Source organism: Niveispirillum sp. BGYR6, from assembly GCF_027568365.1.
GTDB lineage: Bacteria > Pseudomonadota > Alphaproteobacteria > Azospirillales > Azospirillaceae > Niveispirillum.
On sequence record NZ_JANLNL010000008.1, the window covers coordinates 115,343 to 283,828 of the forward strand.

The window sequence follows — 168,486 nt, forward strand, 5'->3', positions numbered from 1 at the left end:
CGGGATGGGGCCGCCTGCTGTGCTGGTGAGGGAACGGAACCGGGCCGCAATCGTTCAAACGAACTGCCGATCAATTGCTTATGAGCCGGCCCCCGCCCCACCGGGATCAAGGACCGGATGATGCGCCCCCTGCCCTGCCGCTGCTTTGCGGATTGTCAAAGGCGCTGGGGCGACGGGGGCCCGGATTTCTGCTCAACAGCCACAGTCAGCAGTTTGGCGCAAAAGGCAGCGACCGGCCAGACCGTTACGCCGGTTGCGACAAATATTCACCCAGCCAACGGAATCCCGACCGCTGCATCGCTTGCTGCCCCCGGCCGGATCGGACTATTGATGGGATAGGGGAGCATGGAGGATTGGCGTGAAGGCGGCACGGATCATTGCGGCGCGTCAGGGGCTGATGGCCTGTCAGCATTGCGGCATCCGCCATCTGGCCCTGTTCGCCGATCTGCGCGACAGCGATTTCGACCTGATCCACCTGCCGATTGAGGAAATCCAGGTCGAACCGATGGAGCAGATTTACCATCTGGATCAGGCGGCGACGGCCATTTTCACCCTGCGCACCGGGCTGGTGAAGCTGGTGCATATCCAGCCGGACGGATCGCAGCGCATCGTCCGTCTGATCCGCCCCGGCGGGGTGGTGGGGCTGGAGGCGCTGGTGAAGCCGCGTTATGAGCATCTGGCCGTGGCGCTGCTGCCGGTGGAACTCTGCCGTATCCCTGTCAGCGTGGTGCGCCAGTTGCAAACCAACACGCCGCGCCTGCATCAGAAACTGATGGAGAAATGGCACGAGGCGTTGAGTGTGGCCGATGATTTCCTGACCGGGCTTTCCACCGGCAGCGCCCGGCAGCGGCTGGCCCGCCTGTTGTTGACCCTGTCGGAGGATGCACCGGACCAGCCGGTCCGCCTGTTCACGCGGGAAGATTTCGGCGCCATCCTGGCCGTCACCCTGGAGACCGCCAGCCGCACGGTGAGCGACCTGAAGCGCAGCGGCGCCATCCGGGAGGTGGCGCATAATCTGGTGATCTGCGACCGGGTGGCGCTGCAGGCGGCGGCGGAGGGGGTGTAGGGGCCCCCCTGTCCGCGCCCCTCCGTCATCCCGGCGAAGGCCGGGGTCCAGGTCGCTTGCGCACCCCTAGCGATGCCGATACCCTCGGCGGGCAGACATCGGCCGGCCTGGACGCCTATGGACGATCGTCGGGCAGGCGATCTGTCCAGAGATCGCCCCCCCATTTTCGCTCAAAGCTCTTTCAGGCCGCACAGCGGACCAAAGGCGCATTGCTCTACGAAACTGGACCCCGGCCTTCGCCGGGGTGACGGTGGAAGGGGGGGCAACCGGTGCCCCCCTTACAACCTCTCCCCATGCCAGCGCAGGTGATCATCCATGAAGCTGGAGATAAAATAGTAGGAGTGATCGTAGCCTTCCTGCATCCGCAGGGTCAGCTTGATACCCGCCTTCTGGCAGGCGGCTTCCAGCAGATGCGGGCGGAGCTGGCCTTCCAGGAAGCCATCTGCCGTGCCCTGGTCCACCAGGATTTCCGGCACCAGCGCCCCATGCTCGATCAGCGCGACCGCATCATGGCGCAGCCAAGCCGCCTTGTCCGATCCCAGATAGGTGGGAAATGCCTTCTGGCCCCAAGGCACCTGCGTCGGGGCCACGATGGGGGCGAAGGCGGAAACGGATTTGAACCGCCCCGGATGGCGCAGCGCCACGGTCAGCGCCCCATGGCCGCCCATGGAATGGCCGGTAATGCCCTGCCGGTCCATATCCACCGGGAAATGCCGGGTCACCAGCGCGGGCAGTTCCTCTGTCACATAGGTCCACATGCGGAAATGCGGTGCCCAGGGGGCCTCTGTGGCATCGACATAAAAGCCGGCCCCCTGCCCCAGATCCCAGCCGGCATCATCGGCCACGCCGTCGCCGCGCGGGCTGGTATCCGGGCAGACAATGACCAGACCCAGTTCCGCCGCCAACCGCCGGAACTCCCCCTTCTCCGTCACATTGGCATGGGTGCAGGTGAGGCCGGACAGGAACCATAGCACCGGCAGCTTGCGCCCATTCACCGCCTGCGGCGGGGTGAAGACGCTGAACACCATGGGCGTGCCGGTGGCGCTGGATTGGTGGCGATAGACACCCTGGATGCCGCCATGGCTGCGGATGGTGGAGATGATCTCAAAGCTCATGATCGGTTCCGGCATTGATGTGTGACGTCACACAGTAAAAGGGGGAGTTCACATGAACTCCCCCCCGGCGGCGACTGCCGCCGCGCGCCCCATGGCGCGTAAGCCAAGCCGCCGGATGGCGGCGCCCGGCGCCTGAGGGACAAGTAAAGTTAGAACACCACGACGCTGCGGATGCTCTCGCCAGCGTGCATCAGGTCGAACGCCTTGTTGATCTCCTCCAGGCTCAGCACATGGGTGATCATCGGGTCGATCTCAATCTTGCCCTGCATGTACCAGTCGACGATCTTCGGCACATCGGTGCGGCCACGCGCACCGCCGAAGGCCGACCCCTTCCACACGCGACCGGTCACCAGTTGGAACGGACGGGTGGAGATTTCCTTGCCGGCTTCGGCCACACCGATCACCACCGACACGCCCCAGCCGCGATGGCAGGCTTCCAGGGCCTGGCGCATCACATTGGTGTTGCCGGTGCAGTCGAAGGTGTAATCGGCCCCGCCTTCCGTCAGGCCGACCAGATGCTGCACGATATCGCCGTCGATCTTGGTGGGGTTGACGAAATGGGTCATGCCGAAGCGGCGGCCCCATTCTTCCTTGCGGTCATTGATATCCACACCGATGATCTTGTCGGCCCCCACCATGCGGGCGGCCTGGATCACGTTCAGGCCGATGCCGCCCAGGCCGAAGATCACCACATTGGAACCCGGCTCCACCTTGGCGGTATTGATCACCGCACCGACGCCGGTGGTCACACCACAGCCGATATAGCAGGTGGACTGGAACGGCGCGTCTTCCCGGATTTTCGCCACAGCGATTTCCGGCAGAACGGTGAAGTTGGAGAAGGTGGAGCAGCCCATATAGTGATAGATCGGCTGGCCCTTATAGCTGAAGCGGCTGGTGCCATCGGGCATCAGGCCCTTGCCCTGGGTGGCGCGGATAGAAGTGCAGAGGTTGGTCTTGCGCGACAGGCAGCTTTTGCACTGGCGGCATTCCGGGGTGTAGAGCGGGATGACATGATCGCCCGGCTTCAGGCTGGTGACGCCCGGCCCCACCTCCCGCACGATGCCGGCCCCTTCATGGCCCAGGATGGACGGGAAGATGCCTTCGCTGTCAAACCCGTCCAGCGTGTAGGCATCGGTATGGCAGATGCCGGTGGCCATGATCTCAATCAGCACCTCGCCCAGCTTCGGGCCTTCCAGATCGACTTCAACGATTTCCAGGGGCTTCTTGGCTTCAAAGGCGACGGCGGCGCGGGTCTTCATGGGGGCTTCTTCCGGCTTGTGGACATGGGAAAATCCCGCTGGCCGGTTCGGTCAGCGGGCGTGGCGTGACTATAGCCGGGGCCTTCCCTGGCAACAATCCCGGCTTTATGGCAAAAAATTATTGCTGTATAGCAATAATCAAGAATGCACACCGGTCCCCGGCAAAGGTCAGGAAACCACCCCCATGCAGCCCTGGGATGGGATTGAGGAATTTATCGCCACGGCGGAGACGGAGAGCTTTTCCCGCGCCGCCACCCGGCTGGGGGTTTCCACCTCCCATATCAGCCGGGAGGTGGCGCGGCTGGAGGATCGGCTCTCTGTCCGCCTGCTCTACCGCACCACCCGCCGGGTCAGCCTGACCGATGCCGGGCGGCTGTTCCTGGAACGCTGCCGCCGGCTGGTGGAGGAGCGGGAGGAGATGTTCGCCGCCGTCAGCGAACAGGATGGCGCGGCGCGTGGGCATCTGCGGCTGACCTGTTCCATTGCCTATGGCGAACGTTTCATCGTGCCGCTGGTCAACCGCTTCCTGGCCGATCACCCGCAGATGAGCATCTCCATCGACCTGACCAACCGGGTGGTCGATCTGGTGGGGGAGGGGTTTGACCTGGCGGTGCGCATCGGTGCCAGCCTGGGCGACAGCCGGCTGATCGCCGTGCGGCTGGCACAAAGAGAACGCTATCTCTGCGCCGCCCCGGCCTATCTGGCGGCCCATGGCGTGCCCGCCGGGCTGGATGATCTGGCCCGCCATGCCTGCCTGCTGGGCACAGCGGAATTCTGGCAGTTCCAGGCCGGCGGGCGGCTGGTGGAATTCAAGCCGCGCGGTTCCTGGCGCTGCAACAGCGGCTTTGCCGTGCTGGATGCGGCCCGCCAGGGGCTGGGGCTCTGCCAATTGCCGGATTTCTATGTGGAACCCGATCTGGCCAGCGGCGCCCTGGTCAGCCTGCTGGAACCCCACCGCCCGCCAGCTGAGGGGATCTGGGCCGTCTATCCCCATCGCCGCCACCTGTCGCCCAAGGTGGCGCGGCTGGTGGATTATCTGAAAACCCATGTCGGTCAGGGCTGACGGACGCCATACATGGGTGCCCAGGGGCGGTTAAGCGCCCAGCATAACCTTGGCCGCCGCCCATACCGACAGAAAATTATAATCATTGGGTTAGATAGATACGCGGCGCGTTTTCATGGAAAATACATTTGAAAGCACGCGACCTTTCATTGCAATCCGTGCAAATATTCAACGATGACGTTTCCCCCATCCGTGCCTGCCCTGCGGAGTTCCCCCGATGCGCGTCAAGACCCTGTTCACCCTTTGCATTTCCGGCGCCGGCATCATTGCTGTCGGTGTGGCCATGATGCTGGTGGCCCAACAGGTCAGTTCGCTGTGGAGCATCAACCAGACCGCGCGCTATCTGCGGACCTTCCAGGCCGTCTCCCGGATTGTGGAACAATTGCCGCTGGAACGCTCGGCCTTCAACACCGCCCTGCAGGCGGACAGCGTGCTGGATCAGGCGGGGCGGGACCGGATCGCCGCCGTGACCGGCAAGACGGATGAGGCGCTGACCCAAAGCCTGAACGCCGCCGAGCATGAAATTGCTGACCCCGCCATCAAGGCCGTGCTGAGCAGCCTGAAAACCCATATCCAGGAGCTGCGCACCCGCGCCCTGGATGAGGCCGCAAAGCCCCTGTCCGCCCGCGATGCCAGCTTCCTGAAAGGCTACCCCGCGGCTGTCAACCGCAACATGGATGAGGCCACGCGGCCATTGCAGACGATGGAGGTGGTGGTCTCGCGCCTGAATACGGGTGTGTCCGATTTCATCGCGCTGGCCCGGCTGACCAATGATTTCCGTTCCGCCGCCGGCGCCCGCTCCTCCCATATCGGCCTCTACCTCTCCAGTCCGGAGACGCGCACCCAGGCAAATCACGAGAAGCATGGTGAGATGATGGTGCGGATCGAGGAGCGGTGGGCCCAGATCCAGGCACAGTTCAAACTGGCCGGGGAACCGCCGAAGGTGGCAGACGCCCTGGCGAGTGTGGAGAAAACCTATTTCAAGGAAGGGGGCGACTATTACAACCGCATCGTCACCGCCGTGCGGACCAATGCCGATCCGGGGATAACCCCGCTGGAATTCCGCACCGTCCAGGCCAATTTCGTCAAGCCGATCATGTCCATCCGCGATGCCGCCCTGGCCACCGGGGCGGATTATCTGGATGACCGCGCCCGCGCGGCCATGATCGGGCTGATCCTGGAAGGGGTGCTGACCCTGGGCATTGCCATTGCCATCGTTGCCCTGGGCTATGTTTTCAATCGCCGCGTCATCACGCCGTTGAACGGGCTGACCCAGGTGATCGGCCGGATGGCCGATGGGGAGCTGCAAACCAGCATTGCCGGTGAAGGGCGCCCGGACGAGGTGGGTGATATTGCCCGTGGTCTGGTGGTCTTCAACCGCAATGCCCAGGAACGCCAGCGGCTGGAACAGCTGGCCGCGACTGAGCGCCAGGCGCGCGAGGAACGGGTGAAGCGGGTTGAAGCGCTGATCCACCAGTTCGAAGGGGCGATTGCCGAGGTGCTGCACGCCGTCGCCGCGTCGGCGACGGAGCTGGAGGGGACGGCCCATTCCATGAGCGGCATCGCCCAGGAGACCACCACCCAGGTGACCAACTGCGCCACCGTCTCCGAACAGACATCCAGCAATGTGCAGACGGTGGCCGCCGCCAGCGAGGAGCTGGCCTCTTCCAGCCTGGAAATCGGCCGTCAGGTCTCGGAATCCGCCACCATCGCCCTGTCCGCCGTTAATCAGGCGACGGAGACCGACCGCATCATGCGCGGGCTGGCTGATGCGGCGGAGAAGATCGGCAATGTCGTGCAGATGATCCAGGACATCGCCGCCCAGACCAACCTGCTGGCCCTGAATGCCACCATCGAGGCGGCGCGGGCCGGGGAGGCGGGCAAGGGCTTTGCCGTCGTCGCCAGCGAGGTGAAAAGCCTCGCCACCCAGACCGCCCGCGCCACGGAGGAGATTTCCGCCCAGATCGCCAGTATGCAATCAGCCACCAGCAGTTCGGTGGAAGCGATCAGCGGCATCGGCCAGACCATCCGCCGGGTCAGCGAGATTGCCGCCGCCATCGCCGCTGCGGTGGAGGAACAGGGGGCTGCCACGGCGGAAATCGCCCGCAATGTGCAACAGGCCGCCCGGGGCTCCCAGGAAGTGTCCGCCAATCTGGGCCGGGTGGCCGAAGCCGCGGACCAGACGGGCGAAGCCTCCGGCGAAGTGCTGGCCGCCGCCGGCGAACTGGCCCAGCAATCGGAAACCCTGCGCCGGGATATTGAAAGCTTCCTGGCCAATATCCGCACCGCCTGAGTTTTTCGTCGCAGACCCCTTGACCTTGACATGGTGGCAAGCCCCAGATGATGGGGCAGGTGTTACTTCCAAGGGGACCGGGCCATGGATGGAAGCGGGATAAGGGGGGCCGAAACCGGCGCCCAGATCGCCGAATTTGATCTGTCGCTGACGGGGGTGCGCTGCGCTGGCTGCGTCTCGCGGGTGGAAAAGGCGCTGCGGCAGGTGCCGGGCGTGGTGACGGCCGATATCAATCTGGCCAGCAAACGCGCCCATGTGCGCGCCATCGGGGCCGCTGGCGCAGCACTCACCGATGCCGTGGCCAGTGCCGGCTATGGGGCGGACCTGATTGCAGCGGAAGGGACGGGGGCAGGGCAGGGGGCTGACAGCGCCCCCGGCCATGACCATGCCGCCCATGCGGCAGGGGGGGAGAATGCCGGCTGGCGCGTGGCGCTGGCGGCGGGTTTAAGCCTGCCGCTGCTGGCCCCCATGACGGGGATCATGCCCAACCTGCCGGGCTGGCTGCAACTCACCCTCGCCACGCCGGTTACCTTCTGGCTGGGCTGGCAGTTCCATAAGGGGGCGTTCCGGGCCGCCCGCGCCCTTCACGGCAGCATGGACAGCTTGGTTTCCCTGGGCACGCTGGCCGCCTGGGGCCTGTCCGTCTTCCTCTGGCTCACCGCGCATGAAGGCCACGCCCCGCATCTGTATTTTGAGGCAGCGGCAGTGGTCATCACCCTGCTGCTGCTGGGCCGCTGGCTGGAGGCGCGGGCCATGGGCCGCACCATGGAAGCCATTCAGGCGCTGATGGCGCTGCGGCCCCGGCTGGCGCGGCTGCGGCTGCCGTCGGGGGATGTGGAAGTGCCGGTGGCGCAATTGCGTGTCGGCGATCTGGTTGTCGTGCTGCCGGGTGCTGCCGTGCCGGTGGATGGCACGGTGGTGGAAGGGGCGTCCGACCTGGATGAATCCATGATCACGGGGGAGTCCCTGCCCGTGGCCAAACAGGCCGGCAGTACCGTGACCGGTGGCGCCCTGAACGGCCCCGGCACCCTGCTGGTGCGCACCGGGGCCGTGGGGCGGGATACGATGCTGGCCCGCATCATCGCTATGGTGGAAGGGGCACAGGCCGCCAAGGCCCCCATCCAGCGGCTGGCCGACCGGGTGAGCGCCGTTTTCGTGCCCATCGTGCTGGTCATCGCGCTGATCACCTTCGCCGGCTGGGTTCTGGCGGGGTCCGGTGCTGAAACCGCCCTGATCAATGCGGTTTCCGTGCTGGTGATCGCCTGCCCCTGCGCCCTGGGGCTGGCCACGCCCACGGCGCTGATGGCGGGCACGGGCGTGGCGGCGCGCAGCGGCATCCTGATCAAGGATGCCGGCGCCCTGGAACGCGCCCATGCCGCCACCATCATCGTCTTTGACAAGACCGGCACCCTGACGGAGGGCAAGCCGGTGCTGACCGGCCTGACGCCGGCCCCTGGCGTAGACGCCACCGAGGCGTTGCGGCTGGCCGCCGGCCTGCAGGCGGGCAGTGAGCATCCGCTGGCCCGCGCTGTGCTGGATGCCGCCCGCGCCCAATCCCTGCCCCTCCCCACCGCCCAGAACAGCCGCGCCCTGCCCGGCCAAGGCATGGCGGGCACGGTAGAGGGTCGGGATCTGCGCCTGGGCCATGAAGGGCTGATGGCGGCACTGGAGGTGGATATCACCCCGCTGGCCGATGCCGCCGCCACGGCCCGCCAGCAGGGCCACAGCCAATCCTGGCTGGCCGTGCAGGCGGGGGAGGGGGCTTGGCACCTGCTGGCCCTGTTGAGCTTTGCCGATGAACCCAAACCCAGTGCCGCCGCCGCCATCGCCGCATTGAAGGCGCAGGGGCTGCGCTGTGTGATGTTGACCGGCGATCATGAGGCGGCGGCCCGTGCCGTGGCCGACAGGCTGGGTCTGGATGAGGTGGTGGCCCGCCTGCTGCCCGACCAGAAGGCCGCGGCCGTGGCCCGGCTGCGCGGGAGCAGCGGCACCGTCGCCATGGTGGGCGACGGCATCAATGATGCGCCGGCCCTGGCCGCCGCCGATATCGGCTTTGCCATGGCCACCGGCACACAGGTGGCGATGGAGACGGCGGGCATCACCCTGATGCGCGGTGACCCGCTGCTGGTGGCCGACAGTATCGCCATTTCCCGGCGAACCTGGGCCAAAATCCGCCAGAACCTGTTCTGGGCCTTCGCCTATAATGTGGTGGGCATTCCGCTGGCCGCCCTCGGCCTGTTGAACCCGATGATTGCCGGGGCCGCCATGGCATTTTCCAGCGTCAGCGTGGTGGGCAACGCCCTGTTGCTGCGCCGCTGGCGGCCCCGCGCGGGGGCCGGGCGATGAATATCGGACAGGCGGCCAAGGCAGCCGGCGTCACGCCCAAGATGATCCGCCATTATGAGGCGACGGGCCTGTTGCCGGCGGCAGACCGCTCCGCCGCCGGCTATCGGCTCTATGGGGAGGCGGATATCCGCACCCTGCGTTTCATCCGTCAGGCCCGTGCGCTTGGCTTTCCGCTGGCCGATCTGGGCGGGCTGCTGCGCCTGTGGCATGACCGCGACCGCGCCAGCGCCGATGTGAAGGCGCTGGCGCTTTCCCATATCGCGCATCTGCAGGAACGGATCGACGAATTGCAGGTGATGAAACAGACGCTGGAGGGGCTGGCCCGTCACTGCCAGGGCGATGACAGCCCCCATTGCGCCATCCTGGATGGGCTGGACCAGGGGGGCGGGACATAAAGTTTCACGGGAAACATTCCCTGTAAAACAGCTCAATCGTGCGGCAGATCGCGGAAGGCTGGCAGGGCTTCTGCCCGCGCCGACAGGGCGGCCAGCCGGGGGAAACGGCTGTTCCAATCCACATCATCGCCCCGCATGGCGCGGCTGAAATAGAAGGCCACCGCCGCCGTCACATCGGCCTGCATCGGGCGGTCGGCCAGCAGCCAGCCCGCCCCATCGCCGATTTCCGCTTCCAGCAGATCGAAGGCGGCCAGCATCTGCGCCCCGGTACGCTCCATCCAGGGCTGGTGGCGCTTTTCCGCCGGGCGCAGCATCTCCTCATAAACCCGCTGCACCGCCTTTTCCGTGCCGGCCAGGGCCAGCCCGATCAGGCGCAGGCAGCGCGTATGGGTGGCCATATCCACCGGCATCAGCCGCCGTTCTGGCGCGGCCAGTCGCTCGGCATGGTCCAAAATCAAGGTAGAATCCATCAGCACCACCCCATCCGATGTCACCAGGGTAGGTGCCTTAACCACGGGATTGATGGCAGCAAACTGGTCATAGGTGCGGAAAACCGACAGTGATTCATGGGCAAAGGGCAGGCCCATCAACCGCAGCGAAATGGCCACCCGCCGGACATAGGGTGAATCCAACATACCGATCAGCCGCATTGCCCAATCCCCCCATCGCCGCGTCAAACCACAAGCCAATGATCATCCACCCGATGCCGGACGGCAACCGCCCACGGGGGCACCCCACCCTTGTCCCATTGACAGAAAGGTTCCCGCATCGCCTAATTCTATTTTATAAGTAGGAAATTATTGCGTCCGCCCACTGCCGCCCATTTGACGACAGGAGCCCCCATGCTGCCCTTGCCGCCCTTCTGCCTGCGGGTGATCGTTTGAGCCGGCCCACCGTCGCCATTATCGGCGCCGGGGCCAGCGGGGCGCTGACCGCCCTGCATATCCTCTCCAACCCCCAGGGTCCGCGCATTTTCCTGATTGAAAAGCGCCAGGGCTTCGGTGTTGGCGTCGCCTACAGCACCGGCAATGCTGACCATCTGCTGAATGTTCGCGCGGGGAATATGAGCGCCTTTCCCGACCAGCCGGCCCATTTCACCGACTGGCTGCGCGACCGCGACCCGGATTTGCTGGCGGCGGGCTTCGTGCCCCGCCGCACCTATGGCGCCTATCTCTCCAGCCTGCTGCGGGCAGCGGCGATGAGCGACCGGGCCGCCGGGCGGCTGATGCTGGTGAATGATGAGGCGACCAGCCTGATCATCGGTGAGGGGCGGCCCCGGCTGCGGCTGGCGGTGGGGCGGGAACTGCTGATTGATGCGCTGGTGCTGGCCACCGGCAATGGCGCGCCGGAGCCGCCCTATGTGCCCGATGGCGGGCTGGGGGGCTCCCCGCGCTATATTGCCGACCCCTGGGCCGCCGATGCCTTCCGCCATGTCGCCCCGGAAGACCCGGTGCTGCTGCTGGGCACCGGGCTGACCATGGTGGATGTGGCGCTGACCCTGAAAAGCGCCGGTCATGAAGGGCCGAAGATCGCCATGTCGCGGCGTGGGCTGCTGCCGCGCCGCCATGCCGCCCCGGTGGCCGTGCCACCCGACCCGCTGCCCCCCTTGCCGCCGGTTCTCTCGGCGGCCCTGCGCATCGTACGCAACCATGTAAACTGCTATCACGCCGCCCAGGGGGACGGCGCGGACTGGCGGGCGGTGATCGATGCGCTACGCCCGGTCACGCGTGGTTTCTGGCAGGCGCTGGATACGCCCACGCGGCGGCGCTTCCTGCGCCATCTGCGGCCCTGGTGGGATGTGCACCGCCACCGGCTGGCCCCTGTGGTCGCCGACCGGCTGGCGGCGATGCTGGAAAGCGGGGAGATCGCCCTGAAGGCCGGGCGGCTGCGCGCCTTCGCCCTGGAAGGGACCGGCGCCCACCAGCAGGTGGCCGTTCAGTGGCGGCCCCGGCGGGGAAATGCCAACGAGCGGCTGACTGTCGCCCATGTGGTGAATTGCACCGGCCCAGGGGGTGACCTGTCACGCAATGGGCCGCCCATCATCCGTTCCCTGCTGGCCGCCGGGCTGGCGCGGCCCGATGCGCTGGGGCTGGGGCTTGATCTGGATGGCGACGGACGGCTGATCGCCGCCGATGGCTGTGCCGGCCGCTTCTACGCCCTGGGCCCCGCCTCGCGCGGGGCCTTCTGGGAAGTGACGGCCATCCCCGATATCCGCGTACAGGCCCAGCAGGTGGCCGCCGCCATCTGCCGCGATCTGGGGTGATGGCGCAGCCTTAGAGCGTGTTCCTCAATCGCCGGCGCTGCATACGCAGCTTGGCTACGCGGCACGTGCCGCGCGGCGGCAGTCGCCGCCGGGGCTGTTTCCGGTCAACCGGAAACAGCCCTATCCCCGATGCAGCGCCCGCACATCGTCGCCATTGGCCAGCCGTCGCCCAGTCAGGGCCACGGCCTGGGCGGCATTGGCGACCAGGGCAGCATTGCCGGTGGCCAGGCTGCCATCGGGCAGGTGCAGGTTATTTTCAAACCCCACCCGCGCGTGCCCGCCCAGCGACAGGGCCGCCTGGGCGCAGGCCGCCTCCTGCGCGCCAAAGGCACAGACGGCCCAGGGCGGCAGATTGTCCAGCCCCTCCAGAAAGGGCAGCAGGTCGGCCGCCCGGCTCTGCTGACCCGCACTATAGCGGCCCAGCACGAACAGCAGGAAATCCACCCCCTCCCCCAGCACGCCGCGCGCCTTCAGGTCATGGTAACGGACCAGATCGTCGGGGGAATAAAGGATGATCTGCAGCATGATCTCCCGCTGGCGCATCCAGGCGAAGAATCCCGATGCCTCCACCTCATGCGCCGCATCAGGCACCAGTTCGCGGATGGCCAGCGACACCGCCTCCGGCACCACCTCGCGCACCACCCGCATCTGTTCGGGCGGCTGGTAGATACCGGCGGCTTCCGTGGTGATCTGCACCACCATGCCCGGCCCCACCTGCCGGCGGATGGCGTCGGTGGCCTGGCGATAGGCATCGGCATCCAGCAGATGCCGCCCATCGGGCCGGCGCACATGGGCATGGATCATCGCCGCCCCCGCCGCCTGACAGGCCGCCGCCTCGCTGGCCAGTTCGTCAGCGGTCAAGGGGATGGCAGGGTGATCCACCTTCACCCGCCGCGCCCCGTTGGGGGCGACGGTCAGGATGGCGGGGGAAAGGGCAGGGGACATGGGTGGGGTTCCTGTGGGGGTGACGGTAGAGAGAGAGAGAGAGAGGAGAACGGTTTCGTTACGGGTATCGTCAGGGCGATCAGGACGGCATCACCCTCACCCATCCCCCGCCAGCCCCAGCCGTTTCATCTTGTCGTACAAAGTCTTACGGGCGACACCCAGCGCGGTGGCGGCCCCCGTGACCTGCCCGCCGCTGCCGCGCAGCGCCTCCTGAATCAACTGGCGCTCCACCTGATCCAGCAGGTCGGGCAGGGATAAGGGGGCGGTACTGGCCTCCGTCAGGTCGGGCCCGCCCATGCCCAGCACGAACCGGTCGGCGGCATTGCGCAATTCCCGCACATTGCCGGGCCAGTCCCGCAGCATCAATTGGCGCACCAGGGCGGGCGGCACATCGGGAACGGAGCGCTGATAACGCCCCGCCGCCTGCAACACGAAATGTTCGAAAAGCTGGGGGATGTCATCCCGCCGTTCCCGCAGCGGCGGCAGCGGCACGGTGACGACATTCAGCCGGTAATAAAGATCCAGCCGGAAGCGCCCGGCATCGGCCAGTTGTTTCAGGTCCACCTTGGTGGCCGCCACCACGCGGCAGCGCACCGGCACGGCGGCATTGCCGCCCAGCCGTTCCAGTGTGCGATCCTGCAACACCCGCAGCAGCTTCACCTGCAGGGCCAGCGGCATACTCTCCACCTCATCCAGGAACAAGGTGCCGGCCCCGGCATGTTCAATCTTGCCGATACGGCGTTTATTGGCCCCGGTAAAGGCCCCCGCCTCGTGTCCGAACATCTCGCTTTCGAACATGCTGTCCGGGATGGCGCCGCAATTGATGGCAACGAAGGGGCGGGCGGCCCGGTTGCCCCCCTCGTGCAGGGCGCGGGCCACCTGTTCCTTGCCGGCCCCGGTCTCCCCCAGGATCAGCACATCCACATCCGTATCGGCCAGATTGGCCACGGCATCGCGCACGCGGCCGATGCCGGTACTCTGCCCCAGCAGATAGCGGGCGATGGAGCCTTCGCCATCCAGCGCCCGGCGCAGGCGGCGATTTTCCCGCACCAGGGCGCGCTTGGCCAAGGCCCGCTGCACCACCGCCAGGAAATGGTCATTCAGGAAGGGTTTCTCGATGAAATCCCAGGCCCCTTCGCGGATGGCGCGCACGGCCATAGCCACGTCGCCATGGCCGGTGATCAGCACCACCGGCAGTTCCGGGTCCAGCGTGCGGCAGCGGGCCAGCAGCTCCATCCCGTCCATTTCCGGCAGGCGCACATCGGTGACGATGATGCCGGGGAAATCCGGCCCCAGTTCGGCCAGCGCCGCCTCTGCCCCGGCAAAGGTACGCACCTTGATGCCGGCCAGTTCCAGGGTCTGGCGGCAGGTGCGGCGGATCATCTCCTCATCGTCGATGAACAGCACCTGCAGGTCAGGCGGCGGCATGGTTCTTCTCCTCCCCGGCGGGGGATCGTTCTGTCAATGGCGGGAAGGTCAGGGTGAAACAGGCGCCCCCCTCCGGCCCGGAACCGGCGGAAAGCTGGGCGCCATATTCCCGGGCAATCGCCTGGCTGATCGCCAGCCCCAGGCCCAGCCCTTCACCGGCCGGCTTGGTGGTGAAAAACGGCTCGAACAGCCGGGGCATCACCTCAAAACCGATGCCTTTTCCGTTATCGGTCACGCTTAATGAAATTGTCCTATCGGTATTTACGTGACCGGTCACACGAATACGGGGGGTGGGCCGGTCACGCAGGGCATCGGCGGCATTGCGCAGCAGATTGACCAGCACCTGTTGCAGGCGCACCGGTTCGAACCCCACCACCAGCCCGCCCGACGGCAGGCCCAGATCGACGGCGATCCCCTGGTCGGCCAGCCGCCGTTCCACCAGGGCCAGCGCATCCCGCACGGCCCTGGCCAGGGGAACCGGTTCGGGCGGGCCTTCGCTGCGGCGGGAAAAGCCGCGCAACTGGCTGGTGATCTTGGCCATGCGGTCCACCAGATCGGCCATGAAGGCCAGATTGTCCCGCACATCCTCCTCGCGGCCCCGGTCCAGCAGGGCGCGGCAATTCTCCGCCAGCCCGCGCAGGGCCGTCAGCGGCTGGTTCAGCTCATGCGTCACCCCGGCGGCCATCTGGCCCAGGGCGGCCAGCTTGGCGGCCTGTACCAGCTCATTCTGGGCGGCGCGCAGTTCCTGTTCGGTGTGGCGGCGCTGTTCCACCTCCCGTTCCAGCTTGGCATTGGCGGTGGACAGATCGGCGGTGCGCTCCACCACCTTGCGTTCCAGATCCAGCCGCGCCTGTTCCAGCGCCGCGCGGGAGCGTTCGCGTTCCTGCAGGCGGCGGAAGCGCTGGCGCCAGGCCAGCCCGCCCGCCAGCGCCAGGGCCAGCAGCAGGGCCATGGCCGCCGCCGCCAGGCTCTGGGCCCGCCGCACCGGGGCGGCATCCTGCAACACCAGCAGGGACCAGCCATCGCGCTCCAGCGCCCTGCCATCCAGCAGATAACGCCCATCGGTCGTTTCCACCGGTGTTCCCAGATGATGGGGCACGGTGAAGGGCAGGGGGGCATAGGCGTCGCGGCCATATTGACGCGTGTCGGCCAGCTCATCCAGGGCCAGGGCATCCAGATCGCGCGTGGTACGCAGCTTCCAGTCCGGCAGGCTGGAGAGAAAGGCGATGCCATGGCGATCGGTCAGCAGCACCAGTTCGCCGGCATCGCGCCACACCGTCTCCATCGCGTCCAGCAGCACCTTCACCACCACGGTGCCGATAACATACCCGCCCTCGGCGGCGGGGGCGCGCACCGGGGCGGCGATAAAATATCCGGGAATGCCGGTCAGGGTGCCGGTGCCATAGAAATGCCCGTCCCGCCCCTCCATCGCCTGCTGGAAATAGGGGCGATAGCCGAAATTGATGCCGACATAGGAATTGGGTTGGTCCCAGTTGCTGGCGGCCAGCGTGGTGCCATCGGTGCCGATCAGATACAGCACCGGCGCCCCGGTGCGCCGGCTGACCGTGCGCAGATAGTCATTCACCGCGGCCACCAGGGTGGGGTCATGGCTTTGCGCCAGCCGCACCAGGGTGGGGTCCAGGGCCGCCGTGGCGGGCAGATGGTCAAACCGCCCCAGCATGGCATCCAGGCTCTGGCCATAGACCTCCAGCCTTCCATGCAGGGTGCCCATCAGCCCGTCGCGGGCAAAGCGACCCGCCTGCCAGCCGGCCCCCAGCACCAGGGTGCAGGCAACCAGCAGCAGGCAGAGGCTCAACAGCAGGCGTTGGGGGCCGGGCATGGTTTCGGGCTCGTCATCAAGGGGCGCGCGCGACCGTACTATAGCGGAACGGCCTTTGGCCGGTATCGCTATCATGGTCGCGCTTGCCATTGACGCGCCCTGCCCGGCCATCAATCCGTCGTCAGCCCGGCGCGTTCCGCCGCCTCGTGGCGCTGCTGTTCCTCCATCACCAGCCGGCCCAGTTCCCGCTTCAGCTCGTTGAAGGCGGCACTGCCGCTGTCGCGCGGGCGGGGCATGTCGACATGGATATCCCGCTTCACCGTGCCGGGTCGGTAGGTCAGCACGACGATGCGGTCGGCCAGATAGATCGATTCCTCGATGGAATGGGTGACGAAGATCACCGTCTTGCCCAGTTCCTGCCAGATACGCAGCAGCTCATCCTGCAAGGAACGGCGGGTCAGCGCGTCCAGGGCGCCGAACGGTTCATCCATCAGCAACACGGGGCTGTCCAGCGCCAGCACGCGGGCAATGGCCACGCGCTGGCGCATCCCGCCGGACAGATCCTTGGGGAAACGGCCGCGGAACTCCGTCATGCCCAGCATGGACAGCAGCTTTTCCACCGTGGCGTCGATCTGGGCGCGGGGTGCCCCCTTGATCTCCAGCCCGAAGGCGATGTTCTGCGCCACTGTCATCCAGGGGAACAGGGCATATTCCTGGAATACCATGCCCCGGTCGGGGCCGGGGGCGGTGATGGCCTTGCCGTCCACATGGATGGCCCCGCTGCTGGGCAGGGCAAACCCCGCCACCGCGTTCAGCAGGGTGGATTTGCCACAGCCGGACGGGCCCAGCAGGCAGACAAATTCCCCCTGGTTGATGGTCAGGTTGATATCCTGCAGGGCCACCACCTGGCCGCCCGGCACGGGAAACACCTTGTTGACGGCATTGACCTCGATCAGTGCGTTCATGGCTCCGGTCTCCCCTGCATCAATGCTCAAGGCCGCGGTGCCACCGCAGCAGGTAATTATTCAGCCGGCTGACGCCGACATCGATGGCCAGCCCCCAGAGACCGATGGTCAACATCCCGGCGATGATCTTGTCGGACCAGAAATATTCCCGCGCTTCCAGGATGCGGAAGCCCAGGCCGTTGGAAACGGCGATCATCTCCGCCACGATCACCACGATGAAGGCGGTGCCGATGCCGATGCGCACGCCGGACAGGATATAGGGCGTGGCGGCCGGCAGGATGACGCGCCGGAAGATGGTGCCTTGGCTGGCCCCCAGATTGCGCGCCGCACGCAGATAGATGCCATCGACATGGCGCACCCCGGCAATGGTGTTCACCAGCACGGGGAAGAAGGCGCCGATGGCGATCAGGAAGATGGCCGGCGGATTGCCCAGGCCGAACCACAGGATCGACAGCGGGATATAGGCAATGGGCGGGATGGGGCGCAGCACCTGGATCATCGGGTCGAACCAGCGATAGACGGCGGGCTTGGCCCCCATCAGCAGGCCCAGCGGCAGGGCCAGCACGGCCCCGACCAGAAAGCCCATCAGCACGCGGTACAGGCTGCCGATACTGTCGATGATCAGCTCACCCGATACGGCCCAGCCCAGCCAGGAACCAGCCTTCGGGTCATAGGGCTCCAGCGGGGCCAGATATTGCCACCAGCGCACGGCGACAGCGCCGGGGGAGGGCAGGACATGTTCATTGACCCAGCCCATGGAACAGACAAGCTGCCACAGGGCCAGCAGCAGCACGGGCACGGCGGCCCCTTCCGCCAGCGCCTTGACGTTCGGCATCTTCATGTGGGTTTTTCCCGGATTGCAAACGGGTTGTCGGCGGAAAGGCTGGGGGCGATCCCCCCAGCCTCCGGATCAGACGGACAGGGTTATTGAACCTGCTTCATCGCCAGATCGAGCAGCTCGGTCCGCACGAAATCCTTGGCCACCGGCGGGTTGGACATTTTGCCGATGCCATGGGCCTTCATCACGTCCGTGGTGGCCTGGATATGTTCGGCCGTGATGCCCAGCGTATAGGGGGCATTGGCAATGGCGGCGTTGAAATCGGCCTCACTCAACTGGTTGCCGAACAGGGTTTCACGCACGAACTTGGACGCGGTGGCCGGGCTGTCCATGAAGCTCTTGGTCGCCTTCACGAAACAGGCCATGTATTTCTGCGCCAGTTCCGGCTTCTCCTTCATGAATTTCTCGCTCATCACCATGGTGCGGACAGGCGAGCCGATCGGCGTGTCATAGGGCTTGATGATTTCCAGCCCGAACCCTGCACTGACGGCCTGTGCGCTCTGCGGTTCGGTCTGCATGATGGCATCCAACTGTTTCAACAGCAGGGCCTGGTTCAAATCCGGGTAGTTCAGATAAGTAACGGTGACGTCCTTGCCGCCCTTGTCGGACCAGGTCAGGCCCACCTTGTCCAACTCCGCCGCCAGCAGCACTTCCTGAATGCCGCCACGGGTGACACCCACTTTCTTGCCCTTCAGGTCGGCCACGTTCTTGATGCCGGATTCCGGGGTGGCCAGCAGGCGGGCGCCGCCCTTGGCAAAGCCGGCGACGATATAGATCGGCGCGCCGTTGGCGCGGCCGGAAATGGCCGCCTCCGACGCGGTGGCACCCACATCCAGTTCACCAGCCAGAATGGCCTGCATCACGTCCGGGCCCTTGGCGAAAATCTTGGTTTCCACCTTGATGCCGCAGGAAGGGGCGATTTCCTGCACATAGGAGACGGCCCCGAAATGCGCCAACTTCAGATTGCCCACGCGGATCACATCATCGGCGGCCATGGCAGCAGGGGCCAGCGCACACAGGGCGACAGCGGCGGCACACAGGGAAAGCAGCTTGGCGGGTTTCATGGGTGGCTATCCTCAGGCCTTGGGGTTGGTTGTTCCACCCGGCTTCATGCCGATGTCCGGGCTACCCTTCCCAAAGCAGGGGACGTGCCAATATCGCGCCGCAATATGAAAAATCTGTCGTCTATGATCCTTGCTGATCAATGACTTGTGCGCTGCGGTAGGGCAGGGGATAGGTGGCGGAAAACCGCCACTGGCCCCGCCGCCCTGTCACCTTTTCCGCCAGGGATTACTCTGGCAGGGGAATGAATTCCGTCTCCCCCGGCACGGCCGGGAAGCGCCCGGCCTTCCAATCGGCCTTGGCATCCTCGATCCGCTCCTTGGAGCTGGAAACGAAGTTCCACCAGATATAGCGCGGCCCATCCATCGGCTCCCCGCCGAACAGCAGCACGCGGGCCGCCGTCAGACCGGTCACGACAATCTCATCCCCTTCGCGCAGGACCAGCAGTACCCCGCCGCCATCCTCACCCACCGCATGGCGGTCGCCGGCGATCTCCACCGCCCCGCTGGAAACATACAGCGCCCGCTCAGCATGGGCCGGCGGGATGGCGATGCGCGCCCCCGGCGTCAGCAGGATTTCCGCATAGATGGTTTCAGAGAGCGTGCGGATGGGGGAGCATTCGCCGAACAGCTCCCCGGCGATCAGCCGCATCCAGACACCCTGATCTTCGATCACCGGCATGGCATCGGCGCTGTAATGCACGAAATCCGGGCTGATTTCCTCGTACCGTTCGGGCAGGGCCACCCAGCTCTGAATGCCGGACAGGGCGTTGCCATGGCTGCGCTGGCTGGCCTCCGTGCGCTCTGAATGGGCGATGCCACTGCCGGCGGTCATCCAGTTGATCTCACCGGGACGGATCGCCTGGACCGAGCCTAAACTGTCCCGGTGCATGATCTCCCCTTCGAACAGATAGGTGACGGTGGACAGGCCGATATGCGGATGGGGTCGCACATCCAGGCCTGTACCGGCTGGCAGGAAGCCCGGCCCCATCTGATCCCAGAAGATAAAGGGGCCGACCATGCGGCGCTTGGCCGTGGGCAGGGCACGCCGTACCTCGAACCCGCCGACATCATGGCTGCGCGGCACCACGATCAGGCTGATGGGGCCGTCATTTTCTGGCGTCGGGACACTCATGCTGGGACACTCCATCAGGGGCTTGGACGTGGCAGAATCCGGCGTTGGTACGCCCCCGTCAATCCTTGTCCGGTGCCGCTTGGCCTTTTCCGTCAGCTTTGTACCAGACGCATTGGGTGACATGGGGGCTGGCGGGTTCTGTCTGCCTTTCTGTCGGTTCCTGCCTTTGCCCCTTTTGTCTCAAGCTATCCTCAACCTTTCTGTTCTTTTAAGATTCCTTTGATTCCCTGTTCTAAGTTCGGGGAGAAAAACTGATTATTTTTCATATGCTTAAACCCTGTCTCTGTGCCGTGGTACCCGGCTCTGTGTGCCAGATCTTCTGAGTCACGGTGCCGGATTGCCCGGCTTTTTGTGCCCCAGCCCACGGCTTCATATGCCTTACTTCACGGGGGAGGCGGCTTGCTGTGCCGGATTGTCCGGGTGCGGTTTGAGGGGAAATCACAACATCCCATAAAATCAAACTCTTAGCCCTATTCCCTGTGCCGGATTGCACGGGATTTCCGGCCCCTGATCGGGCCTTCCTGTGCCGGATTGCACGGGTCGCCCCCGTCATTCTGTGCCAGAACGCACGGTCAGCCCGCCGATTCACCCCCGATTCCGCTGCATTTTCCGGGTGATTCCCCGGCACAGTCTGGGGCCGGCACGTGTTTGTGCCTGATCTCACGGGACGAATCCGGGGGTGCTGCCCTTGCTGTGCCGGATGTCACGGCTGTGACGGGCATTTAGCGTTGTCACTGTGCCATCTCGCACGGGTTTGATGATTCTCGCTTGATCCTGTGCCTGTGCTGGTGATGCTGTGTCACAGTGACATCGCGCGTCGGGGAGCGGAATTTAATGGCGGCCAGTGCTGCAATGCCTAAGCCGGAGATGGTGCGGCCGCGCATCAGCGGCAATGTGTTGGATCTATCGACTGATCCGACGCTGCCGAAGCCGCGTACCCAGATCGAGGTGATGGAGACCGGTAACGGGCTGACCCTGGCCGACCGTAAGCTGTTCAACGTGCTGCTGGCCTATAGCTGGGACAAGCTGGCCGATCCGAACGCGGTTCTGCCGCCTTTCCGCGCGTCGACCGCCGATCTGCGCCGCGCCATCGGCGATGATACGGAAAGCAATAATGTGCGTCTGCGCCAGTCATTTGACCGGCTGATGCAGACACTGGTGCGTTTCCCTTATTGGAGTGAAGCGGATCAGCAGTTGAAGGAAGGTGGTTCCCCCCTGCTGGCCTTCCGCGCCTTGCCGCGCGGTGCCGGCTATGCGGAATGGGAGTTTCCGCCCAAGCTGCGCCCGCTGCTGGCCAAGCCGGGTGCTTGGGCGCGCATCCATCTGGCGATCTGCGCACAGTTTTCCTCCAAATATTCGCTGGCGCTGTATGAGCTGTTGAGCCTGCGGGTCAATCTGCGGGAACCGCGCTGGGAAGTGACGATCGATGACCTGCGCGAAAGCCTGGGCTGTACGGAGAAAATGCCCAACTATGCGCATTTTCAGCGCCGGGTTCTCGACCCAGGTATCAAGGAAATCAATGAGTTAAGTGGCCTGTACATCGCCTATGAGGAGGTGCGGTCGCATGGGCGCGGCCGCAAGGTGGAAAAGCTGATTTTCGATGTGAAAAAGAAATCGAACAGCGATCTGGTGGCCACCGCGCGGATTACGGAATTTGCCAAGGCCCCGGTGGGCAAAGCCGCCCATGCCAACGCGCGCGATCAGGATACGCCTGATCTGGAAGATGGGCGCACCGACCGGGAACGCGGCCCAGCCGGTGTGCTGGGCCTGATCCAGCGCGTGTCGCTGGAGGTGGTGGAAGAGTTGGTGAGCCAATATCCCGACGTGGATATGCAAACGGCGATTTTCAGTTGGGCAGAATGGGCGCTGCGGCAGAAGGAGCCTTGCCGCAACCCTTCCGCCGCCTTCCGGGCCTGGCTGGAAAAGCTGCATCCCACGGCATCGGGGCCGGTACAGATCACCCCGCCAGGGTCGGAACCCTCGGCGGCGGCGGTGCGGGCGGCGCAATTCCTGTCCGGGGAGCCCTATACCGTGCGCGCCCGCTGGTATCGCCGGGCCAAGGAATTGGGGGCCAAGGAAATGCGCGCCGCAACGGCGCCGGAAAATCTGCCCCGCTGGGTGGGGCTGGTGGCGGAAGAGGTGGTGGCCGGGCTGCGGGCATAAAAAAAGCGGGGCACGCCGGCCCCGCTTTTCAGGAGAAACAAGCCGGGGATCAGCCTTCCCGGCCCACGCTTTCCAACAGATCGGCATATTCCAGCAAGCGGCTGCGGAAGGCCTCCAGCCGCTGCCGGTCCGCCTTGGAGAGTTTGACCCCCTCATCCTGCAAGGCCTGGACACCCTGTTCCAAACCCTTTTCCAGTTTTCCCAGGCCGGCGATGAAGCGCTTGGGCGTCATCACCCTGGGTTCGCTTACGGGTTTTGCGACTTCGGGTTTCAACCGCGCGTCACGGGCTTCGCGTACGGTCAAAGAACCCTGGCGGGCCTTCTCCCATAAGGTCAGCTGTTGTGGATATTCCATACGCGCCAGTTCCAGAAGAACAGCCTTGGGAATATCGCTGTGTGACGTCACACAGTCACGCTGAATATCAGGGTGTAGTTTCAACAAGGTCAGGGTTGTATTGACTTCGGTGCGTGAACGACCCAACAGGTCGCCCACTTCTTCTTGGTTATATTCATGCGCTTCAATCAGGCGGCGGATGCCTTCTGCCTCTTCCACCGGGCTGAGATCGACGCGCTGCAGGTTTTCGATCAGCGCAATCTGCTCGGTATTGGTTTCGACCGGCAGAATATGGGCCATGATCCGGCTCATCCCGGCCATGCTGGCGGCCCGCCAGCGCCGTTCGCCGGCGACCAGCATGAAATGCTTGGGCTCCGTCGGGTGCGGTGTCACCAGCACGGGCGATAATTGCCCCACTTCCCGCATGGAAGAGGCAAGGCCCTGCAGCTCCGTCTCATCAAAATGGCGGCGCGGCTGGTGCGGGTTGGGCACCACGTCGGACAGGCGCAGCATCACCGTGTCGCGCAGGCCGTCCGTATCGCCAAACAGCAAATCCGCGCCCGGCCGTTCCAGGCTTTCACCGATGCTTTTCACCACCGGTTGCTGTGCGCCGGCCTTACGCCAATTCTTAACCATTGACGATCTCCTGCGCGATGGTGCGGTAAATATTGATTGGGTGTGATTTCGGTAGTGCCTTCAAGGGCAATTGCCCGGCATATGTTGCCTGATCGATCTCGGTAGAGCGGGGGACGGGGGCGAAAATGCGGGTTTTCGACCCGACCGTCTCCTGCAAATCGGCCAGAACCTGCTGTTCGACCGCGAAATTGCGGTTGAACATGGTGGGCAGGATGCCCAGCACGGTCAGGCTGGGGTTCTGGCGGCGCTGGATTTTCTGCACCGTGTCGAAAATCAGCGGAATACCGCGCACATCATAACGGCTGGCCTTGGTCGGGATCAGCAGCGCATCGGCGGCGATCAGGGCGCTGACGGTGATCAGCGCCAGTTCCGGCGGGCAATCGATGACGATGTAATCATAATCGCGCTGAATTTCCGACAAACGTTCCCGCAGCACATAGCGGCCATCATCGGGATCCAGCAGAATTTTGATCTGCGCTTCGGCGAGCGCGATGGTGCAGGGCAGCATGTCGAACCCGTCCAGCGCGACAATGGCGTCGCGGATGGCGGTTTCGCCGAACAGCACATCTTCCAGGCCGCGCTTTTCATCCTGCACGGTCAGCGGGTCCAGTCCCGCCCCTTCCGTGGCGGTGGCCTGCTGGTCGGCATCGACGATCAGCACCCGTTTGCCCAGTTCCCCCAGCGCATAGCCCAGATTCAGTGAGGTTGTGGTTTTTCCCACCCCGCCTTTCTGGTTGGCCACGGCAATGATCTTGGCAACGCGCTGGCTGGCGGCAGCCAGGAATTCCGCCACCCGCACCGGCAGCCGTTCGGCCCCGGATTCCCAGCGGCTGATCGTGGCATTATCATATTTGCGGCCGAGTTTGGTGTTCACCCAGGCGGCGAAGGCGGCTTGGCTTTCGCCACGGCGCTCGCGGAACTGGCGCAGTTCATCGGGGGTCATTGCAGGCCCATCATCGCGTTACGGGATCGGGAACGGTTTGTATTGATTGAGACTTGTCTCAACCCGGCGGGAAAGTCAATCACCACCCTCATACCCGTGCAATCCGGCACAGAAAGCCATATCCGGGACACGAAATTAAGTCATTGTAACTAAACAAAAATTTATGTGTCTTCGATGCCTCCCCTGTTGCTGTGCCAAATTGCACGGGGGGCATTTTCTGCTTCATGTGCCGGATTGCACGGGTTCTGTGTGACGTCGCACAGCGGCGCGGGCCGGGGCTTACTGTGCCGGATTGTCCGGGGCCGAAACGGCTGCCGCTGGCCGACGCGGCACCCGTTTCCTGTCGCCGCTGCCGGCCTGTTCAGCCGTTTCGGCTGCCCGGCTTTGTCATGCTGGTGGGAAGCAACGTCGCACAGCGGCGATACAGGAAATGCCAAGGGAGGACAGGCCATGGATATTCATGCCCCGATCAGCGCCGATGCCATCAGCCTGGAGGATCGCTGGTGCGCCCATAATTACAAGCCATTGCCGGTGGTGATTGCCCGCGCCGAAGGGGCCTGGATGTGGGATGACCAGGGGCGACGCTATCTGGACATGATGAGCGCCTATTCGGCGGTCAATCTGGGCCATGGCCATCCGCGCATCCTGCGGACCCTGATCGAACAGGCGAGCCGGGTTTCCGTTGTCTCCCGCGCCTTTCATACCGACCGCTTGGGGCCGTTCCTGGCCCGGCTCTGCGCGCTCAGCGGGCTGGATGGGGCTGTGCCGATGAATACCGGGGCCGAAGCGGTGGAAACCGCCATCAAGGCCGCCCGGCGCTGGGGCCACACGGTGAAGGGCATCCCCGCCAACCATGCGCAGATATTGGTGGCGGAGGGCAATTTCCATGGCCGCACCACCACCATTGTCGGTTTCTCCAGCGAGCCCGCCTACCGCGACGGGTTCGGCCCCTTCGCCCCCGGTTTCCGCAGCGTGGCCTATGGTGATGCGGCGGCGATGGAGGCGGCCATCGGCCCCAACACCGCCGCCATTCTGGTGGAACCGATTCAAGGGGAAGCCGGCATTGTGGTGCCGCCGGATGGTTATCTGCGCCGGTTGCGCGAAATCTGCGACCGTCACAATGTGCTGCTGATCCTGGACGAGATTCAATCCGGTCTGGGCCGCACCGGCCAATGGTTCGCCTTTCAGCATGAAGCCATCCGCCCGGACGGGCTGTGCCTGGGCAAGGCACTGGGCGGCGGGGTGCTGCCGGTTTCCGCCTTTGTGGCCCGGCGCGATGTCATCGACATGTTCGTGCCCGGCAACCATGGCAGCACCTTTGGCGGGAACCCGCTGGCCGCCGCCGTGGGGCTGACGGCGCTGGAGGTGCTGGAAGAAGAAGGGCTGGTGCAACGTTCGGCCGAACTGGGCCAGCATATGCGGGATCGGCTGACGGCGCTCGCCCATCCCGCCATCCGCGCCGTGCGGGGCCGCGGCCTGTGGCTGGGGGTGGAGATTGATCCCGGCTTTGCCAGCGCGCGGGCGGTGTGCGAGGCGCTGATGGGGCGCGGCGTGCTGTCCAAGGAAACGCATGAAACGGTGATCCGCTTTGCCCCGCCTTTGGTGATTGACCGGGCCGATCTGGATTGGGCCATCGATCGTTTTGCCGAAACCCTGGAAGCCCTGCGGGCTTAAGGGCAGGGGAGGCGGAACATGCAGATGATGACAGCACGCCGAACCGGCTGGTTCGGTCTGATCGGTGCACCCACCGATGTCGGCCATACGGATTGCGGGGCGGCCCAGGGGCCGGCAGCCTTGCGTGAAGCCGGGCTATTGCGGCGATTGGCAGGGGCAGCGCTGGTGGCCGATATGGGTGATGTGACCGGTCCCGCCTATGAAGGGGCTGCCGGGCCGGATGGCAGCCGCAATCTGGCCCAGACAGCCGCCTGGTGTGCGGCGGTGCGCGACCGGGTGGCCCGGGTGCTGGCCACCGGCGGCACGCCACTGTTGCTGGGCGGCGATCATGCCATGGCGCTGGGCTCGGTCGCGGCCAGTGCCGCTTATGCCGCCCGGCTGGGGCGGCCGCTGCATCTGCTGTGGGTGGATGCGCATCCGGATTTCAACACGCCGGAAACCTCCCCGTCCGGCAATACCCATGGTTTGCCGGCGGCCAGCATCTGCGGGCTGGGGGCGCCGGAACTGCTGGCGGTTGGTGCCTTCACCCCGCTGGTGCCGCCGGGCCGGCTGACCCAGATCGGCGTGCGCGACATTGATCCGGGGGAGGCGGCCAATCTGGCCCGCGCCGGGGTCTGTCTGCACCCGATGAAGGCGGTGCGCCAGCGGGGGATGCCGGCTTTGCTGGCCGATCTGCTGGAACGTGTGCGGGCGGAAAACGCCCTGCTGCATGTCAGTTTCGATCTGGATGTGCTGGACCCGGCCCTGGCCCCCGGCGTGGGCAGCCCGGTGCCGGATGGGCTGGACCGGGAAAGCGCCCTGGCTGCATTGCGCCTGCTGGGGGATAGCGGGCTGGTCATGGCCCTGGATCTGGTGGAACTGGCGCCCCGCCATGACCGGGAGGGGCAGACAGCCGAACTGGCCATGGCACTGCTGACCGGCTTTCTGGCAGGGGAGCGGGGGGCACTGGCTGCGGCGCGTGTGGCGGCATAGGCCAGGCGGTGGGGTGACAGCGCCCCCCCGCCGCCTGCTATAATTTCCCCTCCGCCCCCGCAAAGGCCGCCTGTCATGAGCCCTTCCCGACGTCGCCTGGACCAGATCGACCAGCGCATCCTGATGGCGCTGCAGCAGGATGGCCGCATCACCAACCAGGCCCTGTCGGAAAAGGTGGGCTTGTCGCCCCGTCCCTGTCTGGAACGGGTACGCCGGCTGGAACGGGAAGGGCTGATCCGGCGCTATCAGGCCGTGCTGGATATAAGGCGGCTGCAATCCTGCATCACCGTGCTGGCGCAGATCGCCATGGAGCGGCATGGCCGCGAAAGCCGGCAGTTGTTCGAACGCCGGCTGGCCAATACGCCGGAGGTGGTGGAATGTTTTGAGGTCAGCGGCGCGTTCGATTATGTGGCCAAGCTGATTTGCCCGGATATTGATGCCTATCAGGAACTGACACAAAGCTGGATTGATGACAGCGAATTGGGGGTGGTGCGGGTGACCAGCAATATCGTGCTGCGCCCGGTGCGCGACATGGCCCCCATCCCCCTGTTCGGGCAGGAAGAATAACCGATTGCCCGCTTCACCGCCGTTGTTCCCCGTGGCAGTCTGCTGGCATTGGCTCTCAGGCGAAGGACGTACCTTGTATGGCATTTTGCGATCTGCTGCCGCAGCAGCCCGCACCGCTTTGTCAGCGTCAGATTGCCTTGACCGCCCGCCATTTGCTGCCCATCCGCAAGGCGCTGTTCCACTATCTCCTGGCGATGCGGCTGGAGATTGACCGGGTGCTGGCACCGCAATGCCCGCCGCAGATGGGGAAAAGCTATCCGCTGGGCCGCTGCCTGGAAATCAGCATGGTGGCCTTTCAGGAGCTGGAGCGCCGCATCGCCGCCCCCGTCCACCCGGTGGAACGGGTTCTGGCGACCTTTGCCGGCCAGGGCGGCCTTATCCGCTCCATCTGGGGCGCTCTGCGCGGGCGGTTTTTCCAGAATGCCATGCAGTTTGGCGGGCTTTATGTCGATGTCGCCAATGATACGGTGATCATCACCAAGCCCAAGGTGGAAATCATGCCCCTGGCGCAGGCTGGGATGGAGCCGGTCCGCGACATCGCCCATTTCGCTGAGATTGCCGGCATTTATTTAGGTGCGCAGGTCTATCCGAACCTTACGGTTCCCTCTCTCGCTCCCCTCCTGCCGATGATTGTGGAGGTGCCGGGCCATTTCCCCACCCTGCATTGCAGTGGCGATTACATGGTGGAACTGCTGATGCGTTCCGGCTTCAGCCTGTCACATGATTGGCTGCAGGCGGCCCCACCTCCACCGCCGGAGACATTGGCCCGGCTGGCCACGCGGGTGCCGCCGGACCTGCTGGTTACCGATCCGGTGGCCGGGCGGGCCGCGGCGCTGCAGGCCTGTCTGGCGGCGCGCGACCATGGCTTGACCAGGGATGCCAGCTGGCGGGCTGACCGGATGCGCGACCATCAGCGCATCCGGTCAGCATCCTGTTAGGGTGCGGCCGGCGCTGCTGTCGCCTGCCGCCGCTTCACGCCTGCGGCAATCATCTCCGCCAGATGCTCGTAATTCCCGTCGAAATGGTGGCCGCCTTCGGTGGTGATGGTCTCCACCCCCATTTTCTGCAGCGTCGGGCAGAGGCTTTCCTCATCCTCCTTGCCGTTGAAGCACTGGATCAGCCCCGGCGGGATGCGCTTCAGTTCAGGCAGGACAGGTTCGGCCTTTTCGTCGTCATTGTTCAGGAACTCATCCAGCGAAATTTCAAAACTTGCCTTGTCGGACACACCCAGCAGGGAAAGCTGGTGCACCGCCGCCTTATCCTCCTCCGGCAGCTGGTTATAGATCGCGGGCAGCACATCGGCCCCGAAGGAATAGCCCACCAGCACGACGCGGGTATCGGGCCATTTTGTGCGGTAAAAGCGGATCATGCGTGACAGGTCACGCGCGGCCTCGGCCGGTTTCTTCTGGGACCAGAAATAACGCAGCATATCCACGCCGATGGTGGGGATACCCTCTGCCACCAGCCGTTCGGCAACATCCTTGTCCAGATCGCGCCAGCCGCCATCCCCGGAATAGACAAAGGCCATCACGCCCAGGGCCGGCTTGGTCGGCATTTCCACCAGCGGCAGACTGTCCAGCGTATTATCATCGGTCGGCACCAGGGTAGCGATGCGGGCCATCACCGCCTCGGCCAGGGCATCGGCGGCATTGGCCGGGCTCAGGGTCGGTTCTGGGGCGCGCATGGTGGCGGCTTCGGCGGCCGCCCGCGTCTTATCACCGTTACTGGTCACGATTACCTTGGTGAAAAGCGGCGGCCCTTCGTTGTTGATATCGTCATTGGGGCAGATTGGCCGCTTCGGTTCCCCGCCGGGGGCGGGGTCAATGGCCACCACGCCGCCCGTGGTGGCACGGGATGTTTCCGCCCCGATGCGCAGGGCCAGGGTGGCCCCAGGGCCGATGCCGGCCAGCACCGGCAGGTGGTAACTGCCGCTGCGCAGATAGCGCTGGGTATTGCGGCTGATATCCTCCACCACCCATTTCGGCTCCAGGCATTCCACCTTTTCCCGTTCCATGGCGGCCAGGGTCTGGTCCAGGCTGGCACCGATGACCAGGATGCCCTGGTCGGCCAGGCGCTCGGCCAGATCCTGCTCGGCCTCGCCCCAGCCCTTGCCTTGGGAGAACAGGATCACCGCACCAGTATTGTCGCCGACGGGCTGGTACAGGTGCAGCCGGCCCAGCAGCCAGCCGGGCTGGGTGGGGGGCAGATATCCAGTATGGGGAACGTCGTGCCAAGTGCGCCAACCAAAAAATGTCAGCAATGACAAGGTGATGACCCAGATCAGGGCCAACTTTGCACTTTTACTCATTTACCCACCACACCCCGCAAACCGCCGCTGATCAGCACGGTGACATCGGCCAGGGCCAGCATCGGGTTGATGCCACCTGAAACCGCCATGTACCGCGCCTCCCACCGGGGCTGGAACTTGGATTTGAAGGCCCGCAGGCCGCTGAAATTATAAAAACGGTCGCCATGGTCATAGACGGTGCGGCCGACCCGGTGCCAGATGCTGGCGGCATTGCTGTCCGACAGGCCGGCCAGCGGCGCCATACCCAGGTTGAAACGCTGATAGCCCTGTTCCTTGCACAGCAGGATCAGCCGCAGCAGCAGATATTCCATCGCCCCCGGCGGGGCGGCGCGGGAGAAGCGCATCAGATCGATGCTGATCTCCTCCTTCAGGTCCGTGTTCATCAGGTTGGCAAACGCCACGATGGCACCGTCGCGGCGCAGCACGGCCACCGGCCGCAGGGCCAGATAGTCGGGCTCAAAGGCGCCCAGGGAGAAACGTTTCTCCCGCACCTCATGCGCTTCCAGCCAATCATTGGAAACGGCCTGCAGCTCTGCCATGGCTGCCGGTACAGCCTCAGTCGGGATGATGTCGAACACCAGCCCGTCGCGGTCCCCCCGGTTCAGGGCATTGCGCTGGTTGGCGCGCTTCGCCCCCTTCAGGTCGAACGGCGGCAGGTCGAGGAAGGCATCCTCCCCCAGCTTGAAGGCGGCCAGCCCGGCATCGGCATAAAGGGCCAGATTTTCCGGTGCCACCTCATAGAACACGGCGCGTCCGCCGGCGGCACGGGCCATTTCCACAAAGCGCCAGACCAGTTGCGGCCAGGCATCGCGCGGGCCGACCGGATCGAACAGGGCGATCCAGGATCGGCCCTGGCAGCCATACATGATGAAGGCGCGGCCATCGTCGGAGAACAGCAGGCTCTTGTCACCCAGCAGGGCCAGCAGGGCGCCGGTGCGTGGCTGGGCATCGACAATGGCGCGGGCGCGGGCCAGATCTTCGGGCCCGGCGGGGCCGCTGCGCACCCGGCTGTGCCCCAGCAGCGAAAGGGCGGCGGCCATGCCGGCCAGCAACCCCACCCCCAGCATGGCGCGCAGGGAACGCGGTGCCTCTTCGGAAAACTCAAACTCCCACCACAGGCCGTGCGCGTATTCCACATCCTTATAGACGAAGAACAGGATGGTGAGTGCCGTCAGCAGCAGCACCCCCACCGCCAGCAGCCAGCGGATGGTCAATGTCTGGTGCAGCAGGGAACTGCGCCGGTCGAACCGGCGCCGGCTGAACAGCAGCAGCAGCAGCAGGCTGCCCAGCAGGCTGGCCTCCGTCAGGGCCAGCCCCTTGGCCAGCGACAACAGGATGGCGACGGGCAGCATCGCCACGGCCGCCCACCAGGCGCCATCCAGCCGATAGACCAGCCCGCGCGCCACGATGAACAGCCCCAGCCCCAGCACGGAAGAAAGGAAATGCGCCCCTTCCAGCAGGGGCAGCGGCAACAGGTCGGACAGCAGTTCCAGATTGCGGTCGGCTGCCGGGGTGACGCCGGAAAAGATCAGCATGGCCGACAGCACCAGGGCCAGGGTGCCCAGCACCGGCGGCGCCATGCGCCCGCCCACCTTGCCCAGGCGCGATCCCGCCACAGCAAGGGCAGCGCGCCGCGTTTCCAGCACACTGACCACCAGCCCGGCCAGCAGCAGCGGCACCACATGATAGATGACGCGGTAAAGCAGCAGGGCGCCCAGCACCTGTTCGGTATCCACCCGGCTGCCCAGGGCCGCCAGGATCACTGTTTCAAACACGCCCAACCCGGCGGGCACATGGCTCAACACGCCCAGCCCGACGGCCACGGCGTAAATGGCGATGAAACCGGTCCAGCCGATATCCAGGCCGGGCAGCAGCAGCCACAGCGCGCTGCCGGCGGCGGCGATATCGGCGATGGCGGCGGCCATCTGGCCCAGCATCAGCCGGGGTTTGGGCAGGATCAGCCGGGTTTTGCCCAGTTGCACGCTGCCCTGGTGGCCGGCCAGCCAGATCAGCAGGCCCAGTCCGGCCAGGATGGCAATGCCCAGCAGGCGTGGCACGCTGCTGGGCAGGCCCAGGGCGGCGATATCGCCGGCAATCAACAGGCCCAGCCCGGTGGTGGCGGCCAGCCCCAGCCCGAAGGTGGCGGTGACAAAGGCGATGATGCGCGCCACCTCCTCCGGTTCCAGCCCGTGCGGGGTGTAGAAGCGATAGCGGATGGCCCCCGCCGTCAGTGGGCCGAACCCGGCCGTATTGCCCACCGCATAAGCACAGAAGGAGGCCAGCATGATGGTGGGCGATGGCATCGGCCGGCCGATCCAGGCCAGGGCGGCGCGATCATAAAAGGTCAATGCCAGGAAGCTGGCGGCTGTCATGCCCAAGGCGGCGCCAATGGTCCAGAGCGGGGTGGCCCGCAGCGCTTCCATCACCTCATCATAGGAAATCTCATTGGCCAGCCGGGTGGCGGCGAACCACCCCGCCGCTGCCACCGCCAGCACGGCCAGGGCCGTGAGCGCGGTGCGCAGATGCGGCCGCCTTGTGGCGGGCTCCGGGCCAAGCTCCTGATCGTCACGCATTCCGACGGGGTCCAACTGCCTTTTTCGGCGGCGATCATGCCGCAACCTTTGTCATAGAGCCACGCGCGCGCAAAGCATAGGGGGCGCAACAGTTTGGCACAGGTTGACATCGAAATTTCCCTTGAAACCAACCTTGCCGAGCCAAGGGGGAAAGCGCCATGCTGGCAGGGAGCTTTCATCCTTGCCGGAGATCAAGAGTGCCAGACCAGCAGACGCGCCCCAATAATCTGGATGCCTTCTGGATGCCGTTCACGGCCAACCGGCAGTTCAAACAGGCGCCCCGCCTGCTGGTTTCCGCCAGCGGCATGTATTATCGCAGCGATGATGGACGGCAGATTCTCGACGGTACCGCCGGTCTCTGGTGTGTCAATGCCGGCCATTGCCGGACGGAAATCACCGCCGCCATCCAGAAACAGGCGGCGGAAATGGATTTCGCCCCCACCTTCCAGATGGGCCATCCGGTCGCGTTTGAATTTGCCTCCCAACTGGTGCAGCTGCTGCCGCCGGGGCTGGACCATGTGTTCTTCACCAATTCCGGCTCCGAATCGGTGGATACGGCGCTGAAAGTGGCGCTGGCCTATCACCGGTCACGCGGGGAGGGGCAGCGAACCCGTTTCATCGGGCGCGAACGCGGCTATCACGGTGTCGGCTTCGGCGGCATTTCCGTCGGCGGCATCGTCACCAACCGCAAGGCGTTCGGCGCCCAACTGCCGGGGGTGGACCATCTGCCCCACACTTATGATCGCACCCATCAGGCCTTCAGCCGGGGCCAGCCGGAATGGGGCGCCCATCTGGCCGATGAGCTGGAGCGCATTGTCGCCCTGCATGATGCCAGCACCATCGCTGCCGTGATTGTGGAGCCGGTGGCCTGCTCCACCGGCGTGCTGGTGCCGCCCAAGGGCTATCTGGAAAAGCTGCGGGCCATCTGTGACAAGCATGGGCTGCTGCTGATTTTCGATGAGGTCATCACCGGTTTCGGCCGGCTGGGTACGCCCTTTGCCACCGATTACTTCGGCGTGATGCCGGATATCATCACCTCGGCCAAGGGCTTGACCAATGCCACCGTGCCGATGGGGGCCGTCTTCTTCCAGAAGAAGATCTATGATGCCTTCATGACCGGGCCGGAAAACGCCATTGAGCTGTTCCACGGCTACACCTATTCCGGCCATCCGCTGGCCGCGGCCGCCGGTCTGGCGACGCTGGATGTCTATCGCCGCGAAGGGCTGTTGACCCGGGCGGCTGAACTGGCCGGGTATTGGGAAGTGGCGATGCATTCGCTGCGCGATGCGGCCCATGTGGTGGATATCCGTAATCTGGGCCTGATCGGTGCCATTGAGCTGGAGCCCATTGCCGGCCAGCCGACCCGGCGGGCCTTCAGCGCCTTTGTGAAATGTTTTGAAAAGGGCCTGCTGATCCGCACCACCGGCGACACCATCGCCCTGTCGCCGCCGCTGATCGTGGAGAAGGGGCAGATCGACCAGATCGTCGATACGATCCGCACCGTGTTGACAGAGGTGGAATGAGCATAGCAGGCGGAACCGGTCACGGTTCCGCCTGCTATTTATGTCACGTCACCGCCTCCACCTGCTGGAACCGGGCTTCCTGCCAGCGCCCGCTTTCCATGATCTCCGCCAGCACGGCCACCGCGTCCCACACATCCACATAGCGCAGATAGAGCGGGGAGAAGCCGAAGCGCAGCGTATCCGGCGCCCGGAAATCGCCAATCACCCCGGCCTCGATCAGCGCCTTCATGATCGGATAGCCCTGCGGGTGCGACAGGGCGACATGGCCGCCGCGTTCGGCGGCCAGCCGTGGGCTTTCCAGGTTGAACCCGTGCCCGGTCACGCGACTTTCCAGCAACTCAATGAATAAATCACCCAGAGCGCTGGATTTGGCGCGGGCCTGGGCCGCGTTTGCCCGGCAGGCCAGATCGATCCCGGCCTCTGCCCCGGCCAGCGACAGGATGGGCTGGGTGCCGGTCAGCATCCGGGCAATGCCCTCCGCCGGCTGGAAATCCCGGTCGAAGGCAAACGGGGTCGCATGGCTCCACCAGCCGGACAGGGGCTGGCGCATGGAAGCATGGTGCCGGCGGGCGGCGAAGAGGAAGGCGGGGCTGCCCGGCCCGCCATTGAGATATTTATAGCTGCAGCCAACGGCAAAATCCGCCCCGGCCCCGTTCAGATCGACCGGCACCGCCCCGGCGCTGTGGCACAAATCCCAGACCGTCAGGGCACCCGCCGCATGGGCGGCCGCCGTGATCCCGGCCATATCTAGCAGATGCGCGGTTTTGTAATGCGCATGGGTCAGCGCCACCACCGCCACATCCGGGCCGATGGCCTGCAGAATCTCGTCTTTCTCGACAAAGCGAATCTCATGGCCGCGATCCAGAAACCGCGCCAGCCCCTGGACGATGTAATTATTGGTGGGGAAATTGCTCCCCTCCATCACAATCACTTTGCGGTCGGGCCGCAGGTCCAATGCTGCGGCCACGGCCTTGAACAGGTTCAGGCCGGTGGCATCCGTCACCACCATCTCCCCCGATTCGGCGCCCAGCAGCCCGGCCAGCTTGTCGCCCAGCCGGCGGGGGGCGCTGTACCAGCCGGCGCTGTTCCAACTGCGGATCAGCCCTTCGCCCCATTCCTTGGCCGCCACCTCCGCCACCCGCGCCGCCGCACGGGCGGGCAGCGGGCCCAGCGAATTGCCGTTGAGATAGATGATCCCTTCCGGCAGGGCGAACTCCGCCCGGAAAGGGGTCAGCGGATCGGCCTGATCCAGCGCCGTGGCCTGTTCACGATTCATCATCGGGTTTATCCCTGTTCTGTCCGACCCCCTGGCACATCATGATGGCGGAGCCGCGTCAAGCGGCTTGGTTCCGGCACCGGCCCTGTGCTTATCTGCGCCCATCCTTCCCCCCAGACCGGGACCGCCCTGATGAGCCATTTTGCCTTTGACCCGCCGCCGATTGCCGCCTTGCCGGTGCTGGGCAGTGATAGCCTGTTTCCCGTGGGCCGCATCTTCTGTGTCGGGCGGAATTACGATTCCCATGCGCGCGAAATGGGGCAGGCCAACAGGGAACCGCCGTTCTTTTTTACCAAGCAGCCCAATGCCCTGGTGGCGGGCGGCGGTGCCGTTCCCTACCCGCCGCTGACCGCCGACCTGCATCACGAGGTGGAACTGGTGGTGGCCATCGGTCCTGGCGGTTCCATTTTCGGCTATGGCGTGGGGTTGGATTTCACCCGGCGTGACCTGCAGGCGGAAATGAAAAAAGGCGGCAAGCCCTGGGACATGACCAAGAGCTTTGATGCCGCCGCCCCGGTTTCCGCCCTGCGCCCGGCAGCAGAAGTGCTCCAGGTGGCGACCGGCCGCATCACCTTGACGGTGAATGGTCTGCCCCGGCAGGAAGGCGACCTGTCGGAAATGATCTGGACCGTCCCGGAGATCATCGCCGAACTGGCGCGTTACCAGCCCCTGGCTGCCGGCGACCTGATCTTCACCGGCACCCCCGCCGGTGTGGGCGCGGTACTGCCCGGCGACCGGCTGGAAGGCAGCGTGGCAGGGGTCGGCTCCCTGGTGGTGGAAATCACCGTCGCCGGCTGACCCGCCGGCATATTGACCGGATTGTATGGGGCGCTTGGGGTGGATGGTCGCAGCACATGCGCCATCCCTGCCCCGGCCGTCCAAAACTGTTAGAAGAATGTCGGGTAGAAATGCCTACATTCTTCTGACAGAACATCCATACAGTGAGGTCGATCATGCAACCGCGCCGCCTGTCCGATTTTGCCGGCACCCCGATGGGGCTGGGGGTGCGCGGCCTGTGCCCGGCCTGCGGCAAGGGGCATATTTTCAAGGGCTATCTGACGCTGGCCAAGCAATGCGATGTCTGCGGGCTGGATTACAGTTTCGCCGACCCGGCCGATGGCCCGGCCTTCTTCACCATGTCCATCGTCAGTTTCCCGCTGGTCGGTTTCGCTGTCTGGCTGGAACTGGCCTTTCAGGCGCCCTATTGGGTGCATCTGGTCACCACGCTGCCGCTGGCCGTGTTGTCCTGTCTGGCCCTGTTGCGCCCGTTAAAGGGCTGGCTGGTCTGTTCGCAATATATGAACAAGGCCGAACAGGCCCGGCTGGACGAGGAAGAGGGTTGAGATGCATGGCCACCCCTTACCCCAGACAATCCAGACAATGTCCGCCGTGACCGACTGGAATCCCCATGGCCGTATTGGCACCGGGCCGCTTTACCGCGCCATCGCCGATGTGATTGCCAGCGACATTGCCAACGGCCAGTTGCGGGCGGGTGACCGGCTGCCCACCCATCGGGCCCTGGCGGCCGCCTTGGGCATCGACCTGACCACTGTCACCCGCGCCTATGGGGAGGCGCGGGCGCGGGGGCTGGTGGATACGGCCGTGGGGCGCGGCACCTTCGTGCGTGACCGGGTGGTGATACCCGCCGCCGTGCGGGCGGTGGAACTGGACCTGTCGATGAATATTCCGCCGCGTCCGCAAGGGCTGGACCTGCAGGCAGCATTTGCCCATACCATGGCGGCGGTGACGCGGCGGGCCGATCTGTTGCGCCTGCTCTCCTATCAGCCGGCGGGCGGGGCCTTGGCCGACCGGGCGGCGGGGGCGGCATGGCTGGCCCCGGTTCTGCCGGGTCTGGAGCCGGAACGGGTGCTGATCACCGGCGGGGCGCAGGCGGCATTGGCCGCCCTGCTCACCACCCTGGTGCGGCCGGGGCGGGTGGTGCTGTCCGGCTGCCACACCTATCCGGGCTTCCGGGCTGCCGCCACTGCGCTGGGGCTGGCGATGCGCGGCGTGGCGATGGATGCCGACGGGCTCTGTCCCGATGCGCTGGCGGCCGCCTGTGCGGCGGGCGATGTGGATGCGCTTTATCTGACGCCCACCCTGCATAACCCCACCACGGCCACCCTGCCGCTGGAACGGCGCCAGGCCATTGTGGCGATTGCCCGCCGCTACGGGTTCTGCATTATCGAGGATGATGCTTACGGGCTGTTACCGGTCACGACTCCGCCGCCTTTGGCAGCCTTGGGGCCGGATCTGGTGTGGCATGTGGCGACGCTGGCCAAGGTGCTGACGCCCGGTCTGCGGCTGGCCTATGTGGTGGCGCCGGATGTAGCGCGGGCAGCCCAGGGCCGGGCCGCGTTGCGCGCCATCGCCCAGATGCCGCCGCCGCTTTCTGTCGCCACCGCCTCCGCCTGGATCGCCGATGGCACGGCGGCGGCCATCTTGCAGGGTGTGCGGGCAGAGGCGATGGCCCGCCAGCAACTGGCCGCCCACCTGCTGCCCCCGGCGCTCGTTTCTGCCCAGGGGGAGGGCCATCACCTCTGGCTGACCCTGCCCGCCGGCTGGACGGAGGCGGATTTCGTCGCAGCCGCCCGCCGGGCCGGTGCCGCCCTGGTGCCCGGCAGCGCCTTTGCCGTTGGGGAGGCTGCCGGGCAGCATGTGCGGGTGGCGCTGGGGGCCGCCCCTGACCATACCGGCCTGTCGCTAGCGCTGGAGAATATCGCCGACCTGCTGGCCGACGGCCCACCACAATCCCCGGAAATCGTGTGACTGGTTACGCCTTAAGCGGCTTGAACCGGCTGGTGATGACCATCATCACCAGCACACCGATGGCCATGGCGGCCCAGGCCCAGGTCAGATCAGCGAACTGGTCACGCAGCCAGCCGGCCAGCAGCGGCATCAGGCTGGCAATCAGATAGCCGCCGCCCTGCACGATGGAGAGCAGGGCCCCGGCATCGGCCGGGTTCTCCGACTGGTCCATGGCCAGGATCATCGAGAGCGGGAACAGAGACCCGATCCCCAACCCCACCAGGATGCAGGCCGGCAGGGCGAGTGCCGCCGGGGCCAGCATCAGGCAGAGCAAGCCGCCGATCAGCAGGCTCAACACCAGAAAGACCGGCCCGCGCCGGTCGGGGAAGCGGCCGATGACGGCCGACACGGTCAGCCCGGCCACCACTTCCGTCATGGTGACGCCGGCCATCAGATATCCTGCCGCCGCGCGGTCCCAGCCCAACTGGGTGTAAAAGGGCGGCAGCCAGGCCAGCACCAGGGTGAAGGCCCCGGTGCCGATGCCGAAAAAGGCCAGCAGCAGCCAGGTCCGCCGCCGGCCCCACCAATTGACCGGGGCGGCGGCGCTGGCCGTGACCCGCCCGCTGGCGCCCGGCACATCGCTGCTGCTGACCAGCCAGAGCACCAGGGCCAGGGCCGCCGGCACCGCCCAGAAGGACAGCGCCCCGTTCCAGCCCAGCCATTCCGACAGGCCGGCGGCCGAGGCGGCGGCGATGGCCGCCCCGCCCATGATGGAGGTGGTGTAAAGCCCCATCATCCGCCCCACCTGATCAGGGTGGCGGCGCTTGATGGTGGCGGGCAGCAGGGCCTGCACCAGGGCGATGCCGATGCCGGCCAGCAGGGCCGTGCCCAGCATGGCCAGCCCGCCCAGGGGTGCTGCCCGCAGCAGGCAGGCCAGCGCCACCAGCGCCACGCCCAGGGTGATGCCACCGCGTTCCCCCAGCAACCGGCGCAGCGGCCCGCCCGCCATGGAAAAAACGCCCATGGCCACGATGGGCAGCACGGTCAGCAGGCTGGCGCCGGTACTGGATAATCCGGTGGCCGGCTGGATCAGGTCCAGCAAGGGACCGATGGCGGCCAGCGCCGGACGCAGGTTCAGGCCCAGCAACAGCATTCCGGCAATGGCCAGGGCGGCGCCAGCCCGCTGCGGCGTGGCGGCCCGCGTGGTACACATCGTCATGGTGACTCTATCCCTCTGGCTTTATTGCGTTTCACCAGGTTCACCCCGGTTGCCGCATTGCCTTTGCCTGCTGTATTATCTCACCAAATAATATCTTACTGCTAAGATATATAGGGGGCAGCCATGCGGGACCGGGCCGGGGAAGCGGCGGCACAATGGGCGCGGGAGCGGCCGGACCTGGATTCGCTGCCCATGGTGGTGATCGGCCGGTTGCTGGAGGCGGCACAACTGATCCAGCGGGACGGGCTGGCCCCGTTCCTGGCCGCGCATGGCCTGCAGCATGGTGAATTTGACGTGCTGATGACCTTGCGCCGGGCCGGCGCGCCCTTCCGGCTGACGCCGACGGCACTCTATGAGACGGCGATGATTTCCTCCGGCGGGATGACATGCCGGCTGGACCGGCTGGAAAAGGCCGGGCTGGTGGCGCGTCACGCCAACCCGGCCGACCGGCGCGGTGTGCTGGTGGGGTTGACCGATCAGGGCCTGTCCCTGATCGACGGCATTCTGGAACCCCATGTCGCCAATGAAGACGCCCTGCTGGCCGGGCTGGACCGGGCGGAGCGCCAGGCGCTGGATGGGTTGCTGGCCAAATTGCTGGCGGGCCTGCCCCGGCCGGGCGGGTAATGCCCCTTTTGGGGATCATACCGACGCAAGGTTGCGGGTACCATGCCACAGGCTGAACCATACCGGTAAGGACCGATTGGGAGGCGTTTATGGGGCCGCGCATATATGGGGTGGTTTGTGCCATGCTGCTGGTGGCCTCCGCCACCGCTGCCACCGATCCCCTGGCTGTGCAAAATTTGACGGTGCTGGAAACGGGTCAGTACCGGGCAGGCGAAATCAACATGCCTGTCGAGATCTGCCCCAAATTCCGCCCAACGGTGCGGCAGGTAACGAACTGGCTGCGCCAGGCGCGGGAAGTCGACAAAATGAAGTATTACGCCGAGGGCACCTGGTCCGGCTGTCGGGCGGTGGGGGAACTGACCCTGCGTGATGGTAGCCGCCACCGCTGGTATCTGGATGCCGGGGGGATCGCGATGATTGAGCAGGAAGGCGGGGCTTTACGCTATTTCATTGGGGAGGCGCTCATCCTGTGATGGGCCGCGATGGTGTGCGGGCGGCTTTCCTGCTAGAGCAGCGCATTCACGCCCACCGGACCGCCCGCCATGACCGATCATCCCTTTTCCCGTGAAGCCCAGGCTGCCGAATTGCTGGCCGGGGGCCGCTACCGCGCGGCCCGCCGCCTGCTGCTGCAAGGGCAGGGGCCAACGGGGCCGGGGGAACTGGCGTTGCTGGGCCGCGCCCTGATCGGGCTGCATGAACATGGCGCCGCACGGGCAGCATTGGAACAGGCGCTGGCCCTGGCGCCGGATGATCCAGCCATCCGCTTCGATCTGGCCCGGGCGCTGAACGGGTTGGGCCTGATGCATCTGGCCGTGCCGATGTTGGAAGCGCTGCAGGCCGCCCGGCCGGATGATCCGGCCCTGGCCGATGCGCTGGTCACGGCGCTCCGCCGCGATGCGCGGTACGAGGATACGATTTCTGTCGCCGAAAGCCTGGAAAAATCCGGACTGGTCACGGAAGAACTGCTTTATCAGCGCGCGCTGTCCGCCCACGCCCTGGGCGATGCGGTGGGCGCCCTGGCCATGTTCGACCGTTTGCTGACGCTTCGTGCTGGCCATGCCGCCGGCCTTTTCGCCTCCCATGCCTGCCTGCTGGCGCTGCAGGGGCTGCCGGCGGCCCTGGCCCGGCTGGAACAGGCGGCGGCCTGTCCCGGGGCCAACCGCAAATACCGCGCCTTTCTGGATGCCTATCGCAGCCTGATGGGCAAACCGGTCACGGATTCTAATGGTATCGGTGGCAATCAGGCTGTTCTGGAGGGGGCCTTGGCCCTGCGTCCGCATCTGGCCCCCGAGTGCCGCCTGTTCGGCCTGTCGGCCGATCTGCTGCGCCATGGGCTGGATCAGGCACAGGTGCCGGGGCTGGTGCTGGAATTCGGGGTGCGGCGGGGCACCTCGCTACGCCATATCGCGGCAGCGGCGGGCCAGCCGGTCCATGGCTTTGACAGTTTTGAAGGCCTGCCGGAAAGCTGGGGGAATGAGCCGGCGGGCACCTTCAGCACCGGCACCGATCTGCCCGCCATGCCGGGCAATGTCACCCTGCATCCCGGCTGGTTCGACCAGACCCTGCCCGGCTTTCTGGCGGCCCATCCGGGGCCGGTGCGTTTCGTCAATGTCGATTGCGATATCTACAGTTCCACCGTCACGGTGCTGACGGCGCTGGCCCCCCGGCTGGTGCCCGGTTCTGTGCTGGTCTTTGATGAATTCATCGGCAACCGCAGTTGGGCGGAGCATGAATTCAAGGCTTTCCACGAATATGCCGCCCATCATGGCGTGCGCTTTACCTATATCGCCGTCAGCCCCTTCACGGGTCAGGTGGCGATCCGGCTGTTATCTGTTGCGGGATGATGCCGCTATCCGCCCGCTCTTCCCGCCGATCGGCAAAGGCAGCGGGGCGGAGTTTGATGATATGGTCGGCATTGGCGCTGCTGCCATCCGGGCGGTTGCCCAGATAATAGCTTTTCTGCCATTTCGCCGACCGCGCTGCGGAGTCCGGCTGGGCCAGGTCGGCGTTGAAGCGTGTGCGCCCCTCCGACCATGCATGATATTCGGCCAGCAGGTCAGGCGTGTCGGACAGACGGCGGATTTCCGGTTCCACCTGTCCGATCAGGTCGCGCCGCACCGGGAACAGGCTGCAAAATGGCTCCCCCGCCTCAAACCGCACCCTCTGGCCGGGCCGGGTGAATTTCCAGTTCATGGTGAAGCTGTAGGGCGCCCAATCCGTTTCCACCACCCCGGTCAGCGGGGCGATGGCGTCCTTGGGCGCATTGGCCGGCCCTTGCACATACAGGTTCCAGCCCGGTTCGGTGCGGAACAGCGCCTCGACATGGAAGGTCAGGATGCCGGACCCGAAATGCGAAATGGCCGGCGCCCGGTCGCCGGCATCCAGCGTCACCTGCAGCGCCGATGGGCTGGTACCGCCATCCCAGATGGCACTGAACCCGATGGGGCAGAGAATTTCCCAGCCATGCGCATTGGCGATATTCAGCGGCAGGCAGCGATAGGCATAGCCGTCCGGCGTCGCATCCATCCAGTCCCGCGTTGCCGGTGCCGGCCGCAGCAGCGGTGGCGGATCATAGAGCGCGTAGCAGGTCAGCTTCATGCTTCGCCTTTCCAATATCCTTCCGGCGTGATCGGTCACATGCGTTGCGGCATCAGTTCCGCGCCGATATCCAGGCCGGGCTGGTCGGATATCTGCATCAACAGCTCATCCACCTCCCGTTCCGCCGTATCGGCATAACGGTCGAACAGGGTTTCCACCACCAGCGCCTGGAACTTTTCCCGCGGGCATTGGCCGCTGACATACTCGCAATCCAGCGCCACCTGCTGGGCGGTGCGGAATGGCCCGGTCAGGGCCGGGGGCACGGCGGCGGCATCCAGCAGGCAGTGCAGGCCCAGCACCCCGTCATCCCAGGCCAGGATGCTGGCGGCCTGGCTGGCAATATTGGCCCGTGCCGCCATGCCGGCGACAAACAGTTCCAGATCGCCGGCGCACAGCGCGCGGAACAGCACCTGCGGCGTCAGGCGGCCTTGGCGGAACAGGTGGCGGGCCACCATTTCGGCATCGTCCGGCGACAATAACAGCGGCTGCAGCAGGCGCAGCGTCGCCGCCTCCCGCCCGCCCTCGGCCAGCCTTCTGGCCAGCGACGGCTCTATATTATGGTCCTGGATCAGTTGCTGGCGCACATCTTCCGACACCAGGGCGATCATGCGTTCCACCATGGCCAGCGTGATTTCCGGCCGGGCGGCCACGCTGTCGGCCACCAGCCGGAACTGGCCGAACCGTTCGGCCGCCCGTTCCAGCGTGGTTTCCTTCACGGCGGCCCCGCGGTTGCGCAGCAGATGCACCACGGTCAGCACATTGCCGGTTTCCACCAGGGCGGCGGATACGGCGGCCGAGACACTGCGCCGTCCGGCAATGGCCAGTTGCTTCTGCGCATCGCGCTCCGCCACCACCTCCAGCAGCAAGGCTTCCGGCAGCCCATCCACATATTTCAGGATGGGGACGGCCACCTGTGCCACGTCGCGCACCAGCCGTTCGGCCAGATCGCTGGTCAGGATGGGGCTGTTATGGATCTGCCAGGCGACGGCGGCCCGCACCTCCGTTTCGGCATCGGCGGCAAAGGCGCGCAGAATATCCAGCGCCAGCCGCTTTTCCGTCTCGGTCAGGCTGCCTTCCTCCATCTCCGTGACCAGCTTGGCCATGGTCTCGATGCGGGATTCCGCACCGGGCTGGCGCAACAGCCGGTCAACATCCCGGCTGGTCAGCCGGGCACGGATGGCGGGCCGGGGCGGGGCGGCCAGATCCCCTTTCAGGCGGGGAACAATGCCCATGCGTCAGTCCTGGCCGCGGCCGTCATAGCGGACGATATCCCCCCACATGCGCTCCAGCCGGCGCAGCATACGGTAGGTGGTTTCCAGGTCGGTACCATCGGCCTGGTTGCGCAGCAACTGGGTGGCCTGCCGGTTTTCCAGCTTGCCGATTTCCGTACACAGCCATTCGCCCTTTTCCGACAGGCGCAGCCGGGCGGCGCGGCGGTCGCGTTGCGAGGCGGCGCGGTCGACATAGCCCTGTTCGACCAGATGCTTCAGATTATAGCTGGCATTGGAGCCCAGATAATAGCCGCGCTCCATCAGGTCACGGACCGACAGTTCGTCTTCCCCGATATTCAGCAGCATCAGCACCTGCATCGGGCTGATATCATCCACACCAATCCGGCCCAGTTCCACCCGCACCACATCATGCAGGCGGCGCTGCATATGGTCGATGACGCGGGCAATATCCCGATAGAGTGCCACAGTGCTGGCAGGCGAGGCGTCCCCGCTGCGGCCATCGGGCTGGCGAGCCTCTGCTGCCCGGCTTTCCACCGATCGTTCGGTGCTGTCGAGTGACCGGTCACCGATCCGGGTCAATCTGATCATCTTGCCAAATCCCTCTTCGCCCGCCGCCATCCGTCATCCCCTTTGGATCATCCCGCCGGATTTGCATCCACACGCATTCTATCCAAACGTCATAGACGGGCCGCACCCAGCGGGGCGGCGGCGCCTGCACATCAATCCAGTCCTAGATTATCGTCTATCCGCTGCACTGCAAGGATATCCGTCACAGATTTCCCCCATGCGGTGGAGATAGGACGGAAGGGGGGGTCAGATATCCGCGCCGGCATTCACATAATCGGCAAACACATGGTCCATCACGCGGGCCGGGTTGGCGCACCCGGCTTCCCCCACCACCTTGGCGGGGACACCGGCCACGGTGACGCAGGGCGGCACATCGCGCAGCACCACCGAACCGGCGGCCACGCGGGCGCAATCGCCGATGCGGATATTGCCCAGCACCTTGGCATTGGCGCCCAGCAGCACGCCGGAGCCGATCTTGGGGTGGCGGTCGCCATGTTCCTTGCCATTGCCGCCCAGATTGACCCCGTGCAGCATGGAAACATTGTCGCCGACCACGGCGGTTTCCCCCACCACCACGCCGGTGGCGTGGTCAATCATCACCCCCCGCCCGAAACGGGCGGCCGGGTGGATATCCACACCGAAGACGACGGAAGAGCGGCTCTGCAGGTAATAGGCGACGTCGCGCCGTCCCATATGCCACAGCCGATGGGCCAGCCGGTGCGTCTCCAGCGCCTGGAAGCCCTTGAAATACAGCACCGGTTCGATATGGCGGCCGCAGGCCGGGTCACGGTCCAGCACGGCGGCAATGTCGGCGCGGAACACCTGGCCCAGTTCCGGCTCTGCCTCCACCGCCGTCTGCAGCGCCTGCACCAGCAGTTCGGCCGGCATGTCGGTATGGTGCAGCCGGTTGGCGATGCGGTGGATGACGGCCGATTCCAGATTGGGCTGGTTCAGGATGGCGCCATAGAACAGGCTGGCCATCAAGGGTTCCGCCACCACCGCCTGCTGCGCCTCGGCGCGCAGGGCGGCCCAGATCGGGTCGAGCTGGGACACGAAGTCTGTGTTCTGGGCGGGCGCACGTGCGGACATGGGATCGGCCCCCTGCTTTCCATGAAGAATGGCTTTGCCGCCTATTTGATCACCGGCGATGCCTGGTGCAAGCAGGAAACACCTTGCCGCCCGGCATGGTTGCCACGCGCCCGGTGGGGGCCGGGCGCTCTGCGGCTCAGGCCGGGTCGTTCCCGCCATCCGCCAGGGCGCTGGCGGGGAAACTGTCGGGGAAAAGCCAGGGGCGCATATCATCCAGCAGCCGGCGGTTGCCCAGGGGCAGGGGCAATTGCTTGCCCGCATCGCTGGTGATGGCACCGGGGAAATGCCGGCTGGCCCGCCGTACCTGGCGCACCTCTTCCAGATCGCTGGATCGGGTGGTGATGAACAGGGCCTGCGGCGCCGGGCCGCCATCGCCCGCCGTCACCTGCCATAATTCATAAAGCACCCCATCATCCCAGGCGCGGTGCAGCGTCTGGATCCGGTGGCTGATGCCATCACGGCCAATCTGGAACAGGGCCAGATAACGCTCGCTGTTCAGGGCCGGCGGCACCGTCAGCGCCACGCCCCATTGCGCGGCCAGTGTTTCCGACAGCACAGACAGGCCATCGCGTCCGGCCGGCGGTTGTTCCAGCAGGGTGACGGCCTGTTCAATCACCCAGATCGCGGCCGCATCCAGGCTGGCAACCGCATCGCCCTTGTTCCCACCCATCACCATTTTGGCTTTCCACCTGTCCGGCATTGCCCATCCTGTCGGCCGGTTCCTGTTACGCATGTGATTGCCTGACCAGGGTTCCCATGAAGCCCAGCCAATTATGGTAAAGCCTGGGCATTGTTTTTGGTTGCAGCAATTTTCAGCCTTCTAACGCCTGTGATGGCAGGTCTGTCCATCCAGGATAAAGATTTGACAATAGATTTAAAATCGAAATGTATCGGCGGCGTGCAAGCTTTCTTGCGTCCAATCCCGCCGGCTGACATGGTTGGCGACAAGACCCGTGCCAGGATTGGATGATGCCGGATATCGCGAAGACAACCCCCAATGGCTGCCCAGTGGAACCGGCGGTGCGCACCATTGCCATGCCGGGGGATACCAACCCGGCCGGCGATATTTTCGGCGGCTGGCTGATGGCGCAGATGGATCTGGCTGCCGGCAATGCCGCTGCCCGCCGGGCGCGCGGCCGCTGTGCCACCATCGCGGTGGATGCCATGGTGTTCCATCGCCCCGTGCTGGTGGGGGATGAGGTGAGCCTTTATGCCGACATCACCCATGTCGGCCGCACCTCCATGAAAATCCATGTGGAGGCCTGGCGCCGCAGCCGGGAGGGGGAGGAGCGATTCAAGGTGACGGAGGCGCTGTTCACCTTCGTCGCCATTGATGGGGAGGGCCGCCCCCGCCCGGTGCCGCCGCTGGATTGATCCACATCTTCAGTCTGGCTGGCCGCCAGCCCGGAAGCGGCTGGCCAGCCAGGTGCAGACGATCAGCTGGATCTGGTGGAAGATCATCAGCGGCAGGATCAGCAGCCCCACCTGACCGGCGGAAAACAGCACGCCGGCCATCGGCACGCCGGAGACGAGGCTTTTCTTCGACCCGCAGAAGATCAGCGTGATGCGGTCCGCCCGGTTGAAGCCCAGCAGCCGCCCGGCCAGGGCCGACAGGCTCAGCACCAGCGCCAGCAGCACGGTGCTGGCTACCAGAATTGTGACCAGATCAAAGGGCGCCACCTTGTGCCACAGCCCTTCGGCCACGGCGGCGCTGAAGGCGGAATAGACCACCAGCAGGATCGAACCCCGGTCGCTGTAGCCGATCAGCTGCTTATGCCGCGCCACGAACGCACCGATCAGCGGGCGCAGCAAATGGCCGCCGACAAACGGCACCAGCAATTGCAGCAGGATCGATTCGATGGCGTGCAGCGAAATCCCCGCCTCCCCGTTGGTCTGCATCAGCAGGCCGACCAGCACCGGGGTGATGAAGATGCCCAGCAGGTTGGAGGCGGAGGCCGAACAGATGGCCGCCGGCACATTGCCGCCGGCCATGGAGGTAAAGGCGATGGAGCTTTGCACCGTGGAGGGCAGCAGGCAGAGGTAAAGCAGGCCCCCGGCGATGCCCGGTGACAACAGCCATGCCGGCAGCAGCCCCATGCCCAGCCCCAACAGGGGGAACAGCACAAAGGTGGTGGCCAGCACCGTCAGGTGCAGCCGCCAATGCCCGATCCCGGCCATGATCGCTTCGCGCGACAGCTTGGCACCGTGGAAGAAGAACAACAGCGCGATGGCGATATCCGCCGCCACATCGACCCACCCCACCAGCGCCCCGCTGGCGGGAAACAAGGCGGCCAGCCCGACCGTGGTCAACAGGGCCAGCAGGAACGGGTCGATCACCGTGCGCAGGAAACGGAACATGCGAGCAGACCTATATCATCATCGTCAGCATGGTCTGACTTAACCCCCATTTCCCGCCGCACCAACCCCGCCCGGCACATAGGTTCCATGCCCATCCCCCTTATGTCCGCCCGATAGGGGCGCCACGGTACGGTCAAAGCCATTATCGCGGGTGACAAGCCGCCCTGGTGCTGATAAGGGTATATCAATATACCATTTAAGGCCCGATCCTATCGGGCATGGTTCTCGGGGTTGGGGCAATCTCTCATGGCGAAAACGTTGGTGGAAAAGTTATGGTCACGGCATTGCGTCGCCGATCTGGGCGATGGGACGGACCTGCTTTACATCGACCGGGTGCTGCTGCATGAGCGCACCGGCTCCATCGCGCTGAAGGGGCTGGCGGAACAGGGCCGTGCCGTGCGGCACCCGGACCGTGCCTTTGTCTGTATGGACCATATTGTCGATACGCGGCCGGGTCGCGGTGATGAAACCCTGATGCCGGGCGGCGAAGCCTTCATCCGCGAAACCCGTGCGGCGGCCAATGCCGCCGGCATCCGCATCTTCGATATTGGCGATAACCGCCAGGGCATTGTGCATGTGGTGTCGCCAGAACAGGGCATCGCCCTGCCGGGGCTGACCCTGGTCTGCCCGGACAGCCATACCTGTACCCAGGGCGGTTTAGGGGCTTTGGCCTGGGGCATTGGCTCGTCAGAGGCGGCGCACGCGCTGGCCACCCAGACGCTGGTGGTGCGCCGCCCGCGTCAGATGCGGGTGCGGTTTGAAGGGGAATTGCCGGCCGGTGTCGGCGCCAAGGACATGATCCTGCACCTGATCGCCGCCCATGGGGCCGGTGGCGGGGCGGGCTATGCCATTGAATTTGCCGGGTCCGCCGTTTCTGCCCTGTCGGTGGAAGCGCGCATGACCCTGTGCAACATGGCCGTCGAATTCGCCGCCTGGACTGGCCTGTGCGCGCCCGATGCCAAGACCATCGCCTGGGTGGAGGGGCGGCCCTTCGCGCCCAAGGGGATGGCTTGGCATCAGGCCCTGGCCGATTGGGCCGATCTGGTGACCGATGCCGGTGCGATTTTCGACAAGGAAATCGTGGTGGATTGCGCCAGCCTCGCCCCCACCATCACCTGGGGCACCAGCCCGCAACATGCGTTACCGGTCACGGGTTTGGTGCCTGATCCCGCCCATGCTGCCGATGCCAACGCGGCCGAGGCCCAACGCCGGGCGCTGACCTATATGGGGCTGGAGCCGGGGCAGGCGCTGGCAGGGCTGCCCATCGACGGCGCCTTCATCGGCAGTTGCACCAACAGCCGCCTGTCAGACCTGCGGGCCGCTGCCGCCATCCTGAAGGGCCGGCATGTCGCCCCCGGCGTGCGCGCCATCTGCGTGCCCGGTTCCGGTCTGGTGAAGGCAGCGGCGGAGGCGGAGGGTCTGCATCGGATCTTCCTGGATGCCGGGTTTGAATGGCGCGAAAGCGGCTGTTCCATGTGCTTCTTCGCCGGGGGCGAGAGTTTCGGCAAGGGTGAGCGGGTGGTGACCTCCACCAACCGCAATTTTGAAAACCGCCAGGGACCGGGCACCCGCTCGCATCTGGCCAGTCCGGTCACGGTGGCGGCATCGGCCATTGCCGGTCGCATCGCCGATGCCCGCGCGCTGGCCGCCCAGCCGGTGGAGGCTTGAACCCATGGAAAAATTCATCCGCCTGACCGGCATCGCCGCCCCTTTGTTCCGCGCCAATGTGGATACGGATGCCATCATCCCGTCCCGCGAAATGAAGCGCGTCTCCAAGGAAGGCTTGGGGGAGGGCATGTTCGCCGACTGGCGTTACAGCGACGTGGCGAACCGGGTGGAAAACCCTGATTTCGTGCTGAACCGCGCGCCCTTCCGCCAAGCGCCGATCCTGCTGGCCGGGGCCAATTTCGGCTGCGGTTCCTCGCGCGAACATGCCGTCTGGGCCCTGAAGGATTATGGGGTGCGCTGTGTCATCGCCCCCAGCTTCGGGGCGATTTTCCAGGGCAATTGCGTGCGCAACGGCATTCTGCCGCTGGTGCTGCCGGAACCGGAGGTGGCTTCCCTGGTGGAGGCTGCCGGTCCCGCCCCGCTGGCCATCGATCTGGATGGCCAGACTGTCCACAGCGCAGACGGGCGCACGCTTTCCTTCAGCATTGCCCCGGCGGATCGGGAAATGCTGCTGGAAGGGCTGGATGCCATCGGTGTCACCCTGAAGCGGCTGCCCGCCATTACGGAATTCGAGGGTGCCTACCGCACCCGCCATCCCTGGATGTTTGCCTGATTTTCCTTTTTGAGGGATTGAAATGCCGAACGATAACAGCACCGCCCCCCTGCCGCTGGCCGGGCTGAAAGTGGTGGAATTCACCCATATGGTGATGGGACCGACGGTCGGCATGGTGCTGGGCGATCTGGGCGCCGATGTCATCAAGGTGGAACCGATCGGCGGCGACAATACCCGCCGCCTGCTGGGGGCTGGCTCTGGCTATTTCCCCATGTATGGCCGCAACAAGCGCAGCCTTTCCGTCGACCTGAAGTCGGAGGAGGGCAAGCAGATCGCCTTTGACCTGATCGACAAGGCCGATGTGCTGATCGAAAATTTCCGCCCCGGCGCCATGGAGGCGCTGGGCTTCGGGGAAAAGGCGCTGGCCGCCCGCAACCCCAATCTGGTCTATTGCTCGGCCAAGGGCTTCCTGTCCGGCCCCTATGAACATCGCGCCGCCCTGGATGAGGTGGCGCAGATGATGGGCGGCCTTGCCTATATGACTGGCCCGCCGGGCCGGCCCTTGCGCGCCGGATCGTCGGTGATCGATGTGATGGGCGGGCTGTTCGGGGTGATCGGCGTGCTGGCCGCCCTGATCCAGCGCGGCACGCTGGGCCGCGGCCAGACGGTGAAATCGGCCCTGTTTGAAAATTGCGTCTTCATGGTCGGCCAGCATATGGCCCAATATGCCGTGACTGGTAACGCTGCCCGCCCGATGCCGGTGCGCATTTCCGCCTGGGCCATCTATGACCAGTTCCGCACCAAGGAAGATGAGATCGTCTTTGTCGGCGTGGTGACGGATGGCCAGTGGGTCAGCTTCTGCAAGGCGTTCGGCCTGGATGATTTCGCCGCCGATGAGACGCTGGCCAAGAATAATGGCCGCGTGCAGGCGCGTGACCGGGTGATCCCGCGCGTTCAGGAACTGTTCCAGAATTTCACCAAGGCCGAACTGCTGCAAAAGCTGGAAGAAATCGGCCTGCCGTTTGCTCCGATCAACCGGCCGGAAGATTTGTTTGAAGATCCGCATCTGGTGGAATCCGGCGGCCTGCTGGAACTGCATCTGCCCGATGATCAGCGTTCCATCCGCCTGCCAGCCCTGCCGGTGGAAATTGACGGCAAGCGCCCGACCATCAGCCATGATCTGGCCAAGCCGGGCGCGCACAGCCGGCAGGTGCTGGCCGAACTGGGCTATGACACCGCCCGCATCGATGACCTGCAGGCCCGTGGCCTGATCGCCCAGGCGGAGGGTTGAGCCATGGCCGGCACGTTTATTGAAATCTCCGAGGTAGGCCCCCGCGACGGGCTGCAGAGCATCACCCCGATCATGCCGACGGCGGCCAAGAAAGCCTGGATCGCGGCCGAAGCCGCCGCCGGCGTGCGGGAGATTGAGGTTGGTTCCTTCGTCCCGGCCAAGGTGCTGCCGCAACTGGCCGATACGGCGGAAATCGTCGCCTATGCCCGCACCATTCCGGGGCTGACGGTGGCCGTTCTTGTGCCAAATCTTAAGGGCGCGGAAGCGGCCATTGCGGCGGGTGCCCATAAGATCACCATCCCGCTGTCCGTGTCGGAAACCCATTCCCTGCGCAATGTCCGCCGTACCCATGCGCAGATGCTGGAAGAAACGGCGGCCATTGCCGAGCGTATCAAGGCCCTGCCGCCGGAAAGCCGGCCCAAATTCGAAGGCGGGCTTTCCACCGCCTTTGGCTGCACCCTGGAAGGGGTGGTGCCGCAGAAAAAGGTGCTGGAAATCGCCGAGGCCCTGATGAAGGCCGGCTGTGATGAGGTGGGCCTGTCCGACACCACCGGTTACGCCAACCCGGCGCAGCTTCGTTCCATGATCCGCGCCGTGCGCGGCTTGGTGGGCGACCATGCCTGCAGCGGCGTGCATCTGCACAATACGCGCGGGCTGGGGCTGGCCAATGCGCTGGTGGCACTGGAAGAGGGCATCACCACGCTGGATGCTTCGCTCGGCGGCATCGGCGGCTGCCCCTTCGCGCCGGGGGCGTCGGGCAATATCGTTACCGAAGATCTGGTGTTCATGCTGGCGGCCATGGGCTTTGACACCGGCATCGACCTGGAAAAGCTGCTGGCCGTTCGGGATATCGTGAAGCAAGCCCTGCCGGAGACCGAGCTTTACGGCTTCACGCCCGATGCCGGCCTGCCCAAGGGCTTCGTGGCCGGCGCCCCCTATCCGCCGAATGAAAAGTGAGCACTGACGCGGCCCCAGCCGCCGGCCAGATGCCCAGCCGTCGCCAGATGCTGGGCTTCGGTGCGCTGGGGCTGGGCATGTTCCTGGCCATCTTGAATGTCCAGATCGTCGCCGCCTCCCTCGGCCCCATCCGCGATGGGCTGAAGGCCAGCGCCGATCAGATCAGTTGGGTCCAGACCAGCTATCTGATCGGCGAGGTGCTGATGATCCCGCTGACCGGGATGCTGACGCGCATCCTGTCCAGCCGATACCTGTTCATGCTCTCCGCCGGCGGCTTCGCGCTGGCCAGCATCGGCTGTGCCCTTGCCAGCAGCATGGATGCCATGGTGGTGGGCCGCGCCATCCAGGGTTTCATGGGTGGATCGATGGTGCCGGCCATCTTCGTGGCCGTGTTCCGCCTGTTTCCCGATGGCAGGCGCGGGGCGGCCATGGCGGCCGTCACCGTGCTGGGCACGCTGGCCCCCACCTTCGGGCCGACGCTGGGCGGGCTGGTCACGGCGGCACTCTCCTGGCACTGGCTGTTCCTGATCAATATCTTCCCCGCCCCGCTGATCATGCTGATCGGCTGGTACAGCATCAATTGGGACAAGCCCGACTGGTCGCTGGCCCGCCATATCGACCTGACGGGCACCCTGTTGCTGACCTTGGCGCTGGGTGCCGGTATTTATGTGCTGGAGGAAGGCCACCGCCATGGCTGGTTCGACAGCGCAACCATCGGTATGTCCAGTGCGGTGGCCCTGGTATCCGCCCTGCTGCTGGGCCTGCGGCTGCGCTTTGCCCCGCATCCGGTGCTGGATATGGCGCCCTTCCGCCAGCCGCTTTTCATCATCGGCAGCTTATATTCCACCCTGATCGGGGTGGGCCTGTTCGGCACCGTGTTCCTGCAGGTGCTGTTCATGGACCGGGTGCTGCATTTCGACCCCGTCACCATCGGCGTCGTCATGGGGGTTTCTGGCTTGGCGCAGCTCGTCCTCACCCCGCTGGTCGGCTGGGCCAGCGACCGGGTGGAACCGCGCCTGCTGCTGGGGCTGGCGCTGGCTTGTTTCCTGGCGGCATCCTGGTGGCTGGCAGGGGTTGGCACCGGCTGGGGGCAGGGGGATTTCACCGGCCCGCAGGTGCTGCGCGCCATCGCCATTTCCTTCATCTTCCCGCCGGTCAGCTTCATCAGCTTTGCCCGCGTCACCCCCCGGCTGGTGCCCGATGCCAGCGGTATTTTCAATCTGGTGCGCATGTTGGGCGGGGCGGTGGCCATTGCCGGCCTGAACAGCCTGATTTCCCTGCGGGAGGCCAGCCACCGTACCGCCGGCCTGCTGGGGCCGGAGGCACTGGCCCACGCCTTTCAGGATGCTTTCCGGCTGTTGCTGCTGCTGTTCGCGCTGGCCCTGCTGGCCTGCTTTTTCCTGCCTGCCCTGAAGCGCCGGACCTGAAAAGGGGGTTCCCCGTCTGCCAAGGGGGCTCTACCCTGGTTTGGAGGGTCTTCCCGTCGGGATGGCCTGCATTGAATGGGTAGAAGGCATTTTGTGATGTTGGACAAGTTGCTGCGCGGCGTGGCCATTGCCGATCTTGAAACGGCGATGGAACGGCTGGGCCTGTCGGCCACGCTGGAGACGTTGCCCAATGGTGCGCCGGTGCTGCGTTCTTCCATTGGCGGGCTGGCCTTCAATGTGCGGCCCGGCGGCTTGATGCAGGCCGATGACGGGCAGCGCCATGGCGATTTCAGCTTCAACCTGATGGTCCAGACCGAAAAGCCGGTGGATGGCAACATCCTGAATGAATGGAACCGGCAGAAGCGTTTCGGCCGGCTGTTCCAGCGCGATGATTTCCTGGTGCTGGAAATGGATGTGCTGGCCGTGGGCATCAGCGGTGACCAGATTCTGGCCAGCCTGGAAATCTGGGGCCGGCTGGTGGTGGAGGTCTTGACCTTCCTGCGTACCGCGCACGCCCCCGCCGCCGGTAATTCCTGAGCCAAGAGACTGTTCCGCCATGGGGTTTTTGTGCCATCATTTCTGCTGTAGGGGATTGCAGGAAAGAACATTTCCTCAAATGTGCCCTAAATTGTTAGAACAACAGGGTGGCACTACCTGGGGGCGGCATGAGTGTGGTGACCCTGTTGCTGGTCAATATGCTTTTGCATCTGACGGCCGGCGTCTGTCTGTTTGTGGCGGGGCGATCATTACGGGCAGGGGCGGCATTGTCCCTGTGGGGGCTGTCGAACTTGGTCTATACGGCTGGGTTCATTGTCCTGGTCCAGCGCCCCTCCCCCAGTCTGGATGCCTATTTCAGCCTGGGCGGCAATCTGCTGATCGATCTGGGGGCGGCGATCGCCTTTCTCAGCCTGCATCGCTTGCTGGGCGGTTCCAGGCATGATCTCTGGCCGCTGCTGCCGGCAGCGTTGCTGTCGCTGGCCAAGGTCGCCTTCACGCTGGCGGTGGAATATAATCTCTCCCTCAATATCGTGCTTGGCTGCCTGTCGCGGGCCTTGCTGGCCGGGATGGGCAGTTGGCTGTTGCTGCGCCGGGCGGAGCCCTGGCTGCGCCCGGCCGCCTGGATGGTGGCGGGGTTCCAGCTGCTCTGGGTGTTGCTGCTGCTGACCCGGGTGGTCTGGCAAGCGGCCTGGGCGTTGCGGCCGGATGCCGCCTTGATGGGGTCGTTGAGCGATCCGACCTCTGCCATCTCCCTGCTGCTGCGGTCGGTCATCACCTTCACCATGACGGTGGGTTTTCTCTGGATGATCAGTCGCCGGCTGGAGGCGACGCTGGTGCGGCAGGCGACGGAGGATCCGCTGACCGGGGTGGCCAACCGCCGCGCCCTGTGGGAAAAGGCGGAAAGGCTGATCGGCAGTGCCGCCTCACGGCGCGCGCCGCTCAGTGTGCTGATGGTGGATATCGACCATTTCAAAAGCGTCAATGACCGCTGGGGCCACGGCATGGGTGACCGGCTGCTGAAGGCGGTGGCGGGGGCATTGACCGACGGGGTGCGGACCGGCGACATGGTGGCCCGCGTGGGGGGTGAGGAATTTGCCATCATGCTGCCCGATGCTGATGCGGCCACGGCGGCGGCCGTGGCGGAGCGGGTGCGGGCGGCGGTGGCGCTGTTGCAGGTGGAGGGGGATGAGGGGGCTTTGTCCTGCACCGTCAGCATCGGCCACGCCACCCTTGCCCCCGGCCTGCCCTGGGAAAGGCTGATAAAGGCAGCGGATGAGGCGCTCTACAACGCCAAACGCGGCGGCCGCAACCGGGTGGAGGCCGCGGCCGCCCCTGTCGCCTGAGGACAGGGAAACCAAGGGGCATGTCGATGCCCCTTGGAGGCCGGCGACCGCCGGCTGAGGACAAAACAGACTCACCCCCGCGTGATGGACACCCCGCCATCGACCAGCAGGCTGGTACCGGTGACGAAGCTGGCGGCATCCGATGCCAGATAGAGCGCCGCCTGGGCGATTTCCGCCGGGTCGGCCAGCCGTTTCAGCGCGTGCAAGCCCTCCACGAACTGCCGTGCCTCCGGCGTGGCGGCCGCCGCCCTGCCCATGGGCGTGTCGGTGCCGCCGGGCAACAGGGCATTGGCGCGGATATTATGCGGCCCATATTCCGCCGCGATCACCTGCACCAGCCCGCCCAGCCCCGCCTTGGCGGCCGCATAGGCGGCCATGCCGGGAAAGCCCACCGTATGGCCGACAAAGCTGGAGGTGAAGATCAGCGATCCGCCGCCGCGTTCCAGCATGGCCAGAACCTGATAGCGCGCGGCCAGAAAGGCGCTGGTCAGGTTGACATCCAGCACATGGCGCCAGTTCTCCAGGCTCAGGCCGGCCAGCGGCGCATTCTCCCCCAGGGTGCCAGCATTGTTGAAGGCAATGTCCAGCCCGCCGAACCGCTCCACCGCCATTTTCACCGCCGCCACGGCCGTTGCCTCCTCGGCGACATCGCCGGCCACCGGGATGGCCTCACCGCCCGCCGCCGCGATCTCCGCCGCCAGTTCGGCCAGGGCGGCCTCCCGCCGGGCGACAAGCACCAGCCGGGCGCCTTGCCGGGCGAACAGCCGTGCCGCCGCATAGCCGATGCCGGAACTGGCGCCGGTGATGATGGCGACCTTGCCCGCAAGCTGTGTCATGTTTGCTGATCCCTTGTTGGTTTATGGCCAATGACGGGGGCGACCATGCCGGCAGAGTGGCCCTTGCCGCGCTCCGTTTTTTGCCCTGGAACTGCGGCAGCGAATTTGAGAGCAAGCGGCGGAGTGGGCAGCGGGCAAGGGCCTGATAGGGAAGGGGACCATGACAGGCCCGAAAGAGATGCCGGATATGAAAGACCAGCCAAGCACCATCGAAAATGACCCACGTTGGGCCCAGTTACAGGCCCGCGACCCGGCGGCAGAGGGACAGTTTTTCTATGGCGTGAAGACGACGGGGGTTTATTGCCGGCCCACCTGCCCCTCGCGCCTGCCCAAGCCGGGAAATGTCAGTTTCCATGCAAGCTGTGCGGCGGCAGAGGCGGCGGGCCTGCGCCCCTGTCGGCGCTGCAACCCGCGCGGTCCGTCGCTGGCCGCCGCCAATGCTGCCATCGTGGCGGAAGCCTGCCGCCGGATCGAAGCGGCGGAAACCCCGCCCCGGCTGGACGATCTGGCGGCCCAGATGGGCTGGAGCCCGTTTTACTTTCACCGCCAGTTCAAGGCCGCCACCGGCCTGACGCCCAAACAATATGCCACGGCGCAACAGGCAAGCCGGGTGCGGGCCGAACTGGCCGATGCCGGGGGCAGCGTCACCCGCGCCATTTACGAGGCCGGCTTCAACGCCAACAGCCGGTTTTATGAGAAATCCGACCAGCTGCTGGGCATGACCCCCACCCGGTTCAAGCGCGGCGGCCAGGATGTTTCCATCCGTTTTGCGCTGGCCCAGTGCGCGCTGGGCGCCCTGCTGGTCGCCTGTTCGGACAAGGGCATCTGCGCCATCACGCTGGGGGATGACCCGGAGGCGCTGTTGCGCGACCTGCAGGACCGTTTCCCCCGCGCCCATCTGGTGGGCGGGGATGGCGAATTTGAACGGCTGGTCGCCCGCGTGGTGGGCTTTGTCGAAGCACCGCGCCTGGGGCTGGACCTGCCGCTGGATGTGCAGGGCACGGCGTTTCAGCAACGGGTCTGGCAGGCGCTGCGGGAAATCCCGGTAGGCCAGACCGCCAGCTATGCCGACATCGCCGCCCGCATCGGGGAGCCCAAGGCCGTGCGCGCCGTCGCCCAGGCCTGTGCTGCCAACAAGATCGCCGTGGCCATCCCCTGCCATCGCGTGGTGCGCCATGATGGCAACCTGTCAGGCTATCGTTGGGGCGTGGAGCGCAAACGCGCTTTGCTGGCGGCAGAGGCGGAGGGGTGAAGCTCAGTGCTCCCCCCGCTCCCGGCTGTAACTCATGGAATAAACGAAGCGGTCGGCGGGGTGGACGGTTTCGCTGGCCAGGAACAGATGCCCCTGGGCATCGAGATAGAGCCGCCGGGTCAGCAGCGCTGCACTGCCCGTGGCCGTGCCCAGCAACTGCGCCAGCAGGCTATCCAGCACAATGGCGCTGATCTGCTGGTCGATGCGGCTGGCGGCCACGCCAAACCGCGTTTCAATGGCATCGGCCACGGTGGCGGCGGCCACGATCTCCCCCGGATCGGGCGCGCAATCACCCCGAATCAACATGCGGGTCAGCCCCACCGTCTTGGCACCATTGCCACGCCGGCCGCGCAGTTCGCGCCATTGCGCCGGGTCCACCTGGATGGTGGCGGCCAGACCATCGGCGGGGGCGGGGCCGTAATAGATGACGCCCAGCCGGGCGCTGCGCACATATTGCAGCAGATCCTGAAAGCCGCCCAGCGGCTGCACGAACATGGCCGGTTCCGGCGGGGCCGTCACCACCGTGCCGGCCCGCCGCTTGCGGCTGACCAGCCCTTCATCGGTCAACAGGCGCAGCGCATCGCGCACCGTGTGGCGGGAAATATCATAGAGCGCGCACAGCTCATGCTCGGTCGGCAGCGTATCGCCCACCTTATAGGTGCCATTGCCGATCTGGGCGCGCAGCATCTGGGCAATCTGCTGGTAACGCGGGGCGGCACCGCTGGGCATGGGGTGTTCCTTTTTGGGTTCAGCGTCTTTGGAAGGGTTTGTCGTTAATTTTCAATGTACTGAAATCAATATGCTCGCTCCGCTTTCCTCTCTCTCTCTACCGTCACCCCGGCGGAGGCCGGGGTCCAGTTTCGTAGAGCGAGGCGCCCGTGGCCCCTGGACCCCGGCCTCCGCCGGGGTGACGGTAGAAGGGGCGTGAAGGGGACGGAAAGTTACTTAAAGCCTGTGCCGACGCGCAGCGGCTGGATGGTGTTAAGGAAAAAAACAGCCACTCACCCACCCCCCGCCATCTCCCGCAACCGCCCCGCCTCCTGGCGCAGCAGGTCGATCATCTCGGTTTCCACCGGTGTCAGGGTGGCGCGGCGGCGGCGGAGCAGCACCAGCGGCGTGGTCCAGCGCCCATCCGCCAGATCGCGCCCCACCAGACCCGGCACCCCTTCCACCATGGAATGCGGCAGAATGGCCAGCATGTCGCTGCTGCCCAGCATCTGCATCCCGAAATGGCTGGTGCTGGTGGAAATGCGCGGCTGGATGGGGGGAATGCCGGCATCCATGAAATGCTGGTCCACCCGTTCATCCAGCCCGTCCGGCAGCTTGCCGAAAATCCAGTCGGCATCGGCCAGATCGGCGATGGAACGGGCCGCTGCCAGCTTGGGGTTGCCCACCCGCCCCACCACCAACCAGCGCTCATCGCCTAAGCTGGTGGCCATGATCTGCGGGTCGATGCCGGGGATGCCGGTGGTGACGGCCAGATCGATCTCACCGGCCAGCAGCAGCCGCACGAAATGCGGGGCCGTGCCCGGTTCCACCTTCAACACCAGGCGCGGGAAGCGCCGCAACAGGGCGCTGACCGCGTGCCGCCCGATGCCGGATGCGGCGATGGGGCTGAGGCCGATGGCAAATTGCGTGGTGCTGCGCCCCAGCGCCACATCCACATCGCGGCGGAAATGCGCCACCTCCGCCAGCACATTCTGGGCGCGGCTCAACAAAGCCTCGCCCATGCGGGTCAGCATGATGCCCTTGGGCGTGCGTTCCAGCAACGCCACGCCCAATTCGCTTTCCAGCCGGGCGAGGCTTTTCGATAAAGCCTGCTGGCTCAGGCCCCGTTGGCGGGCCGCCAGGGTCAGGCTGCCCGTTTCCACCACGGTGAGGAAATATTCCAGATCGCGCAGTTCCATCGGGCCTGTGCCTGCAAGGTCAGATCGGCTTCACCGTGCCCAGGAAGGCCATGGTGATGATGCCGGCCCAGTAGAAATAGGCAAGCTTGCGGGAAAACGCCATGGCCGAGGCCATCTTCTGTTCAATGGCGGCATTGGGGCCGCCCGACACCAGCTTGCGGAAATCGGTCACCCAGTCGCGCATCACAAAGCGCAGGATCAGCCCGATGATCAGCAGGCCGGAGAACAAGGTCGCCTTGGCGGCGTACCAGTGCGCCGTGAAGGGGCCGCCGGTCACCAGACTATAGACACCGGCGATGAACAAGGCCGGGATAACGAAATACCGGATCGCCTCATCCAGCTTGGTCAGCAGGATGCCCAGATCGCTGCCGCGCTGGAAGAAGGCGGTCAGCGTCAGCGACAGCCAGCCAGCGACGAAAATCCACATGCCCACAAGCCAGGGGCCGCCCAGCGGCTGCACACCCAGATTATTGCCCATATGCAGCCCCAGCGGCAGCAGCAGGATGATACCGGTGCGGGCCAGAATATCAATGCGATAGGCGGTTTCCATATGGCGCAGCCGTTCATCCAGCGGCAGATCGGGCCGCGCGATATTGCGCGCCGCGTTGAACACGCCCCATTCCCCGCCCAGCCAATAGGCCATGGCGATGATGTGCAGCCAGCGCAGCACCAAATGTTCATCCAAATACATACCCAGCAGTTCCATGACCCGATCCTGTTCCTGTTGAACGCTCATGGGGCTTGCCGCCCCTTTCAGTGTCTGTCTGAGAGATTTTGCTTTGTTCCCCCGTCACCTCGGCCTTCGCCGGGGTGACGGTGAAGTTGAAAGCAAAGAGACCTTTCCAGACAGACACTGAGGGGCGACCCCATTTGTCCTGACATATTCCGAACTTCTGGCTGTGCTGTCCAATCACGCTGGGGAGAATCGGCACAAAATCCGGTTGTGAATTGACCGAACATATTCCGGTACACAAACAAAATTTGTAGTGTTTGACAATTGGATGTGGGGCAATCAGCCCCCACCGGCCCTAGGCTTCATGCATCCCAGCGATCAGCCCCGGCCCTCGACGGTCGGGGCCGCAAATAAGGAGGCTTCAAGCATGGATGGTTCGGGTAACATTACCGATGCACGCGCCCAGGCGGCGTTGGCCGCCTATGACGGCCCGCCGGATTACCGCGTGGTCGGTCAGCATGGCATCTATCCCACGCTGACCCATGATGAGATTGAACGGTTCAATTTCCTGGCCCAGATGAACCGCTTCCTGGCCGGCAAGGTGATGCCGGGCGTGAAGACCGCCTTCGACAAGCGCGTCGCCCCCACCTTCAAGGCGGAGCACAGCCGCGATTTCAAGGATCGGCACGAGGTGCGCAAGGCCCTGGCCAAGGATCCCTATTGGCAGCTCTGGTCGGCGCTGCGCCGTTCCACCATGGAAACCCGCCAGCAGGCCGGCCGCTGGGTCACCCTGCGCCAGCGGGAAGAGCTGGCGGAACGCGCCGCCGCCCTGATCGGGGCCGATACCGACCGGCTGGTGCTGGACCCGGATCTGAAGCTGCCGCGCTATGTGGAAGCCATCGACCATCATTGTATGCCGGGCAGCTATCACACCGAATATGGTCCGGGTGATGTGGCCAATGCCGCCAATTATGATTGCGGCCTGTTCGCCACCACCGGCGGCATGTTGGGCCGCTTCAATGATGGCGGCGGTCAGGCCGTTGCCCGCTGGGTGAAGAAGAACCTGCCGGACTTCCAGCCCAAGCGCATTCTGGATATTGGCTGCGGCCTGGGCCACAATGTGCTGCCCATCGCCCAAGCCTACCCGGATGCCGAGGTGGTGGCCGTGGATGTCGGCGCGCCGATGCTGCGCTATGGTCTGGCCCGGGCGCAGAGCCTGGGGGTGAAGAATGTCACCTTCGTGCAGGCCAATGTGGAAAGCCTGCCCCAGTTTGCCGATGGCAGCTTCGACTGGGTGCAGTCCACCATGTTCCTGCATGAAACCAGCTACGCTTCCATGCAGCGCATCTTCAAGGAAAGCTATCGCCTGCTGGCGCCGGGCGGCATCGTCGCCCATGTCGAACAGCCGCAATATGCCGCCACCATGCCGCTGTTCGAACAGGCCATGCGCGATTGGGACGCGTTCTATAACGCCGAACCGTTCTGGACCAAGATGCACGAGGTCGATCTGGATGCCTGGCTGGTTGCGGCCGGCTTCCCGGCTGACAGCCTGATCCATGGCGGCGTCACCGCCGTGGTCGATAAGAGCGTGTTCCCCGACGCCGCCGAGGATGACGGTGAGGATTATGGCCGCAAGGCCGCCTGGCACGTGGTTGGTGCCCGCAAGGAGGTGAAGTGATGTCCGTGCAGTTCGCCCTGTCCGCCGCCTCCGCCAAGCCCACCGGCAAGCGTCCGCGTTTCCTGGAGAATTGGGAAACCGAACGGCTGCTGACCATCACCATGGCGCTGGCCACCGAACTGTCGGTGACCCGTCAGCGCCTGGATACCTTGGAGCGCCTGCTGGCCGCCAAGGGTATGGTTGCCCGCGATGAGGTGGAGACCTTCACCCCCACCAAGGCCGAAGCCGCCGAACGTGGCCTGTGGCAGCAGGAATTCCTGACCCGCATCCTGCGCGTGGTGCAGCAGGAAGCCGAGGCCATCAACGCCACGGATGACACCAGCGAGAATATCGCGGACGAGTTGGCCTCGTAAGGGGCCGGGCGGGGGCGGTTTCTGCTGCTCCCGCTTTCTCTGCGGTCGTCCCGGCTTTCTCGCCCATCATCCCGCTTCTTCACCGTCACCCCGGCCGCAGCATGGGTGACGGCAGAGAAAGCCGAGGTGACGGTGAGGAGAGCGGAAAAAGGGGGCGAGCGTCTTCATCGGCTTTTATGAAGGCGTGCGATGTCCCCCCGCTCCGGTGCGTTTTTGCGCCGGTCAAGCCCCCTTAGCGGACGTAACGCTAGCGGGCATTGTCCTCTTCATCGTAAACGCGGCCGTCTGCACCACTGTCTGGCTGGACCATTACCCCGCCGGAGAACCGACGGGGTAATGAAGCGCTGACGGGAAGCAATCACAACAGCCAAGCATAAAAGGCAATGGGGTGATTGGGGGCCAGCTTCCATTTATCCAAATCCCCCAGTGTTTGATACCAGTTGTTCCAAAGGCCATTATTGAATGTATAGTAGAAGTGATTGACAGGTACAGCGCCTAAATCTTTTTCGGTGGGTGTATAGAAAGCGATGCCCTTCGGATTTTCGTCAGTTACGTAGAGGATCCAACCCGAAGACGGGTTCGCATCCGTACTGTAATAGAAGCGCTGAGGATTATCTGTGGTAGGATAGGCAATTGTGAATTGGTAAACAGGTACAGAGTTCTTCTTATCGGAAGAGACGCCGGCAAAGAAGGCAATGGGATCAGTATCCAGTTCAAATCCCTTAGGGACACCTTTGCCGTCAGATTTGAAACTCAAATACATACGGGTTAAGGAGTTTCCAACAGAAGGTGCAATATAACGAAAGAGAGGAAGAGCTATTTCCGCCATTTCTGTCTCCATTCATGGGCATGATTTGCCATGTCAGCCGAAAATTTAGAGAATCTCGGCGACTGCACACGAGATGTGTGCGGATTTTTTCTATCATAAAAACAACCAAAAGTAATTACTGTCATTCTATATGATGCAATTGATCATATTCTGTATAATTTTACTAATTTTAATAGAGTTTTCTATATTTCTACCATCAAAAGCACAATGTTCTTATATCGGATTAAGTTTCTGGGGTTCGCCATGCAATGCCCTTTCCAGCGCCTGCCCTGGGTTTCACCGCGTGTCTGTAAAGACCGCCGATTAGGCTTGATCTGCAATCAAATGTCAGAATTCATGTAAATGGCCTTGAAAGCAAAAAGGCGGACAGCGCTGGCTGCCCGCCTTTTTCGGCCTCGCATGTACGGTGCGCCGTTTCACGGCCGCTCCGCCGTCTGCGTCGTGGCACGGGTGCGGTTTTTGCTGGCGGGGCCGTTGCGGTCGGCCGGCAGCAGGCGGCGCTGGGCCATGGTGCGGGTCAAGCTGTTGACCTTGGCGGCATCCATTTCCGCCAGAATGGGGGCGGAACGGCGTTCCTGCATCAGATCCATCAGATCCACCAGGATTTCCGCATCGGTTTCATTCAGCAGCCGGGCGGCATCCTTGGGCTTCATGCTTTCATAGATGGCCACCAGCCGTTGCAGATCGGCCTTGGCCATGCTGGCGCGGCGGTCCAGCAGGCCGGTCACTTCCTTGCCGGCAGCCTCCAGCCGGGCCAGCTGTTCGCGGGCCTTGGCCTCTGCGGCGGCCAGCATCTGCGCCCGCACCTCCAGTTCCGCCCGGCGCTCGGCCAGGGCCTTGCGCTCCGCCGTCAGCATGTCGGCCAGCCCCGGCTCACAGGCCGACAGGCTGGCCAGATTGGCAGTGCCGGCGGTGGGCGGGCGGGCCAGCAGGTCGGTCACCCCGGCATCGGCGCTGCTGTTGGCGGAGGCAGCGGCCGAAGCCTGGGCATTGGCCGGTGCCGGGGTGGCGGCGGCCTGGGGCTTTTCCGTCACCGGATCATCGCCGAACGCGGCCACCGAGGCGGCATAAAGCGGGGCGGCCAGACCGCAGATGGTGATCATCACCGGCAGCAGGCGCGGGCGTGGCAGCTTGGCCGGCCAGCCCTTTGCCAGACCCTGGCCCAGCTTCTTGGCATCAAAGCGCACGGAATGTCTCCCGGAACAGGCGCAGGGCGGCGGCACGGTCGCCTTGGTCGGTGGGGCCGGCCGGGCGGACGGGGCCGCGCTGCTGCGGTGGGACTTGCTTGCCCGGTTTGCCGCGCTTGGCCCCTTGCGGGGACGCCGGGTTCGGCTGTGCCGTCACCGCCGCCGCCCCCGTTTCCAGCCTTGCCAGCATGGCGGCGATATCGGCGGTGGTGGCATCGATGGCGGTCTTCATCCGGTCCGCCTCTTCCAGGGAGCGGCCGAGATCGCCCGCCAGTTGCTGGGCCACGCCGCGCATGGTGGTGATGGCCTTTTCCGCCCCATCCACCTGATCGGAACAGGCACGCAACAGGGTGCGCAGTTCCGACTGTGCCCCGCGCATCGCCGTCACCTTCTCGTTCAGGCGCACCAGATAGAACAGGGTGCCGAGAAACAGCGCTGCCATGGCCAGATTGATGAAGGGGGACAGCGCCTCAACGCTTGAGAAGACCATGGATCACCTCATCCTGGCCGCCCAGGTCGGTTTCGATGCGGATGGCGATGCGGCCATTGCGCTGGCCCATTTCGCCGGCGAACATCTGCACATGGCCACAGGTCAGCGTGGCGCGGGTTTCTGGCCGTGCATCCAGTTTCAACTGGGTGCCGGGCTTCCAGTTCAGGATATCGGCCAGATTGACCGTGGCCTGGCCCAGCACGGCGGACAGGTCCACATTGGTGCGGCGCAGTTCCGATTTCAGATGGGTTTCCCACATCGCATCACGGCCGAACTTTTCGCCCATGAATTGCTGCAACAGCACATTGCGCACCGGTTCCAGCGAGGCATAGGGGATCAGCAGGCTCATCCCCCCTGACCGCCCATCCAGCATGATGCGGAAGGTGACGGCGACGGCGGCATTATTGGCCCGGGTGATGGTGGCGAACTGCGGGTTCGTCTCAATCCGCTCCGGTGCGAACTGCACGACGGTCAGGGGGGCGAAGGCCGCCGACAGGTCGCGCAGCGCCATCTTGATGGCGCGTTCGGCGAGCGCGCGTTCGATCACCGTATAGGGGCGGCCATCGATGGGGGCCGGTTCGCTGCGCCGCCCGCCCAGCAGGATATCGACGATGGAATAGATCAGCTCGCTATCCACGGTCAGCAGCAGGGTGCTGTCCCATTCCTCCGCCTTCACCACGGTGATCAGGGAGGGCAGCGGCACCCCGGAAAGGAAATCGCCAAAGCGCACCGAGTCCGGGGCCTCCGCCGTCACTTCCACATTGCCCGTGGTCATGTTGCGGAAGGAGGAGGAGAGCAGGCGGACCAGCCGGTCGAAAATCACGTCCAGCATGGGCAGCCGGTCGTAATTGACGAAGCTGGAATTGACGATCTGGTCAATGACGCTGCGCGGTGCGGCACCGGCAATATCGTCGAACTGCAAAAGGCGGTCGATCTCCTTCTGGCTCAACATCTTGTCGCCTTCGCTGCCCAGCATGGATTCCCAGGCCAGGGCATCATCGCCACCGTCGCCACCTTCTTCCATGCCCGGCATCTCGGTATCGCTCATGGCTACCCCCACTATTGTAGGATCAGGGTGCGCAACAACACGCCTTCCACCGGCAGCGGATCGGCCAGCAGGCGCACCCGGCGCAGGATTTCCGTGCGCAGCGTTTCCACGCCCAGCCTTCCTTCCAGATCATGTTCATCCAGGCCACGCAGATAGGATTGCAGCCCATCCACCAGCACCGGCGCCATGGCGGCCAGCTTGGCATTATTGTCCGGGGCCACCTGCAGGGTGACGCCGATCTTCATCAGCCGCACGCTGGCCGTGCCGCGCAGATTGACCAGCATTTCCGGCAGGGTGACGAACTGGGCGGCCGTGGCTTCCCGTGCGGCCTGATCGGCGGCCTGCTTGTTATCTTCCAGCGCCGTCAGCCGCCCGGCCGCCAGCCCCAGCACGCCGCCCGCCAGCCCGACACCCACGATCACCATCAGGCGCCGCCGGTCCGGCGTGGCCGCCTTGGCCGGCGGGGGCAGACGCTTTTCAAGTCGATCAAATGTACTGTCAGTCATCGTCGATCCCGCCGCAGAAGATACAGGGCAATTCCGAAGTATTTTCGTGAATTTGTCTGAACTTTTTCCGTCGCCGTTTTTACGCCCGTTAAAAGTGCCTCGGCTAAGGTTGCGTCCAGGTCACCGGCTGAACATAGCCGCGGCCGGTTTCCAGAAACGTTAAAGAGCCGAGGCACCAGCGTGGCGAAACTCCTTCAGAACCTGACGGCGTTGGGACCGAAGCGGCTGGCCCTGATGGGCGTGACAGCGGCCCTGGTGCTGCTGGCGGTGGGGCTTGTCGGCTTCACCGTGACCCGTCCCACCATGGGCGTGCTCTATGCCGGGCTGGACGATGCGGAGGCCGGGCGCATCCTGGCGCAGTTGCAGACCATGAATGTGACGCACGAGGTCGGCGGCGGGGCCGGCGTGATCCGCGTGCCGGTGGAACAGATCGCCCGCATCCGCATGGAACTGGCCCAGCAGGGCCTGCCCAGCGCCGGCGGTGTGGGCTATGAGCTGTTTGACAGCCAGGGGGCGCTGGGCATGACCTCCTTCATGCAGAAGATGAACCGGCTGCGCGCCATGGAAGGCGAACTTGCCCGCACCATCCAGACGCTGAACGGCGTGCGCTCGGCCCGCGTGCATCTCTCCCTGCCGGATAATGAGACATTCCAGGCCCAGACCGCCCCGCCATCGGCCTCCGTCGTGGTGCGCACGGCGGGGGCGGGGCTGGAACGGTCGCAGGCGCTGGCCGTGCGCCATCTGGTATCCGCCGCCGTGCCGGGTCTGCGCCCTGGCAATGTGACGGTGATGGACGGGTCAGGCGTGGTGCTGGCCGCCGAGGATGGCGCTGCCGACGGCATGGCCCTGGTGCGGGCCGAAGAACTGCGCGCCAGCACCGAACAGCGGCTGGCCCGCGCGATTGAGGAAATTCTGGTGCCAAAATTCGGCCCCGGCAATGTGCGGGTGCGTGTGGCGGCCGAACTGGATCTGGGCCGCGAAACCCTGCGCGAACAGACCTATGACCCCAATGGCCGGGTCGAACGCTCGGTGCAGACGGTCAGCGAGCGGGAAAATTCCAGCGACCGGCAGACGGAAAAACCCACGACGGTGGAACAGAATCTGCCGCTGGAAAATGTGAATGATGCGCCGGCCACCGGGTCGCGCTCCGACACCGCGCGGGAGGAGGAGACGACCAATTACGAGGTCAGCTCCAAACTGCGCGAGCGGGTGCAGGATGCCGGCGATATCCGCCGGCTGGCCGTGGCCGTGGTGGTGAACGGCACCTACGTGGCCGGCGGCAACGGGCCCAGCACCTATCAGCCGCGCAGCGAAGCCGAGTTGCGGCAGGTGGAAAATGTCGTGCGCACGGCCATCGGCTTTTCCGAAGACCGGGGCGATCAGGTGACGGTGGAAAACCTGCAATTCCTGGAAGAACCGGTGCCGGCCGAAGTGGCCGCCGCCGTGGCAGCAGCGGATGAGGGCTGGAAGCGTTATCTGCCCTGGGGCATCGCCGCCCTGGCGGTCACCCTGCTGGTGGTCATGGCGCTGCGCCCCTTGCTGGGCCGCGGACTGGCCCCGACGCCGGCCCTGGCCGGGGTGCCATCCGACATGGCCGGCGATGGTGCCCCGCAACTGACCAGCGAGGCGCCCGCCGCCGCGCCGCAGATCGCCCCGCCGCCCAATAATGCCGTCGCTGCCGCCGCACCGGCCAAACTGGCAGCGGAAGAGGATGAAAATAACAGCGGCATGTCGCTGGAAGAGGAGATGGACAGCCTGATCGACCTGCGGTCGGTGGAAGGCGGGGTCAGTGCTGCCGCCCTGCGCCGGCTGGCCGCCATGGTCGACACCCATCCCGAAGACAGCGTGAACGTACTGCGCGGCTGGATCTATGAAGGGAATTCCTGATCATGCGGCCTTTCCTGTTCAACATGCAGTTCCCGGCCGACAGCATCGGCAATGATCCGGCCACCCCGCCGGAACAGCCGCCCGCCTTCCATATGGGTGGCTTCACCGAAGAAGACCTGGAAGCGGTGCGCGACCGCGCCTTCAAGCAGGGGCTGGAAGTGGGCGCCCGCGACGGGTTCGAACGCGGCCAGCAGGCCCTGCGCCAGTCGGTGGAAGCCCAGCAGACCCAGGCGCTGGCCGCCGTGGAAGCAGCCCTTAACAGCGCCGGCAGCCGGCTGGATGCGCTGTGCAGCAAGCTGGAACAGGATACGGTGCGGGTGGTGACGGCCCTGGTCGGCCGGCTGGCCCCGCCGCTGCTGGATGCGGTGGCGGAAGCAGAGCTGGACAATCTGCTGGCCGAAGTGCTGGCCGCCGCCGTGGGCCAGCCGGTGCTGGATCTGCGGCTGGCCCCGCCGGCCGCCGAACGGCTGCGCCCGCAGATCGACGATCTGGCCGCCAAGGCCGGATTCCGGGGCAAGATCAACATCATCGCCGATGCAACGCAACCGGCCGGTGCCGCGCGCGCCGACTGGGGCAGCGGCGGGGCCGAACACAGCCCGCGCAGCCTGGAACGCCAGTTGGGCGATGCGGTCGCCATCGCCATCAGCCGCCTGACCATCACCCGCCCCTGAGGGGCGGGACGACGACATATCCCGAACCGACGACAGCCAACCGGCATTGACAAAGGATCAAACCATGGTCGCACAGCAGGCGAATTTCCCCCCCGCCGGTGACGAAGAAACCGTCGCCCCGCAGGACCGGGACGAATTGAAGGCCATCTTCAACGTGCCGGTCAATGTGCAGGTGGTGCTGGGCAGCACCACCATGCCGGTCAGCCAGTTGCTGAAACTGGGGCGCGGTGCCGTGGTGGAACTGAACCGCAAGGTGGGGGAGGCCGTGGATGTCTATGTCAATGACCGGCTGATTGCGCGCGGCGAGGTGGTGATTGTCGATGAAGGCAATCTGGGCGTCACCATGACGGAAATCGTCAAGGCCGAGCTTGGGCTGATCTGATGCAATCCCCCCACCGTTCAGAAGGACGGCCCCTGAAACCGCCCCCGGCCGATGGCGGCTTTGGCTGGATTGGGGCGTTCGCCCTGGCCGCCGGTCTGGCCCTGCTGCTGCTGGCGGGGCCGGCGGATGCCCAATCAATCACGCTGGATGCCGGCACGGGCGGGGCCTCCTTCTCCGGCCGGCTGGTGCAGATCATGGCGCTGGTCACAGTGCTGTCGGTGGCACCGGGCCTGCTGGTGATGGTGACCAGCTTCACCCGCATCGTCGTGGTGCTGTCGCTGCTGCGCTCCGCGCTCGGCCTGCAGCAGACGCCCCCCAACATGGTGCTGGTTGGGCTGGGCCTGCTGCTGACCGCCTATATCATGGGCCCCACCATGGACCGCGCCTGGACCGAGGGCGTGCAGCCGCTGGTGGATGGCCAGATCACCGAGGAACAGGCGCTGGAACGCACGGTGGACCCGTTCCGCCAGTTCATGAAAACCCATGTCCGGCCCAAGGATCTGGACGCCTTTCAGGCCTTCAGCCAATTGGCTGGATCGCCCGCCCCTGCCGGGGTGCCCAAAGGCCCGGAGGCCGCCAAGGCGGAACCGGGTCTGCGCACCCTGGTGGCGGCCTTCGTGATTTCCGAACTGCGCCGGGCGTTTGAAATCGGCTTTCTGCTGTTCCTGCCCTTTCTGGTCATCGACATGATCGTGGCCGCCGTGCTGATGGCCATGGGCATGATGATGTTGCCGCCGGTTGTCATCTCCCTGCCGTTCAAGATCATCTTCTTCGTGCTGGTGGATGGCTGGCTGCTGGTGGCGCAAAGCCTGGTGCGCTCCTATGGCGGGGGTGGCTGATGGGGGATGATCCCGCCTGCCGCCCGGCCGCGCCGCCGCGCGGGTCTGCCCGCGCCGCCGCATTGCAATACCGCCGGGGTGACGATGCCCTGCCGCGCGTCGTCGCCTCTGGCCGGGGGGCGGTGGCTGAACGCATCGTTGATCTGGCCTTTGCCCATGGCGTGCCGGTGCGGGAGGACAGCGATCTGGCCGCCCTGCTGGCCAGTGTGGAGCCGGGCAACGACATCCCCATTGAGGCGATGATGGCCGTGGCTGAGGTGCTGAGCCACCTCTATCGCCTGAATAACTGGCTGGGCGCCGATGCCGCCCCGGCCAATCCCCTTTCCGACCGCGTTTGATCCGCCGGAGGTTCCGCCCATGTTGAAGGTACGCAGCGATTATAAAAGCCTGAACGGGATCGAGAAGGCCGCCGTCATTCTGCTGGCATTGGGGGAGGAACGCGGTTCCCGCCTGATGGAACGGCTGGAGGATGATGAAATCCGCGAGGTTTCCTATGCCATGGCGGGCCTGGGCACCGTGTCGGGCAAGATTGTCGAACGGCTGATCCGCGATTTCACCGAACGGTTCGCCGGTACGGGCGAGCTGGCCGGCACCTTCGACACCACCGAACGTTTCCTGTCCAAATTCATGAACGGGGAACGGGTGCAGGAAATCATGGCCGACCTGCGTGGCCCCGCCGGCCGGACCATGTGGGAGAAGATGAGCAATGTGAACGAGCAGGTGCTGGCCACATATCTGCGCAACGAACATCCCCAGACCATCGCCGTGGTGCTGACCAAGATCAGGCCCGAACATGCCGCCAAGGTGCTGGGCCTGCTGCCCGCCAATCTGGTGCAGATGGTGGTGGCCCGCATCATCAAGATGGAAGCCGTGCCGCGCGACGTGCTGGAGGATGTGGAAAAGACCCTGCGCAGCGAGTTCATGGCCAATTATGTGCGCACGCTGGGCCATGACAGCCACGCCATCATGGCGGAAATCCTCAACCGCACCGACCGGGGCGTGTTCGACATGATCATGGACCCGCTGGAACGCCGGATGCCGGAAAGTGCCACCCGCATCAAGCAACTGATGTTCACCTTCGAGGATCTGGCACGGCTGGACCCGCAGGCCATCCAGGTGCTGATCCGCAATTGCGAAGGCGATCAGTTGGCCTATGCGCTGAAGGGGCTGGATGAGGGGATGCAGAACCGCTTCCTGTCCAACATGTCCGAACGCGCCGCCAATATGGTGCGTGATGAGATCGAAATGATGGGGGCGGTGCGCGCCCGCGATGTGGAAGAGGCGCGGCTGGGCATTCTGAAAACCGCCAAGCAACTGGCCGATGCCGGGGAGATCATCATCACCAACAATGACAGCACCAGCCAGCTGGTCTACTGACCATGGCGGCCGGGGATGCCTTTACCGGGCCGCAGCCGGTCGGGCCCATCGCGGGCAGCAGCGGGGTGGCCGGCCCGGCAGGCCCGCTGGTGCGGCCGCTGCCCACCCTGCCGGTGCAGGCCACCATCCTGTCCCGCCCGCCGGACCTGCCTTCGGTGGGGATCACCCAGCTTGCCGGCACCATCGGTCCGGCCTTGCCGGATGGGGAAGTGCCGCTGGCCACCAGCCTGGGCACGGTGCTGCTGCGCCCCCTGCCGGGGGCCTGGCCGGCCGATCTGGCGCCGGGCAGCAGCGTCAATATCACCCTGGGACCGGGGGCGCGGGCCGGCAATCTGGAGGTGACGGGGCGGCCGCCCGCCGCCGCTGCGGCCACCGGGGCCGATGGCCATGCGGTCAATCCCCCCGTCACCAGCACCAAGCCGCTGGATAATGCCGCCGTGCTGCGCGGGTTGCTGGCCGGGGCCAATGGCACCTCCCCACAACAGCCGGTCATCCCTGGCCTGCGGGCCAGCCCGGCGGCGGTGCTGGCGGCCGGCACGGCGGCGCAGCCCATGCCCACCGCCCCGCAGACGGCCAGCCTGTCGGCGGCCAGCGGCGCCCTGCTCTCCAGTGCCGGCAGCAACCAGCCGCGCCCGCTGGCTGCCGCCATCCAGGCGCCCGGCCCGGCGGCAGCACCCCCGGCCAGTCTGGCCCAGACGCCGCAGGCCGTGGCCCAGGTCGCCCCCGACAGCGGGCCGGCCACCCAGGATCTGCTGCGCCATGCCACCCCACAGGCCCCGCTGGCCGGGGGCGGCAAGGCGGCACTGCCGCCGGGAATGGCCGCGCCGCTGGCAGACGATCTGGTGGTGGACAAGGGCAAGGCCGACAGCGCGCCAGCAGCGCCCCGCGCCGATCAGGCGCTGGCGGCGGCCCTGGCCCAGCCGGGCATGATGGCGCGCATGGCCGCTTTCATGCCGCGCCCGGACCGGCTGGGCGGGCTGGCCCTGATGCTCTATCTGTTCGGCGCCCGCAATGGCGGGGTGCGGGCCTGGCTGGGCGATGACCAGCTTCAGCATGTCACCAAGGGGGAGGCGGCGGCGCTGGCGGAACTGGATCAGGCCATGGTGCCGGTGACGCGGCTGGCCGGCGATGGCCAGGGCTGGACCAGCCTGCTGGTGCCCTTCATGGAGGGCGACAAGCCATCGGTCTTTCTGCTGGCCACGCTGGGCGGGCTGGTGGTGCCGGTGGAACGGGATCGGCCGGGCCAGGACCAGCCGGGGCCGGAGGGGGGAGAGGATGGCCCGCAGACCCTGCCGGCCAGCGCCTTCACCCTGGGCGTCCATCTCAGCGAATTGGGGGCGGTACAGGTGCAGGGGCTCTGCCTGCCCGGCCGCTTGTCGCTGGAGATCACCATCGCCGCCCTGCCCGAACCGCCCGACCGGGACGCCTTTGCCGAACGGCTGCAAACCGCCCTGGCAAGGGTTGAGCCCGGCAGCCATGTGCGCCTGCAGTGGGGCCACCCGCCCCTGGTGCCGGACCTGATGCCGGGTGGCGCCCAGCCGGTGATGGAACGGCGGGTTTAGTGTCTGTCCGGAAAGGTTTGTTTGATTTCAATTACACCGTCACCCATGCTGCGGCCGGGGTCCAGGTTCGTAGAGCGAAGCGCCCTTTGAGTCTGGACCCCGGCCGCAGCATGGATGACGGAGGGGCGGGACACCGCACGCAAAATCGCAAGGCCGCCAACAGCCCCACCCCCGAATATGAATCAAATTTAACCCAATTTTATTCAAGCCCTACCCGCACTTTTAAAGCGGCTTTAACCCGGTTCGTATCAAATTTTAGAAAAATAAGCTGTGGCGAAAACCACACCGACCATTGACCGAAACCGAAGGAGTGTAGAATGCCATTGGCCGATTCCCTCCAGTCCGAACTCCACATGTTGCTGGACAGGGCCGCCTCTTTCAGCGACGAGCGGGCGCTGGCCCGTCTGCACCAGATGCTGACATGTCTGGCGGAAGGGGCTGAACTGGTGGATTACAGCCTGGATGTGCCCGATGGTCTGGGCCATATCCCGGCCTTGCAGCGTGCCATCCTGACCCAGAGCCTGTTGAAAGTTGAAGCAGCCGGCTGCTGCTGACCAAAAATGACGCCCTGAAGGGTGTGCTGACAACCCGTCCTTCCCGGCACAAGTCGGGAACCGGCGGTCAGCTCTTCGCGGCGGGCGGGGCTTTTAATCGGCTTTCCGCTGCTTCCAGATCCGTCCAGAATTCCTTGAACAGCTCCACCCGAAGCCCATAGCTGCCGTCGCGCTTGGCCGTATCGGGGTGGAATTTGCGGGCAAAGGCCGCTTTCAGCGCCGAGATTTCCCGCAAGGCGCTCACCGCCTCTTCCCGCGCCGTTGTGGCTGTGACCACGGGCTTGGGCTTTTCGGCTTCCGCCGCCGCCGGCGGGGTCGCCTGCACACCATCGGCGATGAAACGGGCCTGGGCCGTGGGCTGAAAATAGGCCTGGATGCGCCGGGCCACCGGTACATCCAGACAGACATAGCTGACCGCCATCTGGCCCCGGTCGGGATGGGTGCGCACCACGCGCAGTTCCGCCGGAAAGGCGAAATGCTGGGGCCCCGCCATCAGGTCGATCTCGGCTGACAGGCGGCTGCCCCGCTCCGGCAATGGCCCCGCCGCGGCCAGCAGCAGGCCGTTCTGGCTCCAGTTCAGCAGGCCGAACGGCTGGCCCGCGATCAGCGCCTGCCCGTCGGTCACAGGCTCCCGCAACTGGCGGCGCCTTTCAAAAAATTGACTGCGCATGGGACAGGTCCACCCGACAAGGGCCTGTGGAAGGAAGGCGGATACCGGCACAGTAAATCGCCGCTTGGTTAGGGGAAGATTAAGGTCAGCCCCGACCGCGCACAATCCATCCGAACGGATGGGGCATACTCGTTTCAAGGGCGGGAATTTGTTATAGAATACGCCCACATGGGCAACAGGCGATGCGGATGCTGACCGGGACCGAAGGTTTATTGCAGCTATTGGCCGAAGGACAGGCATCGGGCACGGCGGTGCTGATCGATCTGCGGGCCGTGCCCCATGCGGAAAACCCGCTGTTCCGGCAATCCATCGTCGCCCTGGTGGACCGGTTCGCCGCCCAGTTCCGGCCGGAAATTGTCGATATCGGGCGTTTTGCCCAGGTCTATCTGTTTCAGGACCGTTCGGCCGATCCCTTCATTGCCAAGCTGAATGCCGTGGCCGCCGATTTCGCCGACCAGCATATGGCGGCCCCGCGCGTCGGCGTGTTCCGCCTGCCGGCGGAAGGGGCCAAGCTGGCGGCGCAGTTGCGCAAGGCGGCCCCCCCGGCGGAAAAGCAGGCCGCCAGCGCCCCGCCGGCCCTGACGGCGGTGGAGGCGCAGCAACTGGCGGCCATCCACAAGCTGGCAACCTATGAACAGGTGCTGGCCGGGGCCGATGTGTCGGCGCTGATCCGCGAATCACCGGTCTGGCGGCTGGAAGACGGGTTCTGGAACCTGCATTTCAGCGAGGTGACGGTCGCCATCGACAATCTGGAACGCGCTGTCGGCACGCCGCTGCGCCGCGACCCCTGGTTGTTGCAGCAGATTTCCCCCATCCTGGACCGCCGGGTGATCCGGCATTTTCAGCATGAACATGCCCGCCTGTTCCGCGCCCATTCCATCAATCTGAAATGCGTCACCGTGGTGGATGCGGTATTTCATGAATTCGTGCGCGAACTGACCTATGACCAGCGGCGCAACCTGATCGTGGAACTGTCGGTGCTGGACAGCGACCTGACAGAGGATACGATCAATGAGGCGGTGGATGTGCTGCGCCTGTGGGATTGCCGGGTCGCCATCGACCAGCTTTCGCCGCGCAATACCGATGCCGGCTTCCTGCCGCTGAAATCGGTCGATCTGCTGAAACTGGACATCACCCGCCTGCATGTGGATGAGGCGGGGCGGCTGCCGCCCCTGCCGGACTGGATGGTGGCTTTCGGTGTGGAGCGTATCGTCGCCGTGCATCCCCATGATGATCAGGTAATCGCCGCCTGTCTGGCCCTGGGCCTGCGCATGATCGAACGCCGCGACCGCCCGCCCGTGCCGGCCGAGCGGCGGATGCTGCCGGGGCGGTAGGGCAGGCCCCTGTGGCACCGGGGCGACACTGCACCTGAATGCCATGGCATGTCGTTGATCGCTATTGCGGCTGATAATGATTGTCACTATACCGACGCCACTTGCGAATGAATTGCATGTGGAACCCTGACCGTGCGTATCCCCCTGTCCTTGTTGCTGCTGGCTGGTGCCAGTGCCCTGTCGCTGCCGGCCATGGCCCAGGAGACGTCGTCTGTTGACGAAATCATCGTCACCGCCGCCCGCAGCAAGCTGCCGGCCAACGCGCTGCCGCTGACGGTGGATGTGATCAACAGCAAGTCGCTGGCGGAACAGGCGGCCATTGGCGGGTCGGTGGTGGATGCGGTTTCCACCCTGCTGCCCTCCTTCTCCCCCACGCGGCAGAAACTGTCCGGCTCGGGGGAGACGCTGCGCGGCCGGTCCCCGCTTTACGCCATCAACGGCATTCCGCAATCCACCCCGCTGCGCGATGGCAGCCGCGACGGTTTCACCATCGATCCCTTCTTTGTGGATCGGGTGGAGGTGATCTATGGCTCCAACGCCTTGCAGGGTATTGGCGGCACCGGCGGCATCGTCAATCAGGTGACGGTGGGGCCGCCGCGCCAGGATGGTGTGTCCGGCAAGGTGCTGGTGCAGGGCAGCAGCGATGACGGCTTCAGCGGCGATGGCCGGGGCGGCAAGCTGGCCGGCCTGCTCGCCTACCGCGAAGGCCCGTGGGATGCCATGGTCGGCGGCGCCTATGAAAAGCGCGGTGCCTTTTATGATGCCAAGGGCCGCCGCATCGGGGTGGACAGCACCCAGGGCGAAACCCAGGATTCGCAAAGCTGGTCAGCCTTTGGCCGTTTCGGCTACGAAACGGATGATGGCGTGCGGCTGGACCTGATGCTGAACCGGTTCCAGTTGAAGGGCGATGCCGATTACGTGATGGTGCTGGGCAACCAGAAGACGGGCCTGCCGACCAGTGCCCGGCGCGGCACCCCGCCGGGCGACCCGGCGCAGGGTCGTACCGAAAGTGTCGCCCTGACCCTGACGGCCGATGATCTGGCCGGTGGTGCCTTCACTGCCCAGGCCTATTTCAACCGCACGCGTGACACGTTCGGCAGCGATGCCAACCCGGTTTCCACCTTCCAGGATATCCGCATCGCCCCGAAAGACACGCTCTATGACCAGTCGCAGAACCGGTCGCGCAAGCTGGGGGCCAAGCTCAGCTATGAACGCGCCATGCCGGGGTTTGAGGCGCTGACCACCATTGTCGGCCTGGACACCCTGTTCGACACGACCGAACAGCGCCTGATCAAGACCGGGCGCAAATGGGTGCCGCCGACGGATTTCCGCAGCCTGGCCCCCTTCGCCCAGTTCAACCTCTCCCTGCTAGATGACAAGCTGCATCTGGCTGCCGGCGTGCGGCATGAAAATGGCCAGGTGAAGATCGACGATTACACCACGCTGGCCTCCACCGGTTCGCGCCGGGTCAAGGGCGGCAAGCCGACCTTCAACGACACGCTGTTCAATGGTGGCATCGTGGCGGAACCGTGGGAGGATGTGCGCCTCTATGGTTCCTATGCCCAGGGCTATACCATGGCCGATATTGGCCGCATCACCCGCGCCATCAACAAGGATGGGGTCAGTCTGGACAATTTCCTGGATATTGACCCGGTGATTTCCGACAACCGCGAAATCGGCGTTGAGCTGGGTCGTGGTTCGCTCACCGCCTCGGCGGCTTATTTCTGGTCCACCTCCAAGAAGGGCCAGAATCTGGTGCTGGTCGGCGGCGTCTATGAGGTGCAGCGCCAGCGGGTGGAGATTGAAGGGCTGGAGCTGAATGCAAACTGGGAAACCCCCTTCACGGGGCTGACGCTGTCGGCCGGCTATGCCCATCTGGACGGGCGCACCGACAGCAATGGCGATGGCAAGGTCGACAAGGATCTGGACGGGTCGAACATCTCCCCCGACCGGGTGAATGTCGCCGCCGCCTATGCCTATGGCCCGGTCACCGCGCGCCTGCAGACCCAGTTCTACATCGCCCGCCGCTTCGATGGCGGGGTCAAGGATAGCGGCTTTGGCGGTTATAACCTGACCGACCTGTTGCTGCGCCACGCGCTTGGCACTGGCGGCCTGACGCTGTCGATCAGCAACCTGTTCGACAAGCAGTATATAACCTATTACAGCCAGACCACCCGGGTGACAGAGGATGACCGGCTTTATGCCGGTCGCGGCCGCACGCTGACGCTGGGGTGGGATTACAGCTTCTGATGATGGGCACCATGCGCACGCTTGACCTGCTGCATCGCTGGGCCGGTGGCCTGATCGGCCTGCTGCTGGCCCTGCTGGGGCTGACCGGCACCATTCTGGTGCATCAGGATGCCTGGGTGATGCTGCCCGGCGCGGATCAGGCCCTGGTCACCGACGCCGCCCAGGTGGGGCCGGTGGTGGCGGGGTTGCTGGCCGATCCGGCCAGCCGGCCGCAATCCATCATCTTCGCCGATGACGGGTTCGGCCTGCACCGGCTGCGCATGGGCAACGGGGCCGGGGCCTATGCCGACCAGTCGGGCGGCATCGTCAGCCGCTGGGACAGCGAATGGGCCCGGCCGGAACTCTGGCTGGCCGATCTGCACAAGCATCTGCTGGCCGGCGATGTGGGGGAGACGATTGGCGGCATCGCCGCGCTGATCGGCCTGTTCTTCATCATTTCCGGCATCATTCTGTGGTGGAAGCTGCGCTTTACCTTCAGTTTCCGCCTCTGGCCGGCGCGGTTGAGCCGGCCGGCCATCATCCGCCAGCACCGGGATTTCGGGGTGGTGATGGCCCCGCTCTTGTTCCTGTCCTGCCTGACCGGGGTAATGCTCACCCTGCCGCCGGTCACCAACCTGCTGCTGTCGCCGGTCATTTCGCCAGCGGAACGAAAAGCCGCCATGGCGGTGCCGGCGGTGAAGGGCGGGGCGCTGGCACCGGGGCTTGATTGGGCCGCCATGCTGGCAGAGGCGCAGAAGACCTTCCCCGACGCGCAGTTCCGCGTGCTGACCCTGCCGCGCCGTCCGGGCGAACTGATCAGCCTGCGCCTGCGCCGGCCGGTGGAATGGCTGCCCAATGGCCGCACCATGGTCTGGTTCCAGCCGGAGACGGGGGCCATGGTGGGCAGCCGCGATGCCGAGACCCTGCCGCTGGGCGCGCGCATTTTCAACCTGGCCTATCCGCTGCACGCGGCCAAGGTGGGCGGGCTGGCCTTTCGGCTGGTGATGAGTGTCAGCGGGCTGGCGCTGGTCCTGCTGGGCACGCTGGCGGTGTGGAGCTTCTGGTTCCGCCGCCCCGCCCCGCAACGGGCGCCGGCCGGGCGGAAGAAGGCTGCGGTATAACACCAACCTGCCTGAAGGCTGGCCTTCGGGCAGGTTGGAGGTCGGCGACTGCCGACCCGGCGCCGGAGGGCGATTGGTTTAGGGCCGCCCCACCCATATCCGCAACGCCTGCCACGGGTGCCGGCTGGCAGCCATGTCGCGGAACAGCCGGCCCCATTCGGCAAAGGCGATGCGCAGCGGGTTATAGCTGACCGGCCCGCCCTGCACGCCATAGCGCAGCTTCCGCCCCGGCTCCACAGTGGCAAAGCTGCCGAACAGCCGGTCGAAGATGATCAGCATCCCGCCGAAATTGCGGTCAATGCAGTCGGCATCGGACCCATGATGCACCCGGTGATGGTTGGGCGTGTTCAGCACCCATTCCAGCGGCCCCAGCCGCCCCACCATTTCCGTATGCAGGAACAGTTGATAGGTCAGGTTCAGGCTGAACATGCCCAGCACGGCGACCGGGTGATAGCCCAGCCAGATCAGCGGCAGCAGAAGCACCCAGCTTCCGGTCAGCAGATTGGTCCAGCCCAGCCGGAACGCCGCCGTCAGGTTCAGCCGGGTGGAGGAATGGTGCACGGCATGGTTGGCCCACATGAAGCGCACCCGGTGCGACAGCCGGTGAAACCAGTAATAGGCCAGCTCCACCCCCAGGAACAGCCCGACCAGCCCCAGGCCGCTCCCGCCGTCAAGCGTGAACAGCCGCTGGTCATACAGGGCGAACATCAGCGGCGCGATCAGCCCGATCCCGGCGGTGCGGATGGCGATCTGCCCCACCATGATGCCCAGCGTGGCGGCACTTTCCCGCAGGTCATAGCCATCGCTGCCGCGCTGCCGGTGCCAGAGATATTCCCCCAGCGCCAGCAGGGCCACCACCGCCAGAAAGGCGGGGGAGCGGTCGACCAGGGCAACAAGATCCATCGGCGGCTTCTCCGTCCATCCCCGCCATCGCCAGCAAGGGGCGACCAGGGTGCCGCAAGATAATCACATCATCGTATGGTTGTCTGTGAACAACTTCACGTTACGTTATACGGCACCGTCCGGCGTTCATGCGCATCCACGCGCAGCGCCTTGCCGATGGGCGGGAAGGCGCGGTGGCGGCAATCTTCCCGGTCACAGACCTTGCAGTTGGACCCGATGGGCACCGCCGCATCGGCATCCTTCAAATCCAGCCCGGCGGAATAGACCAGCTGGTCGGCAAAGCTGATCTCGCAGCCCAGCCCCACGGCGGCCTCGCGCGGGCGGGAGAGATAGCCGCTGCCGCCGGCCACCACCGTGCGGGCGATGCAGAGATAGGTTGCCCCATCCGGCATCCGCGCCTGCTGCACCAGAATGCGACCCGGCTGGGCAAAGGCCTGATGCACATTCCACAAGGGGCAGGCCCCGCCGAACCGGGCAAACTGAAACCGGGTGGCGCTGGAGCGTTTGGCGATATTGCCGGCCATATCCACCTTCATGAAGTAAAACGGCACCCCCGGCATCCCCGGCCGCTGCATGGTGGACAGCCGGTGACAGACCTGTTCGAAGCTGACGCCGAAATAGGCGCTCAACCGGTCAATATCATAGCGCATCCGCTGCGCCTCGGTCAGAAAACGGCGGTAAGGCAGGATCAATGCGCCTGCGAAATAATTGGCCAGCCCCACCCGCGCGATGGAGCGTGCCTCCACACTGGAAAGGTTGGCCTCTGCCACCAACCGTTCAATCTCCACCCCGTAAGACAGCAGGCCGATCTGGTGGGCGGCATAGAAAGTGCGGCTCTCCCGCGGGGCCGTTTCGGATACGAAAAGAATCCGCTCGTCCGGCTCATACCGCCACAGCACATCATGCCGGGCAAATCCCTGCGCCACCCGGATGGTCACGCCATGCCGGTCGGCCAGATATTGCGCCAGATGTTCCAGCAGCCGGTCCTTGGAAAAGCCCGACGCTTCGAACAAATCCTCCGCCGCGTGATCCAGCCCCTCAAAATGATTGCGGCGCGACTGCACAAAGTCGCGCACCTCGTCATAGGGAAATGCGGGGCCGTTCACCGTCTCCTCCCCCCCCACCCGATCCACCAGCGCCTGCTGTTCCTCTTCCAGCGACCGATAGGTGCGGTAGAGTTTCAGGAAAGCGCCCATGATCTCCGGGGCCGCCCGCACGGCATCGCGGATGCCGCTGAACGGTACCGCCGCTTCGGCAAACAGCGGATCGCCCAGCGCCTCCCGCATCTCCGACGCCAGCCGCATGTCGGCATCATCGGCAAAATGGCTGGGCTCGACAGAGAAATAGGACGACAGCCGGATCACCGCCGCCGCCGACAGGGGGCGCTGGTTATTCTCAATCTGGTTCAGATAGGAGGTGGAAAGCCCCACCGCCGCCGCCAGCGCTGCCTGATTGATACCGCGCACTTCCCGCAGACGGCGGATGCGTTCACCGGCATAGATTTTGGTGCTCATGGGGGATTTTGCTCCGGCGTCGCGTCAGGGGGTGTTGCACTGAAATGCAGAATGCCGTTCGGGCGTTTTTCAATCCAAAGAATGCCGCCGTCTTCCAAGCCTAAATGGGCCAGCAGCTCGGCAGGCAAGGTGATCTGGCATTCATCGTTCAAGGTCAGGTGATACCCCATGTTCGTCACCCTCTGCGCTGACGGAAGCTATTCTTGAGAGTCCGTCCGGAAAGTTTTACGCTATCTCAACGTCTTACACGTCTTATCTTTAAACGCTACCGTCACCCCGGCGAAGGCCCATAGGCGCTAAGTTAGTCCCTTGGAATAACGTGCCTTCCCCGCGGAAGCGGGGATCCAGGGGCCACAAGAACCAACGCTTGGGTACCCTTGGCCCCTGGACCCCCGCTTCCGCGGGGGAGGCAGGGAGGTGCGGGCGGCAACAAACAGCCCCACCTTTCGCCCGACCACTTTACCCTCACCCTTGCAAATTTGCAAAATTTGCAATCCGCACCGATCCCCTTCGCATTTATGCACCTTTCCACGCCTGTTCACCACCCCGCATAATTTGCATAAACAACCCAACGAAACCGATCAGGGCGGGAACTTCCCATGCAGGATGTGCTGTTGAAGCTGGAACAGATGCGTGCCGGTGCCCGGCAGGGCGGCGGTGAAAAGCGTATCGCGGGCCAGCATTCCAAGGGCAAGCTGACGGCACGCGAACGGATCGACATTCTGCTGGACGAAGGTTCCTTCGAAGAATGGGACATGTTCGTCGAACATCGCTGCAGCGATTTCGGCATGGAAGCGCAGAAGGTGCCGGGCGACGGTGTGGTCACCGGCCATGGCACCATCAATGGCCGCCTGGTCTTCGTCTTTTCCCAGGATTTCACCGTCTTCGGCGGCTCCCTGTCGGAAGCGCACGCAGAGAAGATCTGCAAGATCATGGATCAGGCGATGAAGGTGGGTGCCCCCGTCATCGGCCTGAATGACAGCGGCGGCGCCCGCATCCAGGAAGGTGTCGCCTCGCTGGGCGGTTATGCCGAAGTGTTCCAGCGCAATGTGCTGGCATCCGGTGTGGTGCCGCAGATCAGCCTGATCATGGGGCCGTGCGCCGGTGGCGCCGTCTATTCGCCGGCCATGACCGACTTCATCTTCATGGTGAAGGACTCATCTTACATGTTCGTCACCGGCCCCGATGTGGTGAAGACGGTGACGCATGAGGTGGTGACGGCGGAGGAACTGGGCGGAGCCGTGACCCATACGGCCAAATCCGGCGTGGCCGATCTGGCCTTTGAAAATGACGTGCAGGCTTTGCTGGAAACCCGCCGCTTTGTGGATTTCCTGCCGTTGTCAAACCGGGAAAAGCCGCCGGTGCGCCCCACGCCGGATGAGGCCGACCGCCCGGAAATGAGCCTGGATACGCTGGTTCCGGCCAATCCCAATAAGCCCTACGATATGAAGGAACTGATCCTGAAGATCGTGGATGAGGGTGATTTCTTCGAAATCCAGCCGGATTATGCCAAGAACATCATCACCGGCTTCGGGCGGATGCAGGGATCGACGGTTGGTTTCGTCGCCAACCAGCCGATGGTGCTGGCCGGCTGCCTGGATATTGACAGCGCCATCAAGGGCGCGCGCTTCGTGCGGTTCTGCGATGCCTTCAACATCCCCATCGTCACCCTGGTGGATGTGCCGGGCTTCCTGCCGGGTACGGCGCAGGAATTCAACGGCATCATCAAGCATGGCGCCAAGCTGCTGTTCGCCTATGGCGAGGCGACGGTGCCCAAGGTGACGCTGATCACCCGCAAGGCCTATGGCGGCGCCTATGACGTGATGGCGTCCAAGCATCTGCGTGGCGATGTGAACTATGCCTGGCCCAGTGCGGAAATCGCCGTGATGGGGCCGAAGGGGGCGGTGGAGATCATTTTCCGTGGCGATATTGGCGATCAGGCCAAAATTGAGGCGCGGACCGAGGAATATCGCCAGAAATTCGCCAACCCCTTTGTGGCGGCGGGTCGTGGCTATATCGACGACGTGATCATGCCCCACGGCACCCGCCGCCGCCTGTGCAAGGCCTTGGCGATGCTGAAGAACAAGCAGCTCCAGAACCCCTGGAAGAAGCACGATAATCTGCCGTTGTGAGAACGGGTGTTACGGCCAACGCTGCACCTACCTGCCTCCCCCGCGAAAGCGGGGGTCCAGGGGCCAAGGGCACTAAGCGTCGGCCTGCTACCCCTGGATCCCCGCTTTCGCGGGGAAGGCATTGGTTAGGTTTCGCGGAATAGACGCAAGGCGCAGCCAGACGCTGCCCCCGGAGACGCCAAGATGTTCAAGAAGATCCTCATCGCCAACCGTGGTGAAATCGCCTGCCGCGTCATCAAGACTGCCCGGCGCATGGGCATCAAGACGGTGGCGGTTTATTCCGATGCCGATGCCGGCGCCCTGCATGTGGAAATGGCGGATGAGGCGGTGCATATCGGCCCCGCCCCGTCCGCCCAATCCTATCTGCTGGCCGACAAGATCATTGAGGCCTGCCAGAAGACCGGGGCCGAGGCCGTCCACCCAGGCTATGGCTTCCTGTCGGAAAAGGCCGCCTTCTGCGAGGCGCTGAAGGCGGCGGGCATCACCTTCATCGGTCCCGATGTCCATGCCATCGGCGCCATGGGCGACAAGATCGAGAGCAAGAAGCTGGCCAAGGCGGCCGGCGTGTCTACCGTGCCGGGCTATCTGGGCGTCATCAAGGATGATGAGGAAGCCATCCGCATTGCGCGGGAAATCGGTTTCCCGGTGATGATCAAGGCATCCGCCGGCGGCGGCGGCAAGGGGATGCGCGTGGCCTGGAACGAAGGCGAAGTAGCCGACGGCTTCCGCTCCGCCACCAACGAGGCGCGTTCCAGCTTCGCCGATGACCGCGTCTTCATCGAAAAATACATCACCGAGCCGCGCCACATCGAAATCCAGTTGCTGGCCGACAGCCATGGCAACGCCGTTTACCTGAACGAGCGCGAATGCTCCATCCAGCGCCGTCACCAGAAGGTGATTGAAGAAGCCCCAAGCCCCTTCCTGGATGAAGCCACCCGCCGCGCCATGGGTGAACAGTCGGTGGCGCTGGCCAAGGCGGTGCAATACCGTTCCGCCGGCACGGTGGAATTCATCGTCGACAAGGACCGGAATTTCTACTTCCTGGAGATGAACACACGGCTCCAGGTGGAACATCCCGTTACCGAAATGATCACCGGCCTGGATCTGGTGGAACTGATGATCCGCGTGGCGGCCGGTGAAAAGCTGCCGCTGACCCAGGCGGATATCGGCATCAACGGCTGGTCACTGGAAGCGCGCGTTTACGCCGAGGAACCCACCCGTGGTTTCCTGCCCTCCACCGGTCGCGTCACCCGCTATCGTCCGCCGGCGGAGGGCACGCGCCCCGATGGCGCCATCGTCCGCGTCGATACCGGCGTGTATGAGGGCGGTGAGATCAGCATGTATTACGATCCGATGATCGCCAAGCTGATCACCTGGGCCCCCACCCGTGACGCCGCCACCGACGCCATGTCGGATGCGCTGGACGGGTTCCAGATTCGCGGCGTCGGGCACAATATCTCCTTCCTCGCCTCCCTGATGCAGAAGCAGCGCTTCCGCGACGGCCGTCTGACCACCAATTTCATCGCGGAGGAATATCCCGACGGCTTCCACGGCCTGTCCCCGGACGAGGGCGCGCGGGACCGCCTGCTGGCACTGGCCACCCTGTTCCAGCAGCGGGTGGCGGCGCGTGATGGCATGGTCTCCGGTCAGGTGCCATCCCATGGCCGCCGCACCGCCCGCGACTGGGTGGCCCGTGCCGATCGCGCCAACCACCCGGCGCATGTGACGCTGACCGACGACGGTGCCATTGTCACCCTGGGTGGCCGCGACCTCAGCGTCGTCGGCCCCTGGGAAATCGGCCAGAGCCTCTGGCAAGGCAGCATCGACGGCGTGGCGATGAGCGTCCAGGTCGACCGCAAGGGCCTGTCCTGGGTGCTGACCCATGGCGGGGCCGCCCTGGTGGTGGATGTGTTGACGGGCCGTGCGGCGGAACTGGCCGACCTGATGCCGGTGAAACTGCCCCCCGACATGTCCAAATACCTGCTGTCGCCCATGCCCGGCCTGCTGGTATCCGTGGCCGTGAAGGAAGGCGACGCGGTGAAGGCCGGCCAGGAACTGGCCGTGGTGGAGGCGATGAAGATGGAAAACATCCTGCGCGCCGAAGCCGACGGCACCGTGAAGAAAATCCACGCCGCCAAGGGCGCCAGCCTCGCGGTGGATGAGAAGATTATTGAGTTTGAGTGAGTGTGAACGGGTGATCCCGCGTCCCTTGTTCCCGTCATCCCGGCGAAAGCCGGGACCTAGGGTCGCAGGCGCTACGGCTGGGTTTGCCGTGGCGCGCGGGGATGACGTCGGGCTTGTGGCCCCTGGGTCCCGGCTTTCGCCGGGATGACGGAGAAAGGGAATGGCTACAATTGTTGTATAAACTACCCCCTCTCTTCTTACGCCTCGTACCATCTTCACAACCAGCGGGCAAATGCGGACCCCTTTCATGCGCATGATACAGAAAATGACAGGGATCATCGGATCGGTCGTTGCCGCCGTGATTGGCTATGTCGCCTTCTGCGCAGTTATCGGAACGCTGGTGCCACCCGGACCGGGCTTCCTCCTGCATGGTCTTATCAGCCTGATGGTTGCCGGTGGCATTGCCTGCTTGCTGCGCCGTACCAGCCAGCCTCGATTGGCACTATTCTCTACCGCTATCGTAAATTGCCTCTTTTGGCTGCTGGTGGCTTTTCCCGTCGTGCTGTCCCGACCGTCTGAGCCGCTCACACCCCCAGCCTCCGCTAGTGCAACGGTTTACACAGTCGATGTGATAGCAGTCCAACCGTCTTATGCCCTTGTCTTGGCCCTGTTCATGGTGATCGGTATGGCCCTGGCGTGGCCCCGCCGTACCGGCACAACCCCTTCCTGAGCGCCCCCCCGGAGACCCCGCATGACCCAGTTCCCCACCAAATCCCTCGCCGACTGGGAAGCCCTTGCCGCCAAGGATGTGGGGGCCGGTGCCTCTCTCTCCGACCTCACCCGCACCACGGCGGAGGGCCTGTCGGTCAAGCCGCTCTACACCGCCGAAGACCTCGAAGGCTTGGAAACCACCGGCACCCTGCCGGGTTTCGCGCCCTTCACCCGTGGCCCCCGCGCCACCATGTACGCCTTCCGGCCCTGGACCATCCGCCAGTATGCGGGTTTCTCCACGGCGGAAGAGTCCAACCGCTTCTACCGCGCCAACCTCGCCGCCGGCCAGATGGGCCTGTCGGTGGCCTTTGATCTGGCCACCCATCGCGGCTATGACAGCGACCATCCCCGCGTGGTGGGCGATGTCGGCAAGGCCGGCGTGGCGATTGACTCGGTGGAGGATATGAAAATCCTCTTCGACGGCATCCCGCTGGATAAGATGTCCGTCTCCATGACCATGAACGGCGCCGTGCTGCCCATCCTGGCCATGTATATCGTGGCCGGTGAGGAACAGGGCGTGCCGACGGAGAAGCTCTCCGGCACCATTCAGAATGACATTCTGAAGGAGTTCATGGTCCGCAACACCTATATCTACCCGCCCGAACCCAGTATGCGGATCATCGCGGACATTATCGAATACACCGCGAATCATATGCCCAAGTTCAACTCCATCTCCATTTCCGGCTATCACATGCAGGAAGCCGGGGCCACGGCGGTGCAGGAACTGGCCTTCACCCTGGCCGATGGGCTGGAATATGTCCGCGCCGCCCTGGCCAAGGGCCTGAACGTGGACAAGTTCGCCCCGCGCCTGTCCTTCTTCTTCGCCATCGGCATGGATTTCTTCATGGAGGTGGCGAAGCTGCGTGCCGCCCGCCTGCTCTGGGCCAAGCTGATGGACAAGCATTTCGCGCCTAAGGACGCCCGCTCCCTGGCGCTGCGCACCCATTGCCAGACGTCGGGTGTGTCGCTCACCGAGCAAGATCCCTATAACAACGTCATCCGCACGACGATTGAGGCGATGGCCGCCATCATGGGCGGCACCCAGTCCCTGCACACCAATAGCTTTGACGAGGCGTTGGGCCTGCCCACCCCGTTCAGCGCCCGCATCGCCCGCAACACCCAGTTGATCATCGCGGAGGAAACCCGCATCCCCCATGTGGTGGACCCGCTGGGCGGTTCCTATTACGTGGAACACCTGACCGCTTCCCTGGCCGAAGCGGCGGAGAAGCTGATTACCCAAGTGGAGGAAATGGGCGGCATGACCAAGGCCGTGGAAAGCGGCCTGCCCAAACTGATGATCGAGGAAGCCGCCGCCCGCCGTCAGGCCCGCATCGACCGGGGCGAGGAAGTCATTGTCGGCGTCAACAAGTACCGCCCGCAGAACCCGGAAAAGGTGGACGTTCTCGACATTGACAACACCGCCGTGCGCGAAGCCCAGGTCGCCCTGCTGCAGCGCATCCGCGCCACCCGCGACGATGCCAAGGTCCGCGAAACCCTGGCCGCCTTGACCAAGGCGGCGGCCGAGAAATCCGGCAACCTGCTGGCGCTGGCCGTGGATGCCGCCCGCGCCCGCGCCACCGTGGGGGAGATTTCCGACGCCATGGAAGAGGTTTTCACCCGTCACCGCGCCGTGATCCGCTCCGTCTCCGGCGTCTATGGTGCCGCTTACGAGGGCGACGAGGGCTTCAAACGCATCCAGCAGGATGTGGAAGCCTTCGCCGAGGCCGAAGGCCGCCGCCCCCGTATGCTGGTGGTGAAGATGGGCCAGGACGGGCACGACCGGGGTGCGAAGGTCATCGCCACCGCCTTTGCCGATATCGGCTTTGACGTCGATGTTGGCGCCCTTTTCCAAACGCCGGAGGAGGCCGCCCGCCAGGCCATTGAAAACGACGTGCATGTCGTCGGTGTCTCCAGCCTGGCCGCCGGTCACAAGACCCTGGTGCCGCAACTGGCCGCCGCCTTGAAGGAACAGGGTGCCGGCGACATCCTGATCGTCTGCGGCGGCGTCATCCCGCCCCAGGATTATGATTTCCTGCTGAACGCGGGGGCGGCGGCCATCTACGGCCCCGGCACCAACATCCCCAAGGCGGCGGCGGAGATCATGGAGATGATCAAGGCGAAGCGGGGGGCGTGAGGGCGGGGGGCTTCGGCCCTTCTCCCGCTTTCCCGGAGGCTCCCACTCCCCATCCGTCTTCCCACCGCCCCCGTCTCTCACTCCCCGTCATCCCGGCGCAGGCCGGGATCCAGGGGCCAAGCGCCCAACCTATCGGCAGCCTTGTCGCAGTGGCACCAATTGCGCCAGGAAGAAAGGGTGCTGCCGATCTGTCCGACCTGGAGGCCACAGCCATAGCCCCTGTGGATGCGGAATGAAGCGGTAAGTATGAGCATTTCCGATCCCGAACCGGGATTGGTCATTTCAGCTATTTATTTTGCATTGAGAGTTTATCTCAATTCTAAGTGTTGACTACAAGTATTTTCACCACTCCCAGGAAACGAGAAGGCTTTTTCTATAATCCTCAACCTGAGTATAAAGTTCACTGATAGCGTTGGCGAAACCGCTATGATTTTCATCAATTTTATCATAGCTAATGATCTGCAGATTCCTATTCGCCCTCAACGAGTTTTTAAGGTCATCGTGCATATCATTTGCAGTAACGAAATAATGAGGGTGTGATTCAGCGTATGTAAAATTCTGATTCTCCAGTATGAGGTTAATGTCGGGATCTCTGTAACCTGCCCCTAAAAACAAAAACGTGTGTGTCATTAGCGCACTATCAAATGCGTTATAAAATGCAGATGCTTTTACTCTTGCGCTCGCATACTGCTTCTGAGTAAATATAAGTCTCCCTGGATTGTCTAATGTTCCATGAACTTTTACTAAATATCTTTCAGTCCCACGGAGAAATTCTGAGACATCTGGATCATCATATATTTTTCTCACACAAGTTCCAGAATATATCTCTTGAGCTGCGCGGTCAATAATGTCATCAAAATTCAATGAAAAGATAACTCTGGAATCCAACCTACATATATTCTTATGCACATCTGAGGGTACAAATCTAGGCGCACTAAAGACGCTTCTTAATTTTGTAGGCCACTGTGAATCGTAGATACGTTGCAACCATTCGCAAGCGTGTAGTAAATCGCCCTGTTCGATGGCCTCCTTTATATGCTCTTTAGGTCCATTCGGCAGACTATCATTGCAATCATTTAGAAAATTCTCCCAAGTGGGTGGCAACTCTCCATTTGCTCCCCTGGATTGCCGGGAGACGCCAGAGCCAATAACAAGTACACAGCGGCGACGCGCTATGTCACGAACCAGTGGGATAGGCCAATCAGTCATCGATGCGCTCAAAAAGCTGTAAAGTTACATTCTTAAAAATTTCTTCTGCATCCTTTACCTTTGCAAAATGTGCACCAACTACACCATCGTTCGCCTTCAAATCAAAAATTGGCTTATTGTTGCTCTGCGACATTGGAGCTAAACTAAATAAGTTTGGAACTGTGCCAATTTCATACTTCTGATCAATTATGCTTTGACCAAGGCCACATTCAAGTATCACACTGTCAATCATTTTCCGGATTTCTTCATAGGCTTTTACACCCCTACTCTCCCCATTTGCATCACGCTTTGCAAGGTATTGCTGAGTAACATACCCAATAAATTCAGCGGGGCCGTACTTTAATGTTGGAACCTTAGACTTTTGTTGAACATTTTTTATACTGATATCCCAATCTCTTTTCCACTCATCAATCCATTTTTGAATATTGCCAAAAGCCCGTAGAGAGAAAATATCGATCGACATCGGGCTAACAAAATAATCAGAAGACAAGAGTATTGATCTATTAATGGCTCCAAGTGATGGGCTGACGTCCAAAAATACATAATCGTAGATCTGTAATTTATCCAACAAATCTGAAAATACTAAATTAGTTTTTATGGCTCTTATATCTCCACCCTTTGCAGAAGCCCACTCACGGGCTAAAAAATCCTCCATTATTGCCAAATTAGGATCGCCAGGCAGAACATCTAAGCCAAAGGATGAACATTTCAAAATTTGAGGATCGCGAACATATCCTTCACCATCCATGAGGGGCTCAACAACATTTGAAACAGTGAATCCACCAATATCATAAATAAAATCAATCACTTTTTCGTCGAAAAAGTATTGAGTAGCGTTGCATTGTGGATCTGCGTCAATTACGCAAACGCGCTTTTTGAGTTTTAGGGCCGCATACGCGGCAACATTACACAGCAAAGTAGTTTTGCCTACTCCACCCTTATTGTTAAAAAAAGCAATAGATTTCATTTTAGCTCGCAAACTGAAGGAGATGCACAATTAATTTTATATTATATAATGGAAGCTGGCTGATATTCAATCAAAAAAAGCTTGATTGAAGAGTATCACCTTGTCCTCCAGCACTTCCCCCACCCCGTCGGGCAACCCTGCTTGCGAGACTGATGGCATTGCTATCCGCCGCTCTGGCGGCAATGGTGCGCTCAATATCAAAGGCGGCTGTGCCACCGCTCTCCTTGCCCTCATTCCAGGCATGGCGCAGCTTGGACAGTTCCTCCTGCCGCTGGTCGCGGTTCAACTGCTAGTCCCGCACAGCCTCCCCCGTCAGGTCGGCGCGGTGTGAATGGTAAAGGTTCCCCTGATCATCCCGATAGAGCGGCATCGGCTCCCCCATCTTGGCCCGGCGTGTATCACCCTATCATGCTGCAACCATCTTCACGATGGTTCAGCCTCTGCTATGATCACGGCCCTGCATTCTGCTCTATCCTTTAAGGCTTGTCGCTGATGTCCTCCCGCCCGCCACGGACGACGTTCCTGATTATATCCCTGGTCGTCGGGACTGTTCTGGCCATCCATTATGGCGTCAACACGCCCTTTCTGGCGGAACTGTTTCTGCCACCGTCTGCCCCCGATCAGCAGCATGCCCCACAAGAACCGGTTCCGGTCGGTGATGAGGCAAACCTGTTCCGCCAGCTGGTGCAGGATGCCGGCTGGGGGAATAAAGGGCCGGCGGCGATGATCACGGAGCCGCCGGGCACGCCGCCAGGACCGAAGGTCGATTTCCGCCGCTTCGTCTTATCGGGTGATGCCGCAACGGTTCGCCAAAGCCTGATCAAGGCTTGTGAGGGCCAGGGGCTTATGGCACCGGATGCCGCCCTGCTGGCGGATAAGCCGAAAACGGTTTGTGTCGGCACCTGGCGGCAATGGCGGGTGTCCGTCCAGCTGGGGCTCTCCTGCACAACTGTGTGTGATGCGAATTTATCGGTCGAAACCCGACCGCTTTGACGCGGTGGCTGACCGCGTTCCGTTGTGCCCCGCCCCCCGCCCCCCGCCCCCGACCTTGCCCCACAACCCCAACCATGATAGGAATAAATACCTCAGCCCATCACCCCGGAGCCTCCCATGCCGCGCGACGTCAAGCCCAACACCCATTCCCTGGACCCGGCCCAGTTGGACCCTGCCTATGCCGCCCTGCCCAAGGATGAACAGCGGGAGGCCTGGTGGCGCGGGTCGGAGGATAAGGAGGCGTGGCGCAATGGGGAGGATGTGGAATATGCCTATGAACATATGTTCACCGAAGGGCTGAACAACCGCAGCCGTACCGATGAACAATGGGCGCGCATCGCCTATTATCTGGCGTCCGGCGTGACGGTGACAGAGGTGGCGCGCCATTTCACCCTGTCGCGCAGCACCATCTGGCGGGCGCTGCAGCGCTCTCCGGGCCTGCGCCGTCGCATCGCGGCGGAACGGGAAATGCTGCGCCGGGAAAGCGACAGCCGTTTCGTCGCCATGCGCCATGCTGTGGTGGAAGGGCTGTCGCGGGCCATCAATGCCGGCAATATCCGCGCCATCCTCTGGGCGGCGCAACGGCTGGAACTGGGTGGGCCGCTGCTGGTGGCCAAGGAATGCCAGCCTGAACCGGAACGCCGTCCTATCCGTCGCCCTGTGCCCCGGCGGCCCCGGTCCCAGCCTTCTGATGCCCGGTCCCCGGCGGCCAGCGCCCCGGTGGCCGATCTCCCCCCGGACCCGGTGGCGGAAACGCCCGATCCGGACCCCGCTGCCCCGGCATCGTCGGGGGAGGCACCCCCCGCCACTGCCACCGCCACCGTGACGGGTGCCCCGGCGGCGCCGGTTGCTGTCGCCGATCCGGCCGCCCGTCAGCCGCGCCGCCCGCTGCCGGTCCGCCCGGCCGGGGTGATGTTGCCATCTGCCTGCCGGGCCGTGCGCCCGCCGGTGCGTCTGCTGGTCTATCGGTTGCGGGCCATGCTGCAACTGACCGATGATGTTGATGAACGGCTGGTGCCCTTTCCCGCCGGGGGGGAGGCGCGTATGAACCCCTGGCTGGCCCGCACGGCGGGGGAGGAGCTGAACATTTACCGCCCCGCCACCCGTCCCCGGTACTGATCGGGGCCGGGCGGCTACGCACCATCAGCGGCTGAAATGTTGCGTAGTGTTGCGTTGGGGGAGAGGGGCCGGGCAGGGCAGGCGATCAGCGCTTCACATCCAGCCCGCCGCCCGCCATCACCGCCTGCACATCGCCGACGGAGACCAGATTGGCATCACCCGGCACGGAATGTTTCAGCACGGCGGCACAGACGGCGAAATCCAGCGCCGTGGCATCCTCCATGCCGCTGGTGATGCCGTGCAGCAGCCCGGCAGCAAAGGCATCGCCGCCGCCGATCCGATCCACAATGCCGGACATGGCGCGCACCGGCGTGCGCACCAGTGCGCCGTCCCGGCTGATCATCTGGCCGGCCAGATCCTGGCAATCCACCGAATCGTGTGATCGGATGGTGCAGGCCAGCCGTTGCAGGCGGGGGAAGGCCTGGAAGGCGGTTTCGGCGGCGGCCAGGAACTTCTCTTCCGTGCTGGGCTGGTTGAAGCTGGTTTGCAGCATCAGGGCGATATCCCGATGATTGCCCAGCAGCAGATCGGCATAACCCGCCAGTTCCAACAGGGTGGCGCGGCCATCGGTGCCGCGCGCTTCCCACAGCTTCTGCCGGTAATTACAGTCGAAGGAGACCTTGACCCCGGCTTCCACGGCGGCCTTGGCGGCGGCCAAGGCGGCGCGCCCCGCCGTCTCGCTCACCGCCGGGGTGACGCCGGACAGGTGCAGCCGTTCGGCCCCCTGCACCAGGGCGGCCCAGTCATAATGATCGGCATCGGCCAGGGCAAAGGCCGTATCCACCCGATCATAGATGATTTCCGACGGGCGGGACAAAGCCCCGGTGGCCAGGAAATACAGCCCCATCCGCCCCGGCACCCGGCGCACCGCGCGTGTATCCACGCCCTGGCGGCGCAATTCGCCAATGGCCGCCTCGCCCAGCGCATGGTCGGGCACGGTGCCCACCATGGCGCATTCATGCCCGAAGCGGGACAGCGAGACGGCGACATTCGCCTCCGCCCCGCCGACATTCACCTCAAATCCGGGGGTTTGCAGAAACATCTGCCGGCCCGGCGCGGACAGGCGCAACAGCAACTCACCGAAAAACACGAAGCGTGCGGCCATATCCTGTTTCCTTACCCTTTGCTTTTGCTGGTTTTTCCCCATATTCAGGGGGCTGGGCGCAACAGGGGCGCAAAGCCTCTGTCACGGGCATTTCCACTCTGCTTAATCGTCGCTGTTACCGGTGTCAATTGAGGCTTTCTGCCCATCACAACGCCCCACCCCACCATTGATGGCAACCCTGTCCGGCATGATTTCCCCCTCCCTCTGGCGCGGCATTATTTAGTTCCATAAATTGGGAGATTATACCATATTGTGGCGGAATTTAAGGGGGCGGTTATCGCCGCACCCCAGCCCCGCGCTGCATTGGGAGAGAGTTGATGTTTGAGAAGACGTTCCACGCCACGCATCCGGACAGCCTGGAAGCGGCGAATACGGCCGATCTGCGTAACCGTTATCTGGTGACGGGGATTTTTCAGCCGGGTCGGGTGGTGCTGAACTACTCCCATAATGAGCGTTTTGTCATCGGCGGGGCCGCCCCGGTGGATGGCGCGTTGGAGTTGCCCACCCAGACCGAACCCGCCGCTGCCGCCGGCCGCCCCTTCCTGGAGCGGCGTGAACTGGGCATCGTCAATGTCGGCGGCCCTGGCCGGATCACCGTTGATGGCCAGAGCTTCACCATGGGTCCGCGCGACGGGCTCTATGTGCCGATGGGTTCTGTGGCTGTCAGCTTTGCGTCGGATGATGCCGCCAACCCGGCTTTGTTCTATCTGGCCTCCACGCCGGCCCATGCCGCCCTGCCGATCCAGCATCTGCCGATCGAAAAGGCCAACCCGTTGCAGCGCGGCGCCCTGGAAACCTCCAACGAGCGCACGATCTATCAATATATCGTGCCGGGTGTCTGCGCCTCGGCCCAGTTGCTGCTGGGCGTGACGATCCTGAAGGAAGGCTCGGTCTGGAATACCATGCCGCCGCACCTGCATGAACGCCGCTCGGAGATTTACTTCTATTTCGATCTGCCGGAGCAGGACCGTGTGTTCCATTACATGGGCCACCCCGATGCCATGCGCCATATTGTAGTGAAGAACCATGAGGCGGTGATCTCCCCGCCCTGGTCCATCCATATGGGATCGGGCACCCGCGCCTATGGCTTCATCTGGGCCATGGGTGGCGAGAATCTGGATTATACCGACATGAAGGTGCTGGATATCTGCCAGCTGGCGTAAGGGGCAGGGGGCCGCATTGGCCCCCCTGCCATCCATCCTGCTGCCTATCTTCCAGAGGAACAAGCCGATGAACCCGTTTGATTTGACCGGCCGGGTGGCGATGGTGACGGGGGCCAATACGGGCCTGGGCCAGTCACTGGCCATCGCGCTCGCCCGCGCTGGTGCCGATATTGTCACCGTGGCCCGCCGCGATGCCGGTGAAACGGCAGCGGCAGTGGAAGCCGCTGGCCGGCGCTGCCTGCAACTGACGGCCGACCTGTCCAAGATGGATGGGCTGCCGGGGCTGGTGGCCGACACGCTGGCCCATTTCGGCCAGTTGGACATTCTGGTCAATAATGCCGGCATCATCCGCCGGGCCGATGCGGTGGATTTCACCGAGGCCGATTGGGATGATGTGATCGACACCAACCTGAAAAGCGTCTTCTTCCTGTCGCAGGCGGCGGCCAGGCATATGCTGACGCGGGGCAGTGGCAAGATCATCAACATCGCCTCGATGTTGAGCTTTCAGGGGGGGATCCGGGTGCCCAGCTATACGGCATCCAAGTCCGGCGTGGCGGGGCTGACCAAGCTGCTGGCCAATGAATGGGCCGGCAAGGGCATCAATGTGAATGCCATCGCACCCGGCTATTTCGCCACCAACAATACCGAGGCCCTGCGCGCGGATGAAAACCGCAACCGCGACATCCTGGCCCGCATCCCCGCTGGCCGCTGGGGCGAGCCGGACGATCTGGGCGGGGCTGCCGTGTTCCTGGCCAGCCGTGCTGCCGACTATGTGCAGGGCCATGTCCTGGCTGTCGACGGCGGCTGGCTGGCGCGTTGATCGATAGACCGGCGGGGGGCGGCGCCCCCCCCCCCGCCACCGCTTTACGCCGCCATGGCCCGGTCCAACATGGCCGGCGTGATGGGGCCATAATCCACCACCTGGCCATGTTCCAGCACGGCCACCTTGTTGCACAGCCGCTGGATCAGGTCGCGGCTGTGGCTGGCGATCACCATCAGGCTGGACCGGTCGATCAGCTTGTTCACCCGCACCTCCGCCCGTTCCATGAAATTGGCGTCGCCGGCGGTGATCCATTCATCCAGCAGCAGGATTTCCGGCGACACGGCGGTAGCGACGGAAAACATCAGCCGCAGCAACATGCCCGAGGAATAGGTCTTTACTGGCAGTTCCAGATATTCGCCCAGGCCGGAAAACTCCCCGATCTCGGCGGCATATTCCTCGATCTCCGCCGCCGTCATGCCCAGCAGCAGGCCGCGCAGGCGCAGATTTTCGTTCCCCGTCGCATCATGATCGATGCCCAGCATCAGATCGAACATGGGGGAGACACGGCCGCTCACCCGGATGCGCCCGCCCGTCGGCTCATAAATGCCGGCCATGGTGCGCAGGATGGTGCTTTTCCCGGCGCCGTTATGGCCGATCAGCCCCACCCGGTCCCCCTCCCGCAGGTCGAGATTGACATTGCGCAGTGCATCAATATGCACCCGCCCCGACGCGCCGGAGCCGATGCGCCCGCCGGTGGTGAGGCTGAGCGCCGTCTTTTTCAGTGACCGCCCATGCAGTCCGAAAATCTGAAAGCGGACGGAAACGTCCTCTAAGGTGATGTGAACGGACATGATCGCTTCAGATCCAAAAGGTGACGCGGGGGCGGGAAGCGCGGAAGACCAGCAGGCCCAGCACCAGACCGGCAATGGCGATCCAGCCAACAACGATCCAGTGCATCGGGTCCACCGTGCCGGTGGTCAGCGGCTGGCGCACGATCTCAACCAGATAATGGAACGGGTTGAAGCGCAGGGCCGGATGGTTGGCATCCAGAAAATTGCCCTTCCACAGCACCGGCGTGATGAAGAAGGCGCCGGTCAGGATGGTCTGGACGATCTGCGCTACATCGCGGAACCGCATACAGACACAGGCCAGCATCAGGCCCCAGCCATAGCCGCAGACCAGCAGCAACAGCACGGCGGCAATGGCCAGCCCGACACCCTCCAGGGTCACGCCCGTCTCATAAAGCAGGCTGACCCCCACCACGATCAACACATGGTGCAGCAGCACCAGGGCGTTACGGGCGATCACCCGGTTGACGAAGACGGTCAGCGGCAGCCGCACCTGCTTCAGATAGCCCTCCGCCCCCACCAGCGCCATGCAGCTCTCGCTGATCAGGCTGGTGATCAGCGTCCATGTCACCATGCCGATAGCGACATGGGGCAGATATGCTGGCACATCGATCTTGAAGATGGCGGCATAGACAATGGCGATGCCGGCGGTAAACGCCGCCATGCTGAGCGTCACCCATAGCGGCCCCAGGATGGAGCCGCGATATTTCTGCCGGATGTCCGTCCAGGCCAGGGTGAACCAGATCCGCCAGGAGGCCAGCCCGACCGCCATGTCGGCGAAGGCTGCTGCCAGTGTGGCCCGTCCATCAGACGAAAAGCCCCTATACCAGCCACCGACAGCCGATGACGGTTGTTGCTGCGACATTGTTACTTCCACTCCCACTTTCCTGGCGCCAGGCGCTAGCCCCTTGTTCGGCCATAACCCGCAAACATCAATCAGGTGCTGCGCTGTGTCTCAATACAACTAATATGTAGAAATTTCGGCCGTATCAGGGCAAGTTTACCGCTGATCCCACCGGGTGGGTGTCCATATCAGGTCATGCGTGCCATGTCCCCACATTCTCCCATGACCGGTTTCAGCCATCTGGACTGGCTGGAAGCCGAGAGCATCCACATAATGCGGGAGGTCGCGGCGCAGTTCCAGGCCCCGGTGATGCTCTATTCCATCGGCAAGGACAGTGCGGTCATGCTGCATCTGGCCCTGAAGGCGTTTTATCCCGCCAAGCCGCCCTTTCCGCTGCTGCATGTGGATACGACCTGGAAATTCCGGGAGATGATCGCCTTCCGCGATGCGCGCGTCCGGGAACTGGGGCTGGACCTGCTGGTCCATATCAATCCGGAAGGGGTGGCCCAGGGGGTGGGGCCTTTCACCCATGGCTCGGCCGTGCATACGGACGTGATGAAGACCCAGGCACTGAAGCAGGCCTTGAACCGTTACGGTTTCGATGCTGCCTTCGGTGGCGCGCGCCGGGATGAGGAACGGTCGCGCGCCAAGGAACGCATCTTCTCCTTCCGCAATCAGGCCCATGGCTGGGATCCCAAGAATCAGCGGCCGGAACTATGGAACCTGTATAATGGCCGCATCGCCAAGGGGGAGAGCATCCGCGTCTTCCCGCTGTCCAATTGGACCGAACGGGATGTCTGGGCCTATATCAGGCGGGAAAATATCCCCATCGTCCCGCTCTATTTCGCCAAGCCCCGCCCGGTGGTGGAGCGTGATGGCGCGTTGATCATGGTGGATGATGCGCGGATGCCCCTGGCGCCAGGGGAGCAGCCGGAAATGCGCTGGGTCCGGTTTCGCACGCTGGGCTGTTACCCGCTGACTGGTGCTGTGGAAAGCCGCGCGGACAGCCTGGATGCCATCATCGACGAACTGGCCGACAGCAGCCAGTCGGAGCGCCAGGGCCGGATGATTGATGCCGATGGTGCGGCTTCCATGGAGCGCAAGAAGCAGGAAGGCTACTTCTGATGGATGCGATGTTGGAAGAGCGCGCCGGCATACCCCTGCGTTTCATCACCTGCGGGTCGGTCGATGATGGCAAATCCACCCTGATCGGCCGGCTGCTGCATGATTGCGGTGCCGTACCGGCGGATCAGCTGGAACAGCTGCGCCGGGACAGTGCCGCCCATGGCACCACCGGTGAAGGCACGCTGGATTTTGCCCTGCTGGTGGATGGGCTGGCGGCAGAGCGGGAGCAGGGCATCACCATTGACGTCGCCTACCGCTATTTCAGCACGATCCGGCGCAAATTCATCATCGCCGACACGCCGGGGCATGAGCAATATACCCGTAATATGGCCACTGCCGCCTCTACGGCGGATCTGGCCGTGCTGCTGGTGGATGCGCGCAAGGGGTTGCTGCCGCAGACGCGGCGCCATGCCGGCATTGCTGCCCTGATGGGCATCCGCCGGATTGTGCTGGCGATCAACAAGATGGATGCCATCGGCTGGAATCAGATGGCTTTCCAGGTGATTGAGGCGGATTTCCGCGCCTTTGCCGCCGCCCTTGATTTCCAGTCCATCAGTGCCGTGCCCTTGTCGGCCCGAAGCGGCGACAATGTCACCCGCCGGTCGGCGGCGCTGGATTGGTATGGCGGGCCGACCCTGCTGGACCTGCTGGAAAGCTGCCCGGCGGCGACCGGTGACCAGGAAGGGCCGTTGCGCCTGCCGGTGCAATGGGTCAACCGTCCGCATCAGGATTTCCGAGGCTTTGCCGGCACCATCGCGGCGGGGCGCGTCGTGCCCGGTGATCCGGTGATGGTGCTGCCTTCCCGCCGGCAGAGCCGGGTGGCCCGTATCGTCAGCGTGGATGGCGATCTTCCCAGCGCGCGGGCCGGCCAGGGAGTGACCCTGGTGCTGGCCGACGAGGTGGATGTCAGCCGGGGTGACCTGATTGCCGCCGCCGCCGCCCCGCCGCCGGTGGCCGACCAGATTTCCGCTCACCTGATCTGGATGCTGGACCGGCCCCTGGTGCCGCACCGCTCCTATCTGCTGCGCCTGGGTGCGGCCTCGGTCGGGGCCCAGGTGACGCAGCTGGTCCATCGGTTGAATGTGGATGACTGGCAGCCCCAGCTGGGCGGCCAGCTGGGGCTGAACGATGTCGGCTATTGCCATCTGACGTTGGATCGTCCCATCGGCCTGCTGCCCTATCGCCAGTCGCGCACCCTGGGTGGTTTCATTCTCATTGATCGGATCAGCAATGCCACCGTCGCGGCGGGCATGGTTGATGCGCCCCTGCGGCGGTCAGGTGATGTGCCCTGGCAGAATATGAAGGTGGATAAGGCCGCGCGGGTGGCCAACCGTCCGCATCGGCCCTGTGTGCTGTGGTTCACCGGCCTGTCCGGGGCGGGCAAATCCACCATCGCCGATCTGGTGGAACAGGAACTGCACCGGCGCGGCTGCCAGACCATGGTGCTGGATGGTGACAATCTGCGCAACGGCCTGTGCCGTGATCTCGGATTCGGTGATGCACACCGGGCGGAGAATATCCGCCGGGTGGCAGAGGTGGCGCGGTTGATGACGGATGCCGGGCTGATCGTGCTGGTCAGCCTGATTTCCCCCTTCCGGGAAGACCGGGAACGGGCCCGCGCCATCCTGCCGGCCGGCGAGATGGTGGAGATATTTGTGGATACCCCTTTGGTTGAATGCGAACGGCGGGACATCAAAGGCCATTACCGCCGCGCACGGGCGGGGGAGATCGCCCATTTCACTGGCGTCGACAGCCCTTATGAAGTGCCGGATAATCCAGAGCTGCACTTGCGCTTTGGGGAGGGCACGCCTGCCGAACAGGCGTCAAGCGTCGTGGACTGGCTGCGGGCGCGGGGGCTGGTAGAATGACGCGCCGCAGCGAATTGTTTTGATCCGGGACGCAACTTTGGGGTAGTCATACCCGCCCTTTGCCCGATAGCAAGGCAAGGGAAACGATTGGTGTATGCGAAGGACAGACATGTCTCAGGCGGAGCGAGCTCCTGATAGCGAGGGGATTTCCCAAGCCGACCCAGCCATCTCGCACACGATGCTGGAGGCATTGCGTTTCGTTGCACGCCACCATGGGCTGCATCTTTCACGTGAGCAATTGTTGCGATCCTATGCGTCCGGCCCGGAGGAGGTTCGGCCGTCAATCGTTATCGCTGCTGCCGAACAATATGGGTTGAAGGCTCGGTCGGCGCGGATGCGGTTTGATCAGCTGCTCAGGCTTGGACGCGCCGTTCCGGCATTGATCCGTTTACGCGATGGAACTGCACGGGTCGTCATCTCTGTTAACTCCAACACCTCGCCGCCGTTGGTGGTGCTTCGCCATCCTGTCGATGGGGCTACCCCCACCCCCTTTGATGCAATCGGTTTGGCTGAAATCTGGGACGGCGAGGTCATTCTCTTCAAGCCTCAAGGTAAAACTGACAGCTTGAACGAGACCTTCAATGCCGGCTGGCTGTTGCGTCAGGTGCTGGCGGAAAAGCGGATATTTCGGGATGTAGGCATCTCGGCGCTGATTCTCTCTGTTTTCGCCCTCGTTCCCCCTCTGCTTTACTTTATCGTGATTGATCGTGTGCTGGTTCACCAGCGAATGTCGACCCTGTTTGTCTTAACTGTAGGGGTGTTTTTCATCATTATTTTTGACACGATATTCGGCTATTTGCGGCGTTGGTTGGTGGCGGAAGGTGCAGCCCGCATTGATGCGCGAATCAGTACCTACGTGTTCGAGAAACTAATTGGTCTGCCTATTGAGGTGTTCGAGAGCCAGTCGACAGGTGCGATTTCGCACAAAGTCAATGAAATTTCTCGCATTCGTTCTTTCATGACGGGGCAGTTGTTCACGGTTTGCCTTGATAGCTTGACGTTACTGGTTCTTCTGCCTGCAATGTTCTACCTCGATGCCTCTTTGACGTTTTTCGTCTTGGGTGTCGGCATAGTTATGTTTGCCACCGTTATCCTTTATATGCCAGTTATCGGGCGCGCTTATGCACGGGTTGTCCGGGCAGAGCAAAGTCGCGGCTCGTTTCTGGTCGAGGCTATTCATGGGATGCGCACCATCAAGTCCCTGGCGCTGGAAGGCGGTAAGCGGCAGGAATGGGATCGTTATTCCTCCGAGGCTGTGCGGGCGCACCGGGATATGGGGTTCATCGCCAATCAACCGCAGACGATTCTGCAGCCTCTGGAGAAGCTGATCTATGCCGGCAGCCTGTTGCTGGGCTGCTATATGGCGCTGTCGACGAACGGCGATCCGGTGTTGATGGGCGGATTGATCGCCTTCGTTATGCTTGCCGGTCGCGCTATTCAGCCCATTGTTCAGATTGCCGGCCTGCTTCAGCAGGTGCAGGAGATGCGCGGTGCGATGAATCTGGTTGCTTCCCTGGTCAATATTCCGGCGGAAGATACCCGCTCCACCCACGGGCTGCGCCCTCGTTTCCAGGGTGGGATCACCTTTGATGAGGTCCGGTTCCGCTATCCGGGTGCCAGCACATATGCTCTGGATAAGGTTAATTTCGAGATCGCACCCGGTAGTGTTGTCGGCATCATGGGCCGCTCAGGTTCAGGTAAGACAACGATCACCCGCCTGTTGCAGGGGCTGCACCAGGATTATGACGGGCTGATAAAACTGGAAGGCAACGATCTGAAGCAGATGGATATCCACCATCTGCGCGCCAATCTGGGGGTGGTTCTACAGGACAATTTCCTGTTCAGTGGCACAATTCGTCAGAATATCTCCGCCGCCAAACCCGACGCAACTTTCGATGAGATCATTGAGGCGGCACGTCTGGCGGGGGCGGAGGAGTTTATCGAGCGGCAGCCCGCCGGGTACGACACCTACCTTTCGGAGGGCGCGTCCAACTTATCGGGCGGCCAGCGTCAGCGTCTGGCGATCGCTCGCGCCCTGTTGGTCGATCCCGCTATCTTGATCCTGGACGAGGCCACCAGCGCGCTGGACCCGGACAGTGAAGCGATCGTTAACAATAATTTGCGCCATATCGCCGCTGGCCGGACCATGCTGATCATTTCCCACCGGCTGGCGTCGCTGGTGGAATGTGACCAGATCATCGTGATGGAGCGCGGCCGGGTATATGATATCGGCACGCATGAGGAATTGCTGGAGCGATGCAGTATTTACCGTCACCTTTGGTTCCAGCAGAACCGTCACCAATCCCCGACAGGAGCGAGCAATGAGCGGTCGATCGCTGGTCCTGCGTCCTGATAGTCGGACGGCATCCACTGCGGACCAGGCCATCAATGACTTTCAGTCGGAAATGGCAGAGATTGTTGGTGCGCCCTATTCACGTCGGGTGCGCCTCACTGTCCATGTTCTGGCGGGTATGGTGGCTCTGGCGATCATACTGGCGAATGTAATGACGCTGGATATCGTGGTTTCCTCCCGGGGGCGCATTATTTCGCGCACACCGACCATTACGGTGCAGCCGTTGGAATCCTCCGTCATCCGCGATGTGCTGGTGCGTCCGGGGCAAACGGTCAGGAAGGGAGATGTGTTGGTGACACTGGACCCGACCTTGACGGGTGTCGATGTCTCACAGCTGCAGTCCCGTGCGGAGACCCTGCAGGCGCAAGTGGCGCGACTGGAGGCTGAACAGGCCGGTGTTCCCTTTGAGACGGCAGACAAGACCAGCCCATCCTGGGTGACGCAGAAGGATATCTGGCGTTCCCGTCAGTCGGAGCGTGAGTCGCGTCTTGCTGTTTATGACCAGAAGATCAAGTCGACCCAGGGAATCATTCAAAGCAGTACGCGCGATGCCGAATATTATCGGTCTCGACTGGCCGTCAACAGCGAGATTGAGAAGATGCGCTCCGAGCTTGCACGCAAGGAAGTGGGCAGCAGGCTGAATGTGCTGGTCGCGCAAGATAACAAGGCTGAAATCGCCCGTAACCTGTCCAACAGCGAGCAGCAAGCCATCACGGCCAAACATGAATTGCAATCGGTGGCGGCGGAACGCGATGCCTATATTCAGGAGTGGAACTCCACGGTTTCGCAAGAGCTGGTGACCCGCCGCACAGAATTGCAGCAGGTGGCAGATGATTTGTCCAAGGCGGAGTATCGCCGTAACCTGATTGAGCTGCGCGCGGTCAGTGATGCGACCGTTGTCAGGGTGGCGGACATTGGGAATGGGGCTGTGGTGCCCTCCGGAGAGGTGATTGTCACCCTCGTGCCAGCCAATGCGGAACTGGAGGTTGAGGCTGATATCGCCGGTGCGGACCAGGGCTTTGTCAAGCCGGGTGACGAGACGGTGATCAAGCTGGATGCCTACCGTTTCACTGAATATGGCACCGTTGTTGGACGCGTTCGGTCCATCAGTGGCGACAGCTTCAATCGACTGGACGATGGTACCCCCAGTGGCACACGTTTTTACAAATCGCGCATTGAAATCACCCAGATGAAACTGCGCAACGTTCCAGATGATGTCACCTTGCTGCCCGGTATGCCGCTTCAGGCTGATATCGTCGTTGGTGAGCGTACGATCATGCAGTACCTGTTGGGCAATGTGGTGAAAAACATGCAGGAAGGCCTACGGGAGCCCTCCTGACAAATGAAGGCTCCTCCCTTCTGGTTGGCTGCCAATAATCGGAAGCACGCAACTTCAGCGGACAATCCCGTTGAAATTGCGTGCTTCAAGATATTCTATCAGATTTTGGGCTAACGGGTCGCCCAGTTCCACAGCAGCCTTTGCCATTTCAATCGCTGCCGGACCGTCGCGATCAATATTCCATTTCATTTCCGCCAGAGCCGTCATGGCGATGGCTATACCATGGGCGGCGGCCTCGTGCAGGCGCACACGCCAGCGCTCAAGTTCTTCCAAGGGGGCCTGCCGGCTTGTCAAAATGCGCACAAGATTGACCTGCGCCGGAACATGGCCATTTTCAGCCGCCTTGGTGAACCAATAAAGGGCTTTATCCGGGTCCGCGGGCAGCAGTTCCTGTCCGGTGGACAAAGCATGTGCGAGCCGGAACTGGCCCGATGGGCTGCCCAGCTCCGCTGACCGGGCATAGAAGAACATGGCCTTTTGCTGATCCTGCGCCACCCCGTGCCCATGAAAATAGAGCACGCCCATATTGTAAGTGGCGTTGGCGTGGCCCTGCTCGGCTGCCTTCATCAGAAGAGTGGCCGCCTTGCCATAATCCACTGGAATGCCCCGACCTTCGAGGTGGCTGAGGCCGAGATGGAACGCGGCCTCGACATGCCCGGCCTCGGTGGCCCTCTCCAGAAAATGAATGGCCCTCAGCGGGTCCAATGGCACAAATTTACCCTTCTGATGGGCCAGTCCCAGAGCTGCCAACGCGCCAGTATGTCCCAACTCGCTGGCGGCTGTGTACCAGATGATTGCTTCACCCGGATTTGGGACCGCGGCCTCCAAGCCCATATGCATATCCGCCAGCAAGGCCATCGATTCCGCATCACCTTTAAGCGCGCTGCGCCGCAGCCAGGTTTCGGCGATGGCGAGGTTCTTTGGCGCGCCGCGTCCACGGCGATGGATAATGCCCAAAGAACGACAGGCGGCAACAATGCCGGCTTCTGCTGCTTTGAGCAGCCATTCCAGCGCGAGAGCGTGATTGGCTTCCGTGCCAATCCCTTCCAGCAGATAAAGGCCGGTGTAATATTGTGCCGTAGGGTCGTTCCGTCGGGCGGCGCGCTCATAAAGCACAAATGCTTCCGCCGGGCCCTGGTCAGCCACGTGGCCGCTGGCAATCAGGTTGGCCAGACCCACCATACCCTTGACGCTGCCTTGATCAATCGCCCGCTGATACCATGCCGTGGCCCGTGCAATATCTATCGGTGCATCTGGCCCGCCGTCCCGGGCAAAAAGCCAGCCCGATAATACCTGTGCCTCCACCATTCCCTGTTCGGCTGCCAATGTTGCCCAGTGCCGGGCTTGCACATCGTCCTTGGCGAGAACGAATGCATCGGGGTTATGTTTGGCTGTCGCATCACCGATGCCATTGGCATAATGGCTTGCGAGATAGGCCTGCGCGCGCGCAACACCGTTTTTCGCAGCTGTTTGATACCAGCGAAAGGCACTGCGGGGATTGGGCAGAACCCCACGCCCGGCATCCAAGGCTTCGGCCAGGGCCATTTGACATTGCGGGTCGCCCTGCTTTGCCCCTTCCTGCCAGGCAGCGGCGGCATCCGCCAGCTTGCCCTTCCTGGTAAGACGTACACCCCTTTCATAGGCCGAGCCACGCAGACCGCTGGTCACGCTTTTTATCAGCGAGGTCAATCTGCTACCGGTCACGATCCCGTACCCCGAACCCAGTCAATGATTGTGCAACCTCTATCGCAGACGGGTTGGCGACGAAAGAGGCAAGCATTGTGCGTCATAGCGGGGCCTGGAACCGCTCGCGCAGCAGTCGCTGCCAGGCGGGCAGGGCCACCCACTGCAAATCAAACCGTTCCACGACCGTTTGCCGTGCGGCGCGACGCATGGCGCGACGCTGCACCTCGTTCATTGAAAGGGTCTCCAATACGCCATCTGCGATGGCACCCGGATCAGCGAAAGGGACGAGAAGGCCATTATAACCATGCTCCACGATCTCTTCTACCGGGGGGGTTGCCGAGGCAACCAGGCTGACCCCCGTCGCCATAGCCTCCAGCATGGACCAACTGAGGACGAATGGATAGGTGAGATAGAGGTGGGCCCGTGAGAGCCGCATCAGGTTGATAAAATCCTGATGCGCCAGCTTGCCCAGGAAATGAACCCGATCCATGGGCAGTTGGCCTGAAAGTTCCGTCAGCATATGGTTACGCCATGTTCCGCCGCTTGGTGGTGGATTGCCATAAGAAACCCCGTTACCGCCCACGAACACCATGTGGGCGTCCTGGTGCCGCCGCAATATTTCCACGGCGGCACGCATGGCGGAGCGGAATCCACGATAGGGTTCCAGATCGCGCGCTACATAGGTAACAATGGGAGTATCCGGTCCCAGCACTCTTCCGTCTGGCAACCGCAGCGGGCGGGCGGAGCCGGGGCAGGCGCGCTCCGTATCGATGCCATCATGAATCTGAACGAGCTTGTTCTGATATTCCACCGGGTAAAGCTGCTTCTGCCATGCGGTCGGGCAGACCCCGATATCGACGGCATCCAGCCCCAGAAGATTGATGGTGTTCAAGGTGCGGACGCGGGCCACATCATCCAGGCTGTAAGGTTCCTCCGGATCAAATCCGACATCAGCACCCTGGCCACGATAGAAGAACTCAAAATAACCAACCACTCCTGCCTGTGGCCAAAGATCCTTGAGGAACAGGATTTCTCCCCAGCCATTATGGCCGATGATCAGGTCAGGCCGGTATCCGCCCCGGGCCAGTTCAGTGCAATGGGCCAATACTGCCTGGCCGCGCCAAATGGCACGATTGGGTTCGTAGAGATAAGGGTGACTGCCCCCCCCGCCCCGGGTGACGAAATGGTAGCTGTGCTGATCAACGCCCGGCAACTGTGCCTGAAAATCACTGGCCAATGCCGTCACACGGACGGCGGGAAGCGTGGCCAACTGCTTGGCCAAGTGTACGAACTGGGCAGGAAATAACTTGTGCAGGAATAATATATTGTACATACCGCACTCCGGTTGGGCGACAAGCCAAGTTGTATCGGTTGCGGATCAATCCGCAAGATATTTGGGTTTGCCCTTAAAGGGGTGGTGTCCATAAGGTTGCCCTGTCCATCCGCATGGATGGTGGCATGGCTTTGCAGGATAACGGGGGTTCAGGTGGAATTCGTTTGGCAATCCGACGATAGTGCTTTGCTGCCCGCCAGCTGCCCCGTTTGTGCGGATCAGGGGCCCCACCGGCCTGTGCTGATTATTCCTCAAAGTGGACCCCGGCAGACGGATTGGATCATCGTTCAGTGCCCCTCCTGTGCCTCCCGATTCTCCACGGATCGGCAGGGGGCTGATTACACGCCGGGGGCGCTGCCCGGTGGGGCGTTACTGGAATTCTATATGGAGCAGGGCGCCGGCCTGCGCCCGATGCTGGAGCCGCTGGGCTGGGCGGATGTTTCCCCTGGGCGGCGAATGCTGGAAATCGGCGGTGGTTTCGGCTTCACCAGCGATTTCGTGCAGGTGGCGCTGGGTTGGACGGCCAAGGGGTATGACCCGTCTGGTCTGGCGGCCCTGGGGCGCGACTATCTCGGGCTTGACATTGTTCTGGATTACTGGACTGACGATACGCCGCTGCCCGAACCCTATGATGTCGTTTATGCGTCGGAAGTGGTGGAGCATATTCCGGAACCTTCGGGTTTTCTGCGGTCTATCCGTCGCGCCGTCGGGGCGACGGGAATCGCGGTGCTCACCAGCCCTAATGGGGCAGCCCTTCATCCGGGAACCACACCGGCGCTTCTGGCACCGATCGCCAGTCCGGGCCTGCACCTGACCCTGTTCAGCGCGCAGGGGCTGGAGCGGGCCTTGCGCGCGGCTGGATTCCAGCAGGTCCGGGTGGAGGAACGGGGGGCAACCCTCCATGCCTTTGCCAGCGATGGCGATTTACCAGCCCCCCGGCCGCTTAGTGATGTGCTGTATCGTGATTATCTGCATCGCCGAATCGCCACCCCCGGTTTGGCGCCGGCCTTGCTGTCCGGCTTGCGCTACAGGCTTTACAAGGAAATGGTCAATGCCGGGGAAGCTGCCGCTGCGCTTGAGCTTTTCAAGTCACTTGCCGAGGATGTCATTAAGCGCTTCGGGATCGACATCACCACTCCCGCCGCGCTGCGCCCGCCGGTGGCGAATGATGATGTACAGGAATGGCTGAAGCGCTATCCGGGGAATCTGACCGGTCTGCTCTATTACCGGGCCATTCTGGCCAATAACAGCGAGGCTGATCCCGCCGCCGCGGTGCTTTTCACAGCCGCCGCGGCGCTGGCGGGAGCGCATGTGCGCCGTGCCCTGCAGAGGGTGGGGATGGAGGATGGTGAAACCGAAGTGCTGACCAGCGCCGCGGTTCGTCTGCACCTTGTCGCCCTGGTCTGTGCGGGTGCTGATTCGGCCCCGTTATTGTCTGCCGTGACCCAAGGCACACCGGAACAGGGATTGATGATCCCCGCCAATGATCGGCATTCCATGCGGCGTGGGCTGCGCCGCGATTTGCGCACCATGGATCACCCCGATTCTCTGTGGCGCACAGCCAAGGTGGATGTGCCGCAGGATGAGATGAGCCTGCTTGCCACGGTGCTGGAACGTGAGCTTCCCGTTGCGCGAATCGCGGCGTGGGACCGAATTTCCGAGGCAGTGGATCCTGCGGCGGCGATAGAGGCATTTCGGGCGATCTGGAACCTTCCGGATGCCGATCAGGCCCCCACTTCCCTGCGTCATGCGCGCAAGCTCACCTTGATTCGTCTTGTTCTGCTGGGGGCATTCCAAGATGCGGATGCACTGTTTGAAGCATGGGATCAACCTGACCTCGCGGCTGATTCCAGTGTGGCAACGGCTTTGGGCATCATCGCAGGTGCCGACCTGCGTTAAGATTTTGTCTGCATCTCCAGGGGGTATAACCTAAAGGTTAGCATGGCTAAATTGGCTATTGCGTTGTCTTCAGAGGCGGGATGCCAAGCCAGCGGGACATCCATGTCCCCTTCCAAGGCACTGTTTTTCTTGGATTTCCTGAAGGGTGTTGCCGCCTTTCCACAGGTTTAACGGGGTTGTGCAAACCGGCTGACGCAGTGCAATATTCGATTGCAAGAAAGAGGCTCTGCTGTTAGCTTCGCCTCGGTAATACGATTAGCGGGGCGGATTGGTTAACACCTGTGAGGGGTGGCCAGGCCCCTGGCTTAATGGATTTTGGGGGTAAAAGATGGCAACCTTGGCCGGCGGCGCCACGATCAACGTGACTGGTGCGACAACTCAGCAGCTTCAGACTATTTCCAACGTTTTGCAGTCGGTTGTTCCTGCGGGGTCGACCCCGACGAACGCAACCGTCGGTACGACGGCGCCCGTTGTGACGGCGCCGATCTCTAACGGTTCGGTGCTGCTGGGGCAGGCCACGTATACGACCGTGTCGACGGCGACTGTCACCAAGTCGGCCGGCGCATCGAACGATCTCAGTATTGTGAACCTCGCGGGCACCAACTCGACCACGTCGGGCACCTTGACCAACCTCATCGTTGATTCTTCGCTGAATCAGGTCTTCGTGCAGGGCACCGGTAACGGTAACGTTTCTGCCCTGTTTGTGGGTGCAAGTCCGTCGAACAAGCTGATTGTTGGCGATGCCGGCAATCAGTTCGTGGTAGGGAGCAGCCTGACCGGCTCCAGCACCATTATCGCTGGCGATGGTAACGACAGCGTGATCGGTGGTACCGGCAGCGACTCGATTTCGGCCAACGGTAACGCCATTCTCAATGGCGGTGCTGGTAACGACGTTATTACCGGTGGCGCGGGCTTTGCTACGCTCGGCGGTGGCGCTGGTAACGACACCATTACCGCCGGTTCCGGTGGCGCCATCATCATCGGCGAAGCCGGCAATGACTCGCTGGTCGCTGGTGCTGGCAAGGATGTGTTCATTTTCACGCCGGGTGGCGGCAACGATACGGTTTCGGGCTTCAACCCGACACAGGATACGCTCGCCTTCGGCACGACCAATTTTGGTGGCAACGCTCAGCTGAACCTGGTCTCCCTGATCTCCAGCGCGCAGGTCACCGGTGGCAACACCGTTCTGACCCTGCCCGATGGCTCGACCATCACCGTTGTGGGGCAGACCGGTATCAACGTGAATTGGTTTACTCCCAAGTAATCCGAATCAGTGTTTTGTTTGGGAAATGGCGGGCTTTTGCCCGCCATTTCTTTTTGTCAGTTTACGATCAATCTTTCAGTGCCCCGCAAATGTTAATTGTTTGCGTCGCCGCTCCGTAATTTTGTTCATTTTTGTGCGTAAATATCGGATACCTTTCGCATCAGACGGCACCTTTCATAAGTGATGGCGATGACGACTACGAATGGCATGTTGGCGACGGCGGAACCGGAACCCACAGCAGACCGCCTGCGCAGTTCGGCCCAGGTCATTGTTCTGCCGGAGGGAACCTATGTCGTGGCGGTTCGCCCCTCGGCGCAACGTCCCCGTGTGATCAATGGGGTGGCGTTTCCGGCGGCACAGCTCAGCTCTGTCCCGCAACCGGGCACGTCTCCGATTCGCTTTTTGCAGAAGGGCGTTTTGGAGCCGGTGGTCTGGGTTGCCGCTGCGGATGAGGTTGTGATGTCGGTTCCCCCCGGCGCCTCACCCCTCATGATCACCAACTATATATTCGGCCAGGATATACAGTCCTGTGTTGATCTGGAAATTCGTCCGCTTTCCCCAGCGAAGCAGGCCCCCCCGGTTGGGTTGCGCCTGTTCGCCACCATTCAGCAGATTGGCGAACAGGCATTCGCCGCCGGTGAATGGGCAGCGGCAGAGGATGCACCTTTCTGGATTGAGGGCATCCGGGTTGAAACCAGCCCAGGGGTTGGGCAATTGCTGCAATACCGGGTTCCGGGCTCCACGGCCGCCGACGGACATTGGACCCCGGCACCTGGAAGCCTGGGGCTGGGGGGGGGACGCCCCCTGTCGGGTATCGCCTTCCGTTTGATGCCGCCCCTGGCTGACAGCCATCGGGTGATCTATGCGGCCCGGTTCCTGCGCCATGGGGAGATTGAGGCGGCGGATGGTGAGCCCTGCCGCTCTCCGCAGCCGCAAGATCCGCTGATCGCGTTGCGGGTAGCCATTGTTCCGCGATGAGCCAAGGTGATCGGTCATCCGCAACCGGTGTGAACACGCTGTCCACACCGGTTGCGTCTTCGCGCGATACTGCCCGGTCAAACATTCTTGCGGCTTTATCTTCTGGCGACACGGAACGGATAGCGCTGCTGGCGCAGCGCCTGTCACGATTCGATCCGCCCCATGCTGATGATCTGCTTTTTGCAGCGATTGCATTTGTGGTGTTTGGGGACAGGGCCGCTGCCGCCGACCTTTTGCAGCGTGCGCTGACGCTGGACCCACGCCACGCCATGGCCGCGAAGACACTCGCGCGCGCTGGAACCTGGACGGCGGCGGTTCTGGATGCATTGGCCTGGCACGCTGAAGCAGATGCGGAGGCGGTGGAACTGCTGCGTCTCCATGCCCAGAACAGCGGTCGTGCCATCGCCTTTATCGCCGGTCGTACCGTCTATTGTGCTGTACCGCCAAGTGGTGGTCATCTTGCCGTGGAATGGGCGGGACATCTGCTGGTTCAACGGCAAGTCCCGCCTGATATGGTTGCCAGCCTTGTTGAGCTGCCCTTGCCGGAGGCGCTGTGCGGCCCGGTCGATCCGGAGGTTTATCTGGATGGCAGTCCTGTTCTTGCCCCCTCCCTGCGCGGGATATGGCTTCGCCCCCCCCGTCTGACGGCACGGGTGGAGCGGAGGGAGGGGGATGAAATCCATATTCGCGCCATGGATCTATCCTGTCCGGATCGCCCCGTCTCGGTTGTTTTGAGTGAGGGGGGGGAGGCGCGTTCTACCCTGACCGTCACACCGGCCCCCGGTAGTGAGCTGGAGGATTTACCGCAGCAGACACCGCAGGAACTGTCCTTGGCGGGCCTGCATAACCCCCGGCTGCATTTCAGCCTGACGGGGGAACCGCTGTTCCTGCCGCAGCCCCTGCCGCCCCCGCCGGTGCTGGAGCCGGTGGTGGATGTGATCGTTCCGGTTTATGGCGATCTGGAAGCCACGCGGCTGTGCTTCGAGCGGTTGCTGACCTGCGATCCGGGCCTGCCCATGCGGGTTATTGCCATTGACGATTGCGGCCCGGAACCCGCGATTGCCCAGTTGCTGGATCGGCTGGCCGCCGGCGGGCACATCATGCTGCGGCGTAATCCGGCCAATCTTGGCTTTGTGCGCAGTGTGAATATCGGCATGGCCATGTCCGCCGGGGCGCGGGATGTGGTGTTGCTGAATGCAGACACTGCCGTGGCACCGGGCTGGTTACGGCGGCTGCATGACGCGGCGGCCAGGGCGGCTGATGTTGGGACGGTAACCCCCTGGTCCAACGATGCCACCATCTGTTCCTATCCGCGCGCCAATGCGGCGACACCATTGGCGGATGTGGATGTGCTGGGCGTGAATGCCTTGGCCGGGGCGGTGCTGGATGGCTTGGCGATCGATATCCCCACCGCCGTCGGCTTCTGCATGTATATCCGTCGTGATTGTCTGGCGCAGACGGGCTGGTTTGATGCCGATACTTTCGGTACCGGCTATGGCGAGGAGAATGATTTCTGTCTGCGCGCCAGCCGGCTCGGCTGGCGGCACCAGATGGCATTGGATGTCTTTGTCGGCCATCTAGGCGGGGGATCGTTCGGGCCCGCCAAACAGGCGCGGGTGGATCGGGCCTTGCGTTTGCTGGCCCGGCTATATCCGGATTATGAACCGGCGGTACATGCCTTTATCGATGCTGATCCCTTGGCGATTCACCGCCGGACCCTGGATCGGGCCCGGCTTTTCAATGATGGCGGGCAGCGGCAGCGGCCCTTCATGATCGTTTGCGCCAAGCTTGGTGGTGGAACGGAGCGTTTTATTCAGGACCGGCTGGCCCGTCGCCCCGCCCAGCAATCTCTGCTGCTGCGGCCGGAAAGGGCGGAGGGCAAGCCGCATCGGTTGGTTCTGGAACTGCCCGACCGGCCGGATCTGGGCAATCTATGCTACGATCCGCTGTATGAGCTGGATTTGCTCTGGTCCGATCTGGCGCGGCTGGGCGTGGCGGAAATGGAGCTGCATCATCCGTTCCACCTGACGCCCGATACGCTGACCGGTTTAACCACCCGCTTCGCCTATCAGATGCATCTGCATGATTACAGCTGGATCTGTCCGCGCATCACCCTGACCAGTGCCAATGATCAATATTGTGGTGAGCCGGATGTTATCACCTGCGAAGCCTGCGTGGCGACGCATGGTGACCTGTTGCATACGGGCATGAGCGTGGCGTCGTGGCGGGCTTTGACCCGCCCCGTGCTGGAAAAGGCGCAACGCCTTGATTGCGCCACGCAGGAGGCGATGGAGCGCTTGCGGCGCTATGCACCGGCCGCTCGCCTGCATCTGGCCCCGCTGCAGGCGCCCCCGCCACCGCCAGCGGTTCCGTTGGCGTCCCGTCAACCGGGAGAATCGATCCGGATTGTCGTACCGGGCGCCATCGGTCCCCCCAAAGGCTTTCAGATCCTGCTGGAATGCGCGCGCGATGCGGTGACGCGCGGATTGCCGCTGCGTTTCATTGTGCTGGGCTATAGCCTGGACGATGATCTGCTGACTGAAACGGGCGCTGCGATGGTGACCGGCCGTTATGAGGAGGCGGAGTTCGACCGTCTGCTGGCCGATATCCGCCCCCATGGTGCGTTTGTGCCCTCCGTCTGGCCGGAAACTTGGTGCTATGCGCTGAGTCACGTGCTGGCGGCCGGTTTGCCCACGGCTGTTTTTAATCTCGGTGCCCAGGCCGAACGCTTACGTGCCCATGGGCGCGGCCTGCTGTTCCCGCTGGGGCTGCCGGCCTCTGCCATCAATGATAGTCTGCTGGCATTGCTCGCTCCCCGTTGAGGGGACCGCGTTCTGCCTGACGACATGCAAATCCAGAACGGGCCGTGACCTTAACGAGACACGGCCCGTGCTATCAGGTTTACTTACTTAATCAATACACGCGATTGCGCATTGTGGCCTGCAGGTGGCGGACAATCATTTCAGAGTCATAATTGGAGACCTCACTGATCAACTGCTGCCAATTATGCAGATAGGGGATGGCCATGGGGTTATGCTGCAACAAATCCCGCTTGATGAAGGGGCAGCCGTTGTTGCTGATCAACTGATCCCAGAAGAAATGTGTCTGGTTCAGCGGCACGCCTTCCCGCAGGCTTTTGGCGATTCTTTCGGCATAAAGACGTCGTTCCGGATCGCTGCCACTGGAAGGGCTGGCCAGGAAACTGTCAATCTTTGCGGCCATCACGCCGATTAGTTTCCTATAAGGAAAAATGGCTTTGCAGCGCAAGCCTTGCGACAGGAAAAAGGGCGTCAGCCCGATTTCGCCATATCGCACGACCCAGCGCTTGCGTCGGAAATAGGGTAGCCGTCCCCAGAATTTGGCAAAAGCCTGGCTGCGGATGGCGGTTGGGTGGAACAGCAAGAAATAGCTTTGCAGATGAAAACGTCCGTCCCAGCTGTCTGTGATTCCCCATACGTCTGCTTCATCGGCCTTGGCGGACTTGATCACCTGAGCGAAATCCTGCAGCGGACCATACATGCTGTCATTGGTAATCAGCAGCATATCCAGGGCCTGCAGGTCTGGAATTTCCGCAATGCCGTCCTTGAAGGCACCGAAATCATAGCCCACGTTCCGACGCCACAGGATGATTGACGCCAGTGGTTTCAGCTTCTCTACACTGCGCTCTGGGAAGCGCGGGGAATTGCTGGTGAAGATGATCGAAAAGCCCTGCTGCCGCAATTCACGTAAATAAAACTCTACGTACTCGTGTATGGCCCCACGGCAATCGAAATGATTAAAAACCACAATACGTTTTGCGCCCTGGAGCGGGACATTGCCCATCCAGCGCCGACGTATATACCGGGGCCTGATAATTGATGTCATGTGGGTGCGCACATAGTCGAAAATATCGACCGCTTCCGTGAACTTCTTAATCAAAAAACGATGCAGCCGCATGGGAATGATCAATCTGTAAATTGTCTTTGGCCGAGGCTTCTTTAAACTAAACGGTTCCTCCGTCAAAGGTAAAGGGGCCTTTTCCTGCGGGGGTACCACCGGCGTTAACCTGATGTAAGGCTGCGGCGGGCAGACGGGCGAAAATGCCTGTTTATCGGCGGCAGGCGATCACGCTCCGGCCTCTCGCAGGCGCCTCTGATGCCGGATTCCGTCCCAGCAGGGACGAATCCACACGGAACGGATTCAGGTTTCATGGAACCGGGCTACCATGTCCGGCGTGTTTGCTCAAAGGCGGGAAGGGGGTAGGCCAAACGGCCGTGGACTGCCCCTCAGGGCCGTCATGCACCGGGTCCCGCTTGCGCGGGCTGGATCAATCGGGCATCCAGCCCCACATCAGCCTGCGGCCCGATCAAGGTGTTTTGATCGACAGGATGGAACTGGGAAGAACATGATGGCGCAAGCCCCCAATCTGATCGGCCGCACGGCCATCGCCAAGGAAATCGATGGCTTGCGGCTGTTGCAGGACAGTCTGGCCGAGCCGTTTGACCGGGTGGTTGAGACCATTCTGGCCCGCCAGGGCCGGGTCTTCGTGGCCGGCATCGGCAAAAGCGGCCATGTCGCCCGCAAGATCGCCGCCACCCTGTCTTCCACCGGCACCCAGGCCTATTTCATCCATCCGGCAGAGGCGAGCCATGGCGATCTGGGGATGATCGGCCCCGGTGATCTGGTGATGGCGCTGTCCAATTCCGGCGAAACGCAGGAACTGTCTGACCTGCTGCTTTATTGCGGCCGCTGGAGCATTCCGCTGGTCGGCATCACCAGCCGGGCGGAATCCACCCTGGCGCGGGCGGCCACCTTGCCGCTGGTGATGCCGCAGGCGCCGGAGGCCTGTCTGGTCGGCATGGCGCCCACCACCTCCACCACCATGATGATGGCCCTGGGTGATGCCATTGCCGTGGCGCTGATGACGGCGCGCGGCTTCACGGCAGGGGATTTCCGCAATTTCCACCCCGGTGGCCGGTTGGGCCAGACCCTGATGCGGGTGGAGAAAATCATGCGTCAGGATGAGGCGCTGCCCCTGGTGGCGCTGACCGCCCCGATGTCGGAGGTGTTGCTGACCATTACCTCCAAAAGCCTGGGCTGTGCCGGTGTGGTGGATGGGGAAGGGCGGCTGGTCGGCGTCATCACCGATGGTGACCTGCGCCGCCATATGGATCCCGGCCTGCTCTCCCGCCGCGCTGATGAGATCATGAGTCGCAAGCCCCGCATCACCCGGCCCGACGCGCTGGTGGGCGAGAGCCTGGCCCGTATGAACAAGGAAAGCATTACCTGTCTGTTTGTCACGGCGGATGAAAAGCCGGTGGGCGTCATCACCCTGCATGATTGCCTGCGCGCCGGGTTTAGCTGAACGGGGTAACCCCACCGGCTCCTCATCGGAAACGCTGCTCCTTGATGCATATCAAGGCCCCCTGGGGCCTTTGCTGCCAGTCTGTGGTTGTCCTTGGAAACCATCACTGGACAGGAAGGCTAGAGCCATGCCGGAAGGGACGATCCGTACCGCCACCAGCATCACCCCCGTAAAGGCGGCCCCGCCCGCAATCCCCTCTTGCGCGCCGGCAGCACTGGAGGAGGCGGCCCCGGCCGCCGCGACGCTCTCCATCCTGGACCGGATGACCCATGCCTGGATGGGGCGCTTCACCGCGTCCGTTTCGCCGGCGGCGCTGACGCTGGCTTGGGCGGACTGGGCCATCCATCTGGCTTCCTCCCCCGGCAAGCAGATCGAGCTCTGGCAGAAGGGCGTGCGCAAGACGGCCCGGCTGGCCCAATATGCCGCCACCTGTGGCGCGCAGGAGGGGGCGCCGCGCTGCATCGACCCGCTGCCGCAGGACCGGCGGTTTGAGCATCCTGGCTGGATGAAACCGCCCTTCAACCTGATCCATCAGGCTTTTTTGCTGCAGCAGCAATGGTGGCACAATGCCACCACCGGCATCCGGGGCGTGGCGGAAGGCCATGAAAAGGGCGTGACCTTCACGGCCCGCCAGTTGCTGGACATGATCTCCCCCACCAATTTCCCGCTGACCAACCCGGAGGTGCTGGAAGCCACCGTCAACCAGATGGGCGTCAATCTGGCCCGTGGTTATCGCAACTGGACCGACGATCTGCGCCGTCAACTCTCCGGCAAGGGGCCGGCGGGGGTGGAGGATTTCCGGGTGGGTGGCAATCTGGCCGTTACACCCGGCCGGGTGGTGTTCCGCAATCGCCTGATGGAACTGATCCAGTACAGCCCCACGACGGGGGAGGTGCGGCCGGAACCGGTGCTGATCGTGCCCGCCTGGATCATGAAATATTATATCCTGGACCTGTCAGCGCAGAATTCCCTGATCGGCTATCTGGTCTCCCGTGGCTATACGGTCTTCTGCGTCAGTTGGAAGAATCCGGGGCCGGAGGATCGTGATCTGGGCATGGAGGATTACCAGCGCCTGGGTGTGCTGGATGCGCTGCGGGTGGTGAATGCGGTGGTGCCGGGAATGCCCGTCCATGCCATGGGCTATTGCCTGGGCGGCACGCTGCTGTCCATCGTCGCGGCGGCTTTGGCCCGCGATGGTGACCAGCGGCTGGCCAGCATGACCCTGCTGGCCGCCCAGACCGATTTCACCGAAGCCGGTGAGCTGACCCTGTTCATCGATGAAAGCCAGCTTTCCTTCCTGGAAGATGGCATGTGGAGCCAGGGCTATCTCGATACCACCCAGATGGCCGGCGCCTTCCAGTTGCTGCGCTCCAACGACCTGATCTGGTCGAAGATGGTGCGGGAATATCTGCTGGGTGAGCGGGAACCGATGATCGACCTGATGGCCTGGAACGCCGACAGCACCCGGATGCCCTATCGGATGCATTCGGAATATCTGCGCCGGCTGTTCCTGGAGAATGAACTGGCCGGCGGTCGCTACCGGGTGGATGGCCGGCCGGTGGCCCTGGGCGACATACGCTGCCCTGTCTTTGCCGTGGGCACGGAGACGGACCATGTGGCCCCCTGGCATTCCGTCTATCGGGCCCGGCTGCTGCTGGATACGGAACTGACCTTCTGCCTGACCAATGGCGGGCACAATGCCGGTATCGTCTCGGAACCCGGTCGCCCCCGCCGCCGTCACCGGCTGGAAACCATCCAGCCCGATCAGCCCTATATGGATGCCGATACCTGGATGGCAGCCACGCCACCGCGGGAGGGTTCCTGGTGGCCGTCCTGGGTGGATTGGCTGGATGAACGGTCGGGCAGCCCGGTGCCGCCGCCAGCCATGGGGTGTAAAGAGGCCGCATTGCCGCCGCTGGAGGCGGCACCCGGAACCTATGTGCATATGCGGTGAGGGGGGAGTATCCTGTCTGTATCGCGCGTGCTGATTTCATTGTCCTGATGTCTCTCAAACACTTATTCCGCCGTCACCCCGGTGCAGCACTGTCACTCCCCCCAGGAACCCCATTGAATGACTGAAGTAACTTTGTTGAGCCGGTTGGCTGTGGCCCTGGCAATCGGCCTGCTGGTGGGGCTGGAGCGCGGCTGGAAAATGCGCGAAGCCGGGGATGGCCAGCGGGCTGCCGGCCTGCGCACCTTCGCGCTGTCCGGCCTGTTGGGCGGGGTGGCGGGGGCGCTATCGCAGATCACCAGTTCCTGGGTGCTGGCGGCCGCCTTGCTGGGCCATGCCGGCACCTTCGCGGCCTTCCGCCTGCTGGAAGCGCGCGATGACCGCGATGTCAGCGCCACCGGCACGGTGGCGGCGATCCTGACCTTCATGCTGGGGGCCTTCGCCGTGCTGGGCGAGGTGCGGGTGGCCGTGGCAGCGGCGGTGGCCATGACGCTGTTGCTGGCGCTGCGTGACCCGCTGCACCAATGGCTGCGCGGCCTGCGGTGGGAGGAAATCCGCGCCATTCTGGTGCTGCTGTCCATGTCCTTCCTGCTGCTGCCGGTGCTGCCCAACCGCACCATCGACCCCTGGGGGGCGGTAAACCCAGCGGAAATCTGGTTCCTGGCCATCCTGATCGCCGCCATCTCCTTTGGTGGGTATGTCGCCATCCGCCTGTTCGGGGACCGGCTGGGCGTATTGATGGCGGCACTGGCCGGCGGGCTGGCCAGTTCCACCGCCACCACGCTGACCCTCTCGCGTTTTGCCCGCAGTACGCCGGGGCTGGAAAACACCCTGTCCGCCGGCATTCTGCTGGCCGGCGCGGTGATGACGGTGCGGGTCTGTGTCATTGTCGGCCTGTTGAACCAGACGCTGGCGCTGGAACTGGTATTGCCGCTGGCCGCCATGCTGACGGTGATGGGGTTGGGCATTCTGGTGCTGTTGTTCAGCCGACGCCACACGATGAGCGGCAATCAGGCGGCCCTGGCCACCAGCAACCCGCTGGAACTGGCCACGGCGTTGAAGCTCTCCGCCTTCATCGCCATTGTCATGCTGGCCGCTGGGGCCGCCAAGGCCTATATCGGTGACAGTGCGGTGCTGGCGGTGGCGGCGGTTTCCGGCATCGCCGATGTCGATGCCGTTACCATTTCCATGGCCCGGCTGGGCGGCCATTCCATTGCTGCGGAAACCGCCCTGATTGCCATTGGCATCGCCATCGCCGTCAACACCCTGACCAAATCGGTGATGGCTGCCTTTATCGGCGGGCGTGGGATTGGCGTGCCGGTATTGGTGATCAACCTGCTCTCCCTGGGGGCGGGGTCACTGGCCATCATGCTGTTGCCTTGATCCTGGCACCTACGGCAGCAGCACCGCTGCCCCGGTAAAGGCACCGGCCCGCAGGTCGGCCAGTGCCTCATTGGCGCGGATCAGCGGATAGGCATGGATTTCCGTATGGAGGGGGATGCGCCCCGCCAGTTCCAGGAATTCCAGCGCATCCTGCCGCGTCAGGTTGGCGACCGACAGCAATTGCCGTTCCTGCCATAACAGGTGATAGGGCATGGCGGGTATATCGCTCATATGGATGCCGGCGCAGACGACACGCCCGCCCGGCTTGACCGCGGTCAGGGCCGCCGGCACCAGGGCGCCGATCGGGGCGAACAGGATGGCGGCATCCAGTGGTTCCGGCCCCGGCGCGTCAGACGGGCCGGCCCAGTCCGCCCCCATCCGCAGGGCGAAATCCATCGCCGCCGCATCGCCCGGCCGCACAAAGGCATAGACCCGCCGTCCCTGCGCCTTGGCCACCTGGGCGATGATATGGGCGGCAGCACCAAAGCCATAGAGCCCCAACCGCTTCCCATCCCCCGCCATCCGCAGGGCGCGATAGCCGATCAGCCCGGCGCAGAGCAGCGGGGCGGCGGCCGCATCGCTGTACCCGTCCGGGATGGCGAAACAGAAACGGGCATCAGCCAGAATATGGCTGGCATAGCCGCCGGCCAGCGTATAGCCGGTGAAGCGTGCCTCCGGGCATAGATTCTCCCGGCCTTCGTGACAGGCATCGCAATTGCCGCAGGCCCAACCCAGCCAGGGCACGCCCACCCGCTGGTCAAGCTGGAACCCGTCCACCCCGCTGCCAATGGCAGCCACCCTGCCCACCACCTCATGCCCCGGCACCAGCGGCAGGGCGGGGTGGGGCAGTTCCCCATCCACCACATGCAGGTCAGTGCGGCAGACCCCACAGGCACAGACGCGGATCAGCAGCTGGCCGGGTCCGGGGGCGGGCACCTGATGCCATTCCAGCACCAGCGGCTGGCCCGGCTGTTTCAGCACCATGGCCGGATGTTTGCCTTCCATGACACACCTCCCTCGGATCACTATAGATCGATCCGATACTTACTGTGCGCCAACCCGCCTCACCTGGCCTTGACCCATATCAAGGCGGCGGTTCCTTTTGCGGGTCTATCGTGGAAACACGGTGGAGGATGAAACCATTCCGCCGGTAAATGGGTGGAAAGATGCTGAAACTGAAGCGGGTGGGTGTCGATACGCGGCAGGAGAATGTGGCCTTCCTGTCCCGCAACTGCACCATCTATCGCGCGGCGGAATTTGCCGGGCTGGAAAAGGTGGAAGTGGCGGCCAATGGTCACCGGATCATCGCCGATCTGGTGATGGTGGATGATCCGGCCCTGCTGGGGGCGGATGCGCTGGGCCTGTCCACCACCGCCTTCAACCATTTCGGGATGCCGGAGGATACGGCGGTCCGCCTGAAACATGCCACGCCGGCGCGCAGCCGCGACGCGCTGCACGCCAAGATCCAGGGCAGTGAACTGGGGCCGGACCAGTTCGCGGCCATCATTGATGATATCGCCCATCACCGCTATTCCCGGGTGGAGGTGGCGGCCTTCATCGTCGCCTGCGGTGGTTTCATGACCACGGCGGAAACCCTGCACCTGACCCGTGCCATGGTGGCGGCCGGTGACCGGCTCACCTGGGAAAACGGGGTGGCCGCCGGTGGGCTGGTGGTGGACAAGCATTGTATCGGCGGCATTCCGGGCAACCGCACCTCCATGATTGTGGTGCCCATTGTCGCGGCCCATGGTTTGCCCATCCCCAAAACCTCTTCCCGCGCCATCACCTCCCCCGCCGGCACGGCGGACACGATGGAGGTGCTGGCCAATGTGGAGGTGGGGCTGGAGCAGATGCGCGACATCGTGCGGGAGGTGAAGGGCTGTCTGGTCTGGGGCGGCCATGTCCGCCTGTCGCCGGCCGATGATGTGCTGATTTCGGTGGAACGGCCGCTGAATATCGACACGCGCGAACAGATGGTCGCCTCCATCCTGTCCAAGAAACTGGCGGCCGGCTCCACCCATCTGGTGATCGATGTGCCCATCGGCCCCTCGGCCAAGGTGCGCACCCAGAATGACGCGCTGCGCCTGCGCAAGCTGTTTGAATATGTCGGCGATGCCATCGGGTTGAACCTGCGGGTCACCATGACCGATGGCAGCCAGCCGGTGGGCAATGGCATCGGCCCGGTGCTGGAGGCGCGCGATGTGATGGCCGTGTTGGAGAACCGGCCGGAAGCACCGGTGGATTTGCGCGAACGCGCCCTGGCGCTGGCCGGGCGTATTCTGGAATTTGATCCGGCCCTGCGCGGCGGGGCCGGCATGGCGCGGGCGCGCGAACTGCTGGCCTCGGGCGCGGCGCTGACCACCATGCACAAGATCATGGAATTGCAGGGCAAACCCCCGCGGGAGGCCCGGCTGGGCCGCCTGTCGCGGGAGATTGTGGCCGAGCATGACGGCACGGTGGGCGCCATCGACTGCTACCGCATCGCGCGCATTGCCCGGCTGGCCGGCGCCCCCTTTGATGCCGGGGCCGGCATCGACCTGCTGAAAAAGGTCGGCAGCTTCGCCCAGGCAGGCGAACCGCTCTACCGAATTTATTCCGATACCGAAACAGATTTTCGTTTCGCCTGCGGAATGGCTGCTGAAGATAGCGGCTTCACCCTGGGCACTCCCCCGAAAGCCACAGAGGCAGCCTGATGACCGATACCCATCCCAGCGATCCGACCATCAGCTTCCACGGGGCGGCGGGTGGTGTCACCGGCTCCTGCTTCCTGATCCGCCATGCCGTGGGTAGCCTGCTGCTGGATTGCGGCCTGTTCCAGGGCCCGAAGACGGAGCAGGAGCTGAATTACCGTGACTTCGCCTTTGATGTGACGGAGCCGGCGGCCCTGGTGCTGACCCATGCCCATATCGACCATAGCGGGCTGATCCCCAAACTCTACCGCCATGGTTTCCAGGGGCCGATCGTCACCACCCATGGCACGGCGGATTTATTGACCTTCATGCTGCCGGACAGCGGCCATATCCAGGAAACGGAGGTGCGCCACCTGAACCAGCGCAACCGCCAGCGCGGCCGGCGGGAGGTGGAGCCGATCTATAGCAGGAGGGATGCGGAACGCTGCCTGTCGCATATCCGCGCGGTGGACCGCGATGTCTGGGTGGATGTGGCGCCCGGCGTGCGGGCGCGTTTCTGGGATGCCGGGCATATTCTGGGCTCCGCTTCGGTGGAACTGGAATTGCCGGGGGCTGATGGGCCGGTGCGCATGGTGTTTTCCGGCGATCTGGGTCCGTGTGACAAGCCGTTCCACCCGGACCCGAACGGCCCCGCCCGGCCTGACTGGCTGGTGGTGGAATCGACATATGGCGGGCGGGAACGCCCGGTGATCGATGCCACCAGCCGCCGGCTGATCCTGGCGGAGGAATTGCGCGCGGCCCTGCAGCGCGGCGGGCCGGTGGTGATCCCGGCCTTCGCCGTGGAGCGCACCCAGGAACTGCTGTACGACCTGGATTTGCTGTTCGACAGCAAGGAACTGCCGGCGGTGGAGGTGTTCCTGGACAGCCCGCTGGCCGTCAATGTCACCCGTGTGTTCGACAAGCATCTGCCGGATGTGAACCAACCCGGCACGCCCGCCCCCTTCAGCCGCCGCAACCTGCATCTGATTGAGGAGGTGGAGGCATCGAAGCGGCTGAACCGGCTGACCGGCAATGCCATCATCATTGCCGCCTCGGGCATGTGCGAGGCGGGGCGTATCCGCCACCATCTGAAAAATCACCTCTGGCGCAACAGCGCCACGGTTTTGCTGGTGGGCTATCAGGCACCGGCCACGCTGGGCCGGCTGCTGCAGGATGGGGTATCCCGTGTCCGCATCCATGGGGAGGAGGTGGAGGTTCGGGCCACCATCCGCACCATCGATGCCTATTCCGGCCATGCCGACCGGGCCGGCCTGATGCACTGGATCTTGGCCCGCCTGCCGGTTGCCGGCGGTATCTTCCTGGTGCATGGGGAGGATCAGGAACGGGTGGCGCTCCGCGCCAACCTGATCGAGTCCGGGCTGGACGGCAGCAAGATCCACCTGCCGGGCCTGGATGAGGTCTGGAGCCTGACCGCACACGGTGCCAAGCCCCTGACCCCGACCCACCCGCCCCGCATTGACAAGGCAGCGGTCGCCAAACCCGACTGGCACAATGACTATGCCGCCACCGTGCTGGCGCTGGCGGACAATGTGCGCAAGATGCGCGACGACAAGCAGCGGGCGGCGCTGCTGGCCAAGGTGCGGGCGGTGCTGGAGACGCAAACGTAAGGCGTAGGCAGGATATCCCCTCGTGGGTCGGGGGGTGGCAATGTGGGGGGCGATGGTGGATGGTGATCTCATCCGCCCACCGATTGCCCTGAGGTTCTGCCCATGCGCCACCGCCTTGCCTGCCTATTGCTGTTGCCTCTGCTGATCCTGTCTGCGGTCGCCGCTGGGGCGGCGGATAATCCACGGCGCCCTTTTGCCGATGATGTGGTCTATTTTCTGGTGACGGACCGCTTTGCCAATGGCGACCCGGCCAATGACCGGGGCGGCCTCATCGGTGGACCGGCGCAGCATGGGTTCGACCCGGCGGATATCGGCATGTTCCAGGGGGGCGACCTCAAGGGGCTGACGGCGCGCCTGGACTATATCGCCGGGCTGGGGGCGACGGCGATCTGGATTACCCCGCCTGTCGTCAACAAGGTGGTGCAGCAGTATGAAGGCGGCATGTCCGCCGGCTATCACGGCTATTGGGCTACTGATTTTCTGAATGTCGATCCGCATTCGGGCAGTAATGCGGATTTCCGTGCCTTTGTGGATGCGGCCCATGCGCGGGGCCTGAAAGTCATCATGGATATCGTCGTCAACCACACGGCCGATATCATCCAGTATCAGGAATGTCGGGGGGCGGGCAATGCCTGCCCCTATCGGTCCCAGGGGGATTATCCAGGCGCTGCCTATATACCTGTGCTGCCATCGGGCCAGCAGGGGGTGAAGAACCCGGCCTGGCTGAACGATGTGCGCCATTACCACAATCGTGGTGATAGCAGCTTCAAGGGGGAGTCCAGCCTGCTGGGAGATTTCGCCCGCCTGGATGATCTGCGCACAGAGGACCCCGTTGTTGCTGAGGGGTTGATCAAGATTTACAAACACTGGATCGGCACGTACCGGATCGATGGTCTGCGGCTGGATACGGCCAAGCATGTCAATCCGGATTTCTGGCACCGTTTCGTCCCCGAAATCACCACCTTCGCCCAGGAACAGGGGATTGCTGATTTCACCATTTTCGGGGAGGTGGCGGATCGCAACATCGCCGATCTGGCGGCCCAGACGCATCTGACACGGTTGCCCTCGGTACTGGATTTCGGTTTCTTCCAGGCGGCCATCGACACGCTGGCCGATGGCCAAGGCAGTTATGTTTGGGAGAACTGGCTACGCGCCGATATCCTTTATCCCGACACGCTGAACCGGGCCACGCTGCCCACCTTCATTTCCAATCATGATAATGGCCGGCTGGCCTATTTCATCCGCCGCACCCACCCGCAGATGCCTGCGGATGAGGTACAGGCACGGGTGATGCTGGGCCATGCCTTGATGTTCCTGGGGCGCGGGGTCCCGGTGCTTTATTATGGTGATGAACAGGGTTTCATCGGGCTGGGTGATGATAAACAGGCCCGCCAACCCATGTTTGCCACGGCGTCACAGCAATTCAACACCGAACCCCGTCTGGGGCCCCACCCGGTGGCCGGGGGTGACAGTTTCAATCCAGCCCATCCGCTTTATCGGGCAACGGCTGAACTGGCGGCCATTCGCCGTGATCATCCGGGCCTGCGCCGGGGTGAGATGGTGATCCGCCATGTGGAGGAAAAAGGGGGCCTGCTGGCCTTTTCCCGCATCGACCGGGTGGGTGGACGTGAATATCTGGTGCTGGTGAACATGGATAACACCCCGCGCACGCTGGGTGTGCCGGTTGAGGCATCAATGGCGCGTTGGCAAGGGGTGCGTGGTGCCTGTCCTGTGGAGGGCAGCGCCCCCAGTGCCATCCGTGTCACCGTGCCAGGGCTGGATTATCTGGTCTGTATGCGGCCGCTTGCTTGATGCTCCCTGTCTACTGCACCCCCAGATAATCCAGCGACTGCGCCAGCCCGGTTTCCGGGTTGGCGCTTTCATCTTCCAGCACGAACCAATCCACCTTGGCGGCGGCGGCGAACAAGGCCGGCCAGTCGATCGAACCCTGGCCGACGGGGACGAAATCGGCCTTGTCGGCCCGTCCATCGCTGCTGGTGCCGGCCCCGCGCCGAATATCTTTCACATGCAGCATCCGGATACGCTCTGGGTATCGATGCAGCAGGGCCACCGGGTCGGCCCCTGCCCGGACCACCCAGAACACATCCATTTCCACCGTCACACAGGCCGGGTCGGTGGCGGCCATTAACCGGTCGAACAGGCTGGTTCCCTGATCAGCCCCTGCCAGCTCATAGCCATGGATATGGTACATCAGCCCGATGCCGGCGGCCCTCAGCGCCGGACAGGCAGCATTATAGGTGGCGGCTACCTGATCCATTACCTGAGCCGTCAGGGGTTCCGGCCCCGGCTTCACCCAGGCGACCCCGACATAAGATAGTTTCAGCGCCTTGGCCCGGTCGATGATGCCGGGCAGGTCCGTCTTCAGGTCGGACAGTTGCACATGGCTGCCGATGGCGCGCAGGCCCGCTTTATCCAGCGCCCGGCCCCAATCCGTCGCCGCCAAGCCCGGCATCGGGTAAAGTTCGACCTGCCGCAGCCCCATGGCATGGACCTTGGCCAGCGTACCCTCCAGATCGGCTTTCAACCCGTCATGCAGGCTGTAGAGCTGCAGGCCCAGCTTCTCCGGCGCGATGCGCGGGGTGGCCTGGGCGGGCAAAGCCAGGCCGCCGGCCAGCAGCAAGGCTGCGAGAGATTTTTTCAGGCCCATGAATTTGTCTCCTCACTCGGATACCAGCCGGGGCAGGCTGCGGATCGGTTCCAGGGTGATGTTGCGGAAATAGGTATCCGCCCCTTCCGATTGCAGTTGGATATGCCCCTGCGTCAGCGGTACGGGCTTGCCATCCACCGTATCACGGCGCGACAGGCCCCAGACTTCCATCACGGGCACGCCGTTCACCACATGGATGGCCCGGTCGCCCAGCACGTAGAGATCCAGCACATTCCACTGGCCGGCCGGTTTCTCGGCATCGATGGCGGCTTCCACATTCCAGGCGGGCTGGGCGACCGACACGTCCTTGCCGTCCGGCATGTAGCGGCGCTGCGGATAGATGATGGCAGGATCGTGCCCAGCCTTGGTGTGGATGCCGACATGGGTGCCCACCGGCACCACCATGCCGACGGAACCCAGCATGATCTCGAACTCCACCGCCGCCATCCAACTGCCAAAGACGGCCCCCGGTGCCCCATGGGAATGGTAGAGCAAGCCGTTATTCTGCGGCTTGTCGGCGCGCGGGGCATGGCGCTCCCGTCCCCATTTATATTCCAGGCGCAGATGATAATCGCCATAACTGCCCTGGTGGACGATGCCGCCCCAGATTTTACCGGTGATGAAGAGGGCGGGCGCCCCCTCTTCCATCACCACGTTGAAAATGCCGAACCGGTCCTGGTTCAGCCCATAGGTCGGGGCCGGATCGGGCTTGAACGTATGGGCCGGGTCGGCATAGCCCAGCCAACTGTCCCAGCCATCCAGGTTCTTGCCATTGAACAGGCTGATGGCGGGGCCGGCAGGGGCGGGAATATCCACCAGCTGCTGCGGCCGATAGTGAAAGGCCGGATCGCCGGCGATGGCAGCCGCCTGGGCCTTGTCGATCTTCTCTGCTTCCGCCGCAGGGCTGGTGATGGTTAACAGAAAGCTGAGGGTGGCCAGCAACGGCCGCCATGCCCGGTAACGCATTCGTTGTTTCCTCCCGATCCTGACTTTGGACCACGCCTGACAGCGCTGTCACAATTCAGGCTAACGGGAAAGCGGGACGGTGCCAACAGGAAACGGTTGCTGGTTTAAAGCCCGGTTTCGATCCGACGGATATAGGTCAAGACCAGCTGCCGGATCAGCGTCGGCGCCATGCGCAACAGTTCATCGAAGCGGTGGCGGGCGATCACCTCGCACACCGTATGTTCGATGGCGGTTACACTGGCCGCGCGGTTGGCGTTGCGCAGCAGGGCCATTTCGCCGAACACGCCGCCTGGCCCCACCTGGGCCAGCACCTGCACCTCGTCCTCGGCAGTTTCCTTCCAAACCTCCACCAGGCCGCTTTGCACCAGATAGGCATAATGGCCTTCATCGCCGCGCCGGAAGATCACCCGGCCCGCCGGGTAGGTCTCCCGCCGCAGCAATTTATAAGTCCGCTCCGACACGATGGGATCACCATCCAGCATCGGGTCGCTGGCGGGGGCGGGGATGCCGTTGATATTGCGCAGGGTGTGGATCAGTGACCGCAGAACGAATCGCACCAGCGGCGGGCTGGCCCGCATCTGCCGAGCCACCAGATCGGGGGAGATCATCACCAGACGCGTCGGCTCCATGGTGGCGATGCAGGCAGAGCGGGGCGCATTATCCAGCAGCCCCATTTCCCCGGCAATTTCCCCAGCCCCCAGCACGGCCAGCCGGTGTTTGCTGCCGGTGACAGCGCGGAAAACCTCCACCCGGCCGCCGGCGATCAGGAAGGCCGCCCCGGATCGGTCGCCTTCCTTGACCAACAGCTTGCCGGGGCCGACCTCGATCTCTTCCAACGCAGAATCCTCTTCCATCCAGGGCGCCCTTTCGGGACGCCGGCCTGAAAATACGTTGGTAGGATCATTGTCGGCAAGCCTGTTGCGGCGCTGCGGCATTGGGGCGGAACCAAACGAGCCCCCGCGTGGGACTTCGTGAACAAATAGGTCGATAATAATCCTAGGTTGCAAATATTCTTGATGCAACATAGTGACGCCCGTACCGGTTGGCCCTACGCGCTGTCGGTCAAGGCTGATCTTTATATACAGAATAGATAAAATCCTGGATTTTATCGGTTCCCACAGCCTACATCTTTTGATGTCAATTTCTTTCTCAGTCTCCAGGATGCGCGCAGCTTTCCCTGCCATGGCCCTGCTTGTGCTGGCTGCCGGCTCTGCCGTGGCGCAGCAAACCCCTGTGCAGCTGCCGGGCAGTGTGGAGCCGGGGCGGCCAACCCTGCCGGCCCCGCTGGCAGAGGAAAGCCGCGTTCCCAAGGCGCAGCTGCAATTTTCCATCCCGGCCCAGCGCAAGGGCGCGCCTGCCGGGGCGGCGGCCGATCTGCGTTTCACCCTGTCGCGCGTGCTGATCGATGGGGCCCAGACCATCCCGGTGGAGCAGGAATTTGCCCAAGCACTGGCCGGCCTGCTGGCCCGCCCGGTGACCTTGGCGGATGTCTCCAGCGTGGCGGAGGCGATCCAGGCCCGCTATCTGGCGGCTGGTTACGGGCTGACGCGCGTGTTCGTCCCGGCGCAGGAAATCAAGGATGGCACCATCACCATCAAGGTGATTGAGGGGCATCTGGAAAAGGTGCGGGTGGAAGGCGGCACTGCCGACGACCGGGTGCTGGTGGAGGCGCGGCTGGCCCCCGCCCTGGCCGCCCGCCCGGCCCAGGTGCCGCTGATCGAACGTGGCCTGCTGCTGGTGGATGATCTGCCGGGGGTGACGGTGACCGGGTTGATCCGGCCGGGCGATGCCTTCGGGGCGGCGGAACTGTTGGTGGGGGTGGAGCGTGCGCCCTGGGGGCTGGTGGCCGGCATCGGCAACCGTGGATCGGATTTTGCCGGCCCCTGGTCCGGCTTTGTCGATCTGGCAACCAATGATGCGCTGGGTCTGGGCGAACAGTTGGGCGCCACCCTGTCCGCCACGCCGGAGATCAAGGAACAGCGTTCCGCCAATCTGCGTTGGCTGCAGCCCCTGTCCGGCGACGGTCTGACCCTGACCAGCAATGGCAATTACAGCCGGGGCCGGCCCGGTGCGGCGCTGAAGCCCTTTGCCGTGGCGACGGAGAGCTATGGTTTCGGTCAGCGCCTGTCCTGGCCGCTGATCCGCAGCCGCGCCCGCAACCTGTCGCTGGAAGGTGGCTGGAATGCCCAGCGGGCCACGGTGCGCATCCTGAACGCGCCTTTCAGCCGGGATGATTGGCGCAGCGTGGATATCCGCGCGATTTTCACCGCCCAGCACCTGTTGGGCGGGGATGTGTTGGCCATGGGCGGGGTGACGCGCGGGCTGGGCATTCTGGGGGCGACGGAGAAGGGATCGCTGAAAGCCTCCCGCCCCAAGGTGGAGCCGGACTTCACCAAGTTCAGTGGCGAACTGGGCTATGCCACCCTGATCGGGGCGGGCGTCAGCGCCAGCCTGACCATCGGCGGCCAGTACAGCCCCGACACGCTGCCGGCGGGGGAGGAGTTCGCGCTGGGCGGCAGCCGTTTCGGGCGCGGCTATAATGGTGGTGACCTGTCCGGCCCGTCCGGCATTGGCGGCGGGCTGGAACTGCGCCGCCGCTTCGATCCCGGCATCGCCTATGTGGATGGTATCACCCCCTATGCCTTCATCGATAGCGGGCGGGTCTGGGACAGTGTGGCCGCCGATACGCATCTGGTTTCAGCCGGTGGCGGGCTGCGCATCGGTCTGGCCGGCAAGGCCAGCCTGATGCTGGAAGGGGCGCGTACGCTGCGCCGCCTGCCCATCCCCGGTGCCACGCGGGAACGTACCCGCCTGTTCGTCGATCTGACGGTGCAGCTATGAGGGCGGCTATGGCACGGCAGCGGGGATTGCGGGCGCTGGCGCTGGCCAGCGTCTTCACCCTGCCCGCCCTGCCAGCACTGGCGGGACCGGAGGGCGGGTCGGTGGCCGTCGGTCAGGCCAGCATCAGCAGCAGCGGCAACCAGACCCTGATCCAGCAGCAGAGCGACCGGGCGCTGATCGACTGGCGGTCCTTCACGGTTGGCGCCGGGGAACAGGTGAGTATCAGCCAGCCGGGCAGCGGTTCCCTGCTGGTCAACCGGGTGGGGGCCGGCAGCGGTACCCGCATCGATGGTTCGCTGACCGCCAATGGGCAGGTGGTGATCATTGATCAGGCCGGCATCATCATCGGGCGCGATGCCCGCATCGACGCTGGCGCCTTCATCGCCACCACAGCCAATATCAGCAACGGCGATTTTGCCGCCGGGCGGCTGGTCTTCGGGCAGAGGGGGGCTGCTGGCGCTGCGGTGGTGAATGAAGGCACCATCCAGGTCGCCGATGGCGGCTATGTGGCACTGGCGGCGGCGGCTGTTGCCAACAAGGGTGTGGTGCAGGCCAAGCTGGGCCGTATCGTGCTGGCCGGCACGGAAAGCTTCACGCTGGACCTGCAGGGCGACGGGCTGCTGCGCTATGAGCTGCCGGCGGAGATGGCGGCCCAGGTGGCCAACAGCGGCACCCTGTCGGCGCAGGGCGGTTCGGTGCTGGTGACGGCGCGGGCGGCAGCGGGGGCGGTGGCCGCGATCAATGTCGGCGGGCTGGTGCAGGCAACGCGGGCGGAGGCACGCGAGGGCCGCATCTTCATCGGTGGGGACGGGGCGGATGTCAGCGTCACCGGCCAACTGGATGCCAGTGCCGCCAGCGGCAACGGCGGCGCCATCAGCGTGACGGGGGAAAGTGTTGCCCTGCATGGTGCCACCCTGGATGCCAGCGGGGCGACCGGTGGTGGTTCCATTCGCATCGGCGGTGATTATCAGGGCAAGGGCGATCTGGCGCGGGCGGAGCATACAAACGTCGATGCCGCCAGCCGCATCCGCGCCGACGCGACACAGGATGGCGCTGGCGGCCGGGTGATCCTGTGGGCGGATGGCCGAACGGATTTCCAGGGCAGTCTTTCCGCCAAAGGGGCGGGCCAGGGCGCTGGCGGCTTTGCCGAGGTGTCGGGCAAGGACCGGCTGGATTTCGCCGGCATGGTTGACCTGTCGGCCCCGGCGGGGCTGGCCGGCACGCTGCTGCTGGACCCGGCCAACATCACCATTTCCACTGGCCCGGCCAATATCAATGGTGATGGGGTCAGCGGGGATGATCTGACCGGAGCCGGCGATCTGAACAGCGCCGGCAATTTCCCCCAGGCCAGCAGCACCATCACGGCAGGTGCCCTGCAAGGCCTGCTGAATGCCGGCACCAGCGTGACGCTGGCGGCCGACAATGCCATTTCCATCAATACCGGCATTGCCAAATCCGCCGGCGGCAATGCCACGCTGACCCTGCGCGCCGGGGGCAATATCACATTGGCCAGTGGGGCCAATATCACCACCAGCGCCGGCCAGTTGGGGCTGGATTTCGCCAGCAGCGGCGGCAGCGTCAGTATCCTGGGCAGCATGGCCAGCAATGGCGGCGCCATCAGCCTGTCCGGATCGTCCATCGCGCTGACGGGGGCGGTGACGGCGGGGCAATTGTCCCTGTCCAGTACGGGCAATATCTCCCAATCCGCCGCCCTCACCGCCAGTGCGCTGGTGTTGCAGAATGGCTATGTCAGCCTGACCAACAGCGCCAACAGCATCGCCGCCGTCTCGGGCAGCGCCTATGGCCTGTCGCTGGTCACCAGCGGGGCTTTGAGTGTCGGCAGCTTCAGCGGCGGCGCCAGCCTGACGGCCGGCTCCCTCAGCATCGCGTCGGGGGCAGCGGTCAATGGCCGTGGCAATGCCATCACCCTGGTCAGCGACAGCCTGGACATTGCCAGCAATGCCAGCCTGTCCAGCAGCGGCGGCAGCCTGACCATCCGGCCGGCCAGCACTACCACCAGCATCGGCCTTGGCGGCGATGCCGGCACATTGAACCTGACGGCGGCGGAACTGGCGACCATCCAGTCCGGCTTTGATCAGGTGACTATCGGGCGCAGCGATGGCACGGGGGCGGTCACCATCGGCACCGCCAGCATCAAGGGCGACACCCAGATCCAGGGTGGCGACCTGTCGCTGACCGGGGCCTTGAGCATCACAGGCGGCGGTCTGACCCTGCGGTCGGATGTGATGGATATCGCCGGCACCATCAATACCGGTCTCTACACCACCAGCCTCGCCACCCGCAGCAGTAACCGTTCCGTCGAGCTGGGCAATGGCAGCGCCGGACTGGCCCTGAGTGCGGCGGAAATCGGCCGCATCACCGCTGGCAGCATCGCGGTCTCGGCCAGCGGCGGGTTGAGCGTGACCGATGCGGCGGCCCTGCAAACCCCGCTGGCCGCTGGCCGACATGTCTCGCTGACCGCTTCGGGCGGGATGCTGGTGCTGGCCTCCGGCCTGTCCATCAGCAGCAATGGCGGGTCGCTTTCCCTGTCCGGGACGGCCGGCAGCAGCGACCTTTACGGTGTGCAGTTGAGCGGGGTGCAGATCAGCACCGGCAGCGGTTCCATCAGCATCACCGGCTCCGGGCCGGTGGGGACCAGTACCATCGGTACCAGCGGGGTGGGGCTGATCGGTGGCACCAGCCTTGCCACCAGCAGCGGCAATATCACCATCACTGGCACCTCCGGCAGCGGTGCTGCCCAGCGGCATTATGGCGTGGACCTGTCGGGCAGCGGCACGAATATCAGCACCGTCAATGGTGCCATCAGCATTACCGGCACGGCGCGATCCGGCGTGGCTGGCAGCTTCAATACCGGCATCCGGGTGTTGAATGGCAGCCTGAGCGCCACCGGCAGCGGCACGATCAGCCTGACGGGCTCGGCCCTGTCCGGCAGCACCAATACCATCGGGGTTGAGCTGCACGGCCAGTCCGGCACCAGCTTTGCTATCACCACCAATGGTGGTGATGTCAGCCTGACGGGATATTCGGGCGGTAGCACCAGCCATGCCGAAAATATCGGCGTGATGATCCATAGCGGTTATCGGGTAACCGCCGGTGCGGGCACGATCAGCATCACCGGTACCGGCGGGGCGGGGGGCAGCGGCATCGGCAATAGCCGCACCGCCACCCCCGATGGACAGTTGGGGGATGCCAGCCAGACCGGTGCCATCAGCCTTGCCGCCGACAGGATCGACCTGGGTAAGCTTCAACTGCGCAGCAGTGGCCGGGTGACGCTGGCCCCGCGCAGCAATGGTCAGGCGCTCACCGTTTCCGACGGTACGGATGATGGCAGCAGCCTGCACCTGACCCGGACGGAGTTGGGGAATGTCTCCGCCGGTATCCTGCGGCTGGGCTCCACCAGCGGCGGCAATATCACCTTGGTGGACAGCCCGGTGACGGGCACCCTGTCGGTGCTGGAACTGGCCAGCGCCGGCACGGTCACCCAATCCACCGCGCTGGATATTGCCAACCTGTCCCTGCTGGGCAGTGGCAGCTTCACCCTGACCAACAGCGCCAACAGCATTGCCACCCTGGCCGGCAATCTGGGCAGTGCCAGTCTGGTCAGCGATCAGGCGCTGACCATTGGCACGGTGGGGGGTGTCGCGGGGCTGACGGCCAGCGGCAACCTTACCCTCAGTGCCGCCGGCCTGAATGTGGGGCAGGCCATCAGCTATACCGGATCAAGCAGCGGCAGCCTGCGGCTGAACAGCAGCGGCGATCTGGCGGTGACGGCCAATATCAGCGCCAGCAGCTGGGGTGCCCTGGCCATCACGCTGAATGCCGACAGCGGCAACGCCGGCACCGGCGCTATCCGCATCAGCAATGCCAGCCTGTCCAGCCGGGGCGGGGCGATCATCCTGGGTGGCGGCGGCGACCCAGCCAGTGCGGCGGCGCTGGGCAATGCCGCCACCGGCATTGGCGTTGCCATTGCCAATGCTACCTTGAATGCTGGCGGCGGCAATATCAGCATTCGTGGCCGGGGGGCGGCCGCCACCGCCAATGCCGGGACCGGCATTGGCATTGATCTCAACGCCGCCAGCCTGACCACCAGCGCCAGCGGCACGATCAGCCTGGACGGGCAGGGCGGGGCGGGTAACAGCCTGTCGGCCGGGCTGCGGATCGGCAATGGCACCAGCCTCAGCAATGCCGGTGGTATCACTCTTACGGCCCGGCACCAGGGGGTGGGGGAGGGGCTGCTTTTCGTCAGCGATGGCACCACCGCGACCCGCATCAATGGCGGGGCGGGCACGATCAACCTGCTGGCTGACAAGATGGACCTGTCCGCCGGCAGCGGCACAGCCAGCATCAGCGGCACGGGGCAGCTGTTCATCCGCCCGCTGGATAATGCCACCAGCATCGGGCTGGGCGGCGGGGCTGGCACGCTGAACCTGACCAATGCGGAACTGGCGCTGTTACAGGCGGGCTTTGCCGCGATCAATATCGGTTCCACCGCCGGTACGGCAGCGGTGGAGGTCGGCACGCTGTCGCTGCGCGATGACACCAGCATCAGCACCGGCAGCACCCTGCGGGTTACCGGCACCCTTTCCACCGGGACCGGCAGCAACAGCGGCAACCTCTCCCTGCGGGCCAGCGCCCTGACCATCGCCGGTACGGGGGCGGTGAATGCGGCGGCGGGCAATGTCACGCTTAGCACCGATACGCTGGACCTTTCCGGCAGCCTATCGGCCAGCGGCACGGTAACGCTGACAACCAGCAGTACTGGTCGAGACATTGATCTGGGTGCCGCTGGCACCGGCACAGCCCTGCAAATATCCGACGCGGCACTGGACCGGGTGACGGCCAGCCTGCTGCGGGTGGAAACCTCCGGCAGCGGCAATATCGGCATCAGCGCCGCCATCAGCCCGGCCAACAGCAGCACGCTTTATCTGGTGGCCGGCGGCACGGTCAGTCAGGCGGCGGGGCTGAGTGTCGCCAATCTGGCCGTCACCGCTGGCGGGGCGGTGACGCTCGCCCATGCCGATAATGCCCTGGGTACCGTGGCTGTCAGCGCCAGCGGCCATGATATCAGCCTGCGTGATGATGGCGGCTTTGCCATCGGCACGGTCAATGGCCTTAACGGGCTGAATGCCGGCAGCGGGGCCGTGCTGCTGACAAGTGCCGGCACCGTGACGCAGGGTCAGGCGATCACCGGTGGTTCCCTGCGGCTGCTGGGCGGCGGGGATTTCATCCTGGCTGGCGCTGGCAACAGCATCGCCACCCTTGCTGGCAGCGTGGGCAGCTTGGATTTCGCCCATGCCGGGGCGCTGACCATCGGCACCGTCAATGCGACGGCCGGGATCAGTGCCAGCGGCACGGTGAAGCTGACGGCTGGTGGCACCCTGACCATCGCCAGCGGGGCCGGTGTTTCGGCCAGCGGGACCGGTGACGCCCTGGTGCTGGCCGCCAATGGCAGCTTCAGCAATAATGGCGGGGCGACGGCCCTGTCGGTCGGTGGTGGCGGGCGCTTCCTGGTCTTCTCTACCTCACCCGTCACCACCAGCACGGGCGGGGTGGATGCCCTGCCGCTCTATAACCGGTCCTATGATTTCAGCGGGCGCAGCCATGCGGCCATTGCCAACAGCGGCAGCCGCTTCGTTTACAGTTACGCGCCGACGCTGACCGTCACACCGGACAGTTTCAGCCATACCTATAGCGGGGCTATCCCCACCCTGACCTATACGGTCAGCGGGCTGGTGGGGAATGACACGCTGGCCCAGGCGGTCAGCGGTGCCGCCAGCCTTTCCGGCGGCAATGCCAATGCCGGCACCTATACGATCCGCGCGGCGCTGGGCACCCTGGCCTCCGATCTGGGCTATCAGTTCGATGTTTCGGCCACCGGCACCTTGACCATCAACGCCAAGGCGCTGAGCTGGGCCGTGGCCAATGCCAGCAGCACCTATGGCACCCTGGCCAGCAATGGCACGGTGACCTTGACCGGGGTGGTGGGGGCGGATGCGGTATCCGGTGTTGTGGGCACGCGGGACAGCAATGGCACCATCACCCTGTCCGCCACCACGCGGGCCGGCAGCTATACCCAATCTGTCACCGGGCTGAGCGGGGCCGCCGCCGGCAATTATACCCTCGCCGTCAGCGGCAACAGCAGCGGCACCCTGACCATCGCGCCCAAGGCCCTGACCTATTCCATCGGTGCGGCCAGCGGCACCTATGGCACCCTGGCCAGCCTGGGCACGGCCAGCCTGTCCGGGGTGGTGGGCAGTGATGCCGTGTCCGGCACGGTGGCGCTCAGCAATGCCAGCCTGTCCGCCCGGCTGGGGGTTGGCACCTATGCCCAGACCCTCACCGGCCTGACCGGGGCGGATGCCGGCAATTACAGCATCGCCGCCAGCGGCAACAGCGCCGGCAATCTGGTGATCGCGGCCAAACCGCTGACCTACAGTGTGGTGGCGGCCAGCGCCACCTACGGCCAGACGATATCCTATGGCACTGCCAGCCTGACCGGTGTGCTGAATGGGGATGTTGTCACGGGGACCGTGGGGCTGGCCGATAGCAGCCTCAGCGGCCGGCTCTCCGTCGGCACCTATGACCAGGCGGTGCGGGCGCTGACCGGGACGGATGCTGCCAATTACCGGATTGCCGACAGCGGCAATACCTATGGCACCCTGACCGTCAACCCGGCCGCGCTGACCATCACCGCCAATGCTGCCAGCAAGATTTATGGCGATGCCGATCCCAGTCTGACCTATGTCAGCAGCGGCCTGCTGCAAGGCGACACGATCAGCGGCAGCCTGACCCGCGCAGGTGGAGAGAATACCGGCCGCTATGCCATCAACCAGGGCAGTGTCACGGCGGGGGCCAATTACACCATCACCTATACGGGGGCGGAACTTGCCATCACTCCGGCCGCGCTGACCATCACGGCCAATGCGCAGACCAGGATTTACGGTGATGCTGATCCCACCCTGACCTATCGCGTCAGCGGGCTGAAACGCGGCGACGTGGAGGGCACCGTGCTGACCGGTGCGCTCTCCCGCGCGGTGGGGGAGGATGTTGGCACTTACGCCATCGGCCAGGGCGGGCTGACCGCCAATGCCAATTATACCATTACCTATAGCGGTGCAGCACTTGCCATCACCCCCGCCACCCTGACCATCACCGCTAATGCCGCCAGCAAGATCTATGGCGACAGCACCCCCGCCTTGACCTATGGCGTCAGCGGGCTGAAACGGGGCGATCTGGCCGGTGCCGTGCTGTCCGGCAGCCTGACCCATGCGGGGGAGGATGCCGGCAGCCATGCGATCACCCAGGGCAACCTTGCCGCCAACGCCAATTACACGATCAGTTACACGGGTGCCACCCTCCGCATCACCCCGGCGGCCCTGGCGGTGACAGCCAACGCCGTCAGCCGGGTTTACGGCGATGCCGACCCGGCTTTGAGCTACAGCGTCTCCGGCCTCAAGCGCGGCGACAGCGCCACAGCGGTTCTGTCCGGCACCCTCGACCGGGCTGCCGGCGAGAATGTCGGCCTCTACGCCATCCGCCAAGGCAGCCTCGCATCCAACACCAATTACACACTGAGCGTCACCGGCTCGACCCTCCGCATCACCCCGGCGGCACTGGCGGTGACAGCCAACGCCGTCAGCCGGGTTTACGGCGATGCCGACCCGGCTTTGAGCTACAGCGTTGCCGGCCTGAAGCGCGGCGACAGCGCCACGGCGGTTCTCACCGGCACCCTGGACCGGGCAGCGGGTGAGAATGTTGGTACCTACGCCATCAGCCAAGGCAGCCTCGCATCCAACGCCAATTACACGCTGAGCGTTACCGGTTCGACGCTCAGCATTACCCCGGCGGCCTTGACCGTCACAGCCAACGCCGTCAGCCGGGTTTACGGCGATGTCGATCCGGCTTTGAGCTACAGCGTCAGCGGCCTGAAGCGCGGCGACAGTGCGGCGGCGGTTCTCTCTGGCGCCCTCGACCGGGCTGCCGGTGAGAATGTCGGTACCTACGCCATCAGCCAGGGCAGCCTCGCATCCAACGCCAATTACATGCTGAGCGTGACGGGCTCGACGCTCAGCATCACGCCGGCGGCCTTGACCGTAACGGCCAACGCCATCAGCCGGGTTTACGGCAATGTCGATCCGGCTTTGAGCTACAGCGTCAGCGGCCTGAAGCGCGGCGACAGCGCCACAGCGGTTCTCACCGGCGCCCTGGACCGGGCTGCGGGGGAGAATGTCGGTACCTACGCCATCAGCCAAGGCAGCCTCGCATCCAACGCCAATTACACGCTGAGCGTAACGGGCTCGACGCTCGGCATCACGCCGGCGGCCCTGGCGGTGACAGCCAACGCCGTCAGCCGGGTTTACGGCGATGCCGACCCGGCTTTGAGCTACAGCGTCAGCGGCCTCAAGCGTGGCGACAGCGCCACAGCGGTTCTCACCGGCGCCCTGGACCGGGCTGCGGGGGAGAATGTCGGTACCTACGCCATCAGCCAAGGCAGCCTCGCATCCAACGCCAATTACATGCTGAGCGTGACGGGCTCGACGCTCAGCATCACGCCGGCGGCCTTGACCGTAACGGCCAACGCCATCAGCCGGGTTTATGGCGATGCCGATCCGGCTTTGAGCTACAGCGTCTCCGGCCTCAAGCGTGGCGACAGCGCCACGGCGGTTCTGTCCGGCACCCTAGACCGGGCGGCGGGTGAGAATATCGGTACCTACGCCATCAGCCAAGGCAGCCTCGCATCCAACGCCAATTACACGCTGAGCGTCGCCGGTTCGACACTCAACATAACGCCGGCGGCCTTGACCGTCACAGCCAATGCCGTCAGCCGGGTTTACGGCGATGCCGACCCGGCTTTGAGCTACAGCGTCAGCGGCCTCAAGCGTGGCGACAGCGCGGCGGTGGTGCTCTCCGGTACCCTCGACCGGGCTGCCGGTGAGAATGTCGGTACCTACGCCATCAGCCAAGGCAGCCTCGCATCCAACGCCAATTACACGCTGAGCGTGACGGGCTCGACGCTCAGCATCACGCCGGCGGCCTTGACCGTAACGGCCAACGCCATCAGCCGGGTTTACGGCGATGCCGATCCGGCCTTGAGCTACAGCGTCTCCGGCCTCAAGCGTGGCGACAGCGCCTCGGGGGTGCTCTCCGGCGCCCTCGACCGGGCCGCGGGTGAGAATGTCGGTACCTACGCCATCAGCCAAGGCAGCCTCGCGTCCAACGCCAATTACACGCTGAGCGTGACGGGCTCGACGCTCAGCATCACGCCGGCGGCCTTGACCGTAACAGCCAACGCCGTCAGCCGGGTTTACGGCGATGTCGATCCGGCTTTGAGCTACAGCGTTTCCGGCCTCAAGCGCGGCGACAGCGCCTCGGGGGTGCTCTCCGGCGCCCTCGACCGGGCCGCGGGTGAGAATGTAGGTAGCTACGCCATCAGCCAGGGCAACCTCGCGTCGAACGCCAATTATACGCTGAGCGTCACCGGTTCGACGCTCAGCATCACGCCGGCGGCCTTGACCGTAACAGCCAACGCCGTCAGCCGGGTTTACGGCGATGCCGACCCGGCCTTGGGCTACAGCGTTTCCGGCCTGAAGCGTGGCGACAGCGCCTCGGCGGTGCTCTCCGGTGCCCTCGACCGGGCGGCAGGGGAGAATGTCGGCCTCTACGCCATCAGCCAAGGCAGCCTTGCGTCGAACGCCAATTACACGCTGAGCGTGACGGGCTCGACCCTCAGCATTACCCCGGCGGCCCTGGTGGTGACAGCCAACGCCGTCAGCCGGGTTTATGGCGATGTCGACCCGGCTTTGAGCTACAGCGTCAGCGGCCTCAAGCGCGGCGACAGCGCCTCGGCGGTGCTCTCCGGCGCCCTCGACCGGGCAGCGGGTGAGAATGTCGGTACCTACGCCATCAGTCAGGGCAGCCTCGCATCCAACGCCAATTACACGCTGAGCGTGACGGGCTCGACGCTCAGCATCACGCCGGCGGCGCTGAGTGTGACAGCCAATGCCGTCAGCCGGGTTTACGGCGATGCCGATCCCGCCTTGAGCTACAGCGTTGCCGGCCTGAAGCGCGGCGACAGCGCCACGGCGGTTCTGTCCGGCACCCTCGACCGGGCTGCCGGTGAGAATGTCGGCCTCTACGCCATCAGCCAAGGCAGCCTCGCATCCAACACCAATTACACGCTGAGCGTGACGGGCTCGACCCTCAGCATTACCCCGGCGGCCTTGACCGTAACGGCCAATGCCGTCAGCCGGGTTTACGGCGATGCCGACCCGGCTTTGAGCTACAGCGTCTCCGGCCTGAAGCGTGGCGACAGCGCCACAGCGGTTCTCACCGGCACCCTCGACCGGGCTGCCGGTGAGAATGTCGGTACCTACGCCATCAGCCAGGGCAGCCTCGCATCCAACGCCAATTACACGCTGAGCGTGACGGGCTCGACCCTCCGCATTACCCCGGCGGCCTTGACCGTAACGGCCAACGCCATCAGCCGGGTTTACGGCGATGCCGATCCGGCCTTGAGCTACAGCGTTGCCGGCCTGAAGCGCGGCGACAGCGCCTCGGCGGTGCTCTCCGGCGCCCTCGACCGGGCCGCGGGTGAGAATGTCGGTACCTACGCCATCAGTCAGGGCAGCCTCGCATCCAACGCCAATTACACGCTGAGCGTGACGGGCTCGACGCTCAGCATCACGCCGGCGGCGCTGAGTGTGACAGCCAATGCCGTCAGCCGGGTTTACGGCGATGCCGATCCCGCCTTGAGCTACAGCGTTGCCGGCCTGAAGCGCGGCGACAGCGCCACGGCGGTTCTGTCCGGCACCCTCGACCGGGCTGCCGGTGAGAATGTCGGCCTCTACGCCATCAGCCAAGGCAGCCTCGCATCCAACACCAATTACACGCTGAGCGTGACGGGCTCGACCCTCAGCATTACCCCGGCGGCCTTGACCGTAACGGCCAATGCCGTCAGCCGGGTTTACGGCGATGCCGACCCGGCTTTGAGCTACAGCGTTGCCGGCCTGAAGCGCGGCGACAGCGCCTCGGCCGTTCTTTCCGGCAGCCTCGACCGTGCGGCGGGGGAGAATGTCGGCCTCTACGCCATCAGCCAAGGCAGCCTCGCATCCAACGCCAATTACACGCTGAGCGTAACGGGCTCGACCCTCCGCATCACCCCGGCGGCCTTGACCGTAACAGCCAACGCTGTCAGCCGGGTTTATGGCGATGCCGATCCGGCTTTGAGCTACAGCGTCAGCGGCCTCAAGCGCGGCGACAGCGCCACAGCGGTTCTCACCGGCGCCCTGGACCGGGCTGCCGGTGAGAATGTCGGTACCTACGCCATCAGCCAAGGCAGCCTCGCATCCAACGCCAATTACACGCTGAGCGTGACGGGCTCGACCCTCCGCATCACCCCGGCGGCCTTGACCGTAACAGCCAACGCTGTCAGCCGGGTTTATGGCGATGCCGATCCGGCTTTGAGCTACAGCGTTGCCGGCCTGAAGCGCGGCGACAGCGCCACGGCGGTTCTGTCCGGCACCCTCGATCGGGCGGCGGGCGAGAATGTCGGCCTCTACGCCATCAGCCAGGGCAGCCTCGCATCCAACGCCAATTACACGCTGAGCGTAACGGGCTCGACCCTCCGCATCACCCCGGCGGCCTTGACCGTAACGGCCAACGCTGTCAGCAGGGTTTACGGCGATGCCGATCCCGCCTTGAGCTACAGCGTTGCCGGCCTGAAGCGCGGCGACAGCGCCACAGCGGTTCTGTCCGGCACCCTCGACCGGGCAGCGGGTGAGAATGTCGGCCTCTACGCCATCAGCCAGGGTAGCCTCGCGTCCAACGCCAATTACACGCTGAGTGTCACCGGTTCGACCCTCCTCCGCATCACCCCGGCGGCCTTGAGTGTGACAGCCAACGCCGTCAGCCGGGTTTACGGCGATGTCGATCCGGCCTTGAGTTACAGCGTTTCCGGCCTCAAATGGGGCGACAGTGCCTCGGCCATTCTCTCAGGTGCCCTCGACCGGGCTGCCGGTGAGAATGTCGGTACCTACGCCATCGGCCAGGGCAGCCTGATCGCCAATGCCAATTACACGATCCGTTACCAGGGTGCAGCCCTGACGATAACACCGGCCCTGCTGACCGTAGCGGTGGACAGTGTCAGCCGGGCGGCCGGTGTGGCCAACCCGGTTTTCACCGCCCGATATCAGGGGCTGGTGAATGGGGATGGCGTGGCCAGCCTGACGGGGCTGGCCTTTACCACCAGCGCTACGGTGGATTCCCCGGCGGGGGCCTATGCCATCCAGGCGGGCGGCATCCGCAATGGCAATTACGATATCACCTATATCGATGGCCAGTTGACCGTCACCGGTGGCGGCAGCCTGCCGGCGGCGGTTGCCAATGTCGCCCCGGTCACCACCATCACCCAGCTGCCGCAGACCCCCAGCGTGGCGAGTGCCACCGCCGCCTTGGCCAGCGTGGCAGCCCCAGTGGTGGCGAACGCGGGCAGCATTACCACCGCCCCAGCGGGCCTCGCCAGCGGGGCCGGCACGACCGGCGGCAGCGGCAGCAATCCGCCCGCCGCCAGCATCAGCGCTGATGCCGCCCTGGCCGCCACCACCCAGGTGGTGCAATCGGCCTCCGGTTCCGCAGCGGATGAGGATTCCAAGACGGAGGAGATGATCCCCGGTCTGCTGGGCCAGCAGCGCCGCCTGCCGTCAGAGGCGCCGGAGGGTACCCCCGGCCTGGAACAGCAATTCCCCAACCTGGGGAGGGTATGGTGAGCGTCTGGAAGGCAACCATCACCGCCCTGGCCCTGCTGGCGCTGGGCGGCTGTGGCGGGCAGGCGGGCAAGCCGGCCAGCGGCGGAATGGCGGCCAGGGCCGACGCACCCTTGCCGTTTGGCACCAATGCCATTGGGGAGGAATGCCGCGCCATCCCGGCGGCAGGCGATGGTGGCACACGCCCGTTCGGCCTGTTCTGCGGGGCCTGGGAGCAGGCCAGCGGTTCCATTGCCGTGACCGGCCTTTACGATCTGTTGCCTGACGAACCATCCGCCCGGCTGCGCCAACTGGCGGTGGAAGGTGGGCGCACCGGCTGGGCCGGATCGCTGGCCCAACGCGCCAATTGCCAGCCGGCCCAGCCCATTGCCCTGGCTGATGGCAGCAGCGCCCTGCTGGCCAATTGCCAGTTGCGCGAAGGCGGTTGGCCCTGGGTGGGCATCACCCTGGCGCGCGGCAAGCAGCTTTATCAGGCTGATGGTATCCCCGCCGTGGCCGACCTGCTGCTGGGCATGGCCGACCGGCTGGAAGGCAAGGGGGGCGAAGCCCCGACCGCCCGGATGCAGGACATCCAGGCCGCCTTGCGGGCAGCCTTGGGCGATGATGCGCTGCGTTTCGGGCGCGGCGATCTGAATGATTTCGAACGGTTGAGCGAGTTGGGCCGGCTTTCCAACAGTGTGGAGGATTATGCCGCCGCCGAGGAAGCCTATCGCCGCGCGCTCGCCATCCAGACCCGTGCCCTGGGCGATGACAGCCCCGGTGCCGGTGACACGCTGATGGCCCTGGCGCTGGAGGTCAGCAACCAGGGGCGGGGGGAGGAGGCCGACGGCCTGTTCCGCCGCGCCGATAGGCTGTTGCAGCAATCCTTCGACAAGGCGGCCCGCGCCCGGCTGGCCAGCTATATGGCTTTCCACGCCGCCAATAACGGGGAGGAAAAGCGCGCACTCAGTCTCAGCCGTGATGCCAGCGCCACCCGGCGCGCCCTGGTGGATGATCTGGAAGATGCCGCCGGCGGCGGTGCCAACCGCGCGGTGCTGGGCAGTCTGGCGGCGGCGCGCGGCGACCTGATCCATTCGCTGCTGCTGGAAGCCACTGTCTCCCTGCGCCTGAAGCAATATGGGCTGGCGGAGGCGGCTGCGGCGGAGGCTGACCGGCTGTACCAGCGCACGCGCGGCCTGCCGCCCTGGTGGAATGCCCGTATCCTGGGCATCCACGGTCTGGCCCTGGCCGGGCGGGGCGATGTGGCGGGTGGGGCGGCCCTGCTGTCCAAGGCGGTGGCATCCAACCGGCAGCTCTTCGGCCAGGGCTGGCCTGTCGCCTCGGCCATGCTGGAACTGGGGCGGGTCTATGCCCAGGCGGGCCAGGATGCGGCGGCAGCCAGCATCTACCGCGAAGGGCTGGCCATGGTACGCGATCTGCCGGGCGGCGCGCCCCTGCCGCTGGACCGCATTATGCCCTATCTGGCGGTGCTGGATCGGATGGCGGCGGCTGACCCCGCCGCCCGTCCGGCCCTGAATGCCGAAATGTTCCTGGCCGTGCAGCAGGTGCGCGAAGGGGTGGTGGGGCAGACCATCACCCGTGCAGCCACCCGCTTTGCCACCGCTGACCCCACCGTGGCCGATCTGGTGCGCCAGCAACAGGATGCCGTGCGCGAGCGCGACCGGCTGCGCATTGAGGCGGCGGCGGAAACCGCCAAGCCTGACAGCCAGCGTGACCGGGCACGTGAAGCGACCCTGCTGAAACAGCTGGAAACGGCGGCGACATCGGCCCAGGCGCTGGAACGCCAGCTGCAGGCGGCCTTCCCCAACTATGCCCGCCTGTCCCGCGCCGCCCCGGTAGCCCCGGCGGATTTGTCCGCCTTGCTGCGGGCGGATGAGGCGGTGATCTATCATGTGTTCGGCAGCGAGGGCGGTTTCGGCTTCGTGGTGCGGCGTGACGGGGTGACGGCCTTCCCGGTTTCCCTCTCCCGCGCGGCGCTGGAAGAGCGGGTGGCCAGCCTGCGCCGGGGCCTGACCCCGCGGGCCGGTGCCCTGCCGCCGTTCGATCTGGCGCTTTCCCATGATCTTTATCGCCGGCTGTTGGGGCCGGCCGACGCGGCGTTGCAGGGCGCCAGATCACTGGTCTTCGTGCCCACCGCCGCCCTGCTCAGCCTGCCGCCGGCTTTGCTGGTGTCGGCACCGGGTGATGCAGGGGACTATGCCGGGGCGGCCTGGCTGATCCGGGGCCGGTCGGTATCGGTGGTGCCTTCCATCCCGGCCCTGGTGGCGCTGGAACGGCTGGCGGCGCGTCCGGCAGCGCCCAAGCCCTTTATCGGCTTCGCCGCCCCGCCCTTCCAGGGGACCAAGGGGGGCAATGGCATGGCTGCCCTGGCGCAGAGCTGCCGCACCGATGCGGTGATGGACCCGGCCCTGCTGCGCGCGCTTACCCCCTTGCCGGAAACGGCGGATGAGGTGCGGCAGGTGGGGGGCAAGCTGGGTGCAGTCCCGGCCGATATCCTGACCGGGGCTGCCGTCACCAAGGCGGCGGTGCGCGACCGGGGCTTGGGCGATTACCGGGTGATTTACTTTGCCACCCACGGGCTGCTGCCCGGCGAACTGCGCTGCCAGACCCAGCCGGGGCTGGCGCTGGCCCCGCCGGCCAGCCGCCCGGCCAGTGCTGCCGATGATGGCTTGCTGACAGCATCCGATATTGCCTTGCTGCGCCTGAAAGCTGATCTTGTGGTGCTGTCGGCCTGCAACACGGCGGGTGGCGATGCCAGACTGGGCGGTGAGGCCCTCTCCGGTCTGGCGGAATCCTTCTTCTTTGCCGGGGCCCGGTCGCTGCTGGTCACGCATTGGCAGGTGCCTTCCCTGCCCACCGTACGGCTGATGACCGGGCTGTTCGACCGGGCGGCGGCGCAGGGGGACTTGGCCGGTGCCCTGGCCGCCGCCCAACGCGCCATGGTGGCCCAGCCGGCCAGCGCCCACCCGTTCAACTGGGCGGCCTTCACCCTGGTGGGGGCCGCCGGCCCCGCCCAAGCTGCCGGAGAATGATGATGCTGCACCGTCTTTCCGTCGCCCTTGCCGCCCTGCTGTTGGTGCCCGCCGCTCTGGCGGGTTCGCTGGTGCTGGTGGATGCGCGCGGGGTGGCGATGGCACCCGGCACCCTGGTGCCGGATGACAAGCCCCTCACCCTGCCCGACGGCGCGCAGATGGTGCTGATTGCCGAAGATGGCAGCCAGATCACCCTGCGCGGCCCCTTCACCGGCATTCCCGCCAATGTGGCCGGCAGCCAGGGCGGCACGGTGCAGGCCTTGGCGGACCTGATGGGTGCGCGGGCCACCGATACCAGTGCGCTGGGTGCGGCGCGGGATGCTGGCCAGCCGGCCCCCCTGCCGGAACCCTGGCTGATTGATGCCGGTGCCTCCGGTTCCGGCTGTCTGCGGCCCGGCCATACGTTGGTTCTGTGGCGGGCCGCCGCGCAGAAGCAGCAGAGCCTGACCCTGATGCCGGCCGATCGCGGCTGGACTGCCAATGCCACCTGGCCGGCGGGGGAGCAGCGGCTGGCCCTGCCCGAACTGCCGGTGCAGGAAGGCGCCACCTTCCTGCTGGAGCTGGATGGCAATGCAGCAGCCATCACCTTCCACCATCTGCCCGATGCGGTGACGACACGGAAGATGGTGGGCGGCTGGCTGCTGGCACGGGGCTGCGACCGGCAGGCGCGGGCCCTGCTGAAGGGTTGATCTTGCGGGCACCGTGATGGCGTGCCAATTGACGTACCAAGATATGGAATGATCCCCTGCATGGGATCGGGAAAGGGTTGATGCGATGTCGGGTGGGATTTTAAATCGGAAGTTCGTGGCCACGGGCAAGCAGATCTTCGCCACCGGTGACCGGGGCGAACATATGTATCTGGTGCAGTCGGGCCGTGTCCGCCTGTGGCGGGGGGAACCGGAACATCCGGTGGTGCTGGCGGAGGTAGGGCCGAACTGCCTGTTCGGTGAAATGGCCCTGATCGACGACGGCACCCGGTCTGCGTCTGCCACGGCCATCGAAGATACGGTGCTGATCATCATTTCGGGGGAGAAGGTGCGGGCCCGGCTGGCCGATGCCGACCCGTTCGTCGCCTCCATCGTCCGCATCCTGGCCCGCAACCTGCGCGCCTCCAACAGCCAGTTGGAAGATATGATGAGCCAGATGCTGGCCGTCACCGCCATCAAGTCCCGTGAGATCAGCCCCAATGAGGATGTCGCCATGCTGGCGGAAGCCGATGAAGGGACGGCAGGGTGATTTCACCCGCCGCTGTGCTAAACTGGTGTTGTGTGAGGCTGCGGCACCGGAAGGGTCATCATGCGGGAAGTACGTCTGACGGAAGCGAAGGCTGACCTGCCCCGGCTGATTGACGCGGTTGAGCAGGGGGAGACGGTCATTATTACCCGACATGGCCGTGCTGTCGCTCGGCTTGTGCCCGAACCCCAGCATCCGGCGGCAGAGATACAGGATGTCATGCGGGAGATTGCGCTGTTCCGCCAGAATATGCCCGCATTGTCTGTGGCAGAGATTCTGGCTGCGCGTGACGAAGGCCGCAACCGCTGATGCCTTTCGTGGTGGACGCCTCTGTTGCGGCCAGTTGGCTGCTGCCTGATGAGGCGCTGGTGCGGGCGGCGGCTGGCGCCTCCATTCCCTTGATTTAGCCCACCCGCCGGCAAGACCCCCGCACCACCAGCCGTGTCGGGATGATGGTCTGGTCGATGGGGCGGTCTTCCATCAGGCGCAGCAGGTTTTCCACCAGCAGTCGGCCGGCGGCTTCAGTATCCTGGCGCACCGTGGTCAGTGGCGGGTTGGTGTAAAGGGCGGCCTGAATATCGTCGAAACCGACGATGGACAGGTCACCCGGCACCGTCAGGCCCCGGTCACGGGCGCCATGCAGGGCGCCGATGGCCAGCAGGTCGCAGGCGGCGAAAATGGCATCCAGCGGGCGGCCCCGGTCCAGCAGCGTCAGGGCGGCGCGGTGGCCATCCTGTTCCGATGCCTCCGCATCCAGGTGCAGGGCGGGATCGGCGCTCAGGCCCGCCTGTTCCAGCGCCAGCAGATAACCCCGGTGCCGGTCGCGGAATTCCGGGCAATTCTCTGAAATATCGCCGATAAAGCCGATATGTCGCCGCCCGGCGGCAATCAGGTGGGTCACCGCCTCCCGCGCGCCCTGCACATTGTCCGACCCGATGAAATGGCCCGGCTGTCCCGGCAGCACCGGGCCCCAGGTGATATGCGGTATCCCCGCCTCGTCCAGCCGGGCGATGCGGGCGATGTAGCTGGGGTAATCGCCATAGCCCAGAAAGATGATGCCGTCCGCGCGTTTGGAGGCGGCATAATCGGCATTGCCCTCCCCGCTCTGCTGCTGGAACGACACCAGCAGATCATAGCCATGGCGCGCGGCGGCACGGGTGACGCTGGACAGCATGGCCAGGAAGAACGGGTTGATCAGGCTATCCGACGTGCCGGGATCTTCATAGATCAGCAGCGCCAGCGTGTTGGTCTTCTGGGAGCGCAGATTGCGCGCATTCACATCGACCTTGTAATTCAGCTGCCGTGCTGCACGCTCCACCTTCAGCCTGGTATCCTCGCTGACCATGCTGTCATGGCGCAGCGCGCGCGACACGGTGGACTGGGACACCCCCGCCAGTTCGGCAATATCAAATGAGGTCGGCCGTTTTGCCCGCATTGTGCTTCCGGCGCTGGGTTGCTGACCGGCGGCAGGATAGCGGACGGGTGCCCAGGCTGGCAATTCTCCCCATGCGCGATCCATCAGCGGAAATTCCACACGATAACCGCCGTCAGGGCCAGCAGGGCCGCCGCCAGCACCCGGTAATTGCGCCAGAAGGGTTCGGCCGCCAGCCGGGCGCTTTCTTCCCGATAGAAGGCGGGGGTCCAGATCATGCCCTCGCTCTTGGTCGCCGGGTCAGGGGCGGTCGCCAGACTGCCCACCACCAGGGCCAGCGCGCAGGCCAGGAACAGCAGCGGTGCGATATAGAGGAAATGGATCGTGAACAGCCCCTGCACCGGCACGGCCAGGAACAGGGCGATGCCGGCCACCACACCGGTGGCGATACAGGCAATGGCCCCGGCAGCATTGGCCCGCCGCCAGAACAGCCCCACCAGATAGAGCGCCATCACCGGCGGCACGGCATAGGCGATGATGATCTGCAGATATTGCCAGAGCGAGCCGAACCGTTCGATCTGCGGTGCCCACAGCACCGAGGCGATCGCCATCACCAGTGTCACCACCCGCCCGATGCGCACCAGCGCCCGGTTGGACAGGGTGGGCCAGCGGCGCAGCACAAAATCCATGGTGAACAGGGTGGAGGCGGAATTATAGGTCGACGCGATGGAGGACATCAGTGCGGCCATGAAGCCCGCCACCGCAATGCCGGCCAGCCCCGCCGGCAACAGGTTCAGCAGCAGTGTCGGATACACCATGTCCGGGCTTTCCAGGCCGGGATAAAGCAGGATGGCGGCCGTGCCCGGCAGCACCATTAAGAACAGCACCGGTAGTTTCAGAAAGCCGGCGAACAGGCTGCCCCAGCGGCCATGATTTTCATCCTTGGCGGTCAGCACCCGCTGCACCATGAACTGGTTGGTACACCAGAAATAGAAGCCCAGCAACGGCACCCCGGTCAGCAGGCCCAGCCAGGGCAGGGTGGGATCATCCAGCGGGCGGATCAGCGACAGCTTGGCCGGATCAACCGCCACCATCACCCGGTCCCAGCCGCCAGCAGCGGCGAAGGTCTTCACGGCAATGATCATAGAGGCCCCGAGCAGCAGCAGCGCCTGGATCACCTCTGTATAGATCACCGCCCGCAGGCCACCGGCGATGGTGTAGATGCCGGCCGACAGGGCCAGCCCGATGACGATCTGCCAGAGCGGCACATCGGGCAGCAGCAGCTTGAACAGCAGCGCCCCGCCATAAAGCGCGCTGGACGTATCCACCACGATATTGAGGAACAGCGTCAGACCGGAGAAATAGAGCCGTGCCGTGCCATTATACCGCCGCTCCAGATATTCCGGCAGCGTATAGACGCGGGAGCGGAGCAGGAAGGGCAGGAAGAAGATGCTGAAAAAAACCAGCACCACCGCCGCCATCCATTCATAATTATAAACGGAAATGCCGGTGCCATAGGCGGCACCCGCCAGCCCGATCAGGGTGGTGGAGGAGATGTTGGAGGCCAGCAGCGCCAAGCCGATCACCGGCCAGGTGCAGCCGCGCGAGGCCAGGAAGAAATCCTCCGTCGTCGCTCGCCGCCGTGTCAGCAACAGGCCGAACGCGATGATGGCGATCAGATAGGCGGCGATGACGGCATAATCCAGCGTCGCCAGACCGTTAATGGGCGGCATCCTCTCCCCCTTGGACCTTCATTACCGGCGGCTTGTCAGATGCCGCCCTTGCCGCCATCTGACAGGGCTTTGCCCCGGCACCCAAGAAGAATTCGTATGCAGGGGCTCAGCCGCGCACCACCGACAGGCCGGGCACGGCGATGCGGATACTGTCGCGGCCGGCATGTTTGGCGGCGTAGAGCGCCTGATCGGCCCGTTCCAGCAGATCGCGCTCGTCCCGGTCATCATGCTGCCAGGCGGCCACGCCGATGCTGGCGGTGATGCGCACCGGCCGCCCATCCGGGGCGAAAACCACAAGGTCTGCCAGGGTGGCGCGCAGCCGTTCCGCCACGGTGACGGCATTGCCAATATCGCTGTCCGGCAGCAGCACGGCAAATTCCTCCCCGCCGACGCGGGCGGCCAGATCGCTGGGACGCAGTGACATGGCCATCCGTGCCGCCGCCTCCATCAGCACCAGATCGCCGGTCGCATGGCCATAGGTGTCATTGACCTGTTTGAAATAATCCAGGTCCAGCATCACAAGGGCGCCAGCGGTGCCATGGCGGCGATACTGCGCCAGATCCTGGCGCAGCCTTTCCTGGAACTGCCGCCGGTTGGCCAGCCCGGTCAGCGGGTCGAGGGCAGCCAGACGCGACAGCCTTTCATTGGCGGCCAGCAGTTCCGCCCGCGTCTGCGTCAAGGCGGCGGCCTGGGCCTTGCTGCGCCGGGCAATCCCCCGGTTCCGCCGCACCAGCCGCCATTCCGACAGCAGCGTGTTGTTCACCATCAACACGCCCACCCACATGACCAGCATGTAAAGCAGGGAGAAAAAGGCCATGACGGCAGCAGTCGGCCCGTCGAAAATGTCCAGCGCAAACAGGGCGTGGCTGGTGGCGATCGGCCCCACCAGGGTCAACAACGCCATCGGCATGGCGCCCAGATTATGCGAGGCGGCGGCCGAAATGCCGGTGGGCACCAGATAAATCAGGCTGACCACCATCACACTGGCTCCATCCCGGGGCAGCCAGGGCAGGGTGCCCCACAGGAGGCCGGTCAGCAGGAAATTCCACAGATTACCGCGCTGCCAGCGGCTCACCGCCGCGCGATTCGTCGTTTGTGGCAACAATCCCCGCGCCGTGAATATCCGGTACAGGGAGACCAGCCAGATCGCTGCTGCCCAGGAAAGCAGGGCGATCAGATGCAGGGACTGCGCTAAGGCCAATGTCAGGGCACTGGCCACGGTCACCTGGGTCAGCCCGCCGGCAATTTGGGAGCGTGCGCACATGGCAATGGCACTGGGTGACTTCGACCGTATGTCAAGCCGTCCCATCAATCGCCGATACTTGCCACTTAGCAGCATTCACACTCACCAGTTTCAAGAAATCCATTAACGTGTTTACATCGTCAGCCGGATTTCGTTATAATTAACTATTATATCTGCTTCTGCGGCAGATTATCGGGGCCGTGCTTTCTATGTGCGTGGTTCTGGTTTCAACAAATATCATGCTGTCGCAGGCATAGGCACAGTTTTTTACTTGGGTCTCCCTGCACAATCGGTCGCACCTGGGTGGCTTGGCGGAAGGTGCTGGATTTTCGCACGAACGTTCGTATATTCAAAAGAGGCCAGGAACGAACGGGTGGCATCATGGCAACGGCGGCAGTCCCAGCTTCTGTCAATATTCCGGGTGCGGCGGGGGTGAGCCTGGCCGGGCTTTTGTTCCAGCCGGCGGGGGAACCGCAGGCGGCCATCGTGCTGCATGGCGCCACCGGCGTGCCGCGGGACTACTATGCCCGCTTTGCCGCCTGGGCGGCAGAGGCACGTCAGGCGGCGGTGCTGATCTATGATTATCGTGATTGCGGCCATTCCGCCCAGGTGCCGGTGAAGCAAGCCCGCGCCACCATGGCCGATTGGGCCGTGCGCGATCAGGCGGCGGCGCTGGAGCTGCTGCACCAGCGCTTTCCCGATCTGCCGCTGGAGGTGATTGGCCATTCGCTGGGCGGGCTGGGCCTGCCCTTTCATGACCGCGCCGACCGGGTGGTGCGCATGGTGGCCGTGGCCAGCGGTCCGGCCCATTGGTCCCGCCACCCGCCCGGATTCGTGCCCAAGGCGCTGGCCTTCTGGTATCTGGCGGGGCCGGTGCTGACCACATTGCTGGGCTATATGCCGGGCTGGGTGCTGGGCCAGGGGGCGCATCTGCCGGCCAGCGCCTATTGGGAATGGCGGCGCTGGTGTGTCACCCCTGGCTTTTACCGCCGGGATTGGGGCAGCCGCCTGCCGCAGCCGGACCTGTCGCGCATGAAGGGCCGGTTGCGGCTGGTGGCCATTGCCGATGATCCGATGCTGCCGCCGCCGGTGGTGCGTGATCTGGCCGGGTTCTATCCGGCCGCCCAGGTGGAAAACCACCTGATCGAACCAGCGGCAGCGGGGGTTGCCAGCATCGGCCATCTGCGGGTTTTTTCTGAACGGTGCCGGGCGGTCTGGCCGGTTTTGGCCGGCCTATAGCGCCGCCAGCCCGTCATCGACCGCCCGCATTCCCCAGACAGGGCGGGGGTGGCGTGTACCTTCCGGTGCCGTCACCACGCGCGGCGCCATGCGGCGAAACCGGCTGGCCTGCTGTTCCAGCGGCCGTTCCACCCGCTGCAGAACGGAAGTGCCCACCCCGCCGCAGCCCTGACAAACGAACTGCCGGCTGAATTCCGCCACCGGATAATCATGCCCGTGCTGGCGCAGCAGCAGATCGCTGCGCCATGTGCATTCCTCCGCACAGCAGACGCAATGCATGGCGAAATCATGTCCCTGGAAATTGGCGCAACCAATGCTGCCGGGCAGGGCACTGTGACGGATGGCGGGCTTCATGACGGTTCTCCCTGATGACGGGGCCTGATAGGGAGACGCTACAATGTTCCTGATTTGTTCTCAAGCAAAATATGAAAAAACCCTGCCGCCCGCGCTGAAGGAACAGAGCAGGCGGCAGGGCAGATTGCAGGCCGGCGACCGCCGGCCCGCGGGCACGTGCCCGCGCAAGCCAAGGGCGCGGATGCGCCCGCCCGGCGCATGAGGGCACGCAAAATCTCCTTGGATCGGCAACGATCCAGGGAGATTGGTATTACTTCGCCGTGATGCTGATGATCACCGTGTCGGCGTACTCACCCGCCGGCAGGGAGGGCGAAGCGGGGACGGAGACGGATACCGTGGTGCTTCGGGCTTGGCCGCTGGCGGCGCGGGTGGTGGCGACACTGCCATTCTGGGCGGCGACGTCACCATATTGCAGCCCATAGGCCACCGACGCCGTTCCCGAACTGAGCGTGCCGCGATTCTGCGAGGCAACCGTCACCACATAGCCATTGGCGGCATTGCAGCGTTCCTCCACCGTGGCGACGGGGACGGTGGCCTGGCCTGCCGTCAGGTTCACCGTGGCGGTATTGTTGGAAATGCCGATGGAACATTCGGCCGTGACGCTGCCACGGATGGTCAGGGTGGCCTGGCTGGCCTGCCCCTGTGCCGGGCCGGCCGGATTGGCCAGTGCCAGCAGTGCAACCGCCATGACAGCGGCAATCTGCGATAACTTGCGCATCATGCACCCCACTTCTGCCCATTTTGGGCACCACGACGGATCGGTCCCGCGTCGTGACGGTTATCCGATAGAAGCTTATCGCGCCGAAATGATTAGGATCAAGTTATCAGCGTAGGTGCCGGCCAAAGCCCGGCTGACATCATCCACCTGTACGTCGATGCGATAGGTGCCCTCTCCCCCCAGGCTGAAGCTGCTGCCGCGCGTCAGCCGGGCGCTGCGCCCGGCGACGGCGACGCTATAGCCGATCCCGTCGGGGTTATCGGCGGAGACCAGCCTTCCCGCATTGTCGGAGGATAGCGACAGGTCATAGTCGCTGTTGCCCATGACCTTGATTTCAAAGGAGCCGCCACCGGTGCGCGACAGCTCCCCCATATCCAGCACCCCGGAATTGCCCGACAGGGGGCGGGAAACGCCATTGACGGTGACGCTGGCGCCCACCACTTCCCGCACCTTGGCGCGGACCTGCACCGACCGGCTGTCAATGGGGCCGACGGGAACCCCGTTGCGCAGCTCATAGATATTCACGGTGACGCGGTCGGTATAGGTGCCCTTCTTCACCACCTGTCCGGGCTCGATATAGGAATAGAAGGTCAGGCTCTGTTTTTCGTTCTTTTTGGTCAAGGTGGCCTGGAACAGGCCGCTCTGCGATCCACCAATATCGTTCAACCGCTGGGATCGGGCGCTGTCCTTGTACAGCTCATAGACCAGACGGTCGCGCCCATCTTCCATGATGCGGGTGCCGTTGCGGCCATCATCAATGCCGATCAGCACGCTGCAGGCGGGGCCGTCATCATGTTCAATCTCCAGCCGGTGATAGCTGAGATTGGCCCCCCGGAACGGATCATAATCATCATCGGGCTCGATACGGTCGATATTGTCGACCTCCACCTCGCAGCGGTCAGTGCCATGGGCGGGCAATGCCGCCGCCAGCAGCAGGAAGGCGGCGGCAAGCCGGCGGCGGCAGGGGGAAGAAGGCATCGGCATCGCATCACATGGCATTGGCGCGGGCACCCGGTGCGGATGCCCGTCCGGCAGGATGCCAGTTCGCCCCGCCGGCTGCCAGCCTGGGATGGGGCAAAAGAAAATCCCCGTCCTGGCTATGGACGGGGATCAAGGAGGCTCAACAGAAAGGGTTATTGATCATTAACCGTTTCATCTGCAAATACCAGGGTTCTTGGGTGGTATGACCCATCGGCCATTCGCCCTACGACCTGTTGCAGCCTGCAGTGGTTGTCCCCATCACCAGGGCTGGACCTGGGGCGGATGGCGACTATCATGCGCGTCCCCGCCCGCCATGGGAGACCATTGCCATGAACGCCGTTTCGCCGACCCGTTTCGCCCAGCGTGCCGAACATGCCATCCGCACCATCGCCCGGCTGGACCCGCATCTGCAGGCCTTTGCCGGGTTTGAGCCGGAATGGCTGCGCGAACGGGCCTGGGCCATGGATCGGCAGAGCTTCCCCGAGGGGCGATTGTGCGGCCTGACACTGGCGGTGAAAGATCTGCTGGACCTGCGCGGCCTGCCCACCGGCGGCGGTTCCCGCCAGCCGCACAAGGCCGACTCGGATAGTGACGCTGTTGCCGTTACCCGGCTGGCGGCGGCGGGAATGCTGCCCTTGGGCAAAACCCATACGGTGGAACTGGCGTTCGGTACCTGGGGCATCAACCGTGCCACGGCAACCCCGCGTAACCCGTGGGATGCGGCGGTGGTTCGCGTGCCGGGCGGGTCCAGCAGCGGGTCGGCCGTCGCCGTGGCGGCGGGGCTGGCCGATCTGGCGCTGGGGACGGATACCGGCGGTTCCATCCGCATCCCGGCCGCCCTTAACGGCATTGCCGGGCTGAAGCCCACCTTGGGCCGGGTCAGCCGCAACGGCTGCCTGCCGCTCTGCCCGGATTTGGATACCGTGGGGCCGATGGCCCGCAGTGTGGCGGAGCTGGCCTGGATGCTGGCCGCCATGGCCGGCCCCGATCCCGCTGACCCGCCCACCCTGCTGGAGCCCAAGGGGCCGAAACCCGGTCCCTTTGATCCGGCTCGCGCGCTGGCCCTGTCCATGCGCGGCCGGCGCTTGGCCGTGCTGGCCGACCAGGGGCTGGATGGGGTGAGCAATGCCGTGGGTGACGCCTATCTGGAAGCCTGCCGCGTGCTGGAGGCGGCGGGCGCCCGGCTGGTGGAGGTGCGCCCACCCCTGCCGCTGCCGGCGGCCATCGAACCGTCCGGCCTGTTGATGGCGGGGGTTGCCTGGCGGCTGTGGCGGGAGCGGTTGGAACGTTACGAATCCGAAATGGACCCCGGTACCTGCGCCCGGCTGAAGCTGGGGGCAGACGTTTCGGATGCGGAATTAACGACCCTGCGCAACAGCCGCCGGGCTGATCAGCAGCGTTTCCATGCCTGGCTGGAAGAGGTGGATGGCTTGCTGACCCCCACCCTGGCGCTGACCGCCCCCGCCCTGGCGGCGGCGGATGAGGGCACTTTGCCGTTCAGCCGCTTTGTCCGGGCGGCCAACTGGCTGGACTTGCCGGCAGCGGCCCTGCCCTGCGGCTTTGACCGGGCCGGCCTGCCGATTTCCCTGCAGGTGTTGGGCCTGCCCTGGCGGGAAGGGCTGGTGCTGGGCATTGCCAATGCCTATCAGCAGGCCACCGACTGGCACCAGCGGCGGCCGGACGTGGCGGCCCTGCTGGCACCGGCGGTTACGGGGCCGGCAGGTGGATCGGCGGCAGTTTGATCTCTCCATCCGCGTCGGCCGGCACGGTAACCGTCTCCGCCACCATGGTGACACCGAAAATGCTGAGCGCCCAACGCCCCGGCCGCACGCTTTCCACCCGGAACTGCCCCTTGCGGTTGGTGAAGAAGGGCAAATCCTTGGCCCCCTTGCTGCTGTCCAGCGGCCGCAGTACGCCTGACAGCAGGGCGGCGGGGGTCCCGTCGGCCGTCAGCAGCTGACCGGTTACAGAGGCGACGGCATCGGTGCCGATGGTGACGATGGTGCCGGCGCGGTATCCCGGTTGCACCGCCGGCCGGTCATCCCCCAGATCATAATTGGCCGGCGCGTCGGGCACATCCAGCAGCAGCGGCCGCACCAGATAGGCGGAAATATTGGGCACCACCGGCACGCCCAACCAATCGGTTTCCGCCAGATAATGATCATCCACCGGATCAACCCCGACATCCCGCCCCTTCAGACGCGGGTGCGGCACGATGATGGCAAAGCTGTTGCTGATGGGTCGGGTGACAGCGCCATGGCCATCGGCAAAGGCCAGGGCCGTGGCCGCCGTCATCTGGGTGCGGTTTTCCAGTTCGCTGTGCGCATCCAGGCTGCGCCGGACCAGATTATGCTGCACCGACGTTTCGAACCGCTGGTTCACATAGCTCAGCCCGCCCTGGATCTGATCCCCGGCCGAGCCATATTGATTGGTCAATTCCAGCCGGGCGCTCAACGCATCCACCGGATGCATGGATTGATAACGCCAGTCCAGCCGCTGCTGCCCGGCGATTGTATCGATGCTGGCCCCCAGGCTCTGCCGCCCGCCATCCAGGAAGAAACGGGAGGTGACATAGACGCCGGTATCCCGCTCCCCCAGACTGTCCCGCCCGTGGGAGAAGGTGACATCCAGGCTGCCCGTGCGCCACAGTCGCTGACGCAGCGACAGGTCAATACTGTAATTATCGCGGCTATCCGTGCCGCGCACATCACGATAACGGCCGCCCAGCGACAGGGTCAGAGTCTCCAGCAGCGGTCGGGTGACACGGGCGGCCATGTCCAATTTCGTATCGCTATCGAAATTAGACCCGAAATTCCGGTAATCCTTCTGATACCAGCTCAGTTGCGCTGTCACGGAGCCATTGGCCCAGCTATCCGCCCCATTATCATAGGAGCGGTAGCGCAGGGTGCCGGCCAGCCCGGCCTTGCGCCCCTTATCCGTCGGGTCGGCATCCTTGTTGGGTTTGCGCCGCAGATAGGCCGCCGGCTCCACCCCGAACGTGCCCAGGCTGGTGGAGAACAGCACCTCCCCCGTCACATTGGTTTCGGTGCGGTCAATCTGGGTGCCCAGCCCGATGGTCAGCTGATCGGTCACACCGACCCGCTGATAGGCGGTCAGCATCGGGTCGGCCGTGTCATAGGTATAGATATCGTCGCGGACGCTGGAAGGCAGCCCCAGCGTATAGCCGAATTCCTGCACCCCGGCGCCCAGCAGCTGGCTGTCGAAGAAGAAAGGGAAATCGATCACCTGTTCGCGGCCGAAACCATCGGTGATGCGGATCTGCACATCATTGGTGCCCGACGCACCGGGAAAGCTGTTGAGATTATAAGGACCGGGTTGCAGGCGGAAGGATCGGCTTGGCCGGCCATTGACCAGCACCTCCACCACCGACGGGTTTTCCAGCACAAAATCCCGGCTGCCGGCCGGCTGCACCAGATCATAGGGTCGGATGGAGAATTCCCGCGCCACGGAGAGACCCAGCACGGATTTGCCGACCTGGCTGCCCGTCACCGGGGTGCTGAGATCGCCCAGCTGCGCCCGGATGCCGCTGGCCTGGAAATCATGCAGCAGTTTCACCGGGCCGCGTGCCCAGCGTTTTTTGCCATCCTCCCGGTAATAGACATTGCCTTCCGCCACCCAGCCTTTCCAGTTCACCGCCGGTTCATAGACGACGGAAAGCGGCCCCAGCCCGCTTTCGCCCAAGCCATCGGGAACGGAAAGATAATCGGCGGCGGCGCGCATGTTCATCTGGGCGCTGAAATCGGCCTGCGGCACCACGACATAGGATCGTGCCGCCGCCCCCCGTTCCATCACCGACAATTCCCGCCGCTGCCGGGCGATGGCGGGCACGGTCACCTGCAGAACCTGGGTCGTCGGTTCATAGGCCACCTGGATGCCCTGGCGGGATAGCTGGGCTGGCTTCGTCCAGCCGCTGGGATCGGCCTGGGTCTTCAGGTCATCCAGCGCTTTGGGTTGCACCAGGGGGATCAGCAGACTTGCCAGCGCTGTCAGATCAAAGCCAGTATCGGCCGGGTCCAGCCCCACCATGCCCGGTATCTGCCCAATCTCCGCCCCGTCGAAAAACACGGGCAGGTCGGCCTTCTGGGTGCGCGCGGCCTGACGTTTGGCCCCGAACACCTTTTTGTAAAGCTCTTCAGCCGAGGCGGCGGGTTTGGCCGCCGGCTTGTCGTCCGCCGCCCGCCCCACACCGGTTGCCAGCAAAGCCAGGGCACAGAGGGCCAATGGCCGGACCATGTGATGGCGGTGCGGGGGCAACAGGCGATAGGGGCGGGAAGGGAACAAGGTGCCAGGCCAGTGGTGGTCAGGGCAGGCTGATCGTGGCCGTCAGCGGGCCGACCGGCAATTCCTTGGGCCAGGGCAGCAGGAAGCGACGCGTCACCCCCGGCAGCAGATTTTCCCCGGCCAGCCCCCCCAGCTTGTCCGCCTTGATGCTGACCTTGGCATTGCCGGCGGCCAGCGTCAGGGTCGGGTCACGCAAAATCTGGTGGGCGGTGCCGCTGTTCTGCACCCGCAGGTCCAGCACCGTGCCGCCATCGGACAGGGTGGTCGGGCCGGCCGACAGCACCGTCAGCTTCGGTGCCACACCCGGCGGCACGACATAGAGCGAGGCTTTGTACTGTACCAGCAGTCGCACCTGTGCCCCCTGGGCGGGCGCCTGCCCGACATCGATGGGCAGCTGTTCGGCCACCAGCCGGAAGGGCAGCTCCTTCGGGGGGGCGGCATTGCCGATCCACTGCACCCGGACGGACTGGTTCTGCCCCGGCTCCAGGATCAGCTGTTCGGGGAAGATCACCCAATCATCGCCGCCCCCGCTCAGCACATCCTCGCCATTCTCATCCTGGCCGCGGCCAACGATGCTGATTTCCACCGCCACCGGCGTTTGGGCATCGTTCTCCAACCGGAATATCTGCGTGGCGCCGCGGCCAGACGGTTCGAAATTCATTTCGATGGGAATCAGGCGGAAGGCGGATGCCGGCACCGTCAGGCCCAGCAGGGGCAGCAGCAGGATCCCCAACCGCAGGAGATGCTTTTTCATGAGCCCGAGTCCTTATGAATTTCGTTCCAGATGCCGACAGGGATACCAAGTGCCATCGCGGCCTGTACCATGGTGGTAGATTGACCGACGGCCCCTGTTGAATCACATCGGGGGGCTTTTTTCCAGGCTATTGGCCCTGTTGACGCGAAAGGATAAGCCGATGACCGACCGGTGTAAATTCAACCAGTGTTGCAAAGTGAATATTTAAAATACCGTGTTAATGCATTAACTTTTTGGTCGATTTTATCTGATGGGGACAAATATAGGGCAAGTTATCGAAATTTATCCATTCGGCCGTTTGTGTTGCATTGTTTGATAAACGACTATAGAAAAATGATCCGTTCACGTGTATCAACACGGCTTCCGGATCACAGTTTCAACCCGCGCCACCCATGTCCCGTCTCCCCCGAACCGCCTGCTGATGAGCCTGTTACTCTCCATCCTGCTGGTTAATTCGGCCACCCTTCTGGGGGCGGCGGTGACGCTGGGCACCATCTGGTGGCAGGGGCGGACGGAACGGTACGCGCTCTCCTGGGCGTTGGCGCTGCTGGTGGCCTTGCCGGGCCTGCCGCTGCTGCTGGGGCTGTCACCCCACAGTGGACCGGCGGGCATCTTCCTGGCGCTACTGGGTTCTATCTGTCGTGATGCCGGTCTGTTCTTTCTGGCCGATGGCATGGCCCGCTATCGCGGGCGCCGGATGCATTGGCGGCGCTGGCTGTTTGCCGGCTCGGTCATCGTCGCCATCTCTGCCATCTCCCTGATCCGGGGGGATCAGGGGCTGCATCGGCTGCTGCATTCCGGTTTCATCCAGGCGGCGGTGATTGCCGCCACCATCGATATGCTGCGCCCGGCCGATGGGACGCGGCGCTGGGGGCTGCCGACGGGGGCCGGGGAATGGCTGCTGCTGGGCGGGTTCGGCTTCCTGCTCGTCGCCAATGCCGTCCATATTGTTGATCTGCTCTTCAACTCCTATCCGCCCCGCCCCCTGCCGGATACGGAGACGATGAAGATATTGCTGATGGCCCAGCCCTTCATCGTCATGACCATCGGCATGGGCGGGGTCATCACCATGTCGCAGCGACTGGTGGCGGAGCGGGAGGCGCAGCGCCTTGCGGCCGAACAGGCGGCCGAACAGGCCCGTGCCGCCGACCGTGCCAAATCGGAATTCCTGGCCACCATCAGTCATGAAATCCGCACCCCGATCAATGCCATCCAGGGCTGCCTGCAAATTCTGGGTGCCCATGGGTTGAACCCATCCCAGGCGCGTCTGGCGGAGGTGATGGGCAGCTCCAGCGCCAATCTGCTGGCCCTGATCGAAGATGTGCTGGACATGGCGCGCATGGAGGCGGGGCGGGTGACGCTGGACCCCGGCGTCACCGATCTGGGCGCCCTGCTGCGTGAAGTGACGGTGCTGATGACGCCCAAGGCCGATCATAAGGGCTTGACGCTCAGCCTGCGCCCGGCCCCGGGCTTGCCGGCGGCGGTGCTGGCCGATGGCCGGCGTCTTCGTCAGATATTGCTCAATCTGGTGGGCAACGCGGTGAAATTCACTGAAAAGGGCCATGTTAGCCTGACGGCGGAACCGGTTACCGCCCCGGCCGGTGCTGCGGCGGCGTCAGCATTGGAGAATGGCCAGCCCCCCGTCTGGGTGCGGTTTGAGGTGACGGATACCGGCATTGGTGTGCCGGCGGACAAGCTCGACAGCATCTTCCTGTCCTTTTCCCAGGGCGATAATACCCTGACCCGCCGCTTCGGCGGGGCGGGCCTTGGCCTCTCCATCGCCAAGCAACTGACGGAAATGATGGGCGGTTCCATCGGGGTTGAGAGTGTGCCCGGCCAGGGCAGCCGCTTCACTGTCACCCTGCCGCTGACCGTGGTGCAGCCCGGTTCCCAGGCGGAAGGGGGCCCGCGCCACATCGCCCCGTTGCTGCCCCATGGCCCCCTGGGCGGCCCGGCGGTCATGCTGCTGGAAGGGGATGATGTAAACCGGGTGGTTGCCACCGAACTGCTGGTCGGGCGCGGGGCCGATGTGGTGCAGGCCGCTGATGGGGGGGAGGCGCTGGCCCTGCTGGCCCAACGCCGTATCGATATCATCCTGATCGATCTTTCCACCCCGGAACTGGAGGGGCTGGAAACCGCCCGCCATATCCGCAACCTGCCGCTGCCGGCCGGCAATGTCCCCATCGTGGCGCTGAGCAACGGCCTGATCACCCCGGAAATACGCCAGCTCTGCCGGGATGTCGGCATTCAGGCCTTCCTGACCAAGCCGATCCGGGTGGAAAATCTGGTCAGCACCCTGACCGCCCTGCTGCCCCTGCAGGACAAGCCGGCGGCTTGAACTTCTATCGTTTGGGCTCTAAATCTCTGTTCAGCGAGCGGATTCACGCTCCAAAGCGATTCCGCTTTTCCGCGATCCGCTCTAATCCTGCCCCTCCTCCCGATCCCGCCGGCGCTGGCGGCGCTGCAGCGCGGTGAACAGGATGAACAGGCCAAGCGCCCCAATAATGGCCGCGGCCATGGCGCCGCGTGCAGCCAGCGGCAGCGGTTCCAGCCCCATGGTCAGGTGAAAGGCGGCATAGGCCAGCAGGCCCAGCAACAGGCCGGCGACCAGGATCAGCAGGATGGCGGCGCGCATGGGCAGAGCTTTCAATCCGGTTGAAGGGGCCATTCTATCATAACAACGCCGCCGCTTTCTCGGTCACGGGCGGGGGCCAGATCAGCCGCAGCGCCTGTGCTGGCCCCCGCCCGTGCGGCTGCCATTGTTTGGGATAGCCCAGGGAGACCTCTTCAAACCGCACCCCATCACGCCAATGGGTAGCCGGCACATGCAGGTGGCCATGCACGCAGACCACAGCGCCGAACCGCTGGTGCCAGTCCTGCGTCCGCACCGTGCCGCACCAGGGGCTGAACCGGGGAATGCGGCGCAATGTCACCAGATCGGCCCGCAGCGGGAAATGGTTCACCAGGATGGTGGGCATTTCGGGCGGGCGTTCTGCCGTCAGCCGCTCCGCCGTGGCGGCCACCCGGGCCGCGCACCAGGCGGCGCGGCTGTCATGGGGGGCGGGTGACAATCGCACCTCATCGGCGCTGCGCAGCCGATGTTCCCAGGCCCAGGCCAGCACATCGGCAGCCGCCACCGTCGCCGGGCGGAAGCTGTAATCATAGAGCAGGAACAGCGGCACGATCAGCACCGGCCCGCCAGGGCCGGGCCAGACCGGATAGGGGTCTTCCGGGGTCAGCACACCGTGGCGGCGGGCTACATCCAGCATGGCCTGATATTTTGCCTGCCCGCGCAGGGGGCCGTCGGGGCCGGGCAGGGTCCATAGCTCATGATTGCCCGGCACCCAGATCAGCCGGGCGAAACGCCGGGCCAGCAGGCTGAAAGCATCGTCCAGATGGTCCGGCCGTTCGGCCACGTCCCCGGCCAGGATCAGCCAGTCATCGCCATGGTCCGGCAGACTGGCCAGGGCGGCGCGATTTTCCGCCGCCGCCAGATGCAGGTCGGCAATGGCCCATAGCCGCATCAGCCCACCACCACCCGGTTGCGCCCGGCCCGTTTGGCGGCATAGAGCGCGGCATCGGCCGCCTCAATCAGGGTGCCGGCCTCGGCCCGCCCGTCATCCTGCACGATGCCGGCGCTGAAGGTGACGCGGAAATCCCCTTTTCTATGCGGCTGCACCAGCTGGGCAAATTGCACCCGCAGTGCGTCCAGGCGGCGCTGGGCATCGGCCAGGGGGGTGCGCGGCAGGATGATGGCGAATTCCTCCCCGCCATAGCGGCCGATATGGTCGCTGCGGCGCAGGTTCTGGCGCAGCAGCCGGGCCAGGGATTTGATCACCCGGTCGCCGCTGGCATGGCCCCGGCTGTCATTGACCTGCTTGAAATGGTCGATATCGATCATGGCGAGGCAGAGCCCGTCCCCCTCCCGCCGGACCCGACCCAGCTCACTGACCAGCATCTCCTTGATGCTGCCATGGTTCAGGGTGCCGGTCAGGCTGTCGCGCACCATCAGGGCACGCAGCGCCCGTGCCCGCCGGGCGCGCGCCCGCGCCGTTTCCACCAGATCGCCCAGCTGCACCGGCTTGGTCAGAAAGGCGTCGCTGCCCAGGTTGACGGCACTGCGCCGGCTGTCCTGCCCGGCATCCCCGGTCAGGAAAACGATGGGCAAGGCGGTCAAATCCGCATGGCTGCGGATGACGGCCGCCAGTTCCAGGCCGGAACATTGCGGCATGTTCAGATCGGTGATCAGCAGGTCGGGGTCGCTGTCATGGATCGCCTCGATCACCAGGGTCGGATCGGCGATGCTGCACACCTGCATCCCCGCCTGGGTCAGGGCGGCCAGATAAATCTGCCCCATCACCGGATCATCTTCGACCAGCAGAATGCGGAAAGGTTGCGGCGGCTGCATCTCCGTCAGCTCATCCAGCCGTTCCAGCAATGTCTGCGGGTCAACCGGCTGGCCCAGGAACGCCGCCGCCCCGGCCCGCACGGCCGCCAGCCGGGCAGCGAAATCCTGCTGATCCGCCGTGATGATCAGCGGGCAGCGCGTCTGCCCCGCCGCATCACGGGGCACCAGATCGGCCAGGGCCGGCATATGCTCGGCCAGCGGCTGCTGGCTGGCACCCAGAATGACCGCATCCGGTACCGCCTCTGCCATCCCGGCGGCCAGCTGCGCAGGATTGTCAAAAAACTGGACCGCATATCCGTAGAGTTGTAGGAAATCGATCAGGCTATCCCCGAGGCACGGACCATCATCGAGGAAATATATCGTGCGCATCGTTTGATCCACCCGCCGGCAACGGGCGGCCTTCATTCCAAAACGGCAACAGGTTAACACGGCTGCTGCGATTTTGCAGCGTTGCCACATGCCACCATAGGCCGCTTTGGACGGCTCCTTTAATAACTCAGTATGATTTTCTTTGTATGTTCTAAAAATATCCGGGCACGCCATCTGCCATCAGCAACGTACAGGACGATCCTTCATTCACGGCTGCCTGTACGCGGGGGCGGTATGCGCAAGAGATGAACAGAAAAGCCAAAGCATTGATCTTTAATATTCTGGCGGGGTTCAGGCGCTGGTTTGGATACCGGGCCTGGATGCTGCTGCCGGCTTGCCTGCTGCTGGCGGGCGGATCAATGGTGGCACCGGCTTCTGAGCGCTATTGGGAAGATCAGTCGGCCGTGATGTTCCAGCGCCTGGGGCGGGAACGTGGCCTGCCCGGCGATATCGTGACCGCCATTGCCCAGGATGGGGCCGGATTCATCTGGGTGGGCACGCCGGTGGGGCTGGCCCGTTATGATGGCTATCGGTTCACCCTGTTCCAGCCCGATCCGCGTGACCCGGCCTCATTGCCCGATGGCTATGTCAATGCCCTGCATGTGGACCGGGCGGGGCGGCTGTGGGTGGCTACCAACACCGGCGGTCTTGTCCGCTATGTGCCGGATACGGGCGGCTTTGCGCGCTACGCCGTCCATGCCGGTGGCCGGGGTGCGGTGCCGGTGGAACGCATCGCAGAGGATTTCCAGGGGGATTTATGGCTGGCCACGCGGGCCGGCCTGGTGCGGATGAACCCTGACAGCGGCGTGCTGCAAACCGTTCCCCTGGAAGGGCCGGCGCCCGTGACGGCCGGGATGGGAAGCGATGTGACGGCCCTGCAGGTTGATCATGACGGCGTGCTGTGGATCGGCACCAGCCGCGGTCTGCGGCGGAAGACGCCCGCTGATCCCGCGTTTCAAGATGCCGGGGCCTTGTTGCGGCAGGCGGGATTGCCCGCCGACGCCGCCATTTCCGCCCTGTTCAGCGATGATCAGGGCCGGTTATGGGTGGCCACCCGGTCGGGTTCCGTGCTCTGCCATGATCCGGCGCGCCAGACGGTACGCCATTATGATGTCCGGCTGGCAACGGATCAGATGGCAGACCATCATGTGATCCAGGCTTTCCAGGATTTGCCGGCCATCGCGGGGGGCGATGCCCGCCGACGCATCTGGATGGCGACCAGCCCCGGCGGTCTGCTGGAACTGGAGGAGGCGACGGGCATGGTGCGGCCCATCCGCCACGATCCAGCACTGGGCACCAGCCTCAGCGGTGACATCGTTCATATGATGCTGCGCGACCGGGCCGGGCTGATCTGGGTTGCCACCTGGGGCAGCGGGCTGAATGTGCATAATCCTGCCAATACCGGCATTCTCTCGGTCTTCTATCTGCCAGGGCCGGCCGGCGCGCCCCGGCAGGCGCTGGTACGCTCTGCCCTGACCACCCGCGAGGGGGAAATCTGGCTGGGGCTGGAAGGGCAGGGGATTGAACGGCTGGACCCGGCCAGCGGCCGCCATTCTTGGCTGCTGCCGGGTACCGGCGATGGTGCGGCACTGCCGCGTGCCACGGTGCTTTCCCTGGCGCAGGATGCGGCCGGCGATGTCTGGATCGGCACCCTGCTGGGCTTGGTCCGCTATAACCGGCAGACCGGGCGGGTGGAGCGGGTGCCCCTGCCGGCCGGCCTGGACCTGCTGCCGGTTTATGCCATCCTGCCGGTGGAAGGCGCCCTGTGGCTGGCCAGCGATGGCTTGATCCGCTACGAACCGGCCAGCGGCGCCGTCACCCGCTATCGTCATGATCCCGATGATGAGGGCAGCCTGTCGGATGATCGGGTGCGCGTGCTGGCGGCGGCTCCCGGCGGGGCCATCTGGGTCGGCACCCATAATGGTCTGCATCTGTTGGATACCAGTCAGGGCCGGCTGCGCCGGGTGCAGAACCGTTCCTGGGATCTGCGCTCGCTGGCGCATAATTTCATCACCGCCCTGCTTTATGACCGGAACGGACAGCTCTGGGTGGGGACGCTCGGTGGCGGCATCAGCGTGCAGGATAAGAATGCCGGTGCAGGGCATTTCCGCTTCCATCAGGTCAACAGCCGCAGCGGCCTGCCCGGCGACAGTGTCCATGCCCTGGTGCAGGATGCCGATGGCCGCATCTGGGCCAATACGGAAGGCGGGCTGGCCCGCATCGATCCGGAAACCCTCAGCGTGCGGGCCTTTGATCTGGATGATGGGGTGGGGGTGCATGGGGCCAGCATGGCCGTCGGTGCCGCCTTGCCGGATGGTGCCCTGCTGTTCGGCGGGCGGGAAGGGCTCAGCATCGCGCGGCCGGCCTGGCTGCGCGACTGGACCTATCAGCCGCCGCTGGTGGTGACGGAAATGCGGATCGATAATCGGCCGGTGCCGTCCGGGGGCTTGAACAATGCCGTCAGCGCGGTTGCTGGTCGCCCGCCCAGCAGCCCGACCCAGGTTATACTGTCGCCGCACAGCCGCACGCTGGCCCTGTCCTTTGCCGCCCTGGATTTCGCCGGGCCGGATTCGGTGCGCTATGCCTATCATCTCAGCGGTTTTGATGAGGGCTGGGTGCAGGCCGATGCCTTGAGCCGGACGGCCACCTATACCAACCTGCCGCCCGGTGATTATGTGCTGCGGCTGCGGGCCACCAACAAGGATGGGCAATGGGGGGCCAGCATCCGCTCCCTGGCGGTGAAGGTGCTGCCGGCCTGGTACCAGACCCTGTGGGCAAAGGCGGCGGCCCTTCTGCTGGGGCTGGGGCTGGTGGCGCTGCTGGTGCAGGCCCGCACGGCCGCCCTGCGTCACCAGCGCCGACGCCTGGAATCGGTGGTGGCGGACCGCACCCGTGACCTGATGGACGCCAATGCCGAGCTGCAGCGGCTGGCCAGCACCGACCCGCTGACCGGTCTGCTGAACCGGCGGCGGTTCGATGAACTGGCCCAGGCGGAGATTGACCGGGCGTCCCGCTATGCCCGCCCGCTCAGCCTGCTGCTGATTGATCTGGACCATTTCAAGCGCATCAATGACACGCATGGCCATGCAATGGGTGATGTCGCCTTGCAGGCGGCGGCGCGCCGTCTGCTGGCGGCGGTGCGCTCCACCGACCGGGTGGCGCGCTATGGCGGGGAGGAAATGGCCGTACTGCTGCCGGAAACCCCGCTGGCAGAGGCGCGGGAACTGGCGGAACGGCTGCGCCGGGTGATCAGCGACCTGCCGGTTAGCCATGAAGGGCTGGCCGTGCGGGTGACGGCCAGCCTGGGGGTGGCCAGTTTCCAGGCCGCCGATGGGGACATTGCCCACCTGCTGGGCCGGGCCGATGCCGCGCTTTATGTGGCCAAGCAGCAGGGGCGCGACCGGGTGGTGGTCGCTGATGAAGCGGCCACCGCCGCTGCGGCGGCGTCAGCATAAAAAAGGGGCGGCCTGTGCCGGCCGCCCCTCAGACTGCTGACAAAGCCCTCGCCTATGGCGGGGGTTTTTGATTCACTGTGTTTATGCTTAAGCCCCAGACGCCCCAACAGACGGAACTTGAGATGGTGACGATCGCGTCGCTTGTTCCG

At 64.5% G+C, this 168,486-nt stretch carries 131 protein-coding genes; 72 read left to right on the forward strand and 59 right to left on the reverse strand.

The features are described 5' to 3' along the window. Positions 1-358 precede the first annotated feature (358 nt). Entirely contained in the window at positions 359-1,066 is a 708-nt protein-coding gene (locus tag PCJ49_RS16860; RefSeq protein ID WP_269911953.1) for a Crp/Fnr family transcriptional regulator, read from the forward strand. Positions 1,067-1,344: 278 nt separating this feature from the next. Here PCJ49_RS16860 and fghA read toward each other — a convergent pair whose 3' ends face one another. Further along, positions 1,345-2,181 carry an S-formylglutathione hydrolase gene (fghA, locus tag PCJ49_RS16865; RefSeq protein WP_269911954.1) on the reverse strand — a complete coding sequence of 279 codons (837 nt, stop codon included), beginning with the start codon at positions 2,179-2,181 and terminating at the stop codon, positions 1,345-1,347. A 149-nt stretch (positions 2,182-2,330) separates the two neighbouring features. Further along, positions 2,331-3,440, reverse strand: coding sequence for an S-(hydroxymethyl)glutathione dehydrogenase/class III alcohol dehydrogenase (locus tag PCJ49_RS16870; protein ID WP_089288214.1), 1,110 nt, complete (start codon positions 3,438-3,440; stop codon positions 2,331-2,333). Positions 3,441-3,624: 184 nt separating this feature from the next. Here PCJ49_RS16870 and PCJ49_RS16875 point away from each other — a divergent pair, with 184 nt between their 5' ends. From PCJ49_RS16875 to cueR, 4 genes are all read left to right on the forward strand, one after another. Continuing rightward, positions 3,625-4,503 carry a LysR family transcriptional regulator gene (locus PCJ49_RS16875; RefSeq protein WP_269911955.1) on the forward strand — a complete coding sequence of 293 codons (879 nt, stop codon included), beginning with the start codon at positions 3,625-3,627 and terminating at the stop codon, positions 4,501-4,503. Between the two features lie 217 nt (positions 4,504-4,720). Next, complete coding sequence (locus PCJ49_RS16880; protein WP_269911956.1) at positions 4,721-6,796, forward strand: HAMP domain-containing methyl-accepting chemotaxis protein; 2,076 nt, start codon at positions 4,721-4,723, stop codon at positions 6,794-6,796. Positions 6,797-6,880: 84 nt separating this feature from the next. After that, positions 6,881-9,142 (forward strand): heavy metal translocating P-type ATPase, encoded by a 2,262-nt coding sequence (locus PCJ49_RS16885; protein ID WP_269911957.1) that lies wholly within the window; start codon positions 6,881-6,883, stop codon positions 9,140-9,142. Beyond that, positions 9,139-9,537, forward strand: coding sequence for a Cu(I)-responsive transcriptional regulator (gene cueR / locus PCJ49_RS16890; protein WP_269911958.1), 399 nt, complete (start codon positions 9,139-9,141; stop codon positions 9,535-9,537). The genes PCJ49_RS16885 and cueR overlap by 4 nt, the downstream gene beginning before the upstream one ends. A 32-nt stretch (positions 9,538-9,569) precedes the next feature. Here cueR and PCJ49_RS16895 read toward each other — a convergent pair whose 3' ends face one another. Further along, positions 9,570-10,187 carry a glutathione S-transferase gene (locus PCJ49_RS16895; RefSeq protein ID WP_269911959.1) on the reverse strand — a complete coding sequence of 206 codons (618 nt, stop codon included), beginning with the start codon at positions 10,185-10,187 and terminating at the stop codon, positions 9,570-9,572. A gap of 230 nt (positions 10,188-10,417) precedes the next feature. Here PCJ49_RS16895 and PCJ49_RS16900 point away from each other — a divergent pair, with 230 nt between their 5' ends. Further along, positions 10,418-11,800, forward strand: coding sequence for an FAD/NAD(P)-binding protein (locus PCJ49_RS16900; RefSeq protein WP_269911960.1), 1,383 nt, complete (start codon positions 10,418-10,420; stop codon positions 11,798-11,800). A 120-nt stretch (positions 11,801-11,920) separates the two neighbouring features. Here PCJ49_RS16900 and PCJ49_RS16905 read toward each other — a convergent pair whose 3' ends face one another. The 7 genes from PCJ49_RS16905 to PCJ49_RS16935 form a co-directional block, all read right to left on the reverse strand. Further along, positions 11,921-12,745, reverse strand: coding sequence for a 3-keto-5-aminohexanoate cleavage protein (locus tag PCJ49_RS16905; protein ID WP_269911961.1), 825 nt, complete (start codon positions 12,743-12,745; stop codon positions 11,921-11,923). 96 nt (positions 12,746-12,841) lie between these two features. Continuing rightward, positions 12,842-14,173: a sigma-54 dependent transcriptional regulator gene (locus PCJ49_RS16910; RefSeq protein ID WP_269911962.1), complete on the reverse strand. Its 1,332-nt coding sequence runs from the start codon at positions 14,171-14,173 to the stop codon at positions 12,842-12,844. After that, positions 14,160-16,013: an ATP-binding protein gene (locus tag PCJ49_RS16915; RefSeq protein WP_269911963.1), complete on the reverse strand. Its 1,854-nt coding sequence runs from the start codon at positions 16,011-16,013 to the stop codon at positions 14,160-14,162. Before PCJ49_RS16915 ends, PCJ49_RS16910 begins: the two co-directional genes overlap by 14 nt. 110 nt (positions 16,014-16,123) lie before the next feature. Next, positions 16,124-16,918: an ABC transporter ATP-binding protein gene (locus PCJ49_RS16920; protein WP_269911964.1), complete on the reverse strand. Its 795-nt coding sequence runs from the start codon at positions 16,916-16,918 to the stop codon at positions 16,124-16,126. Between the two features lie 19 nt (positions 16,919-16,937). Continuing rightward, entirely contained in the window at positions 16,938-17,759 is an 822-nt protein-coding gene (locus PCJ49_RS16925; RefSeq protein ID WP_269911965.1) for an ABC transporter permease, read from the reverse strand. Positions 17,760-17,842: 83 nt separating this feature from the next. Further along, positions 17,843-18,820 (reverse strand): ABC transporter substrate-binding protein, encoded by a 978-nt coding sequence (locus PCJ49_RS16930; protein WP_269911966.1) that lies wholly within the window; start codon positions 18,818-18,820, stop codon positions 17,843-17,845. A gap of 226 nt (positions 18,821-19,046) precedes the next feature. Then, positions 19,047-19,952: a pirin family protein gene (locus PCJ49_RS16935; RefSeq protein WP_269911967.1), complete on the reverse strand. Its 906-nt coding sequence runs from the start codon at positions 19,950-19,952 to the stop codon at positions 19,047-19,049. 834 nt (positions 19,953-20,786) lie between these two features. On the opposite strand from PCJ49_RS16935, the gene PCJ49_RS16940 reads away from it, so the two are divergent. Continuing rightward, positions 20,787-22,115 carry a replication initiation protein gene (locus PCJ49_RS16940; protein WP_269911968.1) on the forward strand — a complete coding sequence of 443 codons (1,329 nt, stop codon included), beginning with the start codon at positions 20,787-20,789 and terminating at the stop codon, positions 22,113-22,115. Positions 22,116-22,164: 49 nt separating this feature from the next. Here the strand turns inward: PCJ49_RS16940 and PCJ49_RS16945 are convergent, their stop codons facing one another. Then, entirely contained in the window at positions 22,165-23,085 is a 921-nt protein-coding gene (locus tag PCJ49_RS16945; protein ID WP_269911969.1) for a ParB/RepB/Spo0J family partition protein, read from the reverse strand. Beyond that, complete coding sequence (locus PCJ49_RS16950) at positions 23,078-24,028, reverse strand: AAA family ATPase (RefSeq protein ID WP_269911970.1); 951 nt, start codon at positions 24,026-24,028, stop codon at positions 23,078-23,080. Before PCJ49_RS16950 ends, PCJ49_RS16945 begins: the two co-directional genes overlap by 8 nt. 450 nt (positions 24,029-24,478) lie before the next feature. On the opposite strand from PCJ49_RS16950, the gene rocD reads away from it, so the two are divergent. The 4 genes from rocD to PCJ49_RS16970 all read left to right on the forward strand — a co-directional run bounded on the left by rocD (position 24,479) and on the right by PCJ49_RS16970 (position 28,179). Beyond that, positions 24,479-25,702: an ornithine--oxo-acid transaminase gene (rocD, locus tag PCJ49_RS16955; protein ID WP_269911971.1), complete on the forward strand. Its 1,224-nt coding sequence runs from the start codon at positions 24,479-24,481 to the stop codon at positions 25,700-25,702. Positions 25,703-25,720: 18 nt separating this feature from the next. Beyond that, positions 25,721-26,674, forward strand: coding sequence for an arginase (locus tag PCJ49_RS16960; protein WP_269911972.1), 954 nt, complete (start codon positions 25,721-25,723; stop codon positions 26,672-26,674). Positions 26,675-26,749: 75 nt separating this feature from the next. Continuing rightward, entirely contained in the window at positions 26,750-27,241 is a 492-nt protein-coding gene (locus PCJ49_RS16965; protein WP_089288233.1) for an Lrp/AsnC family transcriptional regulator, read from the forward strand. Between the two features lie 77 nt (positions 27,242-27,318). Further along, on the forward strand, positions 27,319-28,179 hold the full coding sequence (locus PCJ49_RS16970; RefSeq protein WP_269911973.1) for a hypothetical protein: 861 nt from the start codon (positions 27,319-27,321) through the stop codon (positions 28,177-28,179). Here PCJ49_RS16970 and PCJ49_RS16975 read toward each other — a convergent pair. Both PCJ49_RS16975 and mprF read right to left on the reverse strand, forming a co-directional pair. Then, on the reverse strand, positions 28,176-29,549 hold the full coding sequence (locus PCJ49_RS16975; protein ID WP_269911974.1) for an AcvB/VirJ family lysyl-phosphatidylglycerol hydrolase: 1,374 nt from the start codon (positions 29,547-29,549) through the stop codon (positions 28,176-28,178). The two genes, PCJ49_RS16970 and PCJ49_RS16975, sit on opposite strands and share 4 nt — an antisense overlap. Then, positions 29,546-32,122, reverse strand: coding sequence for a bifunctional lysylphosphatidylglycerol flippase/synthetase MprF (gene mprF, locus PCJ49_RS16980; RefSeq protein WP_269911975.1), 2,577 nt, complete (start codon positions 32,120-32,122; stop codon positions 29,546-29,548). The genes PCJ49_RS16975 and mprF overlap by 4 nt, the downstream gene beginning before the upstream one ends. A gap of 242 nt (positions 32,123-32,364) precedes the next feature. On the opposite strand from mprF, the gene PCJ49_RS16985 reads away from it, so the two are divergent. Further along, a complete protein-coding gene (locus tag PCJ49_RS16985) occupies positions 32,365-33,645 on the forward strand; it encodes an aspartate aminotransferase family protein (protein ID WP_269912075.1) in 1,281 nt (426 codons plus the stop codon). 43 nt (positions 33,646-33,688) lie between these two features. On the opposite strand, the gene kynU is transcribed toward PCJ49_RS16985, so the two are convergent. After that, positions 33,689-34,924, reverse strand: a complete 1,236-nt coding sequence (gene kynU / locus PCJ49_RS16990; protein WP_269911976.1) for a kynureninase — start codon at positions 34,922-34,924, stop codon at positions 33,689-33,691. 129 nt (positions 34,925-35,053) lie between these two features. Between kynU and PCJ49_RS16995 the strand changes: the two genes are divergently transcribed. The 3 genes from PCJ49_RS16995 to PCJ49_RS17005 all read left to right on the forward strand — a co-directional run bounded on the left by PCJ49_RS16995 (position 35,054) and on the right by PCJ49_RS17005 (position 37,690). Beyond that, on the forward strand, positions 35,054-35,719 hold the full coding sequence (locus PCJ49_RS16995; protein ID WP_269911977.1) for a fumarylacetoacetate hydrolase family protein: 666 nt from the start codon (positions 35,054-35,056) through the stop codon (positions 35,717-35,719). Positions 35,720-35,874: 155 nt separating this feature from the next. Beyond that, entirely contained in the window at positions 35,875-36,264 is a 390-nt protein-coding gene (locus PCJ49_RS17000) for a DUF983 domain-containing protein (RefSeq protein ID WP_269911978.1), read from the forward strand. Between the two features lie 37 nt (positions 36,265-36,301). Then, positions 36,302-37,690, forward strand: a complete 1,389-nt coding sequence (locus tag PCJ49_RS17005) for a PLP-dependent aminotransferase family protein (protein ID WP_269911979.1) — start codon at positions 36,302-36,304, stop codon at positions 37,688-37,690. 4 nt (positions 37,691-37,694) lie between these two features. Here PCJ49_RS17005 and PCJ49_RS17010 read toward each other — a convergent pair whose 3' ends face one another. Beyond that, positions 37,695-38,888 (reverse strand): MFS transporter, encoded by a 1,194-nt coding sequence (locus PCJ49_RS17010; protein ID WP_269911980.1) that lies wholly within the window; start codon positions 38,886-38,888, stop codon positions 37,695-37,697. A gap of 123 nt (positions 38,889-39,011) precedes the next feature. Between PCJ49_RS17010 and PCJ49_RS17015 the strand changes: the two genes are divergently transcribed. From PCJ49_RS17015 to PCJ49_RS17025, 3 genes are all read left to right on the forward strand, one after another. Beyond that, positions 39,012-39,512, forward strand: a complete 501-nt coding sequence (locus PCJ49_RS17015; RefSeq protein WP_269911981.1) for a MarR family transcriptional regulator — start codon at positions 39,012-39,014, stop codon at positions 39,510-39,512. Between the two features lie 89 nt (positions 39,513-39,601). Further along, positions 39,602-39,985: a hypothetical protein gene (locus tag PCJ49_RS17020; RefSeq protein ID WP_269911982.1), complete on the forward strand. Its 384-nt coding sequence runs from the start codon at positions 39,602-39,604 to the stop codon at positions 39,983-39,985. 69 nt (positions 39,986-40,054) lie between these two features. Further along, on the forward strand, positions 40,055-41,356 hold the full coding sequence (locus tag PCJ49_RS17025) for a class I SAM-dependent methyltransferase (RefSeq protein ID WP_269911983.1): 1,302 nt from the start codon (positions 40,055-40,057) through the stop codon (positions 41,354-41,356). Here PCJ49_RS17025 and PCJ49_RS17030 read toward each other — a convergent pair. From PCJ49_RS17030 to PCJ49_RS17050, 5 genes are all read right to left on the reverse strand, one after another. Continuing rightward, positions 41,313-42,110: a DUF6065 family protein gene (locus tag PCJ49_RS17030; protein ID WP_269911984.1), complete on the reverse strand. Its 798-nt coding sequence runs from the start codon at positions 42,108-42,110 to the stop codon at positions 41,313-41,315. The two genes, PCJ49_RS17025 and PCJ49_RS17030, sit on opposite strands and share 44 nt — an antisense overlap. 35 nt (positions 42,111-42,145) lie before the next feature. After that, positions 42,146-43,342, reverse strand: coding sequence for a DUF2336 domain-containing protein (locus tag PCJ49_RS17035; RefSeq protein WP_269911985.1), 1,197 nt, complete (start codon positions 43,340-43,342; stop codon positions 42,146-42,148). A gap of 3 nt (positions 43,343-43,345) precedes the next feature. After that, entirely contained in the window at positions 43,346-43,930 is a 585-nt protein-coding gene (locus PCJ49_RS17040; RefSeq protein ID WP_269911986.1) for a MarR family transcriptional regulator, read from the reverse strand. Between the two features lie 225 nt (positions 43,931-44,155). Then, positions 44,156-44,998, reverse strand: coding sequence for a serine O-acetyltransferase (gene cysE / locus PCJ49_RS17045; protein WP_269911987.1), 843 nt, complete (start codon positions 44,996-44,998; stop codon positions 44,156-44,158). A gap of 136 nt (positions 44,999-45,134) precedes the next feature. Then, complete coding sequence (locus tag PCJ49_RS17050) at positions 45,135-45,674, reverse strand: hypothetical protein (protein WP_269911988.1); 540 nt, start codon at positions 45,672-45,674, stop codon at positions 45,135-45,137. A 290-nt stretch (positions 45,675-45,964) separates the two neighbouring features. Between PCJ49_RS17050 and PCJ49_RS17055 the strand changes: the two genes are divergently transcribed. Then, on the forward strand, positions 45,965-46,372 hold the full coding sequence (locus PCJ49_RS17055) for an acyl-CoA thioesterase (protein ID WP_269911989.1): 408 nt from the start codon (positions 45,965-45,967) through the stop codon (positions 46,370-46,372). A gap of 9 nt (positions 46,373-46,381) precedes the next feature. On the opposite strand, the gene PCJ49_RS17060 is transcribed toward PCJ49_RS17055, so the two are convergent. Then, on the reverse strand, positions 46,382-47,356 hold the full coding sequence (locus tag PCJ49_RS17060) for a bile acid:sodium symporter family protein (RefSeq protein WP_269911990.1): 975 nt from the start codon (positions 47,354-47,356) through the stop codon (positions 46,382-46,384). A gap of 246 nt (positions 47,357-47,602) precedes the next feature. On the opposite strand from PCJ49_RS17060, the gene PCJ49_RS17065 reads away from it, so the two are divergent. The 7 genes from PCJ49_RS17065 to PCJ49_RS17095 all read left to right on the forward strand — a co-directional run bounded on the left by PCJ49_RS17065 (position 47,603) and on the right by PCJ49_RS17095 (position 55,093). After that, the gene (locus tag PCJ49_RS17065) at positions 47,603-49,024 is read left to right on the forward strand and encodes a 3-isopropylmalate dehydratase large subunit (protein WP_269911991.1); all 1,422 of its coding nucleotides are present in this window, start codon (positions 47,603-47,605) and stop codon (positions 49,022-49,024) included. A gap of 4 nt (positions 49,025-49,028) precedes the next feature. Then, entirely contained in the window at positions 49,029-49,637 is a 609-nt protein-coding gene (gene leuD, locus PCJ49_RS17070; protein WP_269911992.1) for a 3-isopropylmalate dehydratase small subunit, read from the forward strand. A gap of 22 nt (positions 49,638-49,659) precedes the next feature. Next, complete coding sequence (locus PCJ49_RS17075) at positions 49,660-50,868, forward strand: CaiB/BaiF CoA-transferase family protein (RefSeq protein WP_269911993.1); 1,209 nt, start codon at positions 49,660-49,662, stop codon at positions 50,866-50,868. A 3-nt stretch (positions 50,869-50,871) separates the two neighbouring features. Beyond that, positions 50,872-51,825, forward strand: a complete 954-nt coding sequence (locus tag PCJ49_RS17080; RefSeq protein ID WP_269911994.1) for a hydroxymethylglutaryl-CoA lyase — start codon at positions 50,872-50,874, stop codon at positions 51,823-51,825. Between the two features lie 29 nt (positions 51,826-51,854). Further along, positions 51,855-53,252, forward strand: coding sequence for a DHA2 family efflux MFS transporter permease subunit (locus PCJ49_RS17085; RefSeq protein ID WP_269911995.1), 1,398 nt, complete (start codon positions 51,855-51,857; stop codon positions 53,250-53,252). 96 nt (positions 53,253-53,348) lie between these two features. Continuing rightward, on the forward strand, positions 53,349-53,789 hold the full coding sequence (locus tag PCJ49_RS17090; protein WP_089288164.1) for a YbjN domain-containing protein: 441 nt from the start codon (positions 53,349-53,351) through the stop codon (positions 53,787-53,789). A gap of 128 nt (positions 53,790-53,917) precedes the next feature. Further along, positions 53,918-55,093 carry a GGDEF domain-containing protein gene (locus tag PCJ49_RS17095; RefSeq protein ID WP_269911996.1) on the forward strand — a complete coding sequence of 392 codons (1,176 nt, stop codon included), beginning with the start codon at positions 53,918-53,920 and terminating at the stop codon, positions 55,091-55,093. A gap of 71 nt (positions 55,094-55,164) precedes the next feature. On the opposite strand, the gene PCJ49_RS17100 is transcribed toward PCJ49_RS17095, so the two are convergent. Then, entirely contained in the window at positions 55,165-55,929 is a 765-nt protein-coding gene (locus PCJ49_RS17100; RefSeq protein ID WP_269911997.1) for an SDR family oxidoreductase, read from the reverse strand. A gap of 160 nt (positions 55,930-56,089) precedes the next feature. Between PCJ49_RS17100 and ada the strand changes: the two genes are divergently transcribed. Next, complete coding sequence (gene ada / locus PCJ49_RS17105; protein WP_269911998.1) at positions 56,090-57,181, forward strand: bifunctional DNA-binding transcriptional regulator/O6-methylguanine-DNA methyltransferase Ada; 1,092 nt, start codon at positions 56,090-56,092, stop codon at positions 57,179-57,181. Between the two features lie 3 nt (positions 57,182-57,184). On the opposite strand, the gene PCJ49_RS17110 is transcribed toward ada, so the two are convergent. The 3 genes from PCJ49_RS17110 to PCJ49_RS17120 form a co-directional block, all read right to left on the reverse strand. Next, positions 57,185-57,910 (reverse strand): GntR family transcriptional regulator, encoded by a 726-nt coding sequence (locus tag PCJ49_RS17110; RefSeq protein WP_269911999.1) that lies wholly within the window; start codon positions 57,908-57,910, stop codon positions 57,185-57,187. Between the two features lie 272 nt (positions 57,911-58,182). After that, positions 58,183-59,088: a LysR family transcriptional regulator gene (locus tag PCJ49_RS17115; RefSeq protein ID WP_269912000.1), complete on the reverse strand. Its 906-nt coding sequence runs from the start codon at positions 59,086-59,088 to the stop codon at positions 58,183-58,185. A 19-nt stretch (positions 59,089-59,107) separates the two neighbouring features. Continuing rightward, positions 59,108-59,824, reverse strand: a complete 717-nt coding sequence (locus tag PCJ49_RS17120; protein ID WP_269912001.1) for a hypothetical protein — start codon at positions 59,822-59,824, stop codon at positions 59,108-59,110. 364 nt (positions 59,825-60,188) lie between these two features. Between PCJ49_RS17120 and PCJ49_RS17125 the strand changes: the two genes are divergently transcribed. Next, a complete protein-coding gene (locus tag PCJ49_RS17125; RefSeq protein ID WP_269912002.1) occupies positions 60,189-61,439 on the forward strand; it encodes a class I SAM-dependent methyltransferase in 1,251 nt (416 codons plus the stop codon). Beyond that, on the forward strand, positions 61,439-61,792 hold the full coding sequence (locus PCJ49_RS17130; protein ID WP_269912003.1) for a hypothetical protein: 354 nt from the start codon (positions 61,439-61,441) through the stop codon (positions 61,790-61,792). Before PCJ49_RS17125 ends, PCJ49_RS17130 begins: the two co-directional genes overlap by 1 nt. Before the next feature lie 358 nt (positions 61,793-62,150). Here the strand turns inward: PCJ49_RS17130 and PCJ49_RS17135 are convergent, their stop codons facing one another. The 5 genes from PCJ49_RS17135 to PCJ49_RS17155 all read right to left on the reverse strand — a co-directional run bounded on the left by PCJ49_RS17135 (position 62,151) and on the right by PCJ49_RS17155 (position 65,852). Then, positions 62,151-62,621, reverse strand: coding sequence for a hypothetical protein (locus PCJ49_RS17135; RefSeq protein ID WP_269912004.1), 471 nt, complete (start codon positions 62,619-62,621; stop codon positions 62,151-62,153). A 416-nt stretch (positions 62,622-63,037) separates the two neighbouring features. After that, positions 63,038-63,808 carry a hypothetical protein gene (locus PCJ49_RS17140; RefSeq protein ID WP_269912005.1) on the reverse strand — a complete coding sequence of 257 codons (771 nt, stop codon included), beginning with the start codon at positions 63,806-63,808 and terminating at the stop codon, positions 63,038-63,040. Next, complete coding sequence (locus PCJ49_RS17145; protein WP_269912006.1) at positions 63,798-64,298, reverse strand: DUF6468 domain-containing protein; 501 nt, start codon at positions 64,296-64,298, stop codon at positions 63,798-63,800. Before PCJ49_RS17145 ends, PCJ49_RS17140 begins: the two co-directional genes overlap by 11 nt. Then, positions 64,279-65,346 (reverse strand): flagellar motor switch protein FliM, encoded by a 1,068-nt coding sequence (gene fliM, locus PCJ49_RS17150; protein ID WP_247878491.1) that lies wholly within the window; start codon positions 65,344-65,346, stop codon positions 64,279-64,281. The genes PCJ49_RS17145 and fliM overlap by 20 nt, the downstream gene beginning before the upstream one ends. Positions 65,347-65,357: 11 nt before the next feature. Next, on the reverse strand, positions 65,358-65,852 hold the full coding sequence (locus PCJ49_RS17155) for a flagellar basal body-associated FliL family protein (protein WP_089288154.1): 495 nt from the start codon (positions 65,850-65,852) through the stop codon (positions 65,358-65,360). Positions 65,853-66,032: 180 nt separating this feature from the next. Here PCJ49_RS17155 and fliF point away from each other — a divergent pair, with 180 nt between their 5' ends. The 8 genes from fliF (at position 66,033) to PCJ49_RS17195 (ending at position 73,124) form a co-directional block, all read left to right on the forward strand. Next, entirely contained in the window at positions 66,033-67,739 is a 1,707-nt protein-coding gene (gene fliF / locus PCJ49_RS17160; protein WP_269912007.1) for a flagellar basal-body MS-ring/collar protein FliF, read from the forward strand. A gap of 2 nt (positions 67,740-67,741) precedes the next feature. Next, the gene (locus PCJ49_RS17165) at positions 67,742-68,410 is read left to right on the forward strand and encodes a hypothetical protein (protein WP_269912008.1); all 669 of its coding nucleotides are present in this window, start codon (positions 67,742-67,744) and stop codon (positions 68,408-68,410) included. Positions 68,411-68,474: 64 nt separating this feature from the next. Then, positions 68,475-68,792 carry a flagellar motor switch protein FliN gene (gene fliN / locus PCJ49_RS17170; RefSeq protein WP_244559509.1) on the forward strand — a complete coding sequence of 106 codons (318 nt, stop codon included), beginning with the start codon at positions 68,475-68,477 and terminating at the stop codon, positions 68,790-68,792. Next, positions 68,792-69,631 (forward strand): flagellar type III secretion system pore protein FliP, encoded by an 840-nt coding sequence (gene fliP / locus PCJ49_RS17175; protein ID WP_269912009.1) that lies wholly within the window; start codon positions 68,792-68,794, stop codon positions 69,629-69,631. The genes fliN and fliP overlap by 1 nt, the downstream gene beginning before the upstream one ends. After that, positions 69,631-69,969, forward strand: a complete 339-nt coding sequence (locus PCJ49_RS17180; RefSeq protein ID WP_269912010.1) for an EscU/YscU/HrcU family type III secretion system export apparatus switch protein — start codon at positions 69,631-69,633, stop codon at positions 69,967-69,969. Before fliP ends, PCJ49_RS17180 begins: the two co-directional genes overlap by 1 nt. Positions 69,970-69,988: 19 nt before the next feature. Next, a complete protein-coding gene (locus tag PCJ49_RS17185; RefSeq protein ID WP_089288149.1) occupies positions 69,989-71,008 on the forward strand; it encodes a flagellar motor switch protein FliG in 1,020 nt (339 codons plus the stop codon). Between the two features lie 2 nt (positions 71,009-71,010). Continuing rightward, positions 71,011-72,570, forward strand: a complete 1,560-nt coding sequence (locus PCJ49_RS17190; RefSeq protein WP_269912011.1) for a hypothetical protein — start codon at positions 71,011-71,013, stop codon at positions 72,568-72,570. 317 nt (positions 72,571-72,887) lie between these two features. Beyond that, positions 72,888-73,124, forward strand: a complete 237-nt coding sequence (locus PCJ49_RS17195) for a hypothetical protein (protein WP_089288147.1) — start codon at positions 72,888-72,890, stop codon at positions 73,122-73,124. A 67-nt stretch (positions 73,125-73,191) separates the two neighbouring features. On the opposite strand, the gene PCJ49_RS17200 is transcribed toward PCJ49_RS17195, so the two are convergent. Next, positions 73,192-73,794 (reverse strand): PilZ domain-containing protein, encoded by a 603-nt coding sequence (locus PCJ49_RS17200; RefSeq protein WP_269912012.1) that lies wholly within the window; start codon positions 73,792-73,794, stop codon positions 73,192-73,194. Between the two features lie 188 nt (positions 73,795-73,982). Here PCJ49_RS17200 and PCJ49_RS17205 point away from each other — a divergent pair, with 188 nt between their 5' ends. The 3 genes from PCJ49_RS17205 (at position 73,983) to PCJ49_RS17215 (ending at position 78,478) form a co-directional block, all read left to right on the forward strand. After that, complete coding sequence (locus PCJ49_RS17205) at positions 73,983-75,128, forward strand: hypothetical protein (protein ID WP_269912013.1); 1,146 nt, start codon at positions 73,983-73,985, stop codon at positions 75,126-75,128. 132 nt (positions 75,129-75,260) lie between these two features. Further along, positions 75,261-77,378, forward strand: a complete 2,118-nt coding sequence (locus tag PCJ49_RS17210; RefSeq protein ID WP_269912014.1) for a TonB-dependent receptor — start codon at positions 75,261-75,263, stop codon at positions 77,376-77,378. Between the two features lie 11 nt (positions 77,379-77,389). Further along, positions 77,390-78,478 carry a PepSY-associated TM helix domain-containing protein gene (locus tag PCJ49_RS17215; protein ID WP_269912015.1) on the forward strand — a complete coding sequence of 363 codons (1,089 nt, stop codon included), beginning with the start codon at positions 77,390-77,392 and terminating at the stop codon, positions 78,476-78,478. A 78-nt stretch (positions 78,479-78,556) separates the two neighbouring features. On the opposite strand, the gene PCJ49_RS17220 is transcribed toward PCJ49_RS17215, so the two are convergent. The 3 genes from PCJ49_RS17220 to PCJ49_RS17230 form a co-directional block, all read right to left on the reverse strand. Beyond that, positions 78,557-79,381: a sterol desaturase family protein gene (locus PCJ49_RS17220; RefSeq protein ID WP_089288142.1), complete on the reverse strand. Its 825-nt coding sequence runs from the start codon at positions 79,379-79,381 to the stop codon at positions 78,557-78,559. A gap of 95 nt (positions 79,382-79,476) precedes the next feature. Next, the gene (locus PCJ49_RS17225) at positions 79,477-80,895 is read right to left on the reverse strand and encodes a short-chain fatty acyl-CoA regulator family protein (protein ID WP_269912016.1); all 1,419 of its coding nucleotides are present in this window, start codon (positions 80,893-80,895) and stop codon (positions 79,477-79,479) included. Continuing rightward, entirely contained in the window at positions 80,892-81,065 is a 174-nt protein-coding gene (locus PCJ49_RS17230) for an AbrB/MazE/SpoVT family DNA-binding domain-containing protein (RefSeq protein ID WP_269912017.1), read from the reverse strand. The genes PCJ49_RS17225 and PCJ49_RS17230 overlap by 4 nt, the downstream gene beginning before the upstream one ends. Positions 81,066-81,494: 429 nt before the next feature. Between PCJ49_RS17230 and PCJ49_RS17235 the strand changes: the two genes are divergently transcribed. From PCJ49_RS17235 to scpA, 4 genes are all read left to right on the forward strand, one after another. Continuing rightward, positions 81,495-83,027 (forward strand): acyl-CoA carboxylase subunit beta, encoded by a 1,533-nt coding sequence (locus PCJ49_RS17235; RefSeq protein WP_269912018.1) that lies wholly within the window; start codon positions 81,495-81,497, stop codon positions 83,025-83,027. A gap of 183 nt (positions 83,028-83,210) precedes the next feature. Next, positions 83,211-85,211: an acetyl/propionyl/methylcrotonyl-CoA carboxylase subunit alpha gene (locus PCJ49_RS17240; RefSeq protein WP_269912019.1), complete on the forward strand. Its 2,001-nt coding sequence runs from the start codon at positions 83,211-83,213 to the stop codon at positions 85,209-85,211. Positions 85,212-85,458: 247 nt separating this feature from the next. Further along, entirely contained in the window at positions 85,459-85,881 is a 423-nt protein-coding gene (locus PCJ49_RS17245) for a hypothetical protein (protein WP_269912020.1), read from the forward strand. Between the two features lie 21 nt (positions 85,882-85,902). Further along, positions 85,903-88,056, forward strand: a complete 2,154-nt coding sequence (gene scpA / locus PCJ49_RS17250) for a methylmalonyl-CoA mutase (protein ID WP_269912021.1) — start codon at positions 85,903-85,905, stop codon at positions 88,054-88,056. A 342-nt stretch (positions 88,057-88,398) separates the two neighbouring features. On the opposite strand, the gene PCJ49_RS17255 is transcribed toward scpA, so the two are convergent. The 3 genes from PCJ49_RS17255 to PCJ49_RS17265 all read right to left on the reverse strand — a co-directional run bounded on the left by PCJ49_RS17255 (position 88,399) and on the right by PCJ49_RS17265 (position 90,518). Continuing rightward, entirely contained in the window at positions 88,399-89,265 is an 867-nt protein-coding gene (locus PCJ49_RS17255) for an SIR2 family protein (RefSeq protein ID WP_269912022.1), read from the reverse strand. Continuing rightward, the gene (locus tag PCJ49_RS17260; RefSeq protein WP_269912023.1) at positions 89,258-90,232 is read right to left on the reverse strand and encodes an AAA family ATPase; all 975 of its coding nucleotides are present in this window, start codon (positions 90,230-90,232) and stop codon (positions 89,258-89,260) included. Before PCJ49_RS17260 ends, PCJ49_RS17255 begins: the two co-directional genes overlap by 8 nt. A gap of 70 nt (positions 90,233-90,302) precedes the next feature. Next, the gene (locus PCJ49_RS17265; protein WP_269912024.1) at positions 90,303-90,518 is read right to left on the reverse strand and encodes a hypothetical protein; all 216 of its coding nucleotides are present in this window, start codon (positions 90,516-90,518) and stop codon (positions 90,303-90,305) included. A gap of 206 nt (positions 90,519-90,724) precedes the next feature. Here PCJ49_RS17265 and PCJ49_RS17270 point away from each other — a divergent pair, with 206 nt between their 5' ends. Together PCJ49_RS17270 and PCJ49_RS17275 are read left to right on the forward strand one after the other, a co-directional pair. Beyond that, positions 90,725-91,225 carry a hypothetical protein gene (locus PCJ49_RS17270; protein WP_269912025.1) on the forward strand — a complete coding sequence of 167 codons (501 nt, stop codon included), beginning with the start codon at positions 90,725-90,727 and terminating at the stop codon, positions 91,223-91,225. A gap of 117 nt (positions 91,226-91,342) precedes the next feature. After that, a complete protein-coding gene (locus PCJ49_RS17275) occupies positions 91,343-92,344 on the forward strand; it encodes a helix-turn-helix domain-containing protein (protein ID WP_269912026.1) in 1,002 nt (333 codons plus the stop codon). Positions 92,345-92,429: 85 nt separating this feature from the next. Here PCJ49_RS17275 and PCJ49_RS17280 read toward each other — a convergent pair whose 3' ends face one another. Then, the gene (locus PCJ49_RS17280; RefSeq protein ID WP_269912027.1) at positions 92,430-93,449 is read right to left on the reverse strand and encodes a sugar kinase; all 1,020 of its coding nucleotides are present in this window, start codon (positions 93,447-93,449) and stop codon (positions 92,430-92,432) included. Between the two features lie 317 nt (positions 93,450-93,766). Here PCJ49_RS17280 and kduI point away from each other — a divergent pair, with 317 nt between their 5' ends. Both kduI and kduD read left to right on the forward strand, forming a co-directional pair. Next, positions 93,767-94,612, forward strand: coding sequence for a 5-dehydro-4-deoxy-D-glucuronate isomerase (gene kduI / locus PCJ49_RS17285; RefSeq protein ID WP_269912028.1), 846 nt, complete (start codon positions 93,767-93,769; stop codon positions 94,610-94,612). 67 nt (positions 94,613-94,679) lie between these two features. After that, complete coding sequence (gene kduD / locus PCJ49_RS17290) at positions 94,680-95,432, forward strand: 2-dehydro-3-deoxy-D-gluconate 5-dehydrogenase KduD (RefSeq protein WP_269912029.1); 753 nt, start codon at positions 94,680-94,682, stop codon at positions 95,430-95,432. Positions 95,433-95,476: 44 nt separating this feature from the next. Here kduD and PCJ49_RS17295 read toward each other — a convergent pair whose 3' ends face one another. Both PCJ49_RS17295 and PCJ49_RS17300 read right to left on the reverse strand, forming a co-directional pair. Beyond that, positions 95,477-96,226 (reverse strand): ATP-binding cassette domain-containing protein, encoded by a 750-nt coding sequence (locus PCJ49_RS17295; protein WP_269912030.1) that lies wholly within the window; start codon positions 96,224-96,226, stop codon positions 95,477-95,479. A gap of 7 nt (positions 96,227-96,233) precedes the next feature. Beyond that, positions 96,234-97,088: an ABC transporter permease gene (locus PCJ49_RS17300; RefSeq protein WP_089290627.1), complete on the reverse strand. Its 855-nt coding sequence runs from the start codon at positions 97,086-97,088 to the stop codon at positions 96,234-96,236. A gap of 183 nt (positions 97,089-97,271) precedes the next feature. On the opposite strand from PCJ49_RS17300, the gene cysD reads away from it, so the two are divergent. The 4 genes from cysD (at position 97,272) to PCJ49_RS17320 (ending at position 103,752) form a co-directional block, all read left to right on the forward strand. Then, complete coding sequence (gene cysD, locus PCJ49_RS17305; protein ID WP_269912031.1) at positions 97,272-98,192, forward strand: sulfate adenylyltransferase subunit CysD; 921 nt, start codon at positions 97,272-97,274, stop codon at positions 98,190-98,192. Beyond that, the gene (gene cysN, locus PCJ49_RS17310) at positions 98,192-100,060 is read left to right on the forward strand and encodes a sulfate adenylyltransferase subunit CysN (RefSeq protein ID WP_269912032.1); all 1,869 of its coding nucleotides are present in this window, start codon (positions 98,192-98,194) and stop codon (positions 100,058-100,060) included. The genes cysD and cysN overlap by 1 nt, the downstream gene beginning before the upstream one ends. A 109-nt stretch (positions 100,061-100,169) precedes the next feature. Continuing rightward, positions 100,170-102,413, forward strand: coding sequence for a peptidase domain-containing ABC transporter (locus tag PCJ49_RS17315; protein ID WP_269912033.1), 2,244 nt, complete (start codon positions 100,170-100,172; stop codon positions 102,411-102,413). After that, positions 102,382-103,752, forward strand: coding sequence for an HlyD family type I secretion periplasmic adaptor subunit (locus PCJ49_RS17320; protein ID WP_269912034.1), 1,371 nt, complete (start codon positions 102,382-102,384; stop codon positions 103,750-103,752). The genes PCJ49_RS17315 and PCJ49_RS17320 overlap by 32 nt, the downstream gene beginning before the upstream one ends. A 54-nt stretch (positions 103,753-103,806) precedes the next feature. On the opposite strand, the gene PCJ49_RS17325 is transcribed toward PCJ49_RS17320, so the two are convergent. Further along, the gene (locus tag PCJ49_RS17325) at positions 103,807-105,420 is read right to left on the reverse strand and encodes a tetratricopeptide repeat protein (RefSeq protein WP_269912035.1); all 1,614 of its coding nucleotides are present in this window, start codon (positions 105,418-105,420) and stop codon (positions 103,807-103,809) included. A 118-nt stretch (positions 105,421-105,538) separates the two neighbouring features. Beyond that, positions 105,539-106,675 carry a glycosyltransferase gene (locus PCJ49_RS17330; protein ID WP_269912036.1) on the reverse strand — a complete coding sequence of 379 codons (1,137 nt, stop codon included), beginning with the start codon at positions 106,673-106,675 and terminating at the stop codon, positions 105,539-105,541. Positions 106,676-107,155: 480 nt separating this feature from the next. Between PCJ49_RS17330 and PCJ49_RS17335 the strand changes: the two genes are divergently transcribed. The 4 genes from PCJ49_RS17335 to PCJ49_RS17350 all read left to right on the forward strand — a co-directional run bounded on the left by PCJ49_RS17335 (position 107,156) and on the right by PCJ49_RS17350 (position 113,734). Then, positions 107,156-108,670 (forward strand): class I SAM-dependent methyltransferase, encoded by a 1,515-nt coding sequence (locus PCJ49_RS17335; protein ID WP_269912037.1) that lies wholly within the window; start codon positions 107,156-107,158, stop codon positions 108,668-108,670. A gap of 328 nt (positions 108,671-108,998) precedes the next feature. Further along, complete coding sequence (locus PCJ49_RS17340) at positions 108,999-109,934, forward strand: calcium-binding protein (RefSeq protein ID WP_269912038.1); 936 nt, start codon at positions 108,999-109,001, stop codon at positions 109,932-109,934. A gap of 189 nt (positions 109,935-110,123) precedes the next feature. Continuing rightward, positions 110,124-110,912 (forward strand): hypothetical protein, encoded by a 789-nt coding sequence (locus tag PCJ49_RS17345; protein WP_269912039.1) that lies wholly within the window; start codon positions 110,124-110,126, stop codon positions 110,910-110,912. A gap of 200 nt (positions 110,913-111,112) precedes the next feature. Continuing rightward, positions 111,113-113,734, forward strand: coding sequence for a glycosyltransferase (locus PCJ49_RS17350; RefSeq protein ID WP_269912040.1), 2,622 nt, complete (start codon positions 111,113-111,115; stop codon positions 113,732-113,734). Positions 113,735-113,825: 91 nt separating this feature from the next. Here PCJ49_RS17350 and PCJ49_RS17355 read toward each other — a convergent pair whose 3' ends face one another. Beyond that, positions 113,826-114,848 carry a rhamnan synthesis F family protein gene (locus tag PCJ49_RS17355; protein WP_269912041.1) on the reverse strand — a complete coding sequence of 341 codons (1,023 nt, stop codon included), beginning with the start codon at positions 114,846-114,848 and terminating at the stop codon, positions 113,826-113,828. 448 nt (positions 114,849-115,296) lie between these two features. On the opposite strand from PCJ49_RS17355, the gene PCJ49_RS17360 reads away from it, so the two are divergent. The 3 genes from PCJ49_RS17360 (at position 115,297) to PCJ49_RS17370 (ending at position 119,590) form a co-directional block, all read left to right on the forward strand. After that, positions 115,297-116,256 (forward strand): KpsF/GutQ family sugar-phosphate isomerase, encoded by a 960-nt coding sequence (locus PCJ49_RS17360; protein WP_269912042.1) that lies wholly within the window; start codon positions 115,297-115,299, stop codon positions 116,254-116,256. Between the two features lie 127 nt (positions 116,257-116,383). Then, positions 116,384-118,210: an alpha/beta fold hydrolase gene (locus PCJ49_RS17365; protein ID WP_269912043.1), complete on the forward strand. Its 1,827-nt coding sequence runs from the start codon at positions 116,384-116,386 to the stop codon at positions 118,208-118,210. Between the two features lie 117 nt (positions 118,211-118,327). Continuing rightward, positions 118,328-119,590: an MgtC/SapB family protein gene (locus tag PCJ49_RS17370; protein WP_269912044.1), complete on the forward strand. Its 1,263-nt coding sequence runs from the start codon at positions 118,328-118,330 to the stop codon at positions 119,588-119,590. 9 nt (positions 119,591-119,599) lie between these two features. Here the strand turns inward: PCJ49_RS17370 and PCJ49_RS17375 are convergent, their stop codons facing one another. Then, on the reverse strand, positions 119,600-120,595 hold the full coding sequence (locus tag PCJ49_RS17375) for a zinc-dependent alcohol dehydrogenase family protein (RefSeq protein ID WP_269912045.1): 996 nt from the start codon (positions 120,593-120,595) through the stop codon (positions 119,600-119,602). A gap of 161 nt (positions 120,596-120,756) precedes the next feature. Here PCJ49_RS17375 and PCJ49_RS17380 point away from each other — a divergent pair, with 161 nt between their 5' ends. The 3 genes from PCJ49_RS17380 to PCJ49_RS17390 all read left to right on the forward strand — a co-directional run bounded on the left by PCJ49_RS17380 (position 120,757) and on the right by PCJ49_RS17390 (position 125,699). Next, positions 120,757-122,283, forward strand: a complete 1,527-nt coding sequence (locus tag PCJ49_RS17380) for a thymidine phosphorylase family protein (RefSeq protein ID WP_269912046.1) — start codon at positions 120,757-120,759, stop codon at positions 122,281-122,283. Next, a complete protein-coding gene (locus PCJ49_RS17385; protein WP_269912047.1) occupies positions 122,283-123,887 on the forward strand; it encodes an MBL fold metallo-hydrolase in 1,605 nt (534 codons plus the stop codon). Before PCJ49_RS17380 ends, PCJ49_RS17385 begins: the two co-directional genes overlap by 1 nt. Positions 123,888-123,989: 102 nt before the next feature. Further along, positions 123,990-125,699, forward strand: coding sequence for an alpha-amylase family glycosyl hydrolase (locus PCJ49_RS17390; RefSeq protein WP_269912048.1), 1,710 nt, complete (start codon positions 123,990-123,992; stop codon positions 125,697-125,699). A 10-nt stretch (positions 125,700-125,709) separates the two neighbouring features. Here the strand turns inward: PCJ49_RS17390 and PCJ49_RS17395 are convergent, their stop codons facing one another. The 3 genes from PCJ49_RS17395 to PCJ49_RS17405 form a co-directional block, all read right to left on the reverse strand. After that, a complete protein-coding gene (locus PCJ49_RS17395; protein WP_269912049.1) occupies positions 125,710-126,555 on the reverse strand; it encodes a sugar phosphate isomerase/epimerase in 846 nt (281 codons plus the stop codon). 12 nt (positions 126,556-126,567) lie between these two features. Further along, the gene (locus tag PCJ49_RS17400; protein WP_269912050.1) at positions 126,568-127,521 is read right to left on the reverse strand and encodes a DUF1080 domain-containing protein; all 954 of its coding nucleotides are present in this window, start codon (positions 127,519-127,521) and stop codon (positions 126,568-126,570) included. A gap of 104 nt (positions 127,522-127,625) precedes the next feature. Continuing rightward, a complete protein-coding gene (locus PCJ49_RS17405; protein WP_269912051.1) occupies positions 127,626-128,375 on the reverse strand; it encodes a cyclic nucleotide-binding domain-containing protein in 750 nt (249 codons plus the stop codon). Positions 128,376-128,703: 328 nt separating this feature from the next. Between PCJ49_RS17405 and PCJ49_RS17410 the strand changes: the two genes are divergently transcribed. The 6 genes from PCJ49_RS17410 (at position 128,704) to PCJ49_RS17435 (ending at position 147,718) form a co-directional block, all read left to right on the forward strand. Further along, positions 128,704-130,362 (forward strand): ShlB/FhaC/HecB family hemolysin secretion/activation protein, encoded by a 1,659-nt coding sequence (locus tag PCJ49_RS17410; RefSeq protein ID WP_269912052.1) that lies wholly within the window; start codon positions 128,704-128,706, stop codon positions 130,360-130,362. 8 nt (positions 130,363-130,370) lie between these two features. Further along, positions 130,371-143,147, forward strand: coding sequence for an MBG domain-containing protein (locus PCJ49_RS17415; protein WP_269912053.1), 12,777 nt, complete (start codon positions 130,371-130,373; stop codon positions 143,145-143,147). Then, entirely contained in the window at positions 143,141-146,176 is a 3,036-nt protein-coding gene (locus PCJ49_RS17420; RefSeq protein WP_269912054.1) for a CHAT domain-containing protein, read from the forward strand. Before PCJ49_RS17415 ends, PCJ49_RS17420 begins: the two co-directional genes overlap by 7 nt. Beyond that, positions 146,173-146,865: a hypothetical protein gene (locus PCJ49_RS17425; protein ID WP_269912055.1), complete on the forward strand. Its 693-nt coding sequence runs from the start codon at positions 146,173-146,175 to the stop codon at positions 146,863-146,865. The genes PCJ49_RS17420 and PCJ49_RS17425 overlap by 4 nt, the downstream gene beginning before the upstream one ends. Before the next feature lie 115 nt (positions 146,866-146,980). Then, the gene (locus tag PCJ49_RS17430) at positions 146,981-147,412 is read left to right on the forward strand and encodes a cyclic nucleotide-binding domain-containing protein (protein ID WP_160105928.1); all 432 of its coding nucleotides are present in this window, start codon (positions 146,981-146,983) and stop codon (positions 147,410-147,412) included. A gap of 60 nt (positions 147,413-147,472) precedes the next feature. Next, entirely contained in the window at positions 147,473-147,718 is a 246-nt protein-coding gene (locus PCJ49_RS17435) for a type II toxin-antitoxin system prevent-host-death family antitoxin (RefSeq protein ID WP_269912056.1), read from the forward strand. A 94-nt stretch (positions 147,719-147,812) separates the two neighbouring features. Here PCJ49_RS17435 and PCJ49_RS17440 read toward each other — a convergent pair whose 3' ends face one another. From PCJ49_RS17440 to PCJ49_RS17450, 3 genes are all read right to left on the reverse strand, one after another. After that, entirely contained in the window at positions 147,813-148,844 is a 1,032-nt protein-coding gene (locus PCJ49_RS17440; RefSeq protein ID WP_269912057.1) for a LacI family DNA-binding transcriptional regulator, read from the reverse strand. Positions 148,845-148,927: 83 nt separating this feature from the next. Then, complete coding sequence (locus PCJ49_RS17445; RefSeq protein WP_269912058.1) at positions 148,928-150,514, reverse strand: sodium:solute symporter; 1,587 nt, start codon at positions 150,512-150,514, stop codon at positions 148,928-148,930. Positions 150,515-150,620: 106 nt separating this feature from the next. Next, the gene (locus PCJ49_RS17450) at positions 150,621-151,778 is read right to left on the reverse strand and encodes a diguanylate cyclase (RefSeq protein WP_269912059.1); all 1,158 of its coding nucleotides are present in this window, start codon (positions 151,776-151,778) and stop codon (positions 150,621-150,623) included. Positions 151,779-152,138: 360 nt separating this feature from the next. On the opposite strand from PCJ49_RS17450, the gene PCJ49_RS17455 reads away from it, so the two are divergent. After that, a complete protein-coding gene (locus PCJ49_RS17455) occupies positions 152,139-152,996 on the forward strand; it encodes an alpha/beta fold hydrolase (protein WP_269912060.1) in 858 nt (285 codons plus the stop codon). On the opposite strand, the gene PCJ49_RS17460 is transcribed toward PCJ49_RS17455, so the two are convergent. From PCJ49_RS17460 to PCJ49_RS17470, 3 genes are all read right to left on the reverse strand, one after another. Beyond that, positions 152,991-153,350, reverse strand: a complete 360-nt coding sequence (locus tag PCJ49_RS17460) for a hypothetical protein (protein ID WP_269912061.1) — start codon at positions 153,348-153,350, stop codon at positions 152,991-152,993. The two genes, PCJ49_RS17455 and PCJ49_RS17460, sit on opposite strands and share 6 nt — an antisense overlap. Before the next feature lie 250 nt (positions 153,351-153,600). Beyond that, complete coding sequence (locus tag PCJ49_RS17465) at positions 153,601-154,071, reverse strand: hypothetical protein (RefSeq protein ID WP_269912062.1); 471 nt, start codon at positions 154,069-154,071, stop codon at positions 153,601-153,603. A gap of 72 nt (positions 154,072-154,143) precedes the next feature. Then, on the reverse strand, positions 154,144-155,052 hold the full coding sequence (locus tag PCJ49_RS17470; RefSeq protein ID WP_160105934.1) for a spore coat protein U domain-containing protein: 909 nt from the start codon (positions 155,050-155,052) through the stop codon (positions 154,144-154,146). A 326-nt stretch (positions 155,053-155,378) separates the two neighbouring features. On the opposite strand from PCJ49_RS17470, the gene PCJ49_RS17475 reads away from it, so the two are divergent. Next, positions 155,379-156,791 carry an amidase gene (locus PCJ49_RS17475; protein ID WP_269912063.1) on the forward strand — a complete coding sequence of 471 codons (1,413 nt, stop codon included), beginning with the start codon at positions 155,379-155,381 and terminating at the stop codon, positions 156,789-156,791. Here PCJ49_RS17475 and PCJ49_RS17480 read toward each other — a convergent pair. Together PCJ49_RS17480 and PCJ49_RS17485 are read right to left on the reverse strand one after the other, a co-directional pair. Further along, positions 156,757-159,303, reverse strand: coding sequence for a fimbrial biogenesis outer membrane usher protein (locus PCJ49_RS17480; RefSeq protein ID WP_269912064.1), 2,547 nt, complete (start codon positions 159,301-159,303; stop codon positions 156,757-156,759). The two genes, PCJ49_RS17475 and PCJ49_RS17480, sit on opposite strands and share 35 nt — an antisense overlap. A 67-nt stretch (positions 159,304-159,370) precedes the next feature. After that, positions 159,371-160,105: a fimbria/pilus periplasmic chaperone gene (locus PCJ49_RS17485; protein WP_269912065.1), complete on the reverse strand. Its 735-nt coding sequence runs from the start codon at positions 160,103-160,105 to the stop codon at positions 159,371-159,373. A gap of 421 nt (positions 160,106-160,526) precedes the next feature. Between PCJ49_RS17485 and PCJ49_RS17490 the strand changes: the two genes are divergently transcribed. Beyond that, positions 160,527-162,443, forward strand: a complete 1,917-nt coding sequence (locus PCJ49_RS17490) for an ATP-binding protein (RefSeq protein ID WP_269912066.1) — start codon at positions 160,527-160,529, stop codon at positions 162,441-162,443. 81 nt (positions 162,444-162,524) lie between these two features. On the opposite strand, the gene PCJ49_RS17495 is transcribed toward PCJ49_RS17490, so the two are convergent. Genes PCJ49_RS17495 through PCJ49_RS17505 form a run of 3 tightly spaced genes read right to left on the reverse strand, consistent with a single transcriptional unit; the run spans position 162,525 to position 164,882 of the window. Beyond that, positions 162,525-162,740: a hypothetical protein gene (locus PCJ49_RS17495; protein ID WP_269912067.1), complete on the reverse strand. Its 216-nt coding sequence runs from the start codon at positions 162,738-162,740 to the stop codon at positions 162,525-162,527. A gap of 37 nt (positions 162,741-162,777) precedes the next feature. After that, entirely contained in the window at positions 162,778-163,629 is an 852-nt protein-coding gene (locus tag PCJ49_RS17500; protein WP_269912068.1) for a metallophosphoesterase, read from the reverse strand. Beyond that, positions 163,629-164,882: a diguanylate cyclase gene (locus tag PCJ49_RS17505; RefSeq protein WP_269912069.1), complete on the reverse strand. Its 1,254-nt coding sequence runs from the start codon at positions 164,880-164,882 to the stop codon at positions 163,629-163,631. The genes PCJ49_RS17500 and PCJ49_RS17505 overlap by 1 nt, the downstream gene beginning before the upstream one ends. 320 nt (positions 164,883-165,202) lie before the next feature. Here PCJ49_RS17505 and PCJ49_RS17510 point away from each other — a divergent pair, with 320 nt between their 5' ends. After that, a complete protein-coding gene (locus PCJ49_RS17510; RefSeq protein WP_269912070.1) occupies positions 165,203-168,337 on the forward strand; it encodes a ligand-binding sensor domain-containing diguanylate cyclase in 3,135 nt (1,044 codons plus the stop codon). The last annotated feature ends 149 nt before the right edge of the window (positions 168,338-168,486 follow it).

Excerpts from the sequence above, each read along its gene's own strand:
- cysE (WP_269911987.1), bottom strand. The coding sequence starts at position 44,998 with ATGTCCGCACGTGCGCCCGCCCAGAACACAGACTTCGTGTCCCAGCTC.
- PCJ49_RS17395 (WP_269912049.1), bottom strand. The coding sequence starts at position 126,555 with ATGGGCCTGAAAAAATCTCTCGCAGCCTTGCTGCTGGCCGGCGGCCTG.
- PCJ49_RS17380 (WP_269912046.1), top strand. The coding sequence starts at position 120,757 with ATGCTGAAACTGAAGCGGGTGGGTGTCGATACGCGGCAGGAGAATGTG.
- PCJ49_RS16970 (WP_269911973.1), top strand. The coding sequence starts at position 27,319 with ATGGCATTTTGCGATCTGCTGCCGCAGCAGCCCGCACCGCTTTGTCAG.
- PCJ49_RS17405 (WP_269912051.1), bottom strand. The coding sequence starts at position 128,375 with ATGGAAGAGGATTCTGCGTTGGAAGAGATCGAGGTCGGCCCCGGCAAG.
- PCJ49_RS17440 (WP_269912057.1), bottom strand. The coding sequence starts at position 148,844 with ATGCGGGCAAAACGGCCGACCTCATTTGATATTGCCGAACTGGCGGGG.
- PCJ49_RS17155 (WP_089288154.1), bottom strand. The coding sequence starts at position 65,852 with ATGACTGACAGTACATTTGATCGACTTGAAAAGCGTCTGCCCCCGCCG.
- PCJ49_RS17335 (WP_269912037.1), top strand. The coding sequence starts at position 107,156 with ATGGAGCAGGGCGCCGGCCTGCGCCCGATGCTGGAGCCGCTGGGCTGG.
- PCJ49_RS16935 (WP_269911967.1), bottom strand. The coding sequence starts at position 19,952 with ATGAGTGTCCCGACGCCAGAAAATGACGGCCCCATCAGCCTGATCGTG.
- fliP (WP_269912009.1), top strand. The coding sequence starts at position 68,792 with ATGCAATCCCCCCACCGTTCAGAAGGACGGCCCCTGAAACCGCCCCCG.
- PCJ49_RS17510 (WP_269912070.1), top strand. The coding sequence starts at position 165,203 with ATGCTGCTGCCGGCTTGCCTGCTGCTGGCGGGCGGATCAATGGTGGCA.
- PCJ49_RS16930 (WP_269911966.1), bottom strand. The coding sequence starts at position 18,820 with ATGAAACCCGCCAAGCTGCTTTCCCTGTGTGCCGCCGCTGTCGCCCTG.
- PCJ49_RS17030 (WP_269911984.1), bottom strand. The coding sequence starts at position 42,110 with ATGAAGCTGACCTGCTACGCGCTCTATGATCCGCCACCGCTGCTGCGG.
- cueR (WP_269911958.1), top strand. The coding sequence starts at position 9,139 with ATGAATATCGGACAGGCGGCCAAGGCAGCCGGCGTCACGCCCAAGATG.
- PCJ49_RS17130 (WP_269912003.1), top strand. The coding sequence starts at position 61,439 with ATGTCCGTGCAGTTCGCCCTGTCCGCCGCCTCCGCCAAGCCCACCGGC.
- PCJ49_RS17425 (WP_269912055.1), top strand. The coding sequence starts at position 146,173 with ATGATGATGCTGCACCGTCTTTCCGTCGCCCTTGCCGCCCTGCTGTTG.
- PCJ49_RS16880 (WP_269911956.1), top strand. The coding sequence starts at position 4,721 with ATGCGCGTCAAGACCCTGTTCACCCTTTGCATTTCCGGCGCCGGCATC.
- PCJ49_RS17505 (WP_269912069.1), bottom strand. The coding sequence starts at position 164,882 with ATGCGCACGATATATTTCCTCGATGATGGTCCGTGCCTCGGGGATAGC.
- PCJ49_RS17060 (WP_269911990.1), bottom strand. The coding sequence starts at position 47,356 with ATGTTCCGTTTCCTGCGCACGGTGATCGACCCGTTCCTGCTGGCCCTG.
- PCJ49_RS17500 (WP_269912068.1), bottom strand. The coding sequence starts at position 163,629 with ATGCGGCTATGGGCCATTGCCGACCTGCATCTGGCGGCGGCGGAAAAT.
- PCJ49_RS16905 (WP_269911961.1), bottom strand. The coding sequence starts at position 12,745 with ATGTCCCCTGCCCTTTCCCCCGCCATCCTGACCGTCGCCCCCAACGGG.
- PCJ49_RS16945 (WP_269911969.1), bottom strand. The coding sequence starts at position 23,085 with ATGGTTAAGAATTGGCGTAAGGCCGGCGCACAGCAACCGGTGGTGAAA.
- PCJ49_RS17345 (WP_269912039.1), top strand. The coding sequence starts at position 110,124 with ATGACGACTACGAATGGCATGTTGGCGACGGCGGAACCGGAACCCACA.
- PCJ49_RS16925 (WP_269911965.1), bottom strand. The coding sequence starts at position 17,759 with ATGAAGATGCCGAACGTCAAGGCGCTGGCGGAAGGGGCCGCCGTGCCC.
- leuD (WP_269911992.1), top strand. The coding sequence starts at position 49,029 with ATGGAAAAATTCATCCGCCTGACCGGCATCGCCGCCCCTTTGTTCCGC.
- PCJ49_RS17110 (WP_269911999.1), bottom strand. The coding sequence starts at position 57,910 with ATGCCCAGCGGTGCCGCCCCGCGTTACCAGCAGATTGCCCAGATGCTG.
- PCJ49_RS17255 (WP_269912022.1), bottom strand. The coding sequence starts at position 89,265 with ATGACTGATTGGCCTATCCCACTGGTTCGTGACATAGCGCGTCGCCGC.
- PCJ49_RS17120 (WP_269912001.1), bottom strand. The coding sequence starts at position 59,824 with ATGAGCGTTCAACAGGAACAGGATCGGGTCATGGAACTGCTGGGTATG.
- PCJ49_RS17495 (WP_269912067.1), bottom strand. The coding sequence starts at position 162,740 with ATGCGCGCCGCCATCCTGCTGATCCTGGTCGCCGGCCTGTTGCTGGGC.
- PCJ49_RS16985 (WP_269912075.1), top strand. The coding sequence starts at position 32,365 with ATGCCGTTCACGGCCAACCGGCAGTTCAAACAGGCGCCCCGCCTGCTG.
- fliN (WP_244559509.1), top strand. The coding sequence starts at position 68,475 with ATGGTCGCACAGCAGGCGAATTTCCCCCCCGCCGGTGACGAAGAAACC.
- PCJ49_RS17010 (WP_269911980.1), bottom strand. The coding sequence starts at position 38,888 with ATGACGATGTGTACCACGCGGGCCGCCACGCCGCAGCGGGCTGGCGCC.
- PCJ49_RS17340 (WP_269912038.1), top strand. The coding sequence starts at position 108,999 with ATGGCAACCTTGGCCGGCGGCGCCACGATCAACGTGACTGGTGCGACA.
- PCJ49_RS16895 (WP_269911959.1), bottom strand. The coding sequence starts at position 10,187 with ATGCGGCTGATCGGTATGTTGGATTCACCCTATGTCCGGCGGGTGGCC.
- PCJ49_RS17035 (WP_269911985.1), bottom strand. The coding sequence starts at position 43,342 with ATGGGCATTGTTCCCCGCCTGAAAGGGGATCTGGCCGCCCCGCCCCGG.
- PCJ49_RS17480 (WP_269912064.1), bottom strand. The coding sequence starts at position 159,303 with ATGGTCCGGCCATTGGCCCTCTGTGCCCTGGCTTTGCTGGCAACCGGT.
- mprF (WP_269911975.1), bottom strand. The coding sequence starts at position 32,122 with ATGCGTGACGATCAGGAGCTTGGCCCGGAGCCCGCCACAAGGCGGCCG.
- PCJ49_RS17245 (WP_269912020.1), top strand. The coding sequence starts at position 85,459 with ATGCGCATGATACAGAAAATGACAGGGATCATCGGATCGGTCGTTGCC.
- PCJ49_RS17225 (WP_269912016.1), bottom strand. The coding sequence starts at position 80,895 with ATGAGCACCAAAATCTATGCCGGTGAACGCATCCGCCGTCTGCGGGAA.
- PCJ49_RS16995 (WP_269911977.1), top strand. The coding sequence starts at position 35,054 with ATGAGCCATTTTGCCTTTGACCCGCCGCCGATTGCCGCCTTGCCGGTG.
- PCJ49_RS17075 (WP_269911993.1), top strand. The coding sequence starts at position 49,660 with ATGCCGAACGATAACAGCACCGCCCCCCTGCCGCTGGCCGGGCTGAAA.
- PCJ49_RS17220 (WP_089288142.1), bottom strand. The coding sequence starts at position 79,381 with ATGGATCTTGTTGCCCTGGTCGACCGCTCCCCCGCCTTTCTGGCGGTG.
- PCJ49_RS17080 (WP_269911994.1), top strand. The coding sequence starts at position 50,872 with ATGGCCGGCACGTTTATTGAAATCTCCGAGGTAGGCCCCCGCGACGGG.
- PCJ49_RS17195 (WP_089288147.1), top strand. The coding sequence starts at position 72,888 with ATGCCATTGGCCGATTCCCTCCAGTCCGAACTCCACATGTTGCTGGAC.
- PCJ49_RS17205 (WP_269912013.1), top strand. The coding sequence starts at position 73,983 with ATGCTGACCGGGACCGAAGGTTTATTGCAGCTATTGGCCGAAGGACAG.
- PCJ49_RS17300 (WP_089290627.1), bottom strand. The coding sequence starts at position 97,088 with ATGTCGCAGCAACAACCGTCATCGGCTGTCGGTGGCTGGTATAGGGGC.
- PCJ49_RS17420 (WP_269912054.1), top strand. The coding sequence starts at position 143,141 with ATGGTGAGCGTCTGGAAGGCAACCATCACCGCCCTGGCCCTGCTGGCG.
- PCJ49_RS17185 (WP_089288149.1), top strand. The coding sequence starts at position 69,989 with ATGTTGAAGGTACGCAGCGATTATAAAAGCCTGAACGGGATCGAGAAG.
- PCJ49_RS17390 (WP_269912048.1), top strand. The coding sequence starts at position 123,990 with ATGCGCCACCGCCTTGCCTGCCTATTGCTGTTGCCTCTGCTGATCCTG.
- PCJ49_RS17095 (WP_269911996.1), top strand. The coding sequence starts at position 53,918 with ATGAGTGTGGTGACCCTGTTGCTGGTCAATATGCTTTTGCATCTGACG.
- PCJ49_RS17315 (WP_269912033.1), top strand. The coding sequence starts at position 100,170 with ATGTCTCAGGCGGAGCGAGCTCCTGATAGCGAGGGGATTTCCCAAGCC.
- PCJ49_RS17100 (WP_269911997.1), bottom strand. The coding sequence starts at position 55,929 with ATGACACAGCTTGCGGGCAAGGTCGCCATCATCACCGGCGCCAGTTCC.
- PCJ49_RS17055 (WP_269911989.1), top strand. The coding sequence starts at position 45,965 with ATGATGCCGGATATCGCGAAGACAACCCCCAATGGCTGCCCAGTGGAA.
- PCJ49_RS17240 (WP_269912019.1), top strand. The coding sequence starts at position 83,211 with ATGTTCAAGAAGATCCTCATCGCCAACCGTGGTGAAATCGCCTGCCGC.
- PCJ49_RS16910 (WP_269911962.1), bottom strand. The coding sequence starts at position 14,173 with ATGCCGCCGCCTGACCTGCAGGTGCTGTTCATCGACGATGAGGAGATG.
- PCJ49_RS17190 (WP_269912011.1), top strand. The coding sequence starts at position 71,011 with ATGGCGGCCGGGGATGCCTTTACCGGGCCGCAGCCGGTCGGGCCCATC.
- PCJ49_RS17385 (WP_269912047.1), top strand. The coding sequence starts at position 122,283 with ATGACCGATACCCATCCCAGCGATCCGACCATCAGCTTCCACGGGGCG.
- PCJ49_RS17125 (WP_269912002.1), top strand. The coding sequence starts at position 60,189 with ATGGATGGTTCGGGTAACATTACCGATGCACGCGCCCAGGCGGCGTTG.
- PCJ49_RS17465 (WP_269912062.1), bottom strand. The coding sequence starts at position 154,071 with ATGATGCGCAAGTTATCGCAGATTGCCGCTGTCATGGCGGTTGCACTG.
- PCJ49_RS17115 (WP_269912000.1), bottom strand. The coding sequence starts at position 59,088 with ATGGAACTGCGCGATCTGGAATATTTCCTCACCGTGGTGGAAACGGGC.
- PCJ49_RS16960 (WP_269911972.1), top strand. The coding sequence starts at position 25,721 with ATGCAGATGATGACAGCACGCCGAACCGGCTGGTTCGGTCTGATCGGT.
- PCJ49_RS17400 (WP_269912050.1), bottom strand. The coding sequence starts at position 127,521 with ATGCGTTACCGGGCATGGCGGCCGTTGCTGGCCACCCTCAGCTTTCTG.
- kduD (WP_269912029.1), top strand. The coding sequence starts at position 94,680 with ATGAACCCGTTTGATTTGACCGGCCGGGTGGCGATGGTGACGGGGGCC.
- PCJ49_RS16885 (WP_269911957.1), top strand. The coding sequence starts at position 6,881 with ATGGATGGAAGCGGGATAAGGGGGGCCGAAACCGGCGCCCAGATCGCC.
- PCJ49_RS17040 (WP_269911986.1), bottom strand. The coding sequence starts at position 43,930 with ATGATCAGATTGACCCGGATCGGTGACCGGTCACTCGACAGCACCGAA.
- fghA (WP_269911954.1), bottom strand. The coding sequence starts at position 2,181 with ATGAGCTTTGAGATCATCTCCACCATCCGCAGCCATGGCGGCATCCAG.
- PCJ49_RS17295 (WP_269912030.1), bottom strand. The coding sequence starts at position 96,226 with ATGTCCGTTCACATCACCTTAGAGGACGTTTCCGTCCGCTTTCAGATT.
- PCJ49_RS17410 (WP_269912052.1), top strand. The coding sequence starts at position 128,704 with ATGGCCCTGCTTGTGCTGGCTGCCGGCTCTGCCGTGGCGCAGCAAACC.
- PCJ49_RS17470 (WP_160105934.1), bottom strand. The coding sequence starts at position 155,052 with ATGCCGATGCCTTCTTCCCCCTGCCGCCGCCGGCTTGCCGCCGCCTTC.
- PCJ49_RS17015 (WP_269911981.1), top strand. The coding sequence starts at position 39,012 with ATGCGGGACCGGGCCGGGGAAGCGGCGGCACAATGGGCGCGGGAGCGG.
- PCJ49_RS17280 (WP_269912027.1), bottom strand. The coding sequence starts at position 93,449 with ATGGCCGCACGCTTCGTGTTTTTCGGTGAGTTGCTGTTGCGCCTGTCC.
- PCJ49_RS17375 (WP_269912045.1), bottom strand. The coding sequence starts at position 120,595 with ATGGAAGGCAAACATCCGGCCATGGTGCTGAAACAGCCGGGCCAGCCG.
- rocD (WP_269911971.1), top strand. The coding sequence starts at position 24,479 with ATGGATATTCATGCCCCGATCAGCGCCGATGCCATCAGCCTGGAGGAT.
- PCJ49_RS17180 (WP_269912010.1), top strand. The coding sequence starts at position 69,631 with ATGGGGGATGATCCCGCCTGCCGCCCGGCCGCGCCGCCGCGCGGGTCT.
- cysD (WP_269912031.1), top strand. The coding sequence starts at position 97,272 with ATGTCCCCACATTCTCCCATGACCGGTTTCAGCCATCTGGACTGGCTG.
- PCJ49_RS17000 (WP_269911978.1), top strand. The coding sequence starts at position 35,875 with ATGCAACCGCGCCGCCTGTCCGATTTTGCCGGCACCCCGATGGGGCTG.
- PCJ49_RS17090 (WP_089288164.1), top strand. The coding sequence starts at position 53,349 with ATGTTGGACAAGTTGCTGCGCGGCGTGGCCATTGCCGATCTTGAAACG.
- PCJ49_RS17020 (WP_269911982.1), top strand. The coding sequence starts at position 39,602 with ATGGGGCCGCGCATATATGGGGTGGTTTGTGCCATGCTGCTGGTGGCC.
- PCJ49_RS17065 (WP_269911991.1), top strand. The coding sequence starts at position 47,603 with ATGGCGAAAACGTTGGTGGAAAAGTTATGGTCACGGCATTGCGTCGCC.
- cysN (WP_269912032.1), top strand. The coding sequence starts at position 98,192 with ATGGATGCGATGTTGGAAGAGCGCGCCGGCATACCCCTGCGTTTCATC.
- PCJ49_RS17415 (WP_269912053.1), top strand. The coding sequence starts at position 130,371 with ATGGCACGGCAGCGGGGATTGCGGGCGCTGGCGCTGGCCAGCGTCTTC.
- PCJ49_RS16920 (WP_269911964.1), bottom strand. The coding sequence starts at position 16,918 with ATGAACGCACTGATCGAGGTCAATGCCGTCAACAAGGTGTTTCCCGTG.
- PCJ49_RS17365 (WP_269912043.1), top strand. The coding sequence starts at position 116,384 with ATGCCGGAAGGGACGATCCGTACCGCCACCAGCATCACCCCCGTAAAG.
- PCJ49_RS17025 (WP_269911983.1), top strand. The coding sequence starts at position 40,055 with ATGACCGATCATCCCTTTTCCCGTGAAGCCCAGGCTGCCGAATTGCTG.
- PCJ49_RS17235 (WP_269912018.1), top strand. The coding sequence starts at position 81,495 with ATGCAGGATGTGCTGTTGAAGCTGGAACAGATGCGTGCCGGTGCCCGG.
- PCJ49_RS17165 (WP_269912008.1), top strand. The coding sequence starts at position 67,742 with ATGCGGCCTTTCCTGTTCAACATGCAGTTCCCGGCCGACAGCATCGGC.
- PCJ49_RS16875 (WP_269911955.1), top strand. The coding sequence starts at position 3,625 with ATGCAGCCCTGGGATGGGATTGAGGAATTTATCGCCACGGCGGAGACG.
- PCJ49_RS17260 (WP_269912023.1), bottom strand. The coding sequence starts at position 90,232 with ATGAAATCTATTGCTTTTTTTAACAATAAGGGTGGAGTAGGCAAAACT.
- PCJ49_RS17360 (WP_269912042.1), top strand. The coding sequence starts at position 115,297 with ATGATGGCGCAAGCCCCCAATCTGATCGGCCGCACGGCCATCGCCAAG.
- scpA (WP_269912021.1), top strand. The coding sequence starts at position 85,903 with ATGACCCAGTTCCCCACCAAATCCCTCGCCGACTGGGAAGCCCTTGCC.
- PCJ49_RS17450 (WP_269912059.1), bottom strand. The coding sequence starts at position 151,778 with ATGTGCGCACGCTCCCAAATTGCCGGCGGGCTGACCCAGGTGACCGTG.
- PCJ49_RS16870 (WP_089288214.1), bottom strand. The coding sequence starts at position 3,440 with ATGAAGACCCGCGCCGCCGTCGCCTTTGAAGCCAAGAAGCCCCTGGAA.
- kduI (WP_269912028.1), top strand. The coding sequence starts at position 93,767 with ATGTTTGAGAAGACGTTCCACGCCACGCATCCGGACAGCCTGGAAGCG.
- PCJ49_RS17215 (WP_269912015.1), top strand. The coding sequence starts at position 77,390 with ATGCGCACGCTTGACCTGCTGCATCGCTGGGCCGGTGGCCTGATCGGC.
- PCJ49_RS17485 (WP_269912065.1), bottom strand. The coding sequence starts at position 160,105 with ATGAAAAAGCATCTCCTGCGGTTGGGGATCCTGCTGCTGCCCCTGCTG.
- PCJ49_RS17200 (WP_269912012.1), bottom strand. The coding sequence starts at position 73,794 with ATGCGCAGTCAATTTTTTGAAAGGCGCCGCCAGTTGCGGGAGCCTGTG.
- PCJ49_RS17445 (WP_269912058.1), bottom strand. The coding sequence starts at position 150,514 with ATGCCGCCCATTAACGGTCTGGCGACGCTGGATTATGCCGTCATCGCC.
- PCJ49_RS16975 (WP_269911974.1), bottom strand. The coding sequence starts at position 29,549 with ATGAGTAAAAGTGCAAAGTTGGCCCTGATCTGGGTCATCACCTTGTCA.
- PCJ49_RS17230 (WP_269912017.1), bottom strand. The coding sequence starts at position 81,065 with ATGGGGTATCACCTGACCTTGAACGATGAATGCCAGATCACCTTGCCT.
- PCJ49_RS17475 (WP_269912063.1), top strand. The coding sequence starts at position 155,379 with ATGAACGCCGTTTCGCCGACCCGTTTCGCCCAGCGTGCCGAACATGCC.
- PCJ49_RS17085 (WP_269911995.1), top strand. The coding sequence starts at position 51,855 with ATGCCCAGCCGTCGCCAGATGCTGGGCTTCGGTGCGCTGGGGCTGGGC.
- PCJ49_RS16940 (WP_269911968.1), top strand. The coding sequence starts at position 20,787 with ATGGCGGCCAGTGCTGCAATGCCTAAGCCGGAGATGGTGCGGCCGCGC.
- fliM (WP_247878491.1), bottom strand. The coding sequence starts at position 65,346 with ATGAGCGATACCGAGATGCCGGGCATGGAAGAAGGTGGCGACGGTGGC.
- PCJ49_RS17135 (WP_269912004.1), bottom strand. The coding sequence starts at position 62,621 with ATGGCGGAAATAGCTCTTCCTCTCTTTCGTTATATTGCACCTTCTGTT.
- PCJ49_RS17455 (WP_269912060.1), top strand. The coding sequence starts at position 152,139 with ATGGCAACGGCGGCAGTCCCAGCTTCTGTCAATATTCCGGGTGCGGCG.
- PCJ49_RS17270 (WP_269912025.1), top strand. The coding sequence starts at position 90,725 with ATGTCCTCCCGCCCGCCACGGACGACGTTCCTGATTATATCCCTGGTC.
- PCJ49_RS16965 (WP_089288233.1), top strand. The coding sequence starts at position 26,750 with ATGAGCCCTTCCCGACGTCGCCTGGACCAGATCGACCAGCGCATCCTG.
- PCJ49_RS17460 (WP_269912061.1), bottom strand. The coding sequence starts at position 153,350 with ATGAAGCCCGCCATCCGTCACAGTGCCCTGCCCGGCAGCATTGGTTGC.
- PCJ49_RS16950 (WP_269911970.1), bottom strand. The coding sequence starts at position 24,028 with ATGACCCCCGATGAACTGCGCCAGTTCCGCGAGCGCCGTGGCGAAAGC.
- ada (WP_269911998.1), top strand. The coding sequence starts at position 56,090 with ATGACAGGCCCGAAAGAGATGCCGGATATGAAAGACCAGCCAAGCACC.
- PCJ49_RS17435 (WP_269912056.1), top strand. The coding sequence starts at position 147,473 with ATGCGGGAAGTACGTCTGACGGAAGCGAAGGCTGACCTGCCCCGGCTG.
- PCJ49_RS17320 (WP_269912034.1), top strand. The coding sequence starts at position 102,382 with ATGAGCGGTCGATCGCTGGTCCTGCGTCCTGATAGTCGGACGGCATCC.
- PCJ49_RS16915 (WP_269911963.1), bottom strand. The coding sequence starts at position 16,013 with ATGCCCGGCCCCCAACGCCTGCTGTTGAGCCTCTGCCTGCTGCTGGTT.
- PCJ49_RS17005 (WP_269911979.1), top strand. The coding sequence starts at position 36,302 with ATGTCCGCCGTGACCGACTGGAATCCCCATGGCCGTATTGGCACCGGG.
- kynU (WP_269911976.1), bottom strand. The coding sequence starts at position 34,924 with ATGATGAATCGTGAACAGGCCACGGCGCTGGATCAGGCCGATCCGCTG.
- PCJ49_RS17490 (WP_269912066.1), top strand. The coding sequence starts at position 160,527 with ATGAGCCTGTTACTCTCCATCCTGCTGGTTAATTCGGCCACCCTTCTG.
- PCJ49_RS17355 (WP_269912041.1), bottom strand. The coding sequence starts at position 114,848 with ATGCGGCTGCATCGTTTTTTGATTAAGAAGTTCACGGAAGCGGTCGAT.
- PCJ49_RS17370 (WP_269912044.1), top strand. The coding sequence starts at position 118,328 with ATGACTGAAGTAACTTTGTTGAGCCGGTTGGCTGTGGCCCTGGCAATC.
- PCJ49_RS17050 (WP_269911988.1), bottom strand. The coding sequence starts at position 45,674 with ATGGTGATGGGTGGGAACAAGGGCGATGCGGTTGCCAGCCTGGATGCG.
- PCJ49_RS17275 (WP_269912026.1), top strand. The coding sequence starts at position 91,343 with ATGCCGCGCGACGTCAAGCCCAACACCCATTCCCTGGACCCGGCCCAG.
- PCJ49_RS17145 (WP_269912006.1), bottom strand. The coding sequence starts at position 64,298 with ATGGTCTTCTCAAGCGTTGAGGCGCTGTCCCCCTTCATCAATCTGGCC.